General features: G+C 71.9%; 216 protein-coding genes, 24 pseudogenes and 1 riboswitch (1 of these 241 cut by a window edge). Of the genes and pseudogenes, 112 read left to right on the forward strand and 128 right to left on the reverse strand.

Annotated elements, in window-relative coordinates:
• From Prum_RS54735 to Prum_RS43590, 15 genes and pseudogenes are all read right to left on the reverse strand, one after another.
• Positions 1 to 231, reverse strand: a 231-nt coding sequence (locus tag Prum_RS54735) for a nitrilase-related carbon-nitrogen hydrolase (protein WP_308785459.1), incomplete at its 3' end; no start/stop codon positions are given.
• Positions 232 to 275: 44 nt separating this feature from the next.
• Positions 276 to 776: pseudogene (locus Prum_RS54210) on the reverse strand (carbon-nitrogen hydrolase family protein); the annotation flags it as partial.
• Positions 773 to 1624, reverse strand: a complete 852-nt coding sequence (locus Prum_RS43535; RefSeq protein ID WP_173084857.1) for a carbon-nitrogen hydrolase family protein — start codon at positions 1622 to 1624, stop codon at positions 773 to 775. The gene Prum_RS43535 and the pseudogene Prum_RS54210, both read right to left, overlap by 4 nt.
• The gene (locus Prum_RS43540) at positions 1621 to 3012 is read right to left on the reverse strand and encodes an MSMEG_0567/sll0787 family protein (RefSeq protein WP_173084859.1); all 1392 of its coding nucleotides are present in this window, start codon (positions 3010 to 3012) and stop codon (positions 1621 to 1623) included. The genes Prum_RS43535 and Prum_RS43540 overlap by 4 nt, the downstream gene beginning before the upstream one ends.
• A gap of 5 nt (positions 3013 to 3017) precedes the next feature.
• Entirely contained in the window at positions 3018 to 4097 is a 1080-nt protein-coding gene (locus tag Prum_RS43545; RefSeq protein WP_246278729.1) for an MSMEG_0568 family radical SAM protein, read from the reverse strand.
• An 11-nt stretch (positions 4098 to 4108) separates the two neighbouring features.
• Complete coding sequence (locus Prum_RS43550; RefSeq protein WP_173084861.1) at positions 4109 to 4624, reverse strand: MSMEG_0572/Sll0783 family nitrogen starvation response protein; 516 nt, start codon at positions 4622 to 4624, stop codon at positions 4109 to 4111.
• Positions 4625 to 4663: 39 nt separating this feature from the next.
• On the reverse strand, positions 4664 to 5479 hold the full coding sequence (locus tag Prum_RS43555) for an amidohydrolase family protein (RefSeq protein WP_173084863.1): 816 nt from the start codon (positions 5477 to 5479) through the stop codon (positions 4664 to 4666).
• A 14-nt stretch (positions 5480 to 5493) separates the two neighbouring features.
• Entirely contained in the window at positions 5494 to 6798 is a 1305-nt protein-coding gene (locus tag Prum_RS43560; protein ID WP_173084865.1) for an MSMEG_0569 family flavin-dependent oxidoreductase, read from the reverse strand.
• Between the two features lie 115 nt (positions 6799 to 6913).
• The gene (locus Prum_RS43565; protein WP_173084867.1) at positions 6914 to 7927 is read right to left on the reverse strand and encodes a substrate-binding domain-containing protein; all 1014 of its coding nucleotides are present in this window, start codon (positions 7925 to 7927) and stop codon (positions 6914 to 6916) included.
• 11 nt (positions 7928 to 7938) lie between these two features.
• Entirely contained in the window at positions 7939 to 8613 is a 675-nt protein-coding gene (locus Prum_RS43570) for a putative bifunctional diguanylate cyclase/phosphodiesterase (RefSeq protein ID WP_246278831.1), read from the reverse strand.
• Positions 8502 to 9731 (reverse strand): GGDEF domain-containing protein, encoded by a 1230-nt coding sequence (locus Prum_RS43575; RefSeq protein ID WP_173084869.1) that lies wholly within the window; start codon positions 9729 to 9731, stop codon positions 8502 to 8504. Before Prum_RS43575 ends, Prum_RS43570 begins: the two co-directional genes overlap by 112 nt.
• Complete coding sequence (locus Prum_RS43580; RefSeq protein ID WP_173084871.1) at positions 9632 to 11005, reverse strand: PAS domain S-box protein; 1374 nt, start codon at positions 11003 to 11005, stop codon at positions 9632 to 9634. The genes Prum_RS43575 and Prum_RS43580 overlap by 100 nt, the downstream gene beginning before the upstream one ends.
• Before the next feature lie 284 nt (positions 11006 to 11289).
• Positions 11290 to 13151 (reverse strand): annotated as a pseudogene (locus tag Prum_RS55545) (bifunctional polysaccharide deacetylase/glycosyltransferase family 2 protein).
• Complete coding sequence (locus Prum_RS53030; RefSeq protein WP_246278731.1) at positions 13148 to 13408, reverse strand: hypothetical protein; 261 nt, start codon at positions 13406 to 13408, stop codon at positions 13148 to 13150. Before Prum_RS53030 ends, Prum_RS55545 begins: the two are co-directional and overlap by 4 nt.
• The gene (locus tag Prum_RS43590) at positions 13405 to 13791 is read right to left on the reverse strand and encodes a hypothetical protein (RefSeq protein ID WP_173084873.1); all 387 of its coding nucleotides are present in this window, start codon (positions 13789 to 13791) and stop codon (positions 13405 to 13407) included. Before Prum_RS43590 ends, Prum_RS53030 begins: the two co-directional genes overlap by 4 nt.
• Before the next feature lie 395 nt (positions 13792 to 14186).
• Here Prum_RS43590 and Prum_RS43595 point away from each other — a divergent pair, with 395 nt between their 5' ends.
• The 7 genes from Prum_RS43595 (at position 14187) to Prum_RS43625 (ending at position 20401) form a co-directional block, all read left to right on the forward strand.
• Entirely contained in the window at positions 14187 to 14513 is a 327-nt protein-coding gene (locus tag Prum_RS43595; protein ID WP_173084875.1) for a PadR family transcriptional regulator, read from the forward strand.
• Positions 14510 to 15745: a hypothetical protein gene (locus Prum_RS54215; protein WP_173084877.1), complete on the forward strand. Its 1236-nt coding sequence runs from the start codon at positions 14510 to 14512 to the stop codon at positions 15743 to 15745. The genes Prum_RS43595 and Prum_RS54215 overlap by 4 nt, the downstream gene beginning before the upstream one ends.
• A gap of 56 nt (positions 15746 to 15801) precedes the next feature.
• Positions 15802 to 16697 (forward strand): IS5 family transposase gene (locus Prum_RS43605; protein ID WP_371871426.1). Its coding sequence is split into 2 segments (ribosomal slippage): positions 15802 to 16155 and positions 16158 to 16697, totalling 894 coding nucleotides; the frame shifts between segments, so codons are not numbered across the junction.
• Between the two features lie 579 nt (positions 16698 to 17276).
• Entirely contained in the window at positions 17277 to 18647 is a 1371-nt protein-coding gene (locus tag Prum_RS43610; RefSeq protein ID WP_173084879.1) for a right-handed parallel beta-helix repeat-containing protein, read from the forward strand.
• A 5-nt stretch (positions 18648 to 18652) separates the two neighbouring features.
• Positions 18653 to 19063, forward strand: coding sequence for a hypothetical protein (locus tag Prum_RS43615; protein ID WP_246278832.1), 411 nt, complete (start codon positions 18653 to 18655; stop codon positions 19061 to 19063).
• 93 nt (positions 19064 to 19156) lie between these two features.
• Positions 19157 to 20017, forward strand: a complete 861-nt coding sequence (locus tag Prum_RS43620; protein WP_173084883.1) for an SDR family NAD(P)-dependent oxidoreductase — start codon at positions 19157 to 19159, stop codon at positions 20015 to 20017.
• Positions 20018 to 20044: 27 nt separating this feature from the next.
• Positions 20045 to 20401 (forward strand): MerR family DNA-binding protein, encoded by a 357-nt coding sequence (locus tag Prum_RS43625; RefSeq protein ID WP_173084885.1) that lies wholly within the window; start codon positions 20045 to 20047, stop codon positions 20399 to 20401.
• Between the two features lie 58 nt (positions 20402 to 20459).
• Here Prum_RS43625 and Prum_RS43630 read toward each other — a convergent pair whose 3' ends face one another.
• Positions 20460 to 21434, reverse strand: a complete 975-nt coding sequence (locus Prum_RS43630; RefSeq protein ID WP_173084887.1) for a LysR family transcriptional regulator — start codon at positions 21432 to 21434, stop codon at positions 20460 to 20462.
• A 40-nt stretch (positions 21435 to 21474) separates the two neighbouring features.
• On the opposite strand from Prum_RS43630, the gene Prum_RS43635 reads away from it, so the two are divergent.
• The 3 genes from Prum_RS43635 to Prum_RS43645 all read left to right on the forward strand — a co-directional run bounded on the left by Prum_RS43635 (position 21475) and on the right by Prum_RS43645 (position 24237).
• The gene (locus Prum_RS43635; RefSeq protein WP_173084889.1) at positions 21475 to 22344 is read left to right on the forward strand and encodes a serine hydrolase; all 870 of its coding nucleotides are present in this window, start codon (positions 21475 to 21477) and stop codon (positions 22342 to 22344) included.
• Between the two features lie 123 nt (positions 22345 to 22467).
• Complete coding sequence (locus tag Prum_RS43640) at positions 22468 to 23442, forward strand: MBL fold metallo-hydrolase (RefSeq protein ID WP_173084891.1); 975 nt, start codon at positions 22468 to 22470, stop codon at positions 23440 to 23442.
• Between the two features lie 69 nt (positions 23443 to 23511).
• Positions 23512 to 24237, forward strand: coding sequence for a DUF4232 domain-containing protein (locus Prum_RS43645; protein WP_173084893.1), 726 nt, complete (start codon positions 23512 to 23514; stop codon positions 24235 to 24237).
• On the opposite strand, the gene Prum_RS43650 is transcribed toward Prum_RS43645, so the two are convergent.
• Positions 24173 to 24904 carry a hypothetical protein gene (locus tag Prum_RS43650; protein ID WP_173084895.1) on the reverse strand — a complete coding sequence of 244 codons (732 nt, stop codon included), beginning with the start codon at positions 24902 to 24904 and terminating at the stop codon, positions 24173 to 24175. The genes Prum_RS43645 and Prum_RS43650 overlap by 65 nt on opposite strands.
• 420 nt (positions 24905 to 25324) lie before the next feature.
• Here Prum_RS43650 and Prum_RS43655 point away from each other — a divergent pair, with 420 nt between their 5' ends.
• From Prum_RS43655 to Prum_RS43680, 6 genes are all read left to right on the forward strand, one after another.
• The gene (locus tag Prum_RS43655) at positions 25325 to 25852 is read left to right on the forward strand and encodes a GNAT family N-acetyltransferase (RefSeq protein ID WP_173084897.1); all 528 of its coding nucleotides are present in this window, start codon (positions 25325 to 25327) and stop codon (positions 25850 to 25852) included.
• Between the two features lie 493 nt (positions 25853 to 26345).
• Positions 26346 to 26852 (forward strand): SigE family RNA polymerase sigma factor, encoded by a 507-nt coding sequence (locus Prum_RS43660; protein WP_173083403.1) that lies wholly within the window; start codon positions 26346 to 26348, stop codon positions 26850 to 26852.
• Positions 26849 to 27733, forward strand: coding sequence for a hypothetical protein (locus Prum_RS43665; protein WP_173084899.1), 885 nt, complete (start codon positions 26849 to 26851; stop codon positions 27731 to 27733). The genes Prum_RS43660 and Prum_RS43665 overlap by 4 nt, the downstream gene beginning before the upstream one ends.
• Positions 27734 to 27761: 28 nt before the next feature.
• On the forward strand, positions 27762 to 30998 hold the full coding sequence (locus Prum_RS43670) for a S8 family serine peptidase (protein WP_173084901.1): 3237 nt from the start codon (positions 27762 to 27764) through the stop codon (positions 30996 to 30998).
• 129 nt (positions 30999 to 31127) lie between these two features.
• On the forward strand, positions 31128 to 31448 hold the full coding sequence (locus Prum_RS43675) for a PadR family transcriptional regulator (protein WP_173086431.1): 321 nt from the start codon (positions 31128 to 31130) through the stop codon (positions 31446 to 31448).
• Between the two features lie 24 nt (positions 31449 to 31472).
• A complete protein-coding gene (locus Prum_RS43680) occupies positions 31473 to 32570 on the forward strand; it encodes a hypothetical protein (protein ID WP_173084903.1) in 1098 nt (365 codons plus the stop codon).
• 9 nt (positions 32571 to 32579) lie between these two features.
• On the opposite strand, the gene Prum_RS43685 is transcribed toward Prum_RS43680, so the two are convergent.
• Positions 32580 to 33116, reverse strand: a complete 537-nt coding sequence (locus Prum_RS43685; protein ID WP_173084904.1) for a DUF3995 domain-containing protein — start codon at positions 33114 to 33116, stop codon at positions 32580 to 32582.
• A gap of 178 nt (positions 33117 to 33294) precedes the next feature.
• On the opposite strand from Prum_RS43685, the gene Prum_RS54220 reads away from it, so the two are divergent.
• A complete protein-coding gene (locus tag Prum_RS54220; RefSeq protein WP_281369155.1) occupies positions 33295 to 33429 on the forward strand; it encodes a hypothetical protein in 135 nt (44 codons plus the stop codon).
• Between the two features lie 39 nt (positions 33430 to 33468).
• On the opposite strand, the gene Prum_RS43690 is transcribed toward Prum_RS54220, so the two are convergent.
• Positions 33469 to 34695, reverse strand: coding sequence for a hypothetical protein (locus Prum_RS43690; protein ID WP_246278733.1), 1227 nt, complete (start codon positions 34693 to 34695; stop codon positions 33469 to 33471).
• On the opposite strand from Prum_RS43690, the gene Prum_RS43695 reads away from it, so the two are divergent.
• A complete protein-coding gene (locus tag Prum_RS43695) occupies positions 34642 to 36567 on the forward strand; it encodes an alpha/beta hydrolase family protein (RefSeq protein WP_246278734.1) in 1926 nt (641 codons plus the stop codon). The genes Prum_RS43690 and Prum_RS43695 overlap by 54 nt on opposite strands.
• Positions 36568 to 37263: 696 nt before the next feature.
• Here Prum_RS43695 and Prum_RS43700 read toward each other — a convergent pair.
• On the reverse strand, positions 37264 to 37557 hold the full coding sequence (locus Prum_RS43700; protein WP_173084910.1) for a hypothetical protein: 294 nt from the start codon (positions 37555 to 37557) through the stop codon (positions 37264 to 37266).
• A 332-nt stretch (positions 37558 to 37889) separates the two neighbouring features.
• Between Prum_RS43700 and Prum_RS43705 the strand changes: the two genes are divergently transcribed.
• Positions 37890 to 38237, forward strand: a complete 348-nt coding sequence (locus Prum_RS43705; protein WP_173084912.1) for a hypothetical protein — start codon at positions 37890 to 37892, stop codon at positions 38235 to 38237.
• A 95-nt stretch (positions 38238 to 38332) separates the two neighbouring features.
• Here the strand turns inward: Prum_RS43705 and Prum_RS43710 are convergent, their stop codons facing one another.
• From Prum_RS43710 to Prum_RS43725, 5 genes and pseudogenes are all read right to left on the reverse strand, one after another.
• Positions 38333 to 38623, reverse strand: a complete 291-nt coding sequence (locus tag Prum_RS43710; RefSeq protein WP_173084842.1) for a hypothetical protein — start codon at positions 38621 to 38623, stop codon at positions 38333 to 38335.
• Positions 38624 to 38634: 11 nt separating this feature from the next.
• Positions 38635 to 38728 (reverse strand): annotated as a pseudogene (locus Prum_RS43715) (TetR family transcriptional regulator); the annotation flags it as partial.
• A 439-nt stretch (positions 38729 to 39167) separates the two neighbouring features.
• Positions 39168 to 39578: a VOC family protein gene (locus tag Prum_RS43720; RefSeq protein ID WP_173084914.1), complete on the reverse strand. Its 411-nt coding sequence runs from the start codon at positions 39576 to 39578 to the stop codon at positions 39168 to 39170.
• A gap of 70 nt (positions 39579 to 39648) precedes the next feature.
• Positions 39649 to 39744: pseudogene (locus tag Prum_RS50315) on the reverse strand (VOC family protein); the annotation flags it as partial.
• A 37-nt stretch (positions 39745 to 39781) separates the two neighbouring features.
• Entirely contained in the window at positions 39782 to 40558 is a 777-nt protein-coding gene (locus Prum_RS43725) for an alpha/beta fold hydrolase (protein ID WP_173084916.1), read from the reverse strand.
• 215 nt (positions 40559 to 40773) lie between these two features.
• On the opposite strand from Prum_RS43725, the gene Prum_RS43730 reads away from it, so the two are divergent.
• Together Prum_RS43730 and Prum_RS43735 are read left to right on the forward strand one after the other, a co-directional pair.
• Positions 40774 to 41046 carry a hypothetical protein gene (locus Prum_RS43730; protein WP_173084918.1) on the forward strand — a complete coding sequence of 91 codons (273 nt, stop codon included), beginning with the start codon at positions 40774 to 40776 and terminating at the stop codon, positions 41044 to 41046.
• Positions 41047 to 41364: 318 nt separating this feature from the next.
• On the forward strand, positions 41365 to 42039 hold the full coding sequence (locus Prum_RS43735; RefSeq protein ID WP_173084920.1) for a calcium-binding protein: 675 nt from the start codon (positions 41365 to 41367) through the stop codon (positions 42037 to 42039).
• A gap of 179 nt (positions 42040 to 42218) precedes the next feature.
• Here Prum_RS43735 and Prum_RS54740 read toward each other — a convergent pair whose 3' ends face one another.
• From Prum_RS54740 to Prum_RS43745, 3 genes are all read right to left on the reverse strand, one after another.
• A complete protein-coding gene (locus Prum_RS54740) occupies positions 42219 to 42632 on the reverse strand; it encodes a phosphotransferase (protein ID WP_308785452.1) in 414 nt (137 codons plus the stop codon).
• Positions 42633 to 42661: 29 nt separating this feature from the next.
• The gene (locus Prum_RS54745) at positions 42662 to 43174 is read right to left on the reverse strand and encodes a phosphotransferase (protein WP_308785453.1); all 513 of its coding nucleotides are present in this window, start codon (positions 43172 to 43174) and stop codon (positions 42662 to 42664) included.
• Between the two features lie 235 nt (positions 43175 to 43409).
• On the reverse strand, positions 43410 to 44255 hold the full coding sequence (locus Prum_RS43745) for an SDR family oxidoreductase (protein WP_173084922.1): 846 nt from the start codon (positions 44253 to 44255) through the stop codon (positions 43410 to 43412).
• 133 nt (positions 44256 to 44388) lie between these two features.
• Here Prum_RS43745 and Prum_RS43750 point away from each other — a divergent pair.
• Positions 44389 to 44804: pseudogene (locus Prum_RS43750) on the forward strand (NUDIX domain-containing protein).
• Positions 44805 to 44938: 134 nt separating this feature from the next.
• A pseudogene (locus Prum_RS55550) lies at positions 44939 to 45175 on the forward strand (class I SAM-dependent methyltransferase); the annotation flags it as partial.
• 119 nt (positions 45176 to 45294) lie between these two features.
• On the opposite strand, the pseudogene Prum_RS55555 reads toward Prum_RS55550, so the two are convergent.
• Positions 45295 to 45429, reverse strand: a pseudogene (locus Prum_RS55555) (hypothetical protein); the annotation flags it as partial.
• A 793-nt stretch (positions 45430 to 46222) separates the two neighbouring features.
• Here Prum_RS55555 and Prum_RS53040 point away from each other — a divergent pair.
• A complete protein-coding gene (locus Prum_RS53040; protein WP_246278833.1) occupies positions 46223 to 46675 on the forward strand; it encodes a GNAT family N-acetyltransferase in 453 nt (150 codons plus the stop codon).
• On the opposite strand, the pseudogene Prum_RS53045 reads toward Prum_RS53040, so the two are convergent.
• Positions 46670 to 47197 (reverse strand): annotated as a pseudogene (locus tag Prum_RS53045) (MFS transporter); the annotation flags it as partial. The gene Prum_RS53040 and the pseudogene Prum_RS53045 overlap by 6 nt on opposite strands.
• 107 nt (positions 47198 to 47304) lie before the next feature.
• Positions 47305 to 48021, reverse strand: coding sequence for an MFS transporter (locus Prum_RS53050; protein WP_246278735.1), 717 nt, complete (start codon positions 48019 to 48021; stop codon positions 47305 to 47307).
• 42 nt (positions 48022 to 48063) lie between these two features.
• Here Prum_RS53050 and Prum_RS43765 point away from each other — a divergent pair, with 42 nt between their 5' ends.
• Positions 48064 to 48657 carry a TetR/AcrR family transcriptional regulator gene (locus Prum_RS43765; protein ID WP_246278736.1) on the forward strand — a complete coding sequence of 198 codons (594 nt, stop codon included), beginning with the start codon at positions 48064 to 48066 and terminating at the stop codon, positions 48655 to 48657.
• On the opposite strand, the gene Prum_RS43770 is transcribed toward Prum_RS43765, so the two are convergent.
• Positions 48634 to 49206: a TetR/AcrR family transcriptional regulator gene (locus Prum_RS43770; RefSeq protein WP_173084926.1), complete on the reverse strand. Its 573-nt coding sequence runs from the start codon at positions 49204 to 49206 to the stop codon at positions 48634 to 48636. The genes Prum_RS43765 and Prum_RS43770 overlap by 24 nt on opposite strands.
• 45 nt (positions 49207 to 49251) lie before the next feature.
• Here Prum_RS43770 and Prum_RS43775 point away from each other — a divergent pair, with 45 nt between their 5' ends.
• Positions 49252 to 50013 (forward strand): SDR family NAD(P)-dependent oxidoreductase, encoded by a 762-nt coding sequence (locus tag Prum_RS43775; RefSeq protein ID WP_173084928.1) that lies wholly within the window; start codon positions 49252 to 49254, stop codon positions 50011 to 50013.
• A gap of 36 nt (positions 50014 to 50049) precedes the next feature.
• On the opposite strand, the gene Prum_RS54750 is transcribed toward Prum_RS43775, so the two are convergent.
• From Prum_RS54750 to Prum_RS43790, 4 genes and pseudogenes are all read right to left on the reverse strand, one after another.
• On the reverse strand, positions 50050 to 51324 hold the full coding sequence (locus tag Prum_RS54750) for an SGNH/GDSL hydrolase family protein (RefSeq protein ID WP_308785454.1): 1275 nt from the start codon (positions 51322 to 51324) through the stop codon (positions 50050 to 50052).
• Positions 51272 to 52038, reverse strand: a pseudogene (locus Prum_RS54755) (alpha/beta fold hydrolase). Before Prum_RS54755 ends, Prum_RS54750 begins: the two are co-directional and overlap by 53 nt.
• 1 nt (position 52039) lies before the next feature.
• Entirely contained in the window at positions 52040 to 52480 is a 441-nt protein-coding gene (locus tag Prum_RS43785; protein WP_173084930.1) for an SRPBCC family protein, read from the reverse strand.
• A complete protein-coding gene (locus tag Prum_RS43790; RefSeq protein ID WP_173084932.1) occupies positions 52477 to 52809 on the reverse strand; it encodes an ArsR/SmtB family transcription factor in 333 nt (110 codons plus the stop codon). Before Prum_RS43790 ends, Prum_RS43785 begins: the two co-directional genes overlap by 4 nt.
• Positions 52810 to 52885: 76 nt before the next feature.
• On the opposite strand from Prum_RS43790, the gene Prum_RS43795 reads away from it, so the two are divergent.
• Positions 52886 to 53107: a hypothetical protein gene (locus tag Prum_RS43795; RefSeq protein ID WP_173084934.1), complete on the forward strand. Its 222-nt coding sequence runs from the start codon at positions 52886 to 52888 to the stop codon at positions 53105 to 53107.
• Here Prum_RS43795 and Prum_RS43800 read toward each other — a convergent pair.
• Positions 53079 to 53879 carry an SDR family oxidoreductase gene (locus tag Prum_RS43800; RefSeq protein WP_218577863.1) on the reverse strand — a complete coding sequence of 267 codons (801 nt, stop codon included), beginning with the start codon at positions 53877 to 53879 and terminating at the stop codon, positions 53079 to 53081. The genes Prum_RS43795 and Prum_RS43800 overlap by 29 nt on opposite strands.
• Before the next feature lie 92 nt (positions 53880 to 53971).
• Here Prum_RS43800 and Prum_RS43805 point away from each other — a divergent pair, with 92 nt between their 5' ends.
• The 6 genes from Prum_RS43805 to Prum_RS43830 are packed head-to-tail and all read left to right on the forward strand — an operon-like array spanning position 53972 to position 58489.
• The gene (locus Prum_RS43805; protein WP_173084936.1) at positions 53972 to 54514 is read left to right on the forward strand and encodes an RNA polymerase sigma factor; all 543 of its coding nucleotides are present in this window, start codon (positions 53972 to 53974) and stop codon (positions 54512 to 54514) included.
• Between the two features lie 19 nt (positions 54515 to 54533).
• Positions 54534 to 55355: a zf-HC2 domain-containing protein gene (locus tag Prum_RS43810; protein ID WP_173084938.1), complete on the forward strand. Its 822-nt coding sequence runs from the start codon at positions 54534 to 54536 to the stop codon at positions 55353 to 55355.
• Entirely contained in the window at positions 55352 to 56236 is an 885-nt protein-coding gene (locus tag Prum_RS43815; RefSeq protein ID WP_246278738.1) for an ATP-binding cassette domain-containing protein, read from the forward strand. Before Prum_RS43810 ends, Prum_RS43815 begins: the two co-directional genes overlap by 4 nt.
• A complete protein-coding gene (locus tag Prum_RS43820) occupies positions 56233 to 57837 on the forward strand; it encodes a hypothetical protein (RefSeq protein ID WP_173084940.1) in 1605 nt (534 codons plus the stop codon). The genes Prum_RS43815 and Prum_RS43820 overlap by 4 nt, the downstream gene beginning before the upstream one ends.
• Positions 57825 to 58313, forward strand: coding sequence for a hypothetical protein (locus Prum_RS43825; RefSeq protein ID WP_173084942.1), 489 nt, complete (start codon positions 57825 to 57827; stop codon positions 58311 to 58313). The genes Prum_RS43820 and Prum_RS43825 overlap by 13 nt, the downstream gene beginning before the upstream one ends.
• The gene (locus tag Prum_RS43830) at positions 58307 to 58489 is read left to right on the forward strand and encodes a hypothetical protein (RefSeq protein ID WP_173084944.1); all 183 of its coding nucleotides are present in this window, start codon (positions 58307 to 58309) and stop codon (positions 58487 to 58489) included. Before Prum_RS43825 ends, Prum_RS43830 begins: the two co-directional genes overlap by 7 nt.
• On the opposite strand, the gene Prum_RS43835 is transcribed toward Prum_RS43830, so the two are convergent.
• Entirely contained in the window at positions 58486 to 60162 is a 1677-nt protein-coding gene (locus tag Prum_RS43835; RefSeq protein WP_173084946.1) for an alpha/beta hydrolase domain-containing protein, read from the reverse strand. The genes Prum_RS43830 and Prum_RS43835 overlap by 4 nt on opposite strands.
• A gap of 141 nt (positions 60163 to 60303) precedes the next feature.
• Positions 60304 to 60699: a hypothetical protein gene (locus Prum_RS43840; protein ID WP_173084948.1), complete on the reverse strand. Its 396-nt coding sequence runs from the start codon at positions 60697 to 60699 to the stop codon at positions 60304 to 60306.
• A 131-nt stretch (positions 60700 to 60830) separates the two neighbouring features.
• Between Prum_RS43840 and Prum_RS43845 the strand changes: the two are divergent.
• Both Prum_RS43845 and Prum_RS43850 read left to right on the forward strand, forming a co-directional pair.
• Positions 60831 to 62151 (forward strand): annotated as a pseudogene (locus Prum_RS43845) (extracellular catalytic domain type 1 short-chain-length polyhydroxyalkanoate depolymerase).
• Between the two features lie 230 nt (positions 62152 to 62381).
• Positions 62382 to 63557 (forward strand): pectate lyase, encoded by a 1176-nt coding sequence (locus Prum_RS43850; protein WP_173084951.1) that lies wholly within the window; start codon positions 62382 to 62384, stop codon positions 63555 to 63557.
• 27 nt (positions 63558 to 63584) lie between these two features.
• Here Prum_RS43850 and Prum_RS43855 read toward each other — a convergent pair whose 3' ends face one another.
• Together Prum_RS43855 and Prum_RS43860 are read right to left on the reverse strand one after the other, a co-directional pair.
• Positions 63585 to 64361 carry a hypothetical protein gene (locus Prum_RS43855; RefSeq protein WP_173084953.1) on the reverse strand — a complete coding sequence of 259 codons (777 nt, stop codon included), beginning with the start codon at positions 64359 to 64361 and terminating at the stop codon, positions 63585 to 63587.
• 274 nt (positions 64362 to 64635) lie between these two features.
• On the reverse strand, positions 64636 to 66018 hold the full coding sequence (locus tag Prum_RS43860) for an IS1380 family transposase (RefSeq protein ID WP_173074717.1): 1383 nt from the start codon (positions 66016 to 66018) through the stop codon (positions 64636 to 64638).
• A 144-nt stretch (positions 66019 to 66162) separates the two neighbouring features.
• Between Prum_RS43860 and Prum_RS43865 the strand changes: the two genes are divergently transcribed.
• On the forward strand, positions 66163 to 66612 hold the full coding sequence (locus Prum_RS43865; RefSeq protein ID WP_218577864.1) for a VOC family protein: 450 nt from the start codon (positions 66163 to 66165) through the stop codon (positions 66610 to 66612).
• Between the two features lie 14 nt (positions 66613 to 66626).
• Here the strand turns inward: Prum_RS43865 and Prum_RS43870 are convergent, their stop codons facing one another.
• Positions 66627 to 67109, reverse strand: a complete 483-nt coding sequence (locus tag Prum_RS43870) for a peroxiredoxin (RefSeq protein WP_281369157.1) — start codon at positions 67107 to 67109, stop codon at positions 66627 to 66629.
• 93 nt (positions 67110 to 67202) lie between these two features.
• On the opposite strand from Prum_RS43870, the gene Prum_RS43875 reads away from it, so the two are divergent.
• A complete protein-coding gene (locus Prum_RS43875; RefSeq protein WP_173084955.1) occupies positions 67203 to 67883 on the forward strand; it encodes an alpha/beta fold hydrolase in 681 nt (226 codons plus the stop codon).
• 255 nt (positions 67884 to 68138) lie between these two features.
• Here the strand turns inward: Prum_RS43875 and Prum_RS54225 are convergent, their stop codons facing one another.
• Positions 68139 to 68264 carry a hypothetical protein gene (locus Prum_RS54225; RefSeq protein WP_281369158.1) on the reverse strand — a complete coding sequence of 42 codons (126 nt, stop codon included), beginning with the start codon at positions 68262 to 68264 and terminating at the stop codon, positions 68139 to 68141.
• A 121-nt stretch (positions 68265 to 68385) separates the two neighbouring features.
• On the opposite strand from Prum_RS54225, the gene Prum_RS43880 reads away from it, so the two are divergent.
• Positions 68386 to 68748, forward strand: coding sequence for a hypothetical protein (locus Prum_RS43880; RefSeq protein WP_173084957.1), 363 nt, complete (start codon positions 68386 to 68388; stop codon positions 68746 to 68748).
• A 39-nt stretch (positions 68749 to 68787) separates the two neighbouring features.
• Positions 68788 to 69570: an SIR2 family NAD-dependent protein deacylase gene (locus Prum_RS43885; protein WP_173084959.1), complete on the forward strand. Its 783-nt coding sequence runs from the start codon at positions 68788 to 68790 to the stop codon at positions 69568 to 69570.
• Between the two features lie 18 nt (positions 69571 to 69588).
• Here the strand turns inward: Prum_RS43885 and Prum_RS43890 are convergent, their stop codons facing one another.
• The 5 genes from Prum_RS43890 to Prum_RS43910 all read right to left on the reverse strand — a co-directional run bounded on the left by Prum_RS43890 (position 69589) and on the right by Prum_RS43910 (position 75641).
• Positions 69589 to 71838, reverse strand: coding sequence for an Hsp70 family protein (locus Prum_RS43890; RefSeq protein ID WP_173084961.1), 2250 nt, complete (start codon positions 71836 to 71838; stop codon positions 69589 to 69591).
• Between the two features lie 23 nt (positions 71839 to 71861).
• Positions 71862 to 72782, reverse strand: coding sequence for a porin PorA family protein (locus Prum_RS43895; protein ID WP_173084963.1), 921 nt, complete (start codon positions 72780 to 72782; stop codon positions 71862 to 71864).
• A 237-nt stretch (positions 72783 to 73019) separates the two neighbouring features.
• Positions 73020 to 73871, reverse strand: coding sequence for a zf-HC2 domain-containing protein (locus Prum_RS43900; RefSeq protein WP_173084965.1), 852 nt, complete (start codon positions 73869 to 73871; stop codon positions 73020 to 73022).
• 47 nt (positions 73872 to 73918) lie between these two features.
• Positions 73919 to 74800 (reverse strand): hypothetical protein, encoded by an 882-nt coding sequence (locus tag Prum_RS43905; protein ID WP_173084967.1) that lies wholly within the window; start codon positions 74798 to 74800, stop codon positions 73919 to 73921.
• A 40-nt stretch (positions 74801 to 74840) separates the two neighbouring features.
• On the reverse strand, positions 74841 to 75641 hold the full coding sequence (locus tag Prum_RS43910; protein WP_173084969.1) for an SAM-dependent methyltransferase: 801 nt from the start codon (positions 75639 to 75641) through the stop codon (positions 74841 to 74843).
• Positions 75642 to 75695: 54 nt separating this feature from the next.
• Here Prum_RS43910 and Prum_RS43915 point away from each other — a divergent pair, with 54 nt between their 5' ends.
• Positions 75696 to 76532: a PPOX class F420-dependent oxidoreductase gene (locus Prum_RS43915; RefSeq protein WP_173084971.1), complete on the forward strand. Its 837-nt coding sequence runs from the start codon at positions 75696 to 75698 to the stop codon at positions 76530 to 76532.
• Between the two features lie 689 nt (positions 76533 to 77221).
• Here Prum_RS43915 and Prum_RS43920 read toward each other — a convergent pair.
• Both Prum_RS43920 and Prum_RS43925 read right to left on the reverse strand, forming a co-directional pair.
• Complete coding sequence (locus tag Prum_RS43920; protein ID WP_173084972.1) at positions 77222 to 78247, reverse strand: sensor histidine kinase; 1026 nt, start codon at positions 78245 to 78247, stop codon at positions 77222 to 77224.
• Between the two features lie 43 nt (positions 78248 to 78290).
• Positions 78291 to 78641: a DUF1801 domain-containing protein gene (locus tag Prum_RS43925; RefSeq protein WP_173084974.1), complete on the reverse strand. Its 351-nt coding sequence runs from the start codon at positions 78639 to 78641 to the stop codon at positions 78291 to 78293.
• A 70-nt stretch (positions 78642 to 78711) separates the two neighbouring features.
• On the opposite strand from Prum_RS43925, the gene Prum_RS43930 reads away from it, so the two are divergent.
• Positions 78712 to 79170, forward strand: a complete 459-nt coding sequence (locus tag Prum_RS43930; RefSeq protein WP_173084976.1) for a DUF1203 domain-containing protein — start codon at positions 78712 to 78714, stop codon at positions 79168 to 79170.
• Positions 79171 to 79174: 4 nt separating this feature from the next.
• Here Prum_RS43930 and Prum_RS43935 read toward each other — a convergent pair whose 3' ends face one another.
• A complete protein-coding gene (locus Prum_RS43935; RefSeq protein ID WP_173084978.1) occupies positions 79175 to 79999 on the reverse strand; it encodes an NAD(P)H-binding protein in 825 nt (274 codons plus the stop codon).
• Between the two features lie 62 nt (positions 80000 to 80061).
• Between Prum_RS43935 and Prum_RS43940 the strand changes: the two genes are divergently transcribed.
• Positions 80062 to 81126, forward strand: coding sequence for a helix-turn-helix transcriptional regulator (locus tag Prum_RS43940; RefSeq protein ID WP_173084980.1), 1065 nt, complete (start codon positions 80062 to 80064; stop codon positions 81124 to 81126).
• A gap of 74 nt (positions 81127 to 81200) precedes the next feature.
• Here Prum_RS43940 and Prum_RS53055 read toward each other — a convergent pair whose 3' ends face one another.
• The 3 genes from Prum_RS53055 to Prum_RS43955 are packed head-to-tail and all read right to left on the reverse strand — an operon-like array spanning position 81201 to position 84534.
• Complete coding sequence (locus tag Prum_RS53055; protein ID WP_308785460.1) at positions 81201 to 82583, reverse strand: FtsX-like permease family protein; 1383 nt, start codon at positions 82581 to 82583, stop codon at positions 81201 to 81203.
• Positions 82484 to 83779, reverse strand: a complete 1296-nt coding sequence (locus Prum_RS48945; protein ID WP_178132697.1) for an ABC transporter permease — start codon at positions 83777 to 83779, stop codon at positions 82484 to 82486. The genes Prum_RS53055 and Prum_RS48945 overlap by 100 nt, the downstream gene beginning before the upstream one ends.
• Positions 83761 to 84534, reverse strand: a complete 774-nt coding sequence (locus Prum_RS43955; protein ID WP_173084984.1) for an ABC transporter ATP-binding protein — start codon at positions 84532 to 84534, stop codon at positions 83761 to 83763. Before Prum_RS43955 ends, Prum_RS48945 begins: the two co-directional genes overlap by 19 nt.
• Before the next feature lie 99 nt (positions 84535 to 84633).
• On the opposite strand from Prum_RS43955, the gene Prum_RS43960 reads away from it, so the two are divergent.
• From Prum_RS43960 to Prum_RS43990, 8 genes are all read left to right on the forward strand, one after another.
• Complete coding sequence (locus Prum_RS43960; protein WP_173084986.1) at positions 84634 to 85218, forward strand: response regulator transcription factor; 585 nt, start codon at positions 84634 to 84636, stop codon at positions 85216 to 85218.
• A 126-nt stretch (positions 85219 to 85344) separates the two neighbouring features.
• A complete protein-coding gene (lanKC, locus tag Prum_RS43965; protein WP_371871427.1) occupies positions 85345 to 87930 on the forward strand; it encodes a class III lanthionine synthetase LanKC in 2586 nt (861 codons plus the stop codon).
• Positions 87931 to 87945: 15 nt separating this feature from the next.
• The gene (locus tag Prum_RS43970; RefSeq protein WP_173086458.1) at positions 87946 to 88098 is read left to right on the forward strand and encodes a SapB/AmfS family lanthipeptide; all 153 of its coding nucleotides are present in this window, start codon (positions 87946 to 87948) and stop codon (positions 88096 to 88098) included.
• 82 nt (positions 88099 to 88180) lie between these two features.
• Positions 88181 to 89815 (forward strand): ABC transporter ATP-binding protein, encoded by a 1635-nt coding sequence (locus Prum_RS43975; RefSeq protein WP_173084991.1) that lies wholly within the window; start codon positions 88181 to 88183, stop codon positions 89813 to 89815.
• Positions 89812 to 91296: an ATP-binding cassette domain-containing protein gene (locus Prum_RS43980; protein ID WP_246278739.1), complete on the forward strand. Its 1485-nt coding sequence runs from the start codon at positions 89812 to 89814 to the stop codon at positions 91294 to 91296. The genes Prum_RS43975 and Prum_RS43980 overlap by 4 nt, the downstream gene beginning before the upstream one ends.
• The gene (locus Prum_RS53060) at positions 91212 to 91463 is read left to right on the forward strand and encodes a hypothetical protein (protein WP_246278740.1); all 252 of its coding nucleotides are present in this window, start codon (positions 91212 to 91214) and stop codon (positions 91461 to 91463) included. The genes Prum_RS43980 and Prum_RS53060 overlap by 85 nt, the downstream gene beginning before the upstream one ends.
• A gap of 10 nt (positions 91464 to 91473) precedes the next feature.
• The gene (locus Prum_RS43985) at positions 91474 to 92616 is read left to right on the forward strand and encodes an acyl-CoA dehydrogenase family protein (protein ID WP_173084993.1); all 1143 of its coding nucleotides are present in this window, start codon (positions 91474 to 91476) and stop codon (positions 92614 to 92616) included.
• Positions 92617 to 92635: 19 nt separating this feature from the next.
• The gene (locus Prum_RS43990; RefSeq protein ID WP_173084995.1) at positions 92636 to 93094 is read left to right on the forward strand and encodes an Lrp/AsnC family transcriptional regulator; all 459 of its coding nucleotides are present in this window, start codon (positions 92636 to 92638) and stop codon (positions 93092 to 93094) included.
• On the opposite strand, the pseudogene Prum_RS43995 reads toward Prum_RS43990, so the two are convergent.
• A pseudogene (locus Prum_RS43995) lies at positions 93072 to 93631 on the reverse strand (histidine phosphatase family protein). The gene Prum_RS43990 and the pseudogene Prum_RS43995 overlap by 23 nt on opposite strands.
• A 476-nt stretch (positions 93632 to 94107) precedes the next feature.
• Here Prum_RS43995 and Prum_RS44000 point away from each other — a divergent pair.
• From Prum_RS44000 to Prum_RS44015, 4 genes are all read left to right on the forward strand, one after another.
• The gene (locus Prum_RS44000) at positions 94108 to 94434 is read left to right on the forward strand and encodes an ArsR/SmtB family transcription factor (RefSeq protein WP_173085002.1); all 327 of its coding nucleotides are present in this window, start codon (positions 94108 to 94110) and stop codon (positions 94432 to 94434) included.
• A complete protein-coding gene (locus Prum_RS44005; RefSeq protein WP_173085004.1) occupies positions 94431 to 94895 on the forward strand; it encodes an SRPBCC family protein in 465 nt (154 codons plus the stop codon). Before Prum_RS44000 ends, Prum_RS44005 begins: the two co-directional genes overlap by 4 nt.
• A gap of 14 nt (positions 94896 to 94909) precedes the next feature.
• Positions 94910 to 95455: a dihydrofolate reductase family protein gene (locus Prum_RS44010; protein ID WP_173085006.1), complete on the forward strand. Its 546-nt coding sequence runs from the start codon at positions 94910 to 94912 to the stop codon at positions 95453 to 95455.
• Between the two features lie 94 nt (positions 95456 to 95549).
• A complete protein-coding gene (locus Prum_RS44015) occupies positions 95550 to 95741 on the forward strand; it encodes a CsbD family protein (RefSeq protein ID WP_173085008.1) in 192 nt (63 codons plus the stop codon).
• A 48-nt stretch (positions 95742 to 95789) separates the two neighbouring features.
• Here the strand turns inward: Prum_RS44015 and Prum_RS44020 are convergent, their stop codons facing one another.
• Positions 95790 to 96929, reverse strand: coding sequence for a Fic family protein (locus Prum_RS44020; protein ID WP_173085010.1), 1140 nt, complete (start codon positions 96927 to 96929; stop codon positions 95790 to 95792).
• Positions 96930 to 97146: 217 nt separating this feature from the next.
• Positions 97147 to 98448, reverse strand: a pseudogene (locus tag Prum_RS44025) (KamA family radical SAM protein); the annotation flags it as partial.
• A 72-nt stretch (positions 98449 to 98520) separates the two neighbouring features.
• On the opposite strand from Prum_RS44025, the gene kdd reads away from it, so the two are divergent.
• From kdd to Prum_RS44070, 9 genes and pseudogenes are all read left to right on the forward strand, one after another.
• Positions 98521 to 99594, forward strand: coding sequence for an L-erythro-3,5-diaminohexanoate dehydrogenase (gene kdd, locus Prum_RS55955; RefSeq protein WP_173085012.1), 1074 nt, complete (start codon positions 98521 to 98523; stop codon positions 99592 to 99594).
• Positions 99591 to 101089 (forward strand): annotated as a pseudogene (locus tag Prum_RS44035) (amidohydrolase). Before kdd ends, Prum_RS44035 begins: the two are co-directional and overlap by 4 nt.
• Positions 101079 to 102608 carry a lysine 5,6-aminomutase subunit alpha gene (gene kamD / locus Prum_RS44040; protein ID WP_173085014.1) on the forward strand — a complete coding sequence of 510 codons (1530 nt, stop codon included), beginning with the start codon at positions 101079 to 101081 and terminating at the stop codon, positions 102606 to 102608. Before Prum_RS44035 ends, kamD begins: the two are co-directional and overlap by 11 nt.
• Entirely contained in the window at positions 102605 to 103339 is a 735-nt protein-coding gene (gene kamE, locus Prum_RS44045) for a lysine 5,6-aminomutase subunit beta (protein ID WP_281369159.1), read from the forward strand. Before kamD ends, kamE begins: the two co-directional genes overlap by 4 nt.
• Positions 103336 to 103710 carry a 3-aminobutyryl-CoA ammonia lyase gene (kal, locus tag Prum_RS44050; RefSeq protein WP_173085016.1) on the forward strand — a complete coding sequence of 125 codons (375 nt, stop codon included), beginning with the start codon at positions 103336 to 103338 and terminating at the stop codon, positions 103708 to 103710. The genes kamE and kal overlap by 4 nt, the downstream gene beginning before the upstream one ends.
• Positions 103707 to 104990, forward strand: coding sequence for a glutamate mutase L (locus Prum_RS44055; protein WP_173085018.1), 1284 nt, complete (start codon positions 103707 to 103709; stop codon positions 104988 to 104990). Before kal ends, Prum_RS44055 begins: the two co-directional genes overlap by 4 nt.
• Positions 104991 to 105663: 673 nt before the next feature.
• Positions 105664 to 107262 carry an apolipoprotein N-acyltransferase gene (gene lnt / locus Prum_RS44060; protein ID WP_173086462.1) on the forward strand — a complete coding sequence of 533 codons (1599 nt, stop codon included), beginning with the start codon at positions 105664 to 105666 and terminating at the stop codon, positions 107260 to 107262.
• A complete protein-coding gene (locus Prum_RS44065) occupies positions 107255 to 108022 on the forward strand; it encodes an arylamine N-acetyltransferase family protein (RefSeq protein WP_173085020.1) in 768 nt (255 codons plus the stop codon). The genes lnt and Prum_RS44065 overlap by 8 nt, the downstream gene beginning before the upstream one ends.
• Before the next feature lies 1 nt (position 108023).
• Complete coding sequence (locus tag Prum_RS44070; protein ID WP_173085022.1) at positions 108024 to 108485, forward strand: FxsA family protein; 462 nt, start codon at positions 108024 to 108026, stop codon at positions 108483 to 108485.
• Between the two features lie 53 nt (positions 108486 to 108538).
• Here Prum_RS44070 and Prum_RS44075 read toward each other — a convergent pair whose 3' ends face one another.
• The 3 genes from Prum_RS44075 to Prum_RS44085 all read right to left on the reverse strand — a co-directional run bounded on the left by Prum_RS44075 (position 108539) and on the right by Prum_RS44085 (position 111187).
• Positions 108539 to 108883: an RNA polymerase-binding protein RbpA gene (locus Prum_RS44075; RefSeq protein WP_173036160.1), complete on the reverse strand. Its 345-nt coding sequence runs from the start codon at positions 108881 to 108883 to the stop codon at positions 108539 to 108541.
• A 170-nt stretch (positions 108884 to 109053) separates the two neighbouring features.
• Positions 109054 to 110142 (reverse strand): hypothetical protein, encoded by a 1089-nt coding sequence (locus Prum_RS44080; protein WP_173085024.1) that lies wholly within the window; start codon positions 110140 to 110142, stop codon positions 109054 to 109056.
• Positions 110143 to 110185: 43 nt separating this feature from the next.
• Positions 110186 to 111187 carry a LuxR C-terminal-related transcriptional regulator gene (locus tag Prum_RS44085; RefSeq protein WP_246278836.1) on the reverse strand — a complete coding sequence of 334 codons (1002 nt, stop codon included), beginning with the start codon at positions 111185 to 111187 and terminating at the stop codon, positions 110186 to 110188.
• Between the two features lie 60 nt (positions 111188 to 111247).
• On the opposite strand from Prum_RS44085, the gene Prum_RS44090 reads away from it, so the two are divergent.
• The 3 genes from Prum_RS44090 to Prum_RS44100 are packed head-to-tail and all read left to right on the forward strand — an operon-like array spanning position 111248 to position 113149.
• Complete coding sequence (locus Prum_RS44090) at positions 111248 to 111613, forward strand: hypothetical protein (RefSeq protein ID WP_173085028.1); 366 nt, start codon at positions 111248 to 111250, stop codon at positions 111611 to 111613.
• A gap of 13 nt (positions 111614 to 111626) precedes the next feature.
• Positions 111627 to 112982 carry a glycosyltransferase 87 family protein gene (locus Prum_RS44095; protein WP_246278837.1) on the forward strand — a complete coding sequence of 452 codons (1356 nt, stop codon included), beginning with the start codon at positions 111627 to 111629 and terminating at the stop codon, positions 112980 to 112982.
• On the forward strand, positions 112964 to 113149 hold the full coding sequence (locus tag Prum_RS44100) for a hypothetical protein (RefSeq protein WP_173085032.1): 186 nt from the start codon (positions 112964 to 112966) through the stop codon (positions 113147 to 113149). Before Prum_RS44095 ends, Prum_RS44100 begins: the two co-directional genes overlap by 19 nt.
• Here the strand turns inward: Prum_RS44100 and Prum_RS44105 are convergent.
• On the reverse strand, positions 113138 to 113686 hold the full coding sequence (locus tag Prum_RS44105; protein WP_173085034.1) for a YdeI/OmpD-associated family protein: 549 nt from the start codon (positions 113684 to 113686) through the stop codon (positions 113138 to 113140). The genes Prum_RS44100 and Prum_RS44105 overlap by 12 nt on opposite strands.
• On the reverse strand, positions 113686 to 114096 hold the full coding sequence (locus tag Prum_RS44110; RefSeq protein WP_173085036.1) for a VOC family protein: 411 nt from the start codon (positions 114094 to 114096) through the stop codon (positions 113686 to 113688). Before Prum_RS44110 ends, Prum_RS44105 begins: the two co-directional genes overlap by 1 nt.
• 62 nt (positions 114097 to 114158) lie before the next feature.
• On the opposite strand from Prum_RS44110, the pseudogene Prum_RS44115 reads away from it, so the two are divergent.
• Positions 114159 to 115111, forward strand: a pseudogene (locus Prum_RS44115) (helix-turn-helix transcriptional regulator); the annotation flags it as partial.
• 365 nt (positions 115112 to 115476) lie between these two features.
• On the opposite strand, the gene Prum_RS44120 reads toward Prum_RS44115, so the two are convergent.
• The 3 genes from Prum_RS44120 to Prum_RS44130 form a co-directional block, all read right to left on the reverse strand.
• Positions 115477 to 116931 (reverse strand): hypothetical protein, encoded by a 1455-nt coding sequence (locus Prum_RS44120; RefSeq protein ID WP_173085038.1) that lies wholly within the window; start codon positions 116929 to 116931, stop codon positions 115477 to 115479.
• Positions 116932 to 117469: 538 nt separating this feature from the next.
• Entirely contained in the window at positions 117470 to 118006 is a 537-nt protein-coding gene (locus Prum_RS44125; RefSeq protein WP_173085040.1) for a hypothetical protein, read from the reverse strand.
• A complete protein-coding gene (locus tag Prum_RS44130) occupies positions 118003 to 119088 on the reverse strand; it encodes a pectin acetylesterase-family hydrolase (protein WP_173085042.1) in 1086 nt (361 codons plus the stop codon). The genes Prum_RS44125 and Prum_RS44130 overlap by 4 nt, the downstream gene beginning before the upstream one ends.
• A 114-nt stretch (positions 119089 to 119202) precedes the next feature.
• On the opposite strand from Prum_RS44130, the gene Prum_RS44135 reads away from it, so the two are divergent.
• Both Prum_RS44135 and Prum_RS44140 read left to right on the forward strand, forming a co-directional pair.
• Entirely contained in the window at positions 119203 to 120519 is a 1317-nt protein-coding gene (locus tag Prum_RS44135) for a sensor histidine kinase (RefSeq protein WP_173085044.1), read from the forward strand.
• A complete protein-coding gene (locus tag Prum_RS44140; RefSeq protein ID WP_173085046.1) occupies positions 120516 to 121178 on the forward strand; it encodes a response regulator in 663 nt (220 codons plus the stop codon). The genes Prum_RS44135 and Prum_RS44140 overlap by 4 nt, the downstream gene beginning before the upstream one ends.
• A gap of 3 nt (positions 121179 to 121181) precedes the next feature.
• Here Prum_RS44140 and Prum_RS44145 read toward each other — a convergent pair whose 3' ends face one another.
• Both Prum_RS44145 and Prum_RS44150 read right to left on the reverse strand, forming a co-directional pair.
• Positions 121182 to 121331, reverse strand: a complete 150-nt coding sequence (locus tag Prum_RS44145) for a hypothetical protein (RefSeq protein WP_173085048.1) — start codon at positions 121329 to 121331, stop codon at positions 121182 to 121184.
• Between the two features lie 57 nt (positions 121332 to 121388).
• On the reverse strand, positions 121389 to 122210 hold the full coding sequence (locus Prum_RS44150) for an SAM-dependent methyltransferase (protein WP_173085050.1): 822 nt from the start codon (positions 122208 to 122210) through the stop codon (positions 121389 to 121391).
• Positions 122211 to 122409: 199 nt separating this feature from the next.
• Here Prum_RS44150 and Prum_RS44155 point away from each other — a divergent pair, with 199 nt between their 5' ends.
• Positions 122410 to 123417, forward strand: a complete 1008-nt coding sequence (locus Prum_RS44155) for an RNA polymerase subunit sigma-70 (protein ID WP_173085052.1) — start codon at positions 122410 to 122412, stop codon at positions 123415 to 123417.
• 119 nt (positions 123418 to 123536) lie between these two features.
• Here the strand turns inward: Prum_RS44155 and Prum_RS44160 are convergent, their stop codons facing one another.
• Complete coding sequence (locus tag Prum_RS44160) at positions 123537 to 124121, reverse strand: dihydrofolate reductase family protein (RefSeq protein ID WP_173085054.1); 585 nt, start codon at positions 124119 to 124121, stop codon at positions 123537 to 123539.
• A gap of 73 nt (positions 124122 to 124194) precedes the next feature.
• Positions 124195 to 124851 carry a hypothetical protein gene (locus Prum_RS44165; protein WP_173085056.1) on the reverse strand — a complete coding sequence of 219 codons (657 nt, stop codon included), beginning with the start codon at positions 124849 to 124851 and terminating at the stop codon, positions 124195 to 124197.
• 343 nt (positions 124852 to 125194) lie between these two features.
• Between Prum_RS44165 and Prum_RS44170 the strand changes: the two genes are divergently transcribed.
• Positions 125195 to 125764 (forward strand): hypothetical protein, encoded by a 570-nt coding sequence (locus Prum_RS44170; RefSeq protein WP_173085058.1) that lies wholly within the window; start codon positions 125195 to 125197, stop codon positions 125762 to 125764.
• Positions 125765 to 125789: 25 nt separating this feature from the next.
• On the opposite strand, the gene Prum_RS44175 is transcribed toward Prum_RS44170, so the two are convergent.
• The 5 genes from Prum_RS44175 to Prum_RS44195 all read right to left on the reverse strand — a co-directional run bounded on the left by Prum_RS44175 (position 125790) and on the right by Prum_RS44195 (position 130000).
• Positions 125790 to 126455 (reverse strand): response regulator, encoded by a 666-nt coding sequence (locus Prum_RS44175; protein ID WP_173085060.1) that lies wholly within the window; start codon positions 126453 to 126455, stop codon positions 125790 to 125792.
• Positions 126452 to 127579: a sensor histidine kinase gene (locus Prum_RS44180; RefSeq protein ID WP_173085062.1), complete on the reverse strand. Its 1128-nt coding sequence runs from the start codon at positions 127577 to 127579 to the stop codon at positions 126452 to 126454. Before Prum_RS44180 ends, Prum_RS44175 begins: the two co-directional genes overlap by 4 nt.
• Positions 127576 to 128295 carry an ABC transporter permease gene (locus Prum_RS44185; protein WP_173085064.1) on the reverse strand — a complete coding sequence of 240 codons (720 nt, stop codon included), beginning with the start codon at positions 128293 to 128295 and terminating at the stop codon, positions 127576 to 127578. Before Prum_RS44185 ends, Prum_RS44180 begins: the two co-directional genes overlap by 4 nt.
• On the reverse strand, positions 128292 to 129203 hold the full coding sequence (locus Prum_RS44190; RefSeq protein ID WP_173085066.1) for an ATP-binding cassette domain-containing protein: 912 nt from the start codon (positions 129201 to 129203) through the stop codon (positions 128292 to 128294). The genes Prum_RS44185 and Prum_RS44190 overlap by 4 nt, the downstream gene beginning before the upstream one ends.
• Before the next feature lie 92 nt (positions 129204 to 129295).
• Positions 129296 to 130000, reverse strand: a complete 705-nt coding sequence (locus Prum_RS44195; RefSeq protein WP_173085068.1) for a TioE family transcriptional regulator — start codon at positions 129998 to 130000, stop codon at positions 129296 to 129298.
• Positions 130001 to 130059: 59 nt separating this feature from the next.
• Between Prum_RS44195 and Prum_RS44200 the strand changes: the two genes are divergently transcribed.
• Entirely contained in the window at positions 130060 to 131292 is a 1233-nt protein-coding gene (locus Prum_RS44200) for an erythromycin esterase family protein (RefSeq protein ID WP_173085070.1), read from the forward strand.
• Here the strand turns inward: Prum_RS44200 and Prum_RS44205 are convergent.
• The 6 genes and pseudogenes from Prum_RS44205 to Prum_RS53065 form a co-directional block, all read right to left on the reverse strand.
• Positions 131252 to 133625: pseudogene (locus Prum_RS44205) on the reverse strand (ATP-binding cassette domain-containing protein). The gene Prum_RS44200 and the pseudogene Prum_RS44205 overlap by 41 nt on opposite strands.
• Before the next feature lie 4 nt (positions 133626 to 133629).
• Complete coding sequence (locus tag Prum_RS44210) at positions 133630 to 134040, reverse strand: VOC family protein (RefSeq protein ID WP_173085072.1); 411 nt, start codon at positions 134038 to 134040, stop codon at positions 133630 to 133632.
• A gap of 5 nt (positions 134041 to 134045) precedes the next feature.
• On the reverse strand, positions 134046 to 134495 hold the full coding sequence (locus Prum_RS44215; protein WP_173085074.1) for a helix-turn-helix transcriptional regulator: 450 nt from the start codon (positions 134493 to 134495) through the stop codon (positions 134046 to 134048).
• Positions 134496 to 134529: 34 nt separating this feature from the next.
• Complete coding sequence (argG, locus tag Prum_RS44220) at positions 134530 to 135984, reverse strand: argininosuccinate synthase (RefSeq protein ID WP_173085076.1); 1455 nt, start codon at positions 135982 to 135984, stop codon at positions 134530 to 134532.
• Positions 135950 to 136447, reverse strand: coding sequence for a winged helix DNA-binding protein (locus Prum_RS55570; RefSeq protein WP_371871428.1), 498 nt, complete (start codon positions 136445 to 136447; stop codon positions 135950 to 135952). Before Prum_RS55570 ends, argG begins: the two co-directional genes overlap by 35 nt.
• Positions 136411 to 136605 (reverse strand): hypothetical protein, encoded by a 195-nt coding sequence (locus tag Prum_RS53065; RefSeq protein ID WP_246278741.1) that lies wholly within the window; start codon positions 136603 to 136605, stop codon positions 136411 to 136413. Before Prum_RS53065 ends, Prum_RS55570 begins: the two co-directional genes overlap by 37 nt.
• A gap of 34 nt (positions 136606 to 136639) precedes the next feature.
• On the opposite strand from Prum_RS53065, the gene pip reads away from it, so the two are divergent.
• Positions 136640 to 137584, forward strand: a complete 945-nt coding sequence (gene pip, locus Prum_RS44230) for a prolyl aminopeptidase (RefSeq protein WP_173085079.1) — start codon at positions 136640 to 136642, stop codon at positions 137582 to 137584.
• On the opposite strand, the gene Prum_RS44235 is transcribed toward pip, so the two are convergent.
• Together Prum_RS44235 and Prum_RS44240 are read right to left on the reverse strand one after the other, a co-directional pair.
• Positions 137572 to 138180 carry a carbonic anhydrase gene (locus Prum_RS44235; RefSeq protein ID WP_173085081.1) on the reverse strand — a complete coding sequence of 203 codons (609 nt, stop codon included), beginning with the start codon at positions 138178 to 138180 and terminating at the stop codon, positions 137572 to 137574. The two genes, pip and Prum_RS44235, sit on opposite strands and share 13 nt — an antisense overlap.
• Before the next feature lie 57 nt (positions 138181 to 138237).
• On the reverse strand, positions 138238 to 139212 hold the full coding sequence (locus tag Prum_RS44240) for a helix-turn-helix transcriptional regulator (protein ID WP_173085083.1): 975 nt from the start codon (positions 139210 to 139212) through the stop codon (positions 138238 to 138240).
• A gap of 42 nt (positions 139213 to 139254) precedes the next feature.
• Here Prum_RS44240 and Prum_RS44245 point away from each other — a divergent pair, with 42 nt between their 5' ends.
• Both Prum_RS44245 and Prum_RS44250 read left to right on the forward strand, forming a co-directional pair.
• On the forward strand, positions 139255 to 140322 hold the full coding sequence (locus tag Prum_RS44245; protein ID WP_173085085.1) for an epoxide hydrolase family protein: 1068 nt from the start codon (positions 139255 to 139257) through the stop codon (positions 140320 to 140322).
• Positions 140319 to 141437, forward strand: coding sequence for a winged helix DNA-binding domain-containing protein (locus Prum_RS44250; protein ID WP_173085087.1), 1119 nt, complete (start codon positions 140319 to 140321; stop codon positions 141435 to 141437). The genes Prum_RS44245 and Prum_RS44250 overlap by 4 nt, the downstream gene beginning before the upstream one ends.
• Here Prum_RS44250 and Prum_RS44255 read toward each other — a convergent pair whose 3' ends face one another.
• Both Prum_RS44255 and Prum_RS44260 read right to left on the reverse strand, forming a co-directional pair.
• On the reverse strand, positions 141438 to 141860 hold the full coding sequence (locus Prum_RS44255; protein WP_173085089.1) for a nitroreductase family deazaflavin-dependent oxidoreductase: 423 nt from the start codon (positions 141858 to 141860) through the stop codon (positions 141438 to 141440). It abuts the gene before it with no gap.
• Complete coding sequence (locus Prum_RS44260; RefSeq protein WP_173085091.1) at positions 141857 to 142837, reverse strand: helix-turn-helix transcriptional regulator; 981 nt, start codon at positions 142835 to 142837, stop codon at positions 141857 to 141859. The genes Prum_RS44255 and Prum_RS44260 overlap by 4 nt, the downstream gene beginning before the upstream one ends.
• Positions 142838 to 142887: 50 nt before the next feature.
• Here Prum_RS44260 and Prum_RS44265 point away from each other — a divergent pair, with 50 nt between their 5' ends.
• On the forward strand, positions 142888 to 143856 hold the full coding sequence (locus Prum_RS44265) for a tyrosine-type recombinase/integrase (protein WP_173085093.1): 969 nt from the start codon (positions 142888 to 142890) through the stop codon (positions 143854 to 143856).
• Here the strand turns inward: Prum_RS44265 and Prum_RS53070 are convergent.
• The 5 genes and pseudogenes from Prum_RS53070 to Prum_RS44290 all read right to left on the reverse strand — a co-directional run bounded on the left by Prum_RS53070 (position 143842) and on the right by Prum_RS44290 (position 148610).
• Positions 143842 to 144677: pseudogene (locus Prum_RS53070) on the reverse strand (TIGR03619 family F420-dependent LLM class oxidoreductase). The gene Prum_RS44265 and the pseudogene Prum_RS53070 overlap by 15 nt on opposite strands.
• Before the next feature lie 137 nt (positions 144678 to 144814).
• Positions 144815 to 145996 (reverse strand): acyl-CoA dehydrogenase family protein, encoded by a 1182-nt coding sequence (locus Prum_RS44275; RefSeq protein WP_173085095.1) that lies wholly within the window; start codon positions 145994 to 145996, stop codon positions 144815 to 144817.
• Positions 145936 to 146469, reverse strand: a complete 534-nt coding sequence (locus Prum_RS44280) for a hypothetical protein (RefSeq protein ID WP_173085097.1) — start codon at positions 146467 to 146469, stop codon at positions 145936 to 145938. Before Prum_RS44280 ends, Prum_RS44275 begins: the two co-directional genes overlap by 61 nt.
• Positions 146470 to 146484: 15 nt before the next feature.
• Positions 146485 to 147846: an MFS transporter gene (locus tag Prum_RS44285; protein ID WP_246278743.1), complete on the reverse strand. Its 1362-nt coding sequence runs from the start codon at positions 147844 to 147846 to the stop codon at positions 146485 to 146487.
• Positions 147843 to 148610, reverse strand: a complete 768-nt coding sequence (locus tag Prum_RS44290) for a glycerophosphodiester phosphodiesterase family protein (protein ID WP_246278744.1) — start codon at positions 148608 to 148610, stop codon at positions 147843 to 147845. Before Prum_RS44290 ends, Prum_RS44285 begins: the two co-directional genes overlap by 4 nt.
• 123 nt (positions 148611 to 148733) lie before the next feature.
• Between Prum_RS44290 and Prum_RS44295 the strand changes: the two genes are divergently transcribed.
• Positions 148734 to 150125, forward strand: coding sequence for an Hsp70 family protein (locus Prum_RS44295; RefSeq protein WP_173085103.1), 1392 nt, complete (start codon positions 148734 to 148736; stop codon positions 150123 to 150125).
• Positions 150126 to 150149: 24 nt separating this feature from the next.
• Here the strand turns inward: Prum_RS44295 and Prum_RS44300 are convergent, their stop codons facing one another.
• From Prum_RS44300 to Prum_RS44330, 7 genes are all read right to left on the reverse strand, one after another.
• Entirely contained in the window at positions 150150 to 150731 is a 582-nt protein-coding gene (locus Prum_RS44300; protein WP_173085105.1) for a dihydrofolate reductase family protein, read from the reverse strand.
• 66 nt (positions 150732 to 150797) lie between these two features.
• Complete coding sequence (locus Prum_RS44305; RefSeq protein WP_246278745.1) at positions 150798 to 151637, reverse strand: helix-turn-helix domain-containing protein; 840 nt, start codon at positions 151635 to 151637, stop codon at positions 150798 to 150800.
• A 108-nt stretch (positions 151638 to 151745) separates the two neighbouring features.
• The gene (locus tag Prum_RS44310) at positions 151746 to 152129 is read right to left on the reverse strand and encodes a hypothetical protein (protein WP_173085107.1); all 384 of its coding nucleotides are present in this window, start codon (positions 152127 to 152129) and stop codon (positions 151746 to 151748) included.
• Positions 152126 to 152305 (reverse strand): hypothetical protein, encoded by a 180-nt coding sequence (locus tag Prum_RS44315; RefSeq protein WP_173084844.1) that lies wholly within the window; start codon positions 152303 to 152305, stop codon positions 152126 to 152128. Before Prum_RS44315 ends, Prum_RS44310 begins: the two co-directional genes overlap by 4 nt.
• Positions 152306 to 152415: 110 nt before the next feature.
• A complete protein-coding gene (locus tag Prum_RS44320; RefSeq protein ID WP_173085109.1) occupies positions 152416 to 153003 on the reverse strand; it encodes a hypothetical protein in 588 nt (195 codons plus the stop codon).
• A gap of 1240 nt (positions 153004 to 154243) precedes the next feature.
• Positions 154244 to 154864, reverse strand: a complete 621-nt coding sequence (locus tag Prum_RS53080) for a dynamin family protein (RefSeq protein WP_246278746.1) — start codon at positions 154862 to 154864, stop codon at positions 154244 to 154246.
• Positions 154861 to 156303 carry a dynamin family protein gene (locus tag Prum_RS44330; RefSeq protein WP_246278747.1) on the reverse strand — a complete coding sequence of 481 codons (1443 nt, stop codon included), beginning with the start codon at positions 156301 to 156303 and terminating at the stop codon, positions 154861 to 154863. Before Prum_RS44330 ends, Prum_RS53080 begins: the two co-directional genes overlap by 4 nt.
• A gap of 216 nt (positions 156304 to 156519) precedes the next feature.
• Here Prum_RS44330 and Prum_RS53085 point away from each other — a divergent pair, with 216 nt between their 5' ends.
• Genes Prum_RS53085 through Prum_RS44340 form a run of 3 tightly spaced genes read left to right on the forward strand, consistent with a single transcriptional unit; the run spans position 156520 to position 159583 of the window.
• Positions 156520 to 158124 (forward strand): P-loop NTPase family protein, encoded by a 1605-nt coding sequence (locus Prum_RS53085; RefSeq protein WP_246278748.1) that lies wholly within the window; start codon positions 156520 to 156522, stop codon positions 158122 to 158124.
• Positions 158112 to 159044, forward strand: coding sequence for a helix-turn-helix transcriptional regulator (locus tag Prum_RS53090; RefSeq protein ID WP_246278749.1), 933 nt, complete (start codon positions 158112 to 158114; stop codon positions 159042 to 159044). Before Prum_RS53085 ends, Prum_RS53090 begins: the two co-directional genes overlap by 13 nt.
• A complete protein-coding gene (locus tag Prum_RS44340; RefSeq protein WP_173085112.1) occupies positions 159041 to 159583 on the forward strand; it encodes a LuxR family transcriptional regulator in 543 nt (180 codons plus the stop codon). The genes Prum_RS53090 and Prum_RS44340 overlap by 4 nt, the downstream gene beginning before the upstream one ends.
• A 73-nt stretch (positions 159584 to 159656) precedes the next feature.
• Here the strand turns inward: Prum_RS44340 and Prum_RS44345 are convergent.
• Positions 159657 to 160399: pseudogene (locus Prum_RS44345) on the reverse strand (lysophospholipid acyltransferase family protein).
• On the opposite strand from Prum_RS44345, the gene Prum_RS44350 reads away from it, so the two are divergent.
• Both Prum_RS44350 and cydB read left to right on the forward strand, forming a co-directional pair.
• A complete protein-coding gene (locus Prum_RS44350; protein WP_173085114.1) occupies positions 160370 to 161761 on the forward strand; it encodes a cytochrome ubiquinol oxidase subunit I in 1392 nt (463 codons plus the stop codon). The pseudogene Prum_RS44345 and the gene Prum_RS44350 sit on opposite strands and share 30 nt — an antisense overlap.
• A gap of 9 nt (positions 161762 to 161770) precedes the next feature.
• Positions 161771 to 162763 carry a cytochrome d ubiquinol oxidase subunit II gene (cydB, locus tag Prum_RS44355; RefSeq protein WP_173085116.1) on the forward strand — a complete coding sequence of 331 codons (993 nt, stop codon included), beginning with the start codon at positions 161771 to 161773 and terminating at the stop codon, positions 162761 to 162763.
• 3 nt (positions 162764 to 162766) lie between these two features.
• On the opposite strand, the gene Prum_RS44360 is transcribed toward cydB, so the two are convergent.
• The 3 genes from Prum_RS44360 to Prum_RS44370 all read right to left on the reverse strand — a co-directional run bounded on the left by Prum_RS44360 (position 162767) and on the right by Prum_RS44370 (position 167807).
• Entirely contained in the window at positions 162767 to 163486 is a 720-nt protein-coding gene (locus Prum_RS44360) for a hypothetical protein (RefSeq protein WP_173085118.1), read from the reverse strand.
• 484 nt (positions 163487 to 163970) lie between these two features.
• A complete protein-coding gene (locus Prum_RS44365) occupies positions 163971 to 164849 on the reverse strand; it encodes a phytanoyl-CoA dioxygenase family protein (RefSeq protein WP_246278750.1) in 879 nt (292 codons plus the stop codon).
• Positions 164850 to 165062: 213 nt separating this feature from the next.
• Positions 165063 to 167807, reverse strand: coding sequence for an Hsp70 family protein (locus Prum_RS44370; RefSeq protein ID WP_173085120.1), 2745 nt, complete (start codon positions 167805 to 167807; stop codon positions 165063 to 165065).
• Positions 167808 to 168427: 620 nt separating this feature from the next.
• On the opposite strand from Prum_RS44370, the pseudogene Prum_RS44375 reads away from it, so the two are divergent.
• From Prum_RS44375 to Prum_RS55575, 6 genes and pseudogenes are all read left to right on the forward strand, one after another.
• Positions 168428 to 169105, forward strand: a pseudogene (locus Prum_RS44375) (IucA/IucC family protein); the annotation flags it as partial.
• 92 nt (positions 169106 to 169197) lie between these two features.
• Positions 169198 to 169464, forward strand: coding sequence for an IucA/IucC family C-terminal-domain containing protein (locus Prum_RS54230; RefSeq protein ID WP_281369170.1), 267 nt, complete (start codon positions 169198 to 169200; stop codon positions 169462 to 169464).
• 400 nt (positions 169465 to 169864) lie between these two features.
• Positions 169865 to 171079, forward strand: a pseudogene (locus Prum_RS44380) (IucA/IucC family protein); the annotation flags it as partial.
• Positions 171069 to 171254 (forward strand): annotated as a pseudogene (locus Prum_RS54235) (type III PLP-dependent enzyme); the annotation flags it as partial. The pseudogenes Prum_RS44380 and Prum_RS54235, both read left to right, overlap by 11 nt.
• 2 nt (positions 171255 to 171256) lie before the next feature.
• Positions 171257 to 172195: a type III PLP-dependent enzyme domain-containing protein gene (locus tag Prum_RS54240; protein ID WP_281369160.1), complete on the forward strand. Its 939-nt coding sequence runs from the start codon at positions 171257 to 171259 to the stop codon at positions 172193 to 172195.
• Positions 172196 to 172361: 166 nt separating this feature from the next.
• On the forward strand, positions 172362 to 173303 hold the full coding sequence (locus Prum_RS55575) for a proprotein convertase P-domain-containing protein (protein ID WP_371871438.1): 942 nt from the start codon (positions 172362 to 172364) through the stop codon (positions 173301 to 173303).
• Between the two features lie 74 nt (positions 173304 to 173377).
• Here the strand turns inward: Prum_RS55575 and def are convergent, their stop codons facing one another.
• Both def and Prum_RS44400 read right to left on the reverse strand, forming a co-directional pair.
• Complete coding sequence (gene def, locus Prum_RS44395) at positions 173378 to 173875, reverse strand: peptide deformylase (RefSeq protein WP_173085124.1); 498 nt, start codon at positions 173873 to 173875, stop codon at positions 173378 to 173380.
• A gap of 23 nt (positions 173876 to 173898) precedes the next feature.
• Positions 173899 to 175112 (reverse strand): annotated as a pseudogene (locus Prum_RS44400) (chorismate-binding protein).
• Positions 175113 to 175235: 123 nt separating this feature from the next.
• Between Prum_RS44400 and Prum_RS44405 the strand changes: the two are divergent.
• Together Prum_RS44405 and Prum_RS44410 are read left to right on the forward strand one after the other, a co-directional pair.
• A complete protein-coding gene (locus Prum_RS44405; RefSeq protein WP_173086470.1) occupies positions 175236 to 175436 on the forward strand; it encodes a DUF5999 family protein in 201 nt (66 codons plus the stop codon).
• Between the two features lie 484 nt (positions 175437 to 175920).
• A complete protein-coding gene (locus Prum_RS44410; protein WP_173085126.1) occupies positions 175921 to 177198 on the forward strand; it encodes a hypothetical protein in 1278 nt (425 codons plus the stop codon).
• 67 nt (positions 177199 to 177265) lie between these two features.
• Here Prum_RS44410 and gcvP read toward each other — a convergent pair.
• A pseudogene (gcvP, locus tag Prum_RS44415) lies at positions 177266 to 180009 on the reverse strand (aminomethyl-transferring glycine dehydrogenase).
• A gap of 71 nt (positions 180010 to 180080) precedes the next feature.
• A riboswitch (glycine riboswitch) is annotated at positions 180081 to 180167 on the reverse strand.
• 64 nt (positions 180168 to 180231) lie between these two features.
• On the opposite strand from gcvP, the gene mgrA reads away from it, so the two are divergent.
• The 5 genes from mgrA (at position 180232) to Prum_RS44440 (ending at position 185694) form a co-directional block, all read left to right on the forward strand.
• Positions 180232 to 181224, forward strand: a complete 993-nt coding sequence (mgrA, locus tag Prum_RS44420; protein WP_173085128.1) for an L-glyceraldehyde 3-phosphate reductase — start codon at positions 180232 to 180234, stop codon at positions 181222 to 181224.
• A 157-nt stretch (positions 181225 to 181381) separates the two neighbouring features.
• The gene (locus Prum_RS44425) at positions 181382 to 182077 is read left to right on the forward strand and encodes a nucleotidyl cyclase domain-containing protein (RefSeq protein ID WP_173085130.1); all 696 of its coding nucleotides are present in this window, start codon (positions 181382 to 181384) and stop codon (positions 182075 to 182077) included.
• Positions 182074 to 183834, forward strand: coding sequence for an AbeC-like domain-containing protein (locus Prum_RS44430; RefSeq protein WP_173085132.1), 1761 nt, complete (start codon positions 182074 to 182076; stop codon positions 183832 to 183834). Before Prum_RS44425 ends, Prum_RS44430 begins: the two co-directional genes overlap by 4 nt.
• 289 nt (positions 183835 to 184123) lie before the next feature.
• Positions 184124 to 185179 carry a helix-turn-helix transcriptional regulator gene (locus tag Prum_RS44435; protein ID WP_173085134.1) on the forward strand — a complete coding sequence of 352 codons (1056 nt, stop codon included), beginning with the start codon at positions 184124 to 184126 and terminating at the stop codon, positions 185177 to 185179.
• Positions 185176 to 185694 carry a hypothetical protein gene (locus Prum_RS44440; RefSeq protein WP_173085136.1) on the forward strand — a complete coding sequence of 173 codons (519 nt, stop codon included), beginning with the start codon at positions 185176 to 185178 and terminating at the stop codon, positions 185692 to 185694. Before Prum_RS44435 ends, Prum_RS44440 begins: the two co-directional genes overlap by 4 nt.
• Position 185695: 1 nt before the next feature.
• Here Prum_RS44440 and Prum_RS44445 read toward each other — a convergent pair whose 3' ends face one another.
• From Prum_RS44445 to clsA, 9 genes are all read right to left on the reverse strand, one after another.
• Complete coding sequence (locus tag Prum_RS44445) at positions 185696 to 186268, reverse strand: MerR family transcriptional regulator (protein ID WP_173085137.1); 573 nt, start codon at positions 186266 to 186268, stop codon at positions 185696 to 185698.
• 83 nt (positions 186269 to 186351) lie between these two features.
• A complete protein-coding gene (locus tag Prum_RS44450; protein WP_173085139.1) occupies positions 186352 to 186816 on the reverse strand; it encodes a bifunctional nuclease family protein in 465 nt (154 codons plus the stop codon).
• A 111-nt stretch (positions 186817 to 186927) separates the two neighbouring features.
• Complete coding sequence (ftsR, locus tag Prum_RS44455) at positions 186928 to 187572, reverse strand: transcriptional regulator FtsR (protein WP_173085141.1); 645 nt, start codon at positions 187570 to 187572, stop codon at positions 186928 to 186930.
• A 54-nt stretch (positions 187573 to 187626) separates the two neighbouring features.
• Complete coding sequence (gene odhI, locus Prum_RS44460) at positions 187627 to 188070, reverse strand: oxoglutarate dehydrogenase inhibitor Odhl (protein ID WP_173085143.1); 444 nt, start codon at positions 188068 to 188070, stop codon at positions 187627 to 187629.
• A 112-nt stretch (positions 188071 to 188182) separates the two neighbouring features.
• Positions 188183 to 188563: a glycine cleavage system protein GcvH gene (gene gcvH, locus Prum_RS44465; protein WP_173085145.1), complete on the reverse strand. Its 381-nt coding sequence runs from the start codon at positions 188561 to 188563 to the stop codon at positions 188183 to 188185.
• A 24-nt stretch (positions 188564 to 188587) separates the two neighbouring features.
• Entirely contained in the window at positions 188588 to 189415 is an 828-nt protein-coding gene (locus Prum_RS44470; RefSeq protein ID WP_173085147.1) for a DUF881 domain-containing protein, read from the reverse strand.
• Between the two features lie 13 nt (positions 189416 to 189428).
• Positions 189429 to 189761, reverse strand: coding sequence for a small basic family protein (locus Prum_RS44475; protein ID WP_173085149.1), 333 nt, complete (start codon positions 189759 to 189761; stop codon positions 189429 to 189431).
• Positions 189761 to 190627 (reverse strand): DUF881 domain-containing protein, encoded by an 867-nt coding sequence (locus tag Prum_RS44480; protein ID WP_173085151.1) that lies wholly within the window; start codon positions 190625 to 190627, stop codon positions 189761 to 189763. Before Prum_RS44480 ends, Prum_RS44475 begins: the two co-directional genes overlap by 1 nt.
• On the reverse strand, positions 190624 to 191277 hold the full coding sequence (gene clsA, locus Prum_RS44485) for a cardiolipin synthase ClsA (protein WP_173086472.1): 654 nt from the start codon (positions 191275 to 191277) through the stop codon (positions 190624 to 190626). The genes Prum_RS44480 and clsA overlap by 4 nt, the downstream gene beginning before the upstream one ends.
• Positions 191278 to 191455: 178 nt before the next feature.
• Between clsA and Prum_RS44490 the strand changes: the two genes are divergently transcribed.
• On the forward strand, positions 191456 to 192835 hold the full coding sequence (locus Prum_RS44490; RefSeq protein WP_173085154.1) for a cellulase family glycosylhydrolase: 1380 nt from the start codon (positions 191456 to 191458) through the stop codon (positions 192833 to 192835).
• A gap of 70 nt (positions 192836 to 192905) precedes the next feature.
• On the opposite strand, the gene Prum_RS44495 is transcribed toward Prum_RS44490, so the two are convergent.
• Positions 192906 to 194027 (reverse strand): 5-methyltetrahydropteroyltriglutamate--homocysteine S-methyltransferase, encoded by a 1122-nt coding sequence (locus Prum_RS44495; RefSeq protein ID WP_173085156.1) that lies wholly within the window; start codon positions 194025 to 194027, stop codon positions 192906 to 192908.
• Between the two features lie 4 nt (positions 194028 to 194031).
• A complete protein-coding gene (locus tag Prum_RS44500) occupies positions 194032 to 194460 on the reverse strand; it encodes a GNAT family N-acetyltransferase (protein WP_246278840.1) in 429 nt (142 codons plus the stop codon).
• Positions 194461 to 194482: 22 nt separating this feature from the next.
• On the opposite strand from Prum_RS44500, the gene Prum_RS44505 reads away from it, so the two are divergent.
• Positions 194483 to 195064, forward strand: coding sequence for a MarR family winged helix-turn-helix transcriptional regulator (locus tag Prum_RS44505; protein ID WP_173085160.1), 582 nt, complete (start codon positions 194483 to 194485; stop codon positions 195062 to 195064).
• A 107-nt stretch (positions 195065 to 195171) separates the two neighbouring features.
• On the opposite strand, the gene Prum_RS44510 is transcribed toward Prum_RS44505, so the two are convergent.
• From Prum_RS44510 to Prum_RS44525, 4 genes and pseudogenes are all read right to left on the reverse strand, one after another.
• Complete coding sequence (locus Prum_RS44510; protein ID WP_173085162.1) at positions 195172 to 196038, reverse strand: hypothetical protein; 867 nt, start codon at positions 196036 to 196038, stop codon at positions 195172 to 195174.
• A gap of 85 nt (positions 196039 to 196123) precedes the next feature.
• Entirely contained in the window at positions 196124 to 196939 is an 816-nt protein-coding gene (locus Prum_RS44515) for an ABC transporter permease (protein ID WP_173085164.1), read from the reverse strand.
• Positions 196936 to 197909 (reverse strand): annotated as a pseudogene (locus tag Prum_RS44520) (ATP-binding cassette domain-containing protein). The gene Prum_RS44515 and the pseudogene Prum_RS44520 overlap by 4 nt, the downstream one beginning before the upstream one ends.
• Positions 197910 to 197950: 41 nt before the next feature.
• Positions 197951 to 199048, reverse strand: coding sequence for a cellulose-binding domain-containing protein (locus Prum_RS44525; protein WP_173085166.1), 1098 nt, complete (start codon positions 199046 to 199048; stop codon positions 197951 to 197953).
• 225 nt (positions 199049 to 199273) lie between these two features.
• On the opposite strand from Prum_RS44525, the gene Prum_RS44530 reads away from it, so the two are divergent.
• The 7 genes from Prum_RS44530 (at position 199274) to Prum_RS44560 (ending at position 207360) form a co-directional block, all read left to right on the forward strand.
• Positions 199274 to 200581, forward strand: coding sequence for an ABC transporter substrate-binding protein (locus Prum_RS44530; RefSeq protein WP_173085168.1), 1308 nt, complete (start codon positions 199274 to 199276; stop codon positions 200579 to 200581).
• A gap of 70 nt (positions 200582 to 200651) precedes the next feature.
• Positions 200652 to 201530: a carbohydrate ABC transporter permease gene (locus tag Prum_RS44535; RefSeq protein ID WP_173085170.1), complete on the forward strand. Its 879-nt coding sequence runs from the start codon at positions 200652 to 200654 to the stop codon at positions 201528 to 201530.
• Positions 201527 to 202357 carry a carbohydrate ABC transporter permease gene (locus tag Prum_RS44540; RefSeq protein WP_173085172.1) on the forward strand — a complete coding sequence of 277 codons (831 nt, stop codon included), beginning with the start codon at positions 201527 to 201529 and terminating at the stop codon, positions 202355 to 202357. The genes Prum_RS44535 and Prum_RS44540 overlap by 4 nt, the downstream gene beginning before the upstream one ends.
• Positions 202354 to 204294, forward strand: a complete 1941-nt coding sequence (locus Prum_RS44545; protein ID WP_173085174.1) for a glycoside hydrolase family 127 protein — start codon at positions 202354 to 202356, stop codon at positions 204292 to 204294. Before Prum_RS44540 ends, Prum_RS44545 begins: the two co-directional genes overlap by 4 nt.
• 254 nt (positions 204295 to 204548) lie before the next feature.
• A complete protein-coding gene (locus tag Prum_RS44550; RefSeq protein ID WP_218577868.1) occupies positions 204549 to 205559 on the forward strand; it encodes a threonine ammonia-lyase in 1011 nt (336 codons plus the stop codon).
• Positions 205556 to 206245 (forward strand): M15 family metallopeptidase, encoded by a 690-nt coding sequence (locus tag Prum_RS44555; protein ID WP_246278752.1) that lies wholly within the window; start codon positions 205556 to 205558, stop codon positions 206243 to 206245. The genes Prum_RS44550 and Prum_RS44555 overlap by 4 nt, the downstream gene beginning before the upstream one ends.
• On the forward strand, positions 206242 to 207360 hold the full coding sequence (locus Prum_RS44560) for a D-alanine--D-alanine ligase family protein (protein ID WP_218577869.1): 1119 nt from the start codon (positions 206242 to 206244) through the stop codon (positions 207358 to 207360). The genes Prum_RS44555 and Prum_RS44560 overlap by 4 nt, the downstream gene beginning before the upstream one ends.
• On the opposite strand, the gene Prum_RS44565 is transcribed toward Prum_RS44560, so the two are convergent.
• The gene (locus tag Prum_RS44565) at positions 207357 to 208526 is read right to left on the reverse strand and encodes a UDP-N-acetylglucosamine--N-acetylmuramyl-(pentapeptide) pyrophosphoryl-undecaprenol N-acetylglucosamine transferase (RefSeq protein WP_173085176.1); all 1170 of its coding nucleotides are present in this window, start codon (positions 208524 to 208526) and stop codon (positions 207357 to 207359) included. The genes Prum_RS44560 and Prum_RS44565 overlap by 4 nt on opposite strands.
• A gap of 126 nt (positions 208527 to 208652) precedes the next feature.
• On the opposite strand from Prum_RS44565, the gene Prum_RS44570 reads away from it, so the two are divergent.
• Positions 208653 to 209255 carry a hypothetical protein gene (locus Prum_RS44570; RefSeq protein ID WP_173085178.1) on the forward strand — a complete coding sequence of 201 codons (603 nt, stop codon included), beginning with the start codon at positions 208653 to 208655 and terminating at the stop codon, positions 209253 to 209255.
• Between the two features lie 35 nt (positions 209256 to 209290).
• Here the strand turns inward: Prum_RS44570 and Prum_RS44575 are convergent, their stop codons facing one another.
• Positions 209291 to 209959 carry a response regulator gene (locus Prum_RS44575; protein WP_173085180.1) on the reverse strand — a complete coding sequence of 223 codons (669 nt, stop codon included), beginning with the start codon at positions 209957 to 209959 and terminating at the stop codon, positions 209291 to 209293.
• Positions 209956 to 211158: a sensor histidine kinase gene (locus Prum_RS44580; protein ID WP_173085182.1), complete on the reverse strand. Its 1203-nt coding sequence runs from the start codon at positions 211156 to 211158 to the stop codon at positions 209956 to 209958. Before Prum_RS44580 ends, Prum_RS44575 begins: the two co-directional genes overlap by 4 nt.
• Before the next feature lie 134 nt (positions 211159 to 211292).
• Here Prum_RS44580 and Prum_RS44585 point away from each other — a divergent pair, with 134 nt between their 5' ends.
• From Prum_RS44585 to Prum_RS44595, 3 genes are read left to right on the forward strand one after another with little or no spacing between them, the layout of a single operon-like run.
• A complete protein-coding gene (locus tag Prum_RS44585; RefSeq protein WP_173085184.1) occupies positions 211293 to 212204 on the forward strand; it encodes an ABC transporter ATP-binding protein in 912 nt (303 codons plus the stop codon).
• Complete coding sequence (locus Prum_RS44590) at positions 212201 to 213052, forward strand: ABC-2 transporter permease (RefSeq protein WP_173085186.1); 852 nt, start codon at positions 212201 to 212203, stop codon at positions 213050 to 213052. Before Prum_RS44585 ends, Prum_RS44590 begins: the two co-directional genes overlap by 4 nt.
• Entirely contained in the window at positions 213049 to 214221 is a 1173-nt protein-coding gene (locus Prum_RS44595; protein ID WP_173085188.1) for an alpha/beta hydrolase family protein, read from the forward strand. Before Prum_RS44590 ends, Prum_RS44595 begins: the two co-directional genes overlap by 4 nt.
• Positions 214222 to 214740: 519 nt before the next feature.
• On the opposite strand, the gene Prum_RS44600 is transcribed toward Prum_RS44595, so the two are convergent.
• Both Prum_RS44600 and Prum_RS44605 read right to left on the reverse strand, forming a co-directional pair.
• Entirely contained in the window at positions 214741 to 215940 is a 1200-nt protein-coding gene (locus Prum_RS44600; protein WP_173085190.1) for a low temperature requirement protein A, read from the reverse strand.
• Positions 215941 to 216016: 76 nt separating this feature from the next.
• A complete protein-coding gene (locus Prum_RS44605) occupies positions 216017 to 216412 on the reverse strand; it encodes a RidA family protein (protein ID WP_173085192.1) in 396 nt (131 codons plus the stop codon).
• A 101-nt stretch (positions 216413 to 216513) separates the two neighbouring features.
• Here Prum_RS44605 and Prum_RS44610 point away from each other — a divergent pair, with 101 nt between their 5' ends.
• Both Prum_RS44610 and Prum_RS44615 read left to right on the forward strand, forming a co-directional pair.
• Positions 216514 to 217488, forward strand: a complete 975-nt coding sequence (locus tag Prum_RS44610) for a helix-turn-helix transcriptional regulator (RefSeq protein ID WP_173085194.1) — start codon at positions 216514 to 216516, stop codon at positions 217486 to 217488.
• 48 nt (positions 217489 to 217536) lie between these two features.
• Positions 217537 to 217971 (forward strand): VOC family protein, encoded by a 435-nt coding sequence (locus Prum_RS44615; protein WP_173085196.1) that lies wholly within the window; start codon positions 217537 to 217539, stop codon positions 217969 to 217971.
• Positions 217972 to 217990: 19 nt separating this feature from the next.
• Here Prum_RS44615 and Prum_RS44620 read toward each other — a convergent pair whose 3' ends face one another.
• The gene (locus tag Prum_RS44620) at positions 217991 to 218389 is read right to left on the reverse strand and encodes a winged helix-turn-helix transcriptional regulator (RefSeq protein ID WP_173085198.1); all 399 of its coding nucleotides are present in this window, start codon (positions 218387 to 218389) and stop codon (positions 217991 to 217993) included.
• Between the two features lie 157 nt (positions 218390 to 218546).
• Between Prum_RS44620 and Prum_RS44625 the strand changes: the two genes are divergently transcribed.
• Complete coding sequence (locus Prum_RS44625; protein WP_218577870.1) at positions 218547 to 219413, forward strand: NADP-dependent oxidoreductase; 867 nt, start codon at positions 218547 to 218549, stop codon at positions 219411 to 219413.
• Here Prum_RS44625 and Prum_RS44630 read toward each other — a convergent pair whose 3' ends face one another.
• The 4 genes and pseudogenes from Prum_RS44630 to Prum_RS44645 all read right to left on the reverse strand — a co-directional run bounded on the left by Prum_RS44630 (position 219414) and on the right by Prum_RS44645 (position 221632).
• Positions 219414 to 219932: a Rossmann-fold NAD(P)-binding domain-containing protein gene (locus Prum_RS44630; protein WP_178132698.1), complete on the reverse strand. Its 519-nt coding sequence runs from the start codon at positions 219930 to 219932 to the stop codon at positions 219414 to 219416. It lies immediately after the preceding gene.
• 213 nt (positions 219933 to 220145) lie between these two features.
• Positions 220146 to 220475: pseudogene (locus tag Prum_RS44635) on the reverse strand (biotin/lipoyl-containing protein); the annotation flags it as partial.
• A complete protein-coding gene (locus Prum_RS44640) occupies positions 220433 to 220735 on the reverse strand; it encodes a hypothetical protein (RefSeq protein WP_173084846.1) in 303 nt (100 codons plus the stop codon). The pseudogene Prum_RS44635 and the gene Prum_RS44640, both read right to left, overlap by 43 nt.
• A 102-nt stretch (positions 220736 to 220837) precedes the next feature.
• Complete coding sequence (locus Prum_RS44645) at positions 220838 to 221632, reverse strand: AraC family transcriptional regulator (RefSeq protein ID WP_246278753.1); 795 nt, start codon at positions 221630 to 221632, stop codon at positions 220838 to 220840.
• Between the two features lie 45 nt (positions 221633 to 221677).
• Here Prum_RS44645 and Prum_RS44650 point away from each other — a divergent pair, with 45 nt between their 5' ends.
• Positions 221678 to 221827, forward strand: the beginning of a protein-coding gene (locus Prum_RS44650) for a zinc-binding dehydrogenase (RefSeq protein ID WP_173085207.1). The gene runs 834 nt beyond the window's last position; the window shows 150 of its 984 coding nt (coding positions 1-150); it begins with the start codon at positions 221678 to 221680; its stop codon lies beyond the right edge, outside the window.

Raw genomic sequence — 221827 nt, forward strand, 5'->3', positions numbered from 1 at the left:
CGCGGCGCGTTCGAGCTCCGCGGCGACGTCGATCTCGGCGACCGCGAGGCCGGCCTTGCCGAAGGTGCGGGCCAGGATGTCACCGCCGGGACCCACCACCTTGGACTGTCCGAGGAAGCGCATTCCGCCCATCGCGCCGGTCTGGTTGGACGATGCGAGCACGACCTGGTTCTCGGCGGCGCGGGCCTGGTCGTACAGGTCGAACAGCCGGGACTGGCGGTCCTGGGCCATGCGGGGGCGCGGTTGGTGATGCTGGTCGGCCACGCGGACAGGCAGGCGAGGATGTGCGCGCCGTCGAGGGCGAGGCTGCGGGCCGCCTCCGGGAACGTCTTGTCGTAGTCGATGAGCATGCCGACGCGGCCGACCGGGGTGTCGAAGGCGTCGAAGGTGGCGCCGGGGGTGTAGGCGGCGACCTCGCCGGCGGGCAGGTGGACCTTGCGGTGCCGGCCGAGGACGCCGTCGCCGTTGACGCAGACGGCCGCGTTGTAGCGGACGTTGCCATCGGCCTCGCAGTATCCGAAGCAGACGGTCATCTCGGCGGCGAGCCGGGCGACCTGAAAGATGAGCGGGTCGTCCGGCTTGAGCGCGGGTGGCAGCGCCTCGGGGTCCGGGTGGCGCAGGTCGGCGAGGTAGCCGCCCAGCGCGGCGTCGGGCAGCACGAGCAGCCCGGCGCCCTGGGCCCGGGCGTCGTGGATGAGCTTGCCGATCCTGGCCAGGTCGAAGTCGAGGTCGCGGCCGAAGTGGGCGGCGGCGGCCGCGATCCTGACCGTACTCATGCGCTAGCAGCTCCCACCGGGTACGTATAAGCCTCCGGGCGCCGGTCGCGGAGGTGACCCATCGAGCGGCGCGCCGTGCGCAGCGCCTCGGCCACGTCGAGTTCGGCGACGGCCATGCCGGCCGTGACGCCGGTATCGGCCAGAACGTCGCCACCGGGGTCGACGACCTTGGCGCTACCGACGAATCGTAGCGACCCGAAGGTCCCGGACTGGTTCGCGGACAGCCAGACGATCTGGTTCTCCAGCGCCCGGGCCCGGTCGAAGAGGTCGAAGCGGCGCTTCCAGCGATCCTCGGCCAGGTCGGCGGCGGCGTTGGTACGCGAGCCGGGCCACGCGGACACGCAGACGCCGATCTGCGCCCCGTCCAGGGCCAGCGCCCGGGCGGACTCGGGGAACGCCTTGTCGTAACAGATCATCATGCCGACGCGGCCGACCGGGGTGTCGAACGCGCGGAACCGGTCACCGCAGGAGTAGCTGGCGTCCTCGCGCAGCGGCTGGTGCACCTTGCGGTGGTTGCCCAGCACGCCGTCGCCGCTTACGCAGACCACGCTGTTGTACCGGGCCTCGCCGTCGGCCTCGCAGTATCCCGCGACGACGACCATCTCGCCGGCGAGCGCGGCCAGGCGGCGGATCTGCGGCCCGTCCACGGCCAGCGGCGGCGGCCCCGCGTCCGGGCCGCTGTCGCCGTCGAGGCTGAGCAGATAGCCGCCCAGGCACGCCTCGGGAAGGGCCAGCAGCCGGATGCCGTCGGCGCGGGCGGCGGCGATGAGCCGCTCGACGGTACGGAAGTCCTCGTCGAGGTCGCGGCCGAACTCCTCGGCGACGGCGGCCATCCGCAGCGTGCTCATGCTCTCCCCAATCCGGTCACGGCGCCGGTGACGGCCTGGGTGACCGCACCGTCGGGCCAGCGCAGCCCGACGCCCTGCCCCTCGGTCAGCTCGCCGCACACCGCGCTGACCGCCGGCCCGGCGGGCAGCGGCGGGCGTCCCGGTGCGTCGGTGGAGACGATGGCGTACCCCGGAAAGCAGGTCAGCCAGTCGCCGGCGGTGGCGGCGCCCGGTCGCGGAACGGCCGCCACGTCCAGAACGGCCGCGCAGCCGCTCGCCTCGGCCAGCATGCCCAGCGTTCCCGCGATGCCGGCCATCGAGACGTCCTTGGCGGCGGCCGGGCGGGCCGCGGCCACCGCACCGGTCATCGCGCGGAGCTCGTCGGCGCGGCGCCCGGTGGTCGAGTCCCACTGCCGGCCGTGGTACCCGGGCCGCCACGCCCCGGCCAGGTCGGCGGTGAGGCGGACCTGGTGGCCCGGCCGCCCCGCGCCGCCCGGTACCGGGTGGCGGGTACGCCCGAGGGCGGTGACGGTCAGCGCGGCCGGCACGCCGAGCTGGGTGTGCCCGCCGAGGATCGGGGTGCCGTACGCGGCGGCGGCGCGGCGCAGCCCGGAAAGGACGCGGGCGGCGTGGGACGCGTCGCGGGCGGCGAGCGCGTCGAGCAGGCCCACCGGGGTGGCGCCCATCGCGGCGAGGTCGTTGACGTTGACCAGGACCGCGCACCAGCCGGCCCACTCGGGGTCACGCTCCACCATGGACGGAAGGATCGCGTCGCAGGCGGCGATCACGTCGCTGCCGGGTACCGGTGCTCCGTCGTCGCCGACGAAGCCGGCGCCGCCCGGCGACAGCCCCGCCAGCAGCGGCCCGAGCGCCGACTTGGCCGCTTCCGCCTGGGCGCCGATGCGCCGGATCGGCCAGCGCATCAGCGTGTGCGGGGTGTCCGCGACGGTGACCGGCCGTACCGGCGTCCAGCCGAGGCGGCGGAACAGCGGCTCGTTGCGGGCCTGCACGGTGGCCTCGAAGCGCAGCACTCCCTCTGTTTCGGCGCGGGCGCAGGCGGCCCGGACCAGGGCCGCGCCGATCCCGCGCGGGCCGCGGGCCGCGCGGGCGACGGCCAGGCGTCCGCCGGACCACCAGCCGAGGTCCGGGCCGCCGTCGACGGGTCCGAGCCGCACCCCGCCGAGCACCGCGCCGCCCGGGTCGCGGGCGACGAGGACGACCGTGCGCGGGTCCTCGTCACGCTCGTCCCGGTCGTGGGCGGCGAACAGTCCCTGCTCGTCGACGAAGACGTCCCGGCGCAGCCGGTGATAGGCGTCCAGCGCGGCCGCGCCGTCCGCCTCCTCGATTCCGAACGCGGGCTGCCGCGCGAGCGTGCTGCGGTCGCCGAGCAGCAGGAGGATGTCGTTCACGCCCGTCAGCCGCCCGCGCTCGGCAGGACGCTGCAGGCGCCGCAGGCCGCGCACCCGGCCCGCTGGTCGGCGCCGGACATGCCCGCCGCTTGGAGCTTGGCGGCAACCCGCGCGGTGACGTCCGCGAGCAGCCGCGGGTCGGGCGCGCGGGCGCCGTCGCGGGCGGCCAGGGTGCCGCGCATCGGGCGGAACGGCACCACGAACGGGTAGACGCCGCGGTCGATCAGCCGGCCGGCGCCGGCGACCAGCTCGTCGGGGTCCTCGCCGAGACCCACCAGCAGGTACGTCGAGACGCGGTTGCGCCCGAACACGCGGACCGCCTCATCCCACGCCGCCTCGTACTCGGCCATGGACACTGTGGACTTGCCGGGCATCCAGCGGCGCCGCACCTGCTCGTCGAGGGACTCCACGTGGATGCCGATCGCGGTGGCCCCGGCCGCGTGCAGCTCGCCGATCCAGGCGAGGTCGGCGGGCGGCTCGCACTGGACCTGGATCGGCAGCCCCGGCACGGCCGCCAGGACCGCGCGGACCGACCGGGCCAGCGCGCGGGCGCCCCGGTCCGGGCCGGTGGTGGTGCCGGTCGTCAGCACCATCTGCCGCACCCCGTCCAGCCGCACCGCCGCCTGCGCCACCTCGGCGAGCTGGGACGGCGTCTTGGCGGCCACGGTGGCAGCGGAGCGCAGCGACTCCTCGATGGTGCAGAACCGGCACCGCTCCGGCTCGGCGTACCGGATGCAGGTCTGCACGACGGTGGTGGCGAGCACGTCGGCGCCGTGCAGGCGGGCGATCTGCTCGTAGGGCACCCCGTCCGCGGTGGTCAGGTCGTAGAACCGGGGCCGCCGTACGGGTGTCAGGGTGAGCCCGGTGTCGTCGTCGCCGAGCCAGACCCGGCCGTCGCGAACGGCGTACGGGCTCGCCGGGTTGGTGGGCAGCGCGGCGTTGGCACCGTCGATGAGGACGTGGTCGTCGCCGCTCGGCCCGGCGCCGTCCGGCCTGCGCAGCGTGTCCGCACGGACGCCGTGCAGGGCGAGCTCGGCGCGGGTCATGATCCGCACAGCCACCGTCGTGTCGGTGCCAACGCTCACGGCAGGCCCCTCTACAGCTGGTAGGTGGAGTTGATGATGGCGCCCTTGCGGGCGTAGTGGATGATCGCGTCCTGGACGTCGAGCGGGTGGGTCGGTATGACGCCCTCGATGAGGTCCTCCTCGCGGGCGCCGTGCAGCGACAGCCCGAAACGGCAGCAGTACACCTTGCCGCCCTCGGCGAGGAACGTCTTGAGCTGGTTGTTGATGTTGTGCTCGCCGGGGAACGCCGAATTGCCGGTGGTCGGGAAGCCGCGGGTGGCCAGGCAGTTCAGCGAGCCGGGCCCGTAGAAGTAGATGGCCGACTCGAAGCCCTTGCGCAGTGCGCGGGTGGCCTGGAGCACGGCCACGAAGCTGACGGACGACTCGTGCGCGATGCCGTGCACGAGGGTGAAGTACGCCTCGCCGTTCTCGGCCTTGTAGTCCGGGAACACCTTGGTGCTGCCGTAGATGCTGGAGCCCTCGGGCAGCGACGGGTGCGGGATCTCCGCGAGGCTCTGCTTCTCCAGCTCGCTCAGGTCGACGGTCATGTCCTCTCCTTCGGTTGGGGGTTGGTCCTTCGGTTTGGGTCAGCGGTACAGGGTGGAAAAGTTCTCCCGGAAGACCAGGTCTGCCAGGTCGCCGTCGCCGGTGGCGGCGGCCATCCGGGCGTACTCGCCGGCGTGGTCGCCCCACGGCTGGTCGCTGGCGAACAGCACCCGGTCGTGCCCGATGCCGCGGCGCTCGATCTCGCGGGCCAGCCAGTACGGTGCGAAGCCGATGGCCCACGACAGGTCGGTGTAGACGCGCTTGCCGGCCGCGATCCAGTCGAAGAAGCGGGAACCGGCCAGCTTGATGTGCCCGCTCATCCCGCCGCCGAAGTGGACCAGGTGCACCGGGACCCGGTCGGCGTACCAGTCGACCAGGTTGCCGACCTCGTCGATGTCGGACGCGGCGCCGGGGGAGGTGTGGACGTGCACGACCAGGCCGAGGCGCTCGGCCGTACCGAAGATCTGGTCCAGCAGCGGGCGGCAGCCCGGGTCGGTCGCCCGGCCGCCGAGCAGGAAGCTCAGCTTCAACGCCCGCACACCGCGCTCTCCCGCCAGCGCGAGGGCGGCCGTGGTGCGCTGCTCGTCGTCCGGGCGGGGGGAGACCCACAGCCCGGCGCGGATCCGCTCGTCGGTCTGCGCCGCCTCGACGACCAACTCGTTGAACGAGAAGGCGACCCCGGGATCCGGTACCCCGTAGTTGGGCAGCACCAGCGCCCGCTCGGTGCCCTCGGCGTCCAGATCGGCGAGGAGTTGTTTGATGGTGGCGCGTGCGGTCGTGTCCGGGTTGACCGGTGGGCCACCGTAGAACGGGTACGCCGGCAGCACGCCGATGTGGCGGTGAGCGTCGAAAACCATCGCGTGGGCCTCCCTCACCCGACCGGCAGCGCGGCGGCCAGCGTCGTCGGTGCCCCGGTGAGCGCCCCGCACACGTCGGCGAGGCGGCGGGATGCGTCGATGTGGTCGGCCAGGAACTCGGCGTCGCGCCCGACCGCCTCGAACCGGCCCGAGCCCCAGCTGTACTGCCACGGCAGGCCGAGGAAGTACAACCCGGGGCAGTTCGTCACGCCGCGCCAGTGCATCGGGTAGCCGCGCCCGTCGAACACGGGGACCTCGATCCAGCGATGGTCGCGGGCGAAGCCGGTCGACCACACCACCGAGGTGATCCCGGCCGCCCGCACGTCCACCGTGCGCGGGTGGTCGGCGTCCGGCTCCCACACCGGTACGTACCGAGGTTCCACCGGCGCGTCGATCCCGCGCTCCGCGATGTACGCGTCGATGCTGTCCTTGATGCCCTCGGCCACCGCGTCGGCGTGGTCGAGGTTGGCCGCCAGGTCGCCGCCGAACTCGAGGGTCGAGCCGTGGACGGCGGCCAGCCGCCCGTACAGCCGCATCCCGTCCTTGGCGAACGCCCGCAGGTCGATGTCGCGGCCGCCGTCGCGGCCGGTGACGTAGTGGTTGACCCGCATCCGTACGGCGTCCACGTCGGGGAACTCGTCGACTCCCTTGCCGTAGTGGCCCATCGCGTCCAGCCACGCGACGCAGTCGCGGCCGCGGTAGAAGCGGGCCACCCGCGGCGCGCCGCCGACGGCCAGATGTACCTGCCGGCCGGCCAGATGCAGGTCCTCGGCGATCTGGCAGCCCGACTGCCCGGTGCCGACGACCAGCACCGCGCCGTCGGGGAGCTGGTCCGGACTTCGGTACTGGCAGGAGTGCGGCTGAACCAGGTCGCCGCAGAGCCGCTCCGCCATCCGCGGAACCGACGGCGAGTGGTACGGGCCGGTCGCCACGACGACCTGGTCGGCGGTCACCGCACCGGCCGATGTGGACAGTTCAAAGAGGCCGGTGGCCGATCGTCGCAGCCGCTCGACCCGTACCCCCTCGACCAGCGGCGGCTGGAAGAAGGACACGTAGTCCTCCAGGTAGCGCACGATCTCGTCGCGGACCATGAACCCGTCCGGATCCGGCCCCCGGTAAGCGAACCCGGGCAACCGGCACTGCCAGTTCGGGGTCACCAGGCAGAAGGAGTCCCACCGGCGCGTGCGCCACTCGTGCCCGACCCGATTGGCTTCCAGGACGACGTGCGCGATGCCGCGCCGGCGCAGGCAGTAGCTTACGGACAGGCCGGCCTGGCCACCGCCGACCACCACAACGGGATAATGGGTGCCAGTGAGCATCGCGTCCTCCAACCGGGCCACGGGGACCCGCGTTGGGGACTACTTCAACGGCCGGCCGTTACCGGTCAAAGTCATCCGGAACAAAGCTCCGTTTCACACATCTCACACCGCTGGACTAGACCGGCGGGTTGGCGCACGAGGGTCGAAGCAGGGCCTGATGCCTCGGCGACGTCAGGTTCTGGGCGGACAGGTAGGAGACCCCGGTATCCGCGGAGGACACGGTGCCGCCCTCGCGGATCATCTTCACCGCGGCGTTCACGCCGTCGTAGCCCATGCGAAACGGGTTCTGCGCCACGAGGCTGGTGATGACGCCGTCCTGCATGAGTTTGACGCCCTGCGGCGCGGCGTCCCATCCGACGAGTGTGACCCGTCCGGCTTTCCCGCTCTTCTGGACCGCCTCGGCCGCGCCCAGCGCGGTCGGTTCGTTGGCGGCGAAGATCCCGTCGAGGTCCGGAGTCGTGGCGAGGATCCGTTCGGTGACACTGACCGCGGTGGTGAAGTCGGACTGCGTCGACTGCTCCGCCACGATCCTGATTCGCGGATGCCGCGCGAGACCCGCCTTGAAGCCCTGCGCCCGCTGGTCGTTGGTGGCCGAGCCGGGTTCATACAGAAAGAACGCTATCTTCTTCTCGCCCGGACCGAGCGCCTGTGCCAGCAGGTCGGCGGCCCGAGTCGCGGCGGCGACATTGTCGGTGGCGAACAGGGGCACCCCCGACGGTTGTGGGTACGTGCCCGAGTCGATGTTCACCACCACCTTGCGGTTGGCCAACGCCTGATCGGTGATGGGCGCGAGCGCCGCGGCGTCTGTGGCCGCGTAGACGATGCCGTCGACGTCCTGGCCGATGAAACGCTGTAGCAGGTTGACCTGGCCGACCACGTCGGTCTCGGCGGTGACGCCGTCCCAGCGGACGGTCACTTGTTCATGTTTGGAGGCCGCGCATTCCGCGCCCAGACGTACCTGTCGCCAGAAGTCGAACCCCAACGCCTTGGGCACCACCGCGAGCGTGATCGGGCTCGAATTCCGCGGACGGGTTGTCGATTCGGCAGGTGGCGTCCCGTCTCCGCCACAGCCCGCCGCGGCGCTCGCGCAGGTCGCCAGGAGCAGGATCAAACCGGTGCGTACTCGCATGTCGGATTCCCTTATAGGCGCGGCACGTCTGGGCGGGGACGGCCGAAGTAGTAACCCTGAGCCTGATCGCAGCCCAGTTCCAGCAGAGCCTGAAGCTGTTCGACGTTCTCGACGCCTTCGGCGATCGTGGTCAGGCCCAGGGACTTGCCCAAGCCGATCACGGAGGCGACGATCTCGCGGTCCGAGCTCTGCTCCACCATGTCGGCGACGAAGGACTGGTCGATCTTGATGAAGCTCACCGGCAGCCGCTTGAGATAGGTCAACGACGAGTACCCGGTGCCGAAGTCGTCGATGCCGAGCTGCACACCAAGGTCACGGATGTGTTCGAGTTGCCGCAACGACGCGACATCGGCCTCGAGCAGGATCGTCTCGGTCAACTCCAGCGCGAGGCACTGCGGGGCGAGCCCGGAGTCCGCCAGCGCGGACTCCACGGTGGCGACCAGCCCGGGCGAGGCCACCTGCCGGAATGACAGGTTGACGGCTATCTTCAGCGATGGTGGCACCACATCGGCTGCCTGCCACTGTGCGAGCTGCGCGCTCGCCGATGACAGCACCCAGGCGCCGATCGGCACGATCAGACCGGTCTCCTCCGCCACCTCCATGAACACCTTTGGTGAAAGCACACCGCGATCCGGATCCGCCAGGCGCAGCAACGATTCCAGACCGACCATGCGACCGGTGCCCAGATCGACGATGGGCTGGTAGTCCAATCGGAATCCGCCTTCGCGTACGGCGCGACGTACCCCCGTCTCGACGGCGACCCGTTCGAGCGTCCGAGCTCGCAGCGTGTCGTCGAAGATCTCGTAGCGGTTCTTCCCCTGGACTTCGCGTAGTACATGGCGGCGTCCGCGTCGCGGATCAACTCTTCGGGATCGGTCGGGGATCCCGCCGCGATCGCGATGCCTACGCTGGCCGTCACGACGGCCTCCGCGCCGGCGACCTCGACAGGGGCACCCAGGATCGGCAGCAGCCGCTCGGCGATATCGACAGCATGCTGTGCCGAAGGCAGATTCCGGCAGAGGATGACGAACTCGTCGCCGCCGACCCGGGCGACGGTGTCGTCCGGATGGACGCCGCGCTCCAGCCGGCGGCCGGTCACTCGCAGCACCTGGTCGCCGACATCGTGGCCCAGGCTGTCATTGATCAGCTTGAAGCCGTCCAGGTCGACGAAGAGCAGAGCACTCCTTCCGGCCGTTTGGTGATCCACTGTCAACGCCTCACGCAACTGCTGCATCAACAGCACCCGGTTGGGCAGCGCGGTGAGCGAATCGTGCAGCGCCTGGTGGACCAGCTTCTCTTCGGCGGCACGCCGCGCCGTGACATCTTCGATCTGCGTCACAAAGTACAGCGGCGCGCCGTCTCTGCCACGAACCGCCGAGGACGAGACGAGCACCCGTACGGCCTGGCCATTGGCGCGCAGGTAGCGCTTCTCTCCGTGGAAGATCGAGATTTCACCGGCCAGCATCGACCGGAACGCGCCAAGGGTCTCGGCACGGTCGTCCGGGTGCGTGACCTCGACCGCGCTCATGCCGAGCAGTTCGGACTCGGTATATCCCAGCATCTTGCACAGGGCCGGGTTGACCTGCATGAAGCGCTTGTCCACGCCGGTGAGGCACATGCCGATCGTGGCGTTGTCGAACGCTTGCTGGAAGCGCTCGCGCGCCTCGCTGAGCTGGGTCTCCGCGAGGCGGCGAGCCGTGATGTCTATCCCGAGGCGATGACATGCGTGGCTGTTCCAGCCTGGTCGAGCAACGCGCCGCTCGACCAGGCGATGTGCCGCCGGCTCCCGTCCCGGCTGATCCACGTGCTCTCGTTGGCGGCGGGGTAGTCGTTGGCCGCCAGCATCCGGGCAAAGGCCGTCCGCGCGATGTCCACCTCCTCCGCGGGGAGAAACACATCCCAGTACGCCCTGCCCTTCACCTCCGCCAACCGGTATCCGGTCGTACTCTCGCAGGCGCGATTGAACCGGACGATGCGGCCCTCGCGGTCGAGCACGAGCACCAGGCTGCCCGCGACGTCGAGAAGGGCGCTGGAGAAGTCCCGCTCGGTGCGCAGGGTCCGCTGCGAGTGCGCCAGCCGCTCGGCCATGTCGTTGAAGGCGTCGGACAGCGCGCCGACCTCGTCGCGGCTGCGTACCTGAACGCGGCGGGTCAGCTCGCCACCGGAGAACTCGACCGCGGCCCGTGCGACCGTGCCGATATCCGCGGCGATCCGGCGCGACAGCCGCCCGACGAGCAGCAGCATAAGAATGATCGCGAGAAGGATGCTGCCAAGGGAGACAGCCATTTGCTGGAGGTGGCCGGAGCGGCGATCCTGTAGCAGCTGCCGCTCGTGTTCGACCATCGCGCTCCACAGTCCGCCCAGGGCGCGGGCCGTTTCGTTGACCGTGGCGGCGTACGCCGACCGATCCAGTCGTACGGGGGAGGACTGGACGAAGTCTCGGGTGGTCAACTGGTTGAGGTTGGCGATGGCGGCGTACGCCGACTGGAGCGGCACGGCCAGCGAGTCCGCGTGGCCGGCGTTGCCCCAGTGTCTGAAGGCCGTGTAGAGGTTGTTCTGCAACTCGTCGATGCGCTGGCCCAGCCCACTGACGATCGAGGCGGCCCGGGCGCGGTCGAGGAACACGGGCCCGGCCTGGAGCATCTGGTCGACCGTCGTGCCCAGCCGCATGGTGTCGTCCGTCAGTTCAGGCACCTGGCTGATGAGAGCTGTCGCCAGGCGGTAGGCGTCCGGAGCGGGGTCGATCGTCAGGTTGGACGTGATCCCGATATGGTCGATCAAGGATCGAACCTGGGCGATCATCACGTCGTGGGCGACGATGTCGCTGGAGGCGGTGTGTTGGGTGGCCTTCCAACGCTGCCACTCGCGGAGCTGCCCCGCGACGGTGGCGCTCTCGTTGAGATCGGCGCCTGCGGAGTTCAGCTGGCGGCCGAGCTTTTCGTCGATGGAAGTCAATGCCGCGAAGCCGTCGTCGACGCGCTTGGTGCTTGCCTGAAGTTCGTTGGCGGACCGGTCACCGGCGAACACCTGCCGGCTGATGTCCCGGTGGATCGACAGCTCGTACAGGAGCGTGTACATCGGCCGGACGTACTCCAACCCCCACAGTTCCTTGTCGATGAACCTGAGGCGTTTTCCGCTCTCGTAGACCAGCAGTCCCGCGGTGATCGCAAGGGGGAGCAGGGACGCGAGCCCGATGACGGCCAGCTTGTGCCAGATCCTCGAACCGTGTCGCGCAGGCCGAAAACGGCCGTGACGGGTAACCCGACCGTCCGCCGTTGGCGTTGGTGCCGTAAAGGCCCGCTCAACTACGTTCATTACATTTGGGACTATTTCGCGCAAATATACGGTATTGCGACCTTATCTTATCGGCTCGCTACCCGGGTTTGGCCCGTGCGGTGGAGTTTGTGCCAGCGCAGTCGTGCGCCGGCCAGTGCGGTGGCGGTGGACTGGGCGATGACCAGGTACATGAGCTGGCGGTAGGCGAGTTGTTGCAGCGGCAGCGCCCAGAGCCCGCGGAGGCGTTCGCGGTCGAGGTGGAACGCGACGGCGGCGGTAGCGAACTGGAGGGCGAGCATGGCCAGCCAGGCCAGCGCGGTGTGGCCGCGATCGAGGAAGATCAGGCCGTAGACGGCGAGCAGGTCGATGACCGGGGCGAGCAGGGGCAGGGCGACGCCGAACAGGGCCAGCAGGGGCAGGCCGACGCGGCCGAACCGGCCGGAGGGTCCGCTGTCGGCGATGGCGTGCCGGTGCTTCCACATCGCCTGCATGGTGCCGTAGCTCCACCGGTAGCGCTGCTTCCACAACTGGGCGAGGGTCGCGGGTGCCTCCGTCCAAGCACGCGCGTCCTCGGCGTACACGATCTTCCAGCCGGCCCGGCAGATGGCCATGGTGAGGTCGGTGTCCTCGGCGAGGGTGTCGGCGGTCAGGCCGCCGGCGTCGATCACCGCGTCGCGGCGGAAGGCGCCGAGCGCGCCGGGGACGGTCGGCATGCACCGCAGGCTTTCGTACAGGCGGCGGTCGAGGTTGAAGCCGATGACGTACTCGATGTGCTGCCAGTGTGCGATAAGGCCGTGCCGGTTGCCGACCTTGACGTTGCCCGCGACCGCGCCAACCCGGGGTCGGCGAAGGGCTGGACCAGCCGGCGGATGGAGTCGGGTTCGACGATGGTGTCCCCATCGACCATGACAATCAGGTCGTGGCTGGCGGCGTCGATGCCGGTGTTGAGGGCGCTGGGTTTGCCGCCGTTGGGTTTGCGGATGACGCGGACGCCGGGCAGGCCGAGGGCTTCGGCGATGTCGGCGGTGCCGTCGGTGGAGCCGTCGTCGACGACGATGACCTCGACCCGCTCATGGTCGCTGCCGGCCAGTGACTGGACGGCCCCGGCGATGCCCTGCTTCTCGTTGAACGCGGGCACGATCACGGATACCGGCTCGGTCACCGCGGGTGTCCAGGACCATCGGTGCAGGGCCGGCCGGCGGGTGTGACGGACCGCGACCAGAAGGGACAGCAAGGTCCGCCCGACGGTGAGCAGCCCGGTGATGAGGAACAGCACGGTGAGCGCGGTGATGAGTCCGTCGGCGAACCGCACGGTCCCGATCAGCGCGGCGCCGCGCCACCACTGTCCGGCGGTGGCTGGCGGGTTCTGTTCGAGGTGGAGACCTTCGGTCAGGGTGGTGAACCGGTAGCCGCGGGCCCGCATCGCCGGGATGAACGCGTCCAGGGCCGCCACGGTTTGGGCCCGGTCGCCGCCGGCATCGTGCATCAGTACGACCGCGCCGGCGTCGCCGGGTGGGGTGGCGTGACGGATGATGGCCTCGACGCCGGGCCGGGCCCAGTCCCGGCTGTCGGTGTCGTTGACCACGACCAGGTAGCCGAGCTGGCTGGCCTGCTGGATCAGGGCCCACTCGGTGTCGTCGATCGCCTCCGGCCGCGAGGAGTACGGAACCCGCAACAGCCTGGTTTGCACGCCGGTGGCGTGCGCGATCGCCTGCTGGGTCTGCGTGTACTCCAACTGCCGGCGCCACCCGGGCAGGGCGGCGAGGTGCGGGTGGGTGAAGGTGTGCACGCCCAGTTCGTGGCCGTCGGCGACCAATTGCCGGGCCAGGTCGGGGTGCCGGGCGACCTGCGCGCCGACCACGAAGAAGGTGGCGTCCACCCGGTGCCGGTCGAGCACTCGCCGCACCTGCCTCGTCCACCGTGGATCGGGGCCGTCGTCGAACGTCAACGCGATCGTCTTGGGCGGCAGCCGGTACGAGTGGGGCCGGCCCCGGCGGTGCTGATGACCGGCCCGCCGTGGGTGATGGCCTCCGGGACGCTGCCGCGGTCACCGCTACGGTCGGCGCCCTGGGCGTCCGGGGTGAACCGGGTGTCCACATAGGCGTGCACCAGCAGCACACTGGCGAACATCAGCAGCAGCACCGCGATGACCACCCGCCGCGGACGTAACAGCCGGCGACGCCGGGGCGGCTGTGCAGCCGTCACCGGAGTGCGCGGGACGCGACCGGACGCGGGCTGGGCCGGCGGCCCTCACGCGCCACCTGCTGGCTCGCCTCCGGTGTGCCCGGCACGGCGGACGCCGGAGCGTCGGCGGTCGTGGCCGGCGATTCGTCCGGCGTCGCCGCGGCGGACGGCTCGGGTTCCGACATCGCGACCATCGGCGCGGCCGGTTCGGCCGGTTCGAGCGACGGGGCTGGGTCCGCTGGCGGCGCCGGCTCGGCCACCGGCGACGGCGACGTACCGGTCAGGACGGGGGCCGCCGCAAGGTGCTCGATCGGACGGCCGACGGACGGCCCGAGGCCAACCAGCGCGGCCGGCGACGGCGGCAGCAGCGGCAGGCCCGCCGGCGCCGGCACCGCTTTGGCCACCACCTCGCCCGTGTCGGTCGGGGCCGGCCCCCGCTCTGGGGCATCGACGTCGAACGCACGGGCGCCGGCGTCGACGGCGCCGTCTCCGGCCGGTCCATCAGATCCGGAAGCGGCAGCAACGCGTGCGGGCCGATCGGCCCGCCGGAAAACCCGGCGCCTACCAACCCGGTGTAGACCAGCGAGGCGGTACCGAACACGTATCCCACTCGACGCAAGCGGCGCCGGCGTCGACCAGTCGCGTCGACAAACACCGGCGGAACAGGCATTGTTTCATCCACATCAGGCAGGTTAGTGACAAACCCGGCAAAAACGGCACTCGCCATCCCGCTTGAGCCTGATCAGATCCCCGCCCATCCGGCTGGACAGCGTAACTCTGACTATATAGAGTTAGTCGCGTGACCCGTTCCCGACGCCCGTCAGCGCAAACCACGGCGGTGGTGCTGGCGCTGGCCGAGCAGCCCGCTACCTGGCGGTACGGCTACGAGCTGTGCCAGCAGCTGGACATCAAGCCCGGCTCCATGTACCCGATTCTGATGCGGCTGGCCGACCGGGGCCTGCTGGAGACCAGCTGGGACACCGACGTGCCAGCCGGCCGGCCACCGCGCCACCTGTACCGGTTGACCGGCTCCGGCCGCGCGCTGGCCACCGAGCTCGCAGCGGCTCCCGCGGCCGAGGCGCCGGCGCCTCGGCCGCATCCGAAAGTGAGGTGGCAGCAGGCATGAGCTGGACCCGACGCAGATACCAGGTCCTCACGGCCGGGCTGGTGGTCGCGGCCTGGGCCGCGGTCTACGCGGTCATGGTCGCCACCTCGGAGCCGCCGGCACCACCCGAGAGCGCCGCCAAGGTCAACCGGGAATTGGCGATACTGATGGCCGTCCCGACCCTGGTCTACGTGGCGGCGGCGCTGCTCGTGCTGCACTTTTGGCTGACCCGGGCCGGTGCTCGGATGTCCGCGATGGACCCGCCGGAGCGGGCGCTGGCGGCCGCGGTGGCCACGTTGCCGGAACACCGCCGGGACTGGGGGGCGGCGATGACCGCCGAGCTGGCGGAGGTGCGAGGGCGGTCGGCCCGATGGCGGTTCGCGCTCAGCTGCGCCATGGCGGCGCTGTGGCCACGCACCGGGCCGTGGGCGGTGCCTGCACTGTTGGCGGCCGTGGTCGTGGCGGCGACCGTGGCGGCCGGGCCGGTGGTCGACGCGGCCGTGCCCGGGCTGGGCGTGTTCGCCGCCAGTTTCCTCGGGCTGGCCGGCGCCCTGATGGTGCTGGCTGTCGCTCGCTCCCGCCGGGCGCGGTTTCCCGTGCCGGCCGCGACCGCCCTGGTCGTCGGCGGGGTGGCCGCGTCGATCGTCATGACCGTGGTCTTCCTGCTCCGGGAGCCCTCCGCGGCGCAGTACCTGCCGCCGACCCGGGCGGTGCTCCTCGCCGCCGTGCTGGCCGGCTGCCTGTGGGTCGCCGTGACGTCCCCGCGGTCGCTGGGCGCCAGCCGGCGCGCACCGTATATTGGCGCCGGCGCCGCGCTGGCGTACGTGGTCGGGCAACTGGTGACGAGGCGGATCACTACCGACCCGCGTTTCGCGGCCGACGTGCCGGAGGGCGTAGCGGTTCTGCTCGGGTTGTCGTTCTTCCTCGGACCGGCCGCCCTCTACTTCGTCCCGGCACTCTGGGCCGGGTTGGTTGACCGGTCGTTCCGCTCGGGCGTGCAGGCCGGCGCATGGGCCGCCATTGCCAGCCTGCCGCTGACGTATGCCCTGTGGCTGTACGAAGGGCTGCGCATCTACCCGATCACCGGCGAGCTCGTCTTTGCGGTCGATCCTGGTCCCATCGGCGCAAACCTCGCCGATGCCGTGCTCTGGTGCCTCGAATTCGCCCCCGTGGTCGGAATCCCGTGCGCGGTGTTCGGCGCCGCTGTCGCGGCCAACGCCCCGCGGGCTATTCAGGCCAATCGGCCGGCCTAGCGACCGAAGATCGCTAGGGCGTGTCTCCTGGATCTTGGAGTGAGGATTCGGTAGAGATGTCCGTCGTGAGTGGACGTTTTGAGCTGACAGAGGTGGAGTACGTTCAGATCGCGTCGCTGCTGCCGGTGATGAAGCCGCAGCGTGGTGGGCGGTGGCGGGGTCACCGGCAGGTGATCAACGGGATCTTGTTCCGGGTCCGTACCGGTGTGCCGTGGCGGGACGTACCGTCCCGGTACGGGCCGTGGAAGACGCTGTACAAGCGGTTCACCCGTTGGCAGGAGGACGGGACCTGGGCCCGGATCGAGGCGGCGTTGCAGGCCGACGCGGACGCTGCCGGCCAGTTGCAGTGGCACGGTAACGCCGATTCGACCATCGTGCGTGCTCACCAGCATGCCGCTGGGGCCCGTAAAGGGGGCTGAGCAGCGGTGACGCAGCGCGACGGGAGGGACTCGGCAAGTCCAGGGGCGGGTGGACGACGAAGATCCATACGATTGGGGAAGGCCGAGGCCGGAACCTGGCCAGTCACCTGACCCCGGGCCAGGATTCCGACACCCGCCAACTGGTACGCCTGCTGGACTCGGTCGCGGTGGCCCGTCCAGATGGGGTCGGCCGGCCGCGTAAGCGGCTGGACTCGTTGGCCGCGGACAAGGCGTACTCGTCCAAGGCCAACCGGGCTGCGCTACGCGCCCGGCGCATCCCGCACGACATCCCGGAGAAGGACGATCAGAAAGCCAACCGGACTCGCAAAGGTAGCCGAGGCGGCCGTCCACCCACCTTCCGACCGACCCGCTATCGGGACCGCAACACCATCGAACGCCTGATGAACCGCCGCAAGCAGTTCCGCGCTGTGGCCACCAGATACGACAAGCTCGCGTGCCGCTACCGCGCCACCGTCCAGATCGCCGACATCTTCATCTGGCTACGCGCCAAGCCCGACCGACGCAACCCATGATCCAGGAGACACGCCCTAGTCGTCGTCGATCTGTTGGAAGGTGACGGTGGCCGGGCGGTCCGGCGTCCGCATCGCGGTCGCTCAAGTGTTTCCCGCACGGAAGCAGAGCAAAGCGCTTCTGGACCGCACCTCACGTCGTATGCCGCCGCGAGCCCACCGGCACCGCGCGCTCTGTCGATTGTGGATCGCGCAGGGTGAGGCCGCGGGAGCGACGGCCCGGACCACGACGGACGTCGCGGTAGCTCAGAACTCGATTTGAACCTGAGCCTAACCTCAAAATCTCCATAGATCCCCGACGTGGTGTGCGTGCCGGAGTCAGGGCCGGGTGTGGGCCGGTTCAGGGCAGGGCGAGATCGCCAACGAGAGCGCGACGCTCTTCACCGTACGCGTGGTGTGGGCGGGTTGATCGTCGGCGCTACACTGCCCGCTCGTGACGTCGCCTCGTGGTAGTGAAGAAGTGGCTGGCCCTCGGGTGCTGCGGGTGGGTCCCGGGGGTACCCAAGCATCGGCAAGGCGGTCCGGGACGCCCGCGATGGTGACGCCGTCGAGATCGTCGGGGGTAGGTATACGGAGCGGATCGTGCTGCGTAAGGCGGTCGAGGTGCGACCGGTCCCGGACGGTGGCACGGTGACGCTCGCGCACGACGTCACTCCACTGACCCTGCGGGCGAGCGCTACGGTACGCGGCCTCACGATCGTTGGCGAGCTGAGCAGTGGGGATTCCTTTGTGGATTCCGCTGTCGTGATCGAAGGCGCCGGCGTCGCGCCGTTGTTGGAGTCCTGCGTGGTCACCGTCGCGTCGCCGAGAGCGATCTGGGTGATGGAGGGTGCGGCGCCGGTGGTCCGTGACTGCTCGGCAACCGGCGGGGTATGGGTCGGCGACCGCGGCTCGCGCGTTGAGTTGACCCGGTGCGTGCTCGAGATGGATCTCAGCACCGGGGTGTATGTCTCCGACCGGGGGCAGGCGGCGCTGACGGACTGCCGGATCACGGGGGCGGACACGGCCATCAATGCGACCGATCGGGACACGGCCGTCACGGTCGTGCGGACCCGGATCGAGAACAGCCTGTACGACGCGGTCCATGTGAAGGATCGGGCGTGCGTGACCATCACCGACAGCCAGATACATGGCAAAGGCGCGACGCTGGAAGTCGAGACGCACGGCACTCTCGTGGCGGACGACGTCGTGCTCGACGGTGCGTTTCGATCGGGTATCTCGGTGCGGGGTGGCGAGGGGCGGTTCACCCGGTGCCGGGTCGTCGGTGCGGGCGAGGCGGGTGTCTGGCTCGGCGGTGGCCGGGCCGTGCTCGACCAGGTCGAGGTCAGCGGCGGGCGAGTCGAGGGCTTCTACGTCGGCGGGGGCGACGTCACGCTGACCGGATGCGTCGCTCACGACAACGGGGCAGAGGGCTTCCAGCTTCGCACCGAGGCGAAGATCACCGCCTGCGCGTCGTACGCCAACGGCAAGGACGACACGGTCGGTATCCAGCCCGGTGCGCCTGTCCCGCCCGAAATGGCGGGCCCGGCGGCCGCCACTGTCGAGGAGTTGCTCGCCGAGTTGGCCGCGTTGATCGGGTTGGCCGAGGTCAAGGCCGAGGTGCGTACCCTCATCGACATCATCACGGTCGGGCAGCGTCGTGTGGCGGCCGGTCTGAAGACGCCGCCGCTGAGCCGGCACCTGGTCTTTACCGGTAACCCTGGTACTGGCAAGACCACCGTTGCCCGGCTGTACGGGCGGATCCTGGCCGCCCTTGGCCTGCTCGACAGGGGGCATCTGGTGGAGGCGGCCCGGGTCGACCTGGTCGCCGAGTACGTCGGTCATACCGCGGTGAAGACGAAGCGCGCCTTCGACAGCGCGCGCGGCGGCGTGTTGTTTATCGACGAGGCGTACGCGCTGTCCCCGAGGACAGTGGCCGGGACTTCGGGCGGGAGGCCATCGACACGCTGGTGAAGCTGATGGAGGACCACCGCGAGCAGGTGGTGGTCATCGTCGCCGGCTACACCGGGGAGATGGCGCGGTTCATCGCCAGCAACCCGGGTCTGGAGTCGCGGTTCGGTCGCACCATCGAGTTTCCCGACTACAGTGCGGACGAGTTGGTGCGCATCACCGAGTTGCTGGCGGGCCAGCACGACTACACGCTGGCCGAGCGGACGCGTAGCGACCTGCTGGCCTACTACGCGCAGATGGAGCGGGACGAGCGCTTCGGCAACGGCCGTGCGGCCCGCCGCACCTTCGAGACGATGGTGGCCGAGCACGCGAACCGGGTGGCCCGGTCGGGTACGGGCATCGAGGAGGAGCTGACCACCCTGCTGCCGGAGGATCTGCCCGACGAGTGGACCGACCGTAGCCCAGCCACCGGCGGGTGACTGGGCTACCGGGTCGGCTGTCTCAGATCAGAGCGTGGTGAGGCTTGGTGATCCTTTGCGTTCGCGCGCGCTCAAAGCCATAGCGTTGCCGCCATGACGACACAGACCTGGATCATCACCGGCGCGTCCCGCGGTTTCGGGCGAGCACTGGCGGAGTCGGCGCTCGCCGCGGGCGACCATGTGGTGGCGGCGGTACGCCGGCCGGACAGCGTGGCCGACCTGGCGGCCAAATACCCCGACAACTTTCTGATCGCGAACTTCGACGCCCGAGACATCGCTGCGGCGGCGTCGCTCGTGCGGGCCACCCTCGACCGCTTCGGTCAGCTCGACGTTCTCGTCAACAACGCGGGCCGGGCCGTGGTCGGAGCGGTCGAGGAGGTCAGCGACGCGCAGCTGCGCGAGCTGATGGATCTGCACCTGTTCGGCCCGGCCGCGCTCGTGCGGGCGGCGCTGCCCGCGATGCGCACCCGGGGCGCCGGGATGATCGTGCAGATGAGCAGCCAGGGCGGGCGGATGTCGTTCCCCGGCGTGTCGGCCTACTCCGCGTCGAAGTTCGCCCTCGAAGGCTGGTCCGAGGCCCTGGCCGGGGAGGTCGCACCGTTCGGGATCCGCGTGATGATCGTCGAACCGAGCCGGTTCCGGACCGACTTCAACACCGCCGACGTGCTCGAGTTCACTGAGGCGTCCGAAACCTACCGTGACCTGCTCGCCGCCGTCCGCGCGGACATGGCCGGGACCGACGGCCGCCAGGAAGGTGACCCAGCGCGGGCGGCCGAGATCATCGTGTCCCTGGCACACAGCGACGAGGTGCCGCTGCGCCTGCCGCTCGGGCGCGAAGCGGTCGAGCGTATCTCGGGCGTGTACCGGCGTGGTCTGGACGAGGTCGAGCGGTGGGCCGAGACTGCCCGCAGCGCCGACTTCGACGGCGTCCCGGCGTCGGTCCGGCCGATCTAGGGTGCTGTCACGGCCACCGACGATCTGATGACCAGGGCGCTGGAAGCGGTGGGGGATGACGGCCCGCTGTCGGTCGAGGTGATCCACCGCCTCACCGACCTGGCCGTCTACGACGCCGAAGCGGTGCGGCGCCTGGTGTTCCTCACCAGGATGCGGCTGTCCGGGATGCCGATGCGCGACCTACAGCACTACATCTCGCTCGTGGACGCCGGGCAGGACACGGTGCCCGAGCGGCTCGATATGCTGCTTGAACATCGCGACATCATCCGTCGCCGGATTCGTGAGCTGACCCTCTCCCTGGCGGCGACCGAGCACAAGATCACCACGTATGGCGGCTCGACCGGACCGGACGTTGCGGCCCTCGACACCGCCACCGAACTGTAGGGCCCGGCCCGCGCGAACAGGCGCCGATCGCTACGCACGGACCCGACCACGCGGAGGCTCACCGGCCGGTGCCGGTCGTGTGTGGAGCGAACACGATGCTCCACGGGCGCGCCGCGTCGGCCCGTGGGACGGCCATCGGCTCCGGGGCCGCGTCTTGCAGCGTCGCCGCGGCGAGGTCCGCGAACCGCTCCGCCGCGGGATGCGGTGACTGCGCCGGCCAGGCGGCGGACGTGGTCCGGTGCAGCGGGTCACCGGCGATGGGGCGCCAGACCACGCGCGGCTCGCGGCGGGCGGTACTTTCCGGTTCGAACGCGACGCCGTTTCCCGCGAGCAGGAGTCCTAACAGGAACTCGGGGTTGCGGGCGTGGCGGATCCGCGCCGGCCCGAAGGCATGTTGGCGGCACACGTCGAGGACGTGGTCGTGCCAGCCCGGCGCGGTGGCGCGCGGCGCCAGGACAAGATCGTGACCGACGAGGTCGGCCAACGCCAGCTCGGTTCGCCGGGCCAGCGGCGACGCGCGCGGCAGGACCACCCCGAGCCGGATCCGGACGGCCGGACCGAACCGCAGGTCGGGGGCGTCGACCGGGTGGTGGACCAGGCCAACGTCGAGCCGGGCGTCGGTGAGCATCCGCAACTGTTCGCCGGTGGTCAGCTCCTGCAGGTCGATGTCGAGCCCGGGTAGCTGATCGGCGAGACGCCGCAGCAGGGCGTGGAGCGTGACGGCGGGCGTCTCCGGTGGTACGCCGGCGCGCAGCGTACCCAACGTGCCTTCGCGGGCCATCCGCATGACCGCCCGCATCCGGTCCTCGCCGGCGAGGAGCCCGCGCGCCTCGTCGACCAGCAGCCGGCCGGCCGGGCTGAGTTCGACCTGCCGCCGGGAGCGGTCGAACAGTTCGACGCCCAGCTCGCGCTCCAGCCGCTGGATCGACTGGCTCAGCGGGGGCTGTGCGATGCCGAGCACCTCGGCGGCGCGGCCGAAGTGCAGCTCTTCCGCCACCACCACGAAGTAGCGCAGGTGCCGGAAGAGATCCACATCCCGACGGTACGCGACCCGCGTCGGCTACCGTGGCGGCGTGCTGGCGGCGGAGATCTTCGACAAGGTGGGTGTCGACGCGTGCGTGCACGCGGTCGATGTCGACAGCGGCCGCGAGGTCGGGGCGCGCGCGGACGAGCAGGTCGTGATCGCGTCGGTGTTCAAGATCCTGCTGGTGCTGGAGTTCGCCCGCCAGGTCGCGGCCGGGCAGGTCGACGCCACCGAACGGGTCACGGTGCGCGCTGGCGACCGGCTGGGCGGGTGGGGTACGGCCGGGTGCGCCGACGACGTGGAGCTGTCGCTGCGCGACCTGGCGTACTTCGCCATGTCGGTCAGCGACAACACCGCCGCTGACCTGCTGATGCGCCGGATAGGCCCGGACGTCGTGCCGCTGCTCGCGGCGGAGTTGGGGCTCACCCATACCCGGGTGATCGGCGGGCCGCGGCAGGTGCTGGAGTCGATGTTCGCCGACGTGGGTGCCCGGGACGCCGCCGAGTTCGCCCGGGCCTTCGCCGCCCTGCCCGAGCAGCGGATACGAAGCCTGCGCGTCTTCGATCCCGATCACACCACCTCCAGTACCGCGCGGGAGATCACCCGGTTGCTGACCCTGATCTGGCGGGACCAGGCCGGACCGCCGGCCGCCTGCGCGATGGTCCGGGACCTGATGGCGCGGCAGATGTTCTGGACCCGGCTGCCGTCCGGCTTCCCGCCGGAGGTGCGGGTGGCGGCCAAGACCGGCACCCTGCCGGGGCTGCACATCGAGGCCGGCGTGGCGGAGTACCCGGACGGGGGGCGGTACGCGATGGCGGTGTTCGCGCGGACCCAGCGGTTGAACACCCGCCGGATCGACGTCGACCTCGCGATGGGTGCGGCGGCCCGGGCCGCGGTCGAGGCGCTGCGCGCGACGTGAGTAATACCGCAGCCGGCGCCCGCACGGACCCTCGCTGAGCAGGACCGATACCCGCCCGGATATGGCAGCCGGGCCCGGATCGTCTTGGACGCGGCGCACCGGGCGGTGCTTGGCTTTCGCGCCATGACCGATTCACGACTCGGCCGCCGCCGCTTCCTGGGTACCGCCGCCGGCGCGGCCGTGGCCTCGGTGGCCGCAGCCGCCACGATCCCCTCCCCGGTGTCCGCCGCCCCGGCCGCGGCGCGGCACCGCGAGCCGGGCGAACCCGCCGCCACCTTCCGCTGGCTGGGCACCGCCGGCTGGCGCATCGACATCGGCGCCAAGACCATCCTGGTGGATCCGTACCTGACCCGCTTCAACACCGGGTTGTTCAGCGGAGCGTTCAACCCGGCGACCTCGCTGACCGTCGACGCCACGCGGATCGCCGACCACCCCGGCAACCCGCAGACGATTCTCGTCACCCACACCCACTGGGACCATTACAACGACGTACCGCACATCGCGAAGCAGTCGGGCGCCCGGGTCTTCGGCACCCTCACCGCGTACCACCTCGGGCTGGCCTACGCCCTGCCCACCTCTCAGCTCAGCCCGGTCAAGGGCGGCGAGGTGCTCGATTTCGGTGACTACACCGTCGAAGTGGTGGCCTCGCTGCACAGCCGCAACGGTTCGTACTCGTTGGCCTTTCCCGGTGTCCGCCCCGCGGCCCCGCCCAGGCCGGCGACGATCGCCGACCTGCCGGAAGGCGACACACTCGCCTTCCAGGTGACCCCGCGTGGCGGACCGTCGGTGTTCTTCATGGGCGCCAGTGACTTCGTTGAGCGCGACCTCGCCGGCCTGGCCCCGGACGTCGCCATGATCGCGGTGCCGAACACCGACGCCACCCACGAGTACGTGCCACGCCTGCTGGCCGCGCTCGACCGGCCCGCCACCGTGGTGCCGGTGCACTGGGACAACTTCGAGACGGCGCTGACAAACCCACCCTCGGTCACGACAAACGACCAGGCGCGGCTGGACAAATTCCTCGCCGCCGTGCGCGACTTCGCGCCGCGCACCCAAATCCTGCTACCGCAATACCTGACGCCGTACGCCTTCGGGTAGTGCTCCCCCGGACGGCGGGCATCGCGCGTCCAGCAGGTCCGCGATGCCCGCCCTGAAAGGATCATCTACGTGACACGTGTTGCCGGCATCGTCGCGGTATCCACCGCGCTCGTCCTGCTCGCGGGCTGTACCGACGAGGGGCCCAAACCGAACCCGACACCGCCCGGCCCGACCGCCACCGCCAGTCCGGCGTGCCCGTCGCCCGGTGTCACACTCACGGCCGGGCAGGTGGACGTAGCCATGGGGCTGCGAGCGATGCGGGTCGAGATGGTCAACTGCGGCAGCCAGCCCTACACCGCCAACGGCTACCCAACGCTCCAGGTACTCGACGCCGACCGCAGGCACCTCGACGTCGCCGTCGTCCAAGGAACGGCCCGGATCTCACGGATCACGGGCTTCGACGGGCCGCCGCAGCCGGTGACGCTGGCCCCCGGCGCCCGCGCGTCGGCGGTCGTGGTGTGGCGAAACACCGTCACCGACGCCAACGTACCGGCGACCACGGGCACCCACCTAGCGATGGCACCGGCCGCGGGGCAGCCCGTACAGGTGCTCAGCCCAGCAGGCGGTGTCGACCTGGGCACCACCGGCACCATCGCCACCAGCCCATGGGTTCCCCGGCCTGACCCCTTTCGGGGTCAGGGTGGGGATAGGCCGGTGGCGGCGAGGTGGCCGTCGACAAGGGCGTCGCGGTATTGCATGCGGTTGCGGCGGTTTTTTGACCGGCGGAGGTCTAGGGCCTGCTGCTTCCGGCGTTACTCGCTCGGGTCCGGGCACGCAGGGCTTCGAGCCCGGTGACGGGGAGCGAGCGGGCGCGGCCCTCGGCGATCCAGCCGTCGATCATCTGATCGGTCTGTTCCGACAGCTTGCCGAAATGAAGATACAGATACCCGGGCAGGTCGAAGGGAGTGAGCAGGGGAAGCACTCGCAGCGCGACACGCGCCAGCGGCGCGGAAGTGCTGAGCCGTCCCGGCGGCGCCATACCGTACATCGCCGCAATCACCGTGGTGGCCTCGCGTGCCGCCAGTGCTGGCAGGGCGAGCTGCTGGCGCAGTGTGGAAATTGACCAGTCGAGCGTGCCCAGCATGGCTAAATACGGTTGGGTTGTGGCGGCCCGCATCTCACCGTTTCCGGCGGCCGCATCAGTGACAGAGAAGGTTCCGCTGGACAGCGTAGTGATCAAGGGCTTGACGCGTTCGGCCTCACCCGCGAGCTGCAGGCTGGGGCCAGGGGGCAGCCAGTAGGCGATCCCGGACCGGGCTCGGTCGCGATTCGACATCGGCGCGTGATAGGCAAGCAGCCCGGGGGTTGCCTGCACGATCTGCGTACCGGGCCAGACACCCTGCAAAAGGGCGAGGTCGCCGGGATCCTGCCCGATGGACACGATGGTGGCACCGCCGACCCGTTTGGCCAGGTCCGGGAGCCATCCGTGCCGCAAGACAACCGACGACACGCAGAGCAGCACGGCGTCCCATCGGGCATCCGGCAGGGCGTCGAGCCCGCATAGCGACTCGTGCGGCCGACTGGGCCGCCGCGCACCGCGATGCTGTAGCCGAATCCCGGCGGCGCTTCGATCGCGAACGGGCCAAGGCGGAGCTCCAATGATCGATACAACGCCCGCTCAACGGTAAGAAATACGATTGGATTCGGCGTCGTCGCTGCCGGCGCCACTGTAGCCGTGCGACATCCCCATCGCGCCGAGGTCGATACGGGTCCATGCCGTCGTGCGTCGAGGCAACCCCTCTGTTTCCGATTTCCCCTCGGGGTCATATGGGAACAATCGGACATCTTGTCTCATGTTACCGGGGGCAAGGACGGCGAACCAAGAACCGATCTCGGAAGCGGATGCCTGGCGGGGAGATGAAACCTGGCTAGGTTCGGTCGTATGCGCATCATCACGAGCGACCGTCTCCTGCTGCGCCCGTGGCATGAGGACGACGCCGACTTCCTCCTCGACATGGAATCGCGCTGGGAGGTCGTACGCTTCCTGGGCCCAAACCCGACGACGCTCAGCACGCGCGAGCAGGCACTGGCCTCGATCAGACACCGACGCGGCGTCGATCATCAGGTATACGGGATCTGGGCCATCTCGACCCGGGACGGTCAATTGGTCGGCAACTTTGCGCTCGTACCGGTTCCCGTATCGGCCGGGCAGTCGCCGGGCACGCCGCCCGAGGTCGAGATCGGCTGGCACCTGCACCCGGACGCGTGGGGAAACGGCTATGCCACGGAAGCCGCGAGGGCCGTACTGGACGACGCGTTCGCTCAGGGCCTCACGAGGATCATCGCCGTGACGAACACAGGCAACGACGCCTCACAGGCCGTCTGCCGGCGACTCGGCATGACTCATCTTGGCCGAACGACCAGGTACTACGACACCACAAAGGAACTCTTCGAGATACTGCCGGGCTGATCTGCCCGAACGCCATCGAGGTCCTTCAACCCGTCACCGTACGTGTCGAGCATGAAGATGGATGGCCGAGATCATCGGCCCTGGCCGCGGGATGCTCGTCAGCTCGGCCGGGCGGACCGGCGGTCCCCGCCGACGGCCGAGCGACAACTCGAACGGTCATGCTGCGGGACGCGGTCGGCCTGGCAACCCCGCGGAGCGGGCCTACCTCACCCGCCGCCGCGACCAGCTCGCCGGCTGACCGACGCGCCGGCCAGGACGCTCGAACCGAACAGCGCCTGATCAGGCTTTTGCGGGCGAGCAGTCGAAGCCGCGCAGGTTCACGTACAACTCCGCCTCCACTCGGGGTGGCGGTGTGAGCGGAAGGTGTCCCGGTAGGGACGCAGATTCTGGACGTCGACCGAGGCCGTGCCAATGCGGACTTCTCCGTGCGGGCAACCCTCCGGGGGGTCTGGTTCCGTTTCATGGCGGAGATGAGGAGGTGGCCACGGTGGCTATGGACGTGGAGTCCTACCGCGATTTCGTGACAGCCCGGATGGATGGGCTGCGGCGTACCGCGTACCTGCTGTGCGGCGACTGGCACACCGCCGATGACCTGGTGTCGACCACCCTGGTGAAGCTGTACCGGCAGTGGCGCCGGGTGTCTGTGATGGACAACCGGGATGCCTATGCGCGGCGCGTGCTGTTGCGGGTGTGGTTGGACGAGCGCCGCCGGCCCTGGCGGCGCGAGCACAGCACCAGCGTGATGCCGGACCACGTGGTGGCGCGGGGCGACGGGATCGAGGGTGCTCCCGAACGGCTGGCGATCCTCGCTCTGTTGGCCGAGGTGCCGCCGCGCCGGCGCGCGGTTCTCGTGCTGCGGTACTACTGCGACCTGTCGGTCGAGGAGACCGCCGCCGCCCTCGGCTGCTCGCCCGGAACCGTGAAGAGCCAGACCGCCCGGGCGCTGGAGGCGTTGCGGGCACGGATGGTCGGCTCGCAGTCCCTTACCCAGGAGGCGTGACGATGCGTAATCTGACCGATGAACTCTACGCGGCTGTGGACAGCCCACCGCCGAGCGGCATCGACGTCGACCGGCTCATCACCGTCGAGCAGCGCCGTACCCGCCGGTTGCGCTGGGCCGGTGGCGGCGCCGCGCTGTCCGCGGCGGTCGCTGTCGCTTTTCTGGTATCACCAACCGCGGCCCGCGTGGATAAGACGGATGCCGGCCCGGCGACCGGCGAGCTCGCCCCGGTCGCGGCCGATTGCCCGCGGGTCTCGGGTGGCGATCGGGAACGGCACGGGCTGCCGCAGTACACGCGTGATCCGCGGCTGACCGAGTCGTGCGCGGACGCGACCGCCCGGCTGACCGCGGTCCTGCGTCCGGCGTTCAGCAAGATCGTGCCGGGGATGACCGCGCAGGGGTTCGTGCTCAACGACTACAACGCCCAGTACGAGAGCGTGACCCGGGTGACGACGACGGCGGGCGCCGGCAAGGTGAAGGTGATGCTGCGGACGACCCAGACACAGCCCATGCCCACCGCCGAGGAATGCAAAGACGGCTGCTCCCACGAAGCCCGGCCAGACGGCACGGTCATCGAGGTGTTCGACGGCACCCGCGAGCAGATCGCGCACCGGGTCGACGTCTACCTACCGGACCACACCGTCATCTCGGTACACGCGAGCCTCCTCGCCGAGGGCGCGGATCGGCACCTGCCGCTGTCCATCGCCGAGACGAAGGCACTGGCCCTCACCCCGGCCTCACCCTCTTCCCGTAAAAGCGACGGGATTGCCCGCCGGAGGCTGGAGCAGTGCACGCTGCTCCGGCCTCCGGCCGTCTTTGTCTACTGTGGAGAGGGTTGCGCTGTAATCGTTGCCGCCGCTTCGACACAGGTATCTGCGTAGGCATTCCTGCGTCGAACGGAGAGTAGTGGTGCGGGTACTTCGGCTGTTGGTGCCGTTGATGGCCGTCGCGGCCTTGGTTGTCGTGCTGACCGGGGTGTCGCCACCGGCGGGCGCGGAGGAAATGGTTCCGACCGCGCGGGCGTCGGTGGTGACGTTGGTGACCGGGGACCGGGTGGTGCTCGGTGAGCACGGCGAGGTCAGTGTGCGGCCCGGTGCGGGCCGGAAGCGGATGTCGTTCGCCACGAGTACGGAGCAGGGGCACCTGATGGTCGTGCCCGCCGACGCGTTGGGGCTCGTCGGCAGTGGCCGGGTGGACCGGCGGCTGTTCGACGTCACCGCATTGCGTGACGCGGGGTATGACGACGCGCATACCGACGAGTTGCCGCTCATCGCACAGTACGACGGCTCGGGTGGCGCGCTGGCGGCACCGTCGGGCAGCCGGCGTGTCCGGACGATTCCGGGTGCCCATGCCGCGGCGTTGCGCGCGCCGAAGCGTACCGCGTCCGATTTTTGGCGGCAGTTGGCCGCGGGCAAGGCGTTGCGCGGCAACGTCACGAAGCTCTGGTTGGACGGTCGACGTTCGTTGAGCCTGGATGTCAGCGTGCCGCAGATCGGCGCGCCCGAGTTGTGGCAGGCGGGCTATACCGGCGATGGAGTCACCGTCGCGGTCCTGGACACGGGCATCGACGCGACCCACCCCGACCTGGCCGGACAGGTCACGGCCGTGCAGGACTTCACCGGCAGCATCGTGGTCGGCGACCCGGTCGGGCACGGTACGCATGTCGCCTCCACGATCGCCGGCACCGGGGCGGTCCATCGTGGAGTGGCGCCGGGTGCGAAGCTGCTTGATGGCCGGGTTTGTGAACCGCGAGGGTGTCCGGAGTCGGCCATCCTGGCCGGCATGCAGTGGGCGGCCGAGCAGGGCGCCCGCGTGGTGAACCTGAGCCTGGGGCACCCCGACTTCCCGGGTGTCGACCCGGTCGAGGAGGCGGTGAACCGGCTCAGCGCCGAACACGACATGCTGTTCGTGGTCGCCGCGGGCAACCACGGTGCGAACCGGCCGATCAGTTCACCCGGCACGGCCGACGCGGCGCTGTCGGTCGGCGCGGTCGACAGGTCCGATCGGATGGCCGACTTCTCCAGTCGCGGGCCGCGGCCCGGTGATGGCGTGATCAAGCCCGACGTGACCGCGCCGGGCGTGGACATCGTGGCCGCGCGGTCGTCCACCGGGGTCATCGGCACGCCGGTCGGTGACCGGTACACGAAACTCAGCGGCACATCGATGGCCACCCCGCACGTCGCGGGGGCGGCGAGCCTGCTGGTGAACGCGCATCCGGACTGGCCGGCGGCGCGGGTGAAGGCGGCGCTGACCGGCACCGCCGTGCCGACCGCCGGGGTTTCTCCGTTCGCGCAGGGCACCGGGCGCATCGACGTGGCCAAAGCGGTCAAGGCCACGGTGACCGCCGAACCGGTCAGCCTCGGCCTGGGCAGACAACTGTGGCCGCACGACGATGACCCCGAGCTGACCCGCACCGTGACCTATCACAACTCCGGTGAGCAGCCGGTCACCCTCGCCGTCGCCGTCGACGCGTCCGGCCCCGATGGCAGGCCGGCGCCGGCCCGGATGTTCACCCTCAGCGCGGCCAGCCTGACCGTGCCGGGTGGTGGCGACGCCAGCGTCACGTTCATTGTGGACACCTCGCTGAGCGGTGCCGCCGATGGCTGGTACACCGGCCGGGTCACCGCGACCGGCGGCGGCGCCACCGTGAGCACGCCGCTGGCCGTCGAGCGTGAGGCCGAGGCGCACACCATCACGCTGCGGCACCTCGGCCGTGACGGCGAACCCACCGGCGCGTACAAGGTCGGCGTCGAGGGCTACGACACGTTCGCCGACGTCCATCCGTACGACGCCAGCGGGACCACGTCCGTCCGGCTACCCGCCGGGCGCTACCTGTTCACCTCGTGGATCGCCGAGCCCGACGGCGGGCAGAGCATGCTGGTGCAGCCGTGGGTCGACCTGACACGCAGCGACGCCACCGTCACGTTGGACGCCCGCAAGGCCAAACCGATCGGCTTGACCGTGCCGGCCAGGTCGGCCCGGATGATGTTCGGCCTGGTCCAGTACCACGCGAATGACGGCGCGATCGACGGCGGACTGCTCGCCAACGAGTCGTTCGACGGGTTGTCCATCGGCCACGTCGGGGCAGCGGCGCCGGGGCGGCGGTTCGCCACGGTGGTGAGCGCACACTTCGCCGAGCCGGGCGGGGCCGGTGACTTCGCCGACAGCCGGTACCGGTACAACGTCGCGTTCTGTGCATACGGGCGCATGTTCGACGGCTTCCAGCGCAGGCTGCGCGCCGGCGACTTCGTCGCGGTCACCCAACGGGACCTGCAACCGGGCGACGCCGGCCTGACGACGCTCGGCATCAGTAGCGCGCCGGGGAACGCACCGCCGGGCGGCACATCCTTCGACTACCCGATCGCGGCCGCGCCCAACGCGGCGCGTACCGAATACTTCACCGCCGGGGACGTGCGCTGGTGGCAGACGTACTCACGGTTCCGGGTCGAGGGTGAGGAATGGACCCCGCTCGCCGCGGAGTTCCTGATGTGGCGGCGGATCCGCGCCGGCGAGGCCCGCTGGGGCGCCCCGGTCATCGGCCCGGCGCTGCCCGCCGACCGGCCGCCGAACGCGACCCGCACCGGCGACAACATGCGCTTCGATCTCTACCTGTTCGCACCGGGCCAGCCCAACGCCGGCGGCGTATCGCCGGTCACCGCGACCCGCACCGCGCTCTACCGCGACGGCGCCCTGGTCGCGGAGTCGTCCGAACGGCCAGGCCAGCTCGCGAGCGCGGTGTCAGGCCCGGCGGCCACGTATCGCCTCGAAGCGCACGCCACCCGGGACGCCGCACCGTTCTCGACGCGCATCGACGCCACCTGGACCTTCCGCTCGGCGACCACGCCGGACACCGCACCGCTTCCGCTCCTGGCGGTCCGCCTCGGCCAGGCCGAACGCGGGTCGGACCTGCCCGTCTGGGTCGACTGGCTGCGCCCCGGCGAGGCCACCGTCAAGGAACTGACCGTCGACGTCTCCTACGACGACGGCGCGCGATGGCAACCGGCCAACCTCACCCCACGCGACGACGGCTGGGTCGCTGACACACCAGCGGGCACCGGCTACGTCTCGATCCGGACGCACGCCACCGACAGCCTCGGCAACAGCGTGGACCAAACCATCATCCGCGCCTACGGCAGCACCGGCTGACCTACTGCGACAGTGCCGCGCCGAGGGCCACGTGCCCCCGGCGCGGCGCGCTCAAGCCCTCTGTGGCAGACGGACTAGGGCGAGCTTGACATATATTGATCATTTAACTATGGTCGTCGCGTGCCATCGATGCGCGAACCCACGTACCTCATCCTGACCGCCCTGGCCGCTGGCCCTCGGTACGGCTACGCGATCATCCAGGACGTCGCGGAGCTGTCCCAGGGCAGCACGTCGCTGCTGCCCGGCACCCTCTACACCGCGCTGGACCGGCTCGCCGCCGAGGGACTCGTCGAGCTCGACCGCGAAGAGACGGTGGAGGGCCGGCTGCGCCGCTACTACCGGCTCACCCCCGGCGGCGCTGCGGCTCTGGAGACCGCGACCGCCCGGATGCGCCGGCTCACCACCGCGGCCGAAGCGCGGCTGCGCACACTGCGACCCCACACGGCCTGACCGGCCACGTCCGAGAGGCAGACAATGCCGGTGACATCCGACCCGCTGGCGCGCCGCTATCGGTTGCTGCTGCTGTGCTACCCCCGCGCCTACCGCCGCGAGCGCGGCGAGGAGCTCGTCGCCACGCTGCTCGAGGCGGCTCCGCCCGCCCGCACCCGACCGAGCGCGCGGGAAGCTGTCAACCTGATCGGCCACGGCCTGCGTGCCCGGCTCGGCAGGCCGGCCAGCCGGACGGTCGTGGCCTGGGCGGGACTGGCCGCAGTCGTCTGCGGCCTGTTCACCGCGTCCCTGGCCACCCGGCTCGCGTGGGAGACCTCCCGACCGATGCCCGACCGGGCCGAGGCCGCGAAGATCCTGGCCGACGTGCTACCCGGCCACGAGGTCGACGGCATCTACGTCCCTTCGGGACTGTTCAGGATCTACGGCGAGCCGCTGGGCCTGAAGGATGTGGACCTGCTGCTGTTCGGCGAGGGCAACGAGTACGCGCTGACCGCGACCACGGCGTCCCGCAACGGACCGCCGCCGGTGCCGCTGGAGCAGACGGCCGCCGTGGCCCAGCAGCGGCTGCGGGAGGGCGGCTGGACGGTGTACCCGCCGACGCACAACGACATGTACGGCTGCGCGGGCCCGCCGTGCGACCCGACCACGATTCCGCAGGACACCAGGCTGTTCGCCAAGCGCGGCGACACCGCTCTGGAGGTGGACCTCTATCCGCAGCGAGGCGGCGACAGCACGTACCTGGCCGTCAGCCTGGGTAGGACGACGCCGGCCGCCGTCGTGCCGGCAAGCGTCGGCGCAGGGCTGTTCGGTACGGTCGCGGGCTGGCTTTTGTTCGGTTGGGCAAGCCGCCGTACACAGGCGCCGCATCCGGCCCGACGGGCGGTCGACGTGCTGTTCGGCGTCACGATGCTGCTGTGGTGGGGGCCGATCGTGTTCTCCGCGCCGTTCGCGCTCCAGCACCACCTGGACGAGCCACATCCGCAGGCGCATCCGCTGTGGGAGTGGCTCGGCCAGCCGATATTCTCGCTGTTTTTCGTCACCGGCTGCGCCACCGCGCTGCTCGGCCTCGCACTCGCGGCGCTGCCGTCGCGGCGCGCACAGCTCAAGCGCGTCGCCGCTTGACCTCGTCGATCAGATGGTCTTTGGAGGTTGCGGCGAGTCGGGTTGCCCGTCAGCGCGGCGACGGGCGTACCAAGCGGTCGCACCGTAGACGACGCCGCCGACGAGGAAGTACAGGTCGATCGCCCGGGCAGACCACAGCGTGTACGCCGAGGGCGTGGCCGTGCCCAGCAACTGCTCGTACGTCAGCCCGGTCAGGCCCGTCGGTGACCCGAACACCGTGCGCATCGCGTCGTCGACGAACGCGGTCGCGGCGCGCACGGTCAGCAGGCCCGCGGCTACCCACGCCATGGTGATCAAGATCCATCGAGGGATGCGCCGGCTCCACCGCTGCACGAACGCCAGCGGCAGCACCGTGCCGACCACGAACAGTGCCAACACGACGGCCGCGAACACCCGCTGCCCGGCAGTCTCCGCCGAGGGCAGCGGGTCGGCCTGGTCGCCGAAGCCGAACTGGCCGCCCAGTTCCCAATACACGTGCAGCGCGTCGAACACGACGATCCACCCGAAGGTGGCGGCCGCCGCCTGCCGTAACCGCCGCGTAGCCATGGTCGCCGATGCTACAAGCTTGGGGTGGAGCGCGGAGAGCGAGGAAACGATCCTGCGACTTCATCCGGGGCGTGCCTGAGCAGACGCCCCCAATCCTGCCAAGGCCGTCGATCGCCGCGGTCTTGGCTGCGGTTCCGGGCGGCTGGCTGTCACGGCACAAACTGGTTCGAGGTCGTCGGTGAACCTGCTAAAAGCCGTGTGTGCCCTGGCAGCGCTCGCGGGCCCGCAACTGGTGTTCGACGAGTCTGCCGCGGCGTTCGTGGTGCGGCCCGGTGAGGAGACCGAGGACCTGGAAGAGGACTGGCCCTGGTGAGCGCGACCGGCGACGGCTACGCGCCGCACGACCGGCCCGTCAAGGGCTCGCAGGCGGAGCGTGCCGGCGCGCGACGATATGCCGGCAGACCTCGCGTAGCTCGGTCAACTGGTCGGTTCTGAGGCCCTCGACCGTCCGGACGAGGCGGCCGGCGCCCTCGACCAGTTCGGCCGTGTGCAGGTTGTGGAACAACGGACCCAGCACCGTTGCGGCGGTCCGCAGAACCAGTAGGGCTTCGACGCCGATGACCTGATCGGGGTCGAGCGACGCGATCGCCTGCCGGACATCCGGTGGGTACAGGTAGCCGGCATCGTCGTGGGCCAGCGGAAGGCGCATCCGTACCATCCGGTGGTACGTCCAATTGGAGGTCATCGTGAGGCAGGCGTGCCGGACCGCGGCCAACCGGTCCGGGCTCAGGCCCTCGATGAGCGGCGCGAGCCGGCGATGCATCCAGAGTGGGAATGTTGGGTCGTGCTGGCAGTGCGCAAGGCTGGCGAGCGCTTCGGACATGGCGAGTGCTGCCTCGCGCATCGCGAGTACCGTCTCGCCAGCCGTGAACTGCTGGGGTGGAATGCAGAATTCGGCCGGCTCCGCCGGGGCGCGGGCCGGATCGCGGTGGGTTTGCCAGACGACGCTGACGAACCAGCGTGACGGCTGCTGCGCCGGCTTGCACCAATCGTGGTAGAAGGAGACGCCGCCGACTTGCCCGGCCCGCCGCAGCGAGTACCTGACCATGCACATCGTGGGAACGAAGTCGGCGAATTCGGCGGCCGGTACGGTGCCGAACTCGCAGCCGAAAGCCCGCAGCCGGTCGGCGTACTCGGTGAACGGCCGTTTCGTGCGTCGCCACGCGGCATGTTCCCAGGCGCCGTCTCGGGCGGACTGCGCGAGCACGAGCGTGGCACCGTCGGGTACCGGGAAGCCGGTGGGGAAGCCCGGTGGAAGGTCCTTCATGTCCAGGTGGAATACCGGCACGCCATCCTCGTGCAGGACCGTGCACCAGTTTGGCAGCGGTGAATCGGGCTCAAGTGGATGCGGTATCCGGCTGATTTCGCGTGCCGCACGCCGGAGCGCCGCGACCGCGGCGACTTCGTCCGACGCGTCATCCAACGCGAGCGCCACCGCGGAGGAGTGTTCGGCGACGTAGGCCACGAGATCCGCGTCGTCGTACAGCGGTTGGTCGCCGTGGTGGTTGATCGATACCGTGCCTCGGTGACCCGTACACAGCTCACCGCCGAGTTGGTGGTTGACGGTCGTGTTCCGCACGCGCTGGCGCTGTCGCCGGACGGCAAGCGGGTCGCCTACGTGGTCGCCCCGGTCGGGCGGGCTGGTGATCACGCGGTCAGCGAACTCTGGGTCGCCGCCACCGACGGGACCGGGTCGCCGCGCCGATTGACCTCGGGTGAGGCGCACGATTCGGCGCCGCGGTGGGCCGCGGATTCGCTGCTGGTCTACTTTCTGTCCGACCGGGCTGAGCGTGGCACGGCGCAGGTGCATCGGGTCGGGCTGCTCGACGGTGTCGTGGAGGCGGTCACGTCCTGGGCCGGTGGGGTGTCAGGTCACCTCCCGTTGGCCGATCCCGACCTGGTCGTCGTGATCGCAGCCGATGAACCGTCCGCAGAGGATGAACGTCGGGACCGGGAGCGCGACGACGCTCGGGTGTGGGGCGAACGCGTACGCCCGGACCGGCTGCGGCTGCTCGACGTGAGGAGCCGGGAGGTCCGGACACCGGATGCGTTCGGCGATCGCCATGTCGTCGACGTCGTACAGCGGCCCGACGGTGGAACGCTGGCGGTCCTGACCTGGTCGACCCCCGACGTGGACCCGGGCCTGGTCGAGCCCGGTCTGCACCTGCTCAACCCGGACAGCGGCGTGACGCGGGACCTCGGCCCGGCCGCGGCCGACGCGTCGTCGCTCGTCTGGTGGTCCGCCGACGACGGCTGGCACCTGGCATATGTCGCGAAGACCCCGCCAGCTCTGGTGGGCGGACACGCGGTTCTCGATGTCGCCGTACCGGTGAGCGGGCCGGTGGGCCAGCACCGTAACCTGACCGCCGGCACGACCAGCTGCCCGAGCAACCTGGTGCAGGTCGACACCGGTCCGCCGCTGGCGCTGGTCGCCGACGGGCTCGATACCGCGATCCACCGGCTCGATCCGGTCGGGCCCAACCTCGTCGAGGTCTCCCGAGTCGACGGCCTCGCGACATGGTTGACCACGAACCGGCACGGTGACGCCGTCGCGGCGGTGGTCAGCACGTCCTACGAGCCCGGAAACGTCCACGCCGGCCCCACGAGCGGGCCGCTGACGAGGCTGACCGACCTCAGGCCCGAACTGCGCGACATCCGGTGGGGTGTCCAGGAACGCTTGTCATACGCGGCATCCGACGGGCTGACGCTGGACGGCCTGCTGATCCTGCCCGCCGGCCGGTGCCGCAAGGACGGGCCCTTTCCATTGGTGACACTGGTCCACGGCGGCCCGTACGACCGGCACGCCGACCGGCTCATGCTCGGCTGGCACCCGTCCGGCCAGTGGCTGGCGACCGCGGGCTACGCCGTGTTCCTGCCGAACCCGCGTGGCGGCAAAGGGCACGGCCACGACTTCGCGGTACGCGTCGCAGGTGCGGTCGGCCTCGACGAGTGGACCGACATCTGCGCCGGCATCGACCTGCTCATCGCCGATGGCGTCGCCGACCCCGACCGGCTGGGCATCGGCGGCTGGAGCCACGGAGGTTTCATGGCCGCCTGGGCGGTCGGGCAGACCGACCGGTTCAAGGCCGCCGTGATGGGAGCCGGAATCAGCGACTGGGGAATGCTCGCCGCGACCGGGCAGGAGGGGCCGTTCGAGTCCGCCCTCGGCGGCAGCAGCGGCTGGGAAGGAACGGGTCCGCACCGCCACGACCGGCTCAGCCCGATCTCGTACGCCGCCAAGGTCCGCACGCCGGTGCTGATCCTGCACGGCGAGAACGACACGAACGTTCCGGTATCACAGGCGGAGTTCTTCCACCGCGCGCTCCGCAGGTTCGCAGTCGAGCACGAGTACGTCGTATATCCCCGGGAGAACCACTCGATCCGTGAACGCAACCACCAACTCGACGTGCTCCGCCGCACCCGCGCCTGGTTCGACCGGTGGCTCGGCTGACCCAATGGGACCATCGCCCCCCGCGACCGGACCTCCGCTCGGTCAGGTCGGCACGGATGTGGCGGCCGCTACGGGCTCGCGGTCATCGAGTCGCGCTCGGTATCGGCGGCAGCGGTCATGGCGTTCCTGCGTGGACATCAGATTCCACGCCGTCGGCGCTGTACGCGGCGCAGGTCGGGTACGCCATGCCCGGCAGCGACCCGCGGGAGACGCTGGATAGCGAACGCTTCTCCTCACGCGCCCGCCCCGACGCGGCTAGGTACCTGGACTACTCATGACCCGCCCGCACAGCGCCTGTACCGTCCTGGGCATGTCGTTGAAGAGTTCGCCCAAGCGGCGTCGCGCGGTCGCGACTGCCGCAGTGATGTTTCTAGGCCTCGTCATTCTTTCGCTTGCTCCGGGCAGCGCGGCGCTCTGCGCGGGAGAACGTGACGATGGATGGGTCCAATGCTATGCGTCGGTTTATTCGTAGATACCGGATCGCGGCAGAAGAGTGAACATCGACGAGAGCAGCCAGCTGCTGTACCGACCTGTGCTCGGGAGCAGGGCTGTCGGGGATCGGCTTTATCATTCGGGGCGTGCCGACTTACGAGGAACTGGCCGAGCTGAGTCGTCTGCCGGCTCCGCGGCGGGCTGGAAAAGATGCTCCAGCTGTCCAGTTGACGGCCGTGCTGTTCCCGCGTCTTGTCTGTCTGGTCACTCATCGCGCTGGTAGGCGCGCAGTTCGCGGCGTGCCTGGTGGCGGCTGCGGCGGCGATCTGCGCGTCGAACGTGGTACCACTCTTTGGCGCCTTCGATGCGACCGATGCGGTCGTAGGAGGTGCTCCAGTGGCATCGATCTGGGTGGAAACCTAGGCACGCGTTCTCAGCAGTGACCTCGTTCGGCAGACTGCACGGCCCGAAGCGGTGATCGTGCATGGGAATGCACGTGACCATCGGCGCGTCCGCCATCCGCACCCACCAGGGCCGGGTCTTGTCGGTTCTGCTCATACGGTCGCCTTCCGGCTCCGTGGCGCCCCGGGCTGGGGCTGCCATCAGATCGGGTGCACCGTGATCACCTCCGGCTTCACCAACATGTTTCGCAAGCTGCAACCGTCCCAACGTACCCAGGTCGACGCTGATCGCGGCTAGCGGATCGCGGGACTCTTGGTTTGCCGTCCTCGTGGCGGCGGACGGCATGATGTGGGGATGGCTGCGGCAGGAGAGCGTGACGACACCTACGTGGCGGTTGGACCGAGGGAGTACCTCGATCGCCTCCTGGCGGAGTATCGCCTCCGCGAAGAGGAGGTGGAGGACCGGATTCGGGTCCGCACGCCTCCGCAATGGACGTCGGGGAGGTTCCCCAGCAGGAGTATCTTGTGCACGAATCGGTGCTCCGCTCGCACGGCCCATTCCCCTGTGCCGGTGACAACGAGGCTCTGGCCTTCTGCGAGCAGATCGTTGACACGATGGTGCGCGGTTACGGTATCTCCCGCAGCGAGGCGGTGGCACGCGTCAACCGGCAATGGTCACAAGCCGCCCCGCCGGGCCGTGTCCCACGCATCTGGATCGTCGGCCTGGACATCGCCTATCACGAAGCAGCGGACTACTGGGCCGGCGCCATCTACTACGGCCCTGACTCCCACTGGTGGGATCCGGACGCCGACCTTCAGCCGCAGCCACCGCCCTGACCACGACGACACCCCCGCAAGACAGAACGTCGCATCGACCGCGGGCAGAAACCGGTGCGCTTGGTCGGCGCAAAGGAGTGCGTTCGCATGGGACGCTAGTGTCCCTGTGTATGGGTGAGTTCGTAACGGCGTCCGCCTTCCATACGCAGGACACCGATGCGGTGCGGGACACAGCGCTCGGGTTCTTCGCCGCGCACTCGTGGGCCGCCGAGCCGATCGAGTGCGCCGGACCGGCGACCGACGACGACGTGCTCATCTATCCGCCAGCCAACGGGTGGACGGTTGTCCTTTGGCCCGCCTACTTCACCGAGCTCGCGGCGGTGGAGTTCATGTCCCGGCAGATCGGCACCCTGGCGAGCACCGTGCGTATCCACGATCTCGAGCACCCGCCCCTCCGTCGGGAGCAGGGCGTCGAGGAACAACGCGCCCTTCGACGGCCAGCGACGGTAGATCGTGTGCTTGCCGACTCCCGCGCGGGCGGCGACAGCTTGAGCTACCGGCCACATCGACCAGGTTCAACCGGCCCAACACCTCGCCGTCGTCGCCGACCACTACATGAAAATGGCACAACGCCGCGAAATAGGCGCGGTTCTCCCGCTCAAACACGAGCACGGCAGCGGCATGGTCCAGTCGAAGGCGTTCGATCATGGGGCACTGGTGCACGGTACACACCACCCCCGCGCTTGCCATCGGCCAGGAGTGCGCGCATCGACGCGTCGTTCGCCCTCGCGTTCGAGGTGTACGCAGAGTAACCGAGCGACCGGTGCAAAACTCGTCGTCGCCGCAGTCATGGTCAAGATGTGGCGCTCATCCTCACTGTCCGTTGCCAGTGAAGGTGAGGCAGCGCCAGGCTTTTGAGCTGGGGTGTCTCATCTTCACTGGCAAGGTGCCGGTGTCGCTTTGCCATCGAAGATTAGGCAAGTCGTGGGATTAGTCGCTCTTGGGCCAGATGGGGCCTTGGTCGGTCCAGGTGACACCCTTGTTGTGGCAGAAGCAGAAGGGGTGGCCGATGGGGTCGGTGTAGACGCGGAAGCCGTAGCCGTTGGGGCCGATGGAGTCCCGTTGCAGGGTCGCGCCGAGGGCTAGGACGCGGCTCTGTTCTGCCTCGATGTCGTCGACTTCGAAGTCGAGGTGGAACTGCTTGGGGTGCTCGCTGTCGGGCCACTGCGGGGCGCGGTAGTCCTCCACCCGGATGAAGGCCAGCTCAATCTCGCCAAACTGGATACCGGCCCAGTCCTCGTGGCTGCCCGCCTTGACTGGGCGACCCGTCACCTCAGAGTAGAAGGTTGCCAGCTTCATCGTGTCCGGGCAGTCGATGATGAAATCGGTGAGTCGCAGCATCCGGCGATCTTGCCACAAGGTCGAATGGGCCGGACTTTGAGACAGGTTTCAGAGCAGACTGTCCGTCCTGCTATGCACGCTCCGCGGCGCTGCGCTCGACGCAGAACAGGTTGCCCTCCGGGTCCGCCATCGTCACCCACCCCGTGCCATCCGGCTTACGGTGATCCTCGTACTCGGTCGCCCTTGACCGCTTCGTCGGGGTATCAGCTCGGCAGCTTGTCGAGGAAGCGGCGGACGGTGGCTGCGAACGCGTCCGGTGCGTCGGCGTGGACGACGTGTCCGGTATCGAGAGTGACCAGCTCTGTGTTGGGGCGCTTGGCGGCCATCACGGCGGCGTGTTCGGCAGCCAGTTCGTTGCTGCGGGCCCCGTGGATCAGCAGGGCTGGGCAGTTCGATGCGAGCCAGTCGTTCCAGTGATCGCCGTTGAGCGCGCGTTGGGAAACGATCATGTCGTTGGGGTCGAAGGCCAGGCCCCAGTGGTCGCCGCGATCGCGGAAGGCGTCGGTCAGGTACCGGGCGGAGCCGCCCAGCGCGCTGTACAGAGCTTCGCGAGTCGGTGCGGTGCGGACGAGAGCAGCCGCGAACGCAGTGTCGACATCGACGCTCGCTCCGATATCTTCGACGATCAGCGCGGCGACCCGGTCGGGATGAGCAGCGGCGAGTTGGTAGGCGTTGACCCCGCCGAGAGAGTGCCCGAGAGCGACCGCTTCCCGCACGCCGAGGTAGTCAAGCAGCGTCAGCGCATCGGCCACGTAGCCGGCGCGGCTGTAGTCGCCGGCGATGTCGGAATCGCCGTGGCCGCGCTGGTCCGGCGCAATCACCCGCCACCGCGGTGACAGCGCTGCCGCCAGCGGCGCGAATGCGCGGCCCTCGGCGAAATGCCCGTGCAGTGCCAGCAGCCAACGTCCCGGTCCACCGAAGTCGCGGTAGACCAGTCGCCGCCCGCCAAGGTCGAGCGCACCAACTACCGGTTCCGTCATCGCCGAGCCTCCCTCTTGCCGAGGTCAGCGAGCGTAGCCGTCGACACCGACACTTCCGGCACTGGGAACGATCTTCAGCAGCGGGCTGGATTTGCTGGGGCCGTCACGTCGGCCGCGCCGCGCCGACCGTCCGTCCGGTTGGCGACAGAGGACGGCACGCCCCAGCAGCCCGGTCTACCGTCGCGGCCACGTCACAGCCGGTAAGGGAGCGTCCAATGAGATCACTCGTACGCGGCGGTGTCGTCGCCATCCTCGCCGCGGCGGCGGTGCTCGTCGCCGCGGCACCCGCACATGCTGCGGTCGGCGGCACCGTCAACGTCGGCATCGACGGCAACCTTCTCTTCAACGGTCTGGACGGCTTCGCCAACACGCTTGTCGTCACGAAGACCGGCACGACCGTCGAGCTGGACGACGTCCACACGATCACGCCGAACGGGGCCTGCGAACACCCCGACCCGAGGACGACACGTACGTGTCCTGCACGGTGAGCATCTCGCCGGACATGAGGATCGAGCCGGACGACTTCAACGATCACGTGACGATCTCGGGCACCGGTGGGAAGTGGCTGGTCAACCTCGAGGACGGAAACGATACCGCGGACATGACGGACGCCGGCGGCACCGGCAACGTCGTGGTCGGGGCAACGGCAACGACCTGTTCATCTCCGGTACGGCGCACGAGTTCTACCGCGGCCTCGCGGGCACCGACACGGTCAGCTACGCCCCCGCGGCGCCGGCTCGCCGGTCACGGTCGACCTGGACGCCGAGGCGGGCGGCGACGGCGGTGACGAGGACACCTACGACGAGGTGGACAACGTCATTGGCACGGCGGGCGACGACGACCTGACCGGAGGCGACGGCAACAACAAGCTGGAGGGCCGTGACGGCGACGACGAACTGCACGGCGGCAGCGGCGACGACACGCTGATCGGCGGCACCGGCGACGACGTAGTCGACGGCGACGGCGGCACGGACACCGCCAGCTACCTAGGCCACCCGAGCGCGGTCACCGCCGACCTGGACGGTGTGCAGGACGACGGCGCCGCGGGCGAGGACGACTGGATCCAGTCCACTGTGGAGAACCTGGCGGGCAGCTCGCACGGCGACACGCTCACCGGCAACGCCAACCCCAACACCATCCACGGCGACGCCTGCTCGCTGATCTGCGACGGGTTCAGCGGCGGAGACGACTCGATCCTCGGCGGCAGCGGCAACGACTACCTGTACGGCTGGGGCGGGGACGACTACGTGCACGGGCAGGGCGGGGCTGACGTCATCAGCGGCTCCAACGGCGAGGACGACCTCAACGGCGGGTCGGGCGGCGACACGATCTCCGGCGGCAACAATGACGACAGCCTGGACGGCTCGTCGGGGTTCGACGCGCTGGACGGCGGCTCCGGCGTCGCCGACTGGTGCGACACCGGCGACAACGGCGGCACCAAGACCGGCTGCGAGCTGCCGCTCGGGTGGACCTGGTCCTAGCGCAGCGATTCCACCAAGGCGGCGGCCCACCGCATAGAGATCCGTCTCGCCGGCCGCCACCTCCACCGCGGCGTCACGCAAGGCGGTACCCGAGCGGATCGAGCCCAGCCGCTCGCGGAGGGTGCCCCAGCGCGATCGCCTCGACCCCCGCGGCGGCCCGGGCCTCCCGGCGGCGGCACTCACCGCGACACCCGACGGGCGGCCTGGCCCACCGGTTTGTCGCCGTCGGTGTACTCGGTGAAGATCTGGTCGAGGATCCTCCGCGAGCTCGCCGTCGCCGCCTCGCCGTCATCCAGCGCGTTGGCGTAGTTGACAAGCGTCTTCCACAGCGCCCAGCCACGCCCGCGCGCCCAGGTCGCGTCATCGACGCACAGCCGCTCCCGGAACGCCCGGCGGCCGTCGCCGGTCAGCAACGTCCAAGCGACCGCCAAGTCACAGGAGGGATCCCCAACACCGCAGGTCCCGAAGTCGATGACCGCCGCCAGTTGCCCGCCGTTGAGCAGGAGATTTCCCTGCGCGATGTCACCGTGGAACCAGCGCTGCACGCCGTCCCAGCGCGCGTCCAACGCGCACGTCCAGATCTCGCTGGCCATATCGACATCGATACGGCCGTCGAGTGCCGTCAGCCCCCGGTTGGCCTGCCCGTCGTAGGTGCGTAGGGTGCCACCCCGGTACCAGTTGTGCTGACCTGGACGGGGCCGTCAGCGGTATCGACACCCTGCAAGGCCACGACGAACTCGGCCAGATCGAGCGCGAACCGGACCGGGTCAGCGATGCGGTCCACCCGCGCGGTTTCACCCTCGAGCCACCGGTAGATCGACCACGAGAACGGATAACCCTCACCGGACTCGCCTTTGGCCAGTGGGGTGGAGATAGGCAGCGGCAGACGCGGGGCGAACACCGGAAGCCACTTGTGCTCCTTGTCGACCGCCTCGGTGTACTCCAACGCGCTCGGCAGCCGCACCGACATCCCAGAGCCAAGATGGAAAGTCCAGTTATCCCAGCCGCCGTTGGCGACCCGCTCGACCGGCAGGTCAGCCCAATGCGGGAACTGGCTGGCGACGAGCCGGCGCACCTGGTCCACGTCGACCGCGATGCGTTTGGGCAACGGGCCGAGATCTGCAGTGCCGCTCAACAAGTGTCCTCACCCGAGAAGGTCGTAGCCGTACGACAGCCCTGCCTCACCGGGCGACGGTATCCACCGGCAACCGGAGACGTCCAACGAAATCCGAGCCTCACCGCAGTCTCACCGCCCGGCTTCCGGCCCGCACCCGGTTGCCACCTCACCATGGCCGCGTCGGCCGTGTAGCGCGCACGCTCGGCGGCGGATCCGTGCACACTCCATCGGTGTGTCGACTCGCGGTGCTGTGTCACAGGGCAGCGCGGATGGCCTCGGCGAGTGAGGTCGGCCGGCGTCCGATGAGCGTTGCGAGGTCGTCTGCTTCCACATGCATATCGCCCCGGGCGACGCCGCGGTCGCCGTCGGCGATGAGTTCGGCCTCGGGTTGGGGTGTCCCTGCGGCGGCCAGGAACTCGATGTATTTGTCGACCGGCAGATCGGTGTAGGTGATCTGCTTTCCGGTCTGCCGCGATATCTCGGCGGCGAGCTGCGTCATCGTGAACGCCTCGCCACCCAGCTCGTACACCTGGTTGGTGTGCCCGCCGGTGGTGAGCACCGCCGCAGCGGCCTCGGCGAAGTCAGCGCGGGTGGCAGCACCGACCTTGCCGTCGCCGGCCGCACCGACGATGCCACGCTCCAGGTATGTCTGCAGCTGGGAGGTGTAGTTCTCCAGGTACCAGCTATTGCGCAGGAACACGTACGGCAGGCCGGAGGCTGTGATGTCCTGCTCGGTCGCCCGGTGATCGGCCCCGAGCTTCATTGTTGATCTGTCCGCTTTGGCAATGCTGGTGTAGGCAACCAGGCCAACGCCGCCGTCCTTCGCCACATCGATGACGTTGCGGTGCTGCTCGCGTTTGCCGGCCTCGTTGCCTGAGACGAGCATCAGCTCGTCGGCGCCGGCGAACGCCCGGCGCAGCGAACCGACGTCGTCATAGTCGGACCGCACCACGACGACGCCCCGGTCACTCAGGTCGGCGGCTTTGGCGACATTCCGGCCGACCGCGACGATCTGATCGGGCGATACCCCTCGGCGCAGCAGCGACTCCACGATGAAGCGCCCGAGGCGACCGGTGGCCCCGGTAACGGCGATCGACATCGGAACTCCTTGGCAACCATCAGCAACCCTCACCTACGCACTACCCCACGATGTTGAAAACATGCGGGCGGGGTAAGGGTCTCCGGATGCTCGAGCGCGCGGTCGGCGGATCCGCATGGGTCAGAATGTGCCGATGACGATCTCCGCTGACGACTCCGGTCCGGTCCGGATTGTTACGGCCATTCTTCGGGACGGCGATCGGGTGTTGCTGTGTCATCGAAGCGCCGGCCGCCGTTGGTATCCCGACGTGTGGGACCTGCCGGGCGGTCATGTCGACGAGGGGAGGACCCGAAGCAGAGCCTTGTCCGCGAGCTTCGGGAGGAGCTGGGAATCACGGCGTCGGAGCCGTCCAGCCCGCCGATACATGAGATCCGGACCGCGACGTTCGACATGCAGATCTGGTTGATCGACAAGTGGACCGGGATACCCGTCAACGCCGCGCCGGACGAGCACGACGCTGTGGCGTGGTTCGAGACGGCCGACCTTGACAGCCTGCGTCTCGCCCACGAGTCCTATCTCTCGATGCTCACCGCCGTGCTCGCCACGTGACGTCACTCCGGAAGCCAGCGGGTGCACGCTCATCGGCATGATAGGACGGCGTGGCCGTGTTTGCGGATGCCGACCCGCGGTCCGTGTGCTTGCCTGGGTTCGGAGGATCGGCGACGGTTCCGGCATGATGCGTGATGGCAGGCCCGGATCGGCGTGATCTTGGTTGGGTGTTCAACGAGGTGCCGGAGCTGTACGACCGGGTCCGGCCGGGCTACCCGGACGAGTTGTTCGCGGACCTGGTCACCATCACCGGCGTGGGCGACGGATCGTCGGTGCTGGAGGTGGGCTGCGGTACTGGCCAGGCCACCCGTTCGCTGGCGACGCTCGGATGCACGGTGACCGCCGTCGAGCAGGGCCGGGAAATGGCCGCGCTGGCTCGCCAACGGCTGGCCAGCGTCTGCAACGTCACGGTCGAGACGTCGACGTTCGAGGCGCGGTGGTTGTGTGCTTTGACGTCCAGCCAGACTCGGCGGGCGTGGTGGTGCTGGTGGGCGCGGGTGATTGCGGCCTTGGGCAGGGCGCGGCCGGCTCCGGTACCGCGGGCGCCGGGGTGCAGCACCATCCGGCGCAGCTCGATCGCCCGGTCCCGGTCGTGCAGGCCGGCTAGGACGAGGTAGCCAGCCATGCCGCGGTGTCCGTCATGGCTTCCAGCGCGGCGACGTGGGCGAGGTCTTCAACGCGGGTGGGACGGATCTTGATCATGTGGGCAGGGTAGCCGCAGACGGCGTTCAAACCTTGCCGGCGTTGCCCTTCGACCTCCCGGATGCGGCCTTCGGCGGCGTGATAGGTTCGCCACGCGGCCCCATAACGAAGGAGGTGAGCGCGATGGTGTTCCTTCCGTTCGTGCTCCCGACCCGTCCAGGCGCCGGCTGATCACGGGAGTACACCGCTTCTCCCGTAGAGGATTTCCCGTGACCAAGCCGGTCATCCGCCCGCTGCGCGTGGGCGAGCACACGCTGTTCCAGTCCATGCCCGAGCCGCCCACCGTCGGCGTGGCCCTGCTCGGCCGCGACTTCGCCGAGACCATGGCCGCCCGGCAGTACCGTCCTGAGTGGACTTGGGTAGCCCTCGACGGCGACGCGGTCATCGCACGGGCCGCCTGGTGGGGCGGTCCCGACGACGATGCCCCGGTGGCGTTGGACTGGTTCGACCCTGGCACCGACCCGATGGTGGGTGCGGAGCTGCTCCGTGCCGCCAGTTTCACCGTTGACTATCACCTCATGCTGCCGCCCGACTGGCGCGACGTCCCCGACACGCACCGCGCGGCTCAGGCCCGCATAGCCGCCGCCGGTGCCGCCGGATTCGCCCCGGTCCTGGAGCGGCTGCGGTACCGGTGGACGCCGGCCGACGGCCTGCCCGAGCGCCCAGCACGGCTGACCTACCACCCGGTCTCCGACGACGCGGTCCTGCGCGACGTGATGGGCCGCATCCTGATCGGCAGCCTCGACTTCCACCAGCGTCAGGCGATCGAGCGGGAGGGCGTCGAGGCGGCCCTCGCCGACGACCTGGAGTTCCTGGCCTGGCTGCCGAGTCCGCGCGACTGGTGGCGCCTGGCTCGCGACGATGCCGGCGACCTCGCCGGCATCGTGATCCCCGCCCGCAACCACGCCTCGCCGATCATCGCCTACGTCGGCGTACTGCCGGAGGCGCGCGGTCACGGCTTCGCGTACGACCTGCTCGCCGAGGGCACCCACATCCTGGTCGAGCAGGGCGCGGAAATCATCACCGCCGACACCGACGTGACGAACACGCCGATGGCCGCCACGTTCACCCGAGCCGGGTATCCGGTGGCGCAACGGCGACTCATCCTGAGACCGACCGGGGATGAACAGCGCCAGCGCGGCGGCCAGCACCGCCGCGCCGGCGCATAACGCGAAGAGCGTGCGGTAGGCGGCCAGCGACGGCAGCGCGTACCCGGCGATGGTGATCGTCTGGGCGGCGAGGATGGAGCCGCCGACGGCGCTCGCGAGGGAGCTGCCGACGCTGCGGAAAAGGGTGTTGAGGCCGTTGGCCGACGCCAGCTCCGAGCGGGGCGCGGCGCGCATGACCAGGCCCGGCATCGCGGCGTACGCGATGCCGGTGCCCGCGCCCGCGATGGTGGTGAACAGGATGACCTGCCACAGGTGGTCGGTGAAGACGATGCGGGCGCCGAACCCGACCGCGATGACCAGCGAGCCGGCGATCAGCGCGGTGCGCGGGCGCAGCTTCGCCGAGAACGGCGACAGCGCCAGCATCGCCAGGCCGCCGGGCAGCATGCACAGGCCGCCGACCAGGATCGACTTGCCGAAGCCGTAGCCGGTGGCGGCGGGCGCCTGGACGTACGAGGCGGTGCCGATCAGCGTCGCGAAGAGCGCGAAGCCGACGCACAGTGACGCGACGTTGGTCAGCAGCATGGCCGGGCGGGCGCTGGTGCGCACGTCGACCAGCGGGGAGGCCAGGCGGCGCTCCAGCACGACGAAGCCGGCCAGCAGCACGGCCGCCGCGGCCAGCAGGCCGAGGGTCAGCGGGTCGCCCCAGCCCCACGCGTTGCCCTTGGCCAGCGGCAGCAGCAGCGCCAGCACGGTGGCGCCGAGCAGGACGCTGCCGGGATGTCCATCCGGCCGCGCGCGGCGCGGGCCGGCTCCGGCACGACCGCCAGGATGATCGGGAACGCGACGACGCCGCCGGCCACGCAGATCCAGAAGAGCGCGTGGTACGTGCTGTACTCGGCGATCAGCCCGGCGAGGGGCAGGCCGAGCGCGCCGCCGACGCCGAGCATCGCGCTGATCACGGCGACGCCGGTGGCGGCGTGCTCCCGTGGCAGCGTCACGCCGATCAGGCTGATGCTGAGCGGGACCGCGGTCACCGAGAGGCCGACGATGGCCCGGCCGACGATCAGCCCGGCCAGGCTGTCGCTGAGCGCGCACACCAGCGAGCCGGCGACCAGCGACGCGACCGCGACGAGCAGCATCAGCTTGGTGCCGTACAGGTCGCCGAGGCGGCCGAAGACGGGCACGGCGACGGCGCCGACCAGCAGGGTGGCGGTGAGCAGCCAGGCGATGTCGTCGGCGCTGGCGCGCAGGCCGACGGCGAGCTCGGGCATGACCGGCACCAGCAGGGACTGGGTCAGCGAGACCAGCAGCCCGGCGATGCTGACCACCAGCAGCATGACGATCTGCTTGCTGGTCCAGGCGGGCTTCGCCGCGACGTCTCGCTCGATGGTGGCAGAATGTGTCACGAGGCAGATTCTGCCACTTTTCTGCTTCGGTACGGTGAGAGGGTGATCACAGGCGTGGAAGGCGGTCTGCGCGAGCGCAAGCGCGAACAGAGCAGAGCCGCCACGGCCGAGGCGGCCTGGCGGCTGTTCATCGAGCACGGGTACGACAACGTGACCGTCGCCGACATCTGCGCGGCGGCCGACATCGCCCCGCGCACGTTCCACCGCTACTTCGCCACCAAGGAGGACGTGCTGGCCGAGCCGGTACGCCGGATGGCCCGCGTCGTCGCCGACCACATCGCCGCCGCTGACCTGGACCTCGGCCCCGCCACCGTCCTGACGGACGCGATGGTGGCCCTCGGCGAGTTCGTGATCGGCAACCGGGAGTGGATCCGGGCCCTGCGCCTGGTGGTGGCGCGGTCGCCGCAGGTGCGGGCGTCGAACCTGGCCCTGCGCCCCGACCAGGAGCGGGAACTGGCCGCGTTGCTCGCCCGCGGCTCGGACGCCGACTGGCGGCTGCGGCTGCTCGTCGGCTTCTCGGTCGCCGCGCTCCGGGTCTGGCTCGACGACTACCTGGGCGGTCTTGTGGGTGATGGCCCGCTGGATCACCTGCGGGAGCTGCTGCGGTACGCCTCAGAGCCCGCGCTCGGCGGTTAGCAGCGCGGTCCGGACCGTCTCGACGGCGTCGGCGCCCTCCTGGAACGCGTGCTGCTCCACCGCGATCCGCAGGGCTGTATTGATCATGGCGGCGCGCACCGTCGTGGGCAGGTCCGGCTCGGCCAGCCCCGCCCGGCGGGCGAGCGCCTCGGCGAAGACCGGCTCGGCGTCGTGGTGCGCCTGCAGCCACACCGCGCGCAGCCCCGGCTCGGTGCGGATCAACCGGACCAGCGCCAGCATCGTGGGCGCGGTGTCACCCGGGTCCACCGCGTCGAGCAGCTCGGCCACGCCGGCGCCGGCGGGCCAGGTGCGCAGGGCGTGCGCGAACGACTCGATCCCGGCGGCCAGCAGCGGCAGGACGGTGCCTTCCTTGGTGGGGAAGTAGCGCCACAGCGTACGCACCGAGATGCCGGCCGCCTCGGCGATCTCCTCGGCGGAGGTCGCGGCGGCGCCCTTGGCCGTGAAGAGGCGGACCGCCGCGCGGGCGATCTCCAGGCGGGTGGCGGCCTTGCGTCGTTCGGTGAGCGGCGGACGGCCTTTTTGACGCATCCTGCCATCTTGGCACGGTGTGCCAGAAAAGGGTAACGTCCGATCATGAGCAGTGGACTGGAGAACAGCAGCGTCGTCGTCACCGGCGCGGGCTCGGGTATCGGGCGGGCCACCGCCCTGCGCTTCGCCGCCGAAGGCGCCCGCGTGGTGGTCGCCGACCTCAACGCGGACGGCGCCAAGGCGGTCGTCGCGGAGATCGAAGCCGCCGGCGGCACCGCCGTCGCGGTCACCGGCGACCTCAGCGACCAGGCGGTCGTCGACCAGGTGGTCAGCACCGCCGTCGACACCTACGGCGGCCTCGACGTGCTCGTCAACAACGCCGGCATCATGGACGCGATGTCCGCCGTCGCCGACGTCACCGACGCCGAATGGGAACGTGTCATCCGCGTCAACTTGACCGCCCCGTTCCTGCTCACCCGCGCCGTGCTGCCGCACATGCTGGCCCGAGGCAAGGGCGCGATCGTCAACACCGCCTCCGAGGCGGGACTGCGCGGCAGCGCCGCCGGCACCGCGTACACGGCGTCCAAGCACGGCATCGTCGGGCTCACCCGGTCGGTCGCGGTGATGTACCGCGAGGCCGGGATCCGTGCCAACGCGATCGCGCCGGGCGGCACCCGTACCGGGATGATCCCCAGCATCGACCCGGCGGCGCACGGTCCGCGCACGCTCGGCGCGTACATGGGGAATGTCGGCCGCGTCGCCGACCCGGACGAGCAGGCCGCCGCGATCGTCTTCCTCGCCTCCGACGCCGCCAGCAACATCAACGGCGCCATCCTCCCCGTAGACAACGGCTGGTCCACGGTCTAGCCCCTTCTTCCCTCCGGTAGGGCCTTTCCCCGTCGATCAAGGGCATATGGTCGTGCTTTGATCTCCGATCCACGACCGTTTGCCCTTGATCGACGGGGGAGGGGCGGGGAGACGCAGAGGGCGCGGGGAGGGGATGAGGGGCGGCGGGGTTACCAGGGAGGGGAGGGTGGCTAGGTAGGTGGTGAGGCGGTCGGCGATCGCCTGGTGGTCGTGCAGGGACGGGTGCCAGTGGCAGCCGAGGTAGTCCAGGCCCTCGTTGCTGTAGTACCAGTAGCGGATGCGGTCGTCGCCGCGCTCCTGGACGACCTGTTGCGCCGAGTCGGCGAGCGCGGTCGTGTTGTAGACGTACGTCGCGCTGACCACGATCACCGTACGTGGGCCGTACCGGGCGCGGAGCTTGTCGAGGAAGCCGTGGTACGCGGTGCGGTACGCGTCGAGCAGGCCCTGTTGGGTCCAGGGCTCGCCCGGGTTGATGGCGGTGGAGAAGTCGTTGATGCCCAGGCCCACCACGACCACCTGCGGGCGCCAGTTGCGCGGCTTGGGCCACACGTCGCCGTCGACGGCCAGCAGCGCGCGGTCGTAGTAGGTGCGGTAGCTGGTGCCGGGCTCGCCGCCGTTGTAGTTGCGGACCATGCCGCGGCCGGAGAACGCGTTGATCTGGTAGTCGGCGTTCAGGCGCTTGGCGGCCAGGGCGCCGAAGCTGAGGTCGGCGTTGGTGGTGCGGTTGACCTCGTCGCCGGTGCAGTCGCGGCTGGCCGACAGGTTGCCGTACCCAGCGGTGTACGAGTCGCCGATGAACTCGATCTGCCGGCTGCGCGGCGTGGGCTTGCCCAGGATCGCGCCGCCGGGCGCGGCGACGAACCCGCCGAACGCGCTGGTGGCCCACGGGCTCTCGCTGCGCTTGACGAGCCGGACGGTGTGCCGGCCGCCCGCGAGCCCGGTGACCCAGTGGGTGCCGGCGGCGGGTGTCACCAGGGTGGCGACGGTGGCGCCGTCGACCTGGACGTCGTAGTCGGCGGCGGGGTCGTCGAGCACGACGCCGATCCCGGTGCCCCGGAAGCGGCCCTCGAAGTAGACGCCCGGCCAGCTGAAGCGCGCGGTGCCGGCGTCGACCTCGACCCGGCCGGCGGTGTGCACAGTGGACAGCAGGCTCGGTGTGGTGGTCGCCTGCGCGGTGCCGGGCACCAGCGTCGCGGTCGCCAGCAGGGCCAGCACCGCGGTCACGCGTACGGTTCGCACGCCCGCGAGACTATCACGCCTATCGATGTATGAAGAACTCCGTGAGCGCCGGCGCGAGCGCCGTGGGGCCACGTCGTGCGTCTGCCCGTCGAGCGTCCGCAAGGCCGCGGTGGGCAGCGCCGCCGCGGTGGCCGAGGCCGCTTGTCGCAGCGGCGGCGGGCTGGCGCCGCCGGCGAGCACGAGCGCCGGTACGGCGACCGTGGCGGCCACGTCGTGGGGCACGGTGCCGCCGTCGAGCACCGCGTTGTCGTACGCGAGGGTGGGCGCGATCGCCTCCAGGGCGGCCCAGCCCGGCTGCGCCCGCATGCCCGCGATGGCCTGCTCCGGCACGCCGACAGTGGTCATGAACAGCGCGACCGCGTCGCCCCGGCGGCCGGCGTCGAGCAGTTCGCCGAGGCGCTGGGTGTAGTCGCCGGTCTGGGCGATGAACGGCGGCTCGTAGAGCGCCAGCTTGGTGACCTCGGGGCCGGCCGCGGCGGTGGCCAGGGCGAGGGCGGCGCCGGAGGAGATGCCGTAGACGTACGCCCGGCCGCCGGCCGCCCCGATGACGGCGCGCAGGTCCTCGATCTCGCGCGCCACCGCGTACGGCGACGTGTCGCCGCTGTCGCCGCGGCCGCGACGGTCGTAGGCGTACACGGTGAAGTGCTCGTGCAGCGCGGCGGCCAGCGGCCGCATGGGGCCGCCGGCGCGATGGCACATGGCGCCGTCGACGAGGACGAGGGCCGGTCCGGCGCCGCCCCGCTCGTACCCGATGGTGGTGCCGTCGGCGGAGGTTACCGCGGACATCTCATGCTCCCTTGTGGATGGTGGCCAGGTACGCGTCGAAGCGGTCGAGGCTGGTGGCGAAGCCGGCCCGCGCCGCGGCGCTCAGGTACGCCTCCGGCACGTTGGTCTGGTGGGTGACCACCTCGGTGCGCCCGTCACCCAGGTCGACGAAGGTGATCGTGGTGCGCATGCCGCCCTCGACGTCCGCCTCGACCCATACCAGCAGCTCGGGCCGGCGGATCTCCACGTACACGGCGCGCATGGTGTAGGTGCTGCCGTCGGCGTCGTTGACCATCGTGGTCCGGAAGGCGCCGCCGGGTCGCAGGTCGACGACGATGTTGTCGATCGGCGTGTGGGTGCCGGCCGGGCCCCAGAAGTGGGCCAGGTGCTCCGGCTGGGTCATGCAGTCGAAGAGCAGCTCCGGCGGGGCGTGGTGCACGCGCCGGTAGGTCAGCTCGCTCATGGTGTGGCCCCTTCGCGGAGGGTCGCCAGGTGCTGTTCGAGGCGGTCGTGGCGGTCGGCCCAGACCCGGCGGTGCCGCGCGATCCAGTCGGCGGCCGGGTCCAGGCGCACCGCCTCCAGCGCGCAGGGGCGCGCCTGCGCGGAGCGGGCCCGCGAGATGAGCCGGGCCCGCTCCAGCACCTTCAGGTGCTTGGAGATCGCCTGCTGGGTCATCGCGAACGGCTCGGCGAGCTGGTTGACGGTCGCCTCGCCGTGGGCCAGGCGCTCCAGGATCGCGCGCCTGGTCGGGTCGGCCAGGGCCGAGAACACGAGGCTCAACTCGTCCGTCACGCCCCGACCCTATCCACAACTGCTCAGTTGCACAACCATCTGGTTGTGGTTGAAGACCCGTGCTGTACTGGGACGCGTGCGACACCGCCGGCCCGAGCGCAAGCGCTGGGAGAAGGTCACCGAGGCGCTGGCGGTGGCCATGCTGGCCATACCGGCCGCCCTGATCGCGTTCGCCGGGGATTGGCTGTGGGGCGACGAGTGGGCGACCGTGCTGCTGCTCGGCGCGTTCGCGGTGCCGCCCTTCGCGGCGTTGTGGCTGCTGCGGCGGGTCAGCGCAGCACGATCACGTTCCCGGTGACCAGGGCCGCCGCGTCCGAGACGAGAAACGCCACCACCCCGGCGACCTCGTCCGGGCCGGCGACGTGAACGAGCAGGTCGTTGGCGGCGACGCCGGCGCGGACCGCGTCGGTGACCCACCCGGTGTCGGTGACCGGCGGGTGCACCATGTTGGCGGTGATGCCCAGCGGCGCCAGCTCGATGGCCGCCGACATCGTGTAGTTCGTCTGCGCCGCCTTCGCCGCGCCGTAGGAGACCTCGGTGGGAAAGCCGAGGTCGCCGCCCGAGGTGAGCCCGACGATCCGACCCCAGCGCGCGCCGCGGGCGGCGTGCCGGCGGGCCAGCTCGCCGATCAGCAGCGCCGGCGCCATCGCGTCCACGGTGAACTGCTGGGTCCAGGTGTCCGCGCTCACCGGCCGCAGCGCCCGGCCGTGCCCGTCCCGCACGGCCGGCGTGAACGTGTCCTGCACCCAGCCGGTGGCGTTGTTGATCAGCACGTCCACCGGCCCGAGCAGCTCCTCGGCCGTGTCGAACAGGCGCGCCGCGGCGGCGGGGTCGCTCAGGTCGGCCTCCACCGCGGCGGCGCGGCCGCCGCCGGCCACGATCCCGGCGACGACGCGGTCCGCGTCCATCGCCCTGTTGTCCCGGTACGCCTGCGGCACGCCCGGGTCGACGGCGTCCCGCACCCGCCAGTACGCGCACAGCACCGCGCACCCGGCGGCGGCCAGCGCCGACGCGGTGGCCGCGCCGATCCCGTGGTTGGCGCCGGTCACGATGGCGACGTGATCACTCACAGCGCGTCAGGGTACGGCGCCCTCCTCGCCCGCCGCGACGCCTTTTTGCCGGGCCCGTGAACCGCCGCGGGGTCGGCGTGCGATGAGGGGGTGTGACCACGTCAACCGATGCTGAGTTGCTGGGCCGGATCACGGCCGGCGACCGCAGCGCCTTCGAGGCGTTCTACCGCCGGTACGCGACCTGGCTGTTGCTGCGCCTGCGCTACCGCTGCGCGGACGGCGCCGTGGTCGACGACGTGGTGCAGGAGACGTTCCTGGCGGTGTGGCGCGGCACCGCGCGCTACCGCGAGCAGGACACCGGCGACGTGCCCGGCTGGCTGTGGCGGATCGGCTCGCGCCGGCTCGTCGACTCGCTGCGCGGCCACGGCGCCCGGCAGCGGCTGGCCGGGCTGCTGGCCCGGCGCCGGTTCGCCGACGCGCCGTCGGCCGAGGAGCAGGTGCTGCTCGGCGTCGAGCACGGCGACCTGGCCGGCGCGCTGGCCCGGCTCTCGCCCGAGCTGCGCGCGGTGGTCCAAGCCACCGTGCTCGACGGGCTGAGCACGGCGGAGGCGGCGGTGCTGCTCGGCATCCCCGCCGGCACGGTCAAGACCCGGGCGATGCGGGCCCGGCGGCAGTTGCGCCAGGAGCTGGCGTGATCAGCGAGGAGGGCCGGCGATGGACACCACCGGATGGCATGTGAGCGAGGAGGAGCTGCGGCGGTACGCCGACCGGGCGCTGGGGCCGCCGCTGCTGTGGTCCACCGAGGCGCACCTGGCCGCCTGTGCCGGGTGCCGGGAGCGGCTGACCGCCGCGGTCGGGCCGGAGCTGACCCGCGCGGGCTGGGAGCGGCTCGACGCCGAGCTGGACGCGCCGGTGCCGGGGCCGATCGAGCGCCTGCTCACCCGGGTCGGGGTGGCCGAGCACACCGCCCGGCTGCTCGCGGCCACGCCGGTGCTGCGGCTGTCCTGGCTGACCGCGGTGACCATCACCCTGGCGTTCACCGCGCTGCTGGCCAACCTCGCGCATCCCGCGGTCTTCCTGGCCGCCGCGCCGTTGCTGCCGGTCGCCGGGGTGGCGCTGTCGTTCGGCCCGCGCGTCGACCCGACGTACGAGGTCGCGGTGGTGGCGCCGATGCACACCTTCCGGCTGCTGCTGTTGCGGTGCACGGCGGTGCTGTCCACGACCACCGGGCTGAGCGCCGCGGCCAGCCTCGCCCTGCCCGAGTACGGGCTGACGGCGCTGGGCTGGTTCCTGCCGGCGCTGGCGCTGACCCTGCTCAGTCTCGCCCTGACGCCCCGGCTCGGCCCGGTGCTCGCGGCCGCCGCCGTCGCCGTGAGCTGGGTCGTCCTGGTGACCTCGACCTGGGGCGTCGGCTCCGCCGGCTCGGCCGTCTTCGTCCCCGCCGGGCAGCTCGCCCTCGCCCTCACCGGCGGCGTGGCCGCCCTCATGCTCGCCCGGCTGCGCCGGGCGTTCGAGACACCAAGGAGGATTCGGTGACCATCGCCGCGACCATGCCCGCGGTCCGCGCGTCCGACCTGACGCTGCGGTACGGCCGCACGCTCGCCCTGGACGGCGTGGCGTTCACGCTGCGGGACGGCGTGACCGGGCTGCTCGGGCCCAACGGCGCCGGCAAGACCACGCTGCTGCGGATCGTCGCCACCGCGCTGGCGCCGGACCGCGGAAAGCTGACCGTGCTGGGCGCCGACCCGCGCACCGGTCCCGGCCGGCTGGCCGTGCGCCGCCGCCTCGGCTACCTGCCGCAGGATCCGGGCTTCCACCCGGGCTTCACCGCGTTCGAGTTCGTCGACTACGTGGCGATCCTCAAGGAGCTGGCCGACCGCCGGGCCCGCCACGACGAGGTGCGCCGGGTGCTGGCCGCGGTCGGGCTGGAGGCCCAGCGCGGCAAGCGGATCAGGGCGCTGTCCGGCGGGATGCGCCAGCGGGTGGCGCTGGCCGCCGCCCTGGTCGGCGACCCGGACCTGCTCATCCTCGACGAGCCGACGGTCGGCCTGGACCCCGAGCAGCGGCTGCGGTTCCGCGAGGTGATCGCCGAGCTGGGCGCGGGCCGCACCGTGCTGCTGTCCACCCACCAGACCGAGGAGGTGATGGCCTTGTGCCAGCGGGTGATCGTGCTCGACCGGGGCACCGTCCGGTTCGAGGGCCAGCCGGCCGAGCTGGCCGAGCTCGCCGCCGGGCGGGTCTGGACCAGCGCCGCCCGGGAGCCGCGGGCGCTCGCGTCGTGGCGCACCGGCACCGGGCACTACCGCCACGTCGGCGACCCGCCGGCGGGCGCCGAGCTGCTCACCCCGACCGTGGAGGACGGCTACCTGCTGCTCGTCGACCTCGGCGCGGCGGCGCACGGTGCGGAGGCCGCGTGAGCACTGCCATCCTGGAGCGCCGGGAGGCCACCGCAGGCCCGGCCGCGGGTGACCCGCGCCGGGCGATGCTCGCGCTGGCCCGGTTCGAGTCGCTCCGGCTGCTGCGCCACCCGGTCACCGTCATCGGCGTCCTGCTGTTCATCGCGCCGTGGCTGTACGGCTGGATCAGCGGGCGGGCCAACCGCTACCCGGTCCTGCAGGAGGCGGACTGGTCCAACCAGTTCCTCGCGCTGCTCACGCTCGGCGGCGCGGCCCTGGTGGCGACCAACCTGGCCGCGCTGCGGGCCTACCGGCACCGCACCACCGCGCAGTACGACGTGCTGGTACTGCCCGCGTCATGGCGCACCGGCGCGTTCCTGCTCTCGGTGGTGCCGTTCGCGGCGGTGGTCGCCGTCCTGGTCGGCGTGCGGGTCGGCGGGCTCGCCCTGCTGCCCGGCGCGGCCGGCCGGATCAACCCGTACGAGCTGGCCGCCTATCCGGCCGTCGTGCTGCTGCTCGGCGCGGTCGGTGTCCTGCTCGCCCGCCTGGTGCGCATGACGATCGTCGCGCCGCTGGTCCTGCTCGCCCTCGTGGTGGCCACGTTCGCCGGCGTGCTGGCGCCGTTCCCCGGGGCGCGGCAGCTGAAGTGGCTGCTGCCGATCTCGGTGGACGAGCCGCCGATGCCGTTGCCGGTGGACCTCATGACCCGCCCCGCCGGCCGGCACCTCGCGTACGTCGTGGGCCTGGTGGTGGTCGTGGCCGTCGCCGCGCTCGCCGTCGCCGGGGCCCGCGGCCGGCGGCTGCTGGGGACCGCCGCGGTGGGCCTCGCGGTCGCCGTCCTGGCCGGGTCGGTGCAGCTGTTGCCGGTGAGCGGCCCGGTCAAGGCCGCCCGCGCCGCCGCCGTCGAGCAGCCCGCCACGATGCAGACGTGCCGGCGGATCGAGCAGGTGACGTACTGCGCGTTCGACGACTTCGCCCCGTGGATCGGCGCCTGGGACACGGTGGTCCGCGGTGTGCTCCGCGCGGTCCCGGAGCAGGAGGCCCGCCGTCCGCTCGCCGTGCGGCAACGGGTGTCCATCGACGACCGGCCGGTCATCGGTGGACAGGTGTCGGGGCCGGAGGACCGGGCCGCCATCGGTGAGCAGTGGCGGCGGATCGACGCGGCCGCCGGCACGCCGAACGCGGTGACGGTGGGCACCCAATGGGGCGACGCGCAGGCCGAGGTCGAACTGGCGGGCCTGGTGGCGTACGAGGTGGTGGCCCGCAAGGGCCCCGGGGTGGACGGGACCGTCTGCGGCGCCCGGGGCGTGCTGACCGGCTGGCTGGCCGGCCAGGCCACCCCGAAGGCCGCCGCCGGCCTGCGCGAGCTGGACGCCAACAGCTCCGGCGGCGTGACGTTCTTCGATCCGAGCTTCAGCGTCGGCATGTGGGTGCCGGACCGCGAGATGGCGGTGGCCCGGGCGTTGCTGCAACGGCCCGCCGCCGAGGTCGCCGAGGTGGTCCGCCGCTCGTGGGCCGAGCTGAGCGCGGCCGAGACGCCGGCCGAGCGGGTCGGTGAGATCTTCGGGGTGCCGGTGCCGCCGCTGCCTCCGGTGCAGGAGCGGACCGTATGTACGGCGTGACCGCGCGGGTCGTACCCGTGCTGCTGGCGCGGACCGCGCGGGCGATGAGCTGGCTGCCGTTTCTGGTGGCGGCCGGCTTCGGGATCGCGATCGCGGCGGTGCCGGCGGCCATGAGCGTGGCCCTGTCCGATGAGGACCTGATCCGGCTGCTGCGCGTCGCGGCGGTGTGCGGCGCCCTCGGCGTCGCGTTCCTCCTCGACGACCCGGCCGCCCGCAGCCTGGCCACCGTGCCGGTGCCGAGGATCGTCCGGCACGCCGTCCGCGCGGCCCTCGCGCTCGCCGCGGCGGGGCTGTGGTGGGCCGCCGTCCTGGCGATCACGGTCGGCGGCGCCGAGCACGGGGTCGGCGCCACCCTGCCGCTGTGGGACGCCAGCGTGGAGGCGGCGGCGCTGGCCGGCGTCGGCCTGGTGTGCGCCGCGGTGCGGGTGCGCGGGGCACGGCGGGCGGCGGCACCGTTGCCGCGCCCGCCGTGCTGATCCTGGCCATGCTGCTCAACCTGTTGCCGGCCCGGTTGGCGCTCCTGGTCGTCCCCGGCGACCCGCGGTGGGACGCGGCGCACGAGCGGTGGGTGGCGCTGCTGGCGTTCGCCGCCGCCGGGCTGCTCTGGGCCGGCCACGAGCCGACCCGGCGACGGCGCCAGCTCTGGCGTTAGCCGCAGTCTCGGATGATCGCGATGAGGGCCCGGGTGACGCGCAGCACCGCGTCGCGTGCGCCCGGGTCTCGCGCGATCCCCGTGCCGGCCCGCTCGGCGAGCCGGGTGAGGTGGGCGATGGCGGCGGCGTCCTTGCCGGCGAGCCCGGCGCGTTCGGCGTGCCCGAGCCGGCCCGTCAGGTCCGCCGCGACCGGGGTCGGGATGCGGCCGGCGGCGGAGTACTCGCCGATCAGGGTGCGGATGTCGGAGTACCAGGCCGGGTCGCGGGTGAACGACCGGGGCAGGTAGCCGGCCCGGGCGGCGGCGCGGGTGGCGGCGGCGGCCTGGTCGACGTACCCGCGGACGGTGGGGTAGCGGGTCGCGAGTTGCGCGTCGGTCAGCGGGACCGAACTGCCGTCGAGGAAGCAGAAGCCGGGGCCGGTGTTGGCGCCGCTGTTGACCCGCAGCGCCGCCTCGTGCTGGGCGAGCCGGATGCCGCCGAGCGCGAGCCCGAGGCCGTCCCGGGCGACGGCGGGCGGGGTCGCGTCCGTCATCTGGATCTTCGGTGCGGTGGGCGGCCGCACGCCGTACGCCACCCAGGTGACCGTGTGGTCGTAGACGGCGCTCTGCGCCATGTGCTGCGGCACCCGGGACAGCGACGGCAGGGTGCACGTCTGCGGCTCGCCCGGGTAGCCGCCGGGGTAAGTGCCGATGTCGCGCTTGCGTAGTGGGCCGTAGTCGGTGATGAGCTTCCAGTCGCCGTGCGACGCGCCGGCCACCTCCCACGAGCGCAGGACCGCCGAGTCGGCCTGGGCGCGGGCCGCCGCGGACAGGATACCGGTGGCCACGTCGCCCTCGGAGTTGATGCGGAACACCGGCGCCCCCAGGTCGGTGCGCAGCACGCCACCGCCGCCGTGCAGGACGACCGCGTCGACGACGTTGGCGAGGGGCTGGATCCCGTTGTAGTAGTTCGCGAGGCGGCCGGCGGACTGGGAGTGGCCGGTCGCGAGCACGTACCGGGGCGGTGGGAGGCCGCCGAGCGGGTCGGTGCCGGCCGGGCGGCGGACCGCCTTCACCGCCTGGCTGAACACGTCGTACGACAGGGTGTCGTCGGTGATCGTGCCGCCGGCGGTGAGGTCCAGCGCGCCGTACCGGGTGGGGCTCCACGCCTTGAGGCCGGTGGCGGAGTGCAGGCCGGCGCGCTGGGCCGAGACGCCGACCCAGGCGTACCCCTGGCGGATCAGGTGTTCGCGCGTCTGGAACCAGTCGACCTCCTGGTCCCATTGGTTGCTGACGTTGTTCCACTCGGCGATCACGACGCCGTTGAACTTCTTGGCGGAGGCGGGCCGCCGTACGACGATGCGGGTGGCGTACGGGTGGCCGGTGCTGGTGACGGTCGCCGTGCCGGTGCCGGCCGTCGCGTACCGGGTCGCCGTGCCGGAGACGAAGAACTCCTGCTCGACGTACCCGGCGGCGGCCAGGTCCACGTCGGTGGCCAGGAACGGGTAGCCGTGCGCGGGGTCGCCGACCGGCGAGGTGCGCGGGATCGGGCCGGTGACCGTGGCGTTCGCGACGGCGACGCCGGTGGCGGTGGAGGGGCGGGGCCGGTGTCCGGTGGCGCTGGCGGGCGCGGCCACGAGGGTCGAGACGGTCAGCGCACCGGCGAGGCCGAGCGCGGTCATGCGGACGGACAAAGGGGTTCACCTCACGAAATGGAGGGGCGGAACCCAGCGCCGCCGACACGCCGAGCAGTGTGTGCCGAGACTAATACTCGTGTATTCGCAAAGAAACCCTCTGATCCCGCTAACTTTTGTCGACGGGAGCAAAAGGGCTGGTCAGTGGCCTTCGCGTACCCAGAACTCGCCGGTGCGCCAGGCCAGCCGGCGGCCGCCGCCGGTTGGCCAGTCGCTGGACAGCCGGCGCCGCCCCGCGCCGAGCGAGCCGAGGAAGCGCAGGTCCACCCGCTCGCCCTGGGCCCGCACGGTGGCCGCCTCTTCCGGTGTGACCGGCACGATGTCGCGGTACTGGGCGTCGTCCCCGCCGGTCCAGTCGACGAACTCGGTGAGGATCGAGACGAACGCCTGGGCGCACGCGGCGCAGTGCCGCAGCGACACGATGAAGTGCGAGTCGTCGACCACCGTCTGGTCCGTCACCAGCCCGCCGCCCTGCAAGTACGCGGCGGTCGCCGCGGCGTCCTCGCCGTAGCAGCGCGCACACCCGTACGTGGTCATCGCCGATGATCCAACCATATTGACGGTGCTTGCTATCGGTAGTTTTTCGATCGATACTGCTAACTGTTTCTGAGCCGGAAACGGTCGGGTGATGGGCAGCCCGCCATCCTTCCCTGGAGGACCCACCACCCATGAAACTCAAGCTCAAGATGCTGGCCGCGGCCGTCGCGGCCGCCGCGCTCGCCGTCGTGGCGGCGGTGACCTTCGCGCAACCCGCGTCGGCGGCGACGCTGACCGAGGTGACGGGGTTCGGCACCAACCCCAGCAACCTGCGGATGTACCTGTACGTGCCGGACCAGGTGGCGGCCCGGCCCGGCCTGCTGGTGGCCGCGCACTACTGCACGGGCAACGGGCCGGCGTTCTACTCCGGCACGGGGTACGCCAACCTGGCCAACCAGTACGGCTTCATCGTGATCTACCCGTCGGTGACCCGGTCCAGCGCCTGCTGGGACGTCTCCTCGGCGGCCGCGTTGCGCCGGGGCGGGGGCAGCGACCCGGTCGGCATCATGTCGATGGTCGACTACGTGCGCGCCCGCTACCCGGTCGACGCCAACAAGATCTTCGCTACCGGTACGTCGTCCGGGGCGATGATGACCAACGTCCTGCTGGGGGACTACCCGGACGTGTTCAAGGGGGCGCGTCGTTCGCGGGTGTGCCGTTCGCCTGCTTCGCCACCACCAACGGCTCGGAGTGGAACAGCGAATGCGCCAACGGGACCATCATCCGGACCGCGCAGCAGTGGGGCGACCTGGTCCGCAACGCGTACCCCGGCTACACCGGCGCCCGCCCGCGGATGCAGATCTGGCACGGCACCAACGACGAGACGCTGCGCTACCCGAACTTCGGTGAGCAGGTCAAGCAGTGGACCAACGTGCACGGGTTGAGCCAGACCCCTCGTTCACCGACACGCCGCAGTCCGGTTACACGCGCACCCGGTACGGCGGCACGGGCGGGCAGGCGCCGGTCGAGGCGATCAGCATGCAGGGTGTCTCGCACAACCTGCCGGTCGACGCCGCCCAGGTGATCCGCTTCTTCGGGCTGGACACGACCACCACGCCGACCAGCGCCCCGCCCACCACGGCGCCGCCCACGACCGCCCCGCCGACCACCGCGCCGCCGACCACCGCGCCGCCGGGTGGCTGCCGGGTCGGGTACACGGTCAACGCGTGGAACACCGGACTGACCGCCAGCGTCACGATCACCAACGGCGGCAGCACCGCGATCAACGGCTGGACCCTGGCGTTCACCCTCCCCAGTGGACAGACCGTCATCAACGCCTGGAACGCGACGATCTCGCCGGCCAGCGGCGCGACGACCGCCCGTAACGTCTCCTACAACGGCAGCATCGCGCCGAACGCGTCGACGAACTTCGGCTTCCAGGCCACCCACACCGGCAACACCGGCAGGCCCACGGCGTTCACCCTGAACGGCACCGCCTGCACCCTGGTCTAAAGGTTGGGAAGGGCCCCCTGCTATGCGAAAAGCGATAGCAGGGGCCCTTCCTTGCACACGCGTTTACATTGACGGCGGTCTGTGGTTTTATCGGGAAAGCGTTTGCCCCCTTCGGGGTGCGACGGGTTCACCGACCGGGGTGAACGTCCGGGCCATGACAACGGCTCCCGCGACACCGACTGGGCAGCGGTGTGCGCGGGGCACTACCTTGTCAACCCGAGGAGAGCAGCATGCTCCATAGACAACGCCGTACGGCGTTGCTCGTCTCCGCGGTCGGGGCCGTCACGCTGGCCGCGGCCGGGATCGTGGTGTCCGCCGGCGCGGCGCAGGCCGCCGTGGGCTGCCGGGTCGCCTACTCGGTGACCGCGCAGTGGTCGGGCGGGTTCACCGCGAACGTCAACCTCACCAACATCGGCGACCCGCTCCCCACGTGGGCCGTCACCTGGTCGTTCGGCGCCGGGCAGACGGTCACCCAGGGCTGGAACGCCGCGATCACGCAGAGCGGCAGCAGCGTCCGGGCGGCGAACCTGAGCTACAACGGCAACGTGGCCACCAACGCCACGGTCTCGTTCGGCTTCAACGGCGGCTGGAACAACAGCAGCAACCCGGCGCCGACCAGCTTCCAGGTCAACGGCGTCACCTGCACCGGCGGGGTCACCAACCCGACCACGCCGGGCACCAACCCGACGACCGCGGCGCCGCCCACCACCGCACCGCCGCCCACCGGCTCGTGGCCGACCCCGACCGGCCAGGTCGCGGTCAACGGCACGATCCAGGTGCCGGCCAGTGGCCTCGACGGCGGCATGCGCCGGTACTGCTGCATCGGCGACGGCAGCCAGGAGGAGAGCCAGGACCCGATGTTCCTGCTCGCCCCCGGTGCGACGCTGTCCAATGTGATCATCGGCGCGCCCGCCGGTGACGGCGTGCACTGCTCCGGCGCCTGCACGCTGCGCAACGTGTGGTGGGAGGACGTGGGCGAGGACGCGGCCACGTTCCGCGGCAGCGGCTCGCCGCAGTTCCTGGTGGACGGCGGCGGCGCCCGGGCGGCCAGCGACAAGGTCTTCCAGCACAACGGGCCGGGCACGCTGACCATCCAGAACTTCCAGGCCACCAACTTCGGCACGTTCTACCGTTCGTGCGGCAACTGCTCCACCCAGTCCCAGCGCAACGTGGTGATCCGCAACGTCACGCTGACCCGGCCGGGCAACACCATCGCCGGCATCAACGTCAACTACGGCGACACCGCCCGCTTCAGCGGCATCACCATCGTCAACGACTCCGGCCGTGCGATGGTCATCTGCCGCAAGTACAACGGCAACAACACCGGCGCCGAGCCCACCCAAGTGGGTACCGGTGCCGACGGCACCAACTGCATCTACTCCACATCGGACCTCATATACCGCTGACCCGGTACGGCACAGCGAGCGCGCCCGTCACATGCGGGCGCGCTCGTATGCTCCGTCGGGCGGCGTGTAGCCGATGAGCTTGCCGGGCAGGTCGCGGGCGGCCAGCAGCCAGGAGACCCCGAACGCCCAGACGGACAGCACCTCGCCGAGGTACAGCGGGGTCAGCTCGCCGATGGTGATGTCGAGCAGTTTCCCGACGGCGACGAAGGCGACCGCGCCGATGATGACCCACATGCAGATCCGCTGGACCATCGCCGCCCTGTCCTCGTGGTTGCGGGCCTTGTCGCGGCGGGAGAACAGGTACGCGATGACCGCCAGGCTGAGGATGAAGATCACCGCGCAGGTGTAGTGGATCGTGGCGGTCAGCCCTTCGCCGATCTCCTGCTGGACGGCCGAGCATCCCGCCGGCTCGGGCGAGGTGCCGCAGTGCGGCGCGCCGTCCGCCAGCCCCGGCCGCCACGTCGGAAAGAACGCGACGCCGATGACGGCCACGCCCGCGAGGACGCTGATCCAGAAGTCCGGGGTCCGCCGTTCCGCCGCCATGTACGTCAGCAGCAGGAAACCGGTCACGCACAGGCCGGCGACGAACACGTCGCGCATCGAGGAGTGGTAATAGGCGCTGAGCGAGCCCCGTACGTGCACGCCGCCACGGAGAAACAGCCACTCGCCGATGATAAAGACGATCGGCAGCGCGATTCCGAGGAAGCCCAGCACGATCCGGATCAACAAATAGGACTTCCGGTAGAGCACGGCGGGATCGGTCTCGTCGCGCAGATCGCGGGGGAGCGGGATGGTTTCGATCATCGGTTCCTCCTCCGAGGGCCAGCCTCCCCAGGGGAGTTCAGGCTATCGCCGGCCAACGCTGGCACGGCCCGAATTCGGGTCGCCCATTCGGGGAACGGCGGGATGCATCCTCATTAGCCTCGATCATTCGCGCCTGAGGTCGGATGTTGCGACCCGGTGGCGTTGATCGCTGGTGATCGATGCGATGAGGTTCCGGGCATGGTGGTGGGCCGTCTGTCGCGGCGGTGGCGTGGTCTCCTTGGTCCTCCGGTCGGCGGGATAAGGGCTGAGATGGTCAGCCGGGTGCGGGGATCGCCGCGATCCGGTCGAACGCGGCGGTGATCTGGGTGGCCCAGGGCCAGGTGGCGGGGATGCGAAGCCAGCGGCGGCGTTGGCCGCGGGTCAGACGGGCGGCGGTGTGCAGCACGCGGTAGCGCAGCCGTTTGGGTTCGGCCAGGGCGAGATCGCCGTCCAGGCCGAGCAGTTGGAGCCAGCGGAGCAGGTCGACGGCGATCGCTGCGGCGGTGCACCAGGCTTGGTTGATCGCGAACTCGCGGGACGGCAGTCGGCCAAGACCGGTGTCTTTGCCGGTGCGGATGCGGTCCTCGACGCGGGCGTGGGCGCGGTGGCGGGCCTCCAACCATTGCAGTGCACCGACCTGGGTGCCGGTGATGAACGCGGTGTAGCGCCAGCCGTCGCGTTCCTCGAAGAGGGTCAGCTGTGCACCGGGGTGCGGGCGTTCGCGGCGCACGATCACCCGCATCCCGTCCGGCCAGCCGGGCAGATCGAGCAGGCCGGTCAGTTCGGCGACCTGCGCACCCTCGCGGATGCCGCCGTCGGCGTTGATGGCCGGTGACCACCCCGAGGTGGGGATGGCGGCGATAGCGGTCCGCTCGGCTTCGCCGATCGCCCAGCCGATCGAGTACTCCACGGCGCGGCCGCGACGCTTGCCTTGCTCGACCAACCAGTCCAGCACGGCGTGCGTCGCGGCGGCCGAGTCACCACGGACCAGCAAGTGCCTGCGATGGGCGGCGGGAATCTGCGCGAACGCCTCCGCCAGGACCTGGAGATGATCTGCGGCGGTGTTCGCGCCGGCGTTGCCGGGCCGCAGCTTGACCGCTAACAACTCGCCGGTGTTATCACAGGTGACCAGGATCGGATGGAACCCGAACGTGTGCTTGTAGGTCGGCGCCGCGCCTTCCTTGTCGCTATGCGCCAACACGATCGTGGAGTCGACATCGAGCACGACTACCCCGTCGCCGATGTCCCGGCCGGCGGCCCGTGCTCGCGGTAGCTGCCCGAGCAGCGCCCACACGCGGGCGCGGACCTGTGCACGGGCCGCGGCGATCCGCCGCAGCTGGCGGTCGCCGACCTCGTCCAGGGCCCGCCAGCAGGTCGCCGGTGAGGCGACCGGTCCGAACAGCTCACCCTGATGGCGCAGCACGTCGATGTCGCAAATCGCCTCGCCACCGTCGGCGATCATCACCGCCAGGTCGACCAACACCCGACCTCGATCATGGCCCGGCCACCAGCCACGTCGAGCCAAAACACCGGAGACCGCCTCGGTCAGGCCGGCCCGATCGGCCAGCATCCGCAGCAGCACCGCACCGACGTGCGACACCACACCCGAACCGTCCGCGGTAACCCGCAGATCCTTCGACCACGCCGTAGACTGCACCTCGGAAGTGCCTCCCTAACAGAGAAACCTGTAGATGTCGCAATCACAAGTTTCCCTTACAGGACAGGCACTTCCGCTTATCTACACGCCGACAACCGGCCCATCTTGATGATCACCACGAATCACCCAGGTTAGGCTGGCCCCATGGTGACCGAGGATCCTGCGGCGGCGGACCGGCAGGCGGTCGTGCCGATGATCTCCTACGCGGACGGGCCCGCCGCGATGGACTGGCTGACGGCGGCGTTCGGTTTCGTCGAACGCCTGCGCTGGCTGGACGACGACGGCCGGCTCAGCCACGGCGAGATGCTCGCCGGGGATGGCCTGATCATGCTGGCGACGCCGACGCCGGAGTACGAGGGTCCGAAGGCCCACCGGGAGCACTGTGCGCAGGCCCGGGCCTGGTCGTCCGTGCCCTGGGTGGTCGACGGCATGCTGGTCTACATCGACGACGTCGACGCCCACTGCGCGCGGGCCCGGGCGGCGGGCGCGACGATCCTGTCGGAGCCCGAGGGCGGCTACCCGGGCCGCCGCTATCGCGTGGAGGACCTCGAAGGCCACCGCTGGATGTTCACGGAACGCGCGGCACCTGCTTGAGGCGAGTGGTAGCCCTACTCGGGCTGGGACGCGCGGGCGCGCAGGGCCGCCAGCGCCCGGTCCGCGTGGTCGTTCATGCTCACCTCGCTGTGGATCACCTCGATGATCCGCCGATCGGTGTCGATCACGAACGTCATCCGCTTGGTGCTCAGCGGGCCGAGCGGCAGCCGTCGCCGTACGCCGAACAGGTCCGCCACCGTGCCGTCCGGGTCGGACAGCAACGGGTAGTCGAAACCGTGCAACTCCGAGAACTGCCGCTGCTTGTCCACGCTGTCCCGGCTGATCCCGACCCGCTGCGCGCCGGCCTCGGCGAACTCGGCGGCCAGATCCCGGAAGTAGCAGCTCTCGATCGTGCAGCCGCGCGTCATCGCGGCGGGGTAGAAGAACAGGACCACCGGCCCGTTCGCGAGGTAGTCACTGAGCCGGCGGGGGGTGCCGGTCTCGTCGAGCAGCTCGAAGTCGTCGACGACATCGCCGTTGCTCAATCCAGAAGCCATGCGCAGAAGGCTACCCCTACTCGGCAGTAGCGACCGGCGCCGGTTTCGACCGAGAGAAGCAGCTCACACCGCTGCCACTCGTAGATTGGGACCATGGCGACGTTCGTGCTCATCCCGGGTGCCGGCGGCACCGCCTGGTACTGGCACCGGGTCGAGCCGCTGCTGCGCGGGCGCGGCCACGACGTCGTGGCCGTCGACCTGCCCGCCGGCGACGACGCGGCCGGGCTCGCCGAGTACGCCGACGCCGTCGTCGCCGCGATCGGCGACCGCACCGGGCTGGTCCTCGTCGCCCAGTCGATGGCCGGCTTCACCGCGCCGCTCGTGTGCTCGCGGCTGGACGTCGACCTGCTCATCCTGGTCAACGCGATGATCCCGGCGCCCGGCGAGTCGCCCGGCGACTGGTGGGCCAACACCGGCCACGAGGAGGCCCGCGTCGCCCAGGCCCGCCGCGACGGCCGGCCGGAGGAGTTCGACGCGGTGGCGGACTTCTTCCACGACGTACCGGCCGAGGTGACCGCGGCCGCCTTCGCGGAGGGCGAGCCGCCGCAGTCCGGTACGCCGTTCGCCCGGCCGTGGCCGCTGAAGCGCTGGCCCGACGTGCCGACGCGGTTCCTGCAGGGGCGGGACGACCGCTTCTTCCCGCTGGAGTTCCAGCGGCGGCTGGCCCGGGAGCGGCTGGGCCTGGCCATCGACGACATGCCCGGCGGCCACCTCGTCGCCCTGAGCCACCCGGAGGAACTGGCCCGCCGCCTCGCCTCCTACGTCGCGACCTAACCGGCCCTCGTCGTCATCCAGAGACGTCTCGCGGTGAGGGTGAGGAAAATCAAAAGATGTCGAGCTGCCGCGACGCCCGTCGTGGTCCAAGCCGTCGCTCCCGCGGCCTCACCCTCCGCGTCCCACAACCCACCCGGTCCGCGTGTGCGCCTTCCGATCTTTCTTGGTGGGGCAGAGCGAGATCTTGTGGGGGAAATACCCGACATAACCGGGCGCAAGATCCCGGTCTGGCCCACCAAGAAAGATCCAACCGTTCTACGGCCGTCCGACGAGGCCGAGTGCGAACGGGACCTCGCGGATCCAGGCGGTCCGATCTGGCTGCTCCTCCACGGCGATTCGCTCCAGCGGTTCGAGGAGCGCGTGGCGCTCAACGGTAGTCATCTCGTCGAGTTCGTGCGTGGGTGCAAAGATGCCGCGCGGTTCGCTCGGACGCTACTCGAATCTCGCTGGAGGCCATTGGCGCAAAGATCGTCGCCTGCCTATATTTACCGTCACCCGGGCGATGGAGGAGTACATGGTAAAAGCGTTGAGGACGCTGGCCACGCTGGTGATCGCGGCGGGGTTGCTATTGGTGGCGCCGAAACCGGCGCTTGCCGCCGGCGGCGTATGCGGGCTGGGACAGACGGGCAACTACATCACCGTGTCCTTCACGTTCAACCCCAGTTGCGGGGGCGGCTTCGGAAACAACGCCGCCAACGTGGTCCAGGACATGTACCCGCTCTATACGAATTTCGACGCCTGCGTGTGGGGCCTGCACCCCGCCAACTGGGTGTTCGTCGGGACCACCACCTACACGGCGGCGTGCGGCTTCGGCATGTACAACGTCGGACCCCAGGCGCGAATCGCGAAGGTGCGGGCGGGCTGACCGCACCGGCCGGCCCGGCGTGCTGGCAGGATCTTCCGGATGGAACGTGTGGTGCCGCCCGATGCCGCCAGGCTCCTTGGCGAGGCGCGTCGCGTGGTCGTGTTCACCGGCGCCGGGATCTCGGCCGAGAGCGGCGTGCCGACCTTCCGGGACGACCTCACCGGGCTGTGGGCACGTTTCGACGCACAGCGGCTGGCCACCCCGGAGGCGTTCGACGCGGACCCGGATCTGGTCTGGGGCTGGTACGAGTGGCGGCGCGCGCGGGTGCGCCGGGCCGAGCCCAACCCCGGACACCTGGCGACGGCCGCCATCCAGACGAGGGTGCCGGGAAGCGTCGTCATCACGCAGAACGTCGACGACCTGCACGAGCGGGCCGGGTCACGAGCTCCGATCCACCTGCACGGCAGCCTCTTCGCACCCCGCTGCGTGGCGGCGGCGGCCCACCCGGCGGCCTTTCCGAGTACGGGCGACGGCGAGGCGATCGATCCGGAGGAGGGACGCCGGACGCCGCCGCCCCGTTGTACGCGCTGCGGAGCGCTGGTGCGGCCCGGCGTGGTGTGGTTCGGTGAGGCGCTGCCCGAAGCGGCGCTGGCCGCGGCGGTGCAGGCGGCCGCCGCGTGCGATGTCCTGCTGACGGTCGGCACCTCCGGGGTCGTGTACCCGGCCGCGGAGATCCCCACGGTCGCGGCCCGCTCGGGTGCCGCCGTGATTCAGGTCAACCCGGAGCCGACGCCGCTCGACCAGGTCTGCACGGTCAATCTGCGCGGGGCCGCGGCCCACGTCCTCCCCGCCCTGGTCGCCGCCGCATGGGAGGCGCGCTGATACCCGGTGCCGGGTTGGTCACCACGTCCAGAGCCCGACACCGTCCTCGGCGCTGACCGCCAGGATCCCGTCGGGGCCGAACCGGGCACCGTCACCGTCAAAGGTGTCGCGGGGTACGGGTTTGGCCGGGTCGGCGATGTTCCACAGTTGAGCCACGTCGTACCGGCTCACCGTGACCAGGCTGTCTCCGTCGGGGCTGAAGTCGACGACGCTGCCGCCCGGCAGCGTGCTGAGCTTCGCCGGTCGGGTGTGGTCACGCACGTCCCAGAAGGTCACCGTGTCGTCGTTCGAGGTGGCCAGCGTGCGCTTGTCGGCGCTCAGTGCCAATGCCTGGCTCCTGCCGGTGGTGGCGGCGGTGGCCAGGCGGGACGGGCTGGCCTTTCCGTCCTGGAACTCCCACAGCATGAGTGATGGGGCGTCGTCCAAGGTGGCCATGAGGCGCCCGTCCTGGCTGAACCCGACGTCGCTGACGGCACCGGTGAAGTCGGTCAGGACGGCCGCGCGCTTCGGCCGGGTGCGGTCCGTGACGTTCCACAGCACCGCGACCCGAAGGCTGGCGGTGGCCAGCGTGCGCCCGTCCGGCCGGAATTCGAGGTCGTACACGCCCGTGGTGTAGCCGGTGAGGGAGGCGGTGCGGACGGGACGGGCCCGGTCGGACACGTCCCACAGGCTCGCGGTGGTGGCCTGTCCGGCGATGGCCAGCGTGCGTCCGTCCGGGCTGAAATCGAGCGCGTTTACCGAGGCGGCGTTGGGCTTGATGGTCGCGGTGCGGCGGGGGCGGGCCGGATCGGTGACGTCCCAGAGCAGCACCGTGTAGTTGGCTCCCTCGGTCGCGAGCGTTCGCCCGTCCCGGCTGAACGCCACGGGCCAGTCGGCACCGGCGAGCCGTCCTACCCGGCGCGGTGCCGCCGGTGTCGCCGACGCCGTCGGCGATGCCGTTGCTGACGCCGTCGGGCCTGGCGAGAGGGTGCCGGAGCCGTCTTCGCGGGTGCGCACCTCGTTGGCGACGATCAGGGCGGCCACGGTGAGCGCGGCGACCACGGCGGCGAGGAGTCGACGCCGGCGGTTGCCCGGACGGCGCTCGACGTCGACCGGCTCGGCGGGAGCCGGCTCCGCGCTGGCCGGACGCACCTCCGGGATGGCGGAGCCGCCCGCCGCGACCACCGGCACCGGATCCGCGTGGTCGGTATCCGCGCTGGCCGGCACGCGCAGGCTGCCCTCGGCGACCACCAACTCGGGGCGGTCGATGACCGTCGGCACCAGCCCGAGGGACCGGTGCAGCAGAGCCGCCACCAGCGGCATCCGGGTGGAACCGCCGACGAGAAACAGCCCGGCGACCGCATCGGTCCCGATGCCGGCCTCGTCGATGACGGCCCGGGTCGTTCGCAGCGTGCGGTCCAGGATCGGTCGGGCCAGCAGGTCGAGCTGCTCGCGGCCCAGCGGCGCGTCGTCCTCGAACAGCGGAAGACGGATGAGCGTCGACGAGGCCCGCGACAGGACCTCCTTGCCGGTACGCACGTCGTCGCGCAGCAAGCGGGCGGCCCGCCGGTCTTCGGCCGTGGCGGGGTGGTGCAGCCGGGCCCACCAGTCGGCGTCTCGTGTCACGAACACGCTGCCGAGGTACGCGACGACCGCCTCGTCGATGTCGAGGCCGCCGGCGTCGAAGAGCCCCGCCTCGGCCACGACCTCGAACCCGTCCGCGGTACGCCGCACCACGGCCGCGTCGAACGTGCCGGCGCCCAGGTCGTACACCACCGCGCACGACCCGACCGGCACCCGGTGCCCGGCGCCGTCGACGAACTGGCTGGCCGCCGCCACCGGCTCGGCGACCAGCGCCGGCGTGCCCAGCCCGGCGAGGCCGGCCGCCACGGTCAGGACATCTCGGCGCCGCCGTCCCCAACCCGCCGGACAGGTCAGCGTCACCGACGCCAGCGGCCCGCCGGCCACCCGGCGGGCCTCGACGGCCACGCGCCGCAGCACCGCGGCGAACAGCTCCGGAACGGGGACCTCGACGTCGCCGAGCAGGACCGCGCCGTCGTCGACGCACCGCTTGGGGTTCGGCTCGAAGCCCTCGGGACGGGCCCGGGCGGCGTGCAGCGCGTCCCGCCCCACCAGCAGGGTGCCGTCGCCGTCGACGCAGACCGCCGAGGGCAACAGCTCGGAACCGTCGAACACCAACGGCTTGACCGCACCGTCCGGCCAGGCGAGCACCGCGACCGTGGTGGAGGTGCCGAAGTCCACACCCAACCGATACGCGCCGATGGTCACGGCCACAACCTTAAGCCGGCCTGTCACGGTCCAGTTCGGACAGTCCGGGTACGGGCCGCGTAGCGCGCGCGGATGGCCAGGGCCGCCAGCGCGAGGCCGAGGCCGAGCAGGACGAGGGGGATGACCGTACGCAGGATGAAGAGCCCTTGATCGGCGGTGCTGGCCGTGTCGCGCAGGGTGGCGGCCGACTCGGGCGAGTAGCTGGCGTCCAATGTGAACACGGTGATCGGCGGCAGCGTGAGGCCGAGGATCGCGATGCTCGCCCGGGTGACCTGTTTCTGCTGCACGTTGAGGACGACCGCCGTCACGGTGTCGACCCAGAAGGTCGTGTCGCTGATCGAGGTGAGGGTCACCGGTGTGCCCGCCGGAATCGTCCGCACGATCACCGGGTCCTTGACCTGGCCGTCGGCGTGGACCGTGTAGACGTGGGCCTGGCGGCCGGCGAACTGCTCGGTGCCCCGGTAGCGGGCCGGCACCACGGTCTGCGTCGGGAAGTCCCACCACGGATAGTCTTTCGGCTCCGGAGGCAGCGGGAAGCCGAGCACCAGGCCCGTGTGCGGCTGCACCGCACTGTCCGGCGGCGCGGGAGCCTGCAGGAACGTCCTGCGGTCGATCGCCCACGTGTGGGAGGTGGTCTGCAGCGTCGCGTTGCCGGGGCCCTCCACCGTCGACTCGTTGAGGACGATCGCGGTGTCGCCCCTGGTCGACGTCACCCGGACCCGGTTGCTGACCGTCACCGGGATGTTCAGACGGATCGTGTTGCCCAGGTCGCCGGCCGCGATGGCGGCCATGTCCACGAGGCTGGCGGTGCCGCTCAGCCGCACCGACGTGTCCAGGTCGGCCGGGAGCTTCACCAGGGCCGGCACGGCCACGAACCGTACCGCCGCGCTGGCCGCGATCAGAACGGCGGCGCCCGCCACGGTGAGCGCGCGTGCCTTGCGCATGATTGTCCTCCGCCTGGCGGTTGCCGTCATGGATACCACCGGGCCAACCACGCGGTGACCGTGCCGGATTGATAACCGGCCGGCGAGTTCTTGTCACTCCCCGCCGATCAAGGGCTTTTACGCGGATCAAGGGCAAAAGGTCGTGGATCGGAGATCAAAGCACGACCGTTTGCCCTTGATCGACGGGAAGAGCGGGCGGGGTGGGCGGGGTGGGCGGGGCGAGGAGCGCGAGCGCGGTCACGCCGCCCTTCGCCAGGAGCCGGCGCGGGCCTGCGCGGGCCGCTCGCGGACCAGCCGCAGCGGCGGGCGCGGCGGCGACTCGGCCACATCGTCGAAGACCGCGCGCCACGCCGGCCGGGGCTTGTGCTGGTCGGACGGGGGTTCGCCGGGTTCGCGGGCGGTCCGGGACAGGACCACCACGATGACGTAGCCGGCGACGATGAACGCGTGGCTCAGCACCCGGTCGACGTCCACCCGCCCAGCGATGACGTCGCTGGCGGTGAGCAGGGTCAGCGCGCCCACGAACGCGGTCAGCGTCGGGATGATCCCGGACGCGCGGGTACGGCGCAGCGCGATCCAGGCGAAGCCGGCACCGACGGCGACGTTCCAGGCGGCCGACTCGTGCCAGAGGTGGTTGGGGCCGCCGACCCCCGACGTGTGCAGGTGCTGGGCGGCCGCGAAGCCGCCGATCTGCGCCGCGCCGAGCAGGAACTGCACGACGCCCAGCACGCCCAGCGCCACCCGCAACGCGGTGACCAGCCGGTGCCGGCCACGGCTCTGCTCGCCGGCGCTCGCTCCGCTCGCGCGCGGCCCCGGGCGTAGCCGGCGACGCCCGTCGTCGTCGCTGCGCTCCGACGACCGGCCGCCGCCGGCCCCGGGGCCGGGTGCCGCGGCGAGCACGTCGTCGCTCACCCGGATCTCGGGGATCACGGCGGTGCGCACCAGCCGGGTCACCGCCGCCGCCGCGTCGAACCACTGCCGGCATGCCGCGCAGCCGGCCAGGTGAGCGTCCGTGGCGGCGCGCTCGGCCGGGTCGTCTTCGCCGTCGAGGCGCGCCGACAGCGCCTCCCGAAAGTGTTCGCAGCCCACGTAGAGATGGTCGATGACGGGGCCGGATGGTTCCCGCCGGGGTCGGTCTAGATCGTGGCGAGGCGGTCGACGCCCACGCCGCTGATGATCAGGCGCTCCTTCCGGTTGCCCAGCAGGCGCTGGGTCCAGTCGGTGAAGCCGCCGTCGCCGACCTCGACACCGGCCACGAAGACCTTGAAGCACAGCCCGGTGTAGTAGCCGCGGCCGGACGAGCGATCCGGGTCGTCGGTGACGTGCACGCCCGCCAGCGCCTCGCGGACCGCCGCCGCGACCGGCGCGAACCGCTCCTGCAGCACGGTGAGTCGCACCTCTGGCCGCCGGTCGGTCGCACGGCGTACCCCTGACGTCACGGCCTGGAGGTGCTCGGCGCTGTGCCGGCGCTCGAAGGCCAGGTCGCCCGTGTCGCGACCGGCCGTGACCAGGCCGAAGAGGCCGAAATGGGCGGCGCCGGCGGCGAAGCGCTGCCCGCGGACGACGCGCTGGACGGCGGCCAGCCGGACGTCCGGCGCGGACGCCGCGCGGCGGCGGGCGGCCTCCAGCGCGAGCCCGTTGGTCGGGTCGGCGGCGACCTCGGTGCCGCGGACCGTCGTGAGGATCTTGTTCTGGTCGACGGTCGCCACCGCGGAATGGGTGCCCAGCGGCGCCACCGGCGACAGCGCCACCGGCTCGAACGCCGGCGGGAGCGCCGCGAGCAGCGCGTCCTCGGCCCGGCGCAGCGCCGCGAACGGCACCGCCGCCGGCGCGGCGAAGCGGTCCTCGAGGTAGCGGCGCAGCACGTCCGCGGGCGCCAGCCGCGCCGCGCGGGACCGGAACACCGCGAGCAGCAGCGTCGTCAGGTCGGCGCCGGGCAGCGCCTTCGCCAGCACATCGAGTACGCCAGGGCCGCCGGCCCGGCGCAGCACGCGGTCCAGGGCGGGGGAGTCGGCCATGCCCCATCCGATCATCGAACGCGCCCGGCGCGCGAGCGGGTTACCGCAAGCCCACCGCCGCGTACCCCGGGAAGCTCTCCGGCCGGTCCGGGACCTCGTCGTCGTCCGGGCGCCACAGCGTCATGTAGACGAGCCCGGGGTCGACCAGTTCGTACCCCGCCAGCATGCCCGTGATCTCGGCACGCGAGCGCATGGTCATCGGCGTCGGGGTGCGCGCGTACAGGGCGCGGTGCTCGGCGGCCTTGTCACCCTGCCCGTCGGCGGTGGCGTGGCAGACGGCGATCGCGCTGCCCGGCGCGGTGGCCTCGCGGTACGCGGTGATCAGCTTGGCCGGGGCGTCGGCGTCCGGGACGAAGTGCAGCACCGCCACCAGGAGCACAGCGACCGGCTCGGCGAGGTCCAGCCCGCCCTGCTCGGCGGCCAGGCCCAGCACCGTGGCCGGCTCGCGGAGGTCGGCCTGGACGGCGGTGACGCGCGCGTCACCGTCCAGGATGGCGCGGCTGTGCGCGACCGCGACCGGATCGATGTCGACGTAGACCACCCGGCACGCCGGGTCCTGCGCGTGCGCCACCTCGTGGACGTTGCCCACGGTCGGGATGCCGGAGCCCAGGTCGAGGAACTGGCGCACGCCCGCCCGCACCAGAAACCGCACCGCCCGGCGCAGGAACGCACGGTTGGCCCGCATGATCAGCGGAAGCTCCGGCCAGCCGGCGAGCGCCTGCTGGGCCATCGCGCGATCGGCGGCGAAGTTGTGCGCGCCACCGAGGTAGAAGTCGTAGACGCGTGCCGCGTTCGGCCGGTCCAGGTCGACGCCGTAGGGTGCCCAGTCCGGCCGGTTCACAGTGAGCCACCATAGACGCTGTCACACATCGCGGCTGCCCCTCGTCCCCACCGCATGACTAAGAATCCCTTCCTCGTCACGGTGACGCTGCTCGGCGGGCTCCTGCTCACGGCCACGGCGGTGTGGTGCCTGTCGGCGCCCGGCTCGTTCGCGGACTTCGTGGATTTTCCGCGGCATGAGCACTTCGTGCACGACCTCGGCGCGTTCCAGCTGGGCCTCGGTGTGGCGCTGCTGCTCGCGTTGATCTGGGCGGACGCGTTGGCGACCGCGCTGTGCGGGTTCCTGGCCGCGAACGCGGTGCACGCCGCCAACCACTTCGCCGACCTGGACATCGGCGGCCGCACCGCAGACGCCTGGGCGATCCTGCTCGCCGCGCTGGTCACCGCCGGTGCGCTGTGGGTACGCCTGCGCGAACTGGGCTACGTCGTCGGCGCGGTGACGGTGGCGACCAGCCCGGCGCTGGCGCCGTTCGTACGGCAGAAGACCGTGCGGCTCACCACGTACCGGCGGGACGGGCGGCCCGGCGCCAGCCCGGTCAGCATCGCGGTGGAGGGCGACCACGCGTACGTGCGCAGCTTCGAGAAGTCGCTCAAGACCCGCCGGCTGCGCCGCGACCCCCGCGTGGAGGTCGCCTCGTCCACCGCCCGCGGGCGGGTGACCGGCCCCGCCGTACCCGCCCGGATGCGCCTGCTGCGCGGTGCCGAGGCCCGGCACGCCGCCCGCATACTGACCGCCAAGCATCCGCTGCTGCACGGCGTACTGGTCCCGTTGACGCACCGCCTGGCCCGCGCGAAGACCGGCCACACCGTCCACTTCGTCCTCGAACCGGACCCGTCCCGGTCCGCGCCCCCGTCGGCGGCCGGGGTCCCCGCGTCCGCCGTAGGCGCCTAGCCGGCCGCGCGTGCCTGGACCGTCGATCCTCGCCGCTCCGCGTCGATCAAGGGCTATGCCGTCGATCAAGGGCGAACGGCCGTGGTTTGATCTCTTTTCCACGACCGTTTGCCCTTGATCGGCGCAAAAGTCCTTGATCGACGCGCGCGGCCGGGGCGGTGTGGGGCGGAGCGGGCGCGGGTTGCTTGGCCGCTGGGCCTGGGCATCCTTGCCGGTGAGAGAGCGCGCTGGCCAAGATCCTCGCAATGTCGGGGAACGTGCTGCCTCAGCGCGCCTCGGAAGCAGCAATGTCCCCGACATTGCGGCTGCCCCGGTAGGCGCCGGCCAGGCTCGGGAGCGCCCTGCGGGCCCTCGCCGCCCCGGCCCGCCCGCCCCAGCGTCCGCAATCGCCCTGGGGACAGGGCTGGCCCAGCCTTCGGGGCACTTCGCGCGTCAACACCCCGGCACTCCCGAGCGCCCCACCCGGCCGTGCCGATCAAGGACTTTTGCGCCGATCAAGGGCAAACGGTCGTGGAAAAGAGATCAAAGCACGACCATATGCCCTTGATCGACGCGGCGGGGTGGGCGGCGGGGTGGGCGGCGGGGTGCGCGGCGGGGTGCGCGGCGGGGCGCGCGGCGGGGCGCGCGCCCCGCCGCGCGGCGGGGCGCGCGGCGGGGAGCGAGGGGAGGGGAGCGAGGGGAGGGGTGGGTTACGGGGTGGGGAGGTGGACTACGAAGCGGCAGCCTTGCTGGATGTTGTGTACGGCCACCCGGCCGCCGTGGGCCTCGACCAGGCCGCGCACGATCGCCAACCCCAGCCCGCCGGCCGCGCCGCCATCGTCGCCATCGCCGTCGGGCGTGGTGCGGGGGGTGCGCGCCCGCTCGCCCCGGAACGCCACGTCGAACACGCGCGGCAGGTCGGCCTCGGGGATGCCGCCGCAGGTGTCGGCGACCGCCAGCCAGACGCCGTCCCGGTCGCGGCCGCCGCTGACCCGGACGGTGCCGTCCTCGGGGGTGTAGCGGACGGCGTTGAGCAGGAGGTTCGCCACGACGCGGCTGAGTTCCGGCTCGCTGGCGCTGACGGTGGGCCAGCCGGACTCGGCGGCGACGAGCCGGATCCGCCGGGCCTGGGCGATCGGGGTGGTCACGGCGACGGCGTCGGAGACGACCTCGCCCAGCGGGACGGTGGACAGCGACAGCCGCAGCGCGCCGGCGTTGATCCGGGACAGCTCGAACAGGTCGTCCACCAGCCGGGTCATCCGGTCAGTTTCCACCCGGATGCGCCGGTGGTATTCGCCGACCGTGTCCGGGTCGTGCACGACCTGGTCCTCCAGTGCCTCGGCCATCGCGCGCAGGCCGGCGAGCGGTGTCCGCAGGTCGTGCGAGACCCAGGCGACGAGGTCGCGGCGGCCCTTCTCGACCTGGCGTTCGCGGTCGCGGGCCTGGTCCGCCCAGACCGCGGCGGCGGCGAGCCGGTGGCCGAAGAGCCAGCCGACGCCGAGGCTGACGGCGGCCGCGGCCGACACGGTGATCAGCACGACGCGCAGGTCGTGGGCGTTCAGGAACATCGCCAGCGCCACCGCGGTCACGGCGGCGACCACGCTGAGCACGGTCAGGGTCAGCAGCACCAGGATGTGCGCCGTGATCGACCGGCCGCGCAGCAGGCGCAGGGTCAGCGCGCCGGCGAGGCCGATGACGAGCGCCGCGGCGAGCGCGTACCCGAAGATCGCCGCCATGCTGGCAGCGTATCCGCGGCCTGGCGCCGCGCGGGGTGTGGATCTATTGCGAGGCGCTTACGGCCGCGACCATCAGCGCCCGCAGCTCCGGCCGGTCCAGGTCGGCCTCGCCGCGGATCTTCACGTGCCGGTGCACCTTGCCGGCGCCCTCCAGCAGACCGGCGGGGTCGGGCAGGCCGACACCGCGGGCGATGCCGAGCGTGACGTGCGCGCGCTGCGGCGTGACGACGAAGACGAGCCCCCGGTAGCCGCGGCCGGCGCCGAAGCCGATGTTGTCGGCGTCGGCGGTGACGACCGCGTCGGGGAACACGTCCAGCGCCAGCGTGCACGCGCGCCGCGCCAGCGCGGCGATCCCGGGCGCCCGCGCCGCGAGCACCTTCTCCACCTCGTCCATAGCACGGACTATGCACCGCGAGGTCCGAATCCCGCCAGCAATCGCGGCACGGACCGGCCACCGTGGAGGGATGACCATGCGGATTCACGCGCTGCCCGCCGAGGTTCTTGATCGGGTACGCGCCGGCGGAGTCGACGTCTCGGGCCACCCCGTCGAGCGCACCGTAGCAGCCGGCGGCGAACCGCTGCGGTGCTGCCTGCGCGACGCGGAGGCCGGCGAGCGGCTGCTCCTGTTCGGATACGAGCCACCGCTGCCGCCCAGCCCGTACCGGGAGGTCGGGCCGGTGTTCGCGCACGCCGAGCCGTGCGCCGGCCCGGCCGCCACGGACGCCTACCCGGCCGGCTGGTACGGCCGCCGGCAGGTGCTGCGGGCGTACGACAAGCGCGGCTGGATCCACGAGTCCACCCGGGTGCACGACGGCTCGGATCCGGAGGCGGCGATCGCCGCGATCCTCGCCGAGCCCGACGTCGTGCAGGTGCACAGCCGCAACGTCGCGTACGGCTGCTTCATGTTCGCGATCACCCGGTGAAGCGTCACCCGGTGAAGGCGGCCGCGTTCTCGCGTACCCATTGGGCGAATGTCCGGGCCGGGCGGCCGGTGACCTGCTCGACGGTGGGCAGGACGGTGTAGCCCGCCGCCGGCGGGTTGGTCCGCATCCGGAGGAAGAACGCGATGTCGTCCGGACCGTAGCCGGCGTCGCTCCACTGGGCGACGATCTCGTCCTGGGTGAGCTCGACGTACCGCACCTCGCGGCCGAGCACGTCGGCCATGATCCGCACCTTCTCCGGCGGGGTGAGCGCCTGCGGGCCGGTCAGCCAGTACTCCTTTCCGGCGTGGCCGTCGGTGGTGAGCGCGGTGGCGGCGACGGCGGCGATGTCCGCCTCGTGGATCATCGCGCTCCTCGCCCCGGCGAACCCCTCGCGGACGACGCCCTCGGTGCGCACCGACTCGGCCCACTCCAGCGCGTTGGACATGAACTCGACCGGCGCCAGGTAGGTCCACGCCAGGTCGCTGGCCTCGATCGCCACCTCCAGCGCGGTCTTCTCCTGCTCGCCCTTGAGTAGGGTCACCCGGCGTACGCCGGCCGTGGTGGCCAGGTCGACGATCTGCTCGCCGTTGGCCAGCGGGGAGAAGTCGGCCCCGTCGAAGCCGATCAGGTGGGCGGCGTCGACCCCGGCGAACGCCGCGGCCAGGCTCCCGGTGTCGGCCAGGTTGCCGGCCACCACCTCGGCACCGGCGGGCAGGGCGGCCTTGGCGGGGTCGCGGGTGAGGGCCCGGACCCGGTGCCCGGCGGCCAGGAGCTGCTGGAGGAGGGGACGGCCTACGGTGCCGGTCGCGCCGGCGACAAGAATCGTCATGCCCCGACGCTAGGAGGGATCGCGGTCAACTCCTGTCCGCGATCGGTGGGAGACTCGCAAGCGTGTTGGAGACCTCGGCCCGGCTGCTGCGCATGCTGACGCTGCTGCAGGCGCACCGGGACTGGTCGGGCGCGGACCTGGCCGGGCGGCTCGGGGTGAGCCCGCGGACGGTGCGGCGGGACGTGGACAAGCTGCGCCTGCTCGGGTACCCGATCGACGCGATCGGCGGCGTCGGCGGTGGCTACCGGCTGGGCGCGGGCGCCGCGCTGCCGCCGCTGCTGCTCGACGACGAGGAGGCGGTCGCGGTGGCGGTCGGTCTGCGTACGGCAGCCGCGGGTGCGGTCACCGGCATCGCGGAGACGTCGGTGCGGGCCCTGGCCAAGCTCGACCAGGTGCTGCCGGCGCGGCTGCGGCACCAGGTCGGCACGCTCAGCTCGGCCGTGGTCACCATGCCGATGCTCGGCCCCACCATCGACCCGGCGGTGCTGACCGCGATCGCGGCGGCGGTGCGGGACCGGCAGCGGCTGCGGTTCGACTACACCCCGGCGGAGGGCGCGGCGGGCGTCCGCGACGTCGAGCCGTACCGGCTGGTCCAGAGTGGACGGCGGTGGTACCTGGTCGGCTGGGACACCGGCCGGTCGGACTGGCGCACGTTCCGGGTGGACCGCATCGCGCTGCGCGTGCCCGGCGGGCCCCGCTTCGCCCCGCGGCCGCTGCCCGCCGAGGACCTGGCCGCGTACGTGGCGCTGGGCGTCACCACCCACCAGTACCGCTACCAGGCGGTGCTCACCATGCACGGCCCGGCGCAGGCGGTGGCCGACGAGGTGCCGCCCACCATCGGCGTGGTCGAGCCGATCGACGCGCACACCTGCACGCTGCGCATCGGCTCGGACAGCCTGGACCAACTGGCCGTATGGGTCGCCGCGTTCGGCTTCGAGTTCGAGATCCGAGAGCCGCCCGAGCTGGTGGCGCACCTGCGGACGCTGACTGCTCGTTTGCAGCGGGCTGTCGGGGTCGCGGTGGGGGTTTCCGGGGCAGGGCGAGCTGCGAAGCCCGTCAGGCTTGATGTCTTCGCATCTCGCCCTGCCCCGGAAACCCTGACCTGGTCAGGTTTGGGGCCGGGGTGACTCGCGAAGACATCAAGCCTGACGGGCTTCGCGAGGCACCCCGGCCCCCAAACCAGAACTAACCTCAACCCCGATCATTCATAAGCGATAGCACGCAACACGTTGAGCCGAGCCGCCCGCCAAGCCGGCAACAACGAGGCGAGCACCCCCGCGACAACAGCCACAACCACGAAGATCGCCAAACTCACCCAAGGAATCGCGATCGTGGTGAGGAAGTCGCGGTCGATGAGTGCCGCCGAGACCGCCGCGCCCAGGCTGACGCCGACCAGGATGCCGAGCAGGCAGCCGAACACCGCCATCACCACGGATTCGGTGCCCACCATGCGCATGACGCCACGCCGGTTGAGCCCGACCGCGCGCAGCAAGCCCAGCTCGCGGGTGCGCTCGTAGATGCTCAGCAGCAGGGTGTTGAGGATGCCGAGCAGCGCGATGACGATCGCGACGCCGAGCAGCACGTAGATGATGCCGAGCGCGATGTCGACGAAGCTGTTGAACTGGTCCAGCAGGCTGGACCGGTCGCCGACCGTCACCAGCGGGAAGTCGGCCATGATCTCTTCGATCTGGGCGACCGCCGCCTGGGTGTCGGTGCCGTCGGCGACGTCGATGAAGCCCTGGAACGCCAGCGGGCCGTCGAAGTTGGCCACCGCCGACTTCGGCAGCACCATCGAGTCGGTCCAGATCGGCGTGGCGGCGTACACGCCGACCAGCTTGTACGGCTGCTCGCCGCCCTTGGCCAGCTCGACCGGCACGGACTCGCCGACCGCCCACCCGCGCGACTTGACGGTGTTTTCGTCCGCGGCGAACTCGCCCGGGCCGAGCACGCGTAGCTCGCCGTCGATCGTCTCCATGGCGAACACGTCCCGGGTGACCGCGAGGTCGTCGACGGCGAACAGGCCGCCGAACGGCGGGCCCTGCCCGTCGACCCGGGCGTCGAAGGCCGGGTAGAACGGCACCGCCCGCTGGACGCCGGGCAGCGCGCGCACCTTGTCCAGGGCCGCGTCGGAGAAGCCGATGGTGCCGTCGGGTGGCCCGGCGTTGGTGTTCGTCTGGATGATGATCTCGGCGCCGACCGTGGCGTTGATGGTGTCGTTGATCGTCTTGGTGAAGGACGCGCCCAGCACGCTGGCCGCGCTGACCAGGGTCACCCCGATCATCAGCGCCGCCGCGGTGACGGCGGTGCGGCGCGGGTTGCGCAGGGCGTTGCGCACGCCGAGGCGCCCGCTCATGCCCCAGCCGACGGCCCGGCCGATCAGCCCGGCGAGCGGGCGGGTCAGCAGCGGTGACAGCAGCGTCACGCCGAGGAACACCAGCCCGACCCCGAGCAGGAGCAGGGGCAGGGTGAGGCCGCCGATCCCGGTCAGCGCCGCGGTGACCAGGGCCGCGCCGGGCACGGCGAGGGCGGCGCCCACGATGGACAGCGTGCGCAGCGGCTTGTCGGGCCGGGCGATCTCGCGCATCGCGGCCAGCGGCGGGACCGCGGACGCCCGGATCGCCGGGATGAGCGCGGACAGCACGGTGACCAGGACGCCCACCAGGTACGCGAGGATGATCGGGGTGGCCCGACGGTCACGCCGGCCCCGGGCAGTTGGGCGCCGATCAGCGAGGTGAGGGCGGCGCTGCCGGCCACGCCCAGCCCGATGCCGGCGAGCAGGCCGAGGGTGGAGCCGACCACGCCGACGATGATCGCCTCGACCAGCACCGAGCCGGTCACCTGCCGCCAGCTCGCGCCCATCGCCCGGAACAGGGCCAACTCCTGGGCGCGTTGGGCGACCACGATGTTGAACGTGTTGAAGATCAGGAAGACGCCGACGATGAGCGCGACGATCGCGAACGGCCCGAAGAAGTACGTGGTGAGCTGGGACAGCCCTTCCTGTACCGCGTTGGCCTGGTCCTCGTTGGCCTGCTCGCCGGTCTTCGCCTCGAACCCGGTCGGCACCAGCGGCGCCGCCTGGGTACGCAGCTCCTCCTGGGACACGCCGTCGCGGGCGGCCAGGTACGCCCCGGAGAACAGCCCCTCGGCGCCGTAGAAGGTCCGCTGGGCGAACGGCTCGGTGAACAGCACCAGCGTCTCGCCGGCCAGCGAGTCCCGGTCGCCGCTGTAGGCGACCAGGCCGACCACGCTGAACTCGCGTGCCTCGTTGACCTCCGGCAGGTAGACCTTGAGCCGGTCGCCGACCGCCGCGTGGGACTGCTCGGCGGTGTACCGCGACAGCACCAGCTCGGTGTCGGACGCCGGCCACCGGCCCTCGTCGAGCTCGACCAGCGCGAACGGGTCGTCGCCGGTGACGCCGCCGCCGATCTGCGGGGCGCCGGAGGTGGTCACCGGGTCGCCGTCGCGCACGTCGAACGGGATCACGCCGAAAGCGCTCACGTCGCCGGAGACGGCTCGGGCGCCGGGCAGCGCGGCCATCTGGTCGATCTGTGCCTGGGTCAGGCGTGGCTGCGGCTCCTCGTCGGCGGCGTCCTCGGTGAGCGCCACCTGGACGTCGACGTTCTGGTTGATGGAGCGGAACAGGGTCTCGAAGCGCGCGCCCAGCGAGTCGGTCAGCACGAACGCGCCGGACAGGAACGACACGCCGAGGATGATCGCGACGATCGCGAGGGTCAGCCGGAGCTTGCGCGACAGCAGGCTCTTCAGGCTCGCCCGCAGCATCTACTCGCCCCCGCCGTCACGTCGAGGTGCTTGAGCTTTTCCAGTACCAACTCGGCGGTCGGCTCGCGCATCTCGTCGACGATCTGGCCGTCGACCAGGAAGATCACGCGGTCCGCGTACGACGCGGCGCCCGGGTCGTGGGTGACCATGACGATGGTCTGGCCGAAGTCGCGCACGGAGTTGCGCAGGAAGCCGAGCACCTCGGCGCCGGAGCGGGAGTCGAGGTTGCCGGTGGGCTCGTCGGCGAAGACCACGTCGGGCCGGGAGACCAGCGCGCGGGCGCAGGCGACGCGCTGCTGCTGGCCGCCGGACAGCTGGCTGGGGCGGTGGCCGAGGCGGTCGCCGAGGTTGACCGTGTCGATGACGGTCTTGTACCAGTCGGGATCCGGCTTGCGGCCGGCGATCGAGAGCGGGAGCAGGACGTTTTCCTCGGCGGTCAGCGTCGGCAGCAGGTTGAACTGCTGGAAGACGAAGCCGACCCGGTCGCGCCGCAGCTTCGTCAGGCCGCTGTCACCCAGCCGGGTGACCTCGGTGTCGCCGATGAAGATCTGCCCGCGGTTGACCGTGTCGAGGCCGGCCAGGCAGTGCATCAGCGTCGACTTGCCCGAGCCGGACGGCCCCATGATGGCGGTGAAGCGGCTGCGTTCCAGCTCGACGTTTACCCCGCGCAGGGCGATGACCTGGGCCTCGCCGCTGCCATATACCTTCCACGCGTCGACCGCTCGGGCCGCGATATCCGTGGTTGTTGTCGTCATGCCACACACCGTAAAGGTCCGGGCCGACACTTCCCTCGTTCTTGAGGAGGGTCCCACGATCGACGAGCGGATGACATCGACCTGTGTTAGAGAAGGAGCGTGATCCGGACATTGCTCGCTCTCGATGGCGCGTTGGTGCGGGGCGCCCTCGCGTTCATCCTGTCCGAACATGACGACATCGACGTGGTGGGGGAGGTCGGCGTCGTTCAGGCCCTTCCCCAACAGATCCGGTCGCGGCGGCCCGATGTGGTGGTGGCCGACGCCAGCACCTTTGAGATCATCAAGGGTCGGCTGTCCTGCCCGGCGCTGGTGCTGGCCTCCGCGCGGCAGGCCCGCGCGGTCGCCACGGCCGTCCGGAACCAGGATCACCCGTGCGGCCTGCTGGGTGAGCAGGTGGCGCCGCAGCGGGTGGTCGACGGGGTGCGCCGGCTGGCCCGCGGCGAGCCGGTCGTGGACGCCACCCTGGTCGTGGCCGCGCTGCACCAGCCCAGCCCGCTGACCGAGCGGGAGGTCGAGGTCCTGCAGGTCGCGGCGACCGGCCATCCGGCCAAGGAGATCGCCGCGCGGCTAAGCCTCTCGCCCGGCACGGTCCGCAACTACCTGGCCCGGGTCGTGACAAAGGTGGGTGCCCGCACCCGCGTCGAGGCGGTCCGCAAGGCCCGGGAAGCGGGCTGGATCCTGTAAGCGACCCTATCGGCGCACTAGGCAATGCCACCTGGGGTGTGTGAATTACCCACCCGTAACCAACGCCTTCCTCACGCGACAGTCGTGACGCCGGGCACTATGATGCCCATCGATATCCCAGGCACGATGGGCCGCGTGGACGACCGATACGAAGCGTTCTGCATGGCGGACCCCCTGTTCTACGACGTGCTGCACGCCGCCAAGAAGAGCCCCTTCCGCACCGCCGACCGCCCGCTCGCCGCCGGGTGGGAGCGCCGCGAGCAGGACGACTGGTACGTCTTCCGGTCCGGCCGCCCGGGACTGCCCGTCCAGGGCTGGAAGATCCACGTGTCCGCCTGCCTGGACAACGCCGACCGGGTGCTGGACGCCGTGTGGGACTACTGCGTGCCGCGCGGTGTCGACTTCAAGTTCCTGCGCTCGCCGGCGGCGCTGCTGGCCCGGGTCTCCAAGTACGCCCCGCGCGGCTACAGCGGCAAGCTCGTCACGATCTACCCGGTCGACGACGCCGCCTGCGCGACGGTGCTGGACGAGCTCGGCGCACTGCTGGACGGCGAGCCCGGCCCGTATATCCTGTCCGACCTGCGCTGGGGCGCCGGCCCGCTGCACGTGCGCTACGGCGCCTTCGCCAGCCGGTACTGCGTCGGGCCGGCCGGGCAGGTCGTCCCGGCGATCGCGGACGCCACCGGCACGCTGGTCCCGGACCGGCGCGACCCGGTCTTCCACCTGCCCGACTGGGTGACGCTGCCGGACTTCCTCGCGCCGCACCTGGCCGCCCGCAACGCGGTCAACGTCGCCGACCTGCCGTACGAGATCGAGCGGGTGCTGCACTTCTCCAACGGCGGCGGCATCTACGCCGGGCGGGACAAGCGCACCGGCGCCGCGGTGGTGCTCAAGGAGGGCCGGCCGCACGCCGGGCTCGACGCCCGCGGCGACGACGCGGTCCGCCGGGTCGAGCGGGAGTACGCCGTGCTGCGCCGCCTGGCCGGCGTGCCCGGCATCCCCGCCGCGTACGACCTGTTCTGGGTCGGGGAGCACCGCTTCCTGGCGATGGAGCACGTCGAGGGCGAGCCGCTGAGCCGCGCGATCGTGCGGCGGTACCCGCTCACCGACGTGACCGCCGGCCCCGCCGAGGCCGCCGCGTACGCGCAGTGGGCCCAGGACGTGCATAGCCAAGTGGCGCAAACCCTGGACGGCATCCACGAACGCGGCATCGTCTACGGCGACCTGCACCTGTTCAACGTCATGGTGCGCGAGGACGGCGGCACCGCGCTGCTGGACTTCGAGGTCGCCACCCCGGTCGAGGAGGCCACCCGGCCGGCGCTGGGCAACCAGGGCTTCAGCCCGCCGCGCGGCACCGTCGGCCTCGACGTCGACCGGTACGGCCTGGCCTGCCTGCGCCTGGCGCTCTTCCTGCCGATGACGACCATGCTGTGGCTGCACCGCCCCAAGGCCCACCACCACGCCCAGGTCATCGCCGAGCACTTCCCCGTGCCGCCCGAGTTCGCCGCCGAAGCCGCCGACGTGATCGCCCCGGACCAAGCGCCGCCACCGCCGATGGCCGCGGACTGGCCCACCCTGCGCGCCGACCTGGCCCGCGCGATCGTGGCCAGCGCCACGCCCGACCGGGACGACCGGCTCTTCCCCGGCGACATCCAGCAGTTCGCGGCCGGCGGGCTCGGTCTGGCGTACGGCGCGGCCGGGGTGCTCTACGCCCTCGCGGCCACCGGCGCCGGCCGCCACCCGCACCTGGAGCGGTGGCTGCTGGCCCGGGTCCGCAAGCCGGCCAGCGGCACCCGTCCCGGCCTGTACGACGGCCTGCACGGCGCCGCGTTCGCGCTGCACCACCTCGGCCACCGGCAGGACGCCCTCGACACGGTCGACAAGTGCCTGCGGGAGGGCTGGCGCTCGCTCGGCCTGGACCTGCACGGCGGCCTGGCCGGAATCGGCCTCAACCTGCTGCACCTCGCCGACCACACCGGCGAACCGGCGCTGCGGGTCGCCGCCCACGAGGCGGCCGCCCTCGTCGCCGAACGACTGGGCACAGTGGACTCCGTCCCGGAGATCAGCGGCCGGGAAAACCCGTACGCCGGGCTCATGCGCGGCTCGTCCGGACCGGCCCTGCTGCTGCTGCGCGCGTACGACGACAGCGGCGATCCCGCGTACCTCGACCGCGCCGCGGTGGCCCTGCGCCAGGACCTGCGCCGCTGCGTGGTCCGCGACAACGGCGTCCGGCACGTCAACGAGGGCTGGCGCACGCTGCCGTACCTGGACGTCGGCAGCGTCGGCATCGGGCTGGTGCTGGACGAGTACCTGGCCCGCCGCGACGACGAGGAGCTCGCGGCGGCGGTCTCCGGCATCGAACTGGCCGCTCAGTCCACGATGTACGTCCTACCCGGACTGTTCACCGGCCGCGCCGGCATCCTGCTCTACCTGGCCGGCCGCAGCGCCGATGCGGCCACCGACCCGCTGGTCGCGGGGCAGGTGCGCGGGCTGGCCTGGCACGCCCTGCCGTACGCGGACGGCACCGCCTTCCCCGGCACCGCCCTGATGCGCCTGTCGATGGACCTCGCGACCGGCACGGCCGGCGTGCTGCTGGCCCTCGGCGCCGCACTGCACACCGAGCCCGTCCACGCGCCCCTGCTGTACCCCGGTACCAGGGCGCCACAGTCGCCCGCGCCGACCGGCGCGGGTCAGGTAACCCCACACCCCTAAGAGGAGGTGTCCACCATGGCACTGCTCGACCTGCAGGGCATGGAGACCCCGGTGACGGAACTCGCCGCCGACAGCAGCAACAGCAAGCACAGCTGTGGCGGCAGCGAACTGTCCGTCACCCTGTGCGAGGGCGAGAGCGACCTGAGCGCGCTGCTCTGCCAGCACTGATCCGCAACACCTCGGTGGAGGAAGCCGCGGTCCCGGACGAATGTCGGTCGCCCGGGACCGCGGCCGCTGGCAAGGAGTCTAGGTGATCCGCAGAGGCCGGCCGTGGCTGCCGATCGTCGCCGCCACCGCCCTGTTCGGCACGGCCACCACCCTCGCCCTGCCCGCCGTGCTGGGCCGCGCCGTCGACGCCATCGTGGCCGGCACCGGCACCACCCGGTGGCTCACCCTCGCGTGTGCACTGATCGTGCTCGGGATGGCGACCGACCTGGCCGGGGCGTACGCGAACGCCGCGTGCACCGCCGGCGCCACCGCCTGGCTGCGCGACCGCCTCGTCCGGCACACCCTCGCCATCGGCCCGGCCGGCGCCGCCCGCTTCGACACCGGCGACCTCGTCAGCCGGGTCTCCGGCAACGCCGCCGACGCCGCCCAGGCCGGCCCGAGCGCCGTCGCGGCCGCCACCGCTCTGCTCCCGCCGGCCGGCGCCCTCGTGCTGCTCGCCGCCATCGACCCGTGGCTGGCCGGCACGCTCCTGGCCGGGCTCGCGCTGGTCGGCGCGGTGCTGCGGGCGTTCACCCGGCAGACGGCGGCGGCCGTGTCCGGGTACCAGCGCGCGCAGGGCCGGATCGCCGCCCGGCTCGCCGAGGCCCTCGCCGGCGCCCGCACCATCGCCGCCGCCGGCACCGCCGACCGCGAGGAGCGCCGGATCCTCGAACCGCTTTCCGACCTGCGCCGCCACGGCGCCGACACCTGGCGGGTCCTGGCCCGGGCCAGCGGACAGGCCGCCGCCGCCGGGCCGCTGGTGCTGGTCGCCGTCCTCGCCGCGGGCGGGCTCGCCCTCGTGGACGGCCGGATCACCGCCGGCGAGCTGTTCGCCGCCAGCCGGTACGCCGCGATCGGCGCCGGCCTCGGCAGCCTCACCGGCGTGCTCGGCCGGCTGGCCCGGTCCCGGGCCGGCGCCCGCCGCGCCGGCGAGGTCCTCGCCGTCCCCGCCGTCCAGCATGGACACCACGACCTGCCGGACGGGCCGGGGACGCTGGAGTTCCACGGCGTCACCGCCCGCGCCGCGGACGGCGCCGTGCTGCTCGACGGCGTCGACCTGACCGTGCCCGGCGGCGCGCTGGCCGCAGTGGTCGGCCGCTCCGGCGCCGGCAAGTCGGTGCTCGCCGCGCTGGCCGCCCGGCTGCGCGACCCGGACGCCGGCCGGGTGCTGCTCGACGGCGTCCCCTTGGGCGCGCTTCGCCACCGGGCGCTGCGGGCCGCGGTCGGCTGCGCGTTCGAGCGCCCGGTCCTGGTCGGCGGGACGGTCGCCGACGCCATCGGGCTCGGCCTTGCCCGCGACCGGGTACGCGCCGCCGCCCGCGCCGCGGCCGCGCACGACTTCGTCAGCCGCCTCCCCGAGGGCTACGACACCCCGCTCGCCGACGCCCCGATGTCCGGCGGCGAGGCGCAGCGGCTGGGCCTGGCCCGCGCGTGGCCCGCCGAGCGGCTCCTGGTGCTCGACGACGCGACGTCGAGTGTGGACACGGCGACGGAGGTACGCATCGGGTCCGCGCTCACCGGTGCGGGTGCTGGGCGTACCAGATTGGTGGTCACGCACCGGGCCGCGACCGCCGCACGGTCCGATGTGGTCGTCTGGCTGGCGGATGGTCGGGTGCGGGCCGTGGGCCCGCACGCGGCACTGTGGACGGACGCCGCGTACCGGGAGGTGTTCGCGTGAAACGCGAACTGCGGTACGGGCTGGCGGCGCTGCCGCGGCGGCCGGTGCTGGCCCTGGTGGCGTGGTCGGTGCCGGAGGCGCTGCCGGCGGCGGTCCTCGGCGTGGCCGTGGCGCGGGCCGTGGACGACGGGTTCCTGGCCGGGCGGCCGCTGGTCGGCCTGGCCTGGCTGGCCGCGCTGCTGGCGGCCGGCGCGGTCGGCGCGGCCGGGGCGCGGCAGGTGTTCCGGCGGCTGGGGGAGGTGGTCGAGCCGTTCCGCGACGACCTGGTCCGGCTGGTGGTGGGCGGCGCGCTGCGGCGGGCCGTGGCGGGCCGGCCGGACGACGGCGCGGTGGCCCGGCTGACCCGGCAGGTGGAGATCGTGCGGGACACCTACGCCGGCCTGATCGTGGTGTGCCGGGGCTTCCTGGTGACGGTGGTGGGCGCTGTGCTGGGGCTGCTGGCCGTCGCGCCGGCGGTGGTGCCGCTGATCCTGCCGCCGTTCGCGCTCGGGTGCGGGCTGTTCGTGGCGACGCTCGGGGTGGCCGCGGGCCGGCAGCGCGCCGCGGTCCGGGCGGACGAGCGGCTCGCCGCCGCCGCGGGCGGGGTGCTGGCCGGCGTCCGGGACGTGGTGGCCCGGGGCGCCGAGGAGCACGCCGCGCGGCTGGTCGCCGGCCCGGTCGCCGAGCAGGCGGCGGCCGAACGGGCCCTGGCCGGGGTGGCCGCGCTGCGCACGCTGTGCTTCGCGGTGGGCGGCTGGCTGCCGCTGGTCGCGGTGCTGGCCGCCGGACCGTGGCTGTCCGCCCGGGGCGTGAGCGCCGGCGCCGTCATGGGCGGGCTGACGTACGTCCTGTTCGGACTCCAGCCGGCCCTCAACCGCCTCTTCTCCGGCCTCGGCGGCAGCGGCCTGCGGTACGTGGTCACCCTGGGCCGGCTGCTGGACGCCGCATCCGAGCCGGCGCCGGCGATCGCGGTGCCGCGCGGCCCTGGCGTGACGCTGCGCGGGGTGACGTTCGCGTACGGGCCGCACGCCGAGCCGGTGCTGCGCGGGCTGGACCTCGACGTGCCCGGCGGCGACCACCTGGCCGTGGTGGGGCCGAGCGGGATCGGCAAGTCCACACTGGCCGCTCTGGTGTGCGGGCTGCTGCGCCCGGCCGCCGGCACGGTGCGCGCCGCGGAGCGGGTCCTCATCCCGCAGGAGGCGTACGTCTTCACCGGCACCGTGCGCGACAACCTCGCCTACCTGTGGCCGTCCGCGACGGCGTCCCACATCGAGCGGGCGGCGGCGGACGTCGGCGCGGCGTCCCTTGTGCAGCGGCTCGGCGGGCTCGACGCGACGCTCGACCCGGCGGCGCTGTCCGCGGGGAGCGGCAGCTGCTCGCGCTGGCCCGGGCGTACCTGTCGCCGGCACCGGTGGCCGTGCTCGACGAGGCCACCTGCCACCTCGACCCGGCGGCCGAGCGGCGCGCCGAGGAGGCGTTCGCGGCCCGGCCCGGCACCTTGATCGTGATCGCGCACCGGATCAGCTCGGCGCTGCGCGCCCGCCGGGTGCTCGTGCTCGACGGCGCCGGCGTCGCGCTCGGCGACCACGCCACCCTGCTGGCCACCTCGCCGCTGTACCGGGACCTGGTTGGGCATTGGGGCCTACGCGCACTCCCTAACGTTCGTTAAGCTAGGGGGCATGGAACGTCTGCTGCCCACCGATTTCCCCGGGGCTGACACAGCCTACGACCTGCTCGACCTGACCCGCGAGCTGGCCGACCGCGAGCTGGCGCCCCGGGTGGCGGACTTCGAGGAGCGCGGCCAGTTCCCGCGCGCGGTGATCCGCACCCTCGGCCGGGCCGGCCTGCTGGGCCTGCCGTACCCGGAGGAGCACGGCGGCGCCGGCCAGCCGTACGAGGTCTACCTGCAGGTGCTGGAGATCCTCGCCAGCCGGTGGCTGGCCGTCGCGGAGGCGGTCAGCGTGCACACCCTGTCCTGCTTCCCGGTGTACGCCTACGGCGGCGAGCAGCTGCGCAAACTGCTCCCCGACATGCTCGGCGGTGAGCTGCTCGGCGCGTACTGCCTGTCCGAGCCGCAGGGCGGGTCCGACGCCGCGTCCCTGGCCACGAAGGCCACCCACGAGGGCGAGGAGTACGTCGTCACCGGCACCAAGGCGTGGATCACGCACGCCGGACAGGCCGACTTCTACAACATCTTCTGCCGCACCGGCGGGCCCGGCCCGGCGGGCATCTCCTGCCTGCTCGCCGACGCGGCCACGCCCGGCATCGTGCCCCAGGCGGCGGAGCGGACCATGGGCCTGCGCTCCTCCCCGGTCGCCCAGATCGCGTTCGACGGCGCCCGGATCCCCGCCGACCGGCTCGTCGGCGCCGAGGGGGAGGGCTTCAAGATCGCGATGCAGGCGCTGGACTCCGGCCGGCTCGGCATCGCCGCCTGCGCGGTCGGCCTGGCCCAGGCGGCCCTCGACTACGCCGTCGGGTACGCCCGTGAACGGGAGCAGTTCGGCCGCTCCATCCTGGAGTACCAGGGGTTGCGCTTCATGCTCGCCGACGCCGCGACCGGGATCTCCGCGGCGCGGGCGCTCACCCTGGCCGCCGCCCGGCTGCGCGACGCCGGCCGCCCGTACTCGATCGAGGCCGCCAAGGCCAAGCTCTTCGCCACCGACATGGCGATGCGGGTCACCACCGACGCGGTGCAGGTGCTCGGCGGCTACGGGTACGTCACCGACCACCCCGTCGAGCGGTACATGCGCGAGGCCAAGGTGCTCCAGATCGTCGAGGGCACCAACCAGATCCAGCGCCTGGTCATCTCCCGCGGCCTGTGACCGGTGTAGTTTTCTCGCCGTGGAGGAGATCGACCGCGCCATCGTCGCGGCCCTGACCGCGGACGGCCGGCTGTCGTACACCGACCTCGCCGAAAAGGTGGGCCTGTCGGTGTCGGCCGCACACCAGCGGGTGCGCCGGCTGGAGCAGCGCGGCGTCATCAAGGGGTACGGCGCCCACGTCTCGTACGAGGCGCTCGAGCTGCCGCTGACCGCGTTCGTGGCCATCCGGCCGTTCGATCCCTCCCAGCCCGACGACGCGCCCGAGCGGCTGGCCCACCTGCCCGAGATCGACTCCTGCTACTCGGTCGCGGGGGAGGACTTCTACCTGCTGCTCGTCCGGGTGGGCAGCCCGACCGACCTGGAACGGCTGCTGCAGGAGATCCGCACCGCCGCCAACGTCACCACCCGCACCACCGTGGTGCTGTCCACGCCGTACGAGGGGCGGCCGCCCCGGATCACGAGTTCCACGCTTGGATGACGCGGCGCCCGTGCTCGTACCCGAGCACCGACACCGTCGCCGTGTCCAGCCGCAGCCGGCCCCCGCCCGCCGCGGGCAGCTCGATCCACCGGGCGCCCGCCACCCGCAGGGCGTGGCCGTGCGCGACGAGCGCCACGTCCCCGCCGTGGCCGGCCGCCTTGGCCAGCACCCGGTCCAGGCGCGCGCCCACCTGCTCCGGTGACTCGCCGCCGGGGCAGCCGTCGGTCCACAGGTTCCACTGCGGGTCCAGGGTCCGGTGGATCTGTTCGGTGGTGATCCCCTCGTACTCCCGTAGTTCCACTCGACGAGGTCGTCGTCCACCTCGGTCACCGCGAGGCCGGCCAGCTCCGCGGTGCGCAGCGCCCGCTTGCGCGGGCTGCAGATCACCGCCGCGAAGGACCGGCCGGCCAGGCGCTCACCGGCCGCGCGCGCCTGGCGCTCCCCGTCGGGTGTCAGGTCGATGTCCGTGTACGACGTGTGCCGGTGAGCCGCGCTCCACTCGGTCTCCCCATGCCGCACCAGAACGATCTCCACCATGCCCCCCAGTCAACCAGACCCCACTAACCCAGCCTCCTAGGACGCCGTAGCGGCAGTGCCCCCGGCCACGCACCCAGCAGGGGACCGCCATATCGCCGCACGCCGCCGCGCCGCGCCCGCGTCCCTTTCCGCCTCGGGCACAGGGACGTTGCCGCCGATCAAGGGCAAACGGTCGTGCTTCGATCTCTAATCCGCGACCGTTTGCCCTTGATCGGCGCCGCTTTCCTTGATCGCTGCGCGTCGCGGGCCACCTCACGCCCCGCGGGCGCGGTGCGCGCTTGGCGTGGCCTACGTCGTGTTGATCAGGGAGCGGCTCTCTCGGCGCGCCGCAACACGCCAGAGGTACTCCCTGATCAACCGGGGAGAGGCTGGGCGGTGGGTACGCTGCGCGGCCGGGCGGGTTGACAGGGCGCCGGGGTGAGGGGCATATTCAACCTATAAGTTGATTAACCGAGCGGTTGAGAAAGGCGGCGACGGTGGACCGGCTGAGCGAGGTGTTCAGCGCCTTGGCCGATCCGACGCGGCGGGCGATCCTGGCCCGGCTGGCGCAGGGCGAGGCGACGGTCAACCAGCTCGCCGAGCCGTTCCCGATCAGCCTGCAGGCCGTCTCGAAGCACCTGAAGGTGCTGGAGCGGGCCGGGTTGATCAGCCGCGGCAAGGAGGCGCAGTGGCGGCCGTGCCGCCTGGACGCGGACCCCTTGCGCGAGGTGGCCGTGTGGGTCGCCGGGTATGAGCGTTTCTGGGAGCAGCGGTACGACCAGCTTGGGGAGTACCTGCGGCAGTTGCAGAAGGAGGAGAGATGAGCGACAACCTGACGGTGACCCTGCCGTCCGACCTGGAGATCAAGATGGTCCGGGTGTTCGACGCGCCGCGCGAGCTCGTGTTCGAGGCGCACGCCAAGGTCGAGCACGTCAAGCACTGGTGGGGGCGGGGCAACCCGCTGGACTGCGAGATGGACTTCCGTCCGGGCGGCACCTACCGCTTCGTCGAGCACGCGCCGGACGGCGACTACGCGTTCCGGGGTGAGTACCGGGAGATCAGGGCGCCGGAGCTGATCGTGCAGACCTTCGAGTTCGAGGGCATGCCCGGCCACGTGTGCGTGGAGACGCTGGAGCTGACCGAGGAGGGCGGCAAGACGACCGTCACCAGCGTCACCCGGTTCGACACGAAGGAGGACCGCGACGGCATGGTGTCCTCCGGCATGGAGGTCGGCGCCCGCGAGTCGTACGAGGCCCTGGCCGCGTACCTGGCGAAGCTCTCCTGAAGCCGAGGAGCCTCATGCGAGACCTGACAGTCGACCTGTTTTGCACAGTGGACGGCTGGGGCAGGGGCCGCAACTCACCCGCCTACTTCGGATACGACGGTCCCGACCTGCAGGCATGGATCGACCAGCAGCTGGCCCACCCGCACGTGATGCTGATGGGCAGCAACACCTACCGGGCGATGGCGGAGATCACCGCCGGTGGTGACGACCCGTCGTTCAAGCGCATGGAGGAGCTGCCCAAGGTGGTGTTCTCCCGGTCGTTGAGAGCGCCGCTGGCGTGGCGCAACACCACGCTGGTGGAGGAGGACGTCGCGGTGGCCGTACCGAGGATGAAGGACACACCCGGCGATCCGCTCCGGGTGATCGGCAGCCTGTCGTTGGTCCGCAGCCTGTTCCGGCTCGGCCAGGTGGATCACCTGCGGCTGATGGTGTTTCCGCAGGTGCTCGGGGAGAGCGGGGAGGAGCGCATCCTGCGGGGTCTGCCCGACGCCAACCTGCGTCTCGCGTCCATCGAGGTGCTGGACGACCGGCTGGTCCTGCTCTCATACCTAGCATCCTAGGACGCCTTACGGGTTGTGTCAGACCGCACAAAGGTTTCACCAACACCGATGGGGGAACCACCTTGGCAGGGCACGCAACCCGGAAGGAGCAACAATGAGCTTCACCGATAAGGCTCGGAACAAGGCCGAAGAGCTCAAGGGCACGGCCAAGGAGCGCATCGGCGACGCGACCGACAACGAGAGCATGCAGGCCGAGGGTGCCCGGGAGCGGGCGCAGGCCAAGGCGAAGCAGGCCGGCGAGAACGTCAAGGACGCCGGGCGCGACGTACGCGACGCCTTCAGCTGACCTCTTGGCGATACCTGGGGGCGCCTTCCACTCGGAGGGCGCCCTCCGTCATGTCCGGTACGGCTCGGTCGCCGGCGTCCGCAGGTCGTCGACCACCGCGTCGTCGACGTCGCGGGCGCGGCCGGCGGCCACGTAGTAGAGGGTCACGCCGTACCCGTAGGAGTCGAGCAGCCCTTCTGCCTCCAGCCGGCGGATGTCGCGGATCGCCTGGTCGCGCGAGAGCCCTTCGTCCTGCTGGTACGCCTCGCGGCGCAACCGTCCGAGGGTGCCCGTGTGCAGGGCGGAGACGGTGCGCTCGGGCAGGCCGAGGCGCTTGACGAGGGCGGTCAGGTCTTCCCAGGTACGGCGGGCGCGTTCCAGTCGCAGGCGTACCAGGTGGGCCTGCTGGTGGTGGGCGCGCAGGTTGAACCGCACCCAGTCGTGGGCATCCCGCGTGGCGTCGTACGTGCCGCCTGTCTTCCGGAGTTCGGCGTAGTAGTGCAGCGTGTTGAGTTCGCGGCCGAGCCACTCCTCGATCGAGCAGAATTCCGCGGCCAGGACGCCGGCGCGCGCCAGGACGAGCGTCTGGAGGCAGCGGGACATCCGTCCGTTCCCGTCCCGCCAGGGGTGGATCCGCACCAGGTTCACGTGCGCCATGGCCGCCCTGACGAGCGGTGGGGCGTCCGGGTCACCGTCGTTTAGCCAGTCGACCAGCTCGACCATCAGGGGGCGTACCTGGTCGGGATCGGGTCCGACGTAGGCCGGGTTCATCGGGTCGTCTCCGGCCACCATGATGCCGCCGTCCCGGTAGCGTCCCGGCCACTGCGCGGGGCGCGAGCGCAGCATCATGAAGTGCAGCGCGGAAAGCACCATCTCGTGGTGGGTGAAGTACTCCATGGCGGGCGTCTGGAGGACCCAGCTCAGCGCGTCCCGGTAGCCGGCCACAGCCTCGCGGGTCTCATCCGGCACGTCGGCCGGGACGGGCCCGTCGGCGACGATCGCGGTTGCGGTGTCGAGGCTGACCTTGTAGCTCTCGATGCTGTTGGAACCCTGGACCGCGCCGGCGACGAGTTGCTGGCGGAGGTGTCCCTCCCAACGGTGTTTGGCCGGGTCGCCGTCGGTGGCTTGGCGCAGATCCTCGTAACACGCCTCGATTTCGGCGAGGACGCGGGCGTCGTTGGCGTCGAGCTTCGGCACCTGAAACAGCATGCCTCCGATGCTACGACGATCGGAGCATTGGTCCCATCCGCCCAATTCCGTCCGCCCGCCGATCAAGGGAAACCGCGTCGATCAAGGGCATATGGCCGTGGATCGGAGATCAAAGCACGGCCATATGCCCTTGATCGACGGGAAGAGGGGGCGCGGGGGACGCAGGGGGCACGGGGGACAAAGGGGAGGCGGGGAGGGCGGGGGAAGAGGGGCGGGGCCACCAGCGCTGGCCGGACGGGGGGAGGGTGTCGATTGGGTCGTAGTAGGGGTAGCGGCGGGCCAGGGCCTCGGTGTCGTCGGACTCCAGGGAGGTGCGGTAGTTCTTGGTCCAGTACGAGATGCCGTGCTCGCGGTCGTACTCGGTGACCATGTGGACCCAGCGCTTGCCGACCAGGGGTACGTCGCAGACGATCCGTGGGGTGGCGTACCCGGGCAGGTAGCCCATGATGTCGTGCTGCAGTTCCTGGGCCTGCCACACCGGCACCCGCCAGTGCTCGGCGTTGGGGATCATGTCGCACATGTAGAAGTAGTACGGCAGGATGCCCGCCTCGCCTTGCAGCGCGAAGCACAGGTCGAGCAGGTCGGTGCTGGTGGCGTTGACGCCGCGCATGAGGACGCCCTGGTTGCGGACGTCGCGTACGCCGACCTCGAGGGCGGTCTGGGCGGCGCGGGCCACCAGGGGGGTCAGCGAGTTGGCGTGGTTGACGTGGGTGTGGATGGCGAGGTTGACGCCGCGCCGGGCGGCGGTGCGGGCGACGCGTTCGAGGCCCTCCACGACGTCGGGCTGGAGCCAGTGCTGGGGCAGGCCCATGAGCGCCTTGGTGGCGAGCCGGATGTCGCGGATGGTTTCGATGTCGAGCAGGCGCATGAGGTACGACTCGAGGTGGCGCCAGGGCACGTTGGCGACGTCGCCGCCGGAGACGACGACGTCGCGTACGCCGGGGTGGGCGCGCAGGTAGGCGACGTGGGCGTCGTACCGCTCGACGGGTTTGAGGGTGAGCTTGAGTTTCTCGACGGCGGGGGTCGAGTTGCCGACGAGGTCCATGCGGGTGCAGTGGCCGCAGTACTGGGGGCAGGTGGACAGCAGTTCGGCGAGGACCTTGGTGGGGTAGCGGTGGGTGAGTCCTTCGGCGACCCACATGTCGTGCTCGTGCAGGGAGTCGCGGGTGGCGTACGGGTGGGACGGCCAGTCGGTGCGGCGGTCGGAGGCGACCGGGATCATGTAGCGCCGGACCGGGTCGGCGTGGAAGTCCTCGGTGGACATGGTGTTGAGCATCTGCGGCGTGACCAGCATCGACATGGTGGCGCTGGCGCGCTGGTCGAGGGCGAGGTCCGCGTAGAACGAATCGGGTACGAGGTCGCCGAGGACGGTGTGCAGTTGGCGGGCGTTCTTGACGCAGTGGACGCGCTGCCACTGGGCGGATTCCCACTGGTCGCGGGTGACGTCGCGCCAGCCGGGGAAACGGGTCCAGTCCGGTTCGACGAGCTCGCGGCGGCGGTACTCGTACGGCTGTGACACGATGCCTCCTGGAAATCCTCCGGCGATCTAGATAATCTACCGTAAGATTTCCCGCGAGAGAGGGCAAGGCCGATGACTTCGCCGGTTGGGCTGCATCGCGTGCTGGAGCCGGCCGGGGTGCTGCCGCAGGCCGCCCTCCGCCTGGACGCCCGGCCGGAGATCGGCGCGGACGAGGTGCGGGTACGCGTCGAGCGGCTGAACCTGGACGCGGCGAGCTTCCGGCAGTTGTCGGACAAGCACGGCGGCGACGGCGGCAAGGTGGTCGCCGAGGTGCTCGACATCATCGAGACCCGGGGCAAGATGCACAATCCGGTCACGGGGTCGGGCGGCATGTTGATCGGCACGGTGGACGAGGTCGGCCCGGATTCTCCGCTCGGGCTACGCGAAGGGGACCGCGTCGCCACCCTCGTCTCGCTCACCCTGACCCCGCTGCGCGTCACCGGGACGGACTGGGACGGCCGAAGTGAGCAGGTCCCCTGCACCGGCCACGCGATCCTCTTCGCGAGGTCGGTGGCCGCCGTGCTGCCCGACGACCTGGACCCCCGCCTGGCGCTCGCCGTGCTGGACGTCTGCGGCGCACCCGCCCTGACCGCCCGCGTCGTCTCGCGAAGTCGATCAGGGACTGCGTCCCCCGGCACGCTGCCAGACACGCCCGCCAACTCCCTGATCAACACGCAAGGCGTCAGCGTGGCGGTGCTGGGGGCGGCCGGGAAGAGCGGGTCGCTGGCACTCGCGGCGGCGCGGAAGGAGGGCGCACGCCGTACCGTCGGGGTGGTCGTCGATGAGGCGGAGGCGGCGCGGTTGCGCGAGGCCGGCCTCGCCGACGAGGTCGTGGTGGCGGACGCGCGGGATCCGGTGGCGGTCGCGGCCGCGGTGGGCACGCCGGTGGACGTCACCGTGGTGTGCGTGGACGTGCCGGGCTGCGAGCACGGCGCGATCCTGGCCACCGCGGACGGCGGCACGGTGGTGTTCTTCTCGATGGCGACGAGCTTCGCGGCCGCCGCGCTGGGCGCGGAGGGTCTGGCGGCGGACGTGACGATGCTGGTCGGCAACGGGTACGTCCCGGGCCACGCCGCCTACGCGCTCGGACTGGTCCGCGACGTTCCAGCCGTCAAGAAACTTTTCGAGGGCAGACTGGCCCCATGACTGAAGCCACCCTGTACCGCAGCGGCCGTGTCTACAGCCCCGCGGACCCCCGGGCCACCGCGCTGCTGGTGCGCGACGGGTCGATCGCGTGGGTCGGCCCGGACGCGGAGGCTCCGGCGGCGGAGGCCACCGTGGACCTGGACGGCGCGCTGGTTACGCCCGCGTTCGTGGACGCGCATGTACACAGCACCGATACCGGACTGGCGCTGTCCGGTTTGGACCTGACCGGGGTCCGGTCCGCAGGCGAGCTGCTGGACGCGGTGGCGGCGCACGCCGAGCGGCTGCCGGCCGGCGCGGTGGTGTTGGGGTACGGGTGGGACGAGACGACGTGGGCGGACCAGCGCAAGCCGGACCCGGCCGCGTTGGCCCGGGCGGCGGGGGCCGCCGGGCGTACCTGTCGCAGGCGTGTATCCACTCGGCGCTGTGCACGCCAGACCTGCTGGCGGCGGCGCGGGGCATGCCGGGGTACGACGGGTCCGGCTGGGTACGGCGGGACGCCCACGACGCGGTGCGGGCCTTGGCCCTGGAGTCGATCCCGGCGGCGCAGCGGACCGAGGCGCAGCGGGCGGCGCTGCGGACGGCGGCGGGGCTGGGCATCGCGGCGGTGCACGAGTGCGGCGGGCCGGGCACGTCCAGCGAGCGCGACTTCACCAACCTGCTCGCCCTGTCCGGACAGGGCCTGCCGGAGGTGTACGGCTACTGGGGCGAGCTGATGGCCGCGGCGAAGGCGAAGGAGCTGGGCGCGGTCGGTGCCGGCGGCGACCTGTACGCGGACGGGGCGCTGGGGTCGCAGACGGCGCACCTGTCGGAGTCCTATCAGGACGTGGACGGCTGCGGGCACGGGTACGTCACCGCCGAGCAGGTGCGTGACCATCTGCTGGACTGTGCGGCGTACGGGGTGCAGGGCGGGTTCCACGCGATCGGCGATGCGGCGATCGGGACGGTGCTGGCCGGGTTCGCGGAGGTGGCCGGGAAGCTGGGCGTGGACCGGCTGCGGGAGGCGCGGCACCGGGTCGAGCACGCCGAGATCATGAACAAGCGGCTGATCGCCGGCTTCGTCGAGTACGGCATCGTGGCGAGCGTGCAGCCGGCGTTCGACCGGCTGTGGGGCGGCGAGTCGCAGATGTACGCGCAGCGCCTGGGTGTGCGGCGGTCGCTGGAGTCGAACCCGTTGGGCGCGATGCACGGGGTGGGCGTGGCGCTGGCGTTCGGGTCGGACTCGCCGGTGACGCCGCTGGACCCGTGGGGTTCGGTGCGGGCGGCCACCCACCATTTCAACCCGGTGCAGCGGATGAGCGTGAAGGCGGCGTTCGCGGCGCACACCCGGGGCGGGTGGCGGGCGGTGCACCGCGACCACGAGGGGGTGCTGGCGCCGGGTGCGCCGGCGACGTTCGCGGTGTGGTCCGTGGACGCGTTCCCGACCTTCGACGACGACGGCCCACTGCCGGTGTGCCGGCGCACAGTGCTACGTGGACAGGTTCTCTATGAAACTTGATCTGGATCCGACGCTGGTGGTCCGGGCCCGCGAACTGGCCGCGCGGGCCGGCCGGCCGGTGGTCGACCTGGCCCGCGCGCACACCACCGTGTCGGTGGAGCGGGCGGTGCTGCGGCTGGCCGGGGTGGCCGGGGCCGACCCGGACGGCATCCCGTGGGTCAACCGGCTCGTCGACGCGGTGCGCGCCGACGTCGGGTTGGGGCACGGGGTGGCGGTGCCGGTGTTCGACGCGCTGCTGCGCGAGGGCATCGATGATGTCACGCTGCTGGCGCAGAAGGCGTCGGCCGGGTCGGTGCGGTTCCGCGTACCCGAAAAGCAGGCTGGACCGCGGCGGGCGGCGAGAAAACACGTGCAGGCCGGGCTGCGGCGGATCGACCGGCGCCGCGCGGAGCGCGAGCGCCTCGTCAAGCGGCACGGCGACGCGCCGCGGCGGCCGTGGATCTACCTGATCGTGGCGACCGGGGACATCTTCGAGGACATCCCGCAGGCGCAGGCGGCGGCCCGGGCGGGCGCGGACGTGATCGCGGTGATCCGGTCGACGGGGCAGTCGCTGCTGGACTACGTGCCGGAGGGGGCGACCCGGGAGGGGTTCGCCGGCACATACGCGACGCAGGAGAACTTCCGGCTGATGCGGGCGGCGCTGGACGAGTCCTCGCGGGAGCTGGGCCGGTACGTGCGGTTGACGAACTACGCGTCCGGGCTGTGCATGCCGGAGATGGCGGTGCTGGCCGGCCTGGAGCGGCTGGACATGATGCTCAACGACTCGATGTACGGGATCCTGTTCCGGGACATCAACCCGATCCGCACCTTCGTGGACCAGCGGTTCTCCCGGCAGGTGCACGCCCGCGCCGGCATCGTCATCAACACCGGTGAGGACAACTACCTGACCACCGCCGACGCGGTCGAGGCCGCGCACACGGTGACGGTCTCGCAGCTGCTGAACGAGTACTTCGCGCACGAGGCGGGGCTGGCCGACTGGCAGCTGGGGCTGGGGCACGCGTTCGAGATCAACCCGGATCTGCCGGAGTCGTTCCGGCTGGAGCTGGCGCACGCGCTGCTGGCCCGGGAGCTGTTTCCGGACGCGCCGCTGAAGTGGATGCCGCCGACCCGGCACATGACCGGGGACGTGTTCCGCGGCAACCTGCTGGACGGGTTCTTCAACCTGGTCGGGGCGATGACCGGGCAGGGCATCCTGCTGGTCGGCATGATGACCGAGGCGGTGGTGACGCCGTGGCTGTCCGACCGGGACATCGCGCTGCAGAACGTGCGGTACGTGCTGGGCGCGGCCGGTGGGCTGCACGAGGACTTCGTGCCGGCGCCGGGCGGGTTCATCCAGCGGCGCGCGCATGAGGTGCTCGCTTCGTCGATCGAGCTGCTCGAGAGGATCGAGGCGGAAGGTCTGCTGGCGGCGATCGCGGACGGGACGTTCGGCATCATGAAACGCCCCGCGGACCGCGGCAAGGGGCTGGACGGGGTCGCCAAGCACGAGGCGGACTACTACAACCCGGCGATCTCGTGAGCGGGCAGGTCATCCGGCCGTACGGGGACACCACCGGGGACGGGATGGTGCAGGTGTCGTTCACCCTGCCGCTCCCGCACGACAAGCGCGCCGAGGGTGCCGCCCTGCAGCTGGCCGGCAAGATGGGTCTGGAGCCGGCGCTGCTGGTGCACGCCAAGCAGATGGGCGACGGGTACACGTTCTTCGTCGTGTACGGGCGGGTGCACCACCTGGTCGACCTGTCCGCGGTGCAGGTGCTGGAGCGGGACTATCCGCTGCTGTCCGCCAAGGAGGTCAACGCGCTGGTCAAGCGGCGGCTGCGGCGCAAGCTGTCGGTGGTGGGGGCGTGCATCGGCACCGACGCGCACACCGTCGGTATCGACGCGATCCTCAACCTCAAGGGCATCGCCGGGGAGAAGGGTCTGGAGTACTACCGGGAGCTGAAGGTGGTCAACCTGGGCGCGCAGGTGACCGTGCCGGAGCTGGTCGAGGCGGCCCGGGTGGAAAAGGCCGACGCCGTCCTGGTGTCCCAGGTGGTCACCCAGCGGGACGCGCACCTGCACAACGTGCGGGAGATGTCGGCGGCGTTCCGGGAGGCGTTCCCGGCGGGGCGGCGGCCGCTGCTGGTGGCCGGCGGGCCGCGGTTCGACGAGACGATGGCCGGCGAGCTGGGCGTGGACCGCATCTTCGGCCGCGGCACCACGCCCCGCGAGGTGGCCAGCTACCTGGTGAAGGAGCTGGTGAACGCATGAGCGTCGGGTTGACGGTCACGCACCGGCGGTATGTGCCGTACGCGCACGCGCACTACGCCGGCGACCTGGTCGACGGGGCGTACGCGCTGGGCCTGTTCGGGGACGTGGCGACAGAGGTGTGCATCCGCGTCGACGGCGACGAGGGCCTGTTCGCGTCGTACTCGGACGTGCAGTTCCGGGCCCCGATCCGGGCCGGCGACGTGGTCGAGGCCACCGCGACGCTCACCCGGATGGGCACCCGCAGCCGGACCGTCGAGTTCACCTGCGCGGTGGTGTGCCGGGGCACCGAGGGCTCGAAGGCGCAGGTCCTGGACCCGCCGATCGTGGCGGTGACGGCGGTCGGGACTGTCGTGGTCCCGCTCGCGGTATGAGCCGTCTGGCCCTCTGCGCGGACGTCGGCTCGACGTACACGAAGGTCGCGGTGGTGGACCTCGACGGCGGCGGACTGGTCGCGACGGCCGCGCGCCCCACCACCGCGGACACCGACCCGCGGCACGGGCTGGACGCGGCGGTCGCGGCCGTCGACGGGCAGAGCCTTCCCTGGTACGTCTGTTCGTCCGCCGGCGGCGGGCTGCGGCTGGCGGTCATCGGGTACGAGCGGCTGGTCACCGCGGAGGCCGGGCACCGGGTCGGGTTGTCGGCGGGGGCGCGGGTGGTGCACGTGACGGACGGGCCGCTGGACGGGGCCGGCGTGCGGGCGCTGCGGGCCGCCCGCCCGGACGTGCTGCTGCTGGTCGGCGGCACCGACGGCGGCGACGCCCAGGTGCTGGTGCACAACGCGCGCAGGCTGGCGTCGTCGCGGTGGCGGGTGCCGGTGGTGGTGGCCGGCAACGCGGACGCCCGGGACGAGGTCGCCGCCGCCCTGCCCGCGGCGGGCATCGTGGACAACGTGCTGCCCCGCATCGGGGTGCTGAATCCGGGGCCGGCGCGGGCCGCGATCCGGGACGTGTTCCTGCGGCACGTGATCGGCGGCCGGTGGGGGCGCGGGTTCGGCGCCTTGGTGCGGGCGGCCACCCCGGACGCGGTGCTGAGCGCGGTCGAGCTGTACGCCGACCACACCGGCGGCGGGCTGGTCGTGGTGGACGTGGGCGGCGCCACCACCGACGTGTACTCGGCGCTGCCGTCCGAGGTTGTGCCCCCAGCGGAGGCGGCGGGCACGCTGGCCCGGGCCCGCACCGTCGAGGGCGACCTGGGGGTGCGGTGGAACGCGCCGGGCGTGGTCGCGGCCGCGGCGGCGGAGAAGCTGCCGCACGACGGGCTCGACGAGCCGGCCCGGGCGCGGGCCGCCGACCCTGCCCTGATCACCGACAACGACGCCGGGGACCCGGTCGACCTGCGGCTGGCCACGCTCGCCGCGACGGTGGCGCTGCGCCGGCACGCCCGCGGCGAGCCGGGCGGGCGGGGCCGGCGGGACCTGAGCGACGTACGGCTGGTCGTCGGGTCGGGTGGCGCGCTGCGGCACGCGCCGGGGCGGGACGCGGTCGGCGTACTGGACGCGGTGTTGGCCGACCACGGTGGCGGGTGGCCGGTGCCGCGGGCCGCGACCGCGGTGGTCGACCGGCAGTACGTGCTGGCCGCCGCCGGGCTGCTGGCCGCGGAGCACCCGCAAGCCGCGCTGGCCCTGCTGCGCGCCCACCTGCGTTCGCCGTGACGCGGCCATCGCCCTCGACTTTGGCGACTGTGTCGAGAAGTTGCCCTCCCAGGGGCAACTGTTCGCCACAGTCACGGCGTACGTCGACCCCGCCGTAGAAAATGTCGGATACATCCGGGTGCGGGCCCGGCCCACCCCCGCCTTGGCTCCTGCGGTGATCATGAAGTTGACGCCCGGGGGAGCCCTTTCCCTGCCGCTAACTTCATGATCACCGCAGGCTGGCGTGAGCAGCAGAAGCGGGGCCGGTAAGCGGTCAGGAGGTGTCCACAAAACACGCCGGGGTGCGACACGCCAGGGTGGTTGACAGCGCACCCGGTACGGCACGTAGGGTCTTTAGGTCCTACACGGGAGACGTGGCTGTTGTTCGCTTCGTCCCTCTGTCCGCTGGCCGAGCGACACCTTCGATGCCGACACCAGGTCCAGTGGGCGGGGGTCGGCGGGGCGGCGCGGACCGGTCGACGTCTCAACAACCGGTGTACGGGCAGGGGGTGACCGCGGCCAGTAGACAACGGCGGCGACGGGGGCAGCCAGGTCTCGTCTCGTCGGTCCGAAGGTCGTGGGGATCAACTGCCGCACCGGCCCCGGGAGGGCCTGGGAGCATCGGGGCGTCGTTTCGGCGGCGCCCCGATTTTCCGTTCTGTGATCGGCTGGCGGTACCCTTCGGCAGGTGACGATGGTGGAGCCCGCCGAGACCCCGGTCAACGAGGCCGAATCCGAACGGCGGGATGCCCCGCAGGCGCTGCCGCTGGCCGCCGCCGCGCCCGCCGCCATCGCGGCCGGGGTGGCGCTGCTGCTGTCGTTCCCGCCGTACGGGCTGTGGTGGCTGGCCCCGATCGGGGTGGCGTTGCTGGCCGCGTCCGTGCACCGGCGCCGGCTGCGGGCCGGTCTCGGGTTGGGGGCGCTGGCCGGGGCGGCCCTGTTCCTGCCGCTGTTGAGCTGGACCAATCTGCACACCGGGCTGGTGCCCTGGCTGCTGCTGTCCGGGCTGCAGGCCGGCTATCTGGCGTTGCTGGGCGGGGCGAGCGCGTACGTGAGCCCGCTGGTGGACCGGTTCCGCTGGGCGTGGCCGGCGGCGACCGCGCTGCTGTGGGTCGGGCAGGAGGCGCTGCGCGACCGCACGCCGTACGGCGGGTTCCCGTGGGGGCGCCTCGCGTTCAGCCAGGACGACTCGCCGCTGCTGAAGCTGGCCGCGCTGGGTGGGGCGCCGCTGGTGACGTTCGCGGTGGCGCTGGCAGGTGGTCTGCTGGTGACCGCGGTGTGGCGGCCGTGGAGCCTGTGGCCGGCGCGGCTGGCCCGCGGGCGGCTGGTGCTGTCCGCGGTCGGGCTCACCGCCGCCGCGGTCGCCGTCGTGGCGTCCGGGCTGCTGGTGCCGACCGCCGAGCCGTCGGGTGCGCCGGTCACGGTGGCGATCGTGCAGGGCAACGTGCCACGGATGGGCCTGGACTTCAACGCCCAGCGCCGCGCCGTGCTGGACAACCACGTGAACGCGACGATCGCGCTCGCCGGCCGGGTCGCCGCCGGCCAGGCGGCCCGCCCCGACCTGGTGGTGTGGCCGGAGAACGCCAGCGACGTCGACCCGCTGCGCGACCCGCTGGCCGGCGAGCGCATCTCGGAGGCGGCCGCCGCCATCGGGGCGCCGATCCTGGTCGGCGGCATCCTGCGCGGCCCCGCCGAGGGCGAGGTCCGCAACGTGGGTCTGCTGTGGCGGCCGGGCGCCGGCCCCGACCTGGACCAGACGTACGTCAAGCGGCATCCGGTGCCGTTCGCCGAGTACATGCCGCTGCGGTCGATCGCGCGGATGGTGAGCAAGGAGGTCGACCGGGTCGCCGACATGGTCGCCGGTACCCGGGCCGGCGTCATCGACACCGGCCCGGTGGTGGTCGGCGACGTGATCTGCTTCGAGGTGGCGTACGACGGGATCGTGCGGGACACCGTCACCGGCGGCGCCGGGCTGCTGGTCGTGCAGACCAACAACGCCACCTTCGACGTCGCCGAGGCCCGCCAGCAGATGGCGATGGTGCGGCTGCGCGCGGTCGAGCACGGCCGGCAGGCGCTGATGTCGTCCACGGTGGGCGTGTCCGGGTTCGTCACCACCGACGGGCGGGTGCACGAGCAGACCGACTTCAACACCCAGGAGGTCGTGGTCAAGCAGCTGCGGCCGGGCACCGAGCGTACGCTGGCCACCCGGCTCGGCCTGTGGCCCGAGATGGTGCTCGTCGCGCTGACGCTGGTGCTGCTCGCCGGCGCGGTCGTGGTGCGCCGTCGTGGATGACTCCCTTGTGGATGCCTACCTGGCCCGGATCGGCGCCCAGCGGCCGGACCGCCCCGACGAGGAGGCGCTGCGCCGGCTGCACCGCGCCCACCTGGGCGCGGTGCCGTTCGAGAATCTGAGCATCCACCTGGGCGAGCCCATCACGCTGGACGAGACGGCGGTGCTGGACAAGGTGGTCGGGCGGCGCCGCGGCGGGTTCTGCTACGAGCTCAACGGGGCGTTCGCGGCGCTGCTGTCCGCGCTCGGCTACCGGGTCACGATGCACTCCGCCCGGGTGTACGGCGACGGCCGGTACGGGCCGCCGTTCGACCACCTGCTGCTGCGCGTCGAGCTGGACGAGCGCTGGCTGGCCGACGTCGGGTTCGGCCGGTTCAGCCATGCCCCGCTGCGCTGGGACGACCGGGCGCCGCAGGCCGACCCGGGCGGCATGTTCCTGCTGACCGGGGACGGCGATCTCGACGTCTTCCTGGACGGCGAGCCGCAGTACCGGGTGGACCCGCGCCCGTACGAGTTGGCCGACTTCGTGCCCACCTGCTGGTGGCAGCAGACCTCGCCGCTGTCCCACTTCACCGGCATGCTGACCTGCTCGCGGCTGACCGGCGACGGTGGCCGCGTCACGCTCAGCGGCACCCGCCTCATCCGCACCGACGGCACCGCCCGCACGGAGGAGGACCTGGGCGAGGACGCGGCGGTGCTGGCGGCGTACCGGGAGCACTTCGGCGTCATCTTGGACCGGGTGCCGCGCGTGGCATCCTTGTGAGATGGGACGGGCACTCGCGCTCGGGGCGCCACTGGCCGCGGTCCTGGAGATCGCCGTCTTCGTGCTGCTGGGCGAATGGATCGGTTACGGGTGGGCGGTGCTGGCTGTGCTGGCGCTCTCGTTCGTGGGGATGATGCTGCTGCGGCGGGAGGGCATGCGCGCGTGGCGTGGGTTCGTCGCGTCCGCCAACGCCGGCCAGCCGCCCGGTGAGCGGGTCACCGACAGCGTCGTCGGCCTGGGCGCGGGGCTGCTGCTGACGGTTCCGGGGTTCCTCAGCGGGGCCGCCGGGCTGATCCTGCTGCTGCCGCCGGCGCGCAAGGTGGCCCGCGGCGGCGTGCAGCGGTGGGCGGAGCGGCGGGTGTCCGCCGCGGTCGCCGGGGACTTCTTCGGGCCGCGCAAGGTCAAGGTGCACCGCGGCACCCCCGAGTCCGACGGCGCCATCGAGGGCGAGATCGTCCCCTAGTGCGCACGGCAACGGGCCCCCGCTTGCGGCGGGGGCCCGTTGGTGCGTACGCGTCAGGCGGACCGGCCGCGGCGGGCGCGGACCTCCTCCAGGCGCTCGGCCAGGATGTCCTCGAGCTCGGCGATCGACCGGCGCTCCAGGAGCATGTCCCAGTGCGTGCGCGGGGGCTTGGCCTTCTTCTGCTCCGGCTCGCTGCCATCCACCAAGCGGGCGACGCTGCCGTCGAACTTGCACTCCCAGGTCATTGGGACCTCGGCGTCAACGGCGAAGGGCACCTCGAACTGGTGACCCTTGGCGCAGAGGTACTCGCGGGTCTGTCGCGGGGCCAGCTCCGTGTTGCGGTCGGACTCGTAGCTGACTGCTCCCAGACGGCTCCCGCGCAGCATGCGCTCGCCCATGATCGGCTTTCCCCTCGGTCGTGGTGCTGGTCTTCACTCTTGTAACGACGGGGGTCGGTCGGACGATTCCCGACCGGCCCCCAGGTGTTTCGGCACGGTGAACGCTATCGAGCGTAGCGGGCGGATCGATCTCACGAGTGACGTCACGACGACGGTCACACGCGTACGACTTATTGCTCCTCGTTTGTCCGTTCTGACGTGGCGGGCTGGGAGTGCGCTGGACGCAGGTTGGCCAGCGCCACGGCCAGGTCACTGACCTGGCCGGACAGCTGCCCGACCCGGGCCACCGCCGCGTCCCGGTCGGCCAGGGCGGCGTCCCGGTCGGCGTGCGCGGTGGACAACCGTACCCCGAGCTCGCCGAGCCGGCCATCGGCGGACGCCGCTGCCTCCCGCGCGGCCCGCAGCTCCTGGGTCAGCCGGTCCCGGTCGGCGTCGGCGACCGCCGCCCGGGCGGCGGCCTCCTGTGCCGCGGTCCGGGCGGTCTCGGCGGCCGTGCGGGCCTCGCGGGCGTCGCCGGCCGCCGCCTGCGCCTCGTCCCGGAAGCGGTCCGCCTGGGTCAGGGCCTGCGCCGCCGACTCCGCGGCCCGCCGCGCGTCGGCGGCGGCCTCGTCCCGGTCCCGGGTGGCCTCGGCGAGGGCCCGCCGGTCCGCGTCCCGCTCCTGGCGCAGCGTCCGCGCCTCGCTACGGGCCGCGTCCCGGTCGCGTTCGGCCTGCGAGCGCAGCGCGTCGGCGGCGCTGGCCGCCCGCTGGGCCTCGTCCCGCGCGGCGTCGGCCGCCGCCGCCAGCTCGGCCGCCGTCGTGGCGGCGTCCGCGGCGCGCGCGGCCTCGGCGAGGGCACGCTCCTTGTCGTGTACGGCGGCCGCCCGCTCCTGCTGCGCCCGGTTCCCCGCGTCGGCGGCGGTGTCGGCGTCGCGGCGGGCCTCGTCGCGTTCGGCCTGGGCGGCGGCGATCTGGGCGGCCGCCTCGGCGCGTACCTCGGCGACCTGCCGGTCGACGCCGGCCGGCGACAGCTCGGCGTGCAGCGCCTCGGTGAGCGTGTCGACGGCCTGGTCGAGCCGGTCCACGACCTCCCACGCGCGGGCCACCTGCCCGGCCAGGCCCGGGGCGTTGCGGTGCCGCATCCGTACGTTGCGGGACGCTTTTTGGCACTCGCCGTCGTTGTCCCGGCAATAGCGGAACGGGCGCCCGGCGGCGGCCCGCTGCTGGACCGGCCGGCCGCAGTGCGCGCAGGGGCGGGTCTGCTCCTCGGTGGTCTCCATCGGGCCCGAAGTTTAGCGCCGAGCCGGGCCGGGGCCGCGCATTTCAGGCGAGTCCCCGCGGCACGTACAGGCCCTGGCGTTGGGCGCGGACCGCGGCGAGGGTGCGGGACTGGGCGCCGAGCTTGGCCAGCACGTGCTCCAGGTGCGCGGCCACGGTCCGGTCGGCGATGCCCAGGCCGGCGGCGATGCGCCTGTTCGCCCAGCCCTCCACGAGCAGCCCGAGGATCTCCAACTCGCGGCGGGTCAGCCCGGACAGGTCGCCGGGCGGGCCCACCACCACGGCCGCGGTCACGGCGGTGGGCGGCCATGCCGGGCCGGCCAGGGCGGTGACCCGCAGGTGGTCGGCCGGGCCCGACGGGCACAGGAACGTGGCGTACTGCAGTGCGCCGGCCAGCTGCGCCGCCGCGACCGCCAGCACGGTGGAGCCGGCGGCCAGCAGCGGGTGGTCGGGCAGGCCGGGCAGCGGCTGCGCGGCGCCGGCGCGGGTGAGCACCACCCCGGCCGTGGCGCCGTGCACGAGCCGGGCCGCCGACGCGATCGGCCGCAGCGGGTCGACCGCGTCGGCGATGGCCGGGGCGAGCAGGCCCACCGCGTCGCGCACCGCCTCGGTGAAGCCGCCCGCGGTGTCCGTGCTCAGCCCGAACACCCCCAGGTAGCGGCCGTCCCGGCTGAACAGGCCCACGCCGAGGCCGTCCCGGAACCCGGCCGGCCGCATGTACGCCTCCCAGGTGCCCGACTCCGCCGGCCGGTACGGCAGGTCGGCGATCCGCATCGCCAACCGTGGCCACCGGCTCAGGCCCACGTGCTCGACCTCGGCCGCCACCGCCGGGCCGGCCAGCCGCTCCCGCACCGGGCCGTCGTACCCCTGCGAGGCGAGCAGGATGTGGCCGCCGCGCTGCGGGTCCAGCAGCCCCACCCAGCCACCCTCGAACGGCACCACCCGGCGCAGCCGTTCCAGCGCGGCTCGGGCCCGTTCGCCGACATCGCCTGTCCCGGACGCGATCCAGCCGAGTTCGGCGGTGACCGGTAGTCCACTGGGGAGCATGGGCACATCGGCAATCCTGCCGATCGACGCGCCCGGCCACCACCCGGTGGAATGGTCAACATGGGCGACGCGGGGGCCCGCGATGTTGAGGTCGAGATCGACGTCGACCGGTTGGTGGCACACGCATGCCGGCTCGTACGGGACGATCCCCTGCTCCTGCACCGGTTTGAGCCGCGCCGGCCGGACGCGCTGGCCGCCGAGCTGGGCCGGTTCGTCAGCGAAACCCTTGCCCGGCACGGGGTACGCGCCGCCGCCCGCTTCGCCGGGTACGTGCGGCGCTGCCGCCTGAGCCCCGAGGACTACGACCGGTTCGGGCACTACCTGCTCACCGCCGCCCTGGTGTGCCGGGTGGGGCCGGAACGGCTGGTGCTCATCGGCGCGGCGCTGACCACGCTGCGGCTTGTCGCGGTGGACGGCGCTCGATAGCGTGGCGCCGGTGATGGTGGATCGCCGCACCGGTGCGCTGTGGGCGCTGTTCGGCGCCATCGCCGTGGTGTCCTCGGTGCTGGTCCTGCGCCGCCCGCCCGCCGAACGCCTGTCGGACCTGCACATCTACTACGGCGCCGCGCAGACCGTCCAATCCGGACAGCCGCTGTACGGGTACGTCGCCGACAACGGCGGCCCGTTCACGTATCCGCCGTTCGCGGTGCTGCTGATGCGGCCGCTGACCGTGTTTCCGGAGGGCGCCGTGCAGGTGGCGTGGCTGGCGCTGGTGTGCGCGGCGGTCGCGGCCATCGGGTACGCGGTGGCGCGGCCGGCCGGCGGCCTGGTCGCGGCGGCCGCGTGTGTGGTGCTGCTGTCCGCGCCGGCGCAGAGCAACCTGCGCTTCGGTCAGGTGAGCGTGTTCATCGTGCTGCTGGCGCTGGTCGACGCGGTCGGGTTGACGCCGGCCCGCTGGCGTGGCGTGCTCGTCGGGGTCGCCGCCGCCGTCAAGCTGACCCCGCTGCTGTTCGTGGTGTATTTCCTGCTGGCCGGCCGGTACCGGGACGCCGGCCGGGCCGCGCTGGCGTTCGCCGGGTGCGCCGCGCTGGCCGCCGCGGTCCTGCCGGCCGACAGCTGGACGTACTGGACCGGCACGGTGACGCAGACCTCCCGGATCGGCAACCTCGCCTCGCTGGGCAACCAGTCCGTACACGGGATGCTCATGCGGGTCGGCGTCGACGCCGGCACCCTGCCGCTGCTGTGGGCCGCCCTGGTCGCGGTCATCTGCGGCACGGCGCTGTGGCGGGCCCGGCAGCTGTGGCGCGAGGAGCACCCGGTACGCGCCGCGGTGCTGGTCGGCTGCGCGAGCGTGGCCGCCTCCCCGGTGTCGTGGACGCACCACCAGGTGTGGACGGTGCTGGCCGCGATGCTGCTGGTCGCCACGAACGGCGTCGCCCAGCGGGTCGCCGGCCTGGCGCTGCTGGCCGCCATGACGGTGTCGCTGGGGGCGCTGCTGCGCGACGTGTCGACGTACCCGGGGGTGCAGTTCGCGCTGGAGAACGCGCGGACGTTCGGGGCCGTCGCGGTGTGCCTGGCCGGATTCGGCGGTGTGGCGGCGGTGGCGGCCCACGGCCGGCGGCGCGCCGGCCTGCGGGTGGCGAGCGTGGCGGCCGCGGTCGTGGCCGGCTTCGTGGTGCTGCCCTGCCGGCCGGCGCCGACCCGACGTTCAAGGCGTACACGCTCGCCGACGCCGGCAACCCGCGCTACTTCTTCGCCAGCCCGTACCTGCGGGCGGGCGCCGCGCCGGTCGAGTTCGGCGTCGCCCGGGAGCCGACCAAGGTGCGGGTCAACGGCGTGGTCGGCGCCGCCGTGACCCGGCTGGAGTACCGGTCCGCGCCGGGCGGCGCCGCGCGCGCCGTCCCGCTGGTCGAATACACGGCCGGGCAGCGGGAGTTCTCCTTCCGCAGCGCCACCCTCGCCCACGGGCGGCTGCTCGCGTACGGGGCGGACGGCGCGGTGCTGTCCACGTCAACGTTCTAGCGCGGCGATCTCCTTGGCCAGGCGGGCCGCCCGCCCGGCCGGGGTGCGGGTCTTGGCCAGGCCCAGGATCACCAGGTACCGGGCGGTCCGGTCCAGCCGCTCGTACGCCTCCCGGGCCCGCGGGCTGGCGGCGAGCGCCGCGGCCAGGTCGGCCGGGACGGTGGCGGTGCGCTGCGACTCGTACGCCGCCTCCCAGCGCCCGTCGGCCCGCGCGGCGGCCACCTCCGCCAGGCCGGGCGCCCGCATCCGCCCGGCCGCGGTCAGCGCCGCGACCCGGTCCACGTTGATCCGCGACCAAGTCCCCTTCGGCCGGCGGCGGGTGTACCGCTGCAGGAAGTACGTCCCGTCCAGGCTCTTGCGCTGGCCGTCGATCCAGCCGAAGCACAGCACGACGTCGACCGCCTCGCTCGCGGTCATCGACGGCACCCCCGAGCCCTTCTTGGCGATCTTCACCCAGACCTCGGCGGCCGAGTCGTGGTGCCGCTCCAGCCAGTCCTCGAACGCCGCCGCGTCCGCGCAGGTGATGGCGCCCTCCATCAGCCCAGCACGTCCAGGTAGTGCGGGTTGTACATGACGCCGAGCACGTTGCCGAACGGGTCGAGCACCGACGCGGTGACGAACCCTTCCCCGCGCGGGGTGACCGGCTGGTGCTCCTTGGCGCCCAACGCGAGCAGCCGCTCCAGCGTGGCGGCGAGGTCGTCGACGTGCCAGTACATGATCACGCCGCCGGTCTGCTCGTGCCCGGGCGGGGCGAACCGGCGGTCGACCAGGCCCAGCTCGTGCTGGTAGTCGCCGACCCGGAACTCCACGTACGCCGGCCGCCCGTCCGGGCCGGGCCGCTCGAAGTACGGCTCGACGCCCAGCACCTCGGCGTACCAGCGGGCGGCCTGCGCCACGTCGTCGGCCCAGTAGCTGATCGTCGCGAAGCCCCGCAATGTGTTGGTCATGCCGGCAACGCTAGTGGGCCTTGCGGAACGTACGGTTCCTCAATGCCTGGCAGACTTCAGGAATGTTGGAAACCTCGGTCCGGCTGCTGCGGCTGCTGTCCCTGCTGTTGGCGCGCCGCGACTGGTCCGGCGCCGACCTCGCGCAGCGGCTCGGCGTGACCACCCGCACCGTCCGCAACGACGTCGAACGGCTGCGCATCCTCGGCTACCAGGTCGACTCCACCACCGGCACCGCCGGCGGCTACCGCCTCGGCGCCGGCACCGCGCTGCCGCCGCTGCTGCTCGACGACGAGGAGGCCGTCGCCGTCGCGCTCGGCCTGCGCGCGGCCGCCGCCGGCACCGTCACCGGCATCGAGGAGACCTCGGTACGCGCCCTGACCAAGCTCGAACAGACCCTGCCGTCCCGGCTTCGGCACCGCGTCGACGCCCTGCGCGCCGCCACCGTCTCGGCCGCCGGCGGCGGACCCACCGTGGACGCGCACACCCTGATCACCATCGCTGGCGCCGCCCGCAACCACGAGACGCTGCGCTTCGACTACCTGGGCCACGACGGCCAGGCCAGCATCCGCCGGGTCGAGCCGCACCGCCTCGTCTACACCGGGCACCGCTGGTACCTGCTGGCCTGGGACACCGACCGCGGCGACTGGCGAACCTTCCGCGCCGACCGGATCCGCCCCGCCTGCCGGCCGGCCCACGCTTCACGCCCCGCGAACCACCCGGCGGTGACGCCGCCGCCCACGTACGGCGCGGCGTCACCGCGCTGTCCCGGACCTACCGGGCCCGGATCCGCCTGCACGCACCCGCGGCGACGGTCGCCGACCGGATCACCCCGTCGTCCGGCGTACTGACCGAGATCGACGAGCACACCAGCCGCCTGGAGACGAGCACCGACTCCCTGCTCGACCTGGTCACCTACCTGACCAAGCTCGACCTCCCCTTCACCGCCGAAGACCCACCCGAACTCCGCGCCCTCCTCCACTCCCTATCCACCCGCTACGCGACCGCCGCCTCCCCACCCCTCCCGCCTCTCCCGCCCCGCCGTCGCCGCCGGCGTCGTCGCCTTCCGTCGATCAAGGGCATACGGCCGTGCGTTGATCTCCAATCCACGGCCGTATGCCCTTGATCGACGCGTTAGTCCTTGATCGACGGCGCGGGTGGGGTGCCGGGCGCGGGCGCTTGAGCATGGCGGCCCACCCCCGCCGTGGGCGAGCCCCGTCGACGCTGGGCCGGCCCTCCGGGGAAGCAATGTCGGGGACATTGCTGCTTCCCAGGGGCGCTGAGGCAGCAGTTTCCGGGACATTGCGAGCTTTCAGCAACCGAGCCACATGCTGAGCAACCCTCAACCGGCCCTGCGAGAGCGTTTCACATCGGCCCCTCGGCTCAGGAGGTGCTCGAGTTCCTTGCCGGGTCCTTGCTGGCTGGGGCATCAGCCGCGTGGCGGCCCTCGCGGGCGACCTTGAGCGCGATCGCAGCCGATAGCAGCCCGAGGAGCCCAACGATCAAGACGTGGCTGCCGTCCTGTCCACTTGAGCCGGTGACGAAACCGGCAGCAACCGGAGCGGCGGCATGCAAGCCACCGATGGCCACGACCGACCAGGCCGCACCCGCCATCCCGCGCGCCAGCACGCCGATCAACCCCACGATCGCCAAAGACGACGCAATGCTCCACGGACCGAACAACACCACGTCGTTCGAGTCGTGGAACATACCGCTGGCAACCGCGATGGCGCCGACTCCAGCCACCGCGCAGCCAGCACCCGCGACCGGCGACAGCGTCCTGCCGCGATGGTGAGCCGCCGCGGCACCGAACGCCACAGCGGCCGTCCCCGCGGCGAGCCAACCCCCGCCGGTCGACCACATGCTGACCAGCGCAGCCGCGACCAGAACACTGGCGGCCACCATGAGCAGCATCATCACCGCCGTCACCGGCCGCCTGCCCGCCCCGGCCGCGAGTGCATCGCCGCTCTCACCAGCCGCCATCGGTCGGCGTTCACCGGCGGCCCGGCCACGACCGGCGAGGCCGCTCCCCAACGCTCCGGCGCCCAACCCCAGCACAGCCACCAATACCCAGGCGCCAACATCACCCACCAGGGTGTAGTGGTCGCCATCGCTGCGACCGCCCGGCAGCGGCCTTACCACCAGGTGCACCGCGACGAGAAGAAGCGGCCCAACCACCACCCCGAACAGCCGCGCACGGTCCGTCCAACGCCTGGCCCACCAGCCCACAAGCGCAGCCGGCAGCAGACACGACAGCACCGCGACCATGGTGACCGCGTCGGTGTGACCAGGCCACGTCGGCGTAAACATCCCCAGCGGGTGAACCGGCACGACGTAGTCCCGGCCGGGCCGATGAGGTTCATAGCCGGCGACTTCCGCGGCCACGTTGAGCCACACCCAGCCCACCCATACCACGGCGCCCAAGGCGACCGCCCGCCACGCGAGGACAGCCGTCCCCACCATCGCGCCCACCACAGCACCGAGGAGCACCGCTCCGCCGGCCGCAGCCACAGGATCTCCGCTCACCGCCACGGCACCCGACGCCCAACCGGCGGCCAACCGCTGCGGGGCGCACGCGCCGAGCCCCGCGGCCGCCACAACCACGTATCGCCAACCCACGTTCCGAACAACCAGCCGCCCGGCGGCAACGCCAAGGACAGCGGCACTCGCCGAACACCAAGCGAGCAAGACAAGCTGGAAGGGCCACGTGTCATTACCAGCGGTGAAATCCTGATCGGGGACGAGCACCCGCGTCCAGCGGGCCAACCACATCTGCCCGGCCGCCGCGCAGGCCCCCACCGCCCCGGCAACGACGCAGCCGGCCAGCATCCGCCTCATGGCCGCCGAGGCTAACACCCATCCACAGGCTGCGATCTTCGATCCATCCCCACCGTCGCACTGGCCCTCGCAGCCCTCAACGCGGACGGCGCCCACGAATACGTCAGCGAGCCAGGCCGCCGGGTTCGGGAAGCGGTCCGAGGAAACGGGCCGGCCGAAAGGCCCCCGAAACCGCGCCTCGGGACGAATGCTTGGCCTAGGTTGCGGGTGCCGTTGATGTTCCCGGGGTGGCCCTCCGTGCCGACAGGAGTGCGTACAGCTCCTTGACGGGTGTCGGCGGGCGGCGCCGCGAACGCGGCCCCGAAGGGGCGGACGCCAGCGAGGTTGAGGAACGAGAACGTGTCAACGTACTCCGTTCCGTGGTGCAGCCTGCGTCGATCAAGGCTTTCCGCGTCGATCAAGGGCAAACGGCCGTGGATTAGAGATCAAAGCACGGCCGCATGCCCTTGATCGACGAGCGGAGGCCCGTGATCGACGCGAAGGGCCCTGATCGACGCAGTGGAAGGCGGGGCCGGGGCGCGGGCAGAGGGCGGCTTGCTCAGGTGCCGGCCTTTGTGCCGTTGCGGTCCGGCAGGAGGTTCCGGCACTTGTCTTGGGCCGCTTGGAACGCCGGCGACTTCGGATCGATGCCCAGCTTGCTGAGGCTGATGCCGGTTCCGTCGGTCGGCATGTCCGGGAAGTCGGGAAACCCGTTCTCCCGCACGCACTTCGAGTACCGCAGGAGCCTTTCCTGGACGGCAGGGTCCAGAGTTGGCGCGAGGAGGCCGGCCCCGGCGTATTTTTGGCACGCCTGCCGGGCGGCCTCCAGTTTGTCCTCGTCGACGTTCGACGGTGGGCTGGCCTGCACATCCGTGCCGGTCCCGGCGGGATCCGCGAACCAGGTGATCCCGTGCTCCCGCATGCACCTCGCGAACTGGACCGGGTCGGAGCCGCTCGACACGGACGCGGTCGGATTCGCGGTCGCGCTGCGGCTCTGCGCGGTGGGCACCGCCAGATCGTCCTGGGTGCACGAAGAGCACCCCGCCATCGCCCCGGCGAGCAGCAGGCCCGCGGCCAGGATCGTCGCCCTGCTCATAGCGGATCGCACCGGTCGCAGTGGACGTCGTCGGGCGACTCGTTGGTGACCAGCGCGTCGAGCCAGTCGACCAGGCGGACGTTGTTGACCTTGATGTCGTAGTAGCTGTCGTTCTCGAAGAGTCCGTGGCTCGCGCCGGGCGCCGTATAGCTGTGCAGGATGAGCCCGGCGGCCTCGATCGCGGCCTCGTTGGCGTCGATGACGGCCAGGAGGTTCGGCGGGTTCCCGGGCATCCATCTGGTTACCTCCGCCGCGGCGTGGGGGTCGAAGGCGTAGTCGAAGCGGGACAGCGTGAGTCCGGGCGTGTGGTGGGCGGCTTGGACCCAGAACCGGGGGACGCCCCAGTCACGAACGGTGAGTCCGTCGACCGCCCAGGCGGGCACGGCATCGTAGGCACCCCACGCCCTGCCGAGGACCGTGGCGTTGAAGTCGGGATTGTCGGGCCAGGCGCCGGACTGCGCGCCGAACACGGTGACCTTGGCGTGCGGGAGCCGGTCGGCGACCAGGCCGCCGTAGAGGGGAGCGGCGATCGACCCCGCGGTCTTGCCGATGCCGACGACCTGGGCGGCGTTCGGATAGTGCGTGGCGAGGTAGTCCAGCGCCGCGGTGCCGTTGACATAGCCGCGGTGCTGGACGGTCAGCGTCGGTGAGTACGTCTGGGCGACGTTGCCGAGGTGCGCGTCGCCGGTGCAGGAGCTCACGTAGATGACTGAGTATCCGGTGAACGGGTTGTCGGCCCGGGTCAGGGCGAAGAAGCCGGACTGCTGGTCGTCCGGGCTCTGGGCGCTCTGCTGGTTCCAGTTGTAGAAGTCGTTCTCGCCCGGGGAATCGGTGCTGGTAAAGGCGCACATGCGCGCGTCGAAGCAGACGCCTCCGCCGTTCAGGAACAGCACGACCCTGGTCGGATCGGCCCGCCGTTCCCAATAGGAGAACGCGCTGCCGTCGGCGCACCGGCAGTCGCCTCCCGGCACGACCTTTTCCCACACCGGGCTCCCGGCGGCGCTGTCCCTTGAGGAACGGGGGGCGTCGCAGCCGGCCAGCACCATGGCCAGAGCGGCCAGCAGAAGAAGTGGCGGTCTCATCACCACAGGCTGCGCGGTGCCGGGTCGGCCGCGCGCCCGCCCGTGGTCATGTTCCGAACCCTGACTTTCGACGGGCTCTGGGCGGCAGCGCCGAGCCTTAAGGTGTTGCCTGGTATGAAGATTCACCTGGCCCCATGGGGCGCCTTACGCGCATCGAGCATCCAGGATGCCGGCCTTGCCGCCCTGCTGCTGGCCGGCACGTGGGCGGTCAATGGTGGCGCGACCCCGGTGATCAGCGGTTCCTTCGCCGATGCGGACTGGCTGCGGGAGCCGACGACTCGGTGGACCTTGATCGGGGTCTGCGTCGCCGCCGTGGCGGTGCGCCGCAGGTGGCCGATTCCGGCGCTCGCCGCGGCGTCGCTGGCCACCGTCGTTCAGATGACGCTGGCGGCCGGACCGGCGCCCGCCGACCTGGCCGTTCCGATCATCCTCTACACGATCGCCGCTCAGCGGCGGCGCGAGGTGTCGCTCGCACTGCTCGGCGCCGCCCTGGCCGCGGTGACGGCGTGGACGGCGTACGTGGCCCTGGACGGTAAGGCCGACGGCTGGCTCGAATCGCCCGCCGGCCGCGGCGGACGGGCCGAACAGGGCGGGCAAGTGAGCACGCAACCGGCAACGACCGGCGGGCGCGGCCCGGAACCCACGACGTTCGGGCCGACGGACTGGGGCGGGATCCCCGTCCTCGGCTCCCTGCTCGCCGTCGCCTGGGCGATCGGGTGGGGCGTCCAGAGCCGCCGCGCCTACCTCGGCGAGCTCATGGCGCGGGCACGAGACCTGGAGCGCGAACGCGACCAGCAGGCCGCCCTCGCGGTGGCCGCCGAGCGGGCCAGGATCACCCGCGAGCTGCACGACGTGGTGGCGCACGGCCTGGCCGTGATCGTGATGCAGGCGCAGGGCGGCGCCGCGGCGTTCGCCAAGCGGCCCGCCGACACCCTCGCCGCCCTGGACACCATCGTGGCGACCGGCCGCGCCTCGCTGGCCGACATGCGTCAGGTGCTGTCCGCGTCCGGGCAGTTCGACGACCCGGCACGGCCGGTGCCGGGCCTCGCGCAGCTGCCCCGCCTCATCGACCAGGTACGGCAGGCGGGTACGCGGGTCCAGCTGCACATCGACGGAGCGCCGCGACCGCTGCCCACCGGTGTGGACGTGTCGTCGTACCGGATCGTCCAGGAGGCGCTGACCAACACCATGAAACATGCCGGGCCGGGAGCCTGCGCCCGGGTGGTGGTGTCGTACGGAGGCGACGAGCTGCGGCTCGAAGCCAGCGACGACGGCGCCGGCGAGTCGGCCGGCGGCGGGACCGGCAACGGGCTGCGGGGGATGCGGGAACGCGCGGTGCTGCTGGGCGGCGAGGTGGCCGCCGGCCCGGGGCCGGACGGTGGCTACGTCGTGCGGGCCCGCATCCCCCTCGACCTGGCGCAGACCACATGATCCGGGTGCTCCTGGTCGACGACCAGGCCCTGCTCCGCGCCGGCCTGCGGATGATCCTGGAGAACGCCGACGACGTGGACGTCGTCGGGGAGGCCGACGACGGCGCCACAGCCACCGCCCTGGCGGTGCAAACGACGCCCGACGTCATCCTGATGGACGTCCGGATGCCCGAGGTCGACGGGCTGGAGGCCACCCGCCGCATCCGCGCGTCGCTACCGGACGGGCCGCGGATCCTGATCCTGACCACCTTCGACCTCGACGAGTACGTGTACGCCGCGCTGCGGGCCGGCGCCAGCGGATTCCTGCTCAAGGACACCCTCGCCGCCGATCTGCTGTCCGCGATCCGGGTGGTGGCCAAGGGCGACGCCATCGTCGCGCCGTCGGTCACCCGGCGGCTGATCGAGCGTCACATCGGCACGTCCGGCGACCCGCTGCCCCGCACCGAGGCTGAACTTCGCGTCCTGACCGAGCGGGAACGCGAGGTGCTCGAACTGATCGCCCGGGGCCTGTCCAACGCCGAGATCGCCGGCCGGCTCTTCCTCACCGAGGGGACGGTGAAGGGCCACGTCAGCCGCATTCTGACCAAGCTCGGCCTGCGGGACCGGGTGCAGGCCGTGGTCTTCTCCTACGAGTGCGGCCTGGTTCGCGCCGGCGCGTGACGATCAGCCCGGCACGGCGACGGCGGTGTGCGGGCGGTAGATGCGGTAGCCGGCGGCCTCGGTGACCTCGGCGGCGACGCCGCGCGCGGCCAACCAGCCGGCGAACGCGCAGTCCGCTGGCGAGTCCACCGCCAGGGATGCCGGCGGGATCACCACACCTAACAGTGCGTAGAGCTTGGTCCGTTGGGCGGGCGCGGGCGACGAGCGCCCCTACCGCACCTTGTGGGCTACGCCAGCGACGATCCCGGATTGGGATGGGTCCTCGAAGCTGGTCGGTTCAGCAGGATCGGGACGCCATTCGGGCACCCATACCAGCCCCGGCTCGACGAGCGTGAAGCCGCTGAGGAACGGATGGATCTCCTCCGGGCGCCGCAGGCGGAAGGGTTCGGCGGCTCGTTCTCGATACGCCTTGACGCCCTCCTCGGCGCTCTCGGCGGAGCCGCCGGCCTCGGGTGTCGGGTGGGACAGGGCGAGGTAACTGCCCGGTGCCAGACGATCGCACAACGCCCGTACAGCGTCAGCCGCCGCCACGTCATCCGGGACGAACTGGACGACGGAGGCCAAGATCAATGCCGTCGGTATGCCGGGATCGATCAGGGATTGCAACTCCGGCGTATCGAGCTGCGCGAGCAACTCCCCCGGGCGGCGGAGGTCGCCCTGGACGGCGTCCGCGAGGTCGTTGCCAGCCAGGATCTGTCGGCTGTGCCAGACTGCGACCGGGTCGATGTCCACGTACAGCACCCGGGCATCCGGTGCCGCTCGTTGGGCGACCTCGTGAACGTTTCCGACGGTAGGTACACCGGAGCCGATGTCGAGGAACTGCCGCACGCCCCGCTCGGCGAGGTACCGCACCGCACGTCCCAACCAGGCTCGGTTAGCCTTCGCGATCAACGGAGCTAGCGGTTGCAGCGCAATGACCTGCTCGCCTACCTCCTGGTCGGCGGCGAAGTTGTGCGTGCCGCCCAGGAGGTAGTCATAGACGCGCGCGGACGACGCGCGCGTGGTATCTGGTCCAGACGTTGTGTCGGTCATGCAGAGCGTCTCCATCTCATCCGGTGGCTCGCGGGGTGCACTGTCGTCGCCGCAGATCGGGGCCTGTCAGCCAGTACGTGATGCCGGCGGCACGGCCTGGCGAACGGCCCGGTATCAGCGGCTTCACCGATCAGAAATCCTCCGCCACGTCGTCAGTTCTGTTAGTTAGCCTCTCGCACCGGTGGAAGGATTGCTGACTATGACCGACGCCAGACTGCCGGGCGCCGACGAGACCACGTTCATCGCGGCGGTCCGCTCAGACGACACGGCGCGGTTTGCACTCATTACGGAGCGCCACCGGCGTGAGCTGCAGGTGCACTGCTACCGGATGCTCGCGAACTACGAGGACGCCCAGGACATGACGCAGGAGACGTTCCTGCGAGCGTGGAACAAGCGGGCGTCGTTCAAGGGCCACGCGGCGCTGCGGACCTGGCTGTACCGGATCGCGACGAACGCCTGCCTCGACTTCCTGGAGAAGCGCAACGACCGCACACCCGTACCGTCCGAGCTGGCGGACGTCGGCTCCGAGGTGCTGTACCTGCAGCCGTACCCCGACCGGATGCTCCCCGAGGACCCGCAGGAATCGGTGGTGGCGCGGGAAACGATCGAGCTGGCGTTCATCGTCGCCGTCCAGCACCTGCCGCCGCGGCAGCGGGCGGTGTTCATCCTGCGCGACGTCCTCGGCTGGCCGGCGGCGAAGGCCGCCGACGCCCTCGAGCTGACCGTCGCATCGGTGACCAGCGCACTGCAGCGGGCGCGCGTGACGATGCGCGAGCAGCTGCCCGACCGCCGCCTCGACTGGCAGAGACCCGCCACCCACGAGCTGTCGAATGACGAGCGCGGCGCGGTGAAGTCGTACATCGAGGCCCATGAGCGCAACGACCTCGACGGGCTGATGTCCCTGCTGCGCGACGACCTGCGCTTCGTGATGCTGCCCGAGGCGGGCACCTCGGTCATCACGGCCAAGGACGCGGTGGACGGCTGGGTCTCCGGTGGGCTCTTCCAGCCCGGCTACGACGACTGGCGCTGTATCACCACGACGGTCAACCGCATGCCCGCCGCCGCACTGTACCTGCGCACCCCCGACGACCCGGAGTACCGGCTATTCGCCATCGCGGTCCTGCACATCGTCGACGGGAAGATCGCCGAGCTCACCGGATTCGACGCCACCGACAAACCATGGTTGGACCTGCCGCCGACACTGTGATCACACATGTCCCCATCGTCGACGAGTCCAGCCCCCCGCCGGCGTTGCCGGCGGGGGCACGGTGAGCACGCCAGGAAGGATTTCGACCTGGCCTCACGAGCCGATCGTCTGGCCCGTGCTCATCGCCTCGTCTCGTATCGGGTAAGCACCAAGCCGCCGGGAAACGTCCGCGTCTCCACCAGGGTCAGGTTCACCCAGCTGTCCAGCGCGGTGAAGAACGGCGTGCCGCCGCCCACCAAGACCGGGTGGATGACCAGCACGTACTCGTCGATCAGCCCGGCCCGCATGGCCGCCCCGGCGAGCGTCGCGCCGACGATGTCCATCGGGCCGCCGTCCCCGGCCTTGAGCCGGGTGATCTCGGCGACCGCGTCGCCGGTGACCAAGCGGGTGTTCCAGTCGACCTTGTCTATCGTCGAGGAGAACACCACCTTCGGCATGTCCCGCCAGCGGCGGGCGAACTCGATCGCCGCCGGTGTGGCGCCGGGCTGCTGGTCGGCGGTCGGCCAGTCGGAACTCATCGTCTCCCACAGCTTGCGCCCATACAGCGCCAGGCCCGTCGCCGCCACCCGGTCGGACCACCACTGGAACAGCTCGTCGCTCGGCGACGAGTCCGGTCCCTCACCCCCACTCCAGCCGAGGTCGTCGCCGGGCGCGGCGATGTAGCCGTCCAGGGTCACATTCATGGCGAAGGTCAGTTTCCGCATGGCGTCATGCCTCCCGTGAGTTGGTCTCACACGTACAGACGGGCGCGGCGCGGAAACCTAATCGGTGCGCGATCTATGACCGCAGCGTGCTGTCCCAGCGCCATGTGGTGAGACGAGGGTGCCCGGGCAGTTCGGCGCGCCCGGTGGCCCACAGCAGGGTGGGCCAGGGATCCGCGCCGCCCGGGGCTTCTGGGAACAGGCGGGCGAGCACTCGCGAGCAGAGAGCGGATGGCGGGGTCCAGGCAAGCCCGAGGCCTTCCGCCAGATCGTGCGTGTGCACCAACGTCTCCACCACCCCCATTGCCGCGAAGCCCTCGGGGTCTGACACCCCGGCGGCGTGGTGGGCGCGGACCCGGGGCGGCGTCGTACGCACCATGGCGACCAGCAGCGCGCCAGTCGCCTCCAGCACCTGAAGCAGGCCGGCCGGACCCGCGTCACGGTCCGCGAAGAGGAAGTTCCAAGGTCCGCCCGGCCTCTTCTGGCTCAACGCGATGGGCACATGGGTGTCCAGCGGCGGGCTCTGCGGCCCCAGCTGGACGGCGTAGTAGAACAGGTCGTCGGCGAGGTGCTCGAGGGTCTCCCAGCAGTCCCACTCCAGCGAACCGGCCTTGCTGTCCCACCCCGCCGCGGGTGCCTCACGAAGGACGCCCACGGCGAGCCGCACAGCAAGGTCGACGTCGTCCGCGGTGACGGGAGACAGCACTGATCCGGTTTCGACTGATCGTGACATGGCAGCACCGTATCGCGATGGGACCGGCCAGCCTCTCCAGCAACCGGCCCGCGAAGCGACGGCGAACGTTGCGGGTGGGGCGGGGAGTTTCTGTGCCCGGATTAATGGATTGCTATTACCGGTAATCCAGTAATCCGAAAACGGACATATGACCGCGCACCATAATGCCGGTTATGTGCGGCGCGACGATTAGCGGTGAGTGGTCCGGGCTGGCCGAGAGCCGGCACGGATTTCTGAGTTCGCGCAACCCGATATGGGCAAGGTGTGCACCTAACCGGTGAGGAGGGACGAGACATGCGTCCCGCCGACCGTCATCGGACACTCATCGCCGAGTAGGAGCCAGATGAACCACGCCCGTAAGGTTCTCGCCGCGCTGACCGTCTCGCTCGCTCTCGCCGGTTGCGGCTCCGAGCCCGAGCCGAGCGTCGCCTCCGCGACCGACGCACCCGACCGTCCGGCCGCGACCACCGACGTGGTCGCCCAGTACGTGGAGGCGCAGCGGAAATGGGTCGCCTGCATGCGGCAGCAGAGCTTCGACCTGCCCGACCCTGACGCCAAGGGCCAGGTCGACTTCAGCGGCCTCGGCGACGGCCTCGAGCTCAAGAAGAATCCGAAGTGGAGCGAGGCGCAGAAGGCATGTCAAGAGTTCAAAGTCCCCATCTCGGAGGAGGAGCTCTACCCACTCACGGCCGAACAGATCGCGAACGCGCGCGCCTACTCGGCGTGCCGGCGGGCGAATGGCCGCCCGGACTACCCGGATCCCAAGCCCAACGGCTACATGCCGGAAGGCTGGGGACGGGAGCTGACTCCAACGGAGGAGCAGGCCGACCGCCGCGCGTCCGCCATCTGCGCGCCCGTGCAAGACGGGCTTCCGCCTGACCCGAACGCCACCGTCGGCACGCCGCAGGGGTAAGGCACGTCAATGGGGCTCCACCGGCTCAGACCGAGCTGCCGGGCTGGACGATGCCGTGTTCGTAGGCGAACACCACCGCTTGGACCCGGTCGCGCAGGTGGAGCTTGGCGAACACGCTGCCGACGTGGCTCTTCACCGTGGCCTCGGTCACGACGAGGTGCGCGGCGATCTCCGGGTTCGACAGGCCCCTGGCCACCAGGAGGAGGACCTCCCGCTCGCGGGGTGTGAGCCCGGCCAGCAGCGCGGTCGGCGCCCGGCGCGGTGCGGCGCGGGCGGCGAAGTCCTCGATGAGCCGGCGGGTGATCGACGGCGACAGCAGTGCCTCGCCGGAGTGCACCACCCGGATCGCCTCCAGGAGGCGTTCGCGTGAGGCGTCCTTGAGCAGGAAGCCCGACGCGCCCGCCCGCAGGGCGCCGAAGACGTACTCGTCCAGGTCGTAGGTCGTGAGGATCAGCACGCGGGGCGTGGGCCCGGCGGTGGTCAGTCGGGAGGTGGCCTCGACGCCGTCCATGCTCGGCATCCGGACATCCATCAGGACCACGTCGGGCCGCAGTTCGGCGGCCCGGGTGAGCGCGTCGTGGCCGTCGGCGGCCTCGCCGACGACCTCGAGGTCGGGCTGGGTTTGCAGGAACAGCCGGAAGCCGGTGCGGATCAGCTCCTGGTCGTCGACGATCAACAGGCGGATGGTCATGCCGCGTTCACCGCGGGCAGCCGGGCGGTCACCTGGAACCCGCGGTCGGTGCGGCGGGCCTCCAGGGTGCCGCCTGCCACCGCCGCCCGCTCACGCATCCCAACAATGCCGTGCCCGCCGGCCGATGGTGCCGGGTCGTTCCCGCCGCCGTCGTCTTCGACCGTGACGTCCAGCTGAGTCTGGCCGTAGCCGACGGTCACGGTGACCTGGGTGGGCTCGGTGTGTTTGAGCACGTTGGTCAGCGCCTCCTCGACGATCCGGTACGCGGACAGCTCGACGCCGCCGGCCAGTGGCCGGGCCTGGCCGGTGAGCTGCAGCCGTACCGGCATCCCGGCGGTCCGGTACTCGGCGACCAGCTCGCCGAGTTGGGCGAGCGACGGCTGCGGCCGGAACTGCGCGCCGTTGTCCGAGGCGCGCAGCAGGACGAGGATTCGGCGCAGCTCGGCCAGGCTCTGCTCGGCGGTGGCCTCGACCCGTTCCAGGGTCTGCGCCGCCACCCGGGGCGAGGTCGGCAGGACGTCGCGGGCGCCGCGTACGCCGATCAGCATCACGGTGACCGAATGGGCGACGATGTCGTGCAGCTCCCGGGCGATGGACGTGCGTTCCCGTTGCGCCGCGATCTGGTCGAGCTGCTCGCGCTCGCGCTCCAGGGTGGCCGCGCGTTCCTCCAGCGCCCAGGTGTAGCGCCGCCGGGTCCGCAGGTATGAACCGAGCACCCATGCGGCGATCGGGCTGGCCAGTGAGGTGATGCTCGCGAGGAGCAGGAACAGCGCCGTCGGGACGAGCACTGCCACCGATGTCCGTCGGCTCCGCAGGTCGGCGAGCGAAGCGAGTGCGACAACGATGGGCGCCCCGCCGGGCGAGTAGTCCAGCGGGATGAGCAGCGCGGCACCGGCGCAGGTCGCCGCGAGCACTGCCAAGGGCGCGCGGCGGCGGCCGAGCAACACGGCGCCGACGAGCACGGTGACCACGACCGGGACCACGCCGACCGGGGTCCCGTCGTCGAACAGCAGCCCCAACTCCACCCCGGCCGTGATCACCGCCAGCGCGAGGTCGAGCAGCGCCGTGCGGCGCGCGACCAGCAGGTCGTACGCCGCACGGGCCTGGCGGGCAAGCCGGTTCACGCCAGATCGCGCCGTCGCTCGGCGACGACCGCGGCCAGCGCGATCGCGACCGTCCAGGCGGCCAGCACCCAGCCGGCGGAGACCACCGACAGAGTCGTGTTGTGGGTCATCCGGCTCAGCACGCCGGCCGCGCCGAACGGGGTGAGGTTGCCCGCCGATTCCCAGGCCCCGGACAGCAGCGGGACCACCGCGAAGTTCAAGATCAGCAGGACGACCACGCCGAGGACGGGGCTACGGATAAGGGCGCCGAGGGCGGCACCCAGGACCGCGGACAGCACGAACGCCACCAGGTTGCCCGCCACGACCGCGGTGACGTCACCCGCGGTGAGGTCGGGCCCCGGCTGGTCGCTCAGCAGCGGCAACGCGAGCCCGACCGACGCCACGCTGGTCAGCGCGCCGAGCAGGAGCCCGGTCAGCGCGTACGCGGCGATCCGCGCCGACAGCACGACCCCGCGGTCCCGGCGCGCCACCAGCGCCGCCGGCGCGGCCGTCCGGTGCCGGTACTCACCGGCCGCGCCGACCAGGCCCCACAGGAGCAGCAGGATGGGCATCCCGGACAGGGCCTCCTCCTTCTCGGGCAGCTCGTCCAGTGTGCCTGAGGCCACCGCGACGATCAGGACGTTGAGAACCGTGAAAGCGACCCCGCCCACCGCGAAGCCCAGCACCGTACGGGTGGTCACCGTCTTGATCAGTTCGCCGCGCAGCAGATGACTCACCGGCTCGTTCCTCCCGTCAGGCCGAAGAACGCGTCCTCCAGGGACGCGGTCCGCGGGGCGATCTCCTCCAGCAGGATGCCCGCGCCGTGGGCCAGCCGTGCCAGCTCCGCGACGTCCAGCCCTTCGACCAGCAACCCGCCCGCGTCCTCGGGCCGGACCCGTCCGCCGGCGGCGTCCACCAGGCGGGCCAGCCGCTCGGCTTCGGCGGTGCGCACCACGACCCCGGTGTGCCCGGATCCCGCCAGGTCCCGGATCGGGCCTTCATGGACCAGCCGCCCTTGATCGATCACTATCACGTCGTCGACGGTCTGGGCCGCCTCACTCAACATGTGGCTGGACAGGAGCACCGTGCCTCCGTTCGCGGCCCGTTCCCTCAGCAAGGTGCGCAGCCAGCGGATGCCTTGCGGGTCGAGGCCGTTCACCGGCTCGTCCAGCACCAGGATCTCCGGGTCGCCGAGCAGCGCCGCGGCGAGCCCGAGCCGCTGCCGCATGCCCATCGAGTACTTCCCGACCCTGCCCCGGGCCGCCGCCGCCAAGCCGACCAGGTCCAGGACCTCGGCGACCCGGCGGCGGGGCAACCCGGCCAGCGCCGCCAGCGACCGCAGGTGCGCTCGGGCGCTGCGGCCGGGATGGGCCCCGCACGGCTCGATGTGTACGCCGAGGATGCGGGCGTCGGGCCGCATCGCCGTGACCGGCGTGCCCTGTACGAAGGCCCGCCCCGCCGTGGGCCGTGCCAGGCCGGCGACCGCCTTGAGCGCGGTGGTCTTCCCGGCTCCGTTCGGGCCGAAGAACCCCGTCACCCGTCCGGACCCGACCGTGAACGACAGGTCGTCGACCACCGCTCTGCGGCCGTAGCGCTTGGTCAACCCCTCGACCCGGATGGCCGCCGATGTTCGTGAAGTAGTCATGCCCGAAGCCTCCGGTGTGGCGATCTCCCCGTCATCGGCCCACGGTCGAAACCCGAATTCCGACCAGGGGTGGACACCACCGCCGGGCGCGGTCAGCCGCCGAGGTAGGCGTCCAGCGCGGCGGCGCCGGTGAGCATGGCGCGGCTCCTGGACGCCAGGCGGGCGTGCCAGTCGCGCAGCATCGACTCCAGCGGCGCGACGCCGCCGGCGGAACGGACCTGCGCGATCAGCGGGGCGATCTGCGCCGACCGGTAGCCGCCGCGCCTGAGCTGGTGGACCAGCAGGGCGTCGCGCACGTCGGCCGCGCGGTAGACCCGGTAGCCCGTCTGCTGGTCGCGGCGCGGCTGGACCAGGCCGGCGCGTTCCCATTTGCGCAGGGTGGCCGCGCGGAGGCCGAGCCTTCTGGCCAGCGGGCCGACGAACGTGTCGCCGCGCTCCGGCGGCACGGGTACGAGGTCGCCCAGCGCGGCTTCGACGGCCTGCAGGGTGCGGCGGTCCTCGAGCAGCTGGGCGTGACTCTCGTCGATGAGCCGCAGCGCGTCCCCGGTCGCGTCCCGGTTGACCGCCTGCATGATCGCGGTGGCCGTCTGGTGGCCGTGTCCGGACACGAGGGCGAGGAACGCGCGCAGGGCTTGCGCGTGCCGCCGGGTGTAGGTGCGGTAGCCGTGCGGGGTGCGTGCGGCGGCCGGAAGGATGCCGGCCGCCTCGTAGTTGCGGATCGCCTGCGTGGACAGGCCGTTCGCGCGCCCCAGGTCAACCGGCCTGAGCCGTCCACCGTCTTGAAGGTTTCGCTCCAACGTCCTGCCATTATCGCGACGAAGTTTCAACCGTTGGTTCAACGATATCGTTGAGGGGCATGACCGCTGGTATCAAGGAAACCGCGCACACCGTCGACGCCGCTACCGTCATGAGCCTGCTCCCGGCCCGGCCCCGGCTGCTCGCCCTGGGCGAGCCCACCCACGGCGCGGACGCGCTGCTCGACCTGCGCAACGAGCTCTTCCGGCAACTCGTCGAACGGGAGGGCTACCGGACGATCGCGATCGAGAGCGACTGCCTGATGGGCCTGGTCGTGGACGACTACGTCACCTCGGGCACGGGCGCCCTCGACGAGGTCATGGAGCGCGGCTTCAGCCACGGGTGGGGCGCCTTCGCGGGCAACCGCGAGCTGGTGCGCTGGATGCGCGCGTACAACGAGGGCCGGCCCGGGTCCGAGCGGCTGCGCTTCGCCGGGTTCGACGGCCCGCTGGAGATCACCGGCGCGGCGAGCCCCCGGCCGGCCCTCACCGCGCTGCACGCCTACCTCACCGCCTGGGCGGACGCCGACCTGCTGCCCTGCACCGCCGACACCCTCGACCGGCTGCTCGGCGCCGACGACCGCTGGACGAACCCCGCCGCGATGATGGACCCGGCCCAGTCCGCGGGGCGTACCCCCGAGGCCAAGCGGCTGCGGCTGCTCGCCGACGACCTGGTGGCCCTGCTCGACGCGCAGCCGCCGCAGCTGATCGCGGCGTCCTCGCGGGAGGACTGGGACCGGGCCCGCCTGTACGGGCGTACCGCCACCGGGCTGCTGCGCTACCACTTCTGGATGGCCGACACCTCACCGGGTCGCATGGCGTGGCTGCTGGGCGTGCGGGACTCGATGATGGCCGCCAACCTGCTCGCCGTCGCCGAGCGTGGCCCGACGCTGGTGAACGCCCACAACAGCCATCTGCAGCGGACCAAGAGCAGCATGCGGTTGGGCGGCCTGCCGCTGCAGTGGTGGAGCGCCGGCGCGATCGTCGGCGCCCACCTGGGCGACGGGTACGCGTTCCTGGCCACCGCCCTCGGCACGTTCGGTGACCACGGCGTGGACGCCCCACCAGCGGACACCGTCGAGGGGCTGCTGTACGCGCTGCCGCAGGACCGGTACGTCGTCGACGCCCGCCGGCTGGCCACCGTCCTGGGCGACACGCCGCCGGCCGCCCGCGTGTCCCCCTGGTACGGCTACGCGCCGCTGGACCCGGCCCAGGTGGCCAGCACCGACGGGATCGTGTTCGTCAAGGATGCCGTCAGTGGGCGCCGACGTACTCCGCGAGGTGCTCTCCGGTGAGGCCGGCGCGGGCGGCGACGAGGTCGGCGGGGGTGCCCTCGAAGATGATCCGGCCGCCGTCGTGGCCGGCGCCGGGCCCGAGGTCGATGAGCCAGTCGGCGTGCGCCATGACCGCCTGGTGGTGCTCGATGACGATGACCGACTTGCCGGCGTCGACGAGCCGGTCCAGCAGGCCGAGCAGCTGCGCGACGTCGGCGAGGTGCAGGCCGGTGGTCGGCTCGTCCAGGACGTAGACGTCGCCCTTGTCGCCCATCTGGGTGGCCAGCTTGAGCCGTTGCCGCTCGCCGCCGGACAAGGTGGTGAGCGGCTGGCCGAGGCTGAGGTAGCCGAGCCCGACGTCGGCGAGCCGGTCCAGGATCTTGTGCGCGGCCGGCGTCTTGGCCTCGCCGTCGCCGAAGAACTCCTCGGCCTCGGTCACCGACATCGCGAGCACCTCGGCGATGTTGCGGCCGCCCAGCGTGTACTCCAGCACCGACGCCTGGAACCGCTTGCCCTCGCACTCCTCGCAGGTGGATTCGACGGTGGCCATGACACCCAGGTCGGTGTAGATGACGCCGGCGCCGTTGCAGGTGGGGCAGGCGCCCTCGGAGTTGGCGCTGAACAGCGCCGGCTTCACGCCGTTGATCTTCGCGAACGCCTTGCGGATCGGTTCGAGCAGACCCGTGTACGTCGCCGGGTTGCTGCGCCGCGAACCGCGGATCGCGGCCTGGTCGATCACGACCACGCCGTCCCGGCCGGCGACCGAGCCGTGGATCAGCGAGCTCTTGCCGGAGCCGGCCACGCCGGTGACCACGCAGAGCATGCCGAGCGGGATGTCGACGTTCACGTCCTGCAGGTTGTGTGTCGACGCGCCGCGGACCTGCAGCGTGCCGTTGGCCCCACGCACCGACTCCTTGAGCGTCGCGCGGTCGTCGAGGTGGCGGCCGGTGGTGGTGTCGCTGCCCCGCAGCCCGGCCACGGTGCCCTCGAAGCAGACGGTGCCGCCGGCCGTGCCGGCGCCGGGGCCGAGGTCGACGACGTGGTCGGCGATCGCGATCACCTCGGGCTTGTGTTCCACGACGAGCACCGTGTTGCCCTTGTCGCGCAGCTGCAGCAGCAGCTCGTTCATCCGCTGGATGTCGTGCGGGTGCAGCCCGATGGTCGGCTCGTCGAAGACGTACGTGACGTCGGTCAGCGAGGAGCCGAGATGGCGGATCATCTTGGTGCGCTGCGCCTCGCCGCCGGACAGCGTGCCCGCCGGCCGGTCCAGGCTCAGGTAGCCCAGCCCGATCTCCGCGAACGAGTCCAGCAGGTGCTGCAGCCCGGCCAGCAGCGGCGCCACCGACGGCTCGTCCACGCCCCGGACCCAGTCGGCCAGGTCGCTGATCTGCATCGCGCAGACGTCCGCGATGTTCTTCCCGTTGATCTTCGACGAGCGGGCCTCCGGGCCAGCCGGGTGCCGTCGCACTCGGGGCAGGTCGTGAACGTCACCGCCCGCTCCACGAAGGCGCGGATGTGCGGCTGCATCGCGTCGACGTCCTTGGACAGGAACGACTTCTGGATCTGCGGGATCAGACCCGCGTACGTCAGGTTGATCCCGTCGACCTTGATCTTGGTGGGCTCCTTGTAGAGCAGGTCGTGCAGCTCCCGCTTGTTGTACCGGCGGATCGGCTTGTCCGGGTCGAAGAAGCCGCAGCCGCGGAAGATGCGCCCGTACCAGCCGTCCATGGAGTAGCCGGGGATCGTCAGCGCGCCCTCGTTGAGCGACAGGCTGTCGTCGTACAGGGCGGACAGGTCGAAGTCGGTGACCGCGCCCATGCCTTCGCAGCGCGGACACATGCCGCCCAGGCGGGTGAACGTCGCCTTCTCCGCCTTCGTCTTGCCGCCGCGCTCGACGGTGATCGCGCCGCTGGCCTTCACCGAGGGCACGTTGAACGAGTACGCGTTCGGCGAGCCGATGTGCGGCTTGCCGAGCCGGCTGAACAGGATGCGCAACATCGCGTTGGTGTCGGTGGCGGTGCCGACGGTGGAGCGGGGTTGGAGCCCATCCGCTCCTGGTCCACGATGATCGCCGTCGTCAGGCCGTCGAGCAGGTCGACCTCGGGCCGCGACAGCGTCGGCATGAAGCCCTGCACGAACGCGCTGTACGTCTCGTTGATCATCCGCTGGGACTCCGCGGCGATCGTGCCGAACACCAGCGAGCTCTTCCCGGAGCCGGAGACCCCGGTGAACACCGTCAGCCGGCGCTTGGGCAGCTCGATGCTGACGTCCTTGAGATTGTTCTCGCGTGCCCCCTGCACGCGGATCAGATCGTGACTGTCGGCAACGTGTGGCGCGGTCGACGGCTTACTCATCGGGTCAGCTCAGCTCCTGGATGCGGATCATGTTGCCCGCCGGGTCGCGGAAGGCGCAGTCGCGGACGCCGTACGGCTGGTCGGTCGGCTCCTGGACCACCTCGGCGCCGCTGGCCTCCAGCTTCGCGAAGGTGCCGTCGACGTCGCGGGTGGCCAGGTTGACGCCGAAGTAGCTGCCCTTGGCCATCAGCTCGAACAGGACCCGGCGCTCGTCGTCGGTGATGCCGGGCGTCGCGGCCGGCGGGTGCAGGACGATGGCCGTGTCGGGCTGGCCGGCGGGGCCGACCGTGATCCAACGCATCCCCTCGTACCCGACGTCGTTGCGGATCTCGAAGCCGAGCACGTCGCGGTAGAAGGCCAGGGAGGCGTCCGGGTCGCTGTGCGGAAGGAAGCTCGCGTGAATGGTGATGTCCATGTCAGTCACGCTAGTTGCGGCTGCGTGACCCGCGCTTCTCGATTCCTGATCGGTCTGGTGACCTGCTTGGCCACGCACGCCGGTATCCCCGCCGTCGCGCGCGCCGCCCGCTCCCGGTAGACGCTGGGCGGCACGCCGACCAACTCGGTGAAGCGGGTGCTGAAGGTGCCCAGCGACGAGCAGCCGACCGCGAAACAGACCTCGGTGACGCTGAGGTCGCCACGACGCAAGAACGCCATCGCGCGCTCGATGCGCCGGGTCATCAGATAGGCGTACGGCGACTCGCCGTACGCCTGCCGGAACTGGCGACTGAGGTGCCCGGCCGACATGTTCACGCCGCGGGCCAGCGCCTCGACGTCAAGCGGCTGCGCGTACTCCCGGTCGATCCGATCCTTGACCCGGCGCAGCAGCACCAGGTCGCGCAGATGCTGCTCGGCGGCGGGTCGACTGGTCACCTGCGAAATCGTGCCACATCTCACGATGCCGCCGTCAGTCGGTGCCGGACTCCAGGGCGGCGTGGTCGAGCAGCTCGTCGTCGTCGACCGGACCGAAGGCGGCGCCGCGGGAGGCGATCGCCTCGGCTCCGCCCTCCGGCATCGCGCCGATCAGCTCGGTCGGGGACGACTGGACGACGCCGATCAGCCGCGGGCCGCCGCCGACGATGCCGAGCCCGGCGTACTGCTCCAGCTTGGCGCGCGAGTCGGCGATGTCGAGGTTGCGCATGGTCAGCTGACCGATCCGGTCGACCGGGCCGAAAGCGGCGTCCTCGGTGCGTTCCATGGACAGCTTGTCCGGGTGGTAGCTGAACGCGGGCCCGGCGGTGTCCAGGACGGAGTAGTCCTCGCCGCGCCGCAGGCGCAGGGTGACCTCGCCGGTGACCGCCGAGCCGACCCAGCGCTGCAGCGACTCGCGCAGCATCAGCGCCTGCGGGTCCAGCCAGCGGCCCTCGTACAGCAGCCGGCCCAGCCGCCGGCCCTCGTTGTGGTAGCTGGCCAGGGTGTCCTCGTTGTGGATCGCGTTGACCAGCCGCTCGTACGCCGCGTGCAGCAGCGCCATGCCCGGCGCCTCGTAGATGCCGCGGCTCTTGGCCTCGATAATCCGGTTTTCGATCTGGTCGGACATGCCCAGGCCGTGCCGGCCGCCGATCGCATTGGCCTCCAGCACCAGGTCGACGGCGGAGGCGAACTCCTTGCCGTTGATGCTCACCGGCCGGCCCTGCTCGAAGCCGATCGTGACGTCCTCGGTGTGGATCTCGACGTCCGGGTCCCAGAACCGCACGCCCATGATCGGTTCGACGATCTCCAGGCTGGCGTCGAGGTGCTCGAGCTGCTTGGCCTCGTGGGTCGCGCCCCAGATGTTGGCGTCGGTGGAGTACGCCTTTTCGGTGCTGTCCCGATACGGCAGGTCACGGGCCAGCAGCCACTCGGACATCTCCTTGCGGCCACCGAGCTCGGTGACGAAGTCGGCGTCCAGCCACGGCTTGTAGATCCGCAACGACGGGTTGGCCAGCAGGCCGTACCGGTAGAAGCGCTCGATGTCGTTGCCCTTGAAGGTGGAGCCGTCGCCCCAGATCTGCACCCGGTCCTCGAGCATCGCCCGTACCAGCAGGGTGCCGGTGACCGCCCGGCCCAGCGGGGTGGTGTTGAAGTAGGCGCGCCCGCCGGAGCGGATGTGGAACGCCCCGCAGGCCAGCGCCGCGAGCCCCTCCTCCACCAGCGCCGCGCGGCCGTCGACCAGGCGGGCGACCTCCGCGCCGTACGCGGTGGCACGGCCGGGCACCGAGCCGATGTCGGGCTCGTCGTACTGGCCGATGTCAGCGGTGTAGGTGCACGGCACGGCACCTTTCTCGCGCATCCACGCGACCGCTACGGAGGTGTCGAGGCCGCCGGAGAAGGCGATCCCGACGCGTTCACCGACAGGCAGGGAGGAAAGCACCTTGGACACGAGCAGAAGTATATGCACACGGTCGTATGGTCATGCAAGGTGGGGTGGCCAAGATCGCGTTGATCAGGGACCCGCTCGCGCGCCACGCCGCCACACGCCCGAGCCACTCCCTGATCATCGGGGCGAGGCGGGCTCGCCGCGCGGCGACGCCGGCGAGGCGGGGAGCGGGGGCATGCGGGCGCGGAAGCTGCGGGAGGAGAGGGACTGGGCGGCGGCTAGGAGGACATCCGATAGGGGGCGGGGAGGTCGGCGTCCAGGTCGCGCAGGGCGGCGGTGGTGGCGGACCACTCGGCCTGGATGAGCGGGAGTAGGGCGTGGGTCCTGGGGTGAGGTGGACGATGCGTTGGCGGGCGTCTGTGCCGGGCTCCAGGGTGACGTAGCCGGCCTTGGCCATCTGGGCGACGGTCTGGCTGGCCGCCGAGTGGGTCACGCCGACGGCGCCGGCCAGGGCGCGGATCGACATCGGGCCGGCGGCGACCAGGGCCCGGACGGCGGGGAGAAGCGCGGCCGGTAGTCCGGCACGCCGGCGTCGCGGTAGACCGTGGCGACGTCGCCGTCCAGCAGCTCCAGGACGTGCCGCATCAGGGTGCCGACCGCTTCGCGTTCCGGAAGGGTGCTCACTCGACAAAAATAACAGCACTGTTAGATTGAAGGCATGACTGAGCCCTACGACAGCGGCATGCTCGACGTCGGCGACGGCAACCTCGTCTACTGGGAGACGTGCGGCAACCCGGACGGCAAGCCGGCGGTGGTGCTGCACGGCGGCCCCGGGTCGGGCTGCTCGCCGTACTGGCGGCGCTTCTTCGACCCGGCGGCGTACCGGGTGGTGCTCTTCGACCAGCGCGGCTGCGGGCGCAGCACGCCCAGCGCCGGCGACCCGGCCACCGACCTGAGCGTCAACACCACCCACCACCTGATCGGCGACATCGAGCTGCTGCGCCGCCACCTGGGCGTGGACCGGTGGCTGGTGTTCGGCGGCTCGTGGGGCTCCACGCTGGGCACGGCGTACGCGCAGCGGCACCCCGAGCGGGTCAGCCAGCTGGTCCTGTTCAGCGTCGCGGTCACCACCCGGCGCAACGTCGAGTGGATCACCCGCGCGATGGGGCGGATCTTCCCGGCGCAGTGGGCCCGCTTCCGGGACGCGGTGCCGCCGGCCGAGCGGGACGGCCGGCTGGTCGACGCGTACGCGAAGATGCTGGCCGACCCGGACCCGGCGGTGCGCGAGCACGCCGCCCGGGAGTGGTGCCGGTGGGAGGACACGCACGTCGCCATCCGGGCCGACCACAAGCCCGACCCCCGGTACGACGACCCGGCGTTCCGGATGGTCTTCGCCCGGCTGGTCACCCACTACTGGCGGCACGACGCCTGGCTGGACGACGACGAGGTGCTGCGCGACGCGAAGCGGCTGGCCGGGATCCCCGGCGTGCTGGTCCACGGGCGGATGGACGTGAGCAGCCCGCTGGACGACGCGTGGGAGCTGTCCCAGGCGTGGCCGGACGCGCAGCTGGTGGTCGTCGACGACGCCGGGCACGGCGCCGGCCACCCGGGCCTGGCGCAGTCCCTGCGCGCGGCCGTCGACCGGTTCGCCTACACGCCGTGAGCGGCCACCTGGCGTACGGTGCCCTCGCCGAGCCGGTACGACAGGCCGACCACGCCGAGCCGGCCCTCGGCGAGCCGGTCGGCGATCACCGCTGAGCGCTGCACCAGCATGTCGGTGGTGTACCGGATGTGCTCCTCGACGGCGGCGTCGGCGTCGGTCAGGGCCTGGAAGCGCACGGCGAGCACGCTGAGCATCACCCGCTCCACCACGTCGCGGATGAACCCGTCCGGGGTGGTGCCGTGCCGCACCGCGTCCAGCGCGGCCGCGATCGCGCCGCACGAGTCGTGGCCGAGCACCGCGATCAGCGGGGTGTCCAGGGCGGCCACGGCGTACTCGATGCTGCCCAGCACCTCCGGCCCGAGCACGTGGCCGGCGGTGCGCACCACGAACAGGTCGCCGAGCCCCCGGTCGAAGATGATCTCGGCGGCGAGCCGGGAGTCGGAGCAGCCGAACAGCACCGCGAACGGCTTCTGGGCCGCGCCCAGCGCGGTGCGGCGGTCGGCGTCCTGGTGCGGGTGCAGCCGATGCCCGGCCACGAACCGCTTGTTGCCATCCACCAGCAGTTCCAGCGCGGCGGCCGGTTCGATCTCACCCATGCCATGAGTGTGCCGGGCCGACCTTGATGGCGGACCATACTCCGGCGTTTAGCTTGCTCACATATGCACCGAGCGGCCGACCCGGCCGGCGATCTCGCGCAGGTGCGCGATCAGCTCCGGCGGCTCGTGCACCTCGAACTCGCAGCCGAGCATCACCAGCCGGGACGCCAGCCACTGCAGGGTGTCGGTGTGGCTGTTGAGCCGGCAGGAGTGCGCGTCGATCGGCACCAGGTCGCCGGGCGAGTCGCCGACCCGGCCGGCGACCTGCTCGATCGGGGCGTGCAGGGTGGCCACCGCCCGGTAGACCGGGGCGAACCTGGTCAGCTGCGCGGTGACGTACGCGGCGGCGTCCTGCGCGGGCAGCGGGCGCGGCGGCACCCGTACCCCGGTCGGCCGCGGCTCGCGTACCCGGTCCACCCGGAACATCCGCCAGTCGCCGCGCTCGACGTCGTAGCCGACCAGGTACCAGCGGCGGCCGGCGGAGACGAGGCGGTGCGGCTCGACCAGCCGGTCGGTCTCGGTGCCCTCGTGCGACCGGTACCTGAACCGCAGCCGCTCGTGGCCGGTGATCGCGCCGGCCAGCACGGTCAGCCGGGACGGGTCGACGGTGGGCGGCTCCCAGGTGGTCAGCGGGACGGTGGCCGCGCCGAGGGTGCCGACCCGGTGCCGCAGCCGGGAGGGAAGCACCTGCTCCAGCTTGGCCAGGGCCCGCACCGACGCCTCCTCGATGCCCTCGACCGCGTGGCTGGCGGCCGTACGCAGGCCGACCGCGATCGCGACCGCCTCGTCGTCGTCCAGCAGCAGCGGCGGCATGGCCTTGCCGGCCACCAGCCGGTACCCGCCGATCGCGCCCATCGTGGCCTGCACCGGGTAGCCGAGCTCGCGCAGCCGGTCCACGTCGCGGCGGATGGTGCGCAGGCTGACCCCGAGCCGCTGCGCCAGCTCGCTGCCGGGCCACTCGCGCGGGGTCTGCAGCAGGGACAGCAGCGTCAACAGCCGGCCGGACGTCATGCGTTCGATGATGCCCTCCATGTGTGACAGATCCTGACCTACATCGGTCGTAGCGTGGTCCGCATGACGCCATTCCGCATCGAGATTCCCCAAGCCGACGTCGACGACCTGCGCGAACGGCTGGCCCGTACACGCTGGGCGGGTCAGCTGCCGGGAGACCAGTGGAGCCGCGGCGTGCCGGTGGAGCACCTGCGCGAGCTGGCCGAGTACTGGCGCACCGGGTACGACTGGCGCGCCCGGGAGGCGGAGCTGAACGCGTTCCCGCAGTTCACCACCGAGATCGACGGGCTGCGGGTGCACCTGCTGCACGTCCGCTCGGCGAACCCGGACGCGCTGCCGCTGATCCTCACCCACGGCTGGCCCAACACTTTCGTCGAGTTCGTCCGGGTCATCCCGGAACTGCTGGCGGACTTCCACGTGGTGGTGCCGTCGGTGCCCGGGTTCGGGTTCTCCCAGGCGCCGGAGGCCGGCTTCAGCGTCAACAAGGTGGCCCGGATGTGGGCGGAGTTGATGCGCCGCCTCGGCTACGACCGGTACGGCACCCAGGGCGGCGACTTCGGCGCGTACGTGGCCCCGGAGGTGGCGGTGGTGGATCCTGAGCACGTGGTCGGCGTGCACATCGACGGTGGCCTGGGCTTCCCGACGGAGGCGGACGTGGCCGACATGACGGCGAACGAGAAGGCCGAGTACGAGGTGATCATGGGCTGGGCCGGCGCCGGCGTGGACCACCACGCGCTGCTGCGGGCCGCGCCGCAGACCATGGCGTACGGCTGGCACGACTCGCCGGCCGCCGCGCTGGCCTGGCACGCCCAGAAGTTCCACGACTTCTTCGACGTGGTCGACCGGGACCTGTTCCTGACCAACCTGAGCGTGTACTGGTTCACCGGCACCTTCGGCACCTCGTCCTGGCCGATGTACGACACCACGCACACCACCTGGCCGCAGGGCCAGGCCCGGGTGCCCAGCGGCGTCTACGGCGGCGGCCCGGCGCTGTTCCGCCGCCTGGCCGACAAGCACAACACGATCGTGCACTGGCCGGAAGGCAACCCGGGCGGGCACTTCGTGGCCATGGAGGAGCCGGTGGCGCACGCCGCCGACATCAAGGCGTTCTTCGGCAAGGTGCTCGCATGACCTGGGACCTGGTGTGCGCGCGGCGGCTGGAGCGGCACCGGCTCGCGACCCCGGCCAGCGCCGACCGGCTCGCCGACGTGGTGGGCGCGATGTGTGGGGCGCACGCCCAGGTGATGTCCGCCGCCGAGGTGTCCGTCGGCATCCGGGTCGCGGGCGTCACCCGTACCCAGGTCAGGCAGGCCCTGTGGGTGGACCGCACGCTGGTCAAGACCCGCGGGCCGCGCGGCACCGTCCATCTGCTGCCCGCCGCGGACCTGCCGATGTGGACCGGTGCGCTGTCCGCGCTGCCGGCGCCCGCGTACGAGTCGGCGCTGCTCAAGCCCGACCAGGTCGATGAGGTGGTGGCGGCCGTGGGCGGCGCGCTGGCCGACGCCGAGCTGACCAGGCAGGAGCTGACCGCGGCCGTGGTGGCGGGCACCGGGCCGTGGGCCGGCGACAAGGTCGTGGAGATGTTCGGCGGCGAGAAGTGGCCGCGCTGGACCGCCGCGATGGCGGCCGCGTCCCAGCGCGGCGCGATGTGCTTCGGCCCCGAGCGCGGCCGCCAGACCACCTACACCAGCCCCGCGCGCTGGCTGCCGGGCTTCCGCCCGATGGACACCGACGCCGCGCTGTCCGCGCTGGTCCAGCGCTATTTGCACGGGTACGGGCCGGCGCAGCCCGCGCATTTCGCGAAGTGGCTGGCGATCTCGCCGAAGTGGGCGGAGCGCCTGTTCGCCTCCCTGGACCTGGAGCGGGTCGACGGCGGCTGGGTGAACGCCGGCGACGCCGACCTGCCGGACGCCCCGGCGGGCGGGGTGCGGCTGCTGCCCTACTTCGACGCGTACGGGGTCGGCTGCCACCCGCGCGAGCTGGTGTTTCCCGGCCGGGCCGGCACCCGGGCGCTGGCCCGCGGGCAGGCCGGCAACTTCCCGGTGCTGCTGGTCGGCGGCACCGTCGCCGGGGTGTGGCACCAGCGCCGGGCGGGGCGGCGGATCCACGTCACCGTGGAGGCGTTCGGCACGCTGAGCGCGGCCCGGCGGCGGGCGCTGCAGGAGCAGGTCGAGCGGGTGGGGGAGATCCTGGAGGGCACACCGTCGCTGACCCTCGGCGAGGTGACCGCCGGCCCGCACGCCTGACTACGCGGCGTACGTCCGTTCCAGCAGCACCACCGGGATGGTGCGGCCGGCCTTGGCCTGGTGGTCGGCGAAGAACGGGTACCGGTCGACCACCCAGGCGAAGATCCGGTCCCGGTTCTCGCCGCGCGGCACGGCGGCCCGCGCGGCGTACGCCTCGCCCTCGAACTCGACGGTGACTCGCGGGTCGGCCACCAGGTTGCGGTACCAGTCCGGATGCTTCGGGGCACCCGCGTTGGAGGCGACCACCAGCAGCCGGTCGTCGTACCGGATGGCCATCATCGGCGTCGTACGCGGCTGGCCCGTACGGGCGCCGGTGGTGGTGAGCAGCAGCAGCGACCGGCCCTGCGGCGCGGTGCCGCCGTTGGCCCGGAACTGGGCGATCAGTGCCTCGTTGTGTGCCTTCATGTCGGTAGGGAGCGTCATGTCCCCTCCAGGTAGGTTGTCCGTAGCCCCCGCGCCGTCTCCGTGAACAGTGCCCGCAACTCCGGCGGCCCAAGCACCTCCACCTCGGCGCCGAGCTTGAGCAGCTCCATGTGCCCGTGCACCGCCGACTCGATCGGCACGGTCGTGCGCAGCCAGCCGGCCGCGTCGGGCGGCCCGGCGCCGGCGGTCGCCGCCCGGGACATGCCAGGCGGGAAGATGAACGGCATCCGGGCCAGCGCCGCCACCGTCATGCGCACCTCGGCGACCGCGGCGTAGAGGTTGTCCTCGTACCGCTGGGCCCACTCCTGCCAGAACTCGGCCAGGTCGAAGCCCGCCGGCCGGCCGAACCCCTCCTCGAGCGGGTCCACCGCCAGGAAGTTGCTGACCCGGTACGCGGTGACCCGCTCCTTGGCCCTGGCGACCAGGTACCAGCGGCCGGCCTTGAGTACCACGCCGAGCGGGGCGAGCGTGCGGGTCACCTCCCGCGGCGCCTTCCACCGCAGGTAGCGGGCCTGCACGAGGCGCTCGTTCCACACCGCGTCGGCCAGCACGGCCAGGTGCGGGGTGTGCTCGTCGCGGCGGAACCAGCCGGGCGCGTCCAGGTGGAAACGGTCCCGGATGCGCCCGGCCCGCGCGCCCAACTCGGTGGGTAGCGACGCGCGCAGCTTCAGCTCCGCCGCCGTCAGCACCGCGCCCAGGCCCAGCTCGGCGACCGGGCCGGGCACACCGGACAGGAAGAGCGTCTCGGCCTCGTCGACGGTCAGCCCGGTCAGCCGGGTGCGGTAGCCGTCCAGCAGCTGGTAGCCGCCGGTGGGGCCGCGGTCGGCGTACACCGGCACGCCCGCGGCGCCCAGCGACTCGACGTCCCGGTAGATGGTGCGCACCGACACCTCGAGCTCGTCCGACAGCTCCTGCGCGGTCATCCGGCCGCGGGTCTGCAGGAGCAGCAGCAGGGACAGCAGGCGGCTCGCTCGCACGCCGCCGAACCTACCGCCGATACCTGACCGGGTGTGTCAGGATCTTCCCCATGCATCCGGCTGTCCCGGCGTCCGCTCTGCCCGCTGTGGGGGACGGTGTCGACTTCACCGAGGCGTGGCTGCGCAACCGGCGGCTGTCCGAGCACACCCGGGACGCGTACCGGCGGGACATCGCCGGCTACCTGGCCTGGTGCGCCGGCCGCGGCCTCGACCCGCTGCGCGCCACGTTCCTGGACGTCAACGCGTACGGCCGGGACCTGGAGAGCACCGTCGAACCGCGCGGCGGGCGCCCGCTGACCGTGGCCACCGTCGCCCGCAAGCTGTCCGCGCTGTCCAGCTGGTACGCCTTCCTGGCCAAGCTGCGCGCCGTCGAGGCCAACCCGGTCTCCGCCGCCGACCGGCCCAAGGTGGCCCGCGACCACTCCGCCACCGTCGGCCTGACCCCGGCCGAGGTCGACACGCTGCTGGCCGCCGCCGACGCCGACACCGGCCCGCTCGCCGCCCGCAACCGCGCCGCGCTCACCTTCCTGGCCGACCTGGGGCTGCGCGTCGGCGAACTGGTCTCGCTCAACCTCGACGACATCGGGTACGAGCGCGGCCACCGCAGCGTGCGCTTCGTCGGCAAGGGCGGCAAGCCGCGCCGCCGGGCCCTGACCCCGGGTACGTCGGCCGCCCTCGACGCGTACCTGGCCACCCGCCCGGACGCGGACGCCGCGGCCGCCCTGTTCGTCACCGCCAGCGGCGCCCGCCTCGACCGGCACGCGATGTTCCGCCTGGTCCGCCGGTACGCCCAGCAGGCCCGCATCCCCGCCTGGGCCAAGCTGTCCCCGCACTCGCTGCGGCACGCCTTCGCCACCGCCGCCCGCGCCGAAGGCGTACCGCTGGAGGACGTCCAGGACGCCATGGGTCACGCCGACCCGCGGACCACCCGCCGCTACGACCGGGACCGCCACAACCTGGACCGCGACCCGGCGTACACCCTCTGGGCCGCCCGCGCCCGCCGGCTATCGGGGCGCTAGCGCCTCCAGAACCTCCTCGGCGCGGGCCATGGACGCCGCCGGGTCGGCATCCGGGGAGGCGATCTGCTCGTCGAAGTTCAGGTCGACGAACAGCTCCGTGACGCCCTGCTGCGCGATCACGTCGAAGTCGGCCCGGATCTTATCGAGGGTGCCGGTCAGCAGCCGCTGCTCCGGATCGCCCGCCGGGCGTACCCGTACCGAGCCGCGGGCCACGAAGCGCAGCACGTCCGGGTCCCGGCCGGCCCGCTGCGCGGCGCCGCGGGCGACCGCCACCGCCTCGCCGAACGTGGCCAGGTCGGCGCGGCTGCCGCTGATCCACCCGTCCGCGACCCGCCCCACCCGGCGCAACGCCGCCGGCGCCGTGCCGCCGAGCAGGATCGGCGGGTACGGCCGCTGCACCGGCCGGGGGTCCATCCGTACCCGGGTGCCGGCGTAGTCCACATCCTCTGTCCACAGGGTGCGGATGGCGGCGACGGCCTGCTCGACCCGCCGGCCCCGGTGCGCCGGGTCGGCGCCCACCGCGGCGAACTCCTCGGCCGACCAGCCGGCGCCCAACCCCACGTCGAGCCGGCCCCGGACACCACGTCGACGGAGGCCAACTGCTTGGCCAGGATCACCGGCGCCACGAACGGGGCGTTGAGCACCGCCACGCCCAGCCGTACCCGGGAGGTGTGGGCGGCCAGGTACGCCATGGTCACGATCGGGTCGTGGACGCTGCGGTACATCTCGCCCCAGTGGCCGTCCGCCGGGGACACCAGCCGCTGAAACGTCCACAGCGACTCGTAGCCGAGCTCCTCGGCCCGCCGGGCGACGCGGACCATGTTGTCCGGCGTGGCCCAGGAGCCGGACACGGGCGCGCCAAATCCGATCCGCACCCGCCCCAGGCTACGCCCAGGCGTTAGGAGGGGGCCCTTCCTATGCAGAATGCGTTAATAGGGTGCCCTTCCTTGCACTGAGGTCAGGCGAGGGTGTCTAGGGCGTGGTGGGCGTCGACGGCGACGTCCTCGTGGCGGAGCCAGCGGCGGGTCCAGAGCCGGGCGGCCGCCTCGGACTGCTCGTCCCCGCAGGTGGCGTGCTCGACCAGCAGGGCGGCCGCCAGGGCGTACCCCATGCGCAAGGCCAGCCCGCGTGCCCCGGCGACGACGCCGGCGGCGGCCGGGTCCTCCTGGGCCGTGGCGAGCTCTTCGCGCAGCGCGGTGGCCGCGGTGGCGATGGTCTGCGCGAGCGACGGGGACAGTCCGCGGGCGGTGCCGAGGGCCGCGTCCAGGCGGGCGAGCAGCGGGGTGGCCGCGTCGTCCCGTACGACGGCGCGCAGCGCGTCCAGGGCCAGCACGTTGGTGGTGCCCTCCCAGATCGGCAGGACCTGGGCGTCGCGCAGCAGCCGGGGCACGCCGGTGTCCTCGACGTAGCCGGCGCCGCCGAAGCTTTCCACGTATTCGCTGGCGGAGGCCACGGCGAGCCGGCCGGTGACGAGCTTGGCGAGCGGGGCGACGATGCGCAGTTCGGCGGCGGCGTACGGGTCGGCGCCCACCTCGACGCGGCCGAGCAGCTCGAACGCGTGCGCGGCCAGGGCGAACGCGCCGGCCGCGTCGACGGCGAGGGTGCCGAGGGTGGCCCGGTGCAGCGGCGAGTCGGCGAGCAGCCCACCGGCGACCCGGCGCTGGGCGGCGAACGCCAGCGCGTACGCCAGGCCGCGGCGCATGCCCCCGGCGGCGGCCGCGGCGTTGTGCACGCGGGTGACCACGACGAGGGTCATCGCGCGGGTCAGGCCGGGCCGGGTGGGGTCGCCGAGCGGCTCGGCGTGCGCGTCGCGCAGCCCGATCTCGGCGGTGGGCAGCGCCCGGGTGCCGAGCTTGTCCTTCAGGCGGTGGACGCGGACCCCTTCCTGGTGACGGGGGATCAGGAACGGCGCGAGCACGCGGCTGCCCGGACCCGCGTCGACCGGTCGGGCCAGCGCGATCCCGATCGCCGAGTCGGCGGCCGAGCAGAACCACTTCTCGCCGGCCAGCCGCCAGCCACCGTCCTCATAGGAGGCCACAGTGGACGAGCGGGACAGGTCGGAGCCGCCCTGCGACTCGGTCATCCACTGGCCGCTGGTGATCGCCTCGTCCGGGTCGGTGGACACCAGTGGGGCAGCCATCGCGCGCGGACCGACGGGTCCACCTCGGGCCGGGACAGCAGCGCGGCGGCGCCGTCCGCCATCGCCACCGGGCAGGAGAAGGTGGCCGACTCCGGCCCGTACAGGTGCAGGAGGGCGTGCTGCACGACCCGCGCCGCGGCGCCCCAGGTGCCGCGGGCCTCGGCCAGGTACGGCAGGGCCACCACCGCGTGCCGGGCGGCGGCCGCGCGCTGGACCTGCCAGCCCGCCGACGTGTCGATCCGGTCCACCCGGGCCCCCCACGGGTCGTACCGCACCAGGGTCGGCGGGTGCGCCTCGGCGTCGGCGTGCGCGGCGCGCAGCGGCCCGGCGACGTCGGCGGCCAGCGTGGCCAGGCGGTCCTTGGCGGCGGCGTGGCCGGCCGGGCCGAGCACGCGTTCGAGCCACGCGCGCAGCAGGGGGTCACCGGCGTACGGGTCGGCGGGGGGCGGCACCGCCTGCACGAAACGCTCCATGAGCGACCCTAACGCTTACAGCACCCGCGGCGGTGTGTTGCCGGCCGCCACGATGGCCCGCCGCATCGGCACCATCAACAGCAGCACGAAACCGACGACGAAGAAGATGAGCAGCGCGAAAATGCCGGTGCGGTAGCTGTTGGTCACCTGGTTGACGATGCCGAACAGCAGCGGCCCGAGCCAGCTGGTGCCCTTGTCGCTGATCTCGTAGAAGCCGTAGAACTCGCCCTCCTTGCCCTTCGGGATCAGCTGGCTGTACAGGGATCGGCTCAGCGCCTGGCTGCCGCCCAGCACGATGCCGATGCACGCGCCCAGGATCATGAACGGCACCGGCGCCTCCGCGGGCAGCTGGAACGCGGCCACGATCACCCCGGTCCACAGCACCAGGCTGATCAGCACGGTCTTCCAGGCGCCGATCCGCTCGGCCACCTTGCCCAGCATCAGCGCGCCGCCGAAGCCGAGGAACTGCACGATCAGGATCGTGATGATCAGCGTGTTGGTGGAGAGGTTCAGCTCCTCGCTGCCGAACTGGCTGGCCAGCGCGATCACCGTCTGGATGCCGTCGTTGTAGATCAGGAACGCGAGCAGGAAGAACAGCGTCAACGGGTACGCCTTGAGCCCGCGCACGGTGCGCCACAGCTGCCGGAACCCGTCGGTCAGCACGCTGCCGCCCGTGCTGGGGTGGTCGGTGGCCGGGTGTTCGCGCAGCCAGCGCAGCGGCACCAGGGTGAACCCCGCCCACCACACGCCGGCGGACACGATGCACCAGCGGGCGATGTCCAGGGTGCGCTGGTCGTCGTCGGCGATGCCGAACATCTGCACCGCCACCAGGTTGAGCGCGAGCAGCACGAACCCGCCCAGGTAGCCCAGCGCCCAGCCGCGGCTGGAGATCCGGTCCCGCTCGTCCGGCCCGCCCAGCTGCGGCAGGAACGAGTGGTAGACCACGATGCTCGCGCCGAACGCGATGTTCGCGATCAGGAACAGCACGCCGCCGAGCAGGTAGCGCTCGCCGGTCACGAACGCCATCGCGATCGTCGCGGCCGCCCCGATGAACGCCGCCCCGGCCATCAGCCGCTTCTTGTGCGCCGACCGGTCGGCGACCGCACCCATCACCGGCAGCACGAACACGGTCAGGAACACCGACAGCGAGACCAGGTACGGGAAGTAGGAGCCGGCGGCCACGGTGATGCCGAACGGGTGCACGTCGCGGTCGCAGTCCTCGGCGCCCAGCGCGCAGCCCGCGGCCTGCTCGGTGACCGCGGTCAGGAACGGCCCCAGGAAGACCGTCACCACGGTGGTGGAGAACGCCGAGTTGGCCCAGTCGTAGAAGTACCAGCCGGTCCGCTCGTTGCGGGTGCTGGTCGCGATAGTCGTCACTCGGCCCCTTCGTGCCACACGCCCCGTTGGACATAGACGTCGCGTAACACGTCGACGCGATCGGTCATGATGCCATCAACCCCAAGATCAAGTAACTCGTGCATTTCGGCGGGGTTGTCGATCGTCCACACGTGCACCTGCAGGCCGAGCTTGTGGGCGTGCGCCACGAACCGGCGGTCGACCACCCGCATCCGGCCGTACCGGACCGGGACCTGCGCCGCCACCGCCGACGCCGGCAGCATCAGCCGCCGCCCGGTCAGCGACGCCACGCGCAGCCGGGCCACCGCCCGCATGCCCAGCGACGTGGCCACGTCCGGTCCGGCGAGGGTACGCAGGCGGGCCAGCCGGGCGTCGCTGAACGAGGCCAGCAGCACCCGTCCACCCGCGCCCGCGCGGCGCACCGTCTCGACCGTGGGCGCGATGCCGGTGTCGGCCTTCACGTCGATGTTGAACCGCACCCGCGGCCACGCCGCCAGGACCTCGTCCAGCCGGGGTACGGCGGCCGCCCCGCCCACCCGCACGGTCGAAAGGTCCGCCCAGCGCATCCGGTCGATCCGCCCGGCCTGCCCGGCCACCCGGTCCAGGGTCGGGTCGTGGAACACCACCGCCACCCCGTCCGAGGTGGCGTGCACGTCGGTCTCGACGTACCGGTAGCCGAGGCCGACCGCCCGCGCGAACGCCTCGGCGGTGTTCTCGTCGCCCTCCGCGGCGCCACCGCGATGCGCGAACGCCAACGGCACCGGCGAGTCCAGGTACGTCGTCACCGAGTCTGCCTTTCGTTCGCGACTGCGGGGCTCGCCCGCGGCGGGCTGCGGGCCGTCGAAGCTCACTCCTCGCGCTTCACCGCCCGCAGTATGCATGGGACGGGCGACGGTAGGGTGACGGCCATGCGGGTGCTCGGCATCGACTTCGGCACGTCGAACACGGTCGCGATGGTCCGCGCCGCCGACGGGCGGGCCCGGCCGTTGCTGTTCGACGGTTCGCCGCTGCTGCCGTCCGCCGTCTACCTGAACCCGGACGGGCGGCTGCTGGTCGGCCGCGACGCGGAACGCTCCGCCCGCCTGGACCCGGCCCGGTTCGAGCCCAACCCGAAGCGGCGCGTCGACGACGGCGTGGTGCTGCTCGGCGAGCAGGAGCTGTCGGTGCCGCAGGTGATCGCCGCGGTGCTGCGCTACATCGGCGCCGAGGCGCAGCGGCACCTGGGCGGGGCGTGTGAGGAACTGCGGATGACCCACCCGGCCCGGTGGGGCGAGCGGCGCCGCGCGGTGCTGGTCGAGTCGGCGCGCGCGGCCGGGCTGCCCACCCCGCGGCTGGTCGTCGAGCCGGTCGCCGCGGCGTCGTACTACACCGCGGTGCTCGGCAGCGCCATGCCGGTGGGGCGCGCGCTGGCGATCTACGACCTGGGCGGCGGCACGTTCGACGCGACGGTGGTACGGCGTACCCCGACGGGTTTCGACGTGCTCGCCGAGTTCGGCCTGTCCGACCTGGGCGGCCTGGACTTCGACCAGGCGCTCGTGGAGCACCTCGGCCGCGGCTACTCCGACAGCCGCACCACCTTGTGGAACAGCCTGGTCAGCCCGGCCGACCCGGGGCAGCGCCGCCAGCGTGCCCTGCTGTACGACGACGTGCGCGGCGCCAAGGAGATGCTGTCCCGTACGACCAGCGCGGACGTGCACCTGCCCGCCCTGGACATCTCCGCGCACATCACCCGGGACGAGTTCGACGCGCTGATCCGGCGGTACCTGATACAGACCGTGCACTGCCTGGCCCAGACCATCACCGCGGCCCGGCTGGCCCCATCCGACCTGGTCGGCATCTTCCTGGTCGGCGGCTCCAGCCGGATCCCGCTCGCGGCGCACCTGCTGCACACCGAGCTCGGCGTCGCACCGACCACACTGGAGCAGCCGGAGACGGTGGTCGCCGAGGGCGCGCTGTTCTTCGGCGGGCCGGCCGCGGCGGCCGGGCCGGTGCACTCCGGCGTGCCCCGCCCGGTGGCCCCGCAGTCCCGCCAGCCCACCGCCCCGTCCCGCCCGCCGGTGGCCCCGCCGCGCCCGCCCGTGATCGCCCGCCCGTCGGCCCCGCCGATGGCCGCCCGGCAGTCCGCGCCCCCGGTGAGCGCCACCCCGATCTCCCCGCCGCGGATCCCGGTGGCCCCGCCCCGCCCGCCGGCCATGGCCCCCCGCCGCGCCTGGTACGAGGAACCCACTCTGGTGTGGACGGTCGCCCTGGGAGCGATGGTGGCGATCGCACTCATCGTGCTGATCGTCCTCACCCTCTGATCCCTTGAGCGATCCCCGTATTGGTCAACGGCGCACCCGAAAACGCAGGTGAAGCACCCGGTTGCCCTGAATCACCACGTCAGGATCCTCCAACAGGTGCTGCGCGTCGACCGACCCGAAGTAGCGCTTGCCGGACCCGAACACGACGGGTACGACGTCCATGCGCACCTCGTCGATCAGGCCCGCGGCAAGCACCTGGCCACCGACGTCGCCAGCGGCGACCTCGACTGTGCGGTCACCGGCGAGCTCCTGCGCCTTGGCCATGGCTGCCTCGACGCCGTCGACGAAGTGGAACGGCGCCTCGGGGTCCCAGCCCTCGGGCGCCGGCCGGTGCGTCACGACGACCACGTGGTCGACCCCGCCCGGAGGCTTCCCGTCCCAGCCGTCCGTCATGTCGAAGACGTGGCGGCCGGCGATTGTCGCCCCGATCTGGTCCCAGTACGGCCGGGTGTAGTCGTAGGACGTCTGCGACACCTTCACTACGCCGCTCTCGTCCAATGGGACGTCACCGCTGGTCAACCAGTCGAACAGCGGTCCGGGCTGGTCGTTCTCGTCCGCGATGAAGCCGTCCACCGACACCGAGGCGTACATGACCACCTTGCCCACGGGGCTCTCCTCTGCTTTGGGTTGCCCTCAAATTAGCGTTTCGTGAGCTGTCGCTCTTGTAAGAAATCAATCGGCCGGCAGCGGCCAGCCGTCAAATACGTGGCCGGGATGTTCGCGCAGGAACCGCTGCCGGACTTCGACGTACCGGGTCGGCGTGAGCCCGGTGAACGCCCGGAACTCGTGGCTGAAGTGGGCCTGGTCGAAGTAGCCTGCGCCCGCGGCGAGGTCGCCCCAGTCGATCGGTCCGGCGGGGTTGATCGCGAACACGGTGGCGGTGAAGCGGTAGGTGCGGGCCAGCCGCTTCGGCGTGACGCCGATGAGCTCCTTGAACCGCTGTGCCAGATGAGTGCTGCTGACACCGGCTGCCACGCTCAGGTCGCCGATCGCCACGCCCCCGCTGGTCGCCGCGATGACCCTGCTCGTATGGCGGACCAGCCCCAGGCCGGCGGTCTCGCACAGCCGTCGCATCAGCTCCTCCTCCAGCAGCGTCAGCATCTCGTGCGGTCCGTCCGCCGTGGCCAGCCGGTCTCGCAGCTCAGCAACGGCGGGCCGGCCCCAAACCTGCTCCACCGTCACCGGCCGGTCGCACAGCTCGGCCGCGGGCATCGGCAGGAACGGCGCCAGCCCCCACGGCTTGAGGTGCACACCGACGGACCGGGTCCGGCGTGGGTAGCCGAACTCGAACGCGCGGGTGGGCATGGTGACCACGCAGCCGTCGGCGTACTCGGCCGTCTCGATGTCGGTGCTGGCGCGGATGCGGAACGGCGCCCCGAGGTTGACGATGAGCAGCGCCGACGGCGCGGGCGGCAGCGTCAGCAGGGCGTACGGCGGCGCACCCTCCAGGTAGTAGAGGTCGTCGATCAGCCCGTCCAGTGGCGGTCGCGGCACTCTGGACACGTACTCCACGCCCACAGCATCGCCGACGCCCCGCCGGCATCGCGCGCCGGGATGGTCCAGCCGCGCCGCCGCCGGCATCGAGCCGGACCGACCGAGGCGGTCAACGGTCGCGGCCCTTCAGATCGGGATGATGGGGCCGCCGCCGGCCAGGCCGCCGTAGAGGCCGGGGTGGGCGGTGAGGATGGCGCAGTCCAGGTCGATCGCGGCCAGCGCGGCCGAGGCGGCGTCCAGCCGGCCGACGATGTCGTACGTCGCCGCGAGCGCCTGCCAGCTGGCCCCGTCGTCGCCGAGCAGGACGCTGGCGCGGTGGTTGACCAGCAGGTCGAGGCGGTCGGTGTCGGCGGCGCCGCGGGTGGCTTCGACCAGGCACAGGATCGGCAGGCCGATGGCGGCGTCTTCGTCGTCGATCTCGGCGATGACCTCGCCGACGTGGATGGAGCCGCGGGTGAAGGCGACGATGGCCGACGCGTCCAGGATGATCCGGACGGGCCGGTCGCTCACGCGGCGGCGGCGGGTGGCAGGCCGACCTGCTCGCGCAGCGCCGCGCGCCGCTCCCGGGTCCACCGAGCGGCCACCTCAGCCAACTCCGCCCGCGCCCGCGCCTTACCTTCCTCGGTCACGGTAATCCCCGCCGCGGCGAGCATCGCGACCGTGTCCTCCCGAAGATCCGGCGTCATGCGCTGAGAATACCCCGCGCCCTCTCCCCGGCGGTCGATCTTGGAGTTGTCATGCCCAGATGCCCGATATGGCACCTGACAACCTCAAGATCGACGGGAATGGCGGGCGCTCACGCCTCGGGTGCCCACCAGCGGGCCAGGCTGCTGGTGGCCGGGTCCTCGGAGGCGGCCAGGGCGGTCCACGGGTCGGCGCCGGGCGGGGGTTCCTCGCCGGCGTACGCGGCCAGGTCGGTGGCCGGCGGGCCGTCCTGGTACGCGGCGTCGGGGTCGGGCAGCGGGGCCTGGCCGAGGGTGGCCGGGTCGGTCCACGGGAACCCGTCGACCGGCTCGGGGGCGTCCAGGTCGAGGGTGGGCGGGAAGACCTGCTCGGTGTACGTGTCGGCGTGCGCGTCCAGGTCGGGGTCGGCGCCGACCGGGGTGTCCTCGAGCGCGGCCTCCTGCTCGTCGAGGTCGGGCTCGCCCAGAGTCGGCTCGTCCACGTCGGACAGGTCGGGCTCGTCGGGCTCCTCCAGATCGTCCGCGAGATCCGGCCGGTCCGGCAGATCCGGAACGTCCGGAACATTCGGCAGGTCCGGAAGGTCAGGGACGTCCAGCGGCTCGTCGAAGCCGCCCAGATCAGCCGTTTCGGCCTCGGCGTCGAAGCCGTCCGGTTCGAGATCCGCGTCCTCCGGCCACTCGTCCCACTCGTGATCGGTCATGTCTGCTCCTCCGTGGGGCGTGCCGGGGCGAGGGACCGCGCCCGTACCAGAACCTCGTCGACCTGTTTGACCCGGGCCCGCAGGCCGTCGCGTTCGGCTTGCAGGACGGCCTTGCGCTTGGCCCGGCTGGCCTTGTCTTCGGCCAGCGCCTTGTCGATCTCGGCGATGTGGGCGTCGAGCTGTTGCAGCCGGCGCTCGATGGCGTCGTCCAGGGCCAGGGTCAGCGCGTACTGCAGGTCGGTGAACCGGTGCATGATCTCGTCGGACAGGGCGGCGCGGGCCTCGCCGAGCACCTCGCGCAGCCAGACCCGGGCCTGCTGCCGGTCGGTCTGTACCCGCCGGCGGTAGAGGATGAACGCCCCCGCGGCCAGGCCCAGGCCGACCCCGGCGACCGGGATGAGCAGGCTGCCGCCGATGAGCGCGCTGGCGCCGAGGGCGGAGGCGCCGGCGACCGCGCCGCGCCCGGCCATGAACGCCATTCCGCCGGCCGACATCGCGATCATCACGTTGTCGGGTCCGCCGCCGTCCCGGCGCGGCTTGGTGGCCAGCGCGTGCCGCAGGGTGGCGTTGAGCCGGCGCAGCACGAACTGCAGCTCGTGCGGCCCGAACACCTGCGCCAGGGTGCGTTCGGCGACCTTGCGGAAGCGGAACTCCAGGTCGTGCGAGAGCCGTACGGACAGGGCGTGCAGCGCCCGGTCGACCTCCTGCGGCAGGCCCTTGATCTCCTCGCCCTTGCCCTTTTCGATCTTGTTGAGGAAGTCTTCCTGCAGGGCGGTCACGTAGTTGCGCAGCCGCCCGGTGGCCTCCACCCGGGCCCGCTGGGTCTCGGTGTTCAGCGCGAGGGACCACTGCCGGGACTCGGTGCGCTTGCGGGCGGCCAGCGCGGCCCGGTCGGCCTTGGCCTTGGCCATGTCGCCCGGGTCCGGGTCGGTGGCCTTCATCCGGTCGCCGACCTGCAGGTCCAGCCGGATGAACTCGCTGCGCACCGCGCGCAGCACGTTGGTCTGGGCCAGCAGGTGGCCCTTGCCGGCCAGGTCGATCAGGGCGTGTTGCAGTTCGGCGATGCGGGACTCGCGGATCAGCTCCGGGGCGGCCTCCCTCGGCATGGTCATGGCCAGTTCGGCCAGCCGCGCCGACACCGGAAACCAGGGTGCCGACCCGAAGCGGGGCGCGTGCGCCTGCAACTGGGCCCGGTCGTCTTCCAGGATGGTCCGCCAGCCCGGGTACGCGTCGGTCTTGGTCAGCGCGAACACCACGAAGTTGACCCGCTTGCTGGCCTCGATGAGGAACTCCAGCTCCGGCTTGGCGAACGGGGCGGCGGCGTCCACCACGAACAGCAGCGCGCTGGCCCGCTCGACCGCGTCCAGGGCCACCTCGGCGTGCACCGGGTCGAGCCCGCCGGTGCCGGGGTGTCCACCATGCTCAGGTACTGCAGCAGCGGCGCGGAGTGGGTCACCTCGATGCGCCGCGGCGGCCGGGTGCCCTCCGGCAGCCGCCCGAACGGCGTGGCCCAGTCCCGCAGGTCGGCAAGGCCCAGCGGCACCGGGTCCTCCCGGCCGGGCAGCCAGGCCCGCGCGGCGTGCTCCGGGCCGTGCACGAACTCCAGGTACGCGGCGGTGGCCACCGCCGCGTCCACAGGCGACAGCGCGGGAACCCCGATGAGCGCGTTGACCAGGGAGCTCTTGCCGCGCTTGGTCTCGCCGACGACCACGATGGACGGCCGGCCCACGTCGCGGCGGCGGACCGCGTCCAGGTCGCCGGCCGCGTCCGGGTCGGCCTTGCGCAGGAACGCCAGGGAGGCGTCCACCGCGCTGGTGAGCAGCTTGGCCAGGGCGTCCGGCGACGGGGTGGGCGCGCTCATGCCGTACCCCGCATCTTCTGGCTGAGCAGGTAGAAGCCGCGGTGCGCGACCAGGGCGACCCGCGACTGGGACGGGCTGGCCCCGGCCACCGCGTACACCCGCCACCGGGTGGCCGCGTCCAGCGCGGCCTTGACCAGCTGCTCGGTGCCGGCGGTGGGCAGGTTGAGGATCCACTGCGGGTCGGTGGACAGGGCCAGGCGGGTCAGCTCCTGCTCCATCGGTTCGGGCAGCTCCACCGAGCCGGTGCTGACCAGCTGCGCCACCTCCAGCAGCCGCAGCCGGTGGTAGTCGGGCTGCTGCAGGACCCGTTCGATCGCGTCGCGCAGCAGCTCCCGGTCGGCGGGGCGTTCGGTGTGGCTGGCCACCTTCTCCAGGCTGGACAGCGCCCAGCCGGCCTTGATGGCGTCGGTGCGCCACCGGAACGCCTGGTCCAGGGTGTGCCGCAGCCGCGGGAACCCGGACGCCTGGAACAGCATCCGGACCAGGTCGCCGCTGGCCAGTTGGGGGCGGACGGCCAGCTGCGCCATGGCGAAGCCGATGCCGTACAGGTCGAGCAGGCGCAGCAGCCGCTCACGCTGCTCGCGCGGCACCGTGCACTCCCGCGACGTGAACAGGTCCACCGAGGCCATCAGCACCAGGCGTTCGGTGTTCGGCAGTTGGGCCAGCGCGCGCAGCGCCTCGCAGTCGGCGGCGGTGAGCCGGCCGGCCTCGGTGGTCTCGGCCAGCAGCCCGACCACGGGCACCACATCGGACACCACCCGGCGCAGCACCTTGGTCTGGTCGGCTGCGAGGGGCCCGGCCACCGGCCACGGGTCGGACACGCCGGCGACCAGCTTGTCCACCTTGTTGAACAGGCCGAGGGAGTTGATCGGGTTGCTGGCCAGCCGCGCCGACATGGACCGGAACGCCTCCAGGGCCTGCAGGTCGTCGTCGCGCACCGACTGGGTGAACACGTAGATGATGGCCTCCGCGCCGGAGATCGCCCCGACGGAGTCGTCGTCGATGTCGTCGTCGATCGGCGCCTCGTTGAACAGGAACCGGCGGGCGCCGGCGCTGACCGAGGTGTTCGTCGAGGACAGCCCGGGCGTGTCGACCACGGTCAGCTCGCGCAGGTGGTCGCTGGTGAGGGTGACGTCGACGTACGAGATGTCGTGGCGGGCCACGCCGAGCCGCTGCGGGATCATGCCCGACTCGTCCAGCGGCAGGCTGACCCGCGATCCGTCGCGGCGCATCACGTCGACCCGGTCGGCGGTGCCGTACCGGAACTGCGTGACGATCCGGGTGCATTCGCCCACTTCGGTAGGGGCGACCCGGCGGCCGATGAGTGCGTTCACAAGTGTCGACTTTCCGGCTTTCAGGCGGCCGGCGATGGCCACCCGGAGCGGCTCGTCCAGCCGCCTGCGCACGCCGAGTACCTGCGTCTGGGCAGGTGGGCCCACCCGTGGGCCCACCTCGTCACACAGCGCGGCTACTCGGGCGCTGAGCGGACCTGGTCCCATGACTCGTCAGCCGGCGGTACGGTCGGCGACAATGACATGGTTCCAGCGGTCGTGCTCGCTCATGGTGTTGGTGTCCCTCCTGCCGGCTCCACACTATGAATATCCTGCCGGCGCAGGATCCCATGTTCGTGCCACGGTCCCATGACGGAGGCCCACGTGCGTCACGCGCCCGCTGCCACGCGGCCCGGCGCCCTGGTCGAGGAGGCGACCGCGTTGCTGGCCGCGCCCGGCCTGGTCGTCGTCGCCGGCGGCCCCGGTAGCGGGCGCAGCACCGTGCTGACCCAGCTGGGGGCGGCGTTCCGCGGGCCGGTGTTCGCCGGCGGCGGCCTGGCCATGCTGCAGGCGGTGCCGGCGTTCGCGCTGACCCGCGCGGTCCGCGTCCGGTTGCCCGCCGCCGACCCGGCGCTGCTCGCCGAGGCCGTCCGGTCCCGGGTACGCGGCGGGCTGCTGATCCTGGACGACCTGCAGTGGGCCGACCCGGCCACCCTGTCGGCGCTGCCCCGGCTGGCGGCGCACTGCCGGATGGTGGTGGCGCTGCGCACCCCGCACCGGCTGCCCCCGGACGCGGTGCCGGCCCTGCGCGCCGCCGCGGCCGGGTGGCTGACCGTGCCGCCGCTGGACGCCCAGGCGGCCACCGAGCTGGCCCACCGGGTCGCGCCCGGCCTCGACCCGGTCGCGGTGGCCGCCGTGGTGGGCCGGGCCGGCGGCGTACCCCTGGCGGTGGAGACTTTGGCTCGGCACGCGGCCGCCCACGGCAGCCCCGGGGCCGGCGCCGTCTGGACTGAGGAGCGAAGCGACGAGGGAAGACGGCGCCTCCCAGGCCCCGGGGGCCGCGCGAGCGGAGCGAGCGCCAGCCGGCAGGGCGCGGACCTGACCGGGGAGGCGGCCCAGGTGGAGTACGCGGTGGCCGCCGCCCTGGCCGACCTGACCCGCCCGGCCCGCACCGCGATGGCCGCGCTCGGCCTGCTGGGCCGCCCGGCCACCGCCGCCGTCCTCGGCGCCGGCGTGGACGAGCTGGCCGAGGCGGGCCTGGTCACCCACCACGAGGGCGAGCTGGCGCCGGTGTCGCCGTACCTGGCCGAGGTGGCCGCCGGGCTGCTGGACCCGCCCGGCCGGGCGGCGCTGCACCGGCGGCTGGCCGGCCTCGTACCGCCGCGGGAGGCCGCCCGGCACCTGGCCGCCGCCGGCGACGGCGCCGCCGCGTACCGGGTGGCGGTCGCGGCGGCCGACCGGATGCCGACCGCGGGCGAACGCGCGGAGCTGTTGCTGCTGGCCTGTGACCTGCCCGAGGTGGACGCGGAGCCGGCGGTGCGGGTGGCCGCGGCTGGCGCGGCCCTGACCTGCGGGCGCCCGCGGGCGGCGGTCCGGGTGCTGAGCACCGCGGCGCCGCTGGGCGTGGACGCGGCGGTGCTGCGCGGCGAGGCCCTGCTGCAGGTCGGCGACGTGGCGGCGGCCCGCGCGGCGGTGGCCCCGGTGCCCGACGACGCCGCCCCGGCCGTGGTGGCGACCCGGGACCGGATCCTGCTGCTGGCCCGGCTGGCCGCCGACCCGGCGGGCGCCCCGGCCGCCGCGGCCCGGGTCGCGGCCCGGCACGGCGACCCGCCCCGCACGCCGGGCTGCGCGCCGCGCTGGCCGCGGTACGCGCCGCCGCCCGCGTCGAGGGCTGGGAGTACGGGCTGGCGTCCGCGACCGCCGCCGCCGGGGCCGCCGGTGACCTGCTGGCCGCCCGGTGGAGCGCGTGGCTGCTGGTGGAGACGCTGACCGCGGACGGGCGGCTGGCCGAGGCGGCACAGGCGGCCGGCTCGGCGGCGCAGGCGTGCGCTGCCGACCTGGCGTACAGCTGGCAGACCCGCTTCCTGGCCGCCGAGCTGTGGTGCACGGCGCTGCGCGGCGCCGAAACCGACGGCGTCGTACGCCGCGCCGGCGACCTGACCGACCGGACGCTGCCGGCCCTGGCCCGCGGGTACGCCACCGCGGCGGCCAGCCTGGTCGAGGCCGACGGCGGCCTGCTGGCCCCGGCCCGTGCCCGGCTGTCCGCGGTCGCCGCGGTGGGCCCCGTCGAGTGGGTCCGCCGGGAGGCCGCCTGGCTGGACGGGCAGCCCTCGATCGCGCTGGAGCAGCTGGTGGACGCCAGCGACTTCGTCGCCGGGCTGCACGAGATCACGTCCCGGTGGGCGGCCGCCGACCTCGGCGTGGCCCCGCCGGACCGTTCGGGACCGGCGCACGTGGCGGTCGCGGCGACGCTGGACGCGTGGAAGTCCGCGAGCGGGTTCGACCGGGCCGCCGCCGCCTGGCACGACCTCGCGGTGCGGGAGGAGGTGCGCTGCTTGCTCGCCCAGGGCATGCACGAGAGCGACCCGGCCCGCGCGGTGCCGCCGCTGCTGGCCGCCGAGCAGCTCGCCGAGCGGGCCGGCCTGGTGGTGCTGCTCGGCCGGACCCGGCGGGCGCTGCGCCGGCACGCCGTACGCCGGGACCAGCGCGGCCCGCGCGCCGGCACCGAGCTGACCGACCGGGAACGCGACGTGCTGCACCTGGTCGCCGCCGGCGAGCCGACCCGCCGCATCGCCGGCCAGTTGGGCATCTCCACCGAGACGGTGGAGACCCACATCCGGTCCGGGATGCGCAAGCTGGGCGCGCGCACCCGCACCGAGGCGGCCGCCCGGCTCGGGCAGGCGTCATGACGGCCGGGCCTCAGGAGGCGCCGCGGTACGTCGTGTCCACCTCCGCCGACGCGACCACCGTGCTGCGCCGGTTGGCCCGGGGCGGCTGGGCGACCCGGGAGGGTTTCGCGCTGGCCGAGACGGCGTGGGACATGTCCGACTCGAAGCTGGTGCTCTTCGGCAAGGTCCCGGACGTGGAGACCGTCCACCTGGCGGTGCTGGCGGCGGCGCGGGGCACCGGGGTGGTGGCGATCACCGACCCGACGGGGGAGATCGGCCGGGCCCTGATCGCCGACCTGGGCCGGATCGGCCCGGTGTTCAAGGACCCGGACGCCGAGCCGGAGCCGTCCGCCGACGAGGCGGTGGGCCAGCTCGTGCCGGAGCAGCGGGCGCTGCTGGAGCGGCTGGCCAACGGCGAGACCATCGCCGCCGCCGCGGCCGCCGAGTTCCTGTCGCTGCGCACCGCCAACCGCCGCATAGCCCAGGCCCGCGACCTCCTAGGCGTCCGCACCACCAGGGAAGCCGTGCTCGCGTATCTCCGCCAACGCGACGGCCGCTGACGGCCCCCTCCATCCCCGTTGATCAGGGAACGGCTCGGGCGGGTCGCGGCGTGTCGGGGGAGCCCGTCCCTGATCAACGCGGCGGCCCCATCGGCGGCGGGCGAGTCGGGTCGACGTGGCGGGGGAGGTCCGGCTCGTCGGGGCGCAACGGCGCCAGCGCGGCCGCGAGCGCGGCGGTGATCGCGTCGGTGGCCTGCCGGGGGGTGCCGGTGACCGGGACGGGCGGGCCGAAGTGCACCCGTACCACCGGCCGGCGCCGTAGCGAGCGGGCCAGGGCACGCGGCGCGCCGCGCGGTGCCGCGTACGGCACCAGCTCGTGCGCGCCCCACTGGGCGACCGGGACCACCGGCGCCCCGCTGGCCTGCGCCAACCGGGCCGCACCCGTCTTGCCCCGCTCCGGCCACAGCCCCGGGTCCAGGCCGATGCGCCCCTCCGGGTAGACCAGCACCGCCGCGCCGCCGGCCAGCTCCGCGGCGGCGTGGTGGAACGCCCGCGTGACCGCCGCCGTGCCGCGCGCCACCGGGATGTGCCCCTTCATGATCCAGCCGAGCCCGCGCATCCGGAACACCGCAGCGTCCGCCAGGAACACCGGCGCCACCCTCGGGTACGGCAGGCGGCCATCAGCACCACCGGGTCGACCGGGCCGATGTGGTTGGCGGCCAGGATCACCGGCCCGGCCGGCACGTCCCCGGTGACCCGCAGCCGGGCGAAGGGGGCCAGCGCGACGCGCGCCACAAACAGCAGGACCCGCCACACCGTTCTACTACGTCCCGTAGTATCGACGGTATGGACGCGCTCGACATCGCCCGCTGGCAGTTCGGTGTCACCACCGTGTACCACTTCCTGTTCGTCCCCCTCACCATCGGCCTGTCCACCCTGGTCGCCATCCTGCAGACCGCCTGGGTACGCACCGGCGACGAGCGCTACCTACGCCTGACCAAGTTCTACGGCAAGCTGTTCCTCATCAACTTCGCCATGGGCGTCGTCACCGGCATCGTGCAGGAATTCCAGTTCGGCATGAACTGGAGCGACTACTCCCGCTTCGTCGGCGACATCTTCGGCGCACCCCTGGCCATCGAGGCCCTCCTCGCGTTCTTCCTCGAATCCACCTTCCTCGGCCTATGGATCTTCGGCTGGGAACGCCTCCCACGCCGCATCCACCTCGCCTGCATCTGGATCGCCGCCATCGGCTCCACCGTCAGCGCCTACTTCATCCTCGCCGCCAACTCCTGGATGCAGAACCCGGTCGGCTACCGCCTCAACCCCGACACCGGCCGCGCCGAACTCACCGACTTCGTCGCCGTCCTCACCAACAAAGTCACCCTCGTCACGTTCCCACACACCATCGCCGGCGCCTTCCTCGTCGCCGGCGCCCTGATGACCGCCGTCGCCCTCTGGCACCTCATGCGGCACGGCACCGAAGCCTTCCGGCCCGCCCTCAAACTCGGCGCCTGGACCACCCTGCTGGCCGCCGCCGCCGTCGCCATCAGCGGCGACACCCAAGGCAAAATCATGACCGAGGTGCAGCCCATGAAGATGGCCGCCGCCGAAGCCCTCTACCAGACCGAGCAGCCCGCCTCGTTCTCCATCTTCACCATCGGCACCCTCGACGGCAGCAAAGAGGTCTACGCCCTCAAAATCCCGTACCTGCTGTCCTGGCTCGGCACCGGCGACGTCAACGGCACCGTCCACGGCATCAACGACCTACAAGCCCAATACACCGCCGAGTACGGCCCCGGCGACTACAGCCCCACCATCCCGGTCACCTACTGGAGCTTCCGCCTCATGATCGGGCTCGGCATGCTCGCCGCCGCCCTCGCCCTGCTCGCCCTGTGGGCCCAACGCCGCGGCCGCACCCCCACCTCACGCTGGCTGCTGCGCGCCACCTTCGCCCTACCCCTGCTGCCACTGTTCGCGAACATCTTCGGCTGGGTCTTCACCGAGATGGGCCGCCAACCCTGGCTCGTGTTCGGCGAGATGCTCACCCGCGACGGCGTCTCCCGCAGCGTCTCCCTGACCGAGGTACTGACCTCCTTCACCGGCTTCACCCTCCTGTACGCCGCGCTCGCCGTCATCGAGGTCAAACTCCTGCTCAAATACGCCCGCGCCGGGTTGCCGGACGTGGCACCACCCGCCTCGACCGACGACGAGGACCGCCCGCTCGCCTTCGCCTACTAAGGGATCCCGATGGAACTCACCACCGTCTGGTTCGTCCTCATCGCCGTCCTGTTCACCGGCTACTTCATCCTCGAAGGCTTCGACTTCGGCGTCGGCATCCTGCTGCCCGCACTCGGCCGCGACGACCGCGAACGCCGCGTCCTGATCAACACCATCGGCCCCGTCTGGGACGGCAACGAAGTCTGGCTCATCACCGCCGGCGGCGCCATGTTCGCCGCCTTCCCCGAGTGGTACGCCACCCTCTTCTCCGGCTTCTACCTGCCGCTGCTACTCATCCTCATCGCCCTCATCCTGCGCGGCGTCGCCTTCGAGTACCGCGGCAAACGCCCCGACCCCACCTGGAAAGCCCGCTGGGACAAGGCCATCGTCGTCGGCTCCGCCGCCCCCGCCATCCTGTGGGGCATCGCCTTCGCCAACATCACCCGCGGCGTACCCCTGGACACCAACCACGACTACACCGGCGGCCTGCTCGACCTGCTGCACCCCTACGCCCTGCTCGGGGGACTGGTGACGCTCACCCTCTTCGTCACCCACGGCGCCGTCTTCCTCGCCCTCAAGACCACCGGCGACGTCCGCACCCGCGCCAACACCCTCGCCGGCCGCGCCGGCCTGCTCGCGCTCCTCGCGCTGGCGGCCTTCCTCGTCTGGACGCTCACCATCCGCACCTCACCCGCCGCCGTGGCCCTGGCCGCCGTCGCGGCACTCGCGCTCATCGGTGGTCTTGCCGCCAATCGGGTACGCCGAGAGGGGTGGGCCTTCCTCGGCACGGCCACCGCCATCGGGCTGACGGTGGCCACCCTCTTCGCGGCGCTGTTCCCCGACGTCCTCCCGTCGACCCTCGGCAGCGGCGGGCTCACCGTCGACAACGCCGCCTCGTCCCCGTACACCCTGAAGATCATGACCTGGGTGGCGGTCGTGTTCACCCCGCTCGTGCTGCTCTACCAGGGCTGGACGTACTGGGTCTTCCGCAAGCGCATCGGCGTGCGGGACATCCCCGACTAGGCGCTAACCGACGTCGCGCAGCTCGGCCAGCCGGGCCTCGATCTCGGCCAGCTCCGCCCGCAACTTCTGCGCCTGCTGCTCCGCCTCGGCCCGCTCCACCGACATGATCTGCTCCACCGCCTCCTGCACGCCCGGCACGTCCACCAGCGCCACCATCTTCAACGCCTCCACCGGCTTGATCACGTACGGCTTCGCGAGCGTCTTGGCACCCTGCGTCGCACCCACCGTCCACTCACCCTCGGTGTACGCCAACGTCACCGTCAGCCCCGCCGGCGCCTTCGGCTTGGCCGCCTTCGCCGCCACCTTCCGGGCCGGCCGGTCCACCACAGCCTCCGCAGCAGCCTCCACCGTGGTCACTTTCGCCTCCTCGCGCGGCGCCGGCACCGGCGTCCTCGTAATCTTGAATTCGGGGGCCGGCGGCTCCTCGACCTTCTCCACGGCCTTCGCCGCAGCGGCCTTGCTCGCGGCCGCCTTGGCACCGCGCGGCGGGATGGACAGATCGGCGGGGGAGAAGGGCAACTCGTCCCGCCCGAACCGCACCACCACCCACTCCTCGGACAGCGCCGGGTCGGTCAGCTCGATGACCTGGCCCACCTGCCCGGCGATCTGACCGGCCGCCTCGGTAAACATCACCTTCGGCTTCCGACCCGCCGCGAGCGTGTCCCGGATCGCCTGCAACTCCTCGGTGGACAGTCCTCGAACGGCGGTGCGCGCGGCGGCCATCACAACCCTCTTCCGTACACGTGTTTGATTACAGCTTCCTACCAGCCCCGTACGACAACGTCCACCGACACGCCCCACGTTTCCCACCCCGGGCGCCAAGAGCCGCCCGGTCCCCGCGGTGATCATGAAGTTAGCGCGGGAGGAAGCGCTCTCTCGGACGCCAACTTCATGATCACCGCGGCCCGGCGTCGATCAAGGGCGAACGGTCGTGGTTCGATCTCCGATCCGCGACCGTTTGCCCTTGATCGACGCGGAAGCCCTTGATCGGCGAGCGCGCGGGGACGGGACCGGGGGCCGACATCGCCCCTCTCGCGCGATAACGGCCACTCTCGTGACTGTTCGATAATGCACATTATGTCAAGCTGAAGAGCCGGGACCCCCGCCCCACCGATCAAGGACCCCCACGCGGATCAAGGGCAAACGGTCGCGGATCGGAGATCGAACCGCGACCGTTTGCCCTTGATCGACGGAAAAGCAGGAAGAGCTACGGGATCAGCGGCGGGTGCGCCGGGTTTAGCTCGCCGGCGTCCTTCAGCGCGCCGTACAGCGGCACGTCGCTCGGGTAGTGACCCCACGCGTGGTCGCCGTCCCCGTCGTGCAGGCCGACGAGCTGGCGCTGCACCGGGGTCAGGCCCGGAATGTCGTCGCTGAGCGCCTCGCGGGTACGCACCCACCGGTACGTGTAGCCGAAGAACACGCCCTTGCGGGTGACCGTCGAGTAGTTGTTCGACCGGGCGTGCCAGATCCGGCGGTCGAAGAACACCGCGTCACCGGCGTTGGCCGTGACCTCGATCGCACCGTCCGGGTTGGGCCACTCCACGTCACGCCGCGGCGGGCCGGCGATCCAGTTGGTCTTGTGGCTGCCCGGCACCACCTGGAAGTTGCCCCGGCCGGTCTCCGACACGTCGGACAGCCAGTACGCGATCTTCACGGACATCCGCGGGCGCGGGTCCGACTCGAGCTCACGGTTCTGGCGGCCGCCGTCCTGGTGCCACTCGAAGCGGAACGGCTTCTTCTCCGGCAGCGGCGGGTGCACGTCCAGGTGCGAGTGGTACACGTGTACGTTCCAGCCCAGCATCGACCACACCAGGCCGAACGCCTTCGGGTGGTTCAGCAGCGGCGCCAGCTCGTGGCAGCTCTCCACGGCGCTCAGCTTGTGCAGCGAGCCGTCGGCGGCGAGCTTGCCGGCCTCCTGGTGCTCCGCGTACACCCGGTCAACGGCGGCGGCGTAGTGCGCCACCTCCTCCGCGTCGAGTACGCCGGGAACGACGATGAAACCATCCCGCTCGAAGGCTTCGCGTTGCTCGTCTGTCATGGCGGTGCCCGGGCTGGTGGTCCGGGCCGAGACGGGGGTGGTTGTCACGAACGGGTCCTCTCCTGTGGTCGGACTGTCTTCTGCACGTACGACGAGCCGGCCCCGCCGCAGTGTTGCTCTGCGTGCCCATGAATTTCCTGTGAAAGTGATCCAATGGGCCCCGGACCTGACGGAGGGTGTCAGGTGCAACGTTCCGGAAGAGTACTCGCATTACGCAAACGTGATCACCCCACACCCAGGCGATCACGAACAGTGATCGGACTACTTCAGGCTGGCGATCTTCAGCACCAGGATCTTGCGGTCCTTGGTGACCACCGCCATGAGGTCTCCCCCGAGCACCATCTGCTCCGGCGGGTCGGCGCCGACGTTGACGCCCTTCGTCGCCTTGCCACCCACGTCCGCGACGAACACCTGCCAGGCCACGTCCGAGTTGACCAGCCCGGCGCTCTGCACACCCAACCGTCCGCCCTGGACCGCCTCCACCGTCGAGCCGTCCGGCAGCTGCTCCCCCTGCGTGCCGTCCAGCTTCAGGATGCGCGGCTCACTGACCGGGCCGAACGTCGCCCGGCCGAACACCATGCCGGCCGCCCCCACGTACCAGTTCTCGTCGTCGGACCACTCCACGCCGACCTTCCAGGCTTCCTTGCCGGTGGCCGTGTTCACCGCGATGGTCCGGCTCTGGTCGTCGGCGTCGACGGCAGCGCACACCAGGTTCTGCCCGCACGGCTTGACCCGCTCCACCGTCTGCCCCGACGGCAGCGGCAGCGTCCACGCCCGCCCGAACCCCGGCAGCTTGTACGCCGCCAGCACGTCCCTGCCCCGCGACACCTCGTCGTTCTGCACGCCGATCACCAGCCCGGCGTACACGGTCCAGGTCTCGTCCTGCAGCGGCAGCGTCCCGCTCGACTTCGCCTTGCCTGTGGCCGCGTCCACCACGGCCCCCTTGCCCTCGTCGGCACTCAGCTCGACGACGGTGTCGGTCTTGGCGGTGAACGCGTCGCTGAACGCACCCTCCAACGCCGGGACCGTGCCGCCCTTCTCCCCCACCCACTGCTGGACCGGCTCGATCCGGTGCGCGTCCAGCACCATCACCTCGTCGCCACCGGACCGCCGCCACTTCTCCTTGCCGGTGCGCAGGTCCACCCGCAGCACCGCGTGCGACGAATGTGAGTCCTGCAGCTCCACGATCGCGTCCGTGCCCAGGTACGCCACGTCGACGCGGTTCTCCCACACCTTCTTCCACAGCTGCTTGCCGTCGCCGGCCGCCAGCACCGCCCGGGCGTTGTCGCCGCCGTCGGTGGCCGAGTCCTCGCCGTCCAGCACCACCACGTCGCCGACCACGGTCAGCCGGATCCCGGTCGGCTCCATGGCCACCTTCTTGCGCCACTTCGGCTCGCCACCCCCGCCCGGCAGCGCCACCACCTCGGTCGAGTTCGTGCTCGCGACCGCGTAGTAGGCGGTGTCACCGCCCACCCCGACGCCCACCGCACCGGTGCCCGCCGCCGGCACCGTGTGCACGGTGGTCAGCTCGCCGTCCCCACCGGTGTCGCCGGCGTCGCCGTTCCCGAGGGTCAGGCCGCTGCCCAGGCCGTCCTTGGCGTCGTCGATCGTGCGCTGCAGCCACTTCGTGCCCTGCGTGACCGTCGCGACCAGGCAGCCCACCAGCGCGAACACCACCGTGGCCAGCACGGCCCGGCGTACCGGCCGGCGGCGCTTGGCCTTGCGGACCGGCGGCGCCGGCACGGGCTGCTGCGGCCCCATGTGCGGAGGCGGTGGTGGCGGCGGGACCACCGGTCCCGGCCCGGACACCGAGCCCACCGGAAATTGCGCAGACACCGGGTACGGCGCTTGCGGCGCCCCGAAAGGTCCGGAGACCGGGTACGGCGCCGCGGGCGACCCCATCGGCGGTGCCTGCACCGGGCCGCCCAAAGCCGGTGCCATCGCGTGCACCAGCGCGCCGTAGGCCACCGGCAGCTCCGGCTGCTCCGGCACGGACGGCGCGACGCCCAGCCGGGCGTGCAGGCGGCTGGCCACCAGCGGCATCCGGCTTGACCCGCCGACCAGCAGCAGCCCGGCCAGCATCGCCGGCTCGACCCCCGCCCGCTGCAGCACCCGCCGCGTCTCGTCGACCGCCCGCGCGACGAGCGAACCCGCGACGCGTTCCACCTCGTCGCGGGTCAGGTGCATCGGCTCGGGCCGGCCGGGCACGTGCACCGGCGCGCTGCTGGCCCGGGACAGCATCTCCTTCGCCGCCCGCACCTCGGCCCAGAACGCCGCCCGCTCGCGGCGCTGCTCGCCGTCCAGGGGGCGGTCCAGCCGCTGCCACAGGTACGGGTCGCGCACGCCCACCAGCTGGCCCAGGTGGGCGACGAGCGCGTTGTCCACGTCGAGCCCGCCCAGGTCGTCCAGGCCGCCGGTGGCCAGCACCCGCAGCCCGGCCGGCTCCCGGCGTACGACGGCCACGTCGAAGGTGCCGCCGCCGAAGTCGAACACGCCCAGGCACCCGCCCGGAGGGACCTGCTGGCCGAGCACCTGCATGCAGTACGTCGCGGCGGCGATCGGCTCGTCGAGCAGGCGCACCTGGCCCAGGCCGGCCTGCCAGGCGGCCGCGCGCAGCACGTTGCGGCGCGGCTGGCCCCAGTCGGCCGGGCAGGTCAGCACCGTCGCGCCCTGCGGGGACACGCCCGCCGTACGGGCCTCGTCGGCGACCCGGCGCAGGCCGGCCGCGAGCAGCTGCTCCACGGGCACCTCGTGCTCGCCGAGCAGCACCGTCCCTTCGTCCACCCGGCGCTTGGGGTGCGGGTCGTACCGTTCCGGCTCGGCGGCGCCGAGGCGCTGGCCGTCGCGTCCGGTGTGGATGGTGCCAGCCGCGTCGACGAACACGCCGGACGACAGCAGCGGCGTGCCGTCGAAGAGCAGCGTGCGCGGCTCCTGTCCGCCACGGCGGACCACTGCCACCGTGTGCGTGGTGCCCAGGTCCACCGCGAGGCGTACCGGCTCGTCCATTGCGTGCCCCTCCCCCTGCAACCGCCGGAGCCTACTGGTCGTCCGGTGCGCCGTGCGAGGGTGGGCCGTGCTGTTCAAAGCGTTGGTCTACCTCATGTTGGCCTTTGTCCTGATCGGTGCCGTGGGCATCTGGCTGCGCCGCAGGCGTGGCCGGTAGCACACTCCCTAAGGCGTCCTAGGATGCTAGGGTAGGCGTCGTGCACGCTCCCGACCCGGCCGAGACCCTTGCCACGCTGCGCCGCGTACGGCCGGACCTGGTCGACCCGTACCAGCGTGCGCTGCCCGGGGCGCGGGCCGCGGTCCTGGGCCGGCTGTGGGTGGCGTACGCCCGCGAGCCGCTGCCCGGCGTCCAGGGGCGTGCGGAGCGGGACGGCACGCTCACCGTGCACCTGGCCGGCGGGGCCACGCTGACCGGCCCGGCGCACGCCGCCGAGCCGTACGCACCGGCACCGGACGGGCTGCGGGTCGGCGGGCACGACGACCCGGGCACCCTGGCGCGGGCGCTCGGCCATGCGGGGCTCGCCGTCGAGCTGGACAACAGCGTCGCCAACCTGGCGCTGGCCCGCGCCGCCCACCGGCCCACCACGAACGGGAGCCTGACGGCCGTCGAGCAGTCCGTCGTGGACGGCCACCCGCTGCACCCGTGCTGCCGCACCCGGCTGGGCATGTCCACGGTGGACGTGCTGCGGTACGCCCCCGAGCACCGGCCGGTCGTCGGCCTGCACCTGGTGCGGGTGCCCGCGGACCGCTGGTACGGCGACGGCCCTGCCCTGCTGGTCGTGCACCCGTGGCAGCGCGATCACCTGCTCGACGCGTACCCGTGGATCGTGCCCGTGGGCCGGCAGCCGGCGCGGCCGCTGATGTCGCTGCGGACCCTGGCCGTGCCCGGCGGGGCCTGGCACCTGAAGACGGCGGTGGACGTGCAGATGACGTCCGCGGTGCGGACCGTGTCGCCGGCCGCGGTGCGCAACGGGCCGGCGGTGTCCGCGTTCCTGGCCGGCCTGGCCGTGCCGGGGCTGGAGATCCTGCGCGAGGACCGGGCCGGCGCGGTCCTCGTCGACGGGGAGCCGTCCCGCAGCCTGGCGTACGTGCGCCGGCGGGCCCCCCGCCTCGCCCCCGGTGAGGTCGCCGTCCCCTTCGCGGCCCTGCCCGGCCTGCCCCGCCCGGCCGACCCGGTGGGCTTCTTCGCCGAGATGGTGCGCGCGTTCCTGCCGCCGCTGCAGGCGATGCTGCGCCTCGGCGTCGCGCTGGAGGCGCACGGCCAGAACGCCCTGCTGGTGCTGCGCGACGGCCGCCCCACCCGGCTGGTCTACCGGGACCTGGGCGGCGTGCGGATCAGCCCGGCCCGGCTGCGCGCGCACGGCGTCGACCCCCGCCCCTGCACGGGGACCTGGCCACCGACGACCCGGACGCGCTACGCAGCAAGCTCGCCGCGGCCGCCGTCAGCGGCACGCTCGCCGAGCAGGTCGCCTCCTTCGCCCGGCGGTATTCGATCACTCCGGCGGTACTGTGGAGGCTCGTGGCGGAGCACGCGGACCGCGCGCTCCGCGCCAGCCCTCTCCCCATCAAGGCGACCACGGCGATGCGACTGGCCAGCGACCCGCTCACCGACGTGTGGGCGTCCCTCCCCAACCCCATGGCAGGCATGCGTGACTGACCTGAGCACCTGCGCCCTCGGCGCGGGGACGGTCCGCGACGCGGCCGGGCACGTCGAGTCCCACCTCGCCGTGCGCGCGCCCGAACTCCTCGACCCGTTCCGCGCCGCGCTCCCGCACGCCGCGGCCTCCGTCGGGCGCCGGCTGCTCGGCGCGCTCTGGCGGGAGGACATCGGCGATACCCGGGTACGCCACGCCGGCCGCGGCCGGGCGCACGCGTTCGACCGGGTGGAGTTCGCCGCGGTGCCGGCCGCCGACCCGGTCGACCTGCTGCCGGTGGCGAGCTGGCCGCTCACCGTCGAGCTGACCAACGCGGTGGTCAACCTCGCCATCGCGTACGCCCGCACCGCCGCCGCGCCGCCGCCCGGCCCCGGAGACGACGCGCAGGCTGTCGCGCTGGAGCGGCTCGCCGTCGACGGGCACAACCTGCACCCGTGCGGGCGCACCCGGCTCGGCTGGGACGTCGACGACGTGCTCGCCCACGACCTGGAGGCCGGCGCCACCCGGGTCGGCTTCGTCGCCGTCCGCGAAGACCTGCACACCGGTGACGACGTCGGCGCCGCGCTCGCCGCCGCGTACCCGGACCTGCCCGCGCCGCCGCCCGGCTTCCTGCTGCAGCCGGTGCACGCCTGGCAGCGCGACGCCGTGCTCCCCCGCCGCTACGCCGACCTGATGCGTGCCGGGGCGCTGCGGGTGCTCGACGCGAGCCTGCCGGCCGTGCCCACCGCCGCGCTGCGCACCCTGCTGCTCCCGCCGGGCACGGACGGCCGCGCCCGCTACCTCAAGCTGTCCCTGGACATCCAGGTCACCTCCACCCGGCGCACCATCTCGGTCGCCTCCACCCGCAACGGGCCGGCGCTGTCCGCCGTACTCGATCGGCTGTTGTCCGGCGACGAGCGGGTGCTGCTGCTGGCCGAGACCGCCGGCGCGGCGCTGCCGTTCGGCGGCGGGCGCGACGCGTCCGCGATCCTGCGCGACGGCATCGACGGCCGGCTCACCGCCGCCGAGCGCGTCGTGCCCGGCAGCGCGCTGCCGCTGCTCGTGGGCGAGCTCGTCAAGGAGTACGGCGGCGGCCCGCTGGACTTCCTGGCCGGGTACGCCCGGCTGGTGCTGCCCCCGCTGCTGCGCCTGGCCACCCGCTACGGCGTGGCCATGGAGGCGCACCTGCAGAACTGCCTGCCCACGTTCGTCGGCGGCACCCCGCACCGGCTCGTGCTGCGCGACCTGGCCGGGCTGCGCGTGCACCGGCCCCGGCTGGCCGCCGCCGGCGTGCGCCTGGACCTGTGGCCCGGCTCGGTCGTCGGCACCGACGACCTGGACACCATGCGGGCCAAGCTGGGCTACACGGCGCTCCAGGCGCACCTCGGCGAGCTGGTGCTGGCGCTCGCCGCGTCCTTCGGCGTGGACGAGGCGGCCGCCTGGCGGGTGATCCGCGAGGTCGTCGACGAGGCGTACGAGCCGCTGCGCGCCGACCCGGCCACCGCGGCGGCCGCGGACGCCGACCACGCCGCGTTCACCGCCCCGTACGTGCCGCACAAGGCCCTGGTCCGGATGCGGCTGGCCGGCGAGGGCGACGTCTACCTGCCGGTCCGCAACCCGCTGCACGATGCTGCCTGACAACGTTGTAGCGGCGCTGGCCGGGGCCGACCGCCCGGTGTGCGCCTATGTGTACGACCGTGCGGTCCTGCGCGCTCGCGCCCGCGCCGTCCGCGCCGCGCTGCCACCGGGGTCGTCCCTGCTCTACGCGGTCAAGGCCAACGGACACCCCGACGTCGTGGCCACCCTCGCCGCCGAGTGCGACGGCCTGGAGGTGGCCTCGGGCGGCGAGCTGGCCCTGGCCGCCTCGGCGTCGTTGGTGGCCTTCGGGGCCCGGCCAAGACCGACGACGAGCTGCGGATTGCGGCGGCGATGGGCGCGCTCATCCACGTGGAGAGCGTGCTGGAGCTGCGCCGGCTGGCCCTGCTGGGCACGCCGGTCCGGGTCGCGCTGCGGGTCAACCGCGCCGGCGGCGGGCTGCCCGGCACGCACCAGATGGCGGGCGTGGCCACGCCGTTCGGGATCGACGAGACCGAGCTGCCGGCGGCGGTCGCGCTCGCCGCGACGCTGCCCACCGTGCGGCTGGTCGGCTTCCACCTGCACGCCGTCTCCAACAACCTGGACTCGGCGGCGCACGCGGCGTTCGTGGACGGCGCGGTCCGCTGGTCGGTGGCCACCGCCGCCCGCCTCGGCGTCCCGCTGTCGTACGTCAACGTGGGCGGCGGCTTCGGGGTGGACTACGTGGGAAACCGCGTGTTCGAGCTGCCGCTGCGCGCCCGGCCGGCCCCCGCCGGCGTCCAACTCGTCTTCGAGCTCGGCCGCTACCTGGCCGCCGGCGCCGGCTGGTACGCCGCCGAGGTACTCGACCTCAAGCGGGTGCACGGCCGGTGGTTCGCGGTGCTGCGCGGCGGCACCCACCACTTCCGGCTGCCGGCCGCGTGGGGCTACAGCCACCCGTTCACCGTGCTGCCCGTCTCCTCCTGGGCGTACCCTTTTCCTCGCCCCACGGTCGAAGGCGTCGAGGTGGACGCCGCCGGTGAGCTGTGCACCCCCCGGGACGTGCTCACCCGCGGGCAGCGGGTGGACCGGCTGCGGGTCGGCGACGTGCTGGTCTTCGGCGCCGCCGGCGCGTACGGCTGGGACATCTCGCACCACGAGTTCCTGCGGCACCCGCATCCACAAACGTTGGTGCTATAACCATTCAGGTATCACCATATATTTGAATATGCGCCGCTAGCGTACACGCATGCGCACCCGATCTTTGGCGGCCCTCGCCGCCGTCGCCCTCGCCCTCGCCGGCGGCCTGGTGGTGGCGGTCGCCTCCCCCGCGACCGCGGCCACCGTCTCCAAGCCGCTGCGCACCATGATCGCCGACCTGCCGGTGGCCACCGAGGTCCGCACCGGCTACGACCGGGACCTGTTCCCGCACTGGATCGACGCCGACTCCGACAGCTGCAACACCCGGTACGAGGTGCTCATCGCCGAAGCCGTCACCGCCCCCTCGGTCGGCTCCGGCTGCGCGCTGACCGGCGGCCGCTGGTACTCCTACTACGACGGCGCCTACTGGACCCTGCCCGCCGACCTGGACGTCGACCACTTCGTCCCGCTCGCCGAGGCGTGGGACTCCGGCGCCCGCAACTGGACCACCGCGCAGCGGCAGTCGTTCGCCAACGACCTGGGCGACGGGCGCAGCCTCGCCGCGGTCACCGACAACGTCAACCAGTCCAAGAGCGACCAGGACCCGGCCGAGTGGATGCCGCCGCTGAGCAGCGTGCACTGCCGGTACGTCGGCGAGTGGGCGGCGGTGAAGACCCGCTGGGGCCTGAGCGTCGACTCCACCGAGAAGAGCGCGCTCACCTCCTACGCGGCGTCCTGCACCAACGTGACCATCACCGTGGACACGGTGCTGGGCGGGTCCACCCCGACGACGGCTCCCACGACCACGCCGCCGTCTGGCACCTGCACCGCCACGAACGGCACCGACGTCACCATCCCGGACGCGGGGTCGGCGGTGAGCAGCTCGGTCACCATCTCCGGCTGCGCCCGCGCCGCCTCGTCCACGTCCACCGTGTACGTCAACATCGTGCACACCTACCGCGGTGACCTGGTCGTCACCCTGGCCGCCCCGGACGGCTCCACGTACACCCTGAAGAGCTCCAGCAGCTCCGACAGCACCGCGAACGTCAACACCACGTACACCGTGAACCTGTCCAGCGAGACGGCCAACGGCACCTGGTCGCTGCGCGCCCAGGACGTCTACTCCGAAGACACCGGCTACCTCAACACCTGGACCCTCACGGTCTAGCCCTCTTTTTGTGATCAAGGCGTCCCTCACGTCGTCATGGCGACGTGAGGGACGCCTTGATCATGGAGGGGGTCTCAGCGGCGGGCCCACGCCGCGGCGCGGATGTCGCGCAGCGCCTGGCGCCGCGTGTCGCCCTTCAGGGTGTCGATGTAGAGCTTGCCGTCCAGGTGATCCGTCTCGTGCTGCAGCGCCCGGGCCAGGAAGCCGCTGCCGCTCACCGTCAGCGGCGCGCCGTACTGGTCGAAGCCGTGGACCGTGGCGTACATGGCGCGCGGCGTCGGGAAGTACAGCTCCGGGATGGACAGGCAGCCCTCGTCGCCGCCCTGCAGTTCCTCGGACACCTCGAGCGTCGGGTTGACCACGTGGCCGACCTCGCCGTCCGCGTCGTACACGAACACCCGCGCGCCGACGCCGATCTGCGGCGCCGCCACGCCGGCCCGGCCGGGCGCGCCGAGCAGGGTGTCCATGAGGTCGCTGACCAGCGCGTGCAGCTCGGCGTCGAAGCTGGTGACCGGTTCGGCCGGCGAACGCAACACCGCGTCGCCGAGCAGCCGGATGGGCCGCATCGTCATGGCCGAAAGGCTAGCCGCTTTGCCTACCCGATCCCCAGGGCGGCGCGCAGCGGGGCGGCCTTCGCGGCGGCCTCGGCCACCTCCGCGTCCGGGTCGCTACCCCACGTGATACCGCCGCCGGCCCACACGTGTACGCGGTCCGCGTCCACCGCGGCGGTGCGGATGGTCAGGCCCAGGTCGATCCGGTCCGGGCCGACCCAGCCCAGCCCGCCCATGCTCGCACCCCGGCCGACCGGCTCCAGCGCGGCGATCCGCTCCAGCGCGGACAGCTTCGGCGCGCCGGTCACCGACCCGCCCGGGCACACCGCCCGCAGCAGGTCGGCCAGCCCCAGCCCGTCGGCCGGTACGGCGGAGACCACCGACTCGGCCTGCCACAGGTCGCACCAGCGGCGGATCGCGTACAGCTCGTCGACGCGTACCGAACCGGTGCGGGCCACCCGGGCCAGGTCGTTGCGCTCCAGGTCCACGATCATGACGTGCTCGGCGCGTTCCTTCGGCGAGGCGAGCAGCTCCCGCCGCCCGGTCGCGGTCGCCGGCCGGGTGCCCTTGATCGGCCGGGTGGTGACCCGCCCGCCGGCCACCTCGACCAGCGTCTCCGGGGAGGCGCAGCCGATCGCCCAGCCGGCGCCGGTCAGCACCCCGCGTACCGGGCCCCGGGCAGCCCGGCCAGCCGGTGCAGGGCCGGCAGCGGGTCACCCAGGTACGCCGCCGACCCGTGCCCGACAACGTTGACCTGGTAGACGTCGCCGCGCCCGATCGCCTCCCGCACCTGCCGCACCGCCTCGGCGTGCTGCGCCGGCGTCCAGCTCGGCTCCCACCGGCCCGGCCGCCACGGCGTCGTGCCCGCCTTCCCGGCCGGCGCCTCGGGGACGGGCCGGTCCGCCGCCTCGTACACGACCGCGACCAGGTCCGGTACGGCCGGCGCGGGGCTCGGCCGCCCGACCGGGGCACCCGCGACCCGGGCCCCGGCCGCCGCCGAGACGAACACAGCCGCCCCACAGACCTCACCCACCGCGGGCGTGACCGACTTGTCGCCGATCCGACCCAGGTCCCGCACCGGCAGTCCGTGTGTGACGAGGAACTCTTGGAGAAGATAGAAGGGATCGCCGCCGCCGTCGATCCACCATTCGAGACGAGAACGCTCCCTCAACGCGCGGTAACGGGAAGGAAGCGCACCGCTGACAACGTTGGACCGAGTTGGGAGCGTTCCCAGTACGTCCGGTTCGAAGTGCCTCATCCGAAGGGTGGATTCTCCCGTGTCAGTGCCATTACTTGTTCGAAATAGTGTCGTTCTGCTTGGTAGCGTGCGTCACTGGTCATGTGAACCGTGACACAGCACCCCCACCGTCCGGAGAACCCGATGTGTCCGCACCAACCGTGTTGCCCGTCCGCTGAAGCCACCGACCGGGAAGCCGCCCGCGTGGTGGCCTCCTTCTGCGAGCAGGGCTGGAGCCTGCTCTGCAACGGCGTCATCGTCTTTGAAGACACCGGCGAGCTCCTGCCCGACGGCAGCACCATCGCACCGCACCGCGGCCCGGCCCGACACGCCCTCGCCGCCTGACAGTAGGCACGCTCCATCTGAGTGAGCATGCCACCCGCCTGGCCCCCAACGTCCGCGGGCCGAGGCTCAGGACACCGCCGTCCCACCGCACCCACCGAAGGCCGTGGACCGCCGCGGAGCTCCCCCACGCACTTTGTCCGGCCCGCGCCGCGGCCCCAGGCGCCCACGCCGGTGGGGCGGGCCGCGCCCATAGGCTCGGCGCTGTACCGGCGGCCCACGCCTTGGGCGCGCGCCGCGCCGCCTCGCGTGTGCGCCGCGCGCCGATCAAGAAACGCGCGCCACGCGGCGCGCGCGTACGTCGATCAAGGACTTCCCCGCCGATCAAGGGCGAACGGCCGTGCTTTGATCTCCGAACCACGACCATATGCCCTTGATCGACGCGGAAGTCCTTGATCGACGCGGCGCGTGAGGCGCTGCGCCGCGCGGGGTGGCGCGCGTGAGGCGTTCAGGGGGCGTTCAGGGGGGTCGGAGGACGCTCGGCGCCATGGCCGAGAACATGCGAAGAAGCACCCGAAGCGTCCTGGTGGGCGCCGGGCTGGCCGTGCTGGTCGCGACCGGCGGCTGCGGCGACGGTGGGAAGCCGGGGCCAACCACCCCGGCCCGGCTGGACCCGGGCCCGACCTGCGTCAAGGCCGAGGACGGCGGCGCCTGCCTGCCGCTGGCCGACCCCGCCCGGCGGGTGGACCTGACCCGGCCGTCGTTCGGCACGCCGACGGCGGTCACCAACCCGCTCTTGCCGATCAGCACCCTGACCCAGGTCGTCCAGCTCGGGTCCGTCGAGGGCGCCCCGTTCCGGGCCGAGGTCACGCTGCTGCCCGGCACCAAGAGCATCGAGTGGAACGGCCAGCGCGTCGACACGGTCGTCTCCCAGTACGTCGCCTTCCACGACGGGCGGATCGCCGAGGTGGCCATCGACTGGTACGCCCAGGCCGACGACGGCGCGGTCTGGTATTTCGGCGAGGACGTGTTCAACTTCGAGGACGGCGTTGTCGCCGACACCCTGGGCACGTGGGTCGCCGGCAAGGACGGCCCGCCCGGGATGATCATGCCTGGTACGCCGCGGACCGGGGACGTCTACCGGCCGGAGAACGTGCCGGGCGTGGTCTTCGAGGAGGTCACGGTCAAAGCGACCGGCCAGCGCGTCACCGGACCCAGCGGCCCGCTGGCGGGCGCCATCGTCGGCACCGAGCTGCACATGGACGGGCTGCGCGAGGACAAGACGTTCGCCCCCGGGTACGGGGAGTTCACCACCGGCTCCGGCGCGGACGTCGAGTCGGTCGCGGTCGCGGTGCCCACCGACGCCCTGTCCGGCCCGGTCCCGGCCGCTCTGACAACGCTGTCGCAGGCGGCAGCTGACCCGGCGATGGCGCGCAGCGCGTGGGCCGCGTACCGGGCCACCGGCGTGCCGCCGCTGCTGCGGGAGCAGATGGACCGGGCCGTGGACGCCCTCGGCAAGGCCGAGGACGCCGACGAGCGGGAGCAGGCCGCCCTCGCCACCGCCCACGCCGCCCTGGACCTGCGCCTGCGCTACGAGCCGGCGACGGCGGTCGACCGTGAACGCTTCACCCTGTGGGTGCGCCAACTCGAACTGGACCGCGGCGAGCCCGGCGACGTGGCCGGCGATGTCGCCACGCTGCACCGCATCTGGGACCGCTACCGCCACACCGCCGACGCCGCGACGCAAACCCGCGTCTACGCGGCGCTCACCGCGGCCGAAGCCGGCGACCTATCGCCGATCTTGGAGTTGTCAGGTGCCAAATAGGGCATCCCGACCTGACAACTCCAAGATCGACGGACTAGAGAGATCGACGGGGCTCAGGCGTACGCGTCTACGGGGGACACGCGCAGACTAGGTTGCGGTCGCCGTAGGCGCCGTCGATGCGGCGCACGGGGGGCCAGTACTTGGCCCCCGGTCCACGCCATCCGGGTAGGCGGCCACGGACCTGGGGTACGGGTGGGGCCAGGCGTCGGCCGTGAGCATCGCGGCGGTGTGCGGGGCGTTGGCGAGGGGGTTGTCCGGGCCCCACTCGGCGACGGACGTGATCTCCGCGCGGATGGCGATCATCGCGGCGCAGAAGCGGTCCAGCTCGGCCAGGTCCTCCGACTCGGTCGGCTCGACCATCAGCGTGCCGGCCACCGGGAACGACATCGTCGGCGCGTGGAACCCGTAGTCGATCAGCCGCTTGGCCACGTCGTCGACCGTCACGCCGGTGGCCTTGGTCAGCGGCCGCAGGTCCAGGATGCACTCGTGGGCGACCAGGCCCTTGTTGCCGGCGTACAGCACCGGGTAGTGCTCGCGCAGCCGGGCCGCCACGTAGTTGGCCGCGAGCACCGCGACGCCGGTCGCCCGGGCCAGGCCGTCGGGGCCCATCATCCGCAGGTACGCCCACGGGATCGGCAGGATCCCCGCCGACCCGAACGGGGCGGCCGACACCGAGGTGGGCAGGTACGGGGCCAGGTGGGCGCGCACCGCGACCGGTCCCACCCCGGGCCCGCCACCGCCGTGCGGGATGCAGAACGTCTTGTGCAGGTTCAGGTGCGACACGTCGGCCCCGAACCGGCCCGGCTTGGCGAAGCCGACGAGCGCGTTGAGGTTGGCGCCGTCCACATAGACCTGACCGCCGGCGTCGTGCACCTTGGCGCACAGCGCGGCGATGCCGGTCTCGTACACGCCGTGGGTGGACGGGTACGTGACCATGACGGCGGCCAGCGCGTCACCCACCGAGGCGATCTTGCGGTCCAGGTCGACCAGGTCCACGTTGCCGTCGTTGTCACAGGCCACCACGACGACGCGCATGCCGGCCATGACCGCGCTGGCCGCGTTGGTGCCGTGCGCGCTGGACGGGATCAGGCACACGTCCCGGCCGCTGTCGCCGCGCCCGTGGTGGTACGTCCGGATCGCCAGCAGCCCGGCCAGCTCGCCCTGGGAGCCGGCGTTGGGCTGCACGCTGACCGCGTCGTACCCGGTGATCTCGGCAAGCCACGCCTCCAGCTGGCCGATCAGCGCGGTGTAGCCGGTGGTCTGGGCGGCCGGCGCGAACGGGTGCAGGTCGGCGAACTCCGGCCAGGTCACCGGCTCCATCTCGGTGGTGGCGTTGAGCTTCATCGTGCAGGAGCCCAGCGGGATCATGCCCCGGTCCAGCGCGAAGTCCTTGTCCGCGAGCCGCCGCAGGTAGCGCAGCATCGCCGTCTCGGAGTGGTGGCTGTGGAACACCGGGTGGGTGAGGAAGTCCGAGCCGCGGGGCAGCGGCACCGGCGAGGACACGGGCGCGACCGAGTCGACGCCGAACGACGACCACACCGCGGCGAGGTGCGCCGGCGTGGTCGTCTCGTCGCAGGAGATGCCGACCGCGTCGGCGGACACGAGCCGCAGGTTGACGCCTCGCGAGGCGGCCGCCGCGACAACGTCGGCGGCCCGCCCGGGCACCACCGCCGTCACCGTGTCGAAGAATGCGTCCGACGCCAGGGACACCCCGCCCGCGCGCAGGCCGGCTGCGAGCGTCGCGGCCCGGCCGGCGACCCGCCGGGCGATCGCGCGCAGCCCGTCCGGGCCGTGGTAGACGGCGTACATGCTGGCCATGACGGCGAGCAGCACCTGGGCGGTGCAGATGTTGCTGGTCGCCTTCTCCCGCCGGATGTGCTGCTCGCGGGTCTGCAGCGCCAGCCGGTACGCCGGCGCGCCGTCGGCGTCCTTGGACACCCCGACCAGGCGGCCGGGCAGCATCCGCTCCAGGCCCGCGCGGACCACCAGGTAGCCGGCGTGCGGCCCGCCGAAGCCCATGGGTACGCCGAACCGCTGGGTCGTGCCGGCGGCGATGTCGGCGCCGATCTCGCCGGGCGGCCGCAGCAGGGTCAGCGCGAGCAGATCCGCGGCGACGGTGACCAGCGCCCCCACCTCATGGGCGGCGGCAATCAGGCAGGCGTGGTCGCGCACCGCCCCCGAGGCGCCCGGGTACTGAAGATGCAGCCCGAAGAACTCGTCCGGCAAGGGCGAGAGGGCGAGGTCGATCACCTGTACGTCGATGCCCAGCGGCTCGGCGCGAGTGCGGATGACCGAAAGATTCTGCGGCAAGGCGTCGGCGTCCACGACGTACACGTTGCTGCTGCTCTTGGACGAGCGGCGGGCGAGGGTCATGGCCTCGGCCGCGGCGGTGGCCTCGTCCAGCATGGAGGCGTTCGCGGTGGTCAGGCCGGTGAGGTCGGCGACCATGGTCTGGAAGTTGAGCAGCGCCTCCAGGCGCCCCTGGCTGATCTCCGGCTGGTACGGCGTGTAGGCGGTGTACCAGGCCGGGTTCTCCAGCACGTTGCGGCGGATCACGGCGGGCGTGTGGGTGCCGTGGTAGCCGAGCCCGATCATGGAGACCGCGACCGTGTTGCCGGCGGCGAGGGCGCGCAGCTCGGCGAGGGCCTGCTCCTCGGTGGCGGCCGGCGGCAGGTCCAGCCCGTCCTGCCAGCGGATGACCTCGGGGATGGCGGCGTCCATCAGCTCGTCGAGCGAGCCGTACCCGATGGTCTCGAGCATGCGGCGCTGCTCGTCGGTGGAGGGCCCGATGTGGCGGCCGGCGAACGTCATGAGCGGCTCCTGGAGAAGGTCGACGAATCGGCCCTCCCCCTCTGTCGGACCCGTGGGTACTCCAGAGTCGCCTGCCCGCTGCGGTCCTTTTGCCTGAGAGGTTCCGGGGAGGATTTGCCCCTTCGGCGCCGTATGACGGTCTCTCCCGCGCGGGTGGTACCGGCAAGGTCAAACCTACCAGCGCCGGTGTTTCGCGCGCGTGACGCCCGCTACGGTGATCGCGTGACCTTCATTGCCGCGGACGACCGCTACGACTCGATGACCTACCGCCGTACCGGGCGCAGCGGGCTCAAGCTGCCCGCGATCTCGCTCGGGCTGTGGCACAACTTCGGCCACGGCCGGCCGCTGGACACCCAGCGGGCCATCCTGCGGCGCGCCTTCGACCTCGGCGTCACCCACTTCGACCTGGCCAACAACTACGGCCCGCCGTACGGGTCGGCGGAGGAGAACTTCGGGCGTGTCCTGGCCACCGACTTCGCCGCGTACCGGGACGAGATGATCATCTCGTCGAAGGCCGGCTACGACATGTGGCCCGGCCCGTACGGCGAATGGGGTTCGCGCAAGTACATGACCGCGTCGCTGGACCAGTCCCTGGGGCGGATGGGCCTGGAGTACGTGGACATCTTCTACAGCCACCGGCCCGACCCGCAGACCCCGATCGAGGAAACCATGGGCGCGCTGGACCGCGCGGTCCGCGCCGGCAAGGCCCTCTACGTCGGCATCTCGAACTACACCGCCGCGCAGACCCGGGCCGCCGCGGCGGTCCTGCGCGACCTGGGTACGCCGCTGCTGATCCACCAGCCGTCGTACTCGATGATCAACCGGTGGATCGAGCGGGACGACCTGCTCGGCGCGCTGGACGAGGCGGGCGCGGGCTGCATCGCGTTCAGCCCGCTGGCCCAGGGCCTGCTCACCGACCGCTACCTGCAGGGCGTACCGGCCGACTCGCGGGTGGCCACCAGCCGGTTCCTCAACGAGAGCGACCTGTCCGAGGCCACCATGACCAAGGTGCGCGGCCTCGCCGACGTCGCCGCCCGGCGCGGGCAGTCGCTGGCCCAGCTGGCGCTGGCCTGGGCGCTGCGGGACGCGCGGATGACCAGCCTGATCATCGGCGCCAGCAGCGTGGCCCAACTGGAGGCCAACGTCGCCGCGCTGGACAACGTCTCGTTCACCGACGAGGAGCTCGCCGAGATCGACAAATACGCCACCGAATGAGTCATTGCCCGGAATCACTGGGCCGTTAGCGGAATTCCGACAGCGCGACCGGATGAATTCCCCGCATTCAGCGGGGTATCCGGTCGCGTAATGCACTAGAAGTGTCGGTGTGACCGACCCCTCTCCCCCACACCGGCGTTTGTTGATCGCTATCGACATGGAGCGGTACAGCAACAAAGACAACCTTCATCAGTACGAGTCGCAGCAGGTCTACCGGCAGACCGTGCGGGAGGCCGCGGACGCGCTCGGCCTGGACCGCCTGAACTGGCTGACCCAGCAGGGCGGCGACGGCGAACTCGCCATCCTGCCGGCGGACGCGCCCGAAACCGCGGTCGTGGCGCGCCTCGCACCGGCCCTGGACCGCCTGCTGCGCCGCCACAACCGCGACCTGGAACCCCATGCCCGGGTCCGGCTGCGGGTCGCCATCCACAGCGGACTGGTCCATCTGGACGGTGCCAACGGGTACCCGGGCGACGCGGTCGTCACGGTGTGCCGCCTGGTGGACGCCGACCCGCTCAAGTCCGCGCTGGCCGCGTTTCCCGGCGCCGGCGCCGCCCTCATCGTGTCCGACCAGGTCTACCAGGACGTCGTCCGGCACGGCTACGACGGCATCCGCGTCGACCGCTTCCGGCGGGTTTCCGTACGCATGGCGGCTAAGCGTTTCGACGCGGTCGCCTGGATCACCGTCCCCGACGAGGACGTGACCGCATTGGCCGCGCCTTCTGCCCCGGCTGCCCCGGCTCCCCCAGTTCCCGGGGCCGGCACGGTCACGTTCACGGGTTCGACCTTCAACGGCCCGGTCGCCGCCGGCGACCACCCCACGGCGTGGATGTCCCCCGGGGAGGCCCGATGACCTTCGACGGACCGTCGCACGCGGCGCCGACCCTGCCCCGGCAGGCCGGCTCGGTGCCGTTCTTCACGCACCCGGCCCCGATGCCGGCGCCAGCCGTCCTCGGCGACACCACCCGATGGCTGTGCGCCGCCGCCTACCTCGACGACGACTACGCACACCACGTCATCACCGAGCTCACCGACGACGAGCAGCGGGCGGTGCCGCCATCGCGCGGCTTCGACATCGGTCCGGTCCTGGGACACGCGTTCCGGGCCCGCCGCCGCCTGCTGACCCGCGACTTCGTACTCGGCCTGATCCTGCTCGCCGGCGTCGTCCTCATGCCCGGCATCACGGCCGCGTGGTTGCTGTTCGCGTTCGGCCGGCGGCAGGCACGCGACCGTCGCCGCCCCGGCCGCATGGTCACCGCCCTCGCGGCGTACGCGGGAACGGCTGTGCTGCTCTGCTGCGGCTGGTACGCGACGCCGCTGCTCTTCCTCATGGAAATGTCGCTGTCGCTGACCGGCAGCCAGACCGGCGACGCGCTCGCCGCCTCCTCCTGGACCGGCATCCTGGTGCTGATCACCGTCCTGCCGGCGGTGTTCGCGCTGTTGACGCTCGGCACGCTGGTCACCTACCGGTACACCACCTACCAGACGCTCGCCAAAACCCTGGCCCCCGGCCAACCGGCCGTCCCGACCCCACCGCCCAACGAGCGGGTCGGCCGGCGGATGAGCTGGCTGGCCGGCGCGCAGGTGGGCAACGTGACGCTGCACTCCAAGAACCCGTTGCTCGGCACCGGAAACATCGTCAACGGCTGGTCGATGGCGCTGACCCTGCGCGAGCGCGCGTCCGGGTCGCGCGGCAACGGATCACACGCGCTGCCGTTCGATCCGCGCCGGATCTCGCCACAGGATTTGCAGGCCCTGATCCGGGACCGGGTGCTGGCGCTCAAGGATCCCGCCCTGCCCGAACGGCAGCGGGTGCCGGGCCTCTACCTGATGGACCAGGTCGTCGCCGACGGCGAACGCGCCCAGGGCGATCCCCTGCTCGACCCGCGGCTGCGCACTCCGCTGCAGTTCGCGTCGCCGGAAGCGATCGCGTCGATCATCGAGCACCCGCAGGGCGGCCTGCGGTACTTCCTGCACATCGTGATCGGCGTCGAAGGCCGCAACGTCTACGCCCCCTCCGGCGCGCTGGTCCTCCCGGAGCAGCAGCAGGAGATCATGGTCTCCGCGTTCGTGCACGTCGCGGTCGAGGGCGGCAAGCTGTACGCCGAGTTCCTCGGCTCCGTGCTGCCACCCGTCAGGCACGAGTTCCACCTGGTCGACAAGCTGCGGCCGGAGGCGCTGTCGCTGTTCGGCCGGGCGGCGTCGGAGTCGATGCGCGACTGGATCGACTCGATCGACGCACCCCGCCGGCTGTGGCGCGCGCTGCGGCAGATCCTCACCATCGGGTACCGGGCGGACGTGTCGACCCGCGCCGTCAAGGAGCTCCGGTCGTACGAGCACGGCGCCCGGCTCAGCGTCCGGGAACTCGCCGCCGAACCCGAACCCAGCACCTTCCTGCAGGAACTGGACGCCACGAAGTACATCAAGCTCGTCGACAAGACGGTCGCCGAGGCGATCATCGACTACCTGGACAGCAAGGGCGTCGACACCTCCGAGTACCGCACGCAGCTGACGTTCATCCAGAACCACAACGCCGTCTTCAACCAGAGCACCTTCAACGGCCCGGTCGCCGCCGGCGCCGGCGCCACGGCGACCCAGTCCGGCCGTTGAGGGGTCCCGGCGCCGCCGCGCGAGGCCGCGCGGCCTCGCGCGGCGGCGCCGGTGCGGCCGATCAAGGACTAGGCCGCCGATCAAGGGCAAACGGTCGTGGATCGGAGATCAAAGCGCGACCCTTCGCCCTTGATCGACGCACATTCCCTTGATCGGCGCTGCGCGGTGCGGCGGCGGCGCACGAGCGGCGCGGGTTGCGGGATTCCGCAAAGCGGAGGGCACGAGTCGGTAACGGGCGTGGCTGGGTTTGCCGCGTGCTGCTTCCATGGGCAGCACGGGGGAGGTGTCGATGTCTCGATCCCAGGACGCCCTGGTCACGGGCGCGCCGGTGACGACGCTGGTGCCGTACGGGCTCTCGCCCGACGCGGACCTCGTCTATCGCACCCTGGTCACGTTCGGCGCGGCCACCGGCCCGGACCTGGAACGCGGCCTGGGCATGCCGTACCGGCGGATCCGGGCCGGCCTGGACGAGCTCGCCGCGACCGGCGCGGTCACCTCGCGCCCGACGGCCCGGTGGCGGGACATCGTCTGGACACCGCGGCCGCCCGACGAGGTGGTCGCGGCTCAGCGCCGGGCCCGGCTCCGGCTGGTGCGATCGGGGAGGCAGGAGGCGCGCGAGCCGCTACCGCTCGGCGATGACCTGCGGCACCTGCCGAGCCGGGCCGCGGCCCGGGACCGCCTCACGCAGCTTGTCGCCGTGGTGCGCCACGAGCACCTGGCGATGAACACCGAGGAGGACTTCGACACCGAGTCCGCCCGATCCGCCGCGCCGCTGGACCGCAAGCTGGTCGCCCGCGGGGTACGCGTCCGGGTGCTCGGTGTGCATCCGGCCGAACGCGCCTGGATCGGCGGCCCCTGGCGGCAACCGGACGGGAACCGGCCGGATTACCGGGAGGCGCCGGTCGTACCCATGAAGCTCATCGTCGTGGACCGGGCGGTGGCCCTGTTCCCGGTCGCCCCCGACGACTTCGACCGCGGGTACCTCGAGGTGGCCCAGCCGCCGGTCGTGTCCGCGCTCGTCACCCTCTTCGAACGGCACTGGGATGCCGCCCGGCCGCCGCAGGAGCACGCCTTGCCCGACTTCGCGTTGGACCCCCGCGAACGCGCCCTCGTCGACCTGCTGGCCCAGGGGCACACCGACGCCACCGCCGCCGACGAGCTGCGCATCAGCGCCCGCTCGGTCTCCTACATCCTGCGCGGCCTGATGGACCGCCTGGGCGTGGAGAACCGCTTCCAGCTCGGCCTGGCGCTCGGCGCGATGAAGGCGGCCGAGGTGCCAGAGGAGCCCCAAAAGCCGGTGCCACCACCAGAGGAGCCGCGCGAGCCAGAGGAGCACACCCCATGATGAAGATCGCCGCCGCCCTGGCCGCGCTGCTGCTGACCGTGAGCGCCGCGCCCGCGCAGGCCGCCGTCCAGGACGCCTGGACGCCCACCGTCACGTGCGCGAGCGGGCAGTTCACCGGCGTATGGACCGGCGAGGACGAGTTCGGCCTCCCGGCCACCTGGGTCTCCGGCGAGATCCAGCCGTGCGAGCCGCCCGCCCCGGGCGACCAGTTCGGCGTCATCTACTACGTCGAGGACCCCAAGATCGGCATCCTCGGGTACGTGCACCTGGCCCGGCTACGCCCGTACGGGCCGACCCAACCGTCGACGTTCGCCGGCACCGTCGACAAGTCGGTGGGCCCGCTGCTGCGCATCTGCCTCGCGTACGACGACGGCGCCCTGCTGGCCTGCATGAAGCCGGTGCTCGGGCCCGGCGTCCACAACGAGCAACCGCCGATCGAGGTGCTCGCCAAGGCGCCGGTCGTCCAGGTGGTGCGCGGCTACGGCACCGACCCGTCCTGCGCGACCTGCGTGTAGCTCAGCCGGCGCGGCGGCGCGCGCGTCGGGCCGCGAGCTCGTCGCCCGGCTCCTCCTCGCCCACGGCCGCGGGCGCGGCGCCGTCCGTGGCGGCGGCCGGTGCCGCCGGCTCGGCCGGCAGGTTGACCAGGGAACCCTGGATCTCCTTGAACGCGCCGCCGATCGCGATGCCGAACACGCCCTGCCCGCCCTGCAGCAGGTCGACGACCTCCTCCGGCGAACGGCACTCGTACACCGTCGTGCCGTCCGAGATCAGCGTGATCCCGGCCAGGTCCTCGACGCCCCGCGAACGCAGCGTCTCGATCGCCTTGCGGATGTTCTGCAGCGACACGCCCGCGTCCAGCAGCCGCTTGACGACCTTCAGCACCACCAGGTCGCGGAACGAGTACAGGCGCTGCGTCCCCGAACCGGACGCGTCCCGGATGCTCGGTACGACCAGCGCCGTACGAGCCCAATAGTCGAGCTGCCGGTAGCTGATCCCCACGGCGTGGGTCGCGGTCACGCCGCGATATCCGACGGTGTCAAGGTCCGACAAGCCGTCGACAGCCGGATGGTCAGAGGGACCCTCATGCATGTGGCAACCTCCCAACGGCGCCAACCCTATAGCGCATGCGGAGGGTTCCCGGGGACGCATTGGCGCGACACGCCGCCCGCGGGCTACCCCGCGAAATCCTCCGGGCGCACCTGCTCCAGGAACTCCCGGAACTTTTCCACCTCGTCCTCCTGCTCGTCCGGAATGACGATCCCGGCCTCGGTGAGCACTTGGTCGGCGCAGCGGATCGGCGCGCCCACCCGCAGCGCCAGCGCGATCGAGTCGCTCGGCCGGGCCGACACCCGCAGGCCGTCACCGATGAGCAGGTCGGCGTAGAACACGTTCTCCTTCAGCTCGGTGATCTCCACCGCGCGCAACGGCGCCTTCAACGCCGCCAGGATGTCCCGCAACAGGTCATGTGTCAGTGGCCGCGCCGGTTTGACGCCCTGCTGCTCGTACGCGATCGCGGTGGCTTCGACCGCGCCGATCCAGATCGGCAGGTAACGGTCGCCCTCGACCTCCCTGAGCAGCACGATCGGCTGGTTGCTGGGCAGCTCCACCCGCACCCCGACCACGCTCAGCTCGCGCACCGCCGCCTCCGTGTGGTTGTGTCTTTCCCCGCCCTCATCGTCACGGTACACGGACCGCCGGACGGCAGCACGTACCCGCTGGCGGCGCCGACGGGTACCCGTCAATACCCGTCAACGGCCCAGCGCGTCCCGCAGGCCGATGCGTACCAGCGCGGCGTGCAACTGCTGCGACAGCCGCACCAGTTCGCGCGCCGTGTCCGCGGCGCGGGCCCCTGCCGCGGGGTCGTTCTGCCGCGCCAGCGGGGCCACCAGCTGGGCGAAAAGGCCGGCCTCCCGGTCCGCCGACGTCCGGTACGCGCGCAGGTGCCGCGGCTCCAGCCCGAAGCTCGCCAGCCCCGCCACCGCCTCGGCCACGGCGAGCCCGTCCGCGTCGTACCGGCCCGCGGTCGGCGCGATCAGGCCGAGCCGCTCCACCTCCGCCAGCAGCTCGCCGGCGATGCCGGAGCGCGCGACGAGCTCGTCGCGCGAAAGCCGGACGTCCGCAGGGTCGGCAACGGCCGGCCCCACCGCCGCCAGCGTGGGCGCGACCTCCCGCGACGCCAACTGCTCGCGGATCACCCGCAGCGGCATGTAGTGGTCCCGCTGCGCGGTCAGCACGAACCGCAGCCGGGCCAGGTCGTCCCAGCTGTACTTGCGGTAGCCGGCCGGCGTGCGCCGGGGCTCCACCAGCCCTTCGGCCTCCAGGAACCGCAGCTTGGAGATGGTCGTGTCGGGAAACTCCGGACGCAGTCGTTCGAGCACCTCGCCGATGCTCATCAACGCCGGAGCGGGCGCGGCCCCCGAAGCCCCGGCCGGCTCAGCCGACACGCGTTATCGCAGCCCCTCCGGGCGCGGACCCGCGATGAACACCAGCCGGAACTTGCCGATCTGGACCTCGTCGCCGTTGCTGAGGGTCGCCGCCTCGACCCGCTCGCGGTTGACGTACGTGCCGTTGAGGCTGCCCACATCGCGCACGGTGAACGTGCCGCCGTCCCGGTGGAACTCGGCGTGCCGCCGGGACACCGTCACGTCGTCGAGGAAGATGTCGCTGTCCGGGTGCCGACCGCTGGTGGTCACGTCATGGTCGAGCAGGAAGCGCGCGCCCGCGTTCGGGCCGCGCCGCACGACGAGCAGCGCCATGCCGGGCGGCAGGGAGCCGGACATCCGGCTCGGCACCACATCCGCGTCGGGACCCTCGAGGACCTCGTCGAGCGAACCGAGGTTCAGCGTGGACGTGACGTCGAGTGGGGGAAACTCGTCGTCTGGGCGAGTCATTTGACCACCTCACGCAATCTATTCGGGCAGCGCTGAACAACACGAGACATCGCTCGACTGGGCGAGCCTAGCCAGCACTGAAATACAGGGTCAACCGGACGCGCGGGGCGGGTCAGCTCTCCGTCAGATCACGGTACGCCGCGGCTGTCAACAGGCCCTCCACGGCCGCCGGATCGGACGGCTCGATCTCCACCAGCCACCCTGCCCCGTACGGGTCGGTGTTGATCAATTCGGGCTCCTCGGCCAGCTTGTCGTTGCGCGCCGCCACGGTGCCCGACAGCGGAGCATATATCTCCGACACGCTTTTGGTGGACTCCACCTCGCCGAGCGCGTCCCCCGCCGACACGGCCGTACCCATCTCGGGAAGCTGCACGTACACGATGTCGCCGAGCGCGTCCTGGGCGAAGTGGGTGATCCCCACCCGCAGCGGCCCGCCGGCGGCTCCGGCCACCCACTCGTGCTCAGCCGTGTAACGCAGATCCTCGGGTATCACAGGCCGTCCTTCTCACTCACGAACTCACGAAGCGGGGCGCGCATGCTGAAGCGTCGTCGGGGCGCGAAGGGCCGACACGTCGACCACCTCTTGCTCCTGCACGATCACCGTACCGTTGTCGTTCCCGACCGATTCCACCACCCCGCCGGGTATCTTCAGCGCCGTTTCCATCGTTCGCGGCTCGCCGATCACGGCAATGGTGTAAGGCGCCGCGAGCCGCCGCCCATCCACCGTGATGCCGCCGTCCGCGTCCAGGAAATAGGTGGACGCCACGATCCGCACCGCGGCCCCGTCCGCCCCGCCGATCTGCATCGCCTCCGCGCCCGCCCCGCGCAGTTCCTGCACCGCGTCCAGGATCGCCGACGCCTTCAACGGCTCCGACCCCGCCTTGAACTCCACCGTCAGCCCCGGCCCGCGCGCCGGCAGCGTGCCCGCCAGCACGCCCAACTCGTCCGCCCGCCGGGTGGCCTCGTCCAGCGCCGCCTGCCGGCCGGCCGCACCCGAGCTGAGCTGCCGCTGGCTGTCCTCCAGGTCGGCGATCTCCTGCCGCAGCCGCTCCTCGCGCGCCTCCAGGTCGGACAGGATCCGCACCAGGTCCTCCTGCCGCGCCGAGGCCAGCCCCGAGTCGGTGGCGTTGCTGCGCAACTGCACCACCAGCGTGAAGCCGAGCAGGCCGAGCAGCACCGCGATCACCACACCGGCGGACGTGAGGCGCCGCCCGGCCTTCGCCGGCCGCTCAGCCGCCACATCGTCATCAGCATCATCGGGTACGACAGGGGTCGGTGCACTGCGTGGCCGGGACACCCCGTCGTCCGGCCAACCGGTACCCGTGGGCTTGTGATCGCTGCTCATGTTCCGCCCGACCTTACGCCCTGAACAGGTGCCGCCGGATGGCGGCCACGTTGCCGAAGATCCGCACGCCGAGCACGACGACGACGCCGGTGGACAGCTGCCCGCCCACCCCGAGCTGGTCGCCCAGGTAGACGATCAGCGCCGCCACCAACACGTTCGAGATGAACGAGATGACGAACTGCTTGTCGTCGAAGATGCCGTCGAGCCGTGCCCGGACGCCGCCGAACACCGCGTCCAGCGCGGCCACCACCGCGATCGGCAGGTACGGCTGCAGCGCCGACGGCACGGTCGGGTCCAGCACGACGCCGAGCACGACGCCGATGGCCAGCGCGAGTACAGCGACCATTAATCGCCTTCCGACTTGCTAGGGGTGGGTGTAGCCGCCGACGGGGACGGCGTGGCGAAGCGCAACTGCGGCTCCGAGGCGGCCGGCAACGTGATGTCGTCGACCTCGCGTACGTCGAAGGACATGCCCTCGTCGTCGACCAGGGCGCGGAACAGGCGGGCCGTGCCGCTGGACTCGAAGTCCTTCTTCAGGTCGTCCGGCCCGATGGCGCGCACGACGTACGGCCGGGTCACCGGCCGGAAGTCCACCAGGATCGCCGAGCCGGCGGCCCGGATCGTCGAGGTGGCGGTCAGCCGCTGGTCGTTGATGGCGATCGCCTCCGCGCCGGCGCTCCACAGCGCGTTGGCGATGTCCTGCAGGTCGCGGTCCAGCACCCGGCCCAGGTCCGCCTTGCCGGCGCCGGTGACCGCGTCGACCGCGTCCGGGGCGTCGTCGACGCGTACCTCGACGCCGTCGCCGCGCACCCGGGCCAGCCCGGTCGCCGCCTCCATGTCGCGCAGCCGGGCCGCGTCCTTGTCGGTCAGCGCCGCGTCGCGCTGGCGGGCCACCTCGTCGCGCAGCCGGTCCGCTTCCCGCGTCAGCCGGTCGGTTTCGGTCTGCCGCTGCTCGATCTGGGCCACCAGGCCGGCCCGCGCCTGGCTGCGGCTGGGCTCGTCGGCCAGCGTCTGCCGGTAGGCGACCACCAGCAGGAAGCCGACCGCGACCAGGGTCACCGCGCTCACCAGCCGGGTCGCCGAGCCGCGCCAGCCGGTCGCCGGCCCGGTGATCGCGCGGCGGCGGGCCGCGTCGGCGTACCCGGCGTCCAGCGGGTTGCGGAACAGCTCGGTGAGGAAGTCGGGCGCGTACACCCGGTTCTTGTCGTTCATAAGGGGTTTGTCGTTCGTGGGTTTTTGTCGTTCACGGCACGCCCCGGTGCGGCTCTGAGCAGCGTGGCGACCTGCGCGACGTACAGTGCCGCCGCCACCCAGTAGAGCACCAGGCCCCACCAGGCCAGCGCCCACCCGATGGGAAACGCGATCGGCGCGGCGCCGGCGGACGCCTCGGCCAGCAGCAGCACCGGGAACGCGGCCAGGATGATGAACGTGGCGGTCTTGCCGACGTAGTGCACCGGCAGCGGGCCGTACCCCTGCCGGCGCAGCAGCGCGAGGCAGCCCAGCAGTACGACCTCGCGGGCCAGCAGCGCGGCGGTGAACTGCCACGGCACCACGTCGCGGATGGTCAGCGCGATCAGCGTGGCGAGGATGTAGAGCCGGTCCACGGCCGGGTCGAGCAGCTCCCCCAGCCGGCTGACCTGGCCGAGCCGGCGGGCGACGTACCCGTCGACCCAGTCCGTCGTACCCCCGATGGCCAGCACGACGACGGCGGCCCCGTCGGCCTCGGGGCCGAGCAGCAGGTAGAGAAACAGGGGCACGCCCAGCAGCCGCACGAAGCTGATCAGGTTCGGGATCGTGAAGACCACCGAGCCCTCCCCTCCGCCCCCGTTTTCGGCGGTTGCACTATATCCAGCGCTGCTCAGCGGGTGCGCGGCACACCCTGTACGGCATCCTAGGATACTAGGTACGAGGCTACTTAACCGGTTGTGTTGGCTAAGCCATTCATCTACGCTGATGCCCGACACCTGGGAGCCGGGAGTCGTCGTGGGGCTTTGGGCACAGCCCCTCACCTGCCCTCTGGGCTCCTACCTGAGGTGGACCATGAAAAGAAAGATCGCGATCGTCGGCGCGGCGGTTCTCGCCCTCGTCGCCTCGGTCATGTTCTTCGTCAAGCCGGCCGACGCGGCCGTCGGGCTGCGCGTCAACGCCGGGCGCATCGTCGAGGCCAACGGCAGCAACTTCATCATGCGCGGCGTCAGCCATCCGCACGTCTGGTACACCGGCCAGACCAGCTCGTTCGCCAACATCAAGTCACTCGGGGCCAACACCGTGCGGGTCGTCCTGGGCAGCGGCCAGCGCTGGGGCCCGAGCAACGACCTGCCCAACGTCATCAACCTGTGCCGCACCAACCGGCTCGTCTGCGTGCTGGAAGTGCACGACACCACCGGGTACGGCGAGGAAGGCGCGGCGGCCACGCTCGACCAGGCGGCCACGTACTGGATCGGCCAGCGCAGCGCGCTGGCCGGCACCGAGAACTTCATCGTCATCAACATCGGCAACGAGCCGATGGGCAACAACGCCACCGTCAACGCCACCTGGCCGACCGCCACGTCCAGCGCGATCGGCCGGCTGCGCAACGCCGGCTTCGAGCACATGATCATGGTGGACGCCCCGAGCTGGGGTCAGGACTGGCAATTCATCATGCGGGACAACGCGCAGTCGGTCTTCAACAGCGACCCGCAGCGCAACACCGTCTTTTCCGTCCACATGTACGGCGTCTTCGACACCGCCGCCGAGATCCAGGACTACCTGGGCCGCTTCCGCACGGCGGGCCTGCCGATCGTGGTCGGCGAGTTCGGGCACAACCACTCCGACGGCAACCCCGACGAAGACACCATCATGTCGTACACGCAGACCAACGGGATCGGCTACATCGGCTGGTCGTGGAGCGGCAACGGCGGCGGCGTCGAATACCTCGACATGGTCACCAGCTTCAACCCGGCCCAGCTGACCTCGTGGGGCCAGCGCATCTTCAACGGCGCCAACGGCATCCGGGCCACCTCGCGCGAGGCGACCTGGTTCGGCGGCAACCCGACCACGGCGCCGACCACCGGCGGCCCGACCAGCCAACCGCCCACCACCCCGCCCACCACGGCACCGACGACCGGCAGCCCCGGCGGGCGCACCTGCTCGGCGACGTACGCGATCGTCGGTCAGTGGCAGGGCGGCTTCCAGGGCGAGGTGCGGGTCACCGCCGGCAGCCAGGCCATCACCGGCTGGACCGTCAACTGGACCTTCGCCAACGCCCAACGCGTCACGCAATCCTGGAACGCCCAGGTCACCAGCTCCGGCAACAGCGTGACCGCCCGCAACATGACCTACAACGGCTCGCTGGGCGCCGGCGCCACCACCAACTGGGGCTTCATCGGCTCCTGGACCGGCACCAACAGCGTCCCGTCGGTAACCTGCACCGCCACCTAACCGTCCAGCTTCCGTGATCAAGGCGTCCTTCAAGTCGTTATGACGACTTGAAGGACGCCTTGATCACTCCCTAGTCGCCCCAGACCTCGGCGGCGGTCTCCACGATGAGGCGGAGCTTGGCCACCTGCTCGTCGTACGTCAGCGCGTTGCCCTCCACAGTGGAGGAGAACCCGCACTGCGGAGACAGGCACAACTGCTCCAGCGGGACGTGCCGGGCCGCCTCGTCGATGCGCCGCTTGAGGTCGTCCTTGCTCTCCAGCTCGCCCCGCTTGGTGGTGACCAGGCCGAGCACCACCATCTTCCCGGGCGGCACGAACCGCAGCGGCCCGAACCCGCCGGAGCGCTCGTCGTCGTACTCCAGGAAGAACCCGTCGACGTCGAGCTGGCTGAAGAGGGCTTCGGCGACGAAGTCGTACCCGCCCTCGGCCGCCCACGAGGAGCGGAAGTTGCCCCGGCACATGTGGGTGGTCACGGCCATGCCGGGCGGGCGCCCGGCCAGGGCGGCGTTGATCTGGCGGATGTAGCGCTCGTGCTGGTGCATGGGGTCGCCGCCCTTGGCGGCGACCAACTCGCGCTGGCGCGGGTCGTTGAGGTACGCCAGGCTGGTGTCGTCGAGCTGCAGGTACGTGCAGCCGAGCAGGCCGAGCTGGCGCACCTCCTCGGCGTAGGCGGCCGACAGGTCGTCCCAGAACTGGTCCAGGTCCGGGTAGACGTCGGTGTCGATGGCCGCCCGGCCGCCGCGGTAGTGGACCATGCTGGGCGACGGGATGGTGAGCTTCGGCGTGACGGTGCTGACCTGCTCGCGCAGGAACGCGAACGCGTCGCCGAAGATCGGCTCCTTCAGGCTCACCCGGTCGTGCACGCGCAGCGCCGCCGAGGTGAACTCCAGCGTCCCGGAGTCGTTGTAGAACTGCACGGTGAGCTGCTCGTCGGCGGGGTCGATGCCGCCGAGCTGGTAGATGAAATCCATGTGCCAGGAGGTACGGCGAAACTCGCCGTCGGTGGCCGAGCGCAGGCCGACCTCCTCCTGCGTGCGGACGACCGCGCGGATCGCGTCGTCCTCGACCGCGCGCAGCTCGTCGGCGGTGATGCGGCCGGCGGCGCGGTCCTCCCGGGCCCGCAGCAGCGCGGCGGGGCGGAGCAGGCTGCCGACGTGGTCGGCGCGGAATGGTGGGCGGGTACGCGCACTCATGGCGCTAACCATAGACCTCGATCCGCATGTGCACTTTGGTCTCGTCGCGCCCGGTCTCGCGGAAGCCGAGCCGCTCGTACAGGGCGTACGCCTTCCGGTTGACCGCCAGGACCTCCAGCGCGACCGGGCGGCCTTCGGCGATCAGGTCCCGGATCAGGGCGGTGCCGATCCCCCGCCCCTGGTACGCCGGCAGCAGCTCGATCAGCCCCAGGACGGTCTCGTCCGGCCCGCGTTCCACCACGAGCCGGCCCACGTCCCGACCGTCCACCGTGACGATCTGGGTGGCCGCCGGATCGAAGCGGCGCTCGTGGAACCCGCGCTGCGCCGCCTCGTCCCAGCCCCACGTCGCCTCCACGTACGGCCGCAGTGCCACCTGGCGCAGCGCGAAGCAGAACTCGCTGTCGGCGGGCGTCGCCGGGCGCAGCTCAACCACGTCCCACAAGTACCATATGATCATGACGGACACGCGCTGGCTGACCGACGAGCAGCAGCGTGCCTGGCGGCGGTTCGCGGCGGTCATGATGCAGCTGCCCAGCGCGCTCGACACCCAACTGCAGCAGGACGCGCACATCACCCACTTCGGCTACTGGGTGCTGGCGATGCTGTCCGAACGCCCGGGCCGCTCGGCCCGGATGAGCGAGCTGGCCGCGCTCGCCAACGGCTCCCAGTCCCGCCTGTCCCACCTGGTCGCCCGGCTGGAGGAGCGCGGCTGGGTGCGGCGCGAACGTACCCCCGACGACGGCCGCGGGTACGTCGCCGTCCTCACCGACGAGGGCTACACCAAGGTCGTGGAGACCGCCCCCGGCCACGTCGACAAGGTCCGCTCCCTGGTCTTCGACGCGCTCACCCCCGAGCAGGTGGTCCAGCTAGCCGACATCAGCGCCACCATCCTCGCCCGCCTCTCCCCCACCCCGACTCCGACCCTCCCTGCTAGCCCCCACCCCGATCAAGGACCTTGCCGTCGATCAAGGGCAAATGGTCGTGGTTTTGAGATCAAAGCACGGCCGTTTGCCCTTGATCGACAGCAAGGTCCTTGATCGACGCGCGGCCGGGCGGTGTCCCTTGGGGCCTGGCGCGGGGAGAACTGGCTAGGGCTTGGGGGTGCGGGGGTGGAACGGTAGGCGCAGGAGTTGGGTCGGGCCGGTCAGGACGTCGCGGAGTCGGGTGCCGGCCGGGTCCGGGGCCGGGGCAGGGGCGGCTCGGCCGGGCGGCCGCCGGACAGCAGCTCCTTCCAGCGCTCGGCCGCCTCGTGGCCGGTGGCCAGGTCGGCGGTGCGCTGGGCGCGCTCGCGTTCGTCGGCGGAGCGGCGGCGGCGCAGGCTGCGGGCGGCGGCCTGGCTGGCGATGAGGCGGGCCTGGGCGGCGCCGCGTGCCCGGGACGGGGGTACGGCGAGGCGCTCCCGGCGTTGCCAGTCCTGCCGGGCGGCGAGTTGGGCGGCGAGGGCCTTGGTCCGGTTGGCGGTGACCTGCTGGTTGATCGCCGGGATGGGGTGGTTGTCGTCGTCGAGCCAGGCCCGCAGGCGGCGCTTGACGTACGCCTCGGTGACCTTGGGGTCGGAGGCCGCGGTGGGCACCTCGCCGATCTGGGGCTCGCCGGTGGGCAGGCTGTCCAGGCCGTACAGCACGTCGCGCGGGGTCCAGCCGGCCTCGAACCACAGTTGCAGCAGCACCCGCAGCCGGTCGCTGCCGATGCGGCGCAGCGTGGGTGAGATGTGGCAGAGCCACTCGCAGGCCAGGAGCTGCTCGGTGTAGCCGTCCGGCACGTCGTGCATGGGCCACTGCTGGGGTGGGCGGCCGAGCGGGTGGCAGGCCCGGCACTTGCGCGCGCCGGCCTCGTCACGGACCATGCGGTCGCGCTGGTCGCAGCGGCCGCACCAGGGCCGGCGGTCCGGGTCGGCGTCGCGGTCGGCGAGCGGGTTGCAGCGTGCGCAGCGCCGGCCGTCGGCCGCGAGCCGGGTGCGGCGGTCGCAGTCGCCACACCACCATGCGGGCAGGGACTGGTCGGCGGTCACACACTAGGTTGACACGGCCACGCCACCGAGCGGGCATAGTGCGCGAATGTCCCGGATATGGCCGTGTCGCGCTCTTTGGCCGGTTTCACACCCTCCGGCGCAGCGCGTACAGCGACAGCGGGGCGAAGACGCCGGCGATCAGCGCGGCCCACACCAGCGACCAGAGGACCGATTCGGCGGCCGGCCCACCCACCATCAGCCCGCGCGCCGCGTCGGACAGGTGGGTCACCGGGTTGATCTTCACCCAGGCTTGCAGCCAGCCCGGCATGGAGTCGATCGGCACGAACACGTTGCTGACGAACGTGACCGGGAACAGCGCGGTGAAGCCGAAGAGCTGCACCCTTTCCGGGTCCTTGGCCAGGACGCCGACCAGCACCGACACCCACGAGAACGCCAGCGCGAAGGTCAGCAGGACGACGACCGCGGCCAGCAGGCTGGCCATGCTCGTGCCGATCCGGAAGCCGAGGATCATCCCGACCGCGAGCAGCAGGAAGATCGACCACGCCTGCTTGGCCTGGTCGGCGAGGATGCGGCCGGCCAGCGGCGCCCACCGAGCGATCGGCAGCGAGCGCAGCCGGTCGAACACGCCCTTGGTCAGGTCGGTGTTGAGCCCCATGCCGACGTACATGGTCACGAAGAGCATGTTCATCACGATGATGCCGGGCAGCGCGAAGGTCAGGTACTCGCCGGTCGACCCCGCGATCGCGCCGCCGAAGACGTACGTGAACAGCAGCACGAACATGATCGGCTGGATGCTGTAGTCGCCCAGCTCCCACGGGTTGTGGCGGACCTGCACGATCGTGCGCCAGGCCAGGGTGAGGGTCTGGGCCAGCCCTTCGGGCACGGTGACGTGCGGCTTGATCACGGGGGCGGCCGGGGTGGCCACCGTGGTGGCGGTCATGATGCCACGCTCCCTTCGGTGTCGTCGGCGGTCTCGTCCTCGTCGGCCGGGCGCCCGGTCAGATGCAGGAACACCTCGTTGAGGCTGGAGCCGCGCAGCGCCAGCTCGGTGACCACGACGCCGGCGTCGTCGAGGCGGCGCACCACGCCGGGCAGCACCGCCGGGTCGGTCACCGGCGCCGTCACGAGCTGGCCCTTGACCTCCGGCTTGGCCCGGCTCAGCTCGCCGACCACGGAGACGACGAGCGGCACGTGGGTCTCGTCCGCCGGCCGTACGGCGAGGATCTGCGCGCCGGTCTTGGCCTTCAGCTCCTCCGGGGTGCCGGTGGCGATGACCCGGCCGTGGTCGATGACCACGATCTCGTCGGCCAGCTCGTCGGCCTCGTCCAGGTACTGCGTGGTGAGCAGCACCGTCACGCCCTCGTCCACCATGACGCGGATCAGGTCCCACAGCCCCGCGCGGGCGCGCGGGTCGAGCCCGGTGGTGGGCTCGTCGAGGTAGAGCATCGGCGGTCGGCCGACCAGGCTCGCGGCCAGGTCCAGCCGGCGCCGCATGCCGCCGGAGTACGTCTTCGTGGCGCGGCCGGCGGCGTCGGAGAGCCCGAACTGGGCCAGCAGCTCGCGGCCCCGCTGCTTGGCCTGGGCCCGGGCAGGCCGAGCAGCCGGCCGATGAGCAGCAGGTTCTCCGCGCCGGTCAGGGTCTCGTCGACCGACGCGTACTGCCCGGTCATGCCGATCAGCTGGCGCACCTGGTGCGCCTGGTGGACCACGTCGTAGCCGCCCACCGTGGCGTGCCCGGCGTCGGGTGTCAGCAGCGTGGCCAGTACGCGCACGGCGGTGGTCTTGCCGGCACCGTTCGGCCCGAGCAGGCCGAGCACCGTGCCGGTGCGGACCGCGAGATCCACACCGGCCAGCGCTGTCGTCTCGCCGAAGCGCTTGACCAGCCCTTCGGCCCAAATGGCGTGGGTCATGGTTCCACCATGCCCCACGGGTACGACATTGTGTGCCAGGGTCAAGACAGGAAGCTGCCGTACGGGCCGCTCAGGATGGCGTTCTTCTGCGCCTGGCTGAAGTGCGTGTTCGGGTAGCTGTAGAACGACGCGGACATCGGGGTGCCGTCGGTGGACGTCGAGTCGGGCAGCCCGAACGCGTGTCCCAGCTCGTGCACCATGCCGCCGTACCAGCGGTTCATGGTGCCGCCGATGCCGGCGGCGCCGTCGGCGTCGTGGCCGCTGAGGATGACCCAGCCGCCGCCGCCCCCGCCGCCGGAGCAGGCGGCCTCGGCGCTGATCTCGCCGACGTTGATCCAGCGGCTGTCCGGCGCCCGCAGGCTGAGCTTGCGCATCAGCTCCTGCTGCATGTTGAACACGACCCACCAGTAGCACTCGTTGCCGTTCGGGGTGTTCTCGTACCAGGAGCGCGGGTGGTCGCCGTTGACGACCTCCACCACCGGGTTGTTGAGCGTGAACGTCCGGCCCAGTTCCTGCCGGTAGTAGCGCTGCGCCTCGCGCATCACGTTCGCGATGCCGTCCGGGTACCGCTGGTCGTACGCCACGTCGGTGGGCTTGAGCCAGTAGACCCGGATGGTGCCGTTCGGCGGCGTGGTGCCCGGCGGCCGGGTCGTGGGCGCGGTGGTCGGCGGCGTGGTCGGCGGGGCCGTGGTCGGGGCCGCCGTGGTGGGCCCGGTGGTGGGCGTGGTGCTGCCGGTGCAGGCCACCCCGTTGAGGGTGAAGCTGGTGGGTACGGGGTTGCTGGAGTTGTTCCAGGAGCCGTTGAAGCCGAACGACACGCTGCCGTTGGTGGCCAGGCCGCCGTTGTAGCTCATGTTGACGGCCGTGACCGCGGCACCGCTCTGCGTGACGGTGGCGTTCCACGCCTGGGTCACGGCCTGGCCGGCCCCGAACGACCAGCGCAGCGTCCAGCCGGTCAGCGGGTCACCCAGGTTGGTGATCCCGACGTTCGCGGTGAAGCCGCCACCCCACTGCGAGCCGACGGTGTACGTCACCCGGCAGCCGGCCGCGGCCGCGTACCCGCTGGTGGCGGAAACGGCGGCGGTGCCGAAGGCGACGACGGCGGCCAGCCCGGCCGCCAAGAATCGAGATCTGTGCATACGCGTCTCCCAAGAGGCGTGGCCAGCGGCGGCCCGCTGGCGCGGCAAGATGCCGTCACGTCCGCCCGGTGACGCGATAGCGAACAAGGTCCGCCGATCATCTCCAACTCTTCGAAGACTGTCAATGGTCTCAAGATGAAAACGATTGAGTGCAATCGTATTCATCCGGGGTAGCGTGCAGGGTGCCCGGGACCTACCGGGCCACTCGACATGGAGGAGTGTGGGATGAGGACCCGCCAGAGGTGGCCCATCCTGGTCGCGGCGACGCTCCTGGTCGCGGCGTGCGGTCAGGAAAGCGAAACGCCTGATGTCGATCAGAACGCGGTCGCCACGACCAGCTGCGCCAGCTCCGGCGAGCTCACCATGTGGGAGCGGTCGGGCGGCAACAAGGCGATGGTCGACATGCTCGTGGAGGCGTGGAACACCAAGAACCCCGACTGCAAGATCAAGCTGACCTACATCCCGCACACGGAGATGGTCGGCAAGATCGCTCAAGGCATCGCGTCGGGCGAGGTGCCCGACCTCATGGGCATGGACCTGATCTACGCCCCGCAGTTCGAGAAGGCGCAGCAGCTCGTCGACCTCACCGACCGGATCAAGGACTGGCCGGAGCTGAAGACCGCCAGCAAGGGCCACATGACGGTCGCGACCTTCGAGGACCGGCTGTACGGCGTGCCGCTCTACGCCGACGTGTCCGCCCTCTTCTACAACAAGGACCTCTTCCAGCGCGCCGGTTTGGACCCGAACAAGCCGCCGACGAGCCTGCCGGAGCTGCGCGCGTACGCCGACAAGATCACCGCGTTGGGCGGCGACGTCAAGGGCTACTACCTGCCGGGCAACTGCGCCGGGTGCAACATCTTCACCGTCGGGCCGCTGATGTGGGCCTCCGGTGCGAAGATCGAGGCGGCCAACAAGGGCGACGAGCCGCTGGTCGGCGACGGCGTCAAGCAGGTCCTGCAGTTCACCCGCGACATGGTCAAGGCCGGCAACGTCCACGACGGCGACCGCGCGGAGAACGGCGAGACCTTCCATCTCCAGTTCGGCTCCGGCAAGGTCGGCATGATGGGCACCGGCAACTTCAACATCACGCTGGCCCGCGAGCAGAACCCGAAGATGAACTTCGGCGTCGCCCTGCTCCCCGGGATGACGGCGGGCTCGTCGGCCTCGTTCATCGGCGGCGACCTCGTCGTGGTGCCCAAGGGCAGCAAGCGGGTGGCCGACGCGGTCAACGTGATGAAGTTCCTGCTCTCCGACGACGTGCAGGTCGAGGTGTACGCCAAGGCGCTCAACCTCACCACCCGCAGCGACATGGTCAACAACAAGTACTTCCAGGCAGAACCGCTGGTCCAGGACGTCGCCAAGGCCCTCGAGGTCGGGCGGACGCCGTACACGCTGACCTTCTTCGAGCAGATCAACTCCCCGCAGGGGCCGTGGCTGAAGATGCTGCAGCGGGCGTACTACTCCGACGACAGCCTCGACACGATCATCTCGGACGCCAAGAAGGAGATGAAGGCCATCGCCGACCAGTCCTGACGAAGACCCCGCCGCCACCGGGAGGGGTGCCCGGTGGCGGCGGCGGACCACAGCCCGTGGAGGATCGCCCTTGTACCGGAACCGCCGCAGCCGGCTCGTCGGGCTCGCCTACCTGGCGCCCGCACTGATCTTCGTGCTGGTCTTCACCGTGTACCCGTTGGGCCAGATGGTGTGGATGTCGTTCCACAACTGGTCCCTGATCACCCCGCCGGTGTGGGTGGGCCTTTCCAACTACCGGCGGATGCTCGGGGACGACCAGTTCTGGACGTCGTTCGTGTTCACCCTGAAGTACACCGCGCTGATCACTCCCCCGCTGATCGTGGGCGGCTACCTGCTGGCGCTGCTCACCGCGACCAACACGCCGCTGCGGCGGGTCACCCGCACCGTGGTGTTCATCCCCGTCGTGATCGGCCTGGGCGTGTCGAGCCTGCTCTGGTACTGGCTGTTCAGCGCCGACTTCGGCCTGGTCAACCGGGCCCTGCTCGACATCGGACTGATCGACGAGCCGATCCTGTGGCTGGGCGTGGACGCGGACACCTCCAACTTCGCGATCAGCGCCTCCGTGGTGTGGAAGGTCATCGGCTTCGGGATGATCCTGTTCATCGGCGCGATCCAGGCCATCCCGTCCGAGATCACCGAGGCCAGCCTGGTGGACGGGGCCAGCTACCGGCAGCGGGTCACCCGGGTGGTGCTGCCGCTGACCATGCGCACCGTGCTGCTGGTGACGCTGGTGAGCGTGATCGGCTCGCTGCTCGCGTTCGACCAGTTCTACATCATGACCGCCGGGCAACCGCAGAACGAGACCGCGACCTCGACGTTCTACGTCTACCTGAACTCGTTCCCGTACCTGAAGCTCGGCTACGGCGCGGCCCTGTCGATGGTCCTGGCGGTGACCATCCTGGCGTTCACCGTCGTCCAGCTACTCCTCACCCGACGGAGCCACGCATGAGGCGGACCCGCTACCTCGTCGGCGCGGTGTGTGTCGTGGTCTGCACGGTCATGCTGCTGCCGCTGGTGATGTCGCTGCTGGCCTCCGTCAAGCCGACGCAGGAGGCGGCCGCCACACCGCCGACGTACGTGCCGCACGCGGTCAGCCTGGACAGCTACTCCCGGCTCTGGGACTACCAGCAGGGCCTGCCGACGTACCTGGCCAACAGCTTCGGCACGGCCATGCTGACCATCGCCATCACCCTGCTGCTGACCGTGCCGGCCGCGTACGCCCTGGCGCAGTTCCCGATCCCGCTCAAGGAAGTCCTCTTCGTGATCCTGCTGCTGGCGCTGATCGTGCCGTACCAGGCGCTGCTGACCCCGATGTTCCTGATGTTCGCCCGGATCGGGCTGACCAACACGCTGCTCGGCCTGGCCATCCTGCACACCACGATCCAGCTGCCGTTCAGCCTCTACATCCTGCGCAACAGCTTCTCCGCGGTGCCCCGCGAGCTGGCCGAGGCGGCCATTGTGGACGGTGCGTCGTCGTGGCAGGTGCTGCGCCGGGTCTTCCTCCCCTCATCGGTGCCGGCCGTCGTCACCGTGGCGCTCTTCGCGTTCATCATGTCGTGGAACGAGTTCCTCGGCGCCCTGGTGATGATGAGCAAGGGCTCGACGTTCACGCTGCCGCTCATCCTGGCCGCGGCACGCACCGAGACCAGCCTGGGCGGCACCGACTGGGGGATGCTCCAGGCCGGCATCACCATCTCGATCCTCCCCTGCGTCCTGGTCTACCTGCTGCTGCAGCGGTACTACGTGTCCGGTCTGATGAGTGGAGCGGTGAAATGAGCGCTGGCGTGATTCCGTCGACGAGCCGCCTGCGGCCGCTCGCCGCCGACCGGGTCACGATCCTCGACGGCTTCTGGGGCGACCGCCTGCGGACCAACCGGGAACGCACGATCCCGCACGGATTCGCCGAGCTGGGCCACTCCGGCGTGCTGGACAACCTGCGCCTGGCCGCCGGCATGGAGGGGCGGTACCGCGCCTCCGCCGACAGCGGGGGCAGCACGCTGCCGTTCGTGGACTCCGACGCGTACAAGTGGCTGGAGGCCGTGGGCTGGGAGCTGGGCCGGGGCGCGTACCCGGCGCTGGCGGAGGCCGCCGACGAGGTGATCGGCCTCATCGGCGCCGCGCAGCAGCCCGACGGGTACGTCAACAGCTTCATCCAGCTCGGCAGCGGGCAGCCGCACCAGGACCTCGCCTGGAGCCACGAGTTCTACTGCGCCGGCCACCTGATCCAGGCCGCGGTGGCCTGGCACCGCGCGGTCGGCGACGACCGGCTGCTCGAGATCGCGGTACGCGCGGCCGACCGGATCGACGCGGAGTTCGGGCCCGGCCGGCGGGACGGCATCGACGGCCACCCGGTCATCGAGATGGCCCTCGTCGAGCTGACCCGGGTCACCGGCGACCGCCGGTACCTCGCCCTCGCCGCCCGCATGATCGACCTGCGCGGGTACGGGCTGCTCGGCGACGGCCGGTTCGGCCGCTCGTACTGGCAGGACCACGCCCCGGTGCGGGACGCGGCGGAGGTGGCCGGGCACGCGGTGCGGCAGCTGTACCTGGACGCCGGCGCCGTCGACGTCGCCGTCGAACTGGACGACGACACCCTGCTGGACGCCGTCCGGCGCCGCTGGGACGACCTGATGCACACCCGCACGTACCTGACCGGCGGGATGGGCAGCCGGCACCGCGACGAGGCGTTCGGCGACCCGTACGAGCTGCCGCCCGACCGCGCGTACACCGAGACGTGCGCGGCCATCGCCAGCGTCATGCTCGCCTGGCGGCTGCTGCTGGCCACCGGCGACCCCGGCTACGCCGACGCCATCGAGCGGGGCATGTACAACGGCGTCCTGCCCGGGATCTCGCTGTCCGGCACCCGGTTCTTCTACACCAACCCGCTACAGCGCCGCACCGAGCGCACCTTCGAGCCGCCCGCCCACGGACCCCGCGCCCCCTGGTACGCCTGCGCCTGCTGCCCGCCCAACCTGATGCGGCTGTTCAGCTCATGGCAGCAGTACCTGGCCACCAGCGACGCCAGCGGCGTCCAGCTGCACCAGTACACCGCGGCGGACGTCCGCGCGGACGTCGGCGGCGATCCGGTACGGCTGATTATGCGCACCGACTACCCGTGGTCCGGCCGGGTCGCCGTGCACGTCGTGGAGACACCCGACACGCCGTGGACGCTGTCGCTGCGGGTGCCTGCGTGGTGCCGGTCCGCGTCGATCACCGGACCCGACGGGGTGGGCCCGGGGTCGGCCCAATCCGGAGCTGGGCGCGGAGCGACCAGCTCGGATTGGGCCGACATCCGGGCCCGAAGCGAGCGCAGCGAGCCAGCCAGCCGGGCCCCGCAGGTCACCGACCGGGGCATGCTCCAACGCACGCGCACGTGGCGGACCGGCGACGCCGTCGTGCTGGAGCTGGACATGCCGATCCGGGTCACCGAGCCGGACCCCCGGATCGACGCGGTACGCGGGTGCGTCGCCGTCGAGCGCGGCCCGCTCGTGTACTGCGTCGAGTCCGCGGACACGCCGCCCGGCGTACCCGTGGAGGACCTGCGGTGGGACGCGAGCCGGCAGCCGGCCGCGGAGCCCCGCCCCGACCTCGGCCCGGCCGTCGTCGGCGTCACCGTGCCACTGGCCGACGGCGGCACGGCCGGCGCGATCCCGTACTACGCCTGGGCCAACCGCGACGTCGAGGCCATGCGCGTCTGGCTCCCCCTCCCCTGACCCCTCCCTCCTCCCCCTTTCGCGTCGCTCCCTTTTCGCGGCACCCCGCCCCTTTTGCGTCGATCACGGAGGCCCGGGACACCGCCGGACCGACCTCAGCACTGTCCACATCGGTCCCACGGGGCAGCTCGGTCGATTCCTGTAACAGGAACGTTTCTGTGCGTGATGTGAACAAGATCATAGGGATCTCCACCAACGCAGCCAACGCACGACCCCCACTAATTTAGGAGGACTGCTGCGATCGGGGAGGAACGTTGGCGAACAGGTTGCTGGCCCACAAGGGTGTGGGCCGCGACGATGTGGAGGCGGCGGCCTGGTGGCTGCGCGATCGGGTGGTAGACACACCATTGGTTCGCTCGGCCACATTGGACCAGATCGCGGGTGTGCGTCTGTGGTTGAAGGCGGAAAACCTTCAGACCGGCGGGTCGTACAAGTTTCGGGGAGCCCTGCGGGCGGTTGACCAGATCGCCAAGCAGGGCGGGCATCGAGGCGTGATCGCGCAGAGTACCGGCAACCATGCGCTCGCCGTCGCGATGGCCGCCGAGCGGTACGGCCTGACCGCCACGACGGTGCTTCCGGTCGACGCGCCGGCGAGCAAGGTCGCCAGCATCGAGGGGTGCGGCGGCCGGGTGGAGCTGGCCGGCACGACCGCGGAAGAACGGCTGGAGGTCGTCGAACGGTTGCGGGCGGCGAGCGGTGACGCCGTGCTGGACGCGTACGACCATCCGGATGTCATCGCCGGGCAGGGCAGCGCGACGTGGGAGCTCGTCGAGGAGGCCGGCCGGCGCGGCACCCGGCTGGACGCCGTCGTCGTCCCGGTCGGCGGGGGTGGCGGGGTCGCCGGTGCGTGCCTCGCGGTTCAGGGAAGCGGCACCGCCGTGTACGGCGTGGAGCCCGTTGGATGCGATTCGTTGGGGCAGAGCCTGGCCGCCGGTCGTCGGATCAGCGTGCCGCCGGCGCCCACCCTGGCCGACGGACTCAGGCCGTCGCTGGTCGGGCGCCTTCCGTTCGAGATCGTCCGGGACCGGATCGCGGGCGTCGTGCGCGTGGACGACGGCGACATCGGCCGGGCGGTGTTCCTCGGGCTGTTCCACACCAAGCTGCTGCTCGAGCCGTCCGGCGCGGCCGGGTTGGCCGGGGCGCTGCGCCTGGCCGCGAGCGGGTCGTTCACCGACATCGGTGTCGTGCTCACAGGTGGAAACGCCGAGGCGGCCGTGATCGCTCGTCTGGTCGCCGAGCACGGCGCGAAAGGGGCGACGTCGTGACGGGCGAACAGATGGTCCTGCTCTCCGATCCGCGAATCGCCGCGATCGGCCTGTCGGACAACGGTGAGTCGTTGGTGGACGTACGGGAGGTAACCGAGCTGCGAGTCGACAGCCGCCACGCCGGTGCCATCGATGACTTCGCCCACCTGCGCGAGGGAGTGGTGCAGCGACTGCTGGACGCGCAAGCCACGCTCCCCCGCGGGCTGCGGCTTCTGATCGTCGAGGGGTACCGGCAGGTGGAGGCCCAACGGGCGGTCTTCGACGGATATCGGAACGAACTACGAAGGCTGCATCCGGACTGGAGCGCGGACCGGCTGTTCGTGGAGACGAGCAAGTTCGCGTCGCCGGTCGAGGTGGCACCGCACAGCACCGGCGGCGCGATCGACCTCACGCTCTGCACCGAGGACGGCATCGAGGCGGACATGGGCACGTGTATCGACGCGACCCCGGAAGCCAGCGACAACGCCTGCTTCACCGCCGCGACCAGCGTCTCCGAGCAGGCCCAGGACAACCGCCGGACGTTGGCGCGGGCGCTGGCCGGCGCCGGCCTGGTGAACTACCCGACCGAGTGGTGGCACTGGTCCTTCGGCGACCGCTACTGGGCGTACATCACCGGGACCGGCAGGAGTCACTACGGCCCGGCACAACTCACGACCGCGACCGGAGCGAAGGAGGAGCGCGCGTGACCGGCGACTCGAAGACCAGGGTGGCGGTTCTCTTCGGCGGCCGCAGCGCCGAGCACGGCGTGTCGTGCGCCTCCGCGGCGAGCATCGTACGACACCTCAGCCGCGAGCGGTACGAAGTGACGCCGGTGCGGATCGGCACGGACGGCGTGTGGACGATCGGCCGGGACCACCCGGCGCCCGCCGACGTGGACGCCGTGAAGCTTCTGGACATGACACGCGATCCGGCCGGGCCCCGGCCCACCGCGCTGGAAAGCATGTGGAGCGCGTTGAGCCGGCTCCGCGACGAGGTCGACATCGCCTTTCCCGCCCTGCACGGCGGGCACGGGGAGGACGGCACCATCCAGTCCACACTGGAGCTCTTCGGGATACCGTACGTCGGCAGCGGAGTGCTCGCCTGCGGCATAGGAATGGACAAGGAGCTGACCAAGAAGCTCCTCGCCGACGCCGGCCTGCTCGTCGCCGACAGCGTGGTGCTGCACGGGACGGACTACGACGACGTCAGTGCGCAAGACCGGGACCGGCTCGGACTGCCCGTCTTCGTCAAGCCGGCGCGGGAGGGTTCGAGCGTTGGCGTGTCCAGAGTGGACGACTGGGCGTCGCTCGACGAGGCCATCACCACAGCGCGCAGCACCGGCATGTCGAAGGTGCTCGTCGAGGCGGCGGTACGTGGGCGGGAGGTGGACGTCGGGGTCCTGGAGTACCCGGACGGTCAGGTGGTGGCCGGACCCCCGCTGGAGATCCGGGTGCCCGACCGGCATTCCTTCTTCGACTTCGACGCCAAGTACCAGGGTGAGACCGTCTTCGACATCCCGGCCGACCTGCCCGCCGCGGTCACGGCCGCCCTCCAGGCACAGGCGGTCGAGGCGTTTCGCATCCTGGGGTGTTCGGGTCTGCTCCGGGTCGACTTCTTCCTGCCCACGGTCGAGGGCACCGAGGACCCCGTGCCGGTGGTGAACGAGGTCAACACGATGCCCGGGTTCACGGCCATGTCTCAGTACCCACGGATGTGGAGCGCGGCGGGACTGGAGTACCCGGCGCTGCTCGACGTGCTCATCGACACCGCCCTCGCACGGCGAAGCGGCCGCACGGCGCGGGAGCCGGCCGCGACCCGCTAACGCCGGGCGGCTACCGCCAGGATCTCCGCCACCACCCGGTCGGCGGCGTCCGGACGTCCGTACCCGGCCGCGGCGTGTGCCATCGCGGCTCGCCGCGCCGGGTCGGCCAGCAGTGCCCTGATGGTGTGCCGTAGCTGCTCCGGGGTGGCCTCGGCACCGTCCAGCATGACCGCGGCGCCTTGGGCGGCCAGCGTGCGGGCGGCGACGCGCTGTTCGCCCCCGGCCGAGTACGGGTACGGCACGAGGACGCAGGTCTTGCCGAGCGCGGTGAGCTCGGCGACGGTCCCGGCACCGCTGCGGGCGATCACGATGTCGGCGGCGGCCAGGAGGTCCGGCAGCTCGTCGTGGATGAAGTCCAGCACCCGGTAGCGGTGGGCGAGTCCGGGCGGCAGGCCCGCCGCGACCTGCCGCATCTCGGCGATATCGAGGCTGCCGCACTGGTGCACGATCTGGCAGTGCGGCAGCACGTCCGGCAGCACCGCGGTCAGCATCTGGTTGATCTGGCGTGCGCCGGCCGCGCCGCCGGTGACCAGGACGAACGGCACCGCCGGGTCAAGGCCGAAAGCGGCCAGCCCGTTGGCGCGGTCACCCGCCAGGATCTCGGGCCGGATCGGGTTTCCGGTGACCACGCTCCGCTCGCGCGAACGCGCGGGCACGTGGGCGAGCGACGACTCGTGGCTGAGCAGGACACGGGTGGCGACCCGGGCCAGGATCCGGTTTGCCAGGCCGAGGCTCAGGGTCTGCTCGTGCAGCAGGTACGGCACACCGAACAGTCGAGCGGCCAAACCGATCGGCACCGACACGTACCCGCCGGTCGAGAGCACGACGGCCGGCTTGGTGCGTCCGGCGATCGCGACGGCCTGGAGCACGCCGAGCGGGATCCGGAACGCGTCGACGACGTTGCGGAGCAGATCGCGGGGGTTTGTCGAGCGGCGTAGCTTGCCGGTGACGATCGCCTTGAACGGAACGCCGGCTCGGGCGGCGATCTTGGCCTCCAAGCTGTCGCGCACCCCGACCCAGAGCAGCTCCGGCTCGGCGCCGGTCTCGGCGAGCCGGGCCCGCAACGTGGTGATCGTGGTCAGCGCCGGATATGTGTGGCCACCCGTACCTCCTCCCGTCACGATCATGCGAAGTCCGTGTAGGTGCCGAGCGCTGTATATAGACATCCGGGTTCCGAGAATCGCGGGGCGGGCGGAGGAGCCCTGCCAGCCTAATGGCACGCCCTGAGCATGAAGAGCGGCAGGCGGCGCATATATACAGTGGTTTCGAAGTGGTCCTGTGGGGAGGGCGAGATGCGTGGCTGGGCCTACAGTCTCGGTGTCGTGGTTATCCTGCTGTCCGGCTGCAGCTTCGGTGTCGAGGTCGGGTACGACCAGTCGTACCCGGATCCCCAGCAGGAGACGGACTACTCGTACCTGGGCCCGCTGGAGGAGTCGGACTGCGTCTCGGACCAGGGAGGAAGCTGGCACGAGGTGTCCTGCACCGCGCCCGAGGCCCAGGCGAGGGTGACGAAGGTCAGCCAGGCCCAGGGCAACCAGCGGTTCACGGTGCGGCCCGACTGTCCACCGGGGACGGACCTGGCGCTGAGCCAGCCGGGTACGGCAGGTGGCACGTCCACGCTGGGCTACTTCTGCGCCCGCAACCTCAAGCCGCCGCACCCGGGTGACCCCGGCGAGGGCGGCGGCATCATCGAGGTCGGGGACTGCGTCCATGCCGAGGGTGAATCCATCGACGAGGTCCCGTGCGACGGTTCGGGCGCCAAACCCCAATACAAGATCCTCCAGATCACGCGGGCGCCATGCCAGAAGGACCGCACGGACGCGTCCTTCTCCTTGGGCTCCACGGGCGTGGCCGGTATCCCGGAGGGCGGCTTCGCCTGCGCGAAGAAACTTTGAATAGACCTGGGCGGGTCCTTGGCCGCCGTCATGGTTCAGGAGCGACGCGTGGCCACCAGGCCGGCCTCGTACGCGATGATGACGAGGTGTACCCGGTCGCGGGCGTCGAGCTTGGCGAGGAGCCGTGTCACATACGTCTTGACGGTGGCGACGGTGATGAACATGGCGGCGGCGATCTCGGTGTTGGACATGCCGCGCCCGACGAGGGCCAGTACGTCGCGTTCCCGTTCCGTGATGCCCTCGACCACGGGCGGCGGTTGTGATACGGGTTCGGGTCGGTTGGCGAACTCCCGGATCAGGCGGCGGGTGACGGCGGGCGCGATGAGCGCGTCTCCGGCGGCGACCACGCGGATCGCGGCGAGGATGTCGTCCAGTGCCATGTCCTTGACGAGGAACCCGGACGCACCGGCGCGCAGCGCGGCGTAGACGTACTCGTCGTGGTCGAACGTGGTGAGCACCAGGACGCGTACCGCGGCTGTGCTGGGATTGATGGTGATCAGGCGGGTGGCTTCGATGCCGTCCATGCTCGGCATGCGGATGTCCATGACGACGACGTCGGGTTGGAGGTCTGCGGTGAGCCGGATCGCTTCGGCGCCCGTGCTGGCCTCGCCGGCGACGTCGAGGTCGGCGGCGTCGGTGATGACCATGCGTAGGGCGGCGCGTACGAGGGGCTGGTCGTCGGCGAGGACGACGCGGATGGTCATCGCGGCGCCGCCGGTATGGGGATGCGGGCGGTGGCGCGGAAGCCGCCCTCCGGGCGGGGTCCGGCGTGGAAGTGGCCGTGCAGCAGGTCGACCCGTTCGCGCATGCCGGCGATGCCGTATCCGGTGCCGGTAGTGGGTCCGGTGCCGCGTCCGTCGTCCTCGACCACGATGGACAGCCAGTCGTCTCGGTGGTCGATGAACACTCGACAGTTGGTGGTGTGGGCATGGCGTACCACGTTGGTGAGCGACTCCTGGATGATGCGGTACGCGGCGATGTCGATGTCGGGCGGCAGCGGCCGGTGCTCCCCGCGCCACCGCAGATCGACGCTGACGCCGGCGGCGCCCGTCGTCGCGGCCAGCCGCTCGGCGTCGGCCAGGCCGGGCATGGGCTCGAACTGTGCCCGGTCATGGCGTGGTTCGGCGTCCCGGAGCAGGCCGAGCATCCGCCGCAGTTCGGATAGCGTCTGCCGGCTGGCGGCCTCCACGGCCGTCATCGCGCTACGCGCGGCGGTCGGCTGCGTGTCGATGACCCGGCTGGCCGCGCCGGCTTGCAGGGCGATGATGCCGATGCTGTGCGCGACGCTGTCGTGCAGCTCGCGGGAGATCCGCAGCCGCTCGGCGGTGACCGCTTCGGCCGCGTGGCTGGCAGCCATCTGGTGGGCGTGGTCGCGGGTTTGCCGGATCGTGTTGCCGATCAGCCAGGCGACGGCCGCGCTCAAGGCGACGGCCAACTGGGTCGAGGTACCGACCGGGTAGCGGAGCAGAACTCGGGTGACCGCGTAGCCGGCCAGCACCGCCAGCGCCATGCCGGTCGCGGCGATCGAGGTACGGCGCGGCCGGGCCGCGGCGATGAAGCACAGGGCCACGTCGACCGCCAGGAACTGAAGGAACGCGATCCTGGTCGAGTTCAGCGCCATCGCCGCGGCGACGGATCCGGCTAGCAGCAGCGCGACGGCGGGCAGTGGCCGGCGGCGCAGCAGGGCGCTGCCGGCCAGCGCCACCATGGTGGCTACCGCCAGGTACCACCAGGACGCGGCGGAACGGTCGAAGGGATCCCGGAACGGCAGGATGGCCGGGACCTCGCCCGGCAACCGGACGAACACGACCAGGGCGTACGCCGTGGCGGCACACCAGGCCAACGCCGTCCACCCGCCCGGCGGCACGGCCCGGGACAGCGGCAGTTTCGCGGCGGTGGACATGCGCCGATCGTAATCTTGCCCACCGCGGCGGGGCGTCGGCCCGTGGTTGTACAACCACGGTCGACAGTGGCTCGCCCGGATTGTCACCGGCGGCGCGATGCGGTGCGGCTGCGCCTGGCGGCAGCGTTAGACACATGATCGAAGTCAACGAACTGACCAAGCGCTACCGGAACGTGACGGCCGTCGACGGCCTGACGTTCGCGGTGCGCAGCGGGCAGGTCACTGGGTTCCTCGGCCCGAACGGGGCCGGCAAGTCCACCACGCTACGGATGATCCTCGGCCTGACCGAGCCCACCAGCGGCACCGCCGCCGTCGGCGGGCGCCGGTTCCGCGACCGCCCGCGCGGGCTGCGTCACGTCGGTGCGCTGCTGGACGCCGGCGACGTGCACGGCGGCCGCAGCGCGCGGGCACACCTGTGGGCACTGGCCCGCAGCAACGGCCTGCCCCGCCAGCGGGTCGACGAGGTGCTGCGGGAGGTGGGACTGGCCGGCGTGGCCCGCCGGCGCATCGGCGGATTCTCCCTCGGCATGAAACAGCGGCTCGGCATCGCCACCGCCCTGCTCGGCGACCCACCGTTACTGATCTTCGACGAGCCGGTCAACGGCCTGGACCCCGAAGGCGTGCTGTGGGCGCGCGGCCTGTTCCGCCGGCTGGCCGGCGAGGGGCGCACCGTGTTCGTTTCCAGCCACCTGATGAGCGAGATGGAGAACACCGCCGACCACCTCATCGTCATCGGCCGCGGCAAGCTGATCGCGGCGGAGCCGCTGACCGACTTCGCCGCCCGCGGCACCCGGCAACAGGTCACCGTCCGCACACCCGACCCCCGCGCATTGACAACCATCCTGAACGCCGAAGGTGCCACCGTCACCGAACACCACGACGGCAGCTGCACCGTCACCGGGCTGACCGCGGCCCGCATCGGCCAGCTCGCCTTCGACCATCGGATCATGCTGCACGAAGTGACCACCCACGCCGCCTCCCTGGAGGAGGCGTTCATGGAGCTGACCGCCGACAGCGTCGAATACCTCGCGGGAGAACAGCGATGACCGCCACCGACACCCGCGCCAGGTTCCGCGACCTGCTCGCCGCCGAGTGGATCAAGCTCTGGTCGCTCCGCTCCACCTACGGGGTACTCGCGGTCGGCGCGCTGATCTGCGTCGGCATCACCACGAACTCCGCCCGCTCCAACGCCGCCCTCATCGCCAGAAGCGCGAGTCCGTCGCAACGCCTCGCGATCGACCCGATGCACGCCGCCTTCGTCACGGAGGCGTTCCAGATCCTCGGGATCATCGCGTGCAGCGTGGGAGCCATCACGGTCTTCGGCGAGTACACCACCGGGCTGATCCGCGCCACGTTCACGGCCGTCCCGGCCCGCCGGCAGGTGGTCGCCGCCAAGGTCCTGGTCGTGTCGGCGGTCATGCTCGTCTTCGGCGCGCTCGTCTCGGTGGCGTCGTTCGGCCTCACCCAGGCGATCTACCACGAGCACCGCATCGGCCTGTCGATCAGCGCCCCGGGCGCGCTGCGGGCGGTCGCCGCGTCCGCGCTGCTGGCCCCGTTGTGCGCCCTGGTAGGCATGGCCCTCGGCGCCGTCATCCGGCACGCCGCCGGCACCATCGTCGCCGCCATCGGGCTGCTCCTGCTCCTGCCGGCCCTGTTCCAGGGCGAGACGTACCGGTGGGTCAAGGAGATCGGGAACGCCATGCCGTACACCGCATGGCAGGCGCTGGTGGAGAACCCGGCACGGCACAACGCGGACCCGGGACGGCCGGTGCTCGCCGTGACCAAGTACCCGGTCACCGTCACCGAGGCGTGGATCGTGTTCACGGCCTGGGCCGCCGCGGCCGTCGTCGTCGCCGTCGTCCTGGTCCACAGCCGCGACCCGGAGGACCGATGACGACCGCACTGACCCGCCGCCACCTGCTCACAACCGCGCTCGCCACCGGGGTCGCCGTGCCGCTCGCCGGCACCGGCCGCGGGTGGGCTGCCCCGGCGCCGGCCCGGCTCACGCTGCCCCCACCCACCGGGCCGCACCGCGTCGGCACCGTGTCGCTGCACCTCGTCGACAGATCCCGTCCGGATCCCTTCGCCGGCCTGGGACACCACCGCGAACTGATGGCCGGCGTCTGGTACCCCGCCACCCGGGACGCCCGGCGTCATCGGGCAGCGCCGTGGATGCCCGCCGCGCCGATGCGCGCGCTGCTCGTGTCCGCCGGGTTCGACGCCGATGCCGCGGCGGCGCCCCTCACGGCCGGCCGCGAGGGGGCTCCGGTGCTACGGCCACCCGGCCGGCTGCCCGTTGTCGTGTTCTCCCACGGCGCCGGCGGCCACCGTTCCGAGACCACCATCGTGGTCCAGGAACTCGCCAGCCACGGCTACGTCGTGGTCACGGTGGATCACACGTGCGACGCGTTCAGCGAATTCCCCGACGGCCGGCTCACCGTCCCCGTCGACGATCTGCCGTTCACGCCATGGGACTCCTCCCGTGACATCCGGTTCGTCCTCGACCGCATCGAGGACCTCGCCGCCGGCCGCAACCCCGACGCCGAACGCCGTCCGCTGCCGGCCGGCCTGGGCGCCGCGCTCGACCCGCGTCGCATCGGCATGTTCGGGTGGTCGAAGGGCGCAACCGCGACCGCCCTCGTCATGAACCAGGACCGCCGCGTCCGGGCCGGGTTCAGCCTCGACGGCCCGATGCAATCGCAACCACCGGTCACCGACCTCGACCGTCCGTTCATGCTCATGACCGCGGACTTCACCCGCGCCGCCGAGCCGAGCGTCGAGCAGTTCTGGTCACACCTGCACGGATGGCGGCTCAACGTGCACGCCGACGGCGCGGTCCACGGGGCGTACTGCGACCACCAGTGGCTGGTCCCGCAACTGGCGAGGATCATCGGGATGAGCGACGAGGACCTCGCCGGCTGGGTCGGCACCCTCGACCCGGCCCGGGCGGTGCGGATCCAGCAGGCGTACCCGCTCGCGTTCTTCGACCTGCACCTACGCCACCGGGGACACCTGCTCAACGGCCCGAACCCGGCCTTCCCGGAGGCGCGTTTCGTCCCCTAACGGAGCCACACGCCCGCCGGGCCTGGCTCGCACCCGACCGGGACGCCCTCACGACCGGGGCGCCCGCAAGGCCGGGTAGTTAAGGGTTCCTGGGTGCTGTCGAGCGGGGCCGCCCTGCCCCACAAGTCGGGTGATCGGATCGATCTAGGAAGGATCGTGGGTATAAATCAGACTCGATACCCACGATCCTTCCTAGATCGGCGCCAGCCGGCGGTGATCATGAGGTTGGCGTTGGAGAGACAGCCTGCCCGGACGCTAACTTCATGATCACCGCAGGACGTGACCGGCCGCGAGCCTGCGACCCGCTCGCCAGGTCGGTGGTGCATTCGACGAAGCCGACGTGCGCCGTGTTCGTGGCGAGTGGTTGCCCCTGGGCGGGCAATTAGTCGACACAGTCGCCGAGTCTCTGCGCGATGGCGACGGCGCGGCGCCGCGCGGCGCCAAGATCCGACCGATCAGGCGTCGTCATCGCTTGACATGGATCGACTTTCCTCACCTTCCCGGCCTTGAGGGCGCCCCTCAGTCCGTGTCGCGGAAGAACGCCACCGGGTCCTCCCCGAGCCGCCGCAGCATGTTGCGGCGCAGCAGCGACACGGCCACGGCCGCGCCGATGGTCCAGACCGTCGCCACGACCACGACGCCGGGTGCGCTGAGCACCTGGTTCAGCCAACCGAGGTTGACGGTCGCAGCGATGGCGGCCAGTCGCAGCGGCCGCGCCCACCAACGGCGAGGTAGCGAGGAGAACACTCGGGCGCCGCCGAAGTAGACCGTCAACCCCACCGCGACGAACCAGGACGCCATGCCAGGTGGCTCCTCGTGCAGCGACAGGTTCACGCCGGCGACGACGAGCAGCAGCGCGAACGCGGGCGTGAAGTGGCCAGCGGCGTACAGCGAGTAGGCCAGCGCCGGGTTGCCGCCGGACATGCTCAGCAGCCGCTCGTTGACGCCGGCCACGGTGTCGAAGTAGACCCACCAGAGCGCGCCGGCCAACACGAGGCCGCCGCCCATGCTCAGCCAGTACGCCGAGTCCTGCTGCGGCCGGTCCAGCGCGGCCGCGCCGACGGTGATCACCAGCTCACCCAGCAGGATGATCATGAACAGGCCGAAACGTTCGGACAGGTGCGCCGCGTCCACGGCGGTGGCGGCGTCCTTGGGCGGCGCGAACATCGCCCGCAGCCGGTCGGCACGGCTGAGGCCGCGCTCGGCGCGGCGCCGCTCCCCGAGCAGCAGCGCCGCGACCTCCTGCAGCAGCGCGAGCGCCCACAGTGGGTAGCACCGCGGGGCCGGGACCGCCGCCGACACCGCGAAGATGACCGCCGACGCCGCGAACCCCATGCCCGCGCGGCGCGCCAGCGGCGCCCCGCGCGCCCCTAGGAGGTAGGCGACGCTCAGCACCACCCGCGCGCCCGCGAGGGCCAGCGCGAACCCGGCCGGGTGCTTCTCGAAGACTTGGTGCGCCTGCGTGGCGGCGATCCCGCACGGCACCGTGCCGGCGAGCACGAACAGCCGGTGCAACGGCTGACGGTCGTCGGCCTGGCGGTTGTAGAGGACGGCGTACCCGATCCAGGTCCACCACAGCGTCGCGAAAAGCCCCAGCGCAGCGGCGACCCGTCCCCACTGCGGCTCGGCCACGATCGCGTGCGCCACTTGGGCGACCGCGAAGACGAAGATCAGGTCGAAGTACAGCTCGACCCAGCTGACCCGCTTACCGCCCGTCATGTCCTGATCTTCATACACTACGGGCGGTGATCGGGTGTCTAGCCCCGCTGAGCGATCAACGAGCGGCGGGATCGCGTCACGCGACGGCGGTCCCCTCGAGTTCGACCATCTGGCCGGGGATCGCCAGCCGTGTCACCCCGAGCATCGTGGTGGTCGGCGCCACCCGGGCGGCGCCCAGTCGCGACGCCAGCACCCCGTAGTGCTGGAAAAGCAGGTCGACGTCGGTGGTGTAGACGTTGAGCCGGACGAGGTTCGCCAGGGACATGCCGGCCCCGCCGAGCACGGCCTCCAGGTTGTCGAGGCTCAGCGCCAGCTGTGCCGCCATGTCACCGTCGTGTTGGGGCTTTCCGTCGCCGTTCATCGCGGTCTGCCCGGAGCAGTACAAAGTCCGGGTGTGCCCGGAGACGATTTCGCCCTGGTTGAATCCCAGCTCCACCGACCACGTCACCGGGTTGACTGCCGTTCGTTCCATCGCCACATCAGTTCCATTCGATTCATGGGGAGTACGTCGTGTCAGCGAGCCTGCCAACAAATCACGACACCCTCTGTCGTGTATCCCGGTAAAGTTTTCGGATGCGCGCCGATCGGTTGGTCTCGCTGGTGCTGCTGCTGCGCCAGCGCGGTCGGCTGTCCGCGACCGCGCTGGCCCGCGAGCTGGAGGTGTCCACCCGCACCGTCTTGCGCGACATCGAGGCGCTGTCCGCGGCCGGCGTCCCGGTCTACGCCGAACGCGGCCGGCACGGCGGTTTCGCGTTGCTGCCCGGTTTCCAGACCGAGCTCACCGGACTGAACCACGACGAAGCGCTCGCCCTGCTGATCGCCGGATCGCGGCGCGGCGCGCAGGCATTCGGTCTCGGCTCGGCGCTCGCTTCGGCCATGCTCAAGGTGGTCGACGCGCTACCCGAAAGCTATCGGGACACCGCGGCCGGCGCGGCCCAGCGATTGCTCATCGACCCGGAGACCGACCTTCTCTCGCGCCGGCTGGTCACCGAGGAGGTGCCCGACACCATCGTGGCCGAGGTGCGGCGCGCGGTGTTCGCCGGACACAAGCTGCGCATCCACTACGCGGCGGTGGGCCAGACCCCGAAGTGGCGCACGGTGGACCCGATTGGCCTGGTCACCGTACGCGAGCAGGGCTACTTGCTGGCAACGAGGTCGGGCGCGGACCGCACCTACCGGCTGTCGCGGGTCTTGGCCGCCGAGGAGCTCGCCGAACCCGCACAGCGACCAGACCGGGTCGATCTGGACCGGGCCTGGCAGGAACGCAGCACGCGGTTTCGGACCGGCGGCGACTCGGTCACCGTGCTGGTACGGGTGAACGCGGCGCGGCGGGAGGACCTGGTGGGCACCGCGCTGGCCGTCCACGCCGAAGAAGCCGACGCGGACGGCTGGCTGCGGCTGGAGGTGAGCTTCCAAGATCCGAGACACGCCGAATGGGCGCTGTGGCAGCTCGCCACGAACGCGGAAGCCCTGACCCCGCAGTGGCTGCGCACCGCCCTACGCAACCGTGCCGCCGCGATCGCCACCCGCTACGAAGACTCATCCTGAGGGTTGGCCGCCGGCACGACGAAAGACCCCCGCCTTTATGGTGGACCGATGCCGTCGGTCAAGCAGTTCCAGGTCACCTTCGACTGCGCAGAGCCTGAGCGCGTCGCTCGTTTCTGGTGCGAGGTGTTGGGGTACGTCGTGCCGCCGCCACCGGAGGGGTTTGCTACCTGGGACGATTTCGCTCGCGCGCTGCCGCCTGAGCATCAGGGTTCAGCGTTCGCATGCGTCGATCCCTCGGGTGTGGGCCCGCGCCTGTACTTCCAGCGCGTTCCCGAGGGCAAGGTCGTCAAGAACCGACTGCATCTTGACGTGCGGGTCGGCACCGGGCTCGTGGGTGACGAGCGCCTGGCCGCGCTGGAGGCCGAATGCGCACGACTGCTCGTGCTCGGCGCGGTACGCGTGCGACTGTTGAAGGCCGATGGCGAGAACGAGTCGTGCCTGGTGATGCAGGACGTCGAGGGCAACGAGTTCTGTCTCGACTAGGTGGCCCGCCGTCCGGATTTCACGATCGCGCGTCGAACCGGTCGCGGGCCTCGAAGACGCGATCCATGTGGGTCTCTGCCCAGGTTTTGATCGCGACCATCACCGGGAACAGTTCGTGGCCGAGCGGGGTCAGGGCGTAGTCGACACGGGCCGGCACCGATGCGGTCACCGTGCGGGTGAGCAGACCATCGCGTTCCAGGGTGCGCAGCGTCTGGGTGAGCATCTTCTGGCTGACGCCGGCGATGCGGCGGGCGAGCTCGCTGTGCCGTTGCGAGCCGTCGGCGAGCGCCGCGATCACCAGCGCCGCCCATTTGTCGGTGAGCGTGCTCAGCAGTTCCCGAGTCGGGCACCCGGCCAGGAACGCGTCGTAGTCGCGCTTGGCCTGCTCTCGTCGTTGCGCAGTGGTCGTCGTCGCCACTATTCACCACCTTCGCCGGTGCCTTAGGCACTCCAAGGTACCTACTTTCTCACAGTGCCCAAGGTACCTAATGTCATGGGAGACCACGACATTCACGGAGGGTACGGCGATGCGCGCAGTCAGCTATGCGGAGTTCGGAGGACCGGAGGTCTTGCACGTGGCGGAACTGCCCGTGCCCGAGCCCGGACCGGGACAGGTACGGGTGCGGGTCGCCGCGTCCGTCGTCCACCCGGTCGACCTCATGATTCGTGCCGGTCGGTTCCCGGCACCGCTGCCGGCCGGACTGCCGTACGTACCCGGCTGGGACGTGGCGGGCAGGGTCGACGCGGTGGGTCCGGCCATCGGAGACCTCCGGCTGGACGACGATGTCATCGGCTTCTCCCCCTGGGTGCGCACCACCGTCGGCGCCCACGCGGAGTACGTGGTCCTCGAGGCCGCCTGGCTGACCGCCGCGCCCACCGGCATTCCCGCCACCGAGGCCGCGACCCTGCCGACCAATGGCCTCGCCGCCGCCCAGGCACTCGACCTGCTCGCGCTCCCGGCGGGCTCATCCGTGCTGGTCACCGGCGCCGCGGGGCAGGTCGGCGGATTCACCCTCGCGCTGGCCCGGATCCGCGGTATCCGCGCCACCGGCATCGCCGGGGCCGACGACCGCGAGTTCGTCGAGTCACAGGGCGCGACGTTCGTGCCGCGCTCGGACGATCCGATCCCGCTAGCGCCGGGCAGTTTCGACGCAGTTGTCGACCCGGCGGTGATCGGCCCGTCACTGCTGGAACTGGTCAGGGACGGTGGCGGCTACGTGGCCGCCTCACCCCCGCTGCGCCCGGAGCCGGTGCGGGACATCCGAACGTTCGCACTGGACGTGCTACCGGACGGCAACCGGCTGGGCGACCTGGTGAAACTCGTGGAAAGCGGCGACATACCGCTGCGGGTCGCCGGGGTGTACACCTTCGCCGACGCGGCGGCGGCCCACGAGCGGCTGGCCCAACGCGGCGTACGGGGCGCAGTGGTACTCGTTCCTTGATCAGCGGTTCTGTCGTTCGAGGCCGCGGCGGACGAGGCCGCGGACGCCGGGCAGGGTGATCGCTCGGATCGTGACGTCGTTCAGCCACACGTGGAGGCGGCTCGGTGGCGCGTACTGGTACATGCCGCGGCGGGCGTGTGCCTGCCGCTTGGTGACCTCAGGTCGCAGGCCGGCTTCCCAGTCGGCCAGGGCCGCCGGGAGGTCGTGACCGTGCCGCTGCAGGACAGCGCCGAGCTGATCGGCGCCGGCGAGCGCCAAGGCCGCGCCGTGCCCGGCGAAGAGTGTGACGCACCAGGCCGCGTCTCCGAGGAGCACGATCCGACCGGTGCTCCATCGTGGCATGACCACCTGGCTGACCCGATCGAAGTAGGCGCCGGCAGGGTCATTCTCAAGGTGGCGGATCGCCTCAGGCACGCCCGCGGCCAGGTCGCCGAAGGCTGCGCGAAGCGCATCCACCGGTCCGCGTTCCAGTTCCAGACCCGGATCCACGCAGCGGTACGTGAAGAACGCCGCAGGCACTCGAACGCGCGACGGTCGACTACCTGGTCGCCGAGCAGCAGCTCGGACGGATACCTGCGAGCGCCGACACGGACGCTCTCGCTCTTGCCGTGGTCGGTGTGCTGCACCACGTCGCGCTCACCGACGGCACCAACCCGGCGGCAGACAGCCGCATTCGTCGCGCCATGACCACACTGACCGACGGCTCCCAAGCCGTCACTTCCTGACGGGCTTGATTGCTGCGATTGCCGCGCCTACCGGTGCGGTCTCTCCTTCGAGGACCTTGATCTCCAGCAGCGTGCCGGAAGCTTCCGCGGGTATCTCAGTGTCAACTTTGTCGGTCGAGATCTCGAACAGCGGCTCGCCGGCCTCGACGGTGTCGCCGACATGTTTCAGCCAGCGTGTCACGGTGCCCTCGACGACATGCTCCCCGAGCGCCGGCACCGTGACGAACACGGTGACGTCGCTGCGGCGCTCCGAGTGCGTCAGAGTCGCGGTGAGAGTGGGCTGCTCCTGCCGGGTCAATGCAGGTTCTGGCGTGTCCCCCTTCGCTGGCGGTGGCGCTTCCACAGGTAGACGGCGCCGCCCAAACCGACAAGTAACGCCGCTGTCCCCTTCCATTGCCGCTCGAAAACCGGACGCTGATCACCGAGTACGGCATCCCCGACCAACGTAAGCCAGACCAGGGGAACGACCCAGCCGAAGGAACGCGAGAGCGGTGGCAGTTCTCCTCGGGCACGAACGGCTAACACCAGCACGAGGGCACTGCTCGCAACAACGACAAGCGGCAAACCGATACGCCACACGGCGCCGATGAACTGCACGGATGCAGTATGGGGCAGGTGCAGCGCGTCCGGAACCCGGCCATCCATCGATAGGGTGTAGGCACACTGTCCATACAGGATCGCGTGGGGAGCGCCCGCGGCTCATTCGTGTCGCCGACCTGGTGAACGTTCGCGGTCAATGTACAAGCGCCGATGGCGGCCCGGCGTGGTGCCGACGATCGCGGTGAAGGCGGCGATGAAGCTGCTCGGGTTCGCCCAGCCGCAGGCGTGCGCGACGCGCGTCGTGTCGTGGCCCTCGGCGAGCAGTACGAGCGCGTGACAGATGCGCAGCTGGGTGCGCCATTCATAGAACGTCATGCCGAGCTCGTCGTGGAAGAGGCGGCTGAGCGTGCGGGCGCCGGCTCCGACCCGCTGACCGAGCGCGGCCAGCGGGCTGCTATCGGCGGGGTTGTCGTCCACGATGCGAGCTACCGCCCGCAACCGGTCGTCGCGTGGCTCGGGCAGCTGCGTGGGCTGCTCGGGCGCCTCGCGGAGCTCGTCGACCAGGACCCGGTGCAGGCGGGCGCGAGCGCCGCGGTCGAAGTGCCGCGTTCCGGTGAGGGTCAGCAGGACCTCGCGGACGAGGCCGGAGGCCAGGAAGACCGCCGGGCGAGCGGGCGCGAGCCGGGCGAGCGAAGGCGGCAGAAAGACTATCCGCATATCGGTGTCGCCGTGCGCGCGGTGGTGGTGCGTGGACCCGGCCGGGATCCACGCGACCCGGTTGGCCGGAACAACCGAGGTGCCTCGCTCGGTGTGCACGGACAGGACGCCGCTGGCCGCGTACACCAAATGCCCGCGTGGGTGGGAGTGTGCCCGGCTGGTCCCGCCCGACGGCCACAGGTGCACGCCCCGGACGGCCAGATCCGGGATTGGCGGGCTACGGGCATAGCTTGGCATTCTAACGGTGGGCGGCCGCAAGGCTGCCTGGCGACAGTTCAGGACATGAGAACGACGATGCGAGCCGCGGTCTGCGTCCGGGCGGGCGGCCCCGAGGTCCTGGAGATTCGTGAGCTGCCGGTGCCGGCGGTGCGGGACGGCTGGAGCCTGGTGCGGGTGATGGGCGCGGGCCTCAACCGTTCGGAGTTGCGGACC

The organism is Phytohabitans rumicis (assembly GCF_011764445.1).
GTDB lineage: Bacteria > Actinomycetota > Actinomycetes > Mycobacteriales > Micromonosporaceae > Phytohabitans > Phytohabitans rumicis.

Excerpts from the sequence above, each read along its gene's own strand:
- Prum_RS43850 (WP_173084951.1), top strand. The coding sequence starts at position 62,382 with ATGCTCCATAGACAACGCCGTACGGCGTTGCTCGTCTCCGCGGTCGGG.
- Prum_RS43985 (WP_173084993.1), top strand. The coding sequence starts at position 91,474 with ATGGAACGTCTGCTGCCCACCGATTTCCCCGGGGCTGACACAGCCTAC.
- Prum_RS44080 (WP_173085024.1), bottom strand. The coding sequence starts at position 110,142 with ATGGAGACCACCGAGGAGCAGACCCGCCCCTGCGCGCACTGCGGCCGG.
- Prum_RS55575 (WP_371871438.1), top strand. The coding sequence starts at position 172,362 with ATGATCGCCGACCTGCCGGTGGCCACCGAGGTCCGCACCGGCTACGAC.
- Prum_RS44425 (WP_173085130.1), top strand. The coding sequence starts at position 181,382 with ATGGAGCGGTACAGCAACAAAGACAACCTTCATCAGTACGAGTCGCAG.
- Prum_RS44150 (WP_173085050.1), bottom strand. The coding sequence starts at position 122,210 with ATGACCGACACAACGTCTGGACCAGATACCACGCGCGCGTCGTCCGCG.
- Prum_RS44170 (WP_173085058.1), top strand. The coding sequence starts at position 125,195 with ATGAACCACGCCCGTAAGGTTCTCGCCGCGCTGACCGTCTCGCTCGCT.
- Prum_RS44645 (WP_246278753.1), bottom strand. The coding sequence starts at position 221,632 with ATGCCAAGCTATGCCCGTAGCCCGCCAATCCCGGATCTGGCCGTCCGG.
- Prum_RS44005 (WP_173085004.1), top strand. The coding sequence starts at position 94,431 with ATGAGCGACAACCTGACGGTGACCCTGCCGTCCGACCTGGAGATCAAG.
- Prum_RS44190 (WP_173085066.1), bottom strand. The coding sequence starts at position 129,203 with ATGACTACTTCACGAACATCGGCGGCCATCCGGGTCGAGGGGTTGACC.
- Prum_RS44280 (WP_173085097.1), bottom strand. The coding sequence starts at position 146,469 with ATGGAGCGTTTCGTGCAGGCGGTGCCGCCCCCCGCCGACCCGTACGCC.
- Prum_RS44515 (WP_173085164.1), bottom strand. The coding sequence starts at position 196,939 with ATGACCGCCACCACGGTGGCCACCCCGGCCGCCCCCGTGATCAAGCCG.
- Prum_RS43865 (WP_218577864.1), top strand. The coding sequence starts at position 66,163 with ATGGTGACCGAGGATCCTGCGGCGGCGGACCGGCAGGCGGTCGTGCCG.
- Prum_RS44125 (WP_173085040.1), bottom strand. The coding sequence starts at position 118,006 with ATGAGCAGGGCGACGATCCTGGCCGCGGGCCTGCTGCTCGCCGGGGCG.
- Prum_RS44470 (WP_173085147.1), bottom strand. The coding sequence starts at position 189,415 with ATGAGCAGCGATCACAAGCCCACGGGTACCGGTTGGCCGGACGACGGG.
- Prum_RS44200 (WP_173085070.1), top strand. The coding sequence starts at position 130,060 with ATGACCGCTGGTATCAAGGAAACCGCGCACACCGTCGACGCCGCTACC.
- Prum_RS44405 (WP_173086470.1), top strand. The coding sequence starts at position 175,236 with ATGTGTCCGCACCAACCGTGTTGCCCGTCCGCTGAAGCCACCGACCGG.
- Prum_RS43895 (WP_173084963.1), bottom strand. The coding sequence starts at position 72,782 with ATGCGCAAGGCACGCGCGCTCACCGTGGCGGGCGCCGCCGTTCTGATC.
- Prum_RS44255 (WP_173085089.1), bottom strand. The coding sequence starts at position 141,860 with ATGACGCTCCCTACCGACATGAAGGCACACAACGAGGCACTGATCGCC.
- Prum_RS44250 (WP_173085087.1), top strand. The coding sequence starts at position 140,319 with ATGACCTGGGACCTGGTGTGCGCGCGGCGGCTGGAGCGGCACCGGCTC.
- lanKC (WP_371871427.1), top strand. The coding sequence starts at position 85,345 with ATGGGCCGCGTGGACGACCGATACGAAGCGTTCTGCATGGCGGACCCC.
- lnt (WP_173086462.1), top strand. The coding sequence starts at position 105,664 with ATGGTGGAGCCCGCCGAGACCCCGGTCAACGAGGCCGAATCCGAACGG.
- Prum_RS43840 (WP_173084948.1), bottom strand. The coding sequence starts at position 60,699 with ATGACCACGTACGGGTGTGCGCGCTGCTACGGCGAGGACGCCGCGGCG.
- Prum_RS44575 (WP_173085180.1), bottom strand. The coding sequence starts at position 209,959 with ATGACCATCCGCGTCGTCCTCGCCGACGACCAGCCCCTCGTACGCGCC.
- Prum_RS43810 (WP_173084938.1), top strand. The coding sequence starts at position 54,534 with ATGGACACCACCGGATGGCATGTGAGCGAGGAGGAGCTGCGGCGGTAC.
- Prum_RS44570 (WP_173085178.1), top strand. The coding sequence starts at position 208,653 with ATGCGTGGCTGGGCCTACAGTCTCGGTGTCGTGGTTATCCTGCTGTCC.
- Prum_RS43905 (WP_173084967.1), bottom strand. The coding sequence starts at position 74,800 with ATGGCCGACTCCCCCGCCCTGGACCGCGTGCTGCGCCGGGCCGGCGGC.
- Prum_RS44475 (WP_173085149.1), bottom strand. The coding sequence starts at position 189,761 with ATGGTCGCTGTACTCGCGCTGGCCATCGGCGTCGTGCTCGGCGTCGTG.
- Prum_RS44095 (WP_246278837.1), top strand. The coding sequence starts at position 111,627 with ATGGTGGATCGCCGCACCGGTGCGCTGTGGGCGCTGTTCGGCGCCATC.
- Prum_RS44340 (WP_173085112.1), top strand. The coding sequence starts at position 159,041 with ATGACGGCCGGGCCTCAGGAGGCGCCGCGGTACGTCGTGTCCACCTCC.
- Prum_RS44530 (WP_173085168.1), top strand. The coding sequence starts at position 199,274 with ATGAGGACCCGCCAGAGGTGGCCCATCCTGGTCGCGGCGACGCTCCTG.
- Prum_RS43535 (WP_173084857.1), bottom strand. The coding sequence starts at position 1,624 with ATGAGCACGCTGCGGATGGCCGCCGTCGCCGAGGAGTTCGGCCGCGAC.
- odhI (WP_173085143.1), bottom strand. The coding sequence starts at position 188,070 with ATGACTCGCCCAGACGACGAGTTTCCCCCACTCGACGTCACGTCCACG.
- Prum_RS44175 (WP_173085060.1), bottom strand. The coding sequence starts at position 126,455 with ATGACCATCCGCCTGTTGATCGTCGACGACCAGGAGCTGATCCGCACC.
- Prum_RS43705 (WP_173084912.1), top strand. The coding sequence starts at position 37,890 with ATGGACGTCGGGGAGGTTCCCCAGCAGGAGTATCTTGTGCACGAATCG.
- Prum_RS44110 (WP_173085036.1), bottom strand. The coding sequence starts at position 114,096 with ATGACCAACACATTGCGGGGCTTCGCGACGATCAGCTACTGGGCCGAC.
- Prum_RS44135 (WP_173085044.1), top strand. The coding sequence starts at position 119,203 with ATGAAGATTCACCTGGCCCCATGGGGCGCCTTACGCGCATCGAGCATC.
- Prum_RS43825 (WP_173084942.1), top strand. The coding sequence starts at position 57,825 with ATGTACGGCGTGACCGCGCGGGTCGTACCCGTGCTGCTGGCGCGGACC.
- Prum_RS43720 (WP_173084914.1), bottom strand. The coding sequence starts at position 39,578 with ATGCTGCGACTCACCGATTTCATCATCGACTGCCCGGACACGATGAAG.
- Prum_RS44480 (WP_173085151.1), bottom strand. The coding sequence starts at position 190,627 with ATGAACGACAAGAACCGGGTGTACGCGCCCGACTTCCTCACCGAGCTG.
- Prum_RS44490 (WP_173085154.1), top strand. The coding sequence starts at position 191,456 with ATGAAAAGAAAGATCGCGATCGTCGGCGCGGCGGTTCTCGCCCTCGTC.
- Prum_RS43700 (WP_173084910.1), bottom strand. The coding sequence starts at position 37,557 with ATGAGCAGAACCGACAAGACCCGGCCCTGGTGGGTGCGGATGGCGGAC.
- Prum_RS44070 (WP_173085022.1), top strand. The coding sequence starts at position 108,024 with ATGGGACGGGCACTCGCGCTCGGGGCGCCACTGGCCGCGGTCCTGGAG.
- Prum_RS43655 (WP_173084897.1), top strand. The coding sequence starts at position 25,325 with ATGCGCATCATCACGAGCGACCGTCTCCTGCTGCGCCCGTGGCATGAG.
- kal (WP_173085016.1), top strand. The coding sequence starts at position 103,336 with ATGAGCGTCGGGTTGACGGTCACGCACCGGCGGTATGTGCCGTACGCG.
- Prum_RS43775 (WP_173084928.1), top strand. The coding sequence starts at position 49,252 with ATGAGCAGTGGACTGGAGAACAGCAGCGTCGTCGTCACCGGCGCGGGC.
- Prum_RS54740 (WP_308785452.1), bottom strand. The coding sequence starts at position 42,632 with ATGGCCAGCGAGATCTGGACGTGCGCGTTGGACGCGCGCTGGGACGGC.
- Prum_RS43785 (WP_173084930.1), bottom strand. The coding sequence starts at position 52,480 with ATGAGCGAGCTGACCTACCGGCGCGTGCACCACGCCCCGCCGGAGCTG.
- Prum_RS54215 (WP_173084877.1), top strand. The coding sequence starts at position 14,510 with ATGAGCTGGACCCGACGCAGATACCAGGTCCTCACGGCCGGGCTGGTG.
- Prum_RS43555 (WP_173084863.1), bottom strand. The coding sequence starts at position 5,479 with ATGGTTTTCGACGCTCACCGCCACATCGGCGTGCTGCCGGCGTACCCG.
- Prum_RS44585 (WP_173085184.1), top strand. The coding sequence starts at position 211,293 with ATGATCGAAGTCAACGAACTGACCAAGCGCTACCGGAACGTGACGGCC.
- def (WP_173085124.1), bottom strand. The coding sequence starts at position 173,875 with ATGACGATGCGGCCCATCCGGCTGCTCGGCGACGCGGTGTTGCGTTCG.
- Prum_RS44210 (WP_173085072.1), bottom strand. The coding sequence starts at position 134,040 with ATGGACATCACCATTCACGCGAGCTTCCTTCCGCACAGCGACCCGGAC.
- Prum_RS43930 (WP_173084976.1), top strand. The coding sequence starts at position 78,712 with ATGACCATGCGGATTCACGCGCTGCCCGCCGAGGTTCTTGATCGGGTA.
- Prum_RS44495 (WP_173085156.1), bottom strand. The coding sequence starts at position 194,027 with ATGAGTGCGCGTACCCGCCCACCATTCCGCGCCGACCACGTCGGCAGC.
- Prum_RS43880 (WP_173084957.1), top strand. The coding sequence starts at position 68,386 with ATGGAGGAGTACATGGTAAAAGCGTTGAGGACGCTGGCCACGCTGGTG.
- Prum_RS44370 (WP_173085120.1), bottom strand. The coding sequence starts at position 167,807 with ATGGACGAGCCGGTACGCCTCGCGGTGGACCTGGGCACCACGCACACG.
- Prum_RS53055 (WP_308785460.1), bottom strand. The coding sequence starts at position 82,583 with ATGCGCGAGATCGCCCGGCCCGACAAGCCGCTGCGCACGCTGTCCATC.
- Prum_RS44610 (WP_173085194.1), top strand. The coding sequence starts at position 216,514 with ATGCGCGCCGATCGGTTGGTCTCGCTGGTGCTGCTGCTGCGCCAGCGC.
- Prum_RS44505 (WP_173085160.1), top strand. The coding sequence starts at position 194,483 with ATGACGGACACGCGCTGGCTGACCGACGAGCAGCAGCGTGCCTGGCGG.
- Prum_RS43970 (WP_173086458.1), top strand. The coding sequence starts at position 87,946 with ATGGCACTGCTCGACCTGCAGGGCATGGAGACCCCGGTGACGGAACTC.
- kdd (WP_173085012.1), top strand. The coding sequence starts at position 98,521 with ATGACTTCGCCGGTTGGGCTGCATCGCGTGCTGGAGCCGGCCGGGGTG.
- Prum_RS44320 (WP_173085109.1), bottom strand. The coding sequence starts at position 153,003 with ATGACCGATCACGAGTGGGACGAGTGGCCGGAGGACGCGGATCTCGAA.
- Prum_RS53040 (WP_246278833.1), top strand. The coding sequence starts at position 46,223 with ATGGGCCGCATCCTGATCGGCAGCCTCGACTTCCACCAGCGTCAGGCG.
- ftsR (WP_173085141.1), bottom strand. The coding sequence starts at position 187,572 with ATGAGCATCGGCGAGGTGCTCGAACGACTGCGTCCGGAGTTTCCCGAC.
- Prum_RS44430 (WP_173085132.1), top strand. The coding sequence starts at position 182,074 with ATGACCTTCGACGGACCGTCGCACGCGGCGCCGACCCTGCCCCGGCAG.
- Prum_RS44015 (WP_173085008.1), top strand. The coding sequence starts at position 95,550 with ATGAGCTTCACCGATAAGGCTCGGAACAAGGCCGAAGAGCTCAAGGGC.
- Prum_RS44265 (WP_173085093.1), top strand. The coding sequence starts at position 142,888 with ATGCATCCGGCTGTCCCGGCGTCCGCTCTGCCCGCTGTGGGGGACGGT.
- Prum_RS44295 (WP_173085103.1), top strand. The coding sequence starts at position 148,734 with ATGCGGGTGCTCGGCATCGACTTCGGCACGTCGAACACGGTCGCGATG.
- Prum_RS44445 (WP_173085137.1), bottom strand. The coding sequence starts at position 186,268 with ATGCATGAGGGTCCCTCTGACCATCCGGCTGTCGACGGCTTGTCGGAC.
- Prum_RS44410 (WP_173085126.1), top strand. The coding sequence starts at position 175,921 with ATGGCCGAGAACATGCGAAGAAGCACCCGAAGCGTCCTGGTGGGCGCC.
- Prum_RS43770 (WP_173084926.1), bottom strand. The coding sequence starts at position 49,206 with ATGCGTCAAAAAGGCCGTCCGCCGCTCACCGAACGACGCAAGGCCGCC.
- Prum_RS44315 (WP_173084844.1), bottom strand. The coding sequence starts at position 152,305 with ATGACGCCGGATCTTCGGGAGGACACGGTCGCGATGCTCGCCGCGGCG.
- Prum_RS43915 (WP_173084971.1), top strand. The coding sequence starts at position 75,696 with ATGACTAAGAATCCCTTCCTCGTCACGGTGACGCTGCTCGGCGGGCTC.
- Prum_RS43560 (WP_173084865.1), bottom strand. The coding sequence starts at position 6,798 with ATGCTCACTGGCACCCATTATCCCGTTGTGGTGGTCGGCGGTGGCCAG.
- Prum_RS43925 (WP_173084974.1), bottom strand. The coding sequence starts at position 78,641 with ATGGACGAGGTGGAGAAGGTGCTCGCGGCGCGGGCGCCCGGGATCGCC.
- Prum_RS43885 (WP_173084959.1), top strand. The coding sequence starts at position 68,788 with ATGGAACGTGTGGTGCCGCCCGATGCCGCCAGGCTCCTTGGCGAGGCG.
- Prum_RS44240 (WP_173085083.1), bottom strand. The coding sequence starts at position 139,212 with ATGGAGGGCATCATCGAACGCATGACGTCCGGCCGGCTGTTGACGCTG.
- Prum_RS44605 (WP_173085192.1), bottom strand. The coding sequence starts at position 216,412 with ATGGAACGAACGGCAGTCAACCCGGTGACGTGGTCGGTGGAGCTGGGA.
- Prum_RS44090 (WP_173085028.1), top strand. The coding sequence starts at position 111,248 with ATGGGCGACGCGGGGGCCCGCGATGTTGAGGTCGAGATCGACGTCGAC.
- Prum_RS44540 (WP_173085172.1), top strand. The coding sequence starts at position 201,527 with ATGAGGCGGACCCGCTACCTCGTCGGCGCGGTGTGTGTCGTGGTCTGC.
- Prum_RS44010 (WP_173085006.1), top strand. The coding sequence starts at position 94,910 with ATGCGAGACCTGACAGTCGACCTGTTTTGCACAGTGGACGGCTGGGGC.
- Prum_RS48945 (WP_178132697.1), bottom strand. The coding sequence starts at position 83,779 with ATGCTGCGGGCGAGCCTGAAGAGCCTGCTGTCGCGCAAGCTCCGGCTG.
- Prum_RS44245 (WP_173085085.1), top strand. The coding sequence starts at position 139,255 with ATGACGCCATTCCGCATCGAGATTCCCCAAGCCGACGTCGACGACCTG.
- Prum_RS44120 (WP_173085038.1), bottom strand. The coding sequence starts at position 116,931 with ATGAGGCGGATGCTGGCCGGCTGCGTCGTTGCCGGGGCGGTGGGGGCC.
- Prum_RS43625 (WP_173084885.1), top strand. The coding sequence starts at position 20,045 with ATGACCAGGGCGCTGGAAGCGGTGGGGGATGACGGCCCGCTGTCGGTC.
- Prum_RS43685 (WP_173084904.1), bottom strand. The coding sequence starts at position 33,116 with ATGGCTACGCGGCGGTTACGGCAGGCGGCGGCCGCCACCTTCGGGTGG.
- Prum_RS44275 (WP_173085095.1), bottom strand. The coding sequence starts at position 145,996 with ATGGCTGCCCCACTGGTGTCCACCGACCCGGACGAGGCGATCACCAGC.
- Prum_RS43660 (WP_173083403.1), top strand. The coding sequence starts at position 26,346 with ATGGACGTGGAGTCCTACCGCGATTTCGTGACAGCCCGGATGGATGGG.
- Prum_RS43580 (WP_173084871.1), bottom strand. The coding sequence starts at position 11,005 with ATGTACACGCTCCTGTACGAGCTGTCGATCCACCGGGACATCAGCCGG.
- Prum_RS44105 (WP_173085034.1), bottom strand. The coding sequence starts at position 113,686 with ATGGAGGGCGCCATCACCTGCGCGGACGCGGCGGCGTTCGAGGACTGG.
- pip (WP_173085079.1), top strand. The coding sequence starts at position 136,640 with ATGACTGAGCCCTACGACAGCGGCATGCTCGACGTCGGCGACGGCAAC.
- Prum_RS44440 (WP_173085136.1), top strand. The coding sequence starts at position 185,176 with ATGATGAAGATCGCCGCCGCCCTGGCCGCGCTGCTGCTGACCGTGAGC.
- Prum_RS44525 (WP_173085166.1), bottom strand. The coding sequence starts at position 199,048 with ATGCACAGATCTCGATTCTTGGCGGCCGGGCTGGCCGCCGTCGTCGCC.
- Prum_RS44165 (WP_173085056.1), bottom strand. The coding sequence starts at position 124,851 with ATGTCACGATCAGTCGAAACCGGATCAGTGCTGTCTCCCGTCACCGCG.
- Prum_RS43620 (WP_173084883.1), top strand. The coding sequence starts at position 19,157 with ATGACGACACAGACCTGGATCATCACCGGCGCGTCCCGCGGTTTCGGG.
- Prum_RS44600 (WP_173085190.1), bottom strand. The coding sequence starts at position 215,940 with ATGACGGGCGGTAAGCGGGTCAGCTGGGTCGAGCTGTACTTCGACCTG.
- Prum_RS53080 (WP_246278746.1), bottom strand. The coding sequence starts at position 154,864 with ATGAGCGCGCCCACCCCGTCGCCGGACGCCCTGGCCAAGCTGCTCACC.
- Prum_RS43935 (WP_173084978.1), bottom strand. The coding sequence starts at position 79,999 with ATGACGATTCTTGTCGCCGGCGCGACCGGCACCGTAGGCCGTCCCCTC.
- Prum_RS44595 (WP_173085188.1), top strand. The coding sequence starts at position 213,049 with ATGACGACCGCACTGACCCGCCGCCACCTGCTCACAACCGCGCTCGCC.
- Prum_RS44140 (WP_173085046.1), top strand. The coding sequence starts at position 120,516 with ATGATCCGGGTGCTCCTGGTCGACGACCAGGCCCTGCTCCGCGCCGGC.
- Prum_RS44360 (WP_173085118.1), bottom strand. The coding sequence starts at position 163,486 with ATGGCCGCCGCGCGCACCGCCGTTCGAGGACTGTCCACCGAGGAGTTG.
- Prum_RS43870 (WP_281369157.1), bottom strand. The coding sequence starts at position 67,109 with ATGGCTTCTGGATTGAGCAACGGCGATGTCGTCGACGACTTCGAGCTG.
- Prum_RS44565 (WP_173085176.1), bottom strand. The coding sequence starts at position 208,526 with ATGTCTATATACAGCGCTCGGCACCTACACGGACTTCGCATGATCGTG.
- Prum_RS43675 (WP_173086431.1), top strand. The coding sequence starts at position 31,128 with ATGCGCGAACCCACGTACCTCATCCTGACCGCCCTGGCCGCTGGCCCT.
- Prum_RS44615 (WP_173085196.1), top strand. The coding sequence starts at position 217,537 with ATGCCGTCGGTCAAGCAGTTCCAGGTCACCTTCGACTGCGCAGAGCCT.
- Prum_RS44020 (WP_173085010.1), bottom strand. The coding sequence starts at position 96,929 with ATGCTGTTTCAGGTGCCGAAGCTCGACGCCAACGACGCCCGCGTCCTC.
- Prum_RS43725 (WP_173084916.1), bottom strand. The coding sequence starts at position 40,558 with ATGACGGAACCGGTAGTTGGTGCGCTCGACCTTGGCGGGCGGCGACTG.
- Prum_RS43550 (WP_173084861.1), bottom strand. The coding sequence starts at position 4,624 with ATGACCGTCGACCTGAGCGAGCTGGAGAAGCAGAGCCTCGCGGAGATC.
- Prum_RS44350 (WP_173085114.1), top strand. The coding sequence starts at position 160,370 with ATGGACGCGCTCGACATCGCCCGCTGGCAGTTCGGTGTCACCACCGTG.
- Prum_RS43730 (WP_173084918.1), top strand. The coding sequence starts at position 40,774 with ATGAGATCACTCGTACGCGGCGGTGTCGTCGCCATCCTCGCCGCGGCG.
- cydB (WP_173085116.1), top strand. The coding sequence starts at position 161,771 with ATGGAACTCACCACCGTCTGGTTCGTCCTCATCGCCGTCCTGTTCACC.
- Prum_RS44130 (WP_173085042.1), bottom strand. The coding sequence starts at position 119,088 with ATGAGACCGCCACTTCTTCTGCTGGCCGCTCTGGCCATGGTGCTGGCC.
- Prum_RS43855 (WP_173084953.1), bottom strand. The coding sequence starts at position 64,361 with ATGATCGAAACCATCCCGCTCCCCCGCGATCTGCGCGACGAGACCGAT.
- Prum_RS43565 (WP_173084867.1), bottom strand. The coding sequence starts at position 7,927 with ATGCGAGTACGCACCGGTTTGATCCTGCTCCTGGCGACCTGCGCGAGC.
- Prum_RS44055 (WP_173085018.1), top strand. The coding sequence starts at position 103,707 with ATGAGCCGTCTGGCCCTCTGCGCGGACGTCGGCTCGACGTACACGAAG.
- Prum_RS43680 (WP_173084903.1), top strand. The coding sequence starts at position 31,473 with ATGCCGGTGACATCCGACCCGCTGGCGCGCCGCTATCGGTTGCTGCTG.
- Prum_RS44590 (WP_173085186.1), top strand. The coding sequence starts at position 212,201 with ATGACCGCCACCGACACCCGCGCCAGGTTCCGCGACCTGCTCGCCGCC.
- Prum_RS44075 (WP_173036160.1), bottom strand. The coding sequence starts at position 108,883 with ATGGGCGAGCGCATGCTGCGCGGGAGCCGTCTGGGAGCAGTCAGCTAC.
- Prum_RS43745 (WP_173084922.1), bottom strand. The coding sequence starts at position 44,255 with ATGTCGATCGCCGTTACCGGGGCCACCGGTCGCCTCGGGCGCTTCATC.
- kamD (WP_173085014.1), top strand. The coding sequence starts at position 101,079 with ATGAAACTTGATCTGGATCCGACGCTGGTGGTCCGGGCCCGCGAACTG.
- Prum_RS44160 (WP_173085054.1), bottom strand. The coding sequence starts at position 124,121 with ATGCGGAAACTGACCTTCGCCATGAATGTGACCCTGGACGGCTACATC.
- Prum_RS55570 (WP_371871428.1), bottom strand. The coding sequence starts at position 136,447 with ATGTCGATCCGCGCCCTGGCCGGCGCCGTCGGCGTGACCCACTCGGCG.
- Prum_RS44155 (WP_173085052.1), top strand. The coding sequence starts at position 122,410 with ATGACCGACGCCAGACTGCCGGGCGCCGACGAGACCACGTTCATCGCG.
- Prum_RS44580 (WP_173085182.1), bottom strand. The coding sequence starts at position 211,158 with ATGTCCACCGCCGCGAAACTGCCGCTGTCCCGGGCCGTGCCGCCGGGC.
- Prum_RS44085 (WP_246278836.1), bottom strand. The coding sequence starts at position 111,187 with ATGCTCCCCAGTGGACTACCGGTCACCGCCGAACTCGGCTGGATCGCG.
- Prum_RS44435 (WP_173085134.1), top strand. The coding sequence starts at position 184,124 with ATGTCTCGATCCCAGGACGCCCTGGTCACGGGCGCGCCGGTGACGACG.
- Prum_RS44545 (WP_173085174.1), top strand. The coding sequence starts at position 202,354 with ATGAGCGCTGGCGTGATTCCGTCGACGAGCCGCCTGCGGCCGCTCGCC.
- Prum_RS54225 (WP_281369158.1), bottom strand. The coding sequence starts at position 68,264 with ATGACTACCGTTGAGCGCCACGCGCTCCTCGAACCGCTGGAGCGAATC.
- Prum_RS43640 (WP_173084891.1), top strand. The coding sequence starts at position 22,468 with ATGACCGATTCACGACTCGGCCGCCGCCGCTTCCTGGGTACCGCCGCC.
- Prum_RS43615 (WP_246278832.1), top strand. The coding sequence starts at position 18,653 with ATGGAGGACCACCGCGAGCAGGTGGTGGTCATCGTCGCCGGCTACACC.
- Prum_RS44235 (WP_173085081.1), bottom strand. The coding sequence starts at position 138,180 with ATGGGTGAGATCGAACCGGCCGCCGCGCTGGAACTGCTGGTGGATGGC.
- Prum_RS43920 (WP_173084972.1), bottom strand. The coding sequence starts at position 78,247 with ATGGCGGCGATCTTCGGGTACGCGCTCGCCGCGGCGCTCGTCATCGGC.
- Prum_RS43955 (WP_173084984.1), bottom strand. The coding sequence starts at position 84,534 with ATGACGACAACAACCACGGATATCGCGGCCCGAGCGGTCGACGCGTGG.
- Prum_RS43875 (WP_173084955.1), top strand. The coding sequence starts at position 67,203 with ATGGCGACGTTCGTGCTCATCCCGGGTGCCGGCGGCACCGCCTGGTAC.